Genomic DNA, 230,686 nt, shown 5'->3' with positions numbered 1-230,686 from the left:
TTCGACGTTTCTCATCGCGTAAATCACGAGCATCTGACAGTGATAATTCTGGATAAGAGCCAAGAGAAAGCAGATGCTCCTTGCCGTCACGCTGATAACGAAAGCGCCAAAGCTTTGATCCAGAGTTGGAAACGAGAAGAAAAAGCCCCTTCGAGTCGCTTAATTTGTACGGCTTTTCACTTGGCTTGGCTTTTTTGATTTGAACTTCCGTCAGCATCCCCACCTCACAATGTGCGCAAGCAGAGGATAGCCGTATCCGGTTTTCGCTTTTACGATATCCGATTTGTATCCGACTTGATGCCGACTTCCAGCAACTCCGCCCGAACGCGCTTGAAGCGGAATATACGATGAAATCCCAAGTTTACAACGGTTTTCGAACCAGAATGAACGTGTGTGAATTCGCCTGAAAGGGTATATGGCGGAGGGGGTGGGATTCGAACCCACGGTACAGTCTCCTGCACGCCGGTTTTCAAGACCGGTGCCTTAAACCGCTCGGCCACCCCTCCAGACAATTGTTTTATCTATGCTTTTCACAAGTCTGGAAAAACAGCAAATCGCAGCAAGCTATCGATTTGCGCCCAATTGCTTAGCGAGTGACTTCTTAGCAGCTTTTCTTGCGGCGTCAACGTGCACTGTTTCATTTGCCAGCATTCTGAACAACACGGAACGAAACCGGCAGCGGATACCGATCACAATAGCTCGATCCAGCCTCCAAAACCTAACTTTCAATGTTACTGCCATGGCCAGCGGTTAAATGCGCTCTAAGTTCTTTGGCGCAGCCTCAATTGCAGATTGCCGTTCCGGCATCATTCAACACGGAGGATTCCCCATGCAGCACAAAATCCAGGAGAATATGGAAGTCATCGGCGCCGATGGCGTGCATGTCGGCACGGTCGATCGCGTCGAAGATAACCGCATCAAGCTGAAGAAAACCGATAATTCCGGCATGCACAGCGACCATCATCATTATATCGAACTCGGTTTTGTCGCCGATATCGAAGGTGACAAGGTCAGGCTGTCGGCCAATGCCGATGTTGCTGTAACCTTGGAAGAGGAAGCATCCGGTCGCCCAGTCGATCTTTGAAGCAATATCCAAGGCCGCTCATAACACGGGGCCAATGGCAGCCGTGTTATGAGACAAACTCCCCTCACCTGCTTCCCATTCTCGGTCCTGGCGCATTGTTGCAGATCGAGACTTCGATCTGTTAGAAATTCAATGCCAAAACGCCGCAAGGAAGCAACCAGACTTGTCCTTTGCCACATTGCGGCTTAAACTTGAGTTTAATAATCAAAATAAGAAAAAGGGAAGCTATGAGTCTGGATTCTGTTAAGGCATTTTTTGCGGCCAAAGCGCCTGAAATCGAAGTGATTGAGCTGTCGACGAGCACCGCCACTGTTGTTCTCGCCGCCGAAGCGCATGGCGTGGAACCGGGACAGATCGCCAAGACGCTTTCTTTTTCCGCCAAAGACCAGACCATTCTTATTGTCACCCGTGGCGATGCGCGTATCGATAATCGCAAGTTCAAGGATCAGTTCGGAACCAAGCCTCGTATGCTTGATGCCGAGACCGTTCTTGCCGAAACCAGCCATCCGGTCGGAGGCGTATGTCCGTTCGGTCTGCCGAGCGCATTGCCCGTTTACTGCGATGTATCGCTGAAGAATTTCGAGGAAGTCGTGCCCGCTGCCGGAGCGACCAACAGTGCCGTGCGCATCGCTCCGCACAAAATGGCTGAGCTGGTCAGCGCCGAATGGATAGACGTTTGCCAGTAGGTCAGAATGGGCTTTTGCAGCGGGTCTGGGAGGAACTCGCGGTTATTTGATACCGGTAACAACTTTTCCCCTTTAAAGGTGAGAAAAGACTTCATATATTTTAAGAATGATTCTAAAGTGGGTTAAGAAACATATATATCCGCTTTAGCGCATGATCCGATCGAGCCTTGAACCTTTCCGGATCGCAAATGCGACAAGACCAGAATTTTGGAGCAGTTCCGAAACAGGGATAAACCGCTTTCGGTTTGGAATTGCGAACTCAAGGATTGGAGCATCGCGTCCTCGGCATCGAGGTTGCAGTTGTTCCGAGACGTGTTGAAAGGAACAGTGATGCGTCTTACCCGCCAGACGAATTATGCCGTTCGTATGCTCATGTATTGTGCTGCCAATGACGGCAAGCTCAGCCGCATTCCGGAAATCGCACGCGCCTACGGCGTTTCTGAGCTGTTTTTGTTCAAGATTCTTCAGCCGCTCGTTGAACATGGGCTGGTGGAAACTGTACGTGGCCGCAATGGAGGCGTGCGCCTCGGACGTGCAGCACAGGACATTTCGCTGTTCGATGTTGTGCGTGTGACCGAAGAAAACTTCGCCATGGCGGAGTGCTTCGAGAACGATGCCACCGAATGCCCACTGGTCGACAGCTGCGCACTCAATTCAGCGCTGCGCGAGGCACTCAATGCATTCTTCGCCGTGCTGATGAAGTACAGCATCGCAGACCTCGTCAAGGCGCGCCCGAATGTGCGGCACCTGCTTGGTCTCGATGAAATGGAAGAAGCGCGCGTAGCGAGCTGATAATTCAGCGCGAAGCTTGAAATAAAAAAGGTCCGGCTTAGAGCCGGACCTTTTTTATTCTGCGGCTGCGCGATAGGCAGACTGGGGCAATACAAAAGGCACCCCCTTTTCCGGCGGGACACCCACCCGCAACGTGCATTCATAAACACGTTCGAGCCTCTCGTCGGTCAGTGCTTCGCGCGGTGTGCCCATCACATCAAGCTTGCCTCTGTTCATGACCGCAATACGGTCGGCGAACATGGCAGTCAGGTTGAGATCATGCAGGATAGCAATCACCCCGCCGCCCGCTGCCGCGAAATCTCTCGCAATCTCCATCACCACAATCTGGTGACGTATATCGAGACTTGAAATCGGCTCATCCAGAAAAAGATAGCGCGCCTCACCATCCACAACCGGTTTCCAGACCTGACAAAGAACACGGGCAAGCTGCACGCGCTGCTGTTCTCCGCCGGAAAGTTCCTGATAAAGCCGACCGCCGAAGCCAGCGAGATCAACCCTTTGCAAAGCGAGATCGGGCAAGCGCTTTTCTTCTTCGCGAGAAACCCCACTATAGCCGCCGGTGAGCCCGATCTTCACGATCTCGCGGACCGTGAAGGGAAACGACAAGGCGCTTGCCTGTGGAAGCACCGCCCGCCGCGCCGCCATCTGCCACGGCTTGATTTCAGCGAAGGAGCGGCCGTCCAGATAGGCTGTTCCCGTGTAAGCGACGTCACCGGCAAGCGCACGCAACAGCGTAGTTTTGCCAGAACCGTTCGGCCCGACAATTGCGGTCACCTCGCCCGGATTAGCGGAGAAGGCGATATCGCTGATGATGGTCTTGCCTGACAGGCTTACGCCCAATGCTTTTGTTTCAATCATGATAGCCTCACAGATCGAGCAGGCCGCGCTGGCGCAGCAATATCCAGAGGAAGAACGGCGCGCCAAAAAGTGCGGTGATGATGCCAATCGGCAATTCTGCCGGGGCCACAATCGTCCGACTTACCGCATCCGCCAGAAGCAGAAGCGTTGCGCCGAGCAGCGCCGACGCTGGCAGGAGATAGCGATGGTCCGGACCAATGCTGAGGCGCAGCATATGCGGCACCACAATGCCGACAAAGCCGATCCCACCAGCAACGGCGACAGTCGCGCCGGTAGCTGCCGCTACGGTAACGATAGCGATGTTTTTGATGCGTTGCACCTGAATGCCGAGATGACCGGCTGCAGCCTCGCCCAACGCCAGTGCGTTGAGACCACGCGCAAGCAATGGCGAAACCACCAGAATGATGGCGATGATTGGTCCCGCAGCGCCAATCTTGGCCCAGGTGGAACCTGCAAGCGAACCAAGCCCCCAGAATGTCAGGTCGCGCAACTGTCGATCATCGGCCAGATAGATGAGCGCGCCGGTCGCAGCGCCCGCCAGGGCGCCAAGTGCAATACCTGCGAGCAGCATGGTAGCAACAGACGTACGGCCCCGACGCGTCGCGACACGATAGAGCAGCAAGGTGCTGGCAAGCCCGCCCAGAAATGCAGCCAGAGGCAAGGCATAGACGCCAAGGATCGCAATAACGGGAGCAAGAAAAGTGCCGCCCAGAACAATCATCGATACCGCGCCAAGTCCAGCCCCGGCGGACACCCCGACGAGACCCGGATCGGCCAGAGGATTGCGGAAAAGGCCCTGCATCACGGCACCGGAAACCGCCAACCCCGCTCCTATCAGCATACCCATGACGATACGCGGCAGGCGGATCTCCATGATGATCAGGTGATCGCGACGGAATGCATCCGCGCCTTCGGCTGCGCCGGAGGAGGTCAGAGCGCGCAGAACCGAAAGCACGGATGCATCCGAAGCGCCTGCTGTCAGGCTGAACAAAGCCGCGATGCATAAAGCAACGGCGAGCAATATGATGGTGAACCGTGCACGTGCGGCACGGTCTCCCGTGATGTCACCTTCTGAGGTGGTGACTTCATTTTCTGATTGACGCGCTGCAAAGCGCTGTTCGCGCGCTACGCGACCTTGGCTGGTCATTTCGAATAATCCTTACAATCAGACTTGCGTGCTCTTCAATCCAGCAAGTCTGATTATGTTATTGCGCTGCAGAGGCGCCATAGAGTTTTGCTGACAGGTCCCGAATGGCAGAACCAGTTCGAGGCCCAAATCCCAACAGATACGACGCTTCCATCGAAACGACATTCTTGTTACGCCCTGCCGGTGTTGCAGCGATAATGGGATTCTTCAACAGCGATTCCGGCGTCATCCCGTCCGCTCCCGTATCCATCATCAGGATCATATCGGGCGCGGCCTTCTCGACGGCTTCGTCGGTCAGCTGCTTATATCCGTGAAATTCGGTGATGACGTTTTCACCACCGGCAAGCTCAATCATGCCATCGGCCGCAGTGCCTGTGCCCGAAGCCATCATGCGCCCGCCGGGCGCCGACAGAACGAAAAGTACACGCTTGCGCGAACTGTGGCCAGCTGCGGCCTTCTCAGCCGCTTCGATATCGCGTGAGACTTCGCTCGCAAGCGCCCTGGCCTTCTCTTCCAGACCGAGAGCCTCGCCCACGATCTCGATTTTCTTGACGACGCTTTCGCCGGTATAGGTTTCCGGCACAACGATCATTGGCACAGACGCTTTCTTCAAAACATCGAGCGTATCCTGTGGGCCGCTGCCTTCAAGGAGCAGAATGCCGGTTGGATTGACCGAGAGCACACCTTCTGGTGCAAGCTGACGCATATATCCGATATCCGGCAGCTTCTTTACCGCGTCGGGATAGGCGCTTGTCTGGTCGCGCGCGGCGAGCATCTTTTCTGCGCCAAGAGCGTAGACGATTTCCGTCAGCGAGCCGCCGACGGAAACGATGCGCGACGTATCGCCGAAATGGTCGACGGCTTCTGCGCGTGCAGCACCACCAGCTGCCAGCGACAAAGCGATGGCAGCCAGAGCAGCTCCGCGACTGAAGCGCAAGGAAATGAACGACATTGCCGTCACCTTATGCAGCGGAAGACTGCGGCAGACGCGGAAGGTTTTCCGCGATCATGCGCCAGTCGGCTAGTTCGGCTTCGCCTTCATGACGCTCACCAAAGAACTGAACAATCAGTTCGCCATTGGCATCATAGGCCTCCAGCGACGTCACATGCCCGTCCTTCGTCGGCTTGCGCACAACCCAGACGTCAGCGATGTGATCGAGGCGCAGATGCATATGGAACGTCGGGTCCAGCACGTTCAGCCACGGGCCCATCATCTTGATTTCATGGATTGGGCCAGTGTGAATCTGGATGCAGCCACGGCTTCCGACAAAGCACATGATGGGCAGCTTTTCCTGCACCGCATGGTTCATCATGGCCTCGACCGATGACGTATCGACACGCCAGGCGAAATCATGACCGGCAAGATGCACAGCCTGATGGCGGTCCACACCGAAATCCTTCAACAGGCCAACGAACTGGTGCACATCGGTGAGTGCGCCCCAGCGTTCGCGGAATGCGTCGATATCGAGAAGCGATACGTCTGCCTTCGGTCCCTTTGTTGCAAGCGCACTGGTCTCAACAGCTGGCGACTGATCGTCCAGCAGCAAATCGGCGACAAGAGCCTCATAGGCTTCAACGTTCGAAGCTGGGCGCAGATGAATCTTGAAAACCGCCTCGCCCGTGGCATCGAAAAATTGCAGGCTGCGACGCGTTGCTTCGCCATCCTGCTTGGCAACGGCAAAACCGTGAACCCAATGCTTCGGGAAAATACGAAGGTCGATTTCCTTGCCGAGCGCCAGCGAAGCATGTTGGCCCCAGATCGTCTTCTCAAAAGGCCCGATCTTTTCATGAACGACGCTCTCATTACGCGTCAGCGCCATGATTTCGCCGACAGCAGCAATGCGATTCAACAGCGTTTCAACATCGGCGCGAATACGCCGCGCCGAAATGGGGGCTGCTATATCCTGTCCGCAATGCGCTGCTACAAAATCGGCTTCTGATACACCGAGGCTCTGCGCAAAATCACGTTCGCGCATTTTCGGATTATCAGCCCGTGCCTTGAGGATCTGCTCTGGGGAGGGCTTGGAATGGGTCGTCATCTGATGGTTGCCTACTTGTTTAGGATGAGCTTGCCTTGGCGGGTGATCTTGAGACGATAGAGCGAACCGCCGTGCTCTATGCCCACTTCCCGGGAGCCGTCGAAGAGTTCGCGACTGCCATAGGTTTTCAATTGCGGCTCAAGACCACCTTCGCCGAAGCGAGGTTTCGCCTGAGCTGGGACAGACCCGGTTGAATCGCTGCGGAGCTGGCTTTCAGGAATGCGATTTGCGGCTCGTTCGGAAACGGGTCCGCGTGGTAACCGCACCTGCATGTCGATATGGATTCGCCTGTTCATTTTCTCGCCTCAGCATCGACTTTCCACACGGTGATGACAGCAAATTTGTTTTGTTGACATCAACAGTCATGTTTATTAATCACTGCATTACTGGAATAATCGAGTCAAGTTTAAATCTCGCTTTTTCCGCGCAAGCCCGGAAGAAATCCTCTTCCCAGCCAGCACGCGCCTTCTCCCGAGGGGGAAGTCATAAACAATTGAATTTTTTAATTTCTTCGTCACCCATCGGGTCGGCGAAGCGCGTCTGGGTCATGAAGGAAACATTGGAAATGCGGGCGACTGGTGGGGTTCACAAACGGTCAATTCTGGCGAGCACGGGGCTTGCTGTCATTCTTGTGGCGTTGACGTCACAAGCCTTTGCGCAGGAACAGAAAGCTTCTGAAGAAGAAGCTGGCGTCGCGTTGAAGACGATCACCATTCGCAGAGCGAACGACGCTCAGGCGCCGACTTCCGTTGCGGCACCGGTTGGCAGGGTTGACCGCGAAGAGATCAATCGTTTCGGCGGCGCGAAGCTCGACGACGTGTTGCGCGGCACCGCTGGCGTGTTTACCTTGCAGAATGCTTCCAATCCCGGCGTTGCGGTCAATATTCGCGGTTTTGAAGGCTCCGGCCGCGTCAACATGATGATCGACGGCGTACCGCAGAGCTACCGCAACACCGCGCACGATGCGCAGGGTTATGCCTATATCGACCCGAACCTGTTATCTGAAATCGACGTGGCGCGCGGCGCTGTGACGACCGAAGGCGGCACTGGCCTTGCAGGCAGCGTCAATTTCCGCACGCTCGGCGTCGATGATGTCATTCTGGATGGCAAGGACAAGGGTGTTCTCGGCCGCGCTTCCTGGGGTAGCAATGGAACCGGCTTCTCCGAAATGCTGGCCGGTGCCGCCCGCGTCAATTCCATCGGGATTGTTGCGGCCATCAGTCGTCACGACTCCAACGATTACAAGAACGGCGACGGCGTGACCGTCGAGAAAACCGGCGAAGAACTGACTTCCGGCCTGTTCAAAGCTGAGTTCGGCCTTGGCGAAGACCAGAAGCTGACACTTGGTGGCGTGCTCTACAACAACCACTACGGAACATATGCGAACGGCTACCGTCCGGGAACCTATACGATCTACGATATGTTCCTGCAGAACCGCACGTTCTTCGCACAGTACAACTACAATCCGTCCGACAACGATCTCATCGGCCTCGACGTCAACCTCTACCACAACAGCACATTGCAGAACTGGGAAGACGGCAATGGTAGCTTCGTAGGACGGCAGGTTTCGACCGAAACCACCGGCATGACGGCCTCGAACACGTCGCGCTTCACCTTCGGCGAAGTGGCGGTCGCGTGGAAGAACGGCTTTGAAATCAACCGCGACACCGCTGGCGGCACCAAAACGGGCGTCAACCCGACGGATGCTACGTCCAATCGCGGCGCAGTCTTCTCGGAAGCGACCTGGAATTATCAGGCCCTGCAGGTCGTCACCGGCCTCCGCTATGATTATTTCAAGCTCGAAAGCGAAGACAGTTCGATCTCGAACAGCGATAGCGAGTTCAGCCCCAAGGTCACCGTTGCCTATAACCTGACCGACTGGTTGCAGCCCTACATCACCTATGCGCATTCCATGCGTTCGCCCAGCCTGCAGGAAACATTCCTCGGTGGCGTGGCGCATACTGGAACCGGGATGATGCACGGCAATCCCAACCTTCGTCCTGAAAAGCAGCGCGGCTGGGAATTCGGCGTCAATATCGCTCGCGATGGCATCCTGACTGCTGAAGACGGACTACGCCTCAAGGCTAATTACTACACGATGCGTGTTGAGGATTACATCACAGCTGCATCCGACTACAGCCAGTTCATCAATGTCGACGGCACTTCGACAGTGAAAGGCTTCGAACTCGACGCGCGTTATGATGCGGGCTTCGCGTTCGGTGGCATTGCTTATACGCATTCCACCTCTGAACTGCCTGAGCAGACAGCTGGCATGGGCGCAAACCAGTATTTGCCGGAAGATGTCGTAACGGTTACCGCCGGTGCGCGTTTCTTCGAGCGCAAGCTCGAAAGCGGTCTGCGCGTTCAGCACGTTTCGAGCGGCAAAAGCATCAGCGGAAACGACACCGATCCCTACACGCTGGTCGACGTCTTCGCGAAATACAAGTTCACCGAAACGGTCGATCTTTCGCTTCAGGTGCTGAACATCGCCGACAAGGAATATACCCCTGCCCTCAGCACTTATGGTTCTGGTCGCGGACGTACATTCCTCGTCTCGACACAGTTCCAGTTCTAAAACTTTGGGAGGCGTTCTCGCCTCCCGTTCATGATCGTCACATCTTCGAAGACCGACCAACCTGACCGCGGCGGCCTTCTGATCCCGAGATGTGACGCGGCGGGTGCGGCCCCTACCGCTGCACTCGCCAAAAGTTATATAAAGTAGCCAATCCCAAACCTGATGGAAAAGGATCAGCAATGTTCATAGCCATGAATCGCTTCAAGGTTCGCGTCGGCAGCGAAGCCGACTTCGAGACCGTATGGAAAAACCGCGACTCGAAACTGTCCGAACTTCCCGGTTTCGAGAGTTTTCACCTTCTCCGCGGTGCGACCAATGAAGAGGAAGGCTACACGCTTTATGCTTCGCACACGGTCTGGCGCAACCGCGATGATTTCGTCGCCTGGACCAAGTCCGAACAGTTTCGCGATGCGCATCGCAACGCCGGAGACAACAAGCCGCTCTATCTGGGACCTCCGCAGTTTGAAGGCTTCAGCGCCGTTCTCGGCTCCTGACGCACGGTAGAAACGCCTATCCACAAGGTGCGGCGAAATAGCGCATAATGTCATAGCGGCGCCATTCGGAGGCCGCTATGACGATAGTAAAGCACCAATTATCTTTTAAAGATGGGTAGTTAACTCATATTTAGAATGATTCTAACTTATTGATTTTTAGAACATTTCAAAAACATAAAAATTGACAGAACGGAGCCCTACCGGCCATAACCTGACTTAATTTGGTGGGTTTTATAAACGCCACTTAAGTAATGCCTTTAATGTTCGGGCCTTTAACCCTTGCAGTTGGAGGAACCATTGACCGGTTCAGTTCGGCCTTGCGCCACGAGTGAAATAAAGCTGCCAGTTTTTCAGGTCAGCAACACAGTTGAAGTAAAGAGTGAGCCGGTAAAGTCTCTCCAGTCGACGCTTTTTGCGTCTGATTTCTGCTTTTCGGGCATGGGAGATACTTCCTCATGCTAGTCTGCAGCTGTAACGTTATTACCGATAAAGACATTGAAGCCGTTGTTATTGAGCTTCTGGATCAGGATTGCTGGCAACTTATAGTTCCTGGCACCGTCTATAATGTCATGTCCAAACGCGGCCGTTGCTGTGGCTGCTTCCCAAACGTCGTGGAAACGATCATAAGGGTGACTGAAGAGTATCATCTTCGTCATAACCAAATGGACGAAAACGTGGTCCAGTTCATGGATCGTGTACGTTCTCTACGCGACATTCGGGAGTTCATGGAATGAAAGGCGAACCAAAGGTCATCGAGCGGCTTAACGAGGCATTGTTCCTCGAGCTTGGCGCTGTAAACCAGTACTGGCTTCACTACCGCCTCCTCAACGACTGGGGCTTCACGCGTCTTGCCAAGAAGGAACGTGAAGAATCCATCGAAGAAATGCATCACGCAGACAAGCTGATTGACCGCATTATCTTCCTCGAAGGTCACCCGAACCTGCAGACCGTAGCTCCGCTGCGCATCGGCCAGAACGTCAAGGAAGTTCTCGAAGCCGACCTTGCAGGTGAGTACGACGCACGCGCTTCTTACAAGAAGTCCCGCGAAATCTGCGACGAACTCGGCGACTATGTTTCCAAGCAGCTTTTCGATGAGCTTCTGGCGGATGAGGAAGGTCATATCGACTTCCTCGAAACCCAGCTCGACCTCCTCGCCAAGATCGGCGAAGAGCGTTATGGCCAGCTCAATGCGGCTCCAGCCGATCAGGCTGAGTAAGCCAAATCCGCTTTGCGAATGGAAGCCGGGGCTTTGCGCTCCGGCTTTTTTTATCATCTCAACTTTACCGTTGCCCCTTTATCGTGATATTGCGCGCGCAATTTCCGATATTTTGCAAGGTTCTCCCAATGAGCGCACCGCGCGTCAGTTTCGTTTCTCTTGGCTGCCCGAAGGCGCTTGTCGATTCCGAACGCATCATCACCAGCCTTCGCTCCGAGGGCTATGAAATCTCCCGCAAGCACGACGGCGCCGATCTGGTGATCGTCAATACCTGCGGCTTTCTTGATTCCGCACGCGATGAATCGCTGGATGCCATTGGCCTTGCTCTCAACGAGAACGGCAAGGTCATCGTAACCGGCTGCCTTGGCGCAGAACCCGATGTCATCCGTGAGCGGCATCCGAACGTGCTGGCCATCACCGGTCCGCAGGCTTATGAAAGCGTGATGAGCGCGGTGCATGAAGCCGTCCCTCCCGCGCACGATCCATTTGTGGACCTGGTGCCGCCGCAGGGTGTGAAGCTGACCCCGCGCCATTACGCCTACCTCAAAATCTCCGAAGGCTGCTCAAACCGCTGCTCCTTCTGCATCATTCCGGCGCTGCGCGGCGATCTGGTATCACGCCCGATCGATTCTGTGCTGCGTGAAGCGGAAAAGCTGGTCAATGCAGGCGTGAAGGAAATCCTCGTCATCTCGCAGGATACGAGCGCCTATGGCCTCGACATCAAGTATCAGGAAGCCATGTGGCAGGACCGCACGGTTCGCACCAAATTCCTCGACCTCTCACGTGAACTGGGCGATATGGGCGTGTGGGTGCGTATGCACTACGTATACCCTTACCCGCATGTCGATGAAGTCATTCCGCTGATGGCTGAAGGCAAGATTCTGCCTTATCTGGATATTCCTTTCCAGCACGCCTCCCCGGCGGTTCTGAAGAACATGCGCCGTCCGGCACATCACGAAAAGACCTCGCGCCGCATTCAGGCCTGGCGTGAGACCTGCCCGGATCTGGCCGTGCGTTCCACCTTTATCGTCGGCTATCCCGGCGAAACGGAAGAAGATTTCCAAATACTTCTCGACTGGCTCGATGAAGCCAAGATCGAACGCGCGGGCTGCTTCAAATATGAACCGGTCAAGGGTGCAAAGGCCAATGATCTTGGTCTCGAGCAGGTGCCGGAAGAAATCAAGGAAGCCCGCTGGCATCGTTTCATGGCCAAGCAGCAGCAGATTTCAACCAATCTCCTCAAGAAGAAAGTTGGCAAGCGCCTGCCGGTCATCATTGATGAAGCAAACGGCACGACGGCCAAAGGCCGTACGCGCTACGACGCTCCGGAAATCGACGGCAGCGTTCATATCCAGTCGCGCCGCCCACTACGCGTCGGCGACATCGTAACGGTGAAGATCGAGGCGAGCGACGCTTACGATCTGCATGGTATCGCGGTCTGATGGCGGCGGAAGCTGCCATAGCGATCAGAAAAGCCGCCGCGGCTGACGTGGCGGCAATTGTCGCCATGCTCGCCGATGACGCGCTCGGCGCACAGCGCGAAGATGCGAGCCTCCCCTTGCGAGATTCCTATCGCAGTGCCTTTGTGGCGATCGATTCCGATCCCAATCAGCTCCTGGCTGTCGTTGAATATGATGGCGAGGTCATTGGTTGCATGCAAATCAGCTTTATACCCGGCCTGTCGCGGATGGGCATGTGGCGCGGACAGATCGAAAGCGTGCGGATTGCGAGCCATATTCGTGGCGGCGGAGTAGGCCGTCAGATGATCGTTTGGGCAATCGAGCAATGCCGTGAACGCGGCTGCGGCCTTGTGCAACTGACGACCGATAAGTCGCGTTCCGACGCGCTGCGTTTTTATCAGTCGCTCGGCTTCACCGATAGTCATGAGGGACTTAAGCTATCGCTTTAACAAATAGCTTCAATATTTTGTAAGAAAATAAAAAGGGCGCTTTGAGCGCCCTTCTTTGCTTCTGTATGGAACCGCTTACTGCGGCAGCTTGTCGTCCACGCCAGCGACGTAGAAATTGAGGCCAAGCAAGGTCTTGTCGTCAGCCTGCTCGCCTTCTTTCAGCCAGACGGAACCGTCCTGCTTCGTGATCGGACCGGTGAAAGGCTTCAGTTCGCCCGACTTGATCTTGGCTTCGGTTTCTTCGGCCAATTTCTTCACATCGTCCGGCATGTTGGTATAAGGCGCCATCTTCACGAGGCCTTCCTTCATGCCCCACCAGATGTTCTGGCTCTTCCACGAACCGTCGAGAGCAGCCTTGGCGCGGTCGATGTAGTAAGGGCCCCACTCGTCCACGACAGCGGTAAGCTGCGTGTCAGGCGCAAACTTGATCATGTCCGAAGCCTGACCGAAAGCCTTGATGCCGCGATCATGCGCCACCTGAATGGCAGCGGTGGAATCGGTGTGTTGGGTGATGATGTCCACACCCTGGTCGATCAGCGCCTTGGCCGCATCAGCTTCCTTGCCCGGATCGAACCACGAATTGACCCAGATCACCTTGACCTTGAAGTCGGGATTAACCGACTGCGCGCCGAGCATGAACGCATTGATGCCCTGAACGACTTCCGGCACCGGTACGGAGGCGATGTAACCGGCAACACCCTTGGTCGACATCTTGGCGGCGATCACGCCCTGCACATAACGGCCTTCATAGAAGCGCGCATTATAGGCAGACATGTTGTCGGCAGTCTTGTAGCCGGTCGCATGTTCGAACTTCACGTCCGGGAATTTCTTGGCAACCTTGAGGGTCGGGTCCATATAGCCGAACGACGTCGTGAAGATCAGCTTGTTGCCAGCACGCGCCAGACGTTCGATGGAACGTTCAGCATCGGCACCTTCCGGAACGCTTTCCAGAAAGGTGGTTTCGATCTTGTCGCCAAGTGCCTCGACCAGCTCCTTGCGGGCCTGATCGTGCTGATAGGTCCAGCCAAAATCGCCCGGAGGTCCGATATAAATGAAACCGATCTTCAGTTTTTCTTCTGCATGCGCCGCGCCGCCGAGCATAAAGCTCGCCGCAGTGGCAATCGCCATAAGCGTCTTTTTCATGTTCCCTGCACTCCTTGTTTTTACCCTCTAACCAAAACGAAAACCCTTGGGACGGTTTACGTCTACCCCCTCAGCCGTTCGTTCTACCGGTCTGGCACGAACGGCTTGCCGAGCGAAGCCGGCGTATTCATCATCGTCAGGCGCTTGTTGCGCGATATGATGACCAGCACCACAATCGTCGCGAGATAAGGCAGCGCAGACAGGAACTGCGATGGCAGGCCAAAGCCCAGCGCCTGCGCGTGAAGCTGACCGATGGTCACCGCACCGAACAAGTAAGCGCCGATCAATACGCGCCATGGCCGCCACGATGCGAACACGACAAGCGCAAGTGCGATCCAGCCACGACCGGCCGTCATGTTTTCCACCCATTGCGGCACGTAGACGAGTGACAATTGCGCTCCTGCAAGACCGGCACAAGCACCGCCGAACAAAACCGCCAGAAAGCGCGTGCGCACCACATGCACGCCGAGCGCATGGGCCGAGCCGTGGCTGTCACCGATGGCGCGCAATGTAAGCCCTGCCCGCGTGCGGAACAGAAACCATGCCACGCCGACGACCAGCAGGATCGAAAGATAGAAGATCGGATCCTGCCCGAAGAAGAACCGCCCGACAAGCGGCAGATCGGTCAGATAGGGAATATGGATGGCTTCAAGCCGGACACCGGGAAGCCCGACAAAGCTTTCGCCGAGCAAGGCCGATGCTCCAACGCCAAGGATCGTCAACGCCAGCCCGGTTGCGACCTGATTGGTGACGAGTATGAGCGTCAGAAAGCCAAAAATAGCGGAGAAAAGCGCACCGACCAGAACGGCGGCAAACAAGCCTAACCAGGCCGAGCCGGTCATTTGTGCAATGGCGAAGCCGGACACGGCCCCCATCAGCATCATGCCCTCGACACCAAGATTGAGCACGCCGGAACGTTCAACAACCAGTTCGCCGATGGCAGCGATCAGGAGCGGCGTCGCTGCTGTTGCAATTGTGAGAAGAATAGCCTGCGTCAAATCCATGGGATCAGGCCTTTCCCGCTTGGCGACCGGATATGAAGCGAATGCGATAAAGGATGAGTGTATCGCAAGCGAGAACGAAGAACAGGATCATGCCCTGAAACACGCGCGCAGATTTTTCGGAGATGCCGATAGCAACCTGTGCAGCTTCGCCTCCAAGATAGGAAAGCGCCAACACCAGACCGGCTGCTATCGCCCCCAGCGGATTGAGGCGTCCCAGAAACGCGACGATGATCGCCGTAAAACCGTAGCCCGGAGATATGGCCGGACGAAGCTGACCGATGGCACCGGAGGTTTCCGCGATGCCCGCGAGACCGGCAAGGGCACCGGAAACCGCAAAGACGAAGAACACCATCTTGCCCGCGCTGAAACCCGCGAAACGCCCGGCTCTCGGACTTTGGCCGATCACCTTGACCTCGAAACCCTTCAGCGTGTGCTTGAGCAGGAGCCAGACGACAACCGCTGCAACGAGCGCAAAGATGAAGCCCCAATGCGCGCGGCCCGATGCGCTCCAGATTTCCGGCAGAATGGCGCTATCGTTGAACTGACGGGTTTCCGGGAAATTATATCCTTCCGGGTTGCGCCATGGCCCGCGCACGAGCCAGTCGAGGAACAGCTGCGCGACATAGACAAGCATAAGGCTGGTCAGGATTTCATTGGTATTGAAGCGCACTTTCAGCAAAGCGGGAATGGATGCATAGGCCGCGCCGCCTGCCATCCCCATCAGCATCATCAGGGGCAAAACCACCCAAGACTGCAGTTCAGGGAACATAACGGGCAAGATCGATCCCGCTATGGCACCGGCGATGAACTGCCCCTCGGCACCGATATTCCAGTTGTTGGACAGAAAGCAGACGCAGAGGCCGACTGCGATCAGGATCAGCGGCGCAGCCTTCACGAGCAATTCATGCCAAGACCAGATGTCGAACAAAGGCTCGACAAAGAAGACATAAAGCGCATGCAACGGATCCTTGCCCATCAGCGCAAAAGCAAGTCCGCCGAAAATCAGCGTCAACGACAGTGCCAGCAATGGTGACAAGGCGCTGAAAAGTCTCGACGGCTGCGGGCGTTTGACGAGTTCAATCCGCATCATGCAGTTCCCGCCTCTCCTGAGATACCGCCCATCAAAAGACCGATCTTTTCCAGCGTTACATCGGCAATCGGCAGAGGATCGGAGAGCTGGCCATGATTCATCACGGCAATGCGGTCACTGATTTCAAGAAGCTCATCAAGGTCCTGACTGATGACGAGAACTGCCGAACCGGAGCGCGCAAGATCCACAAGTGCCTGCCGGATATGTGCTGCGGCACCGGCATCCACGCCCCATGTCGGCTGGTTCACAACCATGACCAATGGTGAGCGATCAAGCTCGCGCCCGATGATGAATTTCTGCAGGTTTCCGCCAGAAAGTGCAGATGCGGGCGGATTTTCAGCACTCTTGCGCACATCCATCCGTTCAATGATGCGTTTTGCAGCCGATCGAAGCGCGCTCTCTGCGATCAGCTTCATCTTGCCGCCACGCAGGAACATCTTTGCGTCGGTCTTGTATCGCGACAAGAACAGATTGTCGGTCAGCGTCATGGTCGGAACAGCACCGTGACCAAGCCGCTCCTCCGGCACGAAGGCTGCCCCCATCATGCGGCGGTCGCTGATGCCGGCCTTGCCTGCATCCTTCCCGCGAAAGCGCACATTCGATGGATTTGACTGCAGCACTTCACCCGAAACAGCTTCGAAGAATTCACCTTGCCCGTTGCCTGCAACACCGGCAATGCCAACGACTTCGCCTGCGGCGACCGAGAGAGAAATATCTTTCAATGCCGTCGAAAATGGCCCACGCGGCGGTTGCGACAGTGACTTGATTTCAAAAAGCGCTTCATTACCGACATCTACCGCCGCCGCGATGGGACTGCGTGCCACAACATTGATATCATTACCGACCATCATACGGGCGAGCGACGCGGCGGTTTCCTTGCGCGGATCGCAATGTGCAACGACCTTGCCATGCCGCAACACGGTTGCGCGGTCACAGAGGCGTTTCACTTCCTCCAGACGATGGCTGATATAGAGGATCGACTTGCCTTCGGCTTTCAGGCGCTCCAGCGTTTCAAACAACTTGTCGGCTTCTTGCGGCGTCAGCACCGAAGTCGGCTCATCAAGGATGATGAGATCCGGCTCCTGAAGAAGACAGCGCACGATTTCGATACGCTGACGTTCGCCGACGGACAGATCACCAACATGGGCCTGCGGGTCGACCGGAAGACCGTAAGTCCTGCCAACCTCACGCGCACGCTTCGCAACGTCTGAAAGCGGTAGCGAACGGTCGAGCGACAAGGCAATGTTCTCAGCGGCAGTTAGTGAGTCGAACAGCGAAAAATGCTGAAAAACCATGCCTATGCCAAGTTTTCTTGCGGCGGCAGGTTCATCTATCGTGACAGGTTGCCCCTTCCAGACGATTTCGCCTTCAAGTGGCTGCAACGCGCCGAACAACATTTTCACAAAGGTTGATTTTCCGGCGCCGTTTTCACCCAGAAGCGCGTGAATTTCGCCTTCCCCGATGGTGAGATCGACACCATCGCAGGCCCGCAGCTGACCAAATACTTTCGTGAGCCGGCGGACATCCAGAAGAGGCCGGTCGGTTAAAGGCGCTGTCATTGTTCCCCAAAATTATATTTTTGAGCGACCTTATCCAGCAACTCTGCTCTTGAAAAGCCCAAAAGCAAGCAGCGGTGGACATATACACACTGCTGCAATCATCAGCCCGATCATGGAAGCAGAATGGTGGTTCCCGTCGTCTTGCGGGCTTCCAGATCCTCATGCGCCTTGCCCGCATCCTTGAGCGCATAGGTCTGGTTGATCTCGATCTTGACGGCTCCGCTTCCGACCACGTCGAAAAGCTCTGCTGCCGTCTTTTCGAGGTCCACCCGCTTGGCGATATAATTGAACAGCGTAGGACGCGTGGCAAAGAGCGAACCCTTCTGCGCCAGAATGCCGAGATCAAACGGCGGAATGACACCCGACGATTGGCCAAAGCAGGCAAACATGCCAAGCGGCTTCAACACGTCGAGCGAGCCCATATAGGTATCGCGCCCAACAGAATCATAGACAACGTCGACACCCGCTCCGCCCGTCAGTTCCTTCACCTTTTCGACAAAGTTCTCGGTGCGGTAATTGATGACATGGTCGTAGCCATGCTTTCTGGCCAACGCGATCTTTTCTTCCGATCCCGCCGTGCCGATGACGGTGGCGCCAAGATGCTTTGCCCATTGTCCGGCAATCAAGCCTACCCCGCCAGCAGCGGCATGAAACAGGATCGTCTGCCCCGGCTCCACCTTGAATGTACGCCGCAGAAGATATTGCGCCGTCATGCCTTTCAGCATCATGGAGGCGGCGGTTTTCAGATCGACATTATCCGGAACCTTGACCAGCCGGTCCGCTGGCAGAATGCGCTCGTCTGCATAGGAGCCCGGTGTCGCCACATAGGCAACACGGTCACCGACACGAACACCCTCAACGCCCGGACCAACCGCAATGACTGTGCCCGCGCCTTCATTGCCAGGCGTGAAAGGCATCTGGGCTGCCTTGTAAAGCCCGGTGCGGAAATAAACGTCGATGAAGTTCAGACCGACGGCTTCATGGCGCACTTTTGCCTCACCCGGACCGGGTTCGCCTATCTCGATCTGTTCATACTTCATGACTTCCGGCCCACCGGTCTGATGGACGCGAATGGCATTGATCATCATGCTTCTCCACTCTTCTTTGCGGCAGCGGCTTTCTCGGCCGCGATGACGGTCGCAGTCCGCCCCAATCCTGGGAAAAACTGCATGACAGCGCCGATGAAGTAGATGTAGAGGCCCGTCACGGAGATACCGACGCGAACCCACAACGGCGCGTCCAGAGTATAATAGAGCGCAGCCGCGCCAAAGGCACACCAGAGCAGGAAAACCGTCAGATTAAGCGGTCGCAGGCGCACAACGCGCACTGGATGCAGGAAATTGATCGGCAGGAACGACAGGATTGCCGATACGACAACGGTTGCGAAAGCGACCCACTCGCCCGGTTTGACGATGAAAAGCGTAAAGACCACCATGTTCCAGACGACCGGGAACCCCTTGAAGAAGTTCTCCTTCGTCTTCATGCCGGTATCGGCATAATAGATCGCGCTCGAAACCACGATGATCGCGCCGGATATGAAGGACAGATATGTCCCCATGAACCCGCTTTGATAAAGCGCGAAAGCCGGTATCAGAACATAGGTGACATAGTCGATGATGTTGTCGAGAAGCTCGCCAGACCAGTTCGGCAGAACATATTTGACTTCAAGCTTGCGCGCGATGGGGCCATCGATGCCGTCGACGAAAAGCGCCAGCCCCAGCCACCACCACATCGCCGTATAGCGCCCATCACTGGCCGCCACGATGGAAAGGAACGCCAGAAACGAACCCGATGCCGTCAGAAGATGAACCGAAAACGCCTTGGCTTGCGGCGCGGTGACTTTTTTGGCTTTGAGTTTTCCGGTCAGTTTGGTTTTCACGCCGTCCGCCATTTCAGTTTGTCGCCGCGCATATCCCGCCGAAGATAATCCCCGCATCGGCTCAAAAATCGGAATCGCTTTTTGAAAAGCACGATGCGTAGATTCAACAAGTTAGAGCGTCCTTTGTGCGTCCGCAAGGACGCACGGCGCTCTAAGGCAGCGAGTAAATTTCATCAAACGGGGAACGCGTACACCAAACAAACTGACGTCCCCAACCCTCAAGATCGTTGAATAGCTTCTCCCCCAGGAAAAGCCATGATCCTGCAGCAGCTTTCCCTGAATAAGCACAAAAGAGCAAGTAAGGCGTGAGGCAAATCCGCCATAATCCCACGGAAGAATGGCCTTTTGGCTGCAATTCGGTTTAAGTGCGGCTCAAACGCATCCGTCTGGAATCATCAGACAATGCGATATGCATAGCGAACGGTCACGAGGTCTGCACTGTCGGACCAGGGATGAAACACGATGAACGATCTTGTTGTGAACAAGCCTCTCACTGACATTGTCATCAGCGGCAGCGGGCCTGCCGGGATGATGGCAGCGCTGGCGCTTGGCGCAAAAGGCTATCGCACCGTGTTGCTTGGACCGGAGACCGACAAGGGCGATCGTCGCACCACCGCCCTCATGATGCCTGCCATCAGACTGTTGGAGGGACTGGGCGTCTGGTCGGATATCGAGCCGGAAGCGGCACCGCTCGCTTCCATGCGCATTATAGACGCCACGCGACGGCTCGTGAGAAGCCCTGTCGTCACCTTCCGTGCGGGCGAGATCGATGAGACTGCGTTCGGCTACAATATCCCCAATGCCGTTTTGAACGAGAAACTGGCTGAGGCCGTTTCCCGCAATCCGAATATCCAACGCATCAATGCCTCCGTCATCGAATACCGCCACAATGGCGACCACGTGACCATCACCCTTTCGGGCGGTGACACATTGCATACGCGGCTGGTCGTGGCAGCCGACGGGCGCAATTCCATGGCTCGCGAAGCGGCAGGCATCCGCACACGCCGCTGGAGCTATCCGCAGACAGCCGTTGTGCTTTCCTTCTCGCATAGTGTCGACCACGAGAATATTTCGACGGAATTCCACACCGAAGAAGGCCCCTTCACTCAGGTGCCGTTGAAAGGCAAGCGCTCAAGCCTCGTCTGGGTGGTCAATCCCGGTCGCGCCGAAGCACTGCTTGCGCTTGACGAAGCCACGCTCGCTCAGCGTGTCGAGGATATGATGCAGTCCATGCTCGGCAAGATTAACCTCGAGATCAAGCCGCAAGCCTGGCCCCTTTCCGGCCTCGTGCCCCATGTCTTTGCGGCCAAGCGCACGATCCTGATTGGTGAAGCCGCGCATGTGTTTCCACCGATTGGCGCACAAGGCCTCAATCTGGGTTCCCGCGATGTCGAAACGCTGGTCAAGGCTATCGAAAGCGATCTTGTCGACCCGGGCTCAAATCGGGTTATTCGCGCCTATGACCGCGCAAGACGTCCGGATATTCTAGCCCGCACCGGCTCTGTCGATGCGCTCAATCGTTCACTTCTCTCCGGCATGCTTCCGGCGCAGATCGTGCGTGGAGTGGGATTGGAAATGCTCCGCTCATTCGCACCGCTGCGCGCATTCTTCATGCGTGAGGGGCTTCGTCCTGGCAGCGGTTTCTCGCATCTGCTACCGAAACTGCCAAGCCTTCCACACCGAAGCGACGGCAAACGTTCCAGCTAACTTAATTTTCGGACCATCCGAGACATCGAACAGACAGAATTGCCGGTTACCGCCGACTTTAATTTGTCACGCGGTGAACTACATAATGTTGCATGGGTATGACACAGATAAAGCACGCGAAATTTCAGATCGGTCAGGTCGTCAAGCACCGGCTATTCCCCTTCCGCGGGGTTATCTTTGACGTAGACCCCGAATTTGCAAATACGGAGGAATGGTATGAGTCCATTCCGGAAGAAGCGCGCCCGCATCGCGACCAGCCGTTTTACCATCTGCTCGCGGAAAACGCGGAATCCGAATATGTCGCCTATGTATCGGAGCAGAACCTGGTGCCGGATTTAAGCGGCGAGCCTTTGCGCCATCCTCAGATCGAGGAGATGTTTGATCGACAGGACAATGGTTCCTATCGCGTAAAGTCGCAACATTCTAACTAATATAGCACTATCTTCTAAAGTGATGGTTCAAAAAAAAGGGCGCTCAAAGCGCCCCTTTTTCATAACACACTGGACAGACAGCAGCTTAGTTGGCTGCGCCCTTTGCCTTGTCCTGTTCAGCCTTCATCTTGGCTTCGAAATCCTTCTGGCGCTTCTGGACGGCGTCCTGAAGTTCCTTCTGGCGTTCTTCCAGTTCGGACTGCTTGAGAGCCGGGCCGGTCAGAGCGCCTGAGAAGCCGGTGAGTGCAACCGGAATCGGGTTCGGCTTGTTCTGATAGTTGACCGAAGTCAGGGTCAGCTTGCCGCCCTTCTTGAGCGCATTAATGAGATCGTCGGTCAGCGGAGCTTCTGCGATGCAGCGATCCGGGAAGCAGATGCCGTATTCAAGCTTGACCGGCTTGTTGTTGTCGATCTGGAGGCCGACGCCAGCAGGAATCAAACGACCGATAGGAACGGTCACCTGAAAGATCTTGCGGTTGATCTTGCCCTTGATCTCGATGAGGTTGACGGCGGTCAGGAGCTGGCCGGAATCTGCAGTGACAATGTTCTGCGTGTTGCAGATGTCATTGTCTTCCTGCTTCGAGCAAACCTTGAACCAGCCCTGTGGCGGCTGCTGCGCCGATGCAGGCATCGTCGCGGAGGCAAGCAGGGCGAACGCGCCAGCAATGGCAGATGCGGCAGCGATTGTCTTAGTGCTGGACATGATCAACAGGTTCCTTTCAACGCTCTGATCTATAGTTCCCGTTCTGTATTATAAGTCAGCGATAGACCGTCACTGGTTTTAAAATGCGGCAACAGCGTGACCTTGGGGATTTTAGCCCCCATCCGGACCCTTGCGGGCCCCAATCCGGAGCCGTGTTACAACGACTAGGGGTATGAATCCAGATGAGTTTCGTCTTTCCATGCCCGGAATCCGCCAAAATCTTTATTTTAGCCCCTACTGTCGCGTGACGGACACGCCCTAATTCCGCACTTAATGTACGATCATGCTAGTTTTCGGTTCCGAATCGACGCTTCCCGGCGCCGACCATCAAACTTATTTACAATGGACGATTGAAGTTGAACGGATTGATTGCCTTTCTCCGCAAAGTGGTTCTTGCGAGCCTTACCGGAGCTGTCGTCGGCGTGCTGCCGGCGCAGGCGATAGCCGAAGCACAGCCGGACTATGCGCTCTCCATGCATGGAGATGTGGCGCTGCCGGCTGACTTCACCCATTTCCCCTATGCAAATGCCGACGCCCCGAAGGGCGGCGCCATCACAATGGGCGTTGTCGGCACTTTCGACAGTCTCAACCCATTTGTTCTGAAAAGCATGCGTACGACAGCGCGCGGCCTGTTCGGGGATGTCGACCTCGGAAATCTGGTTTACGAAACGCTCATGCAGCGCTCGCGGGACGAACCCTTTACCCTTTACGGCCTGCTTGCTGAAAAGGTTGCGGTTGATCCGGACCGCAAATGGGTCGAATTCACCTTGAACCCGAAAGCGAAATGGTCGGACGGCCAGCCGGTGACGGTGGACGACGTTCTCTTCAGCTATGACATTCTGACGGAAAAGGGACGCCCTCCCTACAACAACCGGATGAGTCGGGTCGAGAAGATCGAAAAGACGGGGGAGCGCTCATTTCGCTTCACCTTCAACGACAAGTCGGATCGCGAATTTCCGATGCTGATTGCCTCATCGATGCCCGTGCTGCCAAAGCACGCCATTGATCGCGAAACCTTCGGCAATTCATCCCTGAAATCACCTATCGGCAGCGGCCCGTATCTCGTTTCCGGCGTGCAGCCCGGCCAGCGTATTATCTACAAGCGCAACCCTGACTACTGGGGCAAGGATCTGCCGTCGCAGCGCGGTCTCAACAACTTCGATACGTTGACGATTGAATATTACCGAAACGAGACATCCCTGTTTGAGTCTTTCAAGAAGGGGCTGCTGGATGTCTTCATCGAAGCAAACCCGACTCGATGGGAGAAGCTTTATGATTTCCCGGCTGTAAAACAGGGCCGTGTCATCAAGGACAGCTTTGAAAAAGGCACGCCAGCCAACATGTTCGGCTTCGTGTTCAACACGCGCCGTCCAATTTTCGCCGACCGTCGTGTCCGGCAGGCCCTGGGGCTGCTCTTCGACTTCGAATGGGCTAACCGCAACCTTTTCGCCGATCAGTACCGCCGCACGCAGAGTTTTTGGGAAGGATCGGAGCTTTCCTCCGTCGGCAAGCCTGCCGATGACCGCGAGAAGCAGTTGCTGAAACCATTCCCCGAAGCCGTTCGCGACGATGTCATGAATGGTACATGGCATCCGCCCGTAACGGACGGCAGCGGTCATGACCGCACGCCTGCAAAGAAAGCCTACGATCTCCTGACTGACGCGGGTTTTCAGTTTGAACACGGCCTCGCCGTTGATCCCTCTGGCAAGCCGCTTAAATTTGAGATCATGACGCGCTCGCCCGACGAGGAAAAAGTTGCGTTGGCTTACAAGCGCAATCTCGCGCGACTGGGCATCACAATCGAAATACGCACTGTGGACGACGCCCAATATCAGCAGCGCCTCCAGACATTCGACTACGACATGATTCTCGGAGCGCTGACCGGATCGCTTTCGCCCGGCAACGAACAATGGATGCGCTGGGGCGCAGCCTCGCGTGACGTTCAGGGAAGTTTCAACTATCCGGGCGTTGCTGATCCGGCAGTAGATGCGATGATTGAAGCACTGCTGGCAGCCAGAAGCCGCGCCGATTTCGTGAGTGCGGTCCGCGCCCTTGATCGTGTGCTTATCTCCGGGGATTACTACATTCCGCTTTACCACCTGCCCTATCAGTGGGTAGCGCGCTGGGATCGCATCGAGCATCCAAAGAAGACTTCGCTCTATGGCTATCAACTACCAACCTGGTGGCGCGCAAAGCCATGATCGGGCTTTAACGTTGATGTAATTCGCCCTACATGCACCCAATATATGATGAGTATTCAACCGGAGGCCGCGCCTCTGGTTCCCGTATGGAGACACTGCCATGGCCACCAGAAAGATAACTATCGATGTCGTGTCCGACGTCGTCTGCCCTTGGTGCTTTCTGGGGCGCAAGCGCCTTGAGGCGGCACTTGCCATGGTGCCGGATGTGGAGGCGGAAGTGCGCTGGCGTCCCTTCCAGCTCGATCCGACCCTGCCTCCGCAGGGAAAGGATCGCCAGACCTATATGCGAGAGAAATTCGGCACCGGCGGAAAGATTGATGACATCCACAAGCAGCTGACCCAGCTTGGTGAGGAAAACGGCATCGTCTTCGATTTCGATGCCATCGCCCGAGCGCCAAATACTCTGGACGCACATCGCGTCATCCATTGGGCAGCACAGGCTGCACCCGATACGCAGGACCGGATGGTCGGCATGTTGTTCTCGCTCTATTTCGAGCAGGGACAGGATATCGGCGACCACGAAGTGCTGGTTGATGCTGCGGCAAGCGTCGGCATGGATGCCGAAGTGGTGGCCCGGCTCCTGCAAAGTGAGGCAGACAAGGCAACGATTCGTGAGGAGATCGATACCGCCAGCCGCATCGGCGTGCGCGGCGTACCATGCTTCATCATCGATCAGAAATATGCCGTCATGGGCGCTCAGACGGCAGATGTCCTTGCTGACGCTATTCGCCAGACGGCTGAAGGCTTTGAGCCGGGGATTTCTGAAGATCGCTAAAAGACGCGAATCGGCGGGTTAACCCGCCGCGATCTTCGCCAGTTGCGTCATGATGACGGCAGAACCGTTGAGGCGCTTTTCCGGTGTCGGCCAGTCGCGGATGAAGACGATGCTCTGATCCGGCCTGATCTTGGCCATGGAGCCCTGTTCACCGATCATTTTCACCAGCCCGACCGGGTTGTTGAACGTCGCATGACGGAACTGGATGACCACGCCCTTCGGACCGGCATCGAGCTTCTCGACATTCGCACGGCGGCAGAGTGCCTTGATGTAAACGATCTTGAGCAGGTGCTGCACTTCATCCGGCATCGGACCAAAACGGTCAATGAGTTCCGCGCCGAAAGCATCTATATCCTGCGGCTCTTCCAGATCGGCGAGACGGCGATAAAGGCCGAGGCGCAATTGCAGGTCCGGCACATAGGCTTCGGGGATCATAACCGCCGTGCCAATAGCGATCTGCGGCGACCACTGGCTGTCTTCCACTTCGCCGGAACCCTTGAGCGTCGCAACGGCTTCTTCCAGCATCTGCTGGTAAAGCTCAAAACCGACTTCCTTGATATGGCCAGACTGTTCCTCGCCGAGCAGATTGCCTGCCCCGCGAATATCCATATCGTGGCTGGCAAGCTGGAAGCCTGCGCCCAGCGTGTCGAGCGACTGTAGAACCTTTAGGCGACGTTCCGCCATCTGCGTCAGCATCTTACCTGCCGGAAGTGTGAACAGCGCGAAAGCGCGCTGCTTCGAGCGACCAACACGACCGCGCAGCTGGTAGAGCTGTGCCAGACCGAACATATCGGCGCGGTGCACGATCATCGTGTTGGCCGTCGGAATATCGAGACCGGATTCCACAATGGTCGTGGACAGAAGCACATCATACTGGCCGTCATAGAAGGCGTTCATGATGTCATCGAGCACGCCCGGCGCCATCTGGCCATGGGCCACGGCGACTTTCAGTTCAGGCACATGCGTTTTAAGGAAGTCTTCGATGTCACCAAGATCGGAAATGCGCGGGCAGACGTAGAAACTCTGGCCGCCACGATAGCGTTCGCGCAAAAGCGTCTCGCGAATGACGAGCGGATCGAACGGTGAGACGAAGGTGCGCACCGCCATACGATCGACGGGTGGCGTGGTGATGAGCGACAGTTCGCGCACGCCGGTTAGCGCAAGCTGCAAAGTGCGCGGGATCGGCGTGGCGGACAATGTCAGCACATGCACGTCCGACTTCAGTTCCTTCAGCCGCTCCTTGTGCTTAACGCCGAAATGCTGCTCTTCATCGATGATGAGCAGACCGAGATTCTTGAATTTGATCGAGTTGCCGAGCAGCGCATGCGTGCCGACGACAATATCGACCGTTCCTTCTTCCAGTCCCTTTTTGGCAGCCGCAAGTTCTTTCGTGCCGACAAGACGCGAGGCATGGGCAAGATTGATCGGCAGACCATGGAAGCGCTTCGAGAAGGTCTTGAAATGCTGGCGCGACAGGAGCGTTGTCGGCACGACTATCGCCACTTGAACGCCACTCATCGCAGCAATGAAAGCAGCGCGCAGGGCTACTTCCGTCTTGCCGAAGCCGACATCACCGCAGATCAGGCGATCCATCGGCTTGCCAGCAGCCAGATCGTCCGCCACGGACTCGATTGCCGTCAGCTGGTCGTCGGTTTCATCATAGGGGAAGCGAGCAGAAAATTCGGCATAGAGACCATCTGGCGGCGTCATCACCGGCGCACCGCGCATCTGCCGTTCGGCAGCGATCTGGATCAGATGCCCGGCAATCTCAAGCAGGCGTTTCTTGAGCTTGGCCTTGCGCATCTGCCACGCGCCACCGCCAAGCTTGTCGAGAACCGCATCGGAGCCCTCCGAACCATAACGCGAGAGCAGTTCGATATTTTCAACCGGCAGGAACAGCCGGTCATCGCCCGCATAGTGAATTTCAAGACAGTCGTGGGGAGCGCCAGCGGCGGTAATGGTCTTGAGGCCAATGAAGCGACCGATACCGTGATCGACATGGACGACGATATCGCCAGCGTTTAGCGAGGCGACTTCCGAGATGAAATCCTGATCGCGCTTGCGGCGCTTGGAACGGCGGATAAGACGGTCACCCAGAATATCCTGCTCGGCCACGATGACGAGATCGCCCGCGTCGAATCCGCTCTCGACGGCCAGCACAGCCGCCGTTACCTTGTCGCGCGACAGCGCCTTGACGGTAGAAAGCCGGTCAACCGACTCGATCTTTTCCAGCCCATGTTCATCAAGGACCTGCAAAAGACGGTCGAGAGAACCTTCAGTCCAGGCAGCAACCAGCACTTTCTTGCCCGCTGCACGCAGTTCGGCAATATGCTTCACCACCGCTTCGAACAGGTTCACGTCGGTGGCGGCGCGCTCCTCGGCAAAGCTGCGGCCCTTGTGCACATCGGCATGAATAATCGTCCGCCCCGTAACCTCCGGCGCACCGAATGGCGTCAGGTCGATGCGCATACCTCCGGCCTCAGCGTGCTTCTCGACCTCTGATGGTGTGAGATAAAGCGTTTCCGGCTTGACCGGTTTGTAAGGCACGGCATCGCTGCCCGGCTCCTTGCCTTCGGCCTGCCTCAGCCGCGCCTCGTAGTGATCGACAACCATGGTGTGGCGCTCGGTCAGCGCCTCATGCACCAGATGGTCGAACACCACCGGCATATTGCCCGCATGGTCGAAGACGGTATCAAGCTTGTCGTAGAAAAGCGGCAGCCAGTGTTCCATGCCCGCAAAGCGACGACCTTCACTGATCGCCTGATAAAGCGCGTCATCGCGCTGCGGCGCACCGAACATCGCGACGTAATTCTTGCGGAAACGGCTGATCATGTCCGGCGAAAGCGTGATTTCGCTCATCGGCTGGAGCACGAACTCCTTGCGCGTGCCCGTGGTACGCTGCGAAGCCGGATCGAAAGCGCGGATCGATTCCAGTGTGTCGCCAAAGAAATCAAGCCGCAACGGCTCTTCTGCGCCGGGTGCATAAAGATCGAGAATACCACCACGAACGGCAAATTCGCCGATGTCGCGCACGGTGGAAACACGTTCGAAACCGTTGCGCTCCAGCCGGGATGCCAGATCGTTCATATCCAGCTGGTTGCCGGGACGCGCCGAAATCACCTGTTCGGCTATCGCCGCTTCCGGCGGCAGCTTTTGCAGAACGGCATTGGCTGTGGTGAGAATGATGGCAGGATGCGGTGCCTTTTTAAGTTGGGACAGCGCACTGAGTGCGGCGAGCCGACGTGCCGATGCGTCTGCGCCGGGCGATACGCGGTCATAAGGCAAACAATCCCATGCAGGCAGATGCAGAACCGGCATATCCGGCGCCACGAAACTCAAGACCTGCTCCAGATCGGCAATGCGCTGCCCGTCGCGCACGATATACATAATCGGTCCGCGTTCGCCGATCTCTTCCGCCAGACGAATGAGACAGAACGCCTCATAACCGTCGGCAACGCCGTCGATCACGATATGACGATTTGCCCCGAGTGCGCTGGAGGACTTGAGACCTAGTTTGCTGAAAACGGGCATGGGAACCTTGAACTCAGAATTCTATGCGGTCGCGGAACGCGACAATATCGCGGAACAAAGGCGTGTCATAATCTGCCGGGATCGGGCTTTCACCCGTCACCCATTTGAGAAGATCGCGGTCAAGCACTTCAAGAATATGCTCGAACTCATCGAGCTGCGGATCGGTGAAGCCGACAATATATTCATCCGCATATTGCCCGAGGATCAAATCCATCTCGCGCATACCGCGATGCCACGCGCGAAACAGAAGCTTGCGGCGCCGTACATCCAGATTTTCCGTCGCCAATGTGCTGCCAGTCATCCTCGGTAAGCTCCAATCATTCAAATTGCTGCTGGTATATAGCATCTGCGCCGCAAACGGGAACCCGTTTATCCAACAAGAACAAAAAGAGCACAGAAAGATTGCGCACCGCCCTTGCACCGCAGGACGAAGCAGTTAATGCTCAAGCCCATGCGCCCATCCATGCTCGATCCATTTTTTGCTTCCGTTCGTTCGCTTTCCGGCATTGGCCCGAAGGTTGCCGCCCTGCTTGGCAAACTGCTTGGCACCGACATACCGGGCGCGGAGCCCAAGGTCGGTCAGCTCCTGTTTCTGGCACCGCACAGCGTGATCGACCGACGCAATCGGCCTGGTATCGCGCTTGCTCAGGAAGGTGCAATCGTCACGCTGGAAGTCATTGTAGACCAGCATCAGCCTGCACCACCCGGGCGTGGTAATGTTCCGCATCGCGTCTTCGCTCATGACGACACCGGCGAAATCGCGCTGACCTTCTTCCATGCGCAATTGCCTTGGCTGCAAAAAATGCTGCCTGAAGGTGAAACTGTCATCGTCTCGGGCAAGGTGGAATGGTTCAACGGTCGCGCCTCCATGGTCCACCCGGACTATATTGCGAGCTTAGAAGATGCGGTCAATCTGCCGATGGTCGAGCCGGTCTATCCGCTGACCGCAGGTCTGTCGCCAAAGACATTGGCGCGCGCCGTCAAGGAAGCACTGACCCGCGTGCCTCCGCTGCCGGAATGGATCGACGGCCCGTTGCTGGCGCGGGAGCGCTTCACCAGTTTCCAGCAATCGCTGAACACGCTTCACCTGCCTGAAGACCCGTCGGATATCGCGCTTGAAAGCATTTCGCGGCGCAGGCTCGCATATGACGAGTTTCTGGCCGGACAATTGGCACTCGCCCTTGTTCGCGCGAAAACACGGCGGCTTTCCGGTCGTCCTCTGGAAGGTACAGGGCGCATCGTCGCCGAAATCATGCGCCACCTGCCCTATCGCTTGACCGAGGGGCAGGATCAGGCTGTTCGCGAAATCATCACAGATCTTAAATCGCCGGAGCGCATGTTGCGGCTTTTGCAGGGCGATGTCGGCTCCGGCAAGACGGTCGTTGGATTGCTTTCCATGGCCCACGCCGCAGAATCTGGTGGACAGTCAGCACTCATGGCGCCGACGGAAGTTCTCGCCCGTCAACATTTTGCAACCATCGCGCCGCTTGCAGAGAAAGCGGGACTGAAAACCGCCCTTCTGACCGGTCGCGAAAAGGGCCGTGACAGGAATGCAGTTCTCGAAGGATTAAAAACTGGCGAAATCGATATCGTCATCGGCACGCATGCGCTTTTTCAGGAAAAGGTCGAATATCACGACCTCGTTCTGGTCATCATCGATGAACAGCATCGTTTTGGCGTGCACCAACGTCTGATGCTGACCGCAAAGGGTTCTGCACCGGATATGCTGGTCATGACGGCTACACCTATTCCGCGTACCCTCGTCCTCACCGCCTTTGGCGATATGGACGTGTCGAAACTGACCGAGAAGCCTGCCGGACGCCAGCCCATCACGACCGCCATCGTGCCAATGGAGCGCATGGGCGAACTTGTCGAGCGCATCCGAAAAGCTGTGGCAGAAGGACAGAAAATCTACTGGATTTGCCCGCTCGTTGAAGAATCCGAAGTCGTTGAACTGACTTCGGCGGAGGAACGTTTCGAAAGCCTCAAACCCGTCTTTGGGGATCGCATCGGTCTCATCCATGGCCGCATGAGCGGGGCTGAAAAAGACGAAGCCATGCGGGCATTCAAGCAGGGCGAAACGCGGTTACTGGTCGCGACCACTGTGATCGAAGTAGGCGTAGATGTTCCCGATGCGACGATCATTGTTATCGAACATGCCGAACGTTTCGGCCTGTCGCAACTGCACCAGCTGCGCGGTCGCGTGGGGCGCGGCGACAAACCGTCAACGTGCTTGCCGCTTTACAAAGGCCCGTTGGGCGAAATCGCACAAGCCCGGCTGAAGGTCATGCGCGAGACGGAAGACGGTTTTCGTATCGCGGAAGAAGATTTGAAACTGCGTGGCGAAGGCGAATTGCTCGGCACGCGGCAATCCGGCACCCCAGGCTTCCGCTTGGCTTCCATCGAAGCGCATGGTGATCTTCTGGAAATCGCCCGCAAGGATGCGCGCTATATTCTGACAAGCGATCCCGATCTGGAGTCCGAACGCGGACAGGCGTTGCGCGTACTGCTTTATCTTTTCGGGCGTGACGAAGCTATCCGGCTGCTTCGAGCAGGATAACAAAATGGCGGCAATCAGCCGCCATTTCTATTAACTTATCGAGTTTTTGCTATAACAAGCTGAATTTACTCGACAGTTACCGACTTTGCGAGATTGCGTGGCTGATCGACATCCGTCCCCATCAGAACGGCTGTATGATAAGCCAGCATCTGGATCGGCAGCGCATAGACGAGCGGCGTGATGAATTCCGGCACATCCGGCAGAATGATGGTTGCCATCGTGTCGATACTTGCTGCCTCGGCACCCTTCTTGTCGGTGATGAGAATGATGCGACCGCCGCGTGCTGCAACTTCCTGCATGTTGGAAACGGTCTTCTCATAAAGACGGTCAGACGGCGCGATGACGATAACCGGCATGGTTTCATCGATCAGCGCAATCGGGCCGTGCTTCAACTCGCCGGCGGCATAGCCTTCAGCGTGGATATAAGAAATTTCCTTGAGCTTCAGCGCGCCTTCCATCGCCAGCGGGAAAGACGTGCCGCGACCGAGATAAAGCACATGATTGACCTTGGCCAGTTCATGGCAGACCGCAGCGATCTGGTCTTCAAGCTTCAGAACCTGATTGATGAAACGTGGCGCTTCGGAAAGCTGGCGTACCAGTTCCTGTTCCCGCTTATCATCGATTGCGCCGCGCGATTTTGCAGCCGCAATTACCAACGAGGCTATCGCCGAAAGCTGGCAGGTAAAGGCCTTGGTGGAAGCAACGCCAATTTCTGGGCCCGCGAGCGTCGGGAAAACGGCATCGGATTCCCGCGCAATGGTCGAGCCGGTGACGTTCACGACAGCGGCGATCTTCAATCCTTGCGACTTGCAGTAGCGCAGTGAAGCCAGCGTATCAGCCGTTTCACCCGACTGGGACACGAACATCGCCAGCGAATCCTTCGAGAGCGGCATTTCGCGATAGCGGAATTCGGAAGCGATATCGCTGTCGACCGGCAGTCGCGCGATCTGCTCGAACCAGTATTTGCCAACAGAAGCCGCATAGTAGGCCGTGCCGCAAGCCGAAATCGTCAGGCGATCGATCTTGCTGAAATCGATATCAATGGCTTCCTGACGAACCATGCCCGTCGTGAAGTCGAGATAATTGGCGAGCGTGTGGGAAATAACTTCCGGCTGCTCGAACATCTCTTTCTGCATGAAGTGACGATGATTGCCCTTGGAGACGAGCATATTCGCCGTCTGCGTCTTCTGGATCGGCCGCTCAACTTCGCTGTTGTTTTCGTCGTAAACTGTCACTCCCTTGCGCGTCAGCACGGCCCAGTCGCCATCTTCGAGATAGGCGATGGTATCCGTGAAAGGCGAAAGTGCGATAGCGTCGGAACCGAGGAACATTTCGCCCTCACCGTAACCGACGGCGAGTGGAGGCCCCTGGCGTGCTCCGATCAAGAGTTCTTCGTCACCCTCAAACAGGAAAGCGAGTGCGAAGGCACCATGCAGCATCGGCAGACTGTCGCGCACGGCTTCGACCGGAGACTTGCCTTTTACCAGTTCGCGGGTCACCAGATGCGCAACCGCTTCGGTATCGGTTTCCGTCTGGAACTTGTAGCCTTCCGCCTCTAGCATGGTGCGAAGCTCGGCGAAGTTTTCGATAATGCCGTTGTGGACGACCGCAAGACGCTCAGTAATGTGCGGATGCGCGTTGCGCTCCACAGGCTTGCCGTGCGTAGCCCAACGGGTATGGCCGATACCGATGATGCCGGGAAGCGGCTCTCCGGCCAGGCGCTTTTCCAGATTGACCAGCTTGCCTTCGGCACGGCGCCGGTCGAGCCGGCCGTTCTGTAGTGTGGCAATACCGGCAGAGTCGTAGCCGCGATATTCAAGCCGCTTCAGTGCATCCACAAGAAGCGGAGCGACTTCGTTATTTCCGATGATGCCGATAATTCCACACATAGGCTGCTCCAAATCCGACGTTCAGGCGTGTTACTTCGCGGTTTAAAGATTCTAAGGCAGAACGGCAACCCAGGGGATTGCCGTTCGGTTAAACAATTGGACGACTTATTTGGTCACGGTTTTAGCCGCTTTGATGGCAGCGTACTTCTCTCGCAGGATCTTCGCCCGCCCCTCTTTTGTTTCCTGCCGGGCACGACCGAAAGCCAGCGCATCGGCAGGGACATTGTCGGTAATCGTGCTGCCAGAGGCGATATAAGCATTGTCGCCGATTTCCACCGGCGCGACCAGTGAGCTGTTCGACCCGATAAATGCGTTTTCGCCGATCACCGTCTTGTATTTGTTGTAGCCGTCGTAATTGCAGGTGATCGTGCCAGCGCCGATATTGCTGGAGGCTCCCACAGTCGCATCGCCGATATAGGTTAGGTGATTGATCTTCGCGCCTTTGTGCAAGGTGGCATTTTTCACTTCGCAGAAGTTGCCAACCTTCGTCTTCTCACCGAGGTTTGCGCCCGGACGCAGGCGCGCAAACGGCCCGATTTCGGCCTTCGGTCCAACGTCAGCACCTTCCATATGCGAGAAGGAATGGATCAAGGCACCCGTCGCGACATGCACGCGAGGACCAAAAAACACGTTCGGCTCAACAATGACGTCGGCTTCGATCAGCGTATCATGCGAAAAGAAAACAGTTTCAGGTGCAATAAGCGTCACGCCTGCAAGCATCATCTCGCGGCGCTTGCGATCCTGCCAGATGGCTTCGGCTTCGGCCAGTTCAACACGATTGTTGATGCCGATGATATTATCGACAGGCACTTCGATGGCCGTCACGTTCATGCCCTTGCCATGGGCGATGGCGACAATATCGGTCAGATAATATTCGCCCTTGGCGTTGTTATTGTCCACCGCGTCCAGAAGCGCCAGGGCGTGTTGACCGCGAACCGCCATCAGCCCGCCATTGCAGAATCCGATCTGCTTCTGCTCTTCGGTTGCTTCCTTTTCCTCAATGATGGCGACAAGTTTGTCGCCTTTCTCGATGAGGCGACCGTAGCCATGTGGATTGTCTGGGCGGAAACCGATAACGACAACGTCTGCACCCTCGGCCAGTCGTTCGCGAGCTTTCTGCAGAGATTGCGCCTCGATCAGTGGCGTGTCGCCAAAAACGATGAGCAAATCGTCATAGCCGCGTTCGATCGCTTCGCGGGCAGCGAGAACCGCATGTGCCGTGCCCAGGCGTTCCTTCTGCTCGAAAGCCGACACCGGGCCTGCGTTCTTTTCCACTGCCGCCCGCACATCGTCGGCGCCACGCCCCACCACCAGCGCAATGTCGCTCTTTCCGGTCCCCTGAACCGCCGTGACCACGTGAGAGACCAGCGGCAAGCCTGCCACCTGATGCAGTACTTTGGGCAAGTTGGATTTCATGCGTGTGCCTTCGCCAGCAGCAAGTACGATGGAAAGGCAGGTACGGTCTGTCATGGTATCGTCCAGAAAATTGAGATGATTTTCGCTCTTAACATCAAAGCGTCTATGAAAACTTACGGGCTGCTGCCAAACCTTTAACCCAACCGCCCGAGCGCGGGGAAATTCTCAAGCAGCCAGAACGAGAAGGATTGCATGCCTCCGGTCAGGAACAGGACACCTGCAGCGACCAGAAGCGCGCCCATTGCTTTCTCCACCTTGCCGAGATGCACGCGGAAACGTGAAAGAAACCGCATGAATGCGCCGGAAAAAAGGGCGGCAATCAAAAACGGAATGCCAAGGCCAAGCGAATAGGTTGCCAGCAATAACGCGCCCTCACCAACCGTGCTGCTGCCGCCTGCAAGCGTCAGAATCGGCCCAAGAACAGGCCCGATGCACGGCGTCCAGCCGAAGGCGAATGCCAGTCCCATGACATAGGCTCCAAGCGGCGATGCCGGAGCGTTGCGTGCCTGAAAACGAGCTTCGCGGGACAGGAACGAGAAACGCAAGATGCCAAGAAAGTTCAGTCCCATCAATATGATGACGACGCCCGCAACGATTGCGATCTCCTGCTGCCATGCGCGCAGGAAGGCGCCGATGGACGAAGCTCCAGCGCCGAGCGCCACAAAAACAGTTGTGAAACCGAGAACAAAACAAATTGCCGCAAATGCCAACGAACGGCGCGCTGAAGGCGCGGCGGCAACGGCTGTCGCCTTATCTGCGCGAAAATCTTCTACGCTCACGCCCGCCATATAACACAGATAAGGCGGCACGAGCGGGAGAACACAGGGCGACAGGAACGACAGTGCACCGGCTCCGGCTGCGGTCATATATGAAATATCGAGCACCAATACCTCTTTCAGTTCATCAAATCGCTTGCGGTCTGGCCAAACCACAGGCTTATATAGACTAGATTCTGCTCTACTTAGAATATTTTCAATGCGGCATCTCGCTCGAACACAAGTTCGCCCTAAATCGAGATCATTGCGCGATTTATAATATATTGCTCCAACCGGACGACGTTCCTATGAGCCTTATTGATGATGAAGTGCCTTCAACACCACCTGCAACGTCGACAAGACATTCTGGCTGGCTCAAGCGATACCAACATTTTCTGTTTCCAATAGCGGGCATCGCCATTGCGCTGCTGGCGATCTATGTGCTGGAGAATCTGCTCCAGAATACGTCTCGCACGGAAACACTCGCTGCCTTCCACAACATTTCGTGGATGACACTTGGTTTAGCTGTGTTCTTCACAGTCCTGAGCTACGCAGCCGTCGCACTCTACGATGTGGTGGCTGTCGATACGATTGCGCCCAACCAAATACCGCGCCGCATCGCTGCCGTCGCAGGTGCTGCCGGCTACGCAATCTCCAACGCGCTTGGGTTTTCCCTGCTGACCGGCGGCGCATTGCGTTATCGCATCTATGCTGCGGAGGGTGTTAGCCTTGCCGATATCGGCAAGATTGTCGGGACATCATGGTTCGCAATCTGGTTCGCACTGATCATCATGGTCGGTGCAGCGCTTCTTATCGACCCGCAGGATGTTCCCTGGCTTTCCGCCATCGATTCCCGAATCGATATCGTCGCCGGTATCGCCATTCTGGGTGGCATCGGCTGGCTGATCTACTGGCTGTCGCATGGACAGCGTAGTTTTACGGTGGGTTCGTTCAGTCTGCGCCTGCCGAACTCAAAAGGCGCTCTGACCCAGATCTTTGCCGGGCTTGTGGATGTAGGCGCAGCTGCCGCTACACTCTATGTACTCATGCCTGCCGACGCAGTGCCAAGCTTTGCGGTTTTCGCGCTAGTCTATGTCATCGCCATCGTGCTGGGCATTGCCAGTCATGCTCCGGGCGGTCTAGGCGCATTTGAAGCGACAATCATTGCTGGACTCGGCCTAGGCGGGAAACCGGATGCAATTGCGGGGCTTCTCGCCTACCGTCTTATCTATACGGTTATGCCGCTCGTTGTAGCGACCGCAGGCATTCTCATATGGGAGATCATGCGGCGACGTCATATGCTCGGCAAGCAGGCGCGCTTCGCCAAACGTCTGGTCGAGCCACTCATCCCGAGCCTTTCTGCCAGCATCATCTTTCTCGGCGGCATCATTCTTCTGGTGTCCGGTGCGACACCAGACCTCCGCTACCGCGTAAAATTGCTCTCCGACATTGTTCCTGAATCTTTCATGGAAATGTCGCATCTTGCCGCCAGCCTCGTCGGAGTCGCGCTGCTGATCGTTGCGCGCGGTCTGTCTAAGCGGCTTGCACGTGCGTGGGTAGCAGCACTAATTCTCCTCCTCAGCGGCGCTGTCTTTTCCCTCGCCAAAGGCCTTGACTGGGAAGAAGCGACCATCCTTTGCATTTCTGCATTCACACTTTGGGGCTTCCGGGATTCGTTCTATCGCCGCCCGATTTCCGGACCGTTCGATTTAAGCTGGAACTGGATCGCGACCGTCGGCACGACGGTGCTTGTCTCAACATGGCTCGGCTTCTTCGTCTATCGTCACGTGGAATATTCCAATGACCTCTGGTGGGATTTCGCATGGAACGGCAATGCGCCCCGATTCTTGCGTGCGACTGTCCTTGTCTTCGCAGTGGTCGCTGCAGTAGGCCTTTACTCGATTATCAACCGGGCTGGTCACCGCAAACGCAAGGTGGATTATTCCATACCTGATGCCGTGCCGGATCTCGTTGCCCAATGGCCACATACGGATGCCGCTTTGGCAATGCTTGGTGACAAGCAATTCCTCCTCGCGCCAGACAAGAGCGCCTTCATCATGTATGCGCAATCAGGGGGCAGCCTGATTGCGCTTGGAGAACCCATAGGCCAGGGACAGACGGCTAAGGAGCTTGCATGGTCATTTCACGCACTGGCCGACGAACTTGCCCTGCGAACCGTATTCTACGGTGTTGGCCCGCAAAGCCTGCCCCTGTTTCTGGATATGGGACTGATTGCCCTGAAGCTCGGCGAAGTCGCCCGTGTTGATCTCACCAATTTCTCGCTCGATGGTCCGCGTCGCCAGCCATTCCGATATGCCGACCGCAAGATCGACAAGGACGGCCTGACGTTTGAAATCATTCCGGCGGCCGACGTACCACCACTCATTCCACGCCTGCGCGAGATTTCCGATGCGTGGCTCGATTTCAAGTCGGGCAGCGAGAAAGGCTTCTCGCTGGGGTACTTCGATGACGAATACATGAAACGCTTCGACGTCGCAGTGCTGAAAAGTGACGGAGAAATCGTGGCTTTCGCCAATATGTGGCGTGGTGCGGACAAGTATGAAATCACCGTCGACCTCATGCGCTACATGCCCAATGTACACAAGCTTCTTATGGACGCGCTGTTTGCAAAACTGCTGATGGCCAGCAAGGAAGAAGGTTACAAGTGGTTCAATCTTGGTGCCGCCCCGCTTTCCGGCCTGAGCGGCAGCAGGCTGGCATCCCGATGGAACCGCTTCGGCTCGTTCATCTACAAGCGTGGCGCGGACCTCTATCATTTTGATGGACTGAAAGCCTTCAAGGAAAAGTTCGATCCAGTCTGGACCCCGCATTACATGGTTTGTCCGGGCGGCCTGGAAACGCCGCGCGCGCTTCTCGATGCCACAACCCTCATCAATGGCAGTCCTCTGGAGTTCATCCGCAAATGACGAAAAGACGCGTTCTCTTCATTTTTCTTGGACTGGCGTTGGTGGCTGCGGTGGGCACGTATGGCGCAATGCATACAGGCAAGATCGCCCGACTCTGGACGAAAATCACCGATTCCGATGAACCGGTCATCCACGCCAGTGCTGAAAGACTGTCCAATATTCCGGTCTACATGCCGAAGAACGATCCCGTCGGCCTTGCGATTTTACTGAGTGACGAAGGAGGTATGAGCGACCGGGAGAAGAGCTTCATGGACGCCATGCTTGCCCGGAACATGATCGTTCTGCCGGTCGAACTCGGTCCGTGGCGCGCCGCCCTCGATAAGGAAGATGGCGATTGCAACTATCTGGACTCGGATTTCGAAGCCATCGCCAAGGAGGCTCTGCGTGGACTTGATTTGGGCGTCTATTTTCATCCCGTTCTGACAGGCGTTGGACAAGGCGCTACCATCGCATATGCCGCAGCCTCGGATTCTCCGGATGCGACGATTGCAGGTGCGGTATCGCTTGATCCGGTCCCGGCCAAGACCCGTCTGCCTTCCTGCACCGAGAAAGCCGACGCGACCAAGGCACCCGATGGCGGCTTCACCTATGGCTTCAACGCGGCAATTCCCGCCCCTGCCCTTGTGGTCGGTCCCAGCGGATCGCCGGTCAACAATCCGGTTACAGCCCGCCAGGAAAATGTCGCCGTGCTTCAATCCGCTCCGGAATTTCCTGCTCGCCTGAAAATGGCTGTCGACAATGTCGTCGCCATGGCGGATCAGGACGCCAAAAACGAAGCCCTGCCTATCGTCGATCTTCCCGCCAAAGGCGGCAAAGCCGATATGGTTGCCGTCTTTTATTCGGGTGATGGTGGCTGGCGAGATCTCGACAAATCCATTGGTGAATGGCTGCAGGCTCATGGCGTTCACGTGATCGGTGTGGATTCGCTTCGCTATTTCTGGTCGGAACGAACGCCGGAAGAAATAGCCAATGACACGACGGCCATGATCAAGAAGGCTGACCCGACGAACAAATTGCCGGTTGCAGTTCTGGGCTACTCATTCGGCGCCGATACATTCCCCTTTGCCTGGAAATATCTCGACCCTTCCATACAAGACCGGACGAAAATGATCGGGCTTCTCGGTGTCGAGACGACGACGACCTTCCAGGTTTCGATTGAAGGCTGGCTCGGAATGGATGGCGACAAGGATGTCGTTCCTGCTATCTCGACAATCCCGCTTGATCGGGTTGTTTGCGTCTATGGCGAAGAAGAAGACGATACCGCCTGCACAGCTGCCGAGCTCAAAGGGATGGAAGTCATGAAACTGGCCGGCGGTCATCATTTCGATGAAAATTATGAGCCAATTGCCGCCAGTCTTCTGGAAAAGATGCGCGTCCGCGCCGGATTGCCACCACGACCGGCCAGTTGATAATTAAGCCAGAGCTGGCGCCCGTCTTCCGGGCGCCAGCCTGTTGATTTAGCGCCCGACAGGTTTTTGACCGCCAAACCACCAGCGCACGGAATCAACCAGCAAGAATACAATCAGACTGATACCGACCAATGGCAGCGTCCAACCTACAAATACAGCAGCGATTGCGATCCCAATCTGTTGCGCGGCAGTGAGACGTCTCCAGCTTGCGATCAACGTTCTGGGCATTGATCCGGCAGGCGGGCGACGCTGCCACCAGATGCGATAGCCATAGACAATCATCACAATCAGCGAGAGGCCGAGCGCAGCCATCACGATCTGATTAGTGACCCCGAACAGGACACCCATATGGAGATCGATACCCCAGCGGATCAATTTTGCGATAAGCGGAAAACTCTCGAAGTCAGCTCGACTGATAACCTCCATATTTCGGGGGTCGAGAGCAATCGTATCCACTTGTGTCGGCCAGGAACGGTCATATTCACGCACCAGCCAGCCTTGATCCGATGAACGGGGCAGTCGGATTTCAAGCATCGGGGAATCGAGTCCTGCCTGTTGTGCAGCCAGATAAACACTATCCAGCTGTCCGACATGATCCTGCGCATCCCCTGTTCCGGACGGCATCGGCATGCCGCCATGGTCCTGATGCGCACTCTCTTGGCTAGATTCTGTCGCCTTATTCAGAACTGTCGAGACTGAAGGCGTAATCCAGCCAACCGCCGCTCTGAACTGATCAATCCTTTCCCCCGCCAATTGCGACCAGGTCATGCCGGTTGCCGAAAGGAACAAAAGACCGACAGCTATCCAGATACCGACCTGACTGTGAAAGCGACGGGTCTTCAGATGGAGATTTTTCGTTTGTTTTTGTTTTCGCCGGATCTTCCGATTCCACCACCAAAGCAGAGTGCCGCCTAGAGCCGCGATCCACAGCCAGGATGCAGCGAGTTCACTGTAGTAACGTCCAAAATCCCCGAGCATCAGATTGCGGTGTAGGTAGTCGATCGCCGCGCGAAACGGCAAGGTCCCACTTGTGCCATAGGCAACGAGGTCGCCCTTTACGGCCAGCGTGACGGGATCGATGAAGATTGCCCGGCTTTCAGATTCTCCCAATCCAGGCTGGGTGAACATGACCCGTGTATTCCAGCCGGGAGCAATTGAAGGCCTCACGGCAAAAAGTTTTGGGCCCTCGCCTATAAAGGTTTCGGCCGCCTTCACCTGGTCCGCCAATGGCTGCAAGGTTCCAAGCGATGCGGTACGCAACTGGTCACGGTAGATGTAGTTTTCAAGCTGAGGCGTCAGCACATAAAGCGTGCCCGTCACAGCTGCGATCAAGATAAAAGGACCGACAAACAAGCCGACATAGAAATGAAGCCGTGTGATGAAGGCCTGGAAGCCGGAGTTCGCAGAACTAGCGGTATTCGGTCGTGCTTGTACCCCAGCTTTTCCTTCAAGAAGCGTATCCGTCATGGAACCCTCCTTGAAAAACAGTCGAAGCACAGCACAGTGCGTGGGCAGCCAGCATTGGCTGCCGCGATAAAATCATGATTTTGCATCGATATCTCCAAACGATATGAAATTGCCGTCGCGGGGCGGCGGCGTCGTTTTCAAAGATCGTGCAAAGCGGGAGGCCCTCTGGCTTGAGCAGCCGTAACAAACTGACCAGGAGGTGCGCGAACCGCGAGAGGAAAAGCGACCGTGTCTTTCGCAACAATCGAATCGAAAGACACGGTGACAGGCTGTTCTGGCAATCCTGTCCCAATGGCACACGCGGCCTGACATAGGGTCGAGCAGCAATGTCTGGCGAGATCTTTCAGGGGAGCGTTCGCATCTGCCCGCGTCGTGTGGACTGAACAGATCACGGACGAGGGACCAGCGCTCCACGCCGCCATGGAAGCCTGCGCGTATGCCGTTACCAGCCCTTGCAGAAGAATAACAAGCGTCAGCGATACAACCCAAAGGGCGGTATCCGACCGATCGCCAACAATTCTTCTACGCAAGGTCATGATCGCTCATGGCATTCTTGCAATGCAAAGTCACTGCGACAAAGGTGAAATGAACCAATTTGAAGAGAAAGTGGTGAGCGCGCAGGGATTCGAACCCTGGACCTACTGATTAAAAGTCAGTTGCTCTACCGGCTGAGCTACGCGCTCCCTGTAGGAGCAAATCGCCCCCGGAAGTGCGGCGGAACATAAGGGCGGCTTACGGATTGGTCAACACCATAAAATCAGGTTTCTTCAACATAAATTCAAAAAAATCACAGGTTTGGGATACTCCATGCCAGACCGCCTCTTCCATATGCCGGTAAACAGGCGCTTTTCATGCTCGTTTGGATACTTAACACCCTGAGCAGAGGGGCGATTCTGAACCGCGAGGTGCCTAACCAGGACTATTCAGCTCCTGCTTCTCCGTGCCGGGCCTTGCCGCCCGCTCTTGCTACAGCTAGTTTCATTCCAATGACTTAATCTGCGTGGTGCTTCATGTCTCTGGCCACCAAGGCATTTTCTCATTTCCGACGTTCCTTGTCCGGCGTGGGTATCGCGCTCGGAACACTGTTTTTCGCCGCAGCCCTCACCCCCAGCCTTATCCCGCGAACCTACGTCATGCAGGGAATTCTCGGAGGGGTCGCCTTCGGAGCCGGTTATGGCATCGGCGTATTGTGGCGCTGGCTATGGCATTATCTGGAATTGCCTGAACCCCGGAATCGGCTGCGCAGTCGGGCCAATCTTGTGGTGGGTTTGGTTTGTCTCGCCGTGGCCGTCGTAGCACTCTATTTTGCCGCGGGCTGGCAGAACTCAGTTCGTGCAGTCATGGATATGGAGCCGGTGCCCAGCGCCTATCCAATGAGTGTCTCCGCGTTAGCTGTGCTGACATTTCTGGTTCTGCTAATTCTGGTTCGCCTTCTCATTCTACTAGGGAAATTCGTCTCCGCCAAAGTACAACTCGTTATGCCTCGCCGGTTAGCCAATGTCCTGGGCATTACGATCACTGTTGTGCTCATCTGGACCATCGCCAACGGCCTGCTCATCCAGTCCACTTTCAAGGTTCTGGATCGTTCGTTTCGCGAGTTTGACGCTCTGATCGAACCGGATCGCCCACAACCGACATCACCGAACGAGACTGGCAGCGCCGCTTCGCTTTTACACTGGAACGAGCTTGGGCGGGCTGGACGTGAGTTCGTTTCCTCGGGTCCCGGAGCTGCCGATATTGCTGCCTTGACTGGCGAAAAGGCTATAGACCCGATACGGGTCTATGCAGGTCTGCAAGTAGCCGATACGCCTGAACAACGAGCCGAACTAGCACTTGAGGAACTGAAGCGTCAGAACGGTTTTGAACGTTCTGTGCTGGTCGTCATCACTCCAACCGGTACAGGGTGGGTAGATCCAGCAGCCATGGACGGACTGGAGTTTCTGCACAATGGCGATGTGGCCAGCGTTGCCATGCAATATTCCTATCTTTCCAGTCCCTTGTCGTTGTTGTTCCAACCCGAATACGGAGCAGAAGCGTCCCGAGCTCTGTTCATAACCGTCTATAATTACTGGAAAGAACTTCCGCACGATCAGCGCCCACGTCTGTATCTCTATGGCTTGAGCCTTGGGGCGATGAATTCTGAAGTCTCAGCCGAGCTTTTCGAAATGCTTGACGATCCAATCAACGGTGCCTTGTGGAGCGGGCCACCTTTCCCGAGCAGGGATTGGAAAGCCATGACCAGACGAAGAAACCCTGGAACTCCAGAATGGCTACCAGTGTTCCGAGACGGCTCCTTTGCCCGTTTCATGAATCAGCATGGTGAAGCGCCGGGAAATGGAACCCGCTGGGGGCCGTTGCGGGTGGTGTATCTGCAATATGCCAGCGATCCGGTGACATTCTTCGACAGTCTATCGTTCTATCGTCAACCTGACTGGATGCAAGCACCGCGCGGACCGGATGTTTCACCGGAACTGCGGTGGTATCCTGTCGTGACCATGCTGCAATTGGCACTAGATATGGCTTTTGGGACCGCCACGCCGATAGGACACGGGCATGTTTATGCTCCGGAACACTATGTCAATGCGTGGTTGGAAGTCACCGACGTGACCGGATGGGACGCAGACAAGATCATGAGGCTAGAGCAGCACCTGCGCCAGAAAATGGACGGAGAAAACGTCGAAGGTTATGACCAGCGTGGCGGATAGAACACATCCCGAAAAGGGTGAAACGGTTTTCGGGATGTGCGTCAAACGTGACAGTCACGACCCAGCTGGTCTTTCTGCAACTATATCAATAGCCAGGTGACTTCTGCTGCGTCTGGGAACTGTTCAGGTTCAGCATGGGAATCGCCCCGTTCGGTAGCATCGTGCTTGGCAGCTGGCCGTCCCATCGTTCTGCTTGCGTCAGTGCGACAAGACCCGGATTGTCACGCAGTGCATCGCCACGCGCCTTGATCGCGGTTGCTTCCGCCTCGCCCTTTACCCGTATCGCTTCTGCGTCGGCTTCAGCCTGCAGACGAACCGCATCGGCCTGAGCCTGGGCTTCGGCACGGCGTGCATCTGCTTGAGCCTTTGCCTGCGTCACGGTGATTTCAGCCTGTACCTTTTCGCGCTCTGCATTCTGGCGGAGACGTTGCACTTCAACTTCGGCCAACATACGCTGTTCGATGGACTGCTCATAGGAGTCCGAAAAATCGATATTCTCGATCTGCACCGTGTCGATAATAACCGGACCGCGTACACTGCTCTGAATTGCCTCCGCAATTTCCTGATTGAGACGGCTACGCTCCTGAATGGCTTCCACAGCATTGAATTTGCCGAAAACAGTCTTGCTTTCCTCAAAAACGCGTCGCTCGACAAGGCGGGACAAGAGGCCGTCTTCACCGCCGTAGGTCGCGTAGACTTCCTCCACACGGTCTGGCGGAATGCGATAATTGACCGACAGGTTCATCGTAGCTGGTTGCTGATCGCGGCTATAGGCTTCCATGCTGTTATAGATCGCAGCCTTGGATTGCACCGATATTCGCACAATCGAATCGATCACCGGAATTTTGAAGCCCAGCCCCGGTTGTGCAACGCCGGAAACCGCCCCATAGCGCAAAACAACGCCGCGCTCACCTTCGTCAATCGTGTACCAGGAACCAAGTACTACGCTCAGTACGCCGAGTATAACTATACCGGCCAAAGCCTTGGGTAAAATCTGGCGCATCCCGTCTCCTTTAGCGCTTCATTATGAAATGGGGAGACCGAAGCGATTCAACAAATGCACCCCGGAATCTTATCCCGCCGCCTTTTAGAATGCACTGATATGGATGACAATTACTCACGGATACAGTTGATAGACTTAGTCCACAAAAACAAAGCCGCCCATGAAGGGCGGCTTCATTGAGTTTAACAAATTTCCACTGTCAGTATGGCGAATAACACTGCTGACGAGGACCGTTATACGGCTGGAAAGTGTTGTCGGAAGCCCGATAGGACCGATAACGATTATAACACCACTGGACATGCGAGTTGCTGTAACCGTAAGCAGGCGCGCGATAGACCGGTGGGGGCGGCGGAGCCGCAATTGCACCACCAATGATTGCGCCAGCGCCGAAAGCTGCGAGCGGATACCACCACCCATCATTGCTGCGACGATAGCCATGACGGTAGTGCCGATAACCGCGGTGTCCATTCCAATAGCCAGGTCCCGGACGATGAGGACGACCATGCCAGCCCGGACGATACCCAGGTCGGTGTCCACCCCAGTTTCCATGTCCTGGCCCGCGGCGCCAGCGGTCATCGCGAACCTGCTGAACATTCTCATTACTTGCCGCAGGCGCAGTTGGCATCACAGGTGCAGCCGAGACCGGAACCATTGCGCCGATCAGAAAGCTTGCACCGACGATGCCAACCATCATCTTTTTGAAGGTGTTCATCCTGTGCTTCTCCATTTCAATGATGCCATCATTGCTTTCCGTTTATGAATGCACGCTGAATATTGTCGGTAAATTATGTGCATGCCTTATTTTCACGTCGCAATGCATGGCCATTCCATCAATGATTTAACGAAAGAGCCAATGTTTTCGTTCGAGCTACTCCATTATTTTTGTTCGCAAATTAAGCGACAATGAGATAACTTGCGTGAATTAGGACAGCTTGTAAGCGTTTTCAGTGAGTGGGGTTTGCATTGGCAACAAGAGTACAGCCGTCCGTGAAAGTTTTGGGAGCATCTTTCTCCCAGGAAGCGAATCCCTTCACGGCAGCGGTTGAACTGACGCCCATGCCAATGCTCATCACAAATCCGCGTCTGCCGGACAATCCGATCATCTTTGCAAACGAGGCCTTCCAGAACCTCACTGGTTACGAGGCCGACGAAATCATCGGGAAAAACTGCCGCTTCCTTCAAGGCCCTGGCACAGACCCGAAACATGTCGAGATCATCCATAAGGCATTGGAAGCCGAACAGTCCGTTGAGATCGATATTCTCAATTATAAGAAATCTGGCGAGCCGTTCTGGAACCGACTTCATATCTCCCCGGTCAAAACCGAGAATGGCGAACTTCATCACTTTGTTTCGTCGCAGCTTGATGTGACGCTGGAACTCGGCAAACTGGTTGAGCTCGAAAAAGAACGCGAAACGCTCTCAATTGAAAAGCAGCGTAGCAGCGACCAACTCCAGTATATCGTTGAAGTGGCGAATGTCGGTTTCTGGACGCGGGATTACACGACCGGGGAGATTAGCTGCTCGGCCGAATATCGTCGCATTTTCGGACTGACGCCGGACGAACCAGTCAACTACGACAAGATCATCGACATGGTGGTGCTTGAAGACCGGATAACGCTTATCCAGCGTTCGCAGGAATCTTTTGCCACAGGCAAATCTTTCCGGGTTGAATATCGCATTACCAACAGGCTGGGACAGGTGCGCTGGGTGGAAACACGAGCCAAAGCTCTCCTCGGCAAATCACCTGCGCTTCTGGGTATCGTCATCGACGTCACCGAACGCAAAAAAGCCGAGGCTGACAAGGCACTTGTGACCCGCGAAATTTCGCACCGTTTCAAGAACTCAATGGCAATGGTGCAATCGATCGCCAACCAGACCTTGCGCAATGCCACCGATCCGCAAACCGCGAACGAACTATTCAGTGAGCGGCTGCGAGCGCTTAGTCAGGCTCATGACATGCTGCTTCGGGAGGACTGGACGGGCACAACGATCAGCCAGATCTGCGAAACTGCCCTCGCCCCTTTCAACAGCACGTTCGGTCATCGAATCCGAACCAGTGGTCCAGAACTCGTGGTAAGCGACCGTGTAACGGTTTCGCTTTCGCTTGGTTTGTACGAACTCGCGACCAATGCCGTGAAATACGGCGCGCTCTCCAATGAAAACGGCACGGTCCAATTCAGCTGGGATGTGCTCGAAAGGCAGGGCGAGCGAAAATTTCATATGCGCTGGGTTGAAGACGGAGGACCTGCAGTCGAACGCCCTACCCGTCGTGGCTTCGGCCAGCGGCTGCTCTATTCCGTTCTCACGGGCGAACTCAGGGCCAAATGCGACATCAACTTCGCGCCAGATGGACTGGTGATTGACGTCCTGGCCCCTATGACAGCGGATGTATTTCCGCAACTTGACAGTCTTTCCGACACACAAGCCGAGCCGGTATAAAAAGAGCAGCGAAATCGCTGCTCTTTTTCTTTGTTAGTTGTGCGGGCCGCGACGACGTGGCTCGATATAGATTCTGTCGCGATGACGATCACGATCATGGCGCCAGCGGCGATCACGATCCCGTTCGTGATAATAACGTGGTGAGTGACGATCCCATCCGCGACGATCATCCCGCCAGCGGCGATCCGTAACACAGCGACCGCTCGGCGTGCGAACCATGCCGCGACGGCAACGATAGTCGACCTGAATGGCCGAACCAGCGCTATTGGCGGCTACAGCCGAAATCGGAGCCGGAGCAACCGGTGTGCCTGCTTCAGCGACAGCGGTAACCGCAAAGAGCGCGAGAGCCGCAGAAATTAACGTAAATCTCATTCCGGAGTCCTTTCCAGAGATGGCCAGAATTGGAATCTTGCCCGCAGATAGGTAGGCCAAACAACCATTTGGTAAAGTCACTTAATCTTACGACGCTCTATCAATCTCGACCGCACTCTACAAAAAGCGCTGCCAATTAAACCCAATTACTAACCCGCCATTTTGCGGAGAGACTTTTTAAGAAAGTCGGGATATTAGGTGCCTGTTGAATTCGCACACAGCCCTTTCCAAGCAAAGGGAAAGCCGCAGAATCTCCAATCCGCGAGGCCGATCCGGCACCGGTCCAAAACCGGTAGCGGGCGAAGCTTTGCGGCCATCGCAAGGAGCAGGAACATGGACTATTCGACCTCTGAAATCGACACGACATGGGGATCGAAAACTGGACTGGGCGCAACCCAGACCGAATGGGTCGAGCTGGTCAGCGGCCTGCCCGAAGAACATGCTCTCTTTCTCCGTGATCTGATTGACCGTCACCGCGAGCAGTTTGTCGGTGTTTTCTATAATCGCCTTATGAACAATCGTGATGCAGCGACATTCCTGTCCCAGAAAATGGTGCAGGAACGTTTGCACAATTCACTGAGCGACTGGCTGTTGAAAATGTTCCAGAGAACAGCCGACGATGTTGAGGCATTCATTCGTGAACAGCGCAAGGTTGGCGAGGTTCACGCCCGCATCGATGTGCCTATCCACGTCGTCATGCAAGGCGCGCGCCTGCTGAAAAACGAAATCGTCCGTCAACTGAAACTGGAAACTGCCTCAAGAGAGGTTCTGGCGCGCCTGATCGTACATGTCAGCAATGCCATCGACATCGCTATCGAAATCATGAGCCAAGCCTTCGTCAAGGACGCGCGCGAAAGTGCCCAGACCGACGAAGCCTACCGGGCTTTCACGCTAAGTCACGATTTTCCGCTTGAACGCGAATCGCAACGTGCAGCGCTTATGGAGTGGAGCCAGTCGCTCCTCTTCAACCTCTACGGCAATTCCGATAGTCCGCTTCACTCCCTTGCAAGCTCGGATTTCGGATTGTGGTTGCAACACAAGGCTGATCTGATGTTCTCCAACTCCGGCACGTTGGAAAACATCCGCCGGAATGTAGAACATATCGACAATGTTCTCCTGCCAGCCATCAACAGCGCACGCAAAGACAACCCCGCCGGCCTTGCGGCTTCGTTGGCACTGTTTCAAACCAAGATCGGTGAAGTGAAATTCCTGCTGTCCGAATTGTTTCAGGCGGCCGCCGCGATGGAAACAGGTCGTGACCCACTGACACGTGCTCTAAACCGGCGTTTCATGCCTTCGATCCTCACTCGTGAAGTGCGCATGGCCTCGCAAAAGGCCATGGATCTGAGCGTTTTGATGATCGATATCGATCACTTCAAGAACATTAACGACACATACGGACACAGCAGTGGCGATGCAGTCCTTCAGCAGGTGGCCGAAGCGATCCTGTCGCTTTGCCGCCCGAGCGACTTCGTGTTCCGCTATGGTGGCGAAGAGTTTCTCGTCGCTCTCGTAGAAGCCGACGAGAACAAAGCTTTTACAATCGCCGAAGAGCTTCGCAAACAGATAGCACAACAACCGTTGAACCTTCCCGATGGCGCACGCCAGTCTGTAACGCTGTCCATCGGGGTTGCAGCATTCAACGGTCATCCCGATTATAGCCATCTCGTCAATGCCGCTGACCGCGCGCTTTATCGGGCCAAGCAGGCAGGACGCAATCGCTGTGAAAAGGAAGTGCCGCTCGCGATTCATTGATCGGGGAGGCATTTTGCCATCTGGCGGTTGCGCTGCAAAACCGCCATATGCTGCCATCATGACGAATAATTCCGCCTTCCCCATTTTCGAGACAGCTTCACAAAAGCCGCGCGAACGCGATGCGCTGGAGGTCCATTTCCTGCCGGTTCCGGCGGATGCGCCGCCAGTCGATTGGATCGTTGCCGAAGGGCTGACGGACTATGAGGAGGCCCTCGCCTTCATGGAAGCACGTGTTCAGGCCATTCGGGAAGGCACCGCAAACGAACTCGTGTGGCTGGTCGAGCATCCCTCGCTTTATACGGCGGGGACGAGCGCCAATGCAGACGATCTCCTGACCCCGAACAGTCTACCTGTCTTCAACACGGGACGCGGCGGAGAATATACCTATCACGGACCTGGCCAGCGCGTTGCCTATGTGATGCTCGACCTGAAACGCCGCCGCGAGGACGTGCGCGCCTTCGTGACAGCTCTTGAGCAGTGGATCATCGAGAGCCTTGCCGAGTTCAACGTCAAAGGCGAGCGTCGTGAGGATCGTGTCGGCGTATGGGTTACACGGCCTGAAAAGCCGCGTCTTGCCAATGGCGGCATGTGTGAAGACAAGATTGCTGCTATCGGCATCCGCCTCCGTCGCTGGGTGAGCTTTCACGGCATAGCCATCAATGTCGAACCCGATCTCAGCCATTATTCCGGCATCGTTCCTTGCGGAATTTCGGAACATGGCGTTACCAGCCTTGTAGACCTTGGATTGCCGGTAACAATGGGCGACATGGACGTCGCTTTGGGAAGAGCGTTCGAGACGGTCTTCGGAGCCCGTCAGCTGAAATAGAGCATTTCCCGCAAAAGTGCGAAGCGGTTTTGCGTTGGATAAAGCATAAAATAAAGAGATAGAGCGGTCCCACGATTCCGTTTTAACTGGAACCGCTCTAGCTCTGCCTCAGGCCACGGCGTCGACTTTCACACGGCGCTCGCGCATGAAAACATAGAAGCCCGATCCGACGATGATCGCGATGCCGCACCATTTCGACGGTGTCGGGAAATCGCCGAACACGATCAGGCCGACCAGAACCGCATTGACGATTTCCAGATATTGGAACGGTGCCAGCATGGATGCCGGTGCCAGCTTGAACGCTTGCACGACCATCAAATGGCTGACGGTTCCGATCGTCCCCAAAAGCAGTAAAAGCAGCCAAGGCTGAATGCCTTGCGGCAGACCGAAACTCAGATCACCAAGCCCTGCCGCAGTTCCGAAAATCATGGCAACGCCAGCGAGCACCCACCCGCCCACACCCGCATAGAACTGCATGACCAGCGGGCTTTCCTTCGCACCGTATTTTCGGTTCAGGATCAGGTAGATGGCAAAGGTTACAGCTGTCGCCAACGGCAGAAGTGAGACAGCACCGAATATCTCGAAACTCGGCTGGATCACGATCATCGTGCCGATGAGACCGATGCCGACCGCGCTGAACCTTCTCCAGCCCACTTTTTCTTTCAGGAAAATTGCCGAAAAGAGCGTCAGAATAAGCGGCTCGGCGAAGAAGACGGCCATAGCATCAGCCAGCGGCATATATTTGACCGCCGTGAAGAAGCAGAGCCCACCAAACCCCATCAACGCGCCGCGAATGAGGTTGCCTGCCAGATATTGTGTTCGCAGCGCGGCGAAACCACCAACGATGAGCAGGATAAAGAACATCAGCCAGCATTGAATGAAAAAACGCATGAAGGTGACAGTGGCAGGAGGCATATTATCCACCATGGCGAGCCATTTGCCGATGGCATCCATCAGCGGCAGCAAAAGCACCGAGAGCACCATGATCGCCATGCCCTTTACGTGCGCTTCCATGCCGCTTGTCGCGCTGTTTTGCATTTCAAACTCTCGGTATTCTGAATATTCCCCGCTATCGCTCTATGCCAACTACTGCAGCGTTTCCATCCAATTTGATCGGAAATGTCCTGCTTGTTTGACTTTCGCCTTCTTTCTGGTGCAAATCAGTTCCGTTCTGAACAAAACCCTTTGAAAAAGCCGTGCGAAAACGGAACGTAAGGCGAACTTTAGTCGCCTTTCGTGAGCGCGCATGGCATCATTCAGTTGATTCGCGAACAGTATTTTCCGGTCGATGGCGAGCAGGCTCGGCAAAGACCTCCTGAAATTCAGATAGAGAGCTTTTCGGAACAGATGGACGATAGCAACGATCTCTTCTCGAGAGTGGTCAACAATGCCCGGGCCCGAGAACGGGAACAAGAACAGGGGCGCCAAGGGGAGAAACCCAGCGAAAAACCTGTGGCGCAGCCAGTGGCAGCGCCCTCGCTCTCTGTTCCAAAGCCGGTAACGGCCAAGGCGCCGCCTGCTTCATCGGCAGGCGACGACTATAACGCATCATCCATCCGCGTTCTGGAAGGTCTGGAGCCGGTGCGCCTGCGTCCCGGGATGTATATTGGCGGCACAGACGAGAAGGCGCTGCATCATCTCTTTGCTGAAGTCATCGACAACTCGATGGACGAAGCTGTCGCGGGACATGCCAATTTCATCGAAGTGAGCTTCGATGCCGACGGGTTTGTAACGGTTTCGGACAACGGACGTGGCATTCCTGTGGATGAACATCCCCAGGTTCCCGGGAAGTCCACGCTCGAAGTCATCATGACCAAACTGCACGCGGGCGGCAAGTTCGACGGCAAGGCCTATGAGACGTCAGGCGGTCTGCACGGCGTCGGTGTTTCTGTGGTGAATGCCCTTTCTGACATGCTGGAAGTGGAAGTCGCGCGCAATCGCCGTCTTTATCGCCAGCGTTTCTCGCGGGGTATTCCGCAAGGCGGGCTGGAAGAGCTCGGCGAAGTGCATAATCGTCGCGGTACTCGCGTCCGTTTCCATCCAGACCCTGATATTTTCGGCAAGACAGCCCAGTTCGATCCGCATCGTCTTTATCGCATGGCGCGGTCGAAAGCTTATCTGTTTGGCGGGGTTGAAATCCGCTGGAACTGCGATCCTTCCCTGCTCGACCCAAAGAAGGAAACACCTGAAAAGGCCGTGTTCCACTTCCCTGGTGGCCTGAAGGACTATCTTGAGGCATCGCTTGGTAAGGAACATCAGGTCACGCGCGAGATTTTCGCGGGCAAGACCGAGAAACAAGGTGGCCACGGCGCCGTCGAATGGGCCGTTTCGTGGTTTGGTGGGGATGGTTTCGTCCACTCCTATTGTAACACTATCCCGACCGGCGATGGTGGCACACATGAAGCAGGTTTGCGTATTGCCTTGACGCGAGGGCTGAAAGCCTATGCGGAACTGACCAACAACAAGCGCGCTTCGATCATAACCACCGATGACGTGATGGTGTCGGCTGCAGGGATGCTGTCGGTTTTCATTCGCGAGCCGGAATTTGTCGGCCAGACCAAGGACAAGCTTGCCACGGTCGAGGCACAGCGCATCGTAGAGAATGCGATCCGTGATCCATTCGATCATTGGCTCACGGCCTCTCCGCAGGAAGCATCTCGCCTGCTGGAATGGGTGATCGACCGCGCCGACGAGCGCTTGCGTCGCCGTCAGGAAAAAGAAACCGTTCGCAAGAGCGCAACGCGCAAACTACGCCTGCCCGGCAAACTTGCCGATTGCACACAGAATGCCGCAGCCGGTGCAGAACTGTTCATCGTCGAGGGTGACTCGGCAGGTGGTTCAGCCAAGCAGGCGCGCAATCGCGCCAATCAGGCTATCCTGCCATTGCGCGGCAAGATTTTGAATGTTGCCAGCGCCGGGCGCGAAAAACTGACGGCAAACCAGCAGATAAGTGATCTTGTGCAGGCACTCGGCAGTGGTACGCGCAAGAATTATCGGGAAGACGACTTGCGCTATGATCGCGTCATCGTCATGACCGACGCTGACGTCGATGGTGCACATATCGCATCGCTGCTCATCACATTCTTCTATCAGGAAATGCCCGACCTGATCCGCAACGGCCATCTCTATCTGGCAGTTCCTCCGCTTTTCCGACTGAGCCAAGGCGGAAAGGTCGCTTATGCACGTGATGAAGCACATAAGGACGAGCTTCTACGCACCGTGTTTACCGGGCGCGGTAAAGTGGAAATCGGTCGCTTCAAAGGCCTTGGCGAAATGCGCGCCGAACAGCTCAAGGAAACCACCATGGACCCCAAGAAGCGTACTCTGCTGCGCGTGCAGGTGGATGAAGAATATATCGATGAAACCCGCAACACCGTCGATGAACTGATGGGCACCAAGCCAGAGGCCCGTTTCCGTTTCATTCAGGACCGTGCGGCTTTTGTGGAAGAGTTGGATATCTAGAGCGCATCCCGAAAAGTGGGAACTGGTTTTCGGAACGAGATGCGCGTAAAAAATATAGCATTTCAGCGGACCACGAAACGTGCCCGAGAATGCAAACAGGATGAACGGCAATGCGCGAGCACGATGCCGTTCATTTTCTTTTTCAATAAAACTATTTAAGCCGTTGAGAAAAAGAAGCTTCAGGCTTTCACATCAATGCCTAGCTTGGCTTCAATCTCTTCAATCGACTCTTTGACAAAGAACGTCTGATCCGTGCTCAGCGTAACAATACGTGTGCCGGTTCCATAAGCGTTATAAGAGAGAACGTGATTGAAATTCACGGCGAGCTTTTCGCCGTTCACTTCCGTCAACATGATCCACATCGCTTGCCCTCCTCTTAATGTTATCCACTCCAAGGAAGGATAGGCGCGATAGACCATTCGGCAACGGTTGCGGTAAGCTGGCCTTCAAAGATCAGCGCGCATCCTGACTTTCTCGACAGTTCTTCCGAAACTTTCCGACCACTCATCTCCTTGCCTGTCGATCCGGAAACCAGCCTTTTTGTAAAGGTTGATCGCGGGAAGATTATCCGCATGGGTGCCGATCAGTGCTTCGTCAAAACCATCAAGCAGAATTTGCGCCATCAGGGCATCAAGAATCTGTCTGCCAATCCCCTGCCCGTGATGCGGCGGATCGACCCATAAATCGGAAATGTAATTGCTTTGGGGCACCCTGGCACCCCAGCCTGCTAGTATTCCTGCCTTTTCGGCAGTCAGAACACCGTCCGCAATTTCTTGGAGATCGTGCTGGAACCTGGCTTCCAGCACTTCCTGCCGCTCAGTGGTCAGTTCAATATCGCGCGCTGCTATCCGCCAGGCCCTGACCGCTAATGCAGCCATAGAAACAAATTCGCCGGGGAAACCCCGGCGAATAAGAAGTTCGGTTTTTACCACCACTTTGCCGGAGTAAACCGTCCGGCAGCCTGCTCAATGGCATGCGCTGCCTGGAACAAAGTCTCTTCCTCGAACGGACGCCCGATCAGCTGAAGGCCAAGCGGCAAGCCTTTGTCATTGATACCGGCCGGCACGGCAATGCCCGGCAGACCGGCCATGTTGACCGTTACCGTGAAGATGTCATTGAGATACATCTTGACCGGATCGTTGGCGAGGTCCTCATCGGCAAGACCAAAGGCAGCCGATGGCGTCGCTGGCGTCAGGATCGCATGTACGCCCTTGGCGAATACGTCTTCAAAATCCTTCTTGATCAACGTACGCACCTTCTGCGCACGCAGATAATATGCATCGTAGTAGCCAGCCGACAGAACATAAGTGCCGATCATGATACGGCGCTTTACTTCCTTGCCGAAGCCAGCCGCGCGGGTCTGTTCGTACATATCGGCAATGTCCTTGCCGGGTACACGCAAACCGTAACGCACGCCGTCATAACGGGCGAGGTTCGAAGAGGCTTCCGCCGGTGCCACGATGTAATAAGCGGGCAGCGCATATTTCGTGTGTGGCAGCGAAATATCGATGATCTCAGCACCGGCGTCCTTCAGATACTGGATACCCTTCTGCCAAAGTTCCTCAATCTCGTCCGGCATGCCGTCAACGCGATATTCCTTCGGAATACCAATCTTCATGCCCTTGAGTGACTTGCCGATAGCAGCCTCATAATCCGGAATAGGCAGATCGACCGATGTTGTATCCTTGAGATCAAGCGAAGCCATGGATTTCAACAGGATAGCGGCATCACGCACGTCACGAGCAATCGGTCCTGCCTGATCGAGTGACGAAGCGAAAGCAACCGTGCCCCAGCGCGAAACGCGGCCATAGGTCGGCTTGATTCCAACCGTGCCCGTGAAAGCTGCGGGCTGACGGATCGAGCCGCCCGTATCGGTTGCGGTCGCGCCAGCACAAAGCTGTGCGGCGACAGCGGCAGCCGAACCGCCCGACGAACCGCCCGGCACCAAGTCGGCATTGGAGCCATTGGCGCGCCACGGATTTTTGACCGAACCGTAATAGGAGGTTTCGTTGGACGAGCCCATGGCGAACTCATCCATGTTGAGTTTGCCGAGCATAACCGCACCATCAGCCCACAGATTGGCTGTGACGGTCGATTCATATTCCGGCTTAAAACCGTCAAGAATGTGGGAGCAGGCCTGCGTATGTACGCCCTTGGTGGCAAACAGGTCCTTCACGCCGAGCGGAATGCCTTCCAATGCACCCGCTTCACCCTTGGCAATACGCTCATCCGAAGCCTTGGCCATCGAGCGCGCCTGATCGTGAGTCACTTTCACGTAGGCGTTGATGGTTTCATTCGCGGAATCGATAGCGGAAAGATAGGCGTCGGTGAGTTCGGTCGCGGTGATGGCTTTGGCCTTCAGCTTGTCGCGCGCCTCAGCAATGGTCAGTGCGGTCAGTTCGCTCATCGTCAAATCCTGTCAGTGCGCCTCAACGAGACGCTTTTCAAAAAAGGCGCTGTATTCGGAATCCGGATAGTCCAGAACCACACCGCAGCGCGTAAAACCTGAATTCTCATAAAGCCGCCATGCACCGGCAAAACCGGGGCCCGTGCCCGTTTCGAGTACAAGGCGGGAAATGCCCTTGGCCCTCGCCTGATCGACAATCGCATCCACCAGAACTGAACCAACACGCTTGCCGCGCACTTCTGGAAGGGTGAACATACGCTTCACCTCACCGACGCCATCTTCGTGCATCTTCAAGGCACCGCAGCCGACAGCCTTGCCGTCTTCATCGCGCGCCACAAAAACCGTCGTATCTGGCCCCGCCATCTGCTCAACTGTCATCTTGAACTGGAATTCCAGCGGTGACAGCGGCAGAAGATGCGCATTCAGGCCCTCGACCAGTGCGCACACATCATCCTGCAAAGGGGTCTCGACTGAAACCCGTATGGCCATAACCTACTCCACGACCTTTGGTACGACGAAGAAATTGTCTTCCGTAACCGGTGCGTTGGCCACCACTGCAGCAGCAATACCGCCATCCGTTACCTTGTCCTGGCGCATGCGCATATCCATCGGCGTAACAGAAGTCATAGGCTCGATACCATCGACATTGACTTCGTTCAGTTGCTCGACAAAGCCCAGAATAGCATTGAGTTCGCCAGTCATGCGTTCGGCATCGTCGTCATTGACGGCAATGCGCGCCAGATGCGCGACGCGCTTGACGGTAGAAATATCGACGGACATCCTGTTCTCCGCAAATGCTAGATTGGGCGGCGAACCGCCACCCTGAAAAGTTTTCCTACCGGCTATAACGGCGCGATTGTTGAAGCGCAACATTTCTTGCGCTTCAAATCCAAAGTCAGAACGAATGAACGGTGCCAGCTGGATCAGCAATAACCTTCGTTTCCCGATGATCTGCCATTCCGGCCAAGAACTTGTCCGCCGTCTGGTCGATGATCGGAAATGAGGCGTAATGGCATGGCAGCACGGTTTTGAAGTTGAAATAGCGCTGGCAGGCGAGAGCCGCGACCGCGCCACCCATCGTGAAGCGGTCACCAATGGGAACGATGCCGATCTCTGGCTGATGGAGCTCATTGATAAGCCCCATATCCGAGAAGATGTCCGTGTCGCCCATATGATAGAGCGTCGGTGCATCTTCGAAATGGAATACCAGACCATTCGGATTGCCCAGCGCCTGCGAGACACCGTTTTGCGTCAGCATTGCCGAGGAGTGGAGCGCATTGACGAAGGTAATGGTGAACCCGTCATGCGCCACCGTGCCACCCGTATTGCCAGGATCGAGCTTTTCCACACCCTGGCTGCCAAGCCATGTTGCAAGATCGGCATTGGCAATCACAATCGCGCCATGCTCCCTGGCGATGGCAACCGCATCGCCCACATGGTCGCCATGACCATGGGTCAGCGCTATATGGGTTACGCCCTTGGTCGCCTCCTTGAAGTCGATGCCCTTTGCACCGGGATTTCCGTTGAGAAACGGATCGATGAGAATAACAGCCTTTGCCGTTTCAATGCGGAAAGCGGCGTGGCCAAGCCATGTTAGTTTCATAAAGTCTCTCCTCAATCTCTGTTTCCGGCTCGATTTCCGGTTTGCGAACAGATATGACGCCGATAAAGTTGAAGGCAATATGAAACCACTTCAAAATCCTATGAGGACCAATGGCTGTCGTTGAAATCGAGGAAATTCCAGCGCTGCTTCAGTCCGGGCAGACCATTGCCGGACTGGATCTGGGAACCAAGACCATCGGTCTTGCGGTGTCTGATCTCGGTCTTTCCTTCGCGCATCCGCGCCCCGTTATCAAACGGGTGAAATTTTCTATCGACGCACAGGTGCTTTTGAAGGCACTCGACGCTGACAAGGTCGGCATAATCGTCATTGGTTTGCCTATGAATATGGACGGAACGTCCGGTCCCCGCGTTCAGGCTACACGGGCATTTGTGCGCACCATGCAACCTCTGACCAACCTGCCCTTCGTTTTCTGGGATGAACGCCTATCGACCGTTGCTGCCGAACGGGCGCTGATTGGCATGGACGTCTCACGCGGCAAGAGGGCCGAACGTATCGATTCGGCTGCTGCATCCTTCATTCTTCAAGGTGCACTCGACCGCCTGCACAGTATCAGGCGGTCGGCATCCGACGATTACGACGCCGGATAAAGCTGATCCAGAATCCGCTCAGCATTGTGGCGCGCATCCAGCATGCCATAGGTCGAACGCCACTGGCCGCCAAGACGGGTCTCGATGAACGCATCGGCCACATCGTCAGCCCCAAGCTGACGCAATTCTGCGGCTGCCGCAGCATAGGCCAGTTGCTCGGTCAGAAGGCGTGCGACACCCGGATCGGTTTCGGTCAGCTGCAATGCAGCACGCAGCACATCAAGTGTCCCTTGCCCGCGCGGACCAAGCTGTCCGCCGATCCACTCCAGCACTTCATCGAAAAGCCCCGGTGCGCGCGACAGCACACGCGCCACGTCCAGTGCCATGACATTGCCGGAACCCTCCCAGATCGCATTGACCGGCGCTTCGCGATAGGCGCGTGCGAGATTGCCTTCTTCGATGTAACCGTTGCCGCCGAGGCACTCCATTGCTTCATAGAGTAATGCTGGTGCGATCTTGCAAACCCAGTACTTCACCACCGGCGTCATGCAACGGGCAAAAGCCGCCTCGGCACGATCACTGGCAGCCATATCGAAAGCGCGTGCCAGCCGCATGGAAAGTGCAGTCGCACCGGCAACATCGAGCGCCATGTCGGCAAGAACGCGCTGCATCAATGGCTGCTCGACAAGAGCCTTGCCGAATACCTGACGATAACGGCTATGGTGCACGGCTTCGGCGAGGCCTGAACGCATCAGTCCGGCCGACGCGACAGCGCAATCGAGCCGTGTCAGCGTGACCATATCCATGATCGTTTTGACGCCCTCACCCGGATTGCCGATCAGATGGCCGACCGCACCATCGAATTCAACTTCCGACGAAGCATTGGACTTGTTGCCGAGCTTGTCTTTCAGGCGCTGGAAAGAGAACCCGTTCCCGCTTCCCTCTGAAGTGAGGCGCGGGAGCAGAAAACAGGAAAGGCCTTCTTCTGCCTGCGCGAGCGTCAGAAAAGCATCCGACATTGGTGCGGACATGAACCACTTGTGGCCGGTTATGGCATAGGTGCCATCGTCATTGTGTGTCGCGCGGGTCGTATTGGCGCGCACATCGGTTCCGCCCTGCTTTTCAGTCATGCCCATGCCAAGCGTAATGCCCTGCTTGGCAAAAGCGGGTTTCTGCGAAAAATCGTATTTGCGCGACAGGATGACCGGCGACCATTCCTTATAGATTTCCGGCGATGCCATAAGTGCTGCGAGCGACGCGCTGGTCATCGTAAGCGGGCAGAGATGTCCCGCCTCGAGCTGTGCGGTCAGGAAAAAGCGCGATGCACGCGCCTGATGACGGCGGCCGCTTTCGAGCGGATTGCCTTCCCAGATCGAGCAATGCAGTCCTGCCGCGATGGAACGGCGCATCAGCGCATGATACGCAGGATGATATTCGACAAGGTCGATACGGTTGCCCTGCCTGTCATGCGTGCGCAATTTTGGCAGTTCGGTATTGGCGAGACGCGCAAGGTCCTGCGCTTCAGCCGACGACACAAAACGGCCCGTCTGTTCCAGATCGGCATGCAGTTCCTTCGGGAATCCTGCCGCAATCTGCATCAAGAGCGGATCGCCCAGATAGGCATTGTTGCCCGTCATGGGTGGCGTCTGGTTGGTAACGTCGTGCGTTTTCAAAAGCTCGTTCCGTATTGTGCGATTCAATTTAATTTAGGTTTCTTGCATTGCATTTGCTAAAATTTTGCCATCCCGAACACAATTTGTCGTCAGAACAGCACAGGTTTTTCTTGGTGAATCGCCTGAAGCCATTATAAGGACGGTTGCGGGACCTGCCTCATGGTCCTATACGGGTGACTTGCCATGACAAATCAAACGGTCCCTCCGCTTTTCCCTCACCGCCACCTGCTGGGCATCAAGGGGCTTTCGCCCCTGGACATTCTCTGCCTTCTTGATCTCGCCGATCAGGAAATCGCTGTCTCCAGACAGCCAGAGAAGAAAAAGTCCGTGCTTCGCGGTCGCACGCAAATCAATCTCTTCTTCGAAGCATCGACACGAACGCAATCGTCGTTCGAGCTGGCCGGAAAACGGCTCGGTGCCGACGTCATGAATATGTCTGTCGGCAACTCGTCGGTCAAGAAAGGCGAAACGCTCATCGATACAGCGATGACGCTGAACGCCATGCAGCCGGACATATTGGTTATCCGTCACGCTTCGGCGGGCGCGGCTGCCCTGCTCGCGCAGAAAGTCGGCTGTTCGGTGGTCAACGCCGGTGACGGCGCGCACGAACACCCCACCCAGGCACTTCTCGATGCGCTGACCATTCGTCGCGCCAAGGGCGGAATCGAAAACCTGATTGTCGCCATTTGCGGCGATGTGCTGCATTCCCGCGTCGCACGCTCCAACATTCTCCTTCTCAACGCGCTTGGCGCAAGGGTGCGTGTCGTCGCGCCGTCCACGCTTCTGCCTTCCGGCATGGCCGATATGAGCGTCGAAGTCTTCAATTCGATGGAAGAAGGCTTGAAAGATGCCGATGTGGTCATGATGCTGCGCCTTCAGCGTGAGCGCATGGCCGGCTCCTTCGTGCCTTCGGTACGCGAATATTTCCGCTTCTACGGTCTGGATAAAGAGAAGCTCAAAGTCGCCAAGCCAGACGCGCTCGTCATGCATCCCGGTCCGATGAATCGCGGCGTCGAGATCGCATCCGACGTTGCCGACGGACCGCAGAGCGTGATCCAGCAACAGGTAGAAATGGGCGTCGCCGTGCGTATGGCCGTGATGGAAGCCCTGCTCGATCCGCGCCGTAATCCCAGTAACGGAGAAGCAGCATGAGCGCGATCCTGTTTGAAAACGCGCGCATCATCGATCCGTCGCGCGGTCTCGATGAAACCGGCAGCGTTCTGATCCGCGATGGCAAGATTGTTGCCGCCGGAGCGGATGCCCGCAATCAGGGCGCACCGGAAGGTGCAGAAATCATCGACCTGAATGGCAAGGCAGTATTGCCTGGCCTCGTGGATGCCCGCGTCTTCGTCGGTGAGCCCGGCGCTGAACATCGCGAAACCATCGCCTCGGCAAGCCGCGCGGCAGCCGCTGGTGGTGTAACCTCAATCATCATGATGCCCGACACCGATCCGGTGATCGATGACGTGGCTCTGGTGGAATTTGTCAAACGCACGGCGCGTGACACGGCTGTTGTCAATGTGCACCCGGCTGCGGCGATCACCAAAGGTCTGCGCGGCGAGGAAATGACCGAAATCGGTCTGCTGCGCGATGCCGGTGCTGTTGCCTTCACGGAAGGCAGGCAGACAATCGCCAATACCCAGCTCATGCGGCGCGCTCTGACCTACGCCCGCGATTTCAATGCCGTGATTGCCTGCGAAACGCGCGATCCGTTCCTTGGTGCGAATGGCGTGATGAACGAAGGCCTATTTGCAAGCTGGCTCGGTCTTTCCGGGAGTCCGCGTGAAGCGGAGGTGATTCCGCTGGAACGCGACCTGCGTCTAGCAGCGCTAACCAACAGCAACTATCATGCCGCACAGCTTTCCTGCGCAATGTCGGCGGAAGCCGTGCGCCGCGCCAAGGATCTCGGCGCGAAAGTAACGGCAGGCGTATCGATCAACCATTTGTCGCTCAATGAAAACGACATTGGTGAATTCCGCACGTTTTTCCGACTTTCGCCACCTTTGCGCGGAGAACAGGATCGCCTTGCTATGGTCGAAGCCGTGAAGAACGGCACCATCGATATTGTCGTTTCGGCTCATGATCCGCAGGATGTCGATACCAAACGCCTGCCCTTTGCTGATGCCGAAGCCGGTGCCATCGGCCTTGAAACATTGCTGGGGGCCGCACTTCGTCTCTATCACAATGACAGCATTCCGCTGCTGCGGCTGGTTGAAGTGCTATCAACAGCTCCAGCACGTATTTTCGGCCTTGATGCTGGTACGCTAAAGCCAGGCGCCAAGGCAGATCTTGCCATTGTCGATCTGGATGAGCCTTGGATCGTACGTGAAGAAGATCTGCACTCGCTATCCAAGAACAGTTGCTTTGAAAGTGCTCGCTTTCAAGGTCGCGTCGTCCACACCTTAGTGGCTGGCAAGACCGTTTACTCGGCTTGAAAAACACCGCATAACCCGGAACAATCATTCGAAAATTCCGGGTAGGCGGAATCAAGAAACAAGGGGACGTTCATGGCCGAACCGGGATTCCTTAGCTTGACGCTCATAGGGGCGCTCGTCTTCGGCTATTTTCTTGGCTCCATTCCATTTGGTTTGATCCTGACCCGGCTTGCAGGATTGGGCGACGTCCGGTCCATCGGCTCGGGCAATATCGGCGCGACGAACGTGCTGCGCACCGGTAACAAGAAGCTTGCCGCTGCGACGCTGATTTTTGACATGCTGAAAGGTACGGTCGCCGTTCTCGTCGCTTCACGCTACGGCCCGGACGCCGCTATTGGCGCAGGCTTCGGTGCCTTTATCGGGCATCTCTTTCCAGTATGGATCGGCTTCAAGGGTGGCAAAGGCGTCGCCACCTATCTGGGCGTCCTCATCGGGCTTGCATGGCCCGGAGCATTGGTCTTCGCTGCCGTCTGGATCGTGACAGCACTTTTGACGCGCTATTCCTCCCTTGCGGCACTTATCGCCAGCATCGTTGTTCCCATTGCGCTCTATTCGCGGGGGTATCCAGCAATCGCAGTGCTCTTTGCGATCATGACGGTCATCGTTATCTTCAAGCATAAGGCCAATATTACGCGCCTCTTAAACGGCACCGAGAGCAAGATCGGAGCCAAGGGATGAAGGAAAGCGCGAATTCAAAAACTGGAATTCGCCTCTCCGATCGCCAGCGGCTTAACTGGCTACGCCTCATCCGAACCGACAATATCGGCCCTGTCACCTTTCGCGATCTGATTCTGTTTTGTGGCTCAGCATCAAGCGCGATAGAAATGCTACCTGATCTCAATATCAGAGGCGGCAGTGCCCGTCCGATCCGCGTTGCGTCCATGGACGACGCTGAGCGCGAGCTTGAAGCTATTGAACGCGCCGGTGCCCGTCTTGTCGGCATGGGCGAACCGGATTATCCACAACAACTCAAGAATTGTGAGGCTCCGCCCCCTTTGGTTACGATCAAGGGGAATGCAGCCATTTTCAGCAAGCCACCCATCGCTATTGTCGGTTCACGTAATGCTTCGGTGATTGGCGCACGTTTTACCGAGCGTCTGGCACATGATCTTGGCGAGGCAGGATTTGCTGTGATTTCCGGACTTGCCCGCGGCATTGATGCCGCTGCGCACCGAGCAAGCATGAAAACCGGTACCGTAGCAGTACTTGCAGGTGGACTTGACTGCCCCTATCCGCCGGAAAACCTTCCACTCTATCACGCCATACCAGAACAAGGTGGCGCGCTCATAAGCGAAATGCCAATGGGCGCAGAGCCACGCTCGCGTGATTTTCCACGCCGCAATCGGATTATTGCAGGCTTGTCGCTGGGTTTGATCGTCGTCGAAGCAGCAGAGCGTTCCGGCTCGCTTATCAGCGCGCGTATGGCCGGGGACATGGGACGCACCGTGTTCGCTGTTCCTGGCTCTCCGCTTGATCCTCGTGCGCGCGGCACAAATCTGCTTCTGAAACAAGGTGCGACACTGGTTACCGAAGCAAACGATGTCATTGAAGCACTCCGGCCGCTGGCCGGTCCAAACGCCTATCAGGCGAATATACCAGCACAGCCCGATCTTTTATCTCCAGCGTTGGAAGAACCGGAATCGCTCCAACCGTTCGCAACGGAAGAGCAAAGAGACATCGTTATCGATGCGCTCGGTCCTGTACCGACCGACATTGACACCCTCGTTCGTCACACGGGTATGGATACTGGAGCTGTTCAGCTCATTCTGCTGGAACTGGACTTGGCAGGGCGGCTCCATCGATATGCCGGCAATCAGGTGGCATTGGTTCCGATGGAGTGACGACTGTTACGACCCGGCCTCATTGTGAAGCGCTTCCCGAGCCTCAATGAGAGCTATTTCGATCATATAAGCCAGCAACACATAATTCGTACTTTTCGCCATCAAACTGAGCTGTTCAAGCATCTGCTCTATATATGCTACCGTCTCGGAGCGAGTCGCGGTTTCCATATCCTCACCGTCTTCCATCTCTGGAAAACTCGCCGTATCATCCATACCTATCTCCTCGAGAGATAAACTCGATTTCTTCATACCCTATGCTACTATTGGTTTCATTCAACTTAACAGCAATCTTAAGTTGTATTTCGTGATTTTTGTTGTCCTGCTCTTGACCAAACGCTGCCCGCTGTTCATGTGAAGGCAACGAATTTCACGCGGAGAGGAGGTATTTTATCTCCATGGGGCGCGAATCTGGGCTGCTTTAAATGAACGTCGTCGTTGTCGAATCGCCTGCCAAGGCTAAAACCATCAATAAATATCTGGGCTCGAACTATAAGGTTCTGGCCTCGTTCGGTCATGTGCGGGACTTGCCAGCCAAGGATGGCTCGGTTCGTCCCGACGAAGACTTTGCAATGTCGTGGGAGGTGGATAGCAATTCCTCCAAACGCCTTGCCGATATTGTCAAAGCGCTGAAAGACAGCGATGGCATCATTCTCGCAACCGATCCGGATCGCGAAGGTGAAGCCATTTCCTGGCATGTGCTTGAAGTGCTCAACCAGAAAAAGGCGCTCAAGGGCAAGACAGTCAAACGTGTGGCTTTCAATGCCATCACCAAGAAGGCTGTTCTGGATGCCATCGCCAATCCGCGCGACATCGATGAACCTCTGGTCGATGCATATCTTGCACGCCGTGCACTGGATTATCTTGTCGGCTTCACGCTTTCGCCAGTTCTGTGGCGCAAACTGCCGGGCGCGCGCTCGGCTGGCCGCGTTCAGTCAGTGGCGCTGCGTCTCGTTGCAGATCGCGAATCCGAGATCGAACGCTTCATCCGTGAGGAATACTGGAATATCGCGGCGTTGTTGAAAACGCCGCGCAATGACGGTTTCACCGCCCGTCTCACTGCCGTTGACGGCAAGAAGCTCGGCAAACTCGATATCAAGAATGGTGAACAGGCAACGGCCATTCGCACCATGCTGGAAGGCGCAAGCTTCAAGGCTCTTTCTGTCGAGGCAAAGCCAACCAAGCGCAATCCGGGACCGCCATTCACCACGTCAACCTTGCAGCAAGCCGCATCCGGCCAGCTCGGATTTTCTGCCTCGCGCACCATGCAAGTGGCACAGCGACTTTACGAAGGTGTCGATATTGGCGGCGAGACTGCCGGCCTGATCACCTATATGCGTACCGATGGCGTACAGATAGCTCCGGAAGCCATCAATGCGGCCCGTGACGCCATCGGCAAAAGCTTCGGCGCAAAATATGTGCCGGAAAAGCCGCGCTATTATTCCAGCAAGGCAAAGAACGCACAGGAAGCGCACGAAGCCATCCGGCCAACGGATTTCTCGCGTCACCCGAAGGATGTGCGTCGCTATCTCGATGACGATCAGGCGCGGCTCTATGAGCTCATCTGGAAGCGCGCCATCGCCAGCCAGATGCAGGCTGCCGACATTGAGCGTACAACCGTCGACATTGAGGCGGTCAACAGCTCGCGTTCGGCCATGCTGCGCGCCAATGGGTCTGTCACTAAGTTCGATGGCTTCCTCGCAGCCTATATGGATCATCGCGAAGAAGAGGACGACGACGAGGATAGCGCAAAGCTGCCGGAAATTCGTTCCGGTGAAGCTCTGGCGCGCGAGAAGATCGATGCGACCCAGCATTCGACCGAACCGCCGCCGCGCTATTCGGAAGCTTCGCTCATCAAGAAGATGGAAGAACTCGGTATCGGTCGTCCTTCGACCTATGCCGCGACTCTGGCCACGCTACGCGATCGCGAATACATCACCATCGACAAGCGCAAGCTCATTCCGGAACCCAAGGGTCGTCTGGTCACCGCCTTCCTCGAAAGCTTCTTCCAGCGTTATGTGGAATATGATTTCACGGCAGACCTTGAGGAAAAGCTCGATCTTATTTCGGATGGCAAGCTTTCCTGGAAGGATGTTCTGCGGGACTTCTGGCGCGACTTCTCCGGCAATGTCGATGACATCAAGGAATTGCGCGTCACCAATGTTCTCGATGCGCTGAACGAAGAACTTGCACCGCTGGTATTCCCTGTACGCGAAGACGGTAGTGATCCGCGTTCGTGCCCGACCTGCGGCACAGGAATGCTGTCGTTGAAGCTTGGCAAATACGGTGCATTCGTCGGCTGTTCCAACTATCCGGAATGCAAATATACGCGCCAGCTCGGTGGTGACGCCAATGGCGAATCTGCAGCTACGGACGAACCGAAATCGCTCGGCAAAGACCCATTCACCGGTGAAGAAATCACCGCACGAACCGGTCGTTTCGGCCCCTATGTCCAGCGCGGTGAGGGCAAGGAAGCAAAGCGCGCCAGCCTTCCGAAAGGCTGGACCGTCGATACGCTCGATCATGAGAAAGCCGTTGCGCTTCTGTCCCTGCCGCGTGACATCGGCCAGCATCCAGAAACCGGCAAGATGATCTCCGCTGGCATCGGTCGCTACGGGCCTTACGTCAGCCATGACGGCACGTTCGCCAACCTGGAGAATGCCGAAGAGGTCTTCTCCGTCGGCCTCAATCGCGCCGTGTCGGTTCTGGCCGACAAACAGTCGAAGGGTGGCGGTCGTGGCCGCTCCACGCCGGCTGCATTGGCGACACTTGGCGACCATCCTGACGGTGGTTCGATCACTGTTCGCGACGGTCGCTATGGGCCTTATGTCAACTGGGGCAAAGTCAACGCCACTTTGCCGAAGGGCAAGGACCCGGCAAGTGTCACGCTGGAAGAAGCGTTGGCTCTGATTACGGAAAAGGCCGGGTCTTCCAAGAGTAAGAAAGCCCCTGCCCGCAAGGCTTCAGCCAGCACTGAAAAGAAAGCTGCTGCAAAAAAGCCCACGGCCAAGAAGGCACCAGCAAAAGCCAAGTCGACAGCCAAGCCGAAAGCCAAATCCAAGGCCGAGACGGTAGAGGAGTAGCAATTGGCACGCCGTTTTTCCAAATCCGATACCGGTCGATCCGCACGGACCGAACGGCGTGCAGCCAAAGCAAAATCTGCCGATGGGAACAGCGATCCCAATGCGTTTCTGCCAACCCGCGAAGAGGTTCTCAAATATATTGAAGAGAATCCTGACCGGGCAGGCAAGCGCGAACTGGCAAAAGCATTCAACATCAAGGGCGATGCGCGGGTTTATCTGAAAGATCTTCTACGCGAACTTTCTGATGAGGGTCTGGTTGAAAAACGCGCCCGCAAACTGTCTCGCCCCGGCGCACTGCCTGCTGTCACCGTGCTAGATATTACCGGGCGCGACGAAGATGGCGGTTTGCTCGCACGTCCGTCGGAATGGGACGAGGCCGGTTACGGCAAACCACCTATTGTCCTGATCCGCCGCACCCGGCTCAACAAAGCCTCCGAAGGCGGCCCGGCAGTCGGCGTCGGCGACCGCGTTCTGGCGAAAATATTCCGCAGTGAAGATCGCGACGGACCAGATTATACCGCCCGCGTCATGAAGCGTCTCGAGCACCGCACGAACGCGGTGCTGGGTATTGTTCGCAAGCTCGGCAACGGTGAATGGCGGCTGGACCCTGTAAACCGAAAACAGCCTGAGGTGCAGCTCGATCCGGCACAGCTGGAAAACGCTGAAGCTGGCGATCTTGTTGAAGTGGACCTGATTTCCTCGCGTCGTCAGGGATTGCCGCGCGGCAAAGTTCGGCAGGTGGTTGGGTCTATCGATAGCGAAAAAGCCCTGTCGATGATTGCCATCCATGAGCATGAAATTCCGCATGTTTTCCCGGCTGAAGCGCTGAGCGAAGCAGAAGCCGCCCAGCCTGCGACGATGGACGGTCGGGAAGACTGGCGCAACATTCCGCTTCTCACCATTGATCCGGCTGACGCCAAAGATCATGACGACGCCGTTTACGCCGAGCCGGATAAAGACCCGGAAAATCCGGGTGGCCAGATTGTTATAGTAGCGATTGCTGACGTCGCCGCCTATGTCCGTCCAGATTCCGCGCTTGATCGTGAAGCACAGAAGCGCGGTAACTCGGTCTATTTCCCGGACAGGGTCGTGCCGATGCTTCCCGAACGGATTTCAAACAACCTCTGTTCGCTTCGTGAGCTTGAAGATCGCCCCGCTCTTGCCGTCCGTATGATTTTTGCTTCTGACGGGCGCAAGAAGTCGCACAAATTCCATCGCATCATGATGAAATCGGCGGCTAAGCTTGCCTATTCACAAGCCCAGGCTGCCATTGACGGCGCGCCGGATGACAAGACCGCGCCTATTCTCGACAGCATACTAAAACCGCTGTGGGACGCCTATGCTGTGCTGAAGCGTGGGCGCGATGCCCGCGAACCGCTGGAACTCGATTTACCAGAAAAGAAAATCCTGCTCACGCCCGATGGCAAGGTAGACAAGGTTATCGTTCCTGAACGGCTCGATGCACACAAGCTTATCGAAGAGTTCATGATTCAGGCGAATGTCGCTGCTGCAGAAACATTGGAAGCGCACCGTCAGCCGTTGATTTTCCGCATTCATGATGCTCCGGCTCTTGCCAAACAGGAAACCCTACGTGAATTCCTGCGTACGCTTGATCTGAGTCTTGCCAAAGGCGCGGAGCTGCAACCCGCGCAGTTCAACCGGATTCTTGAAGCCGTTGAAGGCTCGGATCATCAAGAACTGGTCAATCAGGTCGTGCTGCGCACACAAAGCCAAGCGGAATATAACCCTGATAATATCGGACATTTCGGCCTGCATTTGAGCCGCTATGCGCATTTCACCTCGCCGATCCGCCGTTATGCCGATCTCATCGTTCACCGCGCTCTGATCAAGGCCCTGAACCTTGGAAGTGACGGACTAACGACAGAGGAGGAAGCGCATCTCGAAGAAATCTCCGCGCTCATCTCCTCGACCGAACGTCGCGCCATGCTGGCCGAGCGTGAAACTGTTGACCGTCTCATTGCACATTTTCTCGCCGCACATCTTGGAGACGAATATGAAGGGCGCGTGACGGGCGTAACGCGGGCCGGTCTTTTCGTGAACCTTGCGACATATGGCGCGGATGGGCTGGTACCCATTTCAACTTTAGGTCATGAATACTATTTATATGACGAAGCGAACCATGCGATTGCCGGTGAACGGAGCGGTAAAGGCTTCCGGCTTGGTGATACAGTGACGGTTCGGCTTGTAGAAGCGCTCCCCGTTGCGGGCGCGCTTCGCTTTGAGATGGTTTCGGAACCGCATCCCCTGCCGATGGCGACCCGCTCGCATCATAAGGCAAGCCGGACGATGCGTGGGCGAAGGGGTAAACCCGCGGGTATTCCGCGTCAGAAGAGAAGAGGTCGCTGATGAGCACGCTAGAGGCCAATTCCGCGCAAAATGTTCAGGTTTTCGGTGGCGAAAGCCCCAAGGCCGCTCACCCGAAACGCCCTTTGGGTGAAGCTATGTGGCGCGGCTTTCGCGGACGTTGCCCGCATTGTGGTGAAGGAAAGCTTTTCCGGTCGTTTGTGAAGCCAGTGGCGCAGTGTTCCGTGTGTGGCGAAGACTACACGGAACAACGTGCCGACGACCTTCCTGCATACCTCACCATTCTGATCGTGGGGCACGTGGTTGTAGGCGCTTTCATGGGTGTGGAAGCAACCACCAATCTGCCACTCTGGGCTCATATGGCGATCTGGGGACCGTTGACTGTGATCATGTCGCTGCTGCTGCTTCAACCTATGAAGGGAGCGACCATCGGCCTGCAATGGGCGCTCTACATGCATGGTTTCGGAGGTAAGGGCGAAGGTGAATATGGCGACGTGACCTGAAGGTCACCATGACTGCCATGGTTCAGCCCCCGTCCACTTCAACTAAAGCCGTGAAAGCTTTGCGACCGCGTGATGCCGCATCCCTTTTGCTTGTCGACCGGTCGGGCAGCAAGCCGCGAATTCTCATGGGCAGACGCCACGCCAGCCTCGCCTTTATGCCCGGAAAGTTTGTTTTTCCGGGTGGTCGTGCCGATCCTGTAGACGGCGCTATCGCTGCCGCGGCTGAACTGAATAGTAATGACGTTGCCAAGCTGCTCGCAGGCATGGGGGCTCGTGCATCGATGCGTCGCGCCCGTGCACTCGGCCTATGTGCCATTCGCGAAACCTTTGAAGAGACTGGCCTTCGCATCGGGCAAGCGATCTCAGCACCGGTTGCTTTGCCCACACATCACGACTGGTCGGCCTTCCTCGATAAAGGCATGATGCCGGCTTTGGACAGCCTGCGCTATTTTGCTCGCGCGGTAACGCCCCCGGACTATGTTCGCCGTTTCGACACCCGTTTTTTTATCGCATTTCGCGATCATATACCGGAGCTCGATCAGCAGCCACTCGTTCCCAGTGGCGAACTGGAAGACCTCGATTGGGTTTCCATTGATCAAATCGATACACTCGACGTCGCTCATATTACTCAGGCGATCTTGAAAGAAGCGCGCGTGCTTCTAACGGATACCGAATTTGAACTGCCAGCCACCTTGCCGGTGGTACAATATTGGAAGCGGCATGGCCGCTTCATTCGCGAAGTGATCTGAACCCGATGAATAAAGAAATCCAACCCGCCGATCTTGTCCCGCAAGAACCTGGCGGCGGGCCGGCTGAGGGCCAGATGCACTGGCGTTCGCTTGCAGCAGCCATTGCCACGATCAGTGCAGTTGGTGCAGCAATTGGGCTGGGCATTCCGCTGTTGAGCGTTCTTCTGGAAAGCCGCGGTCATTCAGCGAGCCTGATCGGTGCTAACACTGCCGTGGCCGGGCTGGCGTCCATTGTTGCGGCTCCACTTGCCGCCCCCATCGCCGCACGATTGGGTGTGGTCAAGGCGATCTTCCTTATGCTCATCATCGGAAGCGGAGCCTTTCTCGGCTTCCACTTCTTTCAACCACTCTGGGCGTGGTTTGCGCTGCGCATCGTCCTGCATTTCGCGCTGACCGTGCTTTTCGTTTTGTCCGAGTACTGGATCAATGCCTCCGCACCACCTGAAAAGCGCGGGCTCGTGCTCGGAATCTATTCCACGTCGCTTTCGCTGGGCTTCGCGCTCGGACCGTGGCTGTTCTCGAAGATCGGGAGCACGGGCGGACTGCCTTTCTATGTCGGCTTCGTCATCATCCTGATCGCCCTCATACCGGTTGCATTCGCATGGCGCGACAGTCCCGATTTCGAAGAAGGCGAACACGTACCGTTCCTACCCTTCATCTTTGCCGTTCCGACTGCAACCATGGCTGTCTTTGTTTTCGGCGCTGTGGAAACGGGCGGCTTTGCCCTCTTTCCAGTCTTCGGAGCGCGTATCGGTTATCCGGAAGCAGACGCAGCACTTCTGCTTACGATGATCGGCCTCGGCAATGTGTTGATGCAGATTCCATTAGGCCTTGTCAGCGATCGCATTTCGGATCGCCGCAAACTTCTGCTCTTCTGCGCCACGACGGGCCTGATCGGTATGATCGCCCTGCCCTATCTCATGCAGCACTGGTATCTCATGGCAGCCATTCTGTTCCTGTGGGGTGGTGTAGTGGCTGGTCTCTATACGATCGGCCTCGCGCATCTCGGCTCCGAGCTGACGGGACGTGAGCTGGCATCCGCCAATGCCGCTTTCGTGTTCTGTTATGCCATCGGCATGCTTGCAGGACCGCAAGCCGTTGGTGTCGGTATGGACATGCTGGGACCAAAAGGATTCCCCATGACTCTCGGTGTGTTTTTTGCCGCATATGCACTCTTTGCAGCAGGAAGGCTGCTTTTGAGGAAGAAGCGGGCTTGACTTTTCGCCGCCAATACGTAGTGTCGCGCCAAATTTCCGCTGCCGGATGAGATTACCGGAATCGCTGGAGGTTTCCATCCATTGAGCATGATCCCGAAAATTGGGAACCGATTTTCGGCAAGATCATGCTCCGGCAAAGATACAGAGCAGGTAATTCGATATGGCCAAGGCTACGACGATCAAGATCAAGCTTTTGTCGACCGCTGACACCGGCTTCTTCTACGTAACGAAGAAGAACAGCCGCACGATGACGGAAAAGATGACAAAGACCAAGTACGACCCGATTGCGCGCAAGCACGTCGAGTTCAAGGAAACGAAGATCAAGTAATTCGTTTTCGGTCGTCATCGACAAGATGATTGAAATAAAAAGCCGTCTCTTTCGAGACGGCTTTTTTGTTTCCAGCTTCGTGGGTTCTTCAGGCAGCCGAAGAGACAATGCGGTTGCGACCACCTTTCTTTGCCTGATAGAGCGCAGCATCTGCCCTCGAGAAAAGAGCGTCAGCGCTATCCCCCATCAGCCTCAGCCCTGCAACACCCATACTGATGGTCAAGTTGACCTTGTACTTGCCGTTGGCGACTGCAAAGGGCGTGTCTGACACAGCAACCCGGATTCGCTCGGCAACAGCCTTCGCAGCCTCCACATCGCTATCCGGCAGAACGACGACAAACTCCTCTCCGCCGTAGCGGCACATGAGATCCATCCCACGGATATTCTTGCGCAGACGCGTCGCAAATTCTCGAAGAACATCGTCACCAGCATCATGCCCGTATTGGTCGTTGATCCGTTTGAAGTGATCGAAGTCGAGCATGATGACTGACAATGGTCGCTCGCGCCCCATGGCGCGGGTCAGCAGGACAGGCATATGTGTATCGAGATAGCGGCGGTTGTGCAGCCCCGTGAGACTATCCGTCACCGCCATGGTGATCGTACGGTTCAGGCTCTGCCGCAGTAAATCGTTATAGCACTTCCGTTTGATCTGGGTTCGCAAGCGCGCAAACAGCTCCAGCTTCTCAAGCGGACGCATCAGATAGTCATTTACGCCAAGCTCCAGCGCACGCACCACGAGCGCGCCCTCATCTTCCCGAACAACGAGAATGATCGGCACCAGCCTTGTGCGTTCAATGGTTCGCAACTGCGAACAAAGGCGCAGCGGATCGTAATAAGTGAAGTTGGCTGAAACGACGATACTGTCGTAATCCGTATCTATCGCCCGGATCAAAGCCGTGTTGGCATCGCTGGCCACATCGACACGATAGGTCTCTCCAAGAATGAGACGAAGGCGTGCAGCCGCCAGTTCGTCCTCATCAACTATGAGAATGCGGGCGACCTCATCCTTATCGGCATAATTCCCGCCCATCTTGCTTGCCAGCAGCGTTTCCACTTCCGCGTCCGCAACCGTGCCCGTTCGCTGGAAAAGCTCATCAGAGACCAGTTTCAACCGCGCAAGGCTCTTCACACGCGACAGTAACTGAAGATCGCTGACGGGCTTTGACAGAAAGTCGTCGGCGCCAGCTTCAAGGCCGCGAATCTTGTCATCGACACCATCGAGCGACGTCACCATCACAACAGGAATATTGGACGTACGTGGATCATCTTTCAATCGACGACATACTTCAAAACCGTCCATCTCCGGCATCAATATATCTAGAAGAACGATGTCAATCTGGCCGCCCAGACAAAGCTCAATGGCTTCAGGACCGCTATAAGCCGTAATAACCTCATAATATTCGGAGAGGAGCCTTGCCTCGAGGAGCTTTACATTGGAATCCACATCGTCAACGACGAGAATTCGTGCAGTCATGATGCCCCTCGCCCTGATTTCCGCTAAGCGTCGCCCAAATAGGATTTGATTGTTTCTATGAAGCGCGGCACCGATATCGGCTTGGATATATAGGCTTCACAGCCGCCCTGCCGAATACGCTCCTCGTCGCCCTTCATTGCAAAAGCTGTCACGGCAATAACCGGAATGTGCCGCAACTCGTCATCGTCTTTCAGCCATTTTGTGACTTCCAGTCCCGACACCTCGGGAAGCTGTATGTCCATGAGAATCAGATCAGGTCGATGTTCACGCGCAAGATCGAGCGCCTCAAGCCCGTTTCTCGTCCGGATGGTCTCATATCCGCTGGCTTCGATAAGATCGCGAAACAACTTCATATTGAGTTCGTTGTCTTCGACAATCATCACGCTTTTCGGCATCGAAAATTCCTTGGTCTTATTCCCTGCAGCAACCCGGCATTTGCTCGATTTTCTTATCCGCCAGAGAGTCCCCACTTCTTAGACTGCGGGTAGTTTAACCTCATTTCATTGATGAAAGGCAAATAATTCCATTGTTCCTCGACTGAGCGACCGTTACACATTCGGCAAAGCAACAGAAAAAGCGGAGAAACCACATGAAAACGCTGATGAGCCAGGCTGATGCGGAAGCGATTGCCATTGAAGCGTTGGCGTGGTTGGCTCAGGACAAGGACCTGCTGCCTCGCTTCCTCGCCCTGACAGGCATTGAAGCTGCGTCGATCCGGCAGGCAGCACGTGAACCTGGCTTTCTGGCGGGGGTATTACAATTTTTTCTGACACATGAGCCGACGCTGCTGCGCTACAGCGAAGAGGCCGGCCGTGATCCGGCAACAATTGAGAAAGCCTTGTCATATCTGCCCGGCGGGCTGAACCAGCACCTTTAGCAAAGACTTCGATCCGCAAATTAAAAGCCCGACACTGCCGGGCTTTTTGCTAACTATTCAGCAGCAGGATTTGCTGCAGAAACCTGGGCTTCATTCGAAACCGACAATACGTTCAACTCGTGCTGCTTGCCATCGCGTGCCGTCCAGGAAATCGACTGGCCGGGCGCAAGGCCGATCAGCGCAGTACCGATAGGCGTGAGAATCGAAATTTTGCCCTGCGCGATATCCGCTTCGCCCGGATATACCAGAGTCACCCGACGCTCCTGCCCGTCATTGGAGCGAAACTCCACAGTAGAGCCCATGTGAATCACATTCTGCGGCAAACGCTTCGCAGGAACGACTTTCGCGCGGTCAAGTTCAACCATCAACTCCTCGGCGATCTCCTCGAGACGTTCCGAAACGTTTGTGGCCAGCCCCATCAGACGTTCATAGTCGATTTCGCTAACAACGATATTGGGCTTCTTGCGATTCTTTCCGCTCATGGCGAGTGCTCACTGCTGTTGAAAGGTAATAAGTCTCCGTGCTGTTTCTGCACGAAGCCGTTCAGATTGATTTTAATGAAAGCGCTTATTTGAAATCCGCTTTTGGACAAGCGGCGTACCGTCCCCCGGAGTTCCCCTGCGCTAGGCAGAACTCGAGGGTAGCTATCCCGTGATCGGATAAACCCGATGAAGTATGGATGCAAAACGGTTGTTCATATTGCTAAACTTGGTGATATTCCCGGCAATGTCAAGTGTAAGACCAACCGGGATGATATATCCCCATGGCACTTCAGCTTTTCGATGCTATAAAAGGATGTTCCTTTTATGTTCATCAGACGGTTCGTCCTCATGGCTGACACCATTGCACCCAGCAGTTCGGAAAAAGGTGTATGCCGCGACTGCCTTGTACTGCAAAAATCGAACAGGGGCAGACGATGCCATGCATGTGGGAGTCCACGCCTTCTCCGTCATAAGGAGCTTTATAAGCTCTCTTTGGCACACATTGATTGCGACGCTTTTTACGCATCAGTTGAAAAGCGGGACAATCCGGAACTGCGGGACAAACCGCTCATCATCGGCGGCGGAAAACGCGGCGTGGTATCGACGGCCTGCTATCTTGCCCGTATTCATGGCGTGCGATCTGCCATGCCCATGTTCAAGGCACTGGAAGCCTGTCCCGACGCCGTCGTCGTTAAGCCAAACATGGAAAAGTATGTTCGCGTTGGTCGTGAAGTGCGGCAAATGATGCGTGACCTGACGCCCCTCGTTGAACCTCTTTCCATCGATGAGGCTTTTCTGGATCTGAGCGGCACGGAACGCTTGCATAAGGCTCCACCCGCAATCGTTCTCGCAAGTTTCGCCAAACGCGTAGAGGATGAGATAGGCATTTCCGCCTCGATCGGACTATCCTATTGCAAGTTTCTGGCCAAGGTTGCATCAGATATCGAAAAGCCGCGCGGTTTTTCCGTTATCGGTGAAGCAGAAGCCCTGACGTTTCTGCGAGACCGATCCGTCAGCACGATCTGGGGAGTAGGCAAGGCTTTCGCAGCCAAACTGGAAAGTGATGGAATCAGGTCGATCGGCCAACTCCAGACGATGGAAGAAGGTGCACTTGTGAAGGCGTATGGCACTATGGGGCAGCGTCTTTACCGTTTGTCACGAGGACAGGACAGCCGCAAGGTCGAGCCGGACCATGATATGAAAAGCGTTTCGGCAGAGACAACCTTCAACAATGACTTGTCGGATGCCAACGATCTCGTTCCTGTTCTTCGGGCGCTTGCCGAAAAGGTCTCGCGGCGACTGAAAGCAAGTGAAATAGCCGGGCGTACTGTCGTTTTGAAGCTGAAAACACACGACTTCAAATCGCGTACGCGCAATCGGCAGCTTTCCGACCCGACCCAGCTCGCGGATAGAATCTTCCGCCACGGATTGCAGCTTCTCGAAAAAGAACTCGATGGTACACGATTTAGATTGCTAGGGATTGGGGTTAGCGAGCTTTCTTCAAGTGATCGCGCCGATCCGCCCGATCTAGTAGACACTCAGGCCACCAAACGCGCCGTCGCCGAAAATGCCATCGACAAGTTGCGAAACAAATTTGGATTGAGTGTTGTCGAAACCGGCTATACCTTCTCCAAGGGCAATCTGGCGCGCCCGCAAATGCCGCCAGATCGAGACGACCAGCATTGAAATTACAAAGCGCGAAGAAACCTTTGTAGAAATCTTCTACATTTGGCTCTAACGGCTTGACGAGACCGATCTGTATCAATATTGGAACGGGCCAAGGCGCTACCAACTGATTTGGCAACTGCCTTACGGAAGGCCTCGTGGCGGAGTGGTTACGCAGAGGACTGCAAATCCTTGCACCCCGGTTCGATTCCGGGCGAGGCCTCCAATATTTCCATATATAAAATCAATAGACTATTGAGATCAGCGTCGAATTCGACATGGCAAGCCTTGTTGCATCATGTTGGAAGTTAATGCCTATAAATTACAAATGGTTACGCAAAAATTGGGCGAACCCGTGTGACATCGAGCGGAACATACTTGGCTCTGTTTGTTGTCGTGAACAAAACAAAAGCTTCGGCAGGTGAAGTCTAAAGAAATTGCAGACATGTTTGGTGGTATTTGTGTTCGTGTAACGCGCAAAAAATACGTAATTTGGACGCTTTGTAATTTCGACAGAATTGGCAAGCGCAATCCCGCTATTGCCAGATGAGAAATATTTCAAACACTTCTGAACTCCAACGGCGCAAAAACAAGACTTTGCGGCCACTATTCATATCAGCTGACTAAGAATCACGCCCGTACCGGCACTACAGAGCGCAACAAGCACCAAGAACCTCGGTATCGAAAGTTGCTCGATCCATTCAATCGCTCGTATACGAGGCGCTTCTATGCCTTTCTTATCAAACATTATCCCCTCCCACTATTTTTGTATATTTTTATCATACGGTAAAAATTTGTCACCCGTCACTTTAGTTTAGAACGAGATCAGCTATTTACCGATGTGTAAGAGCACCAAGCACCGCGAGAAAAAATTGAGAAACCATTGAAAAAAATGACGCATGTATTGTATGACTGATTTGATGCATCGGGCGGGACATAAACTATACTTGGCAGGAGAGCCAGCTATGTCACCGAAGCTTAAAGCTGCCCTTGTGGGTGCAGTCATCGCAGTTGTTGTCGGCTTTGCCGCGTCGCAAGGACTGATCAGCCAACAGACAGCAGAAGACATAAAAACCAAGACAAATGAGGTCCTTGCAGAAGAACCTGCACCAGTACCTCAACAGCCTGCTCCCGTGCCTGCTGAAGCTTCTCAGCCGCAAGAAAACGATACGCCGGCACAATAAGGCTCAAGGCGACTTCAACCCGTTGCTTCCGTCGGCATCGAAACCCGGATCAACTCGTACGAAGCGCCCAAAGAAGCGTCCGGTCAGAACTGTCGGTACAAAGATTGGCTCTGCGGGATAATCGTGGCCACAGTTTGCTTCGCTTGACCGAGGCCATATTATTCAGCGTCCGACCGTCTTCCGCCTGGGTACACAGAACCGCAGCTCAGCAAACGAGATATCCTGTTCAAGTCAACAGCAACAATCTTATCCGCCACGGCATCGGACTTGACCACCTTGGTGTGCGTGGAGTTGCCCCTTAAAAACCGGACAGGATCAGGTTTCGGTTTGACGGTTTAAGAACTCACGAGGCGAGCGATACCCCAATGCCTTATGCGGGTGAAGGGCATTATAGTGTTCGAACCATGAGGGCAGTTGCGCGATGACGGTTATGGCGTCCGGCAATGGGTTCACCGAGACGTAATCGCGCTTGAAGGTTTTGACGAAGGCTTCGGCCATTCCGTTGGACTGGGGGCTGCGAACGGGCGTCGAACACGGCTCCATGCCGATATCCATAAGCAGCGATCTGGTGTCCTTTGCAATGAAGCAGGAGCCGTTGTCCGTCAGCCATTCGATTGGCTTTGGAAGGGTGTTGATGAGACCGAAGCGGTTCTCGACAGCGGTGATGACAAGGTCCTGGACGTCCTCGCTCTTGATGCCCTCGGTTGTCGCGACATGGGCGATAGCCTCGCGATCACAGCAATCGAGAGCGAAGGCAACGCGCACCTTCTCCTTGTTGTCGCAGCCGATTTCGAAGCCGTCTGAACACCAACGCAGGTTCGATTGCTCAACAGACACACGACCATCGTGACGGCGCGTATCGATCGCACCGGTGTGGCGCTGAAGGAGCATGCCGTGGACCTTCATCACCCGGTAGACGCGCTTGGCATTCGGCCATGGACGGTCTTCGTTGCGGGCTTTACGGCGCAGGATCGCGTGAACCCGGCGATATCCGTAGGTCGGCATGTCGTCGATGATTGTCTTGATCTCATCCACCAGCTCCTGATCGGCGAGCGGCGGCCGCCCTCTGGCTCTGGAAGGACGCTGCCTCACACGTTCCGCTATGCTGGATCGGGCGACACCCAGGGTCTCGCACACCGCCATCATCGCGAACCGTCCTTCGGCAACGAGAGCGAGCGCAACAGGTGTTTTTTTGACCCTGATGCTATCTCAAGCGCTTCTTTCAGGATTTCGCCTTCCATAGTCTTTTTGCCGAGGAGGCGCTGTAGCTCTTTCACCTGGTTCTGAAGTGCCCTGTATTCGGATGCCGGCACGACCTCTTCCTGCGATGCGGTGGCCGTCAGCGCACCCTGCGCCGCAAGTTTGCGCCAGGCGAACAACTGGTTCGGCTGAATGCCATGCCGTCGCGCAACGATGCTGACCGTAACGTCAGGCTCGTAGGTCTCCTGGACTATCGCGAGCTTCTCCGCTGTCGACCAGCGACGGCGGCGCTCAGGGCCGGACAGCACTTCTATCTTAGGGATATGACTGATCATAATGGGCACATTACTCCTAACACTTAACAAGTGGGAGATCGTGTCCGGGGATTTAGGGGGCCACTACAGTGCGGACCAACGTCTATCAGTGCAGCATGAATGCCACTGCGGAAGCCATCGTTGACACTAACGCCAGAGCATCTCTCCTAGATTCAGCAAAAGCGGACGATATGGAACCAAAGGTAGGTCACAAGTACGAGGTTGCCAGCAGGTGCTTAGATTACCCCTCAAAATTCGACTTTTATCTCGTACGGCAAGTCCAGTGTAGTGTAAATTTCGTTCGTTTTAGTGCGGAAGAGCTCAATTGAATCGGAGAAGTTATCCGTCCCGCGCCTTTACGGCGCCTCCCACAATAGTGAGGCGTTACAAGAACTTTTCCTGGAATCAACGACAGCTGAAACTAAGAGTTACGATGATTTCATACGGCATACTCACCAAACTTGATCATATCAAGTTGGTCTTCTCGACAGATCAACCAACCTTCAGTGACCTCTCGAAGAGATCGTGAACCAACGCTCCCCTACACGAGTGACTGGCCATTCAATTGACCTGCCATTACTGACCATCGATGTTACCTAATGTTTGTAACAGGCCGAATTGTTATCGGATCAACTGAACAAACATGTGGGCGCAGACCGCGATTACAAAGACTGCGGCGAAGCCGGATTCGAGACGAAAATACCAAGGCATTGCCACTCTCCAATCATGGTTAACAGACAGCTAATCAACGCGCGAAGAACGATTTGGTTCAAAATGCTTCAGCAAGAATGAATATCGTCACCCGTTAAAGGGCGCATTATAGATTCATCGCTATCTATCCGCTTTGAATTGAGATGATACCGGCGAGCTCACATGGAGGGATTCTGATCGTTCGCGAAGGTAATGGCCAACCGTACAATGCCTGCGCTCTCAAGCGCTTAGCTACGTCGTCCCGACAAACTCGCTAAATCGTTAGCGTGCCCTTACACCGCAATCAATAGAGTGTCCAAGTAGTTCGGTCACGCACCAAAGTGCACTACGCCAGAAACTTCGTTTTGAATGCAGTGGAAAATTGAGCAACCTCATGAAATGAAGTGGCTCCCCGGGCCGGATTCGAACCAGCGACCAACCGGTTAACAGCCGGTTGATATAATCTATTATTAGATATGATACGCTCTTTTAACACCTCACATACCGTTGTTTTAATTTCGTTTTTTACAATCTAGTTCTGTTAGCCTATGGTTATCTCTGATAATATCTCCGCATAATTGTTGCCCCAATGTTGCCCGACGAGGATTGAATGGCTCGCGAGAATTTAACTGATCGCCGCATGCAGGCTCTAAAACCAGCGGCTGTGGGAACGAGATACGATATTCAGGACGGCATTGTTCCTGGCTTAGCAGTTCGAGTAACAGACAAGGGCACCAAGAGCTTTGTTATGGTTGCAAGGTTTCCCGGAAGCAGCAACCCGACAAGGCGCGCCATCGGCGAGTATGGCCGTGTCAGTCTCGAGCAAGCTCGCACGACCGCCCGAGAATGGCATGAACTAATACGGCGCGGCATTGATCCGCGTTCGGCGGCCAACGCCAGTAAAGATGCCGAAGTCCAGCGGCGTGAGCGAACGTTTGGCAAGGTCGTTGAAGATTATCTAAAGCTTGTAGTTGTCGGTTCCGATGAAAAAAGCCTATTCAGCGTAAAGGGCTGGAAGTCGCGCGAGATTTGCGAGGGGAGTTCCTCGGCGACAAAATTGTCATTCGCGACGGCAAGCAATTTCAACGGAAGGGCTTGAGAGATAAACCAATCGATGAAGTTTCGAAGGCGGATATCCTTGCAATTTTGGATGATGCTGTCGCGCGCGGCGCAAAGTATCAGGCATTCAACCTCCTCGGCCATGCCCGTACGTTCTTCAATTGGGTTATAAGCCGTGGTGTCTATGGCATTGAAATATCGCCGTGTGACCGCATGCGCCCAAACACTGTCATAGGTAAAAAGGCTCCGAGAAAACGTGTCTTGAACGATGCCGAATTGTTCGCGTATTGGCGCGCCACCAAGCGCCTGGGCTACCCCTATGGACCCTTGTTCCGCTTATTGCTTTCAACAGGTCAGCGAAAATCGGAAGTCGCTGAGGCTGTTAAATCTGAGTTCGACAAAAAAGCGAAGCTTTGGACGATTCCTGCTGCCAGAATGAAAGCTGAGAATGCACACACTGTTCCCCTCACGGACAGCGTTCTAGCTGTCTTAGGCGAGATTGAGCCGTTCACCCAAGGTAAGCATATATTTTCCACTACCGGAGGCAAAAAGCCCGTGAATGGTTTCTCCAAGGCAAAATCCCGGTTGGACCGGGAGATGTTGCGCATCATGCGCGCACTTGCTCGCAAGCGAGGAACTGACCTCAATGAGGTGGAACTTGGAGCCTTCGTTATTCACGATATCAGGCGAACGGTTCGAACAAGGATGTCTGCGCTACCGATCTCGTCGACTGTTGCTGAGTTGGTCATAGCTCATACTCAAAAAGGCCTACATGCGGTGTATGACCAGCATGCTTATGAAAATGAAAAACGACAAGCACTAGACCTATGGGCCGCACGGCTCCACGAGATTGTCAGCCCAGTACCGAATAACGTTGTTTCCATTAACCGCTCGGCAGGTTGATTAATGCCTGACAATCGACGATATTGCTTTTAGTGATTCAAACAAGGAGTTCTCCATCGATCCCACACGTTCGTAACTGGTGCCAGCGCTGCTGATACCGCTTTAGATATTTCGATTGCCGATCAATGATCGCGGCAATTCTGAAGCGTACGCGCACGGCACCCCGACGTGATCGAGGTGAACTATGAGACTATTATCTGTCAGCGACCTTAAGCAAAAAGGCATAACTCTCGGCGAAGCTCAGAGGTACAAGCTTATTCGCGAAGGCGTTTTCCCCAAGCCCATAAAGATTGGTCTACGTCGCAATGCTTGGATCGAATCCGAGATAGACGAATGGATACGCCAGCGCATTGCCAACCGCGATGGTGAAGCAGCATGACTGGCTCTAGGCGCGATTTTTCCAAACTGAACCGACAAAATCAGATGTCCAAGTACGGACATGAGCCAGTTGATGGCGGCTGGCTAGCGCCGCCTGCTCTGAAAAGGAGGCCTTCAAAGGCTGAACTTCGTGAGCAAATCGCTGCGGCTTGCAGCGGTGAGATAACAGTTAACAAGCATCTGGCATGCAAATGCGGACACAAGACGAAGGTGAGAGTGCAACTCACTGACAGCCCTGGCCCATTTCATTGTTCGGTATGCGGTGAACGCTTGTAGGAGGGCTGCCGGATGCTGCCCTTTGCAAGAGTTCCTACCGACATTTGGCTCTATCCGTCGGTACGCAAAGCAGGACTAGATTATAAGGCGCTGTATGCGTTTTATTACGCACATCCATCTCAGGGTTTAGAAGGGTTTTCACGGTGTAGTGATCTTTATGTCACCGATATTATGGGCATCCCCAAAGCAAAGGTTTCAAAGCTCAGACGTCAATTGATGGATGATGGCCTGATCCACTACGATGAAGAAACCGAAGAAATGTACATAGCAAATTTCTTAGTGTTGAACCCAATTAAAGGTCCACCGAACGCCGTGTCTGTCAAAAAAAATCTTGATCGCATCCGTTCCCACAAAATCCGGGCAGCGATCCTAGAAGATATTGGTGAAGACAATCTCCACGCTCTGTTGGAAAAGCACGCCGAAGACCAAGCGCGAAAAGCGATGCAACAGCAGATGAAAAGGGAAGGATCAGCCGCGACATTCGGAAGCTTTGGCGGCAATCCTGATCAATGGGCGTCTCCTCATTTACAAAGGCAGATGAAAAGCAGACCATGAAGCCAATATTAACAATAACTTATCTCGTACCCCCCTCGTGCCACCCTCGCCAATAAGAAGAGAACAAAACAAATAATAAAACCAAGACTGAGAATACCGTTGATCGACTAAATTGACTGCGCCACGTGCTTGCAAGAACAAGCTGAAATTCATTCTTCAAGAAGAAGGTGGTGCTTTGATCGAGCGATGGTGAGCCTGCAATATTCGTGAGCAGATAGCCCACCTGGTTGGAAACCGGTTGGCCTTTGACGATAAATTGTTTATATTCAATAGCTTGAGTGCGATAAAAGACTTCAGCATAAGCTTCCGGGCAACAGTCGGGCAACATCAGATAGAAAGCGCAGCGACGTTTTTCGCACTCTGACAGGGATGAACACTCATGAGCCTGTCGTTTCATTGATGAAGGGACGCAGAAAATGGCTGCCAGACATGATCTTTCACCGAAAGCCCTCACAGCCGCACGTCGGCGCAAACTTGCTCAGCCCAAGACCAGCGGGCGCGGTTCGGGGCTGACGCCACGCGTAAAGAGAGCGGTTGAGTTATTCGTCTTTGGCTTCGAGGATAACAAGGATGCATCGGTCAGCATTGCGAGCGCAGCAGAAGCATCTGGGCTAACTGATCGCGCATTACGCGCAGCGTGGCAGAAGCCCGCCGTGCAGGCCTATTATCAACAGCAGATGGCAATGCTTCGGAATGGCGAGAAACCGGCGTCCATCCGCACTATTGCGGCTATCCGTGATGATGCAGGCCTGAAGAATACAGCAGCCGGTCAGCGTGTGCGCCTCGAAGCTGCCAAGGCGTTCGTGCAGGATGATCTTGCCGCCCCGGCCACAACGAACATCATGATCAACAACACGATTGAAACTCCAGGCTATGTGATCGACCTGTCCAAGTTCGTGAAGCTTGAACCGCCGCATGCATATGACGAAGCTCGCATACCCCTGACGATCGACGCCACGACCAACCAAGATCGATAGCCCCCTCCCCCCCCTTCGTCGGCTTCGGCCCCTTTTGAGAGGCGGGGGTCAAAAATTGGCCCGCGTTTTCTCCAGTCCACCCTCACGCGCAATTTTTCCAATCCAAAACATTAGCCTCTTGCGCGTTCGGTGAATTCGAGCATTGATTTGGGAAGGGGTTTGAGGGAGTCGCCATGCGCGCAGTTATCGGGTTTTCTCTGATTTTTTTTGTTCTGCCGGGATCGGCTTTTGCATATTGCAGTAAGCCATCAGCGCCGTCGTGCGCCAGCAGCTTTGGAAGCTTCGATGACGAATGGGAATTTGATCGCTGCAAACGTGAGATGGAAAGCTATCAGTCAGAGGTCGAAGATTTCGCTCAATGCGTGCAGCGACAAGCGAAGGACGATATAGACGAAGCTGTGAGCGAATATGAAGATGCTGTTTCATCGTTCAATCGACGAGCACGCCAATAACTAAACAGGGCCGACACAAACAGGAGGATTTATGCGGGGGATAATAGCGGCGGGGGCGCTGATCACATGAAGGCTGGAGCATGTATACTCTTCGCCGTTTTGCACATTGCGCAAATATTCTTAATTATAATTCTTTTGAAGAATTACAATTTTGTCGACCCCAATTTGATCGATTCCGTATCCAAAGCCAAACCTAATGATACTTACAGTATCGCGATGCAGCTTGGCCGCTTTGACCTCGTAACGACGCTACTAACTGTTATTTCCATCATAATTGCATTGGCCGCTCTTCTCGGATTTCTAGAAATTCGATCAAAAACAGCGCGAATCGCGAATGACGTTGCGAAAGACGAGGCCGAGAAAGTTGCTAAGCAAGCCGCTGAAATTGCTGCAAAAGAAGTGGCTCGAAGCGTGGCCGAGACTATGGTAAAATCAGAACTACCAGCACTCGTGAGACGTGAGAGCGATGAACTCCGAAGTGTCGGTCGCCTGCTAGATGAAGTACAAACGTCAGAAGGAAAACCCCAAGACGTAATTGATAGCCTCGACGGAGATAAGTCATGATTAGATACGAAGATGAGAATGAAATCATCATGAAGTATGCACTTATCCCACCCGTCGATGTGAAAAAGATCATCAGCGAGATCGGGATAACTTATGTTGAGCGTTACATGCCCGAAGGCCAATCAGGCTTCATCGAATATGATGGATGGACATGTACAATTGCCGTCAATATCGAGGACGGCCCCCAGCGTAAACGATTTACAGCAGCTCATGAGCTCGGCCATTTCCTTAAACACCGAGATCTTTTGAAAAGACATAAGCACCTAGACCGTCTGTACGATGAGTACGCGAACAGAAACCCTGAGCAACCGTTGGATCATCAACATGAAGTTCAAGCAAACCAGTTCGCTGCGAGTCTTTTGATGCCAAGACGAACCATTGAGAACGAAATAGCTAAGGGCGTGACCTCCATTCGAGATTTGGCAAGAACCTTCGATGTTTCTCGGATGGCTATGGAATACCGGCTCAAAGCTCTGAATTTGCAAGATAGAGTGAATGATGAACCAGCACCGCAAGCGGTTTTTGGTATGTAAGTCCGCTTCTTCGTGGTTTTTTATTACTGACACAAAGCGTTGATAAAGTGCCCGCGAGGTCACTACCTCACCTGCTGTAAGTTTATTTGGCCCCGTTCTGCGGGGTTTCTTTTTGGCGTTTCGATTAGTGCTTTGCACGTCCAGCATGGTCGCCGCACATTCGCGTCAGATTTGATCACAGCTGGAATGAAGGGATTGGGTAGCGATGGACCCGAAACTGACAATGAACGATACCGCCGAAACAAACCTCAACCTGAACCGCGCAAAAGCAGGCGTCACGGCCCCGCTGGCCGGTAACATTGCGTTCGGCGCGACGATGTACGGGCCGAAGCCTGTATTTGCTCCGGCTGATGGTGGCGGCAACCCGGCTCCGGCTCCTGCTGCCCCATCTCCATCGGGCGACGAACCGGCGGCACTCGCCGATTCCACTCCCCAAGTGGCTGCCAATTCTACGCCTTCAAAACCTGGTTTGTCGGCCAGACCCGCTTACCTCCCCAAAGAACTCTGGGATGAAGCAGCTGGTTTCAAAGCTGACGCCTACAATGAATTGGTTGCTTTCAAAGCAAATCGGGATGCCGAGCTTGCTCAAGTACCGAACAGCCCTGACAAATATGAAGCCGGGCTTCCGGCTACCTTCGAGCTTCCTGAAGGCGAGAGGATTCCGATTGCGGATGATCCGCGCATCCAATTTTTGCGCGAAGTGGCCCACCAACAAAATTGGTCTCAGGCACAGTTCGAAGATGTTCTCGCCATGGGCGTCAATATGGACATCGCCCAGAATAAGGAACTGGCGGAATCCGCCGCCGCCGAACGCGAAAAGCTTGGCTCGCTGGGCGCCGAACGCATCAAAGCCGTTACTTCGTTTTTGGATGCCAAGATTGGACCTGAACTCGCCGGATCACTTCGCGGCATGATGTTCACTGCCAAACAGGTTGAAGCTTTTGAGGCGCTACAGCGTCTTGTTCGAGGAGACGTTCGGGGGAATCCGAACGGGGGCCGCGATGCCACTACCCAAGAAATCCCTGATGAGGAATACGAGAATATGTCCGTCACTCAGAGGATTAACTACGCGCGCCGCTTGGACTGCGGCAAACAGTAAGGAACTGCTGCCGGGATAGTCGAGCTTCTCAAAAATGAGTGCTTTGCATGGAAGTGACGGCTTTGGATAGGTTTTGATACGTTTTATTACCCTTGTCGGAGCCCCTTCTATGAGCCTTCAGAATTGCCTTGCCAAACTCGTCGCTGCCAAGCGAATTACACAGAAGGCCGCCGACGACGCGCTCGCTCTCCACACTGGTATTCAGGACCGGCTATACCCTGCTATGGGACCGGCGACCGCTGACGCCGCCGGTGCGTTGGAAGCGGCCCGCGTCATGGCCGAAGCCGCCCGCGAGCGCAAAATGGAAGCGGCGGTGCAGGCGATCCGGCAAGCGGAAATCTCTGACCGTATGCAGAAGCACCCTCGTGGCCAGACTGTCGGACTGATGAGCGCGCTTGTGCGTGACAATTGGGAATCTGGTCGAGATACTGGCAACGCCATCAATATAGACAGCCATTCCGAGGCCGTCACCAAACGTCTGTTCGGAATCATGGGGGGCACGCTTGATAAGTATCGGTCCACGATGGCCGGGCTTCGTCAGGACACGGAATCCATCTGGAATGTTGTCGATGAATTGTTTGGGCGTGACACTGGTGACCAGTCTGCACAGGCAGCGGCGAAGGCATTTCAGGAGGCGACGGGCTATGCGGTTGACCGAGTGAAGCGCGCGGGCAAGCGGTTGTCAGTTCTTGACGACTGGCGCCTGCCACAGTTCTGGAATGCGTCTCGCGCCAAGGCAGTTACCGAACGCGAGTTTGTTGATGATCTGTTGCAGGAAGTCCGCGCCGGGACGATGCGAGTCATGGATAAGGAAGGCCAGGGCGAAGCGCCTGCAACTATGATCCCTGGCATTATCCAGAACGCTTATAAGGATATCACGTTGGGTCGTGGCGTAGGCGCTGCCGGTCCAAGCGGTTTCTCGAACCAACTTCGTGTTTTCCGGTTCGACAATCCTGACGCCTACAAGCGGCTCATGAAGAAATATGGGGTCGGTGACGGCGGTCTTTACAATACCCTCGTTGGGCACTTGTCCGGCATGGGTAAGGAAATAGCTTTCACCGAAGTTCTGGGGCCGAAGTATGAACAGAATTTTAACACGCTTTGGACCAAGGCGGAACGCGCAGACGCTGAAAATCTGACGAGCCGACAGAAGTTCAAGAATGCTATCTCCATGAACAGCCCTCAAGCGGTAAAGAGGACGTTCGATGCGCTCTCAGGGAAACTCGGAGTCGCACAAAGCGAGCTTCTGGCCGGTTTGGGCGGAGGGCTGAGGAACATACAAACCTTTGCTCGTCTGGGCTCCGCTACTATCGCCGCCCTTCCCGGCGACAGTGTGACTACATTCTTAGCCGCTAATCATGCAGGCATCCCAGCCACGGCAATTCTTGGTCGTCTCGTCCGTGACCTGGCGAATGACGAGAAGGCCGAAGCTATAGCGCGCCAGGTAAACCTTACCGCGAACATGGTGATGGACAATGCACTAGGCTCGAAGCGTTTCGCTGATGAGATCGTCGGGCGCGACTGGACAGCCAAAACGGCAGATGCAGTCATGCGTCTATCTGGATTGAATGCCTGGACGGAAGGCCTGAAGCGTGCCTTTTCGATGGAGTTCATGGGAGCAATTGCTCGCGAATCCGACAAGAAGTTCGAAGCACTCGACCCGCTCTTTCATGGATTCTTTGAACGGTACGGCTTCACTTCTGCCGATTGGGACAAGCTTCGCGTGACGCCCCACCTTGAAGCAGACGGGGCCCGCTTCTTTGATGTGAACGGGGTCGAAGATCAGCGCCTTGTTGACCGCCTCATGTCGGCGATTATAGACGAGCGTCACATGGCGGTTCTCGAGCCTGATGCTCGTATTCGTGGGGCCATGACAGGTGGTAAGCAGCGCGGATCAATATCCGGCGAAGCTATCCGCTCCATAACGCAATTCAAAAGTTTCCCCATGACGTACATGATGACGCACCTGATGCGTGCGGCAGTGCAGGACGGGAACTGGTCGAAAGCTTATTACGGAACCAAGCTGCTAACACTTACGACTATTGCCGGTGCAGTAACGATGCAAATGCAGTCGATTATTGCCGGTCGCGATCCTAACGATATGAGCCGCGCCGATTTTTGGACACAGTCATTCATTCGCGGCGGCGGTGGTGGACTATTGGCTGACTTTGTCAATTCATCGGTATCGCGCGGCGGCCAAGGATTGACAGAATCCCTCCTTGGCCCTGGCCCGAGCGCAATAATTTCTGCAGCGGATTTCGCGGAAAACGGCTTTTCCGGTCGCGCACTCGCTCAGTATGTGAAGGGGTGGCTTCCAGGCACGACACTGTGGTATTCCAAGCTTGCAACGGACCGAATTTTCTTCGACCAGCTACAGACGCTGCTAGACCCTGACTATCGAAAATCCTTCCGTCGCTATGAGAAGCGTATGAAGAAAGACTTCGGTCAAACATTCTGGTGGTCGCCGGGTCAAACCTCGCCAGCACGTCCACCCGCCTTCCAACGCTGACCTGTGCTTTGCTGGAAATCGCCCGCGCGTGAATATTCGCGGGCATGGTTACGATCACTGCATCCCCGCGCCGCACTTCTTATCAACCAACGACACCGACAACGGTTTTTCCTGTCCGTTTCCCAATCTTCGATAATGATGACCTAAAAGTCACACTGAATGGCGATCTATATTCGTCATTCACTGTAAGCGCGAACTACGTCAATGGGATCGCGACGGATGCAGCGATCAACGTCACAGGCCCCGGTGTCGTTGGTGATGTTGTTATTGAAGGTTATCGCCTTCCCCGGCGAACAGATCAGTACAGGCCCGGCGCGCCGCTTAAAATCGAAGATCACAACTATTCTCTCAACCGTGTCGAAGTCACTTTGCAAGAACTGCGCCGTGATACAGATGGGAATGCTGAAACTCTCGGCGGAATCGAAGATGATGTTCAGCGAGCGGAAAATGCAGCGACTAATGCGGAACAAAGCGCAGAGCGCGCTGAAGAAATTGAAGCGGTCGCAAGCGGACTTCTAACAAATTATCCCACGGTCGCTTCTGTTCAGGTTGCAAATATCCCTGCGCCAATTATGTATCTTCGTACAGCAGGATATTACGCCGCTGGTGATGGTGGCGGCGCGCTGTATAAGCGTGTCGGGTCAGAGCCCACTCACGCTGCCAAAATCCAGTCTTCCAACGGCGTGTGGTTGGAGCTTGCAGAACTGCATCCAGACGTGCGTATGTTTGGCGCGAAGGGCGATGGTGTCGCTTCGGACAGCGCCGCATTCCAGTCTGCATACGATTTCATGAAGGTCAAAGGCGGCGGAAAGATAACTGTATCGCCAACCGAGGCATATTATCGTGTTACTACTACGATCGTGTTTGATAACACGATTAACTTTACGCTTTCAGGTATCGGGGCCCCTCTTATTATGGACGTGGCAACCGATGGGTCCAACACATTCAACGTTGGCAACGGTGTCCATACTCAGAGCATTACAGTTTTCGAGAACCTGAAAATTTGGGGCAAGGAAACACCGCAAAACAGCACAGGCATAAGTGCGTCATATGCCGCCTCGTGCCGCATCAACAATGTAAACCTCTATCGGCACGCTGGTTATGGCATCGACGCGGATAACTGCTGGACGATGGGCGGAAGGCACAGCTCTGTTGTCGGATGCTTGGCTGGAAATGTCCGTCTTACGGGCGCAACCGGCAACGGTTCTGTTTGGGAAGATTGCACTTTTAACGGTGCGGACGGCTTGGACAAAGTGTCCGTTCTCCTCGGCGGTGTGAGCGGTGGCCCACACTTCGGCACAACATTTATCGCTTGCCGTTTCGAGTTCAATTATCTCGGTCTCCTCGCGTATTATGCGCACGCACTCAATCTTATCGGGTGCTATTTCGAGTTTAACACAACAAACGCGTTTCGTATTGAAACCGGCTGTAAAGGCGTAAACATCCACGGGAACTCTATCTTTACTTCGTCCGGTCTCGTGCTGAACGCGGACACTATCGACATTCGAGGCAATCAGTGCGAGTGGGACGGAAGTATCGATGTCGGCGACAGCACCAATGTATCGTGGGGGCTAAACGGGGTTGCCAACAAGCCAAATACTATCTTTGGCACGACCAAGAATATGGAGTATCAGGCTTTCCCGACGTGGGTTTCGTTTGCATCTACGTGGATTTCCAGTGGCACGCAGCCTGCACTTGGCAATGGTTCGCTTGTCTTTAAATACAAGCGCGCCGGTAACACTGTGCAATGCGTGGTGACGTGGACCATGGGGTCAACGACGACGTACGGCGCGATTGGTTACGGCTTCCGGCTTCCATTCAATGTCGCTACCGGCGCTTCCCAAATTGGAAAGGCTGGCTACTATGACGCGAGCGCTGACGCTACCGTAATGCAAATGACAACCCTCTCGGCACCCGGCGCCAATTACGTTGCACTGCTAAATGATGCGGGCGGTGTCCCTGGCCCGACATCGCCAATCACTTTTGCAACCGGCGACAAATTATACGCCAGTTTCACGTACGAATGCGTGTCGTAAACCGACACGCATTCGACTTTACCTCGATCTGGTTTCAGACCGGTGTCCGTTCGGGAATTTTCAGCAACATAAGGTTTCTGCCAAATTTTAAGGACGGACGTTCTACGTACACCCACGAAAGGCACCCGCAGGCGACAGCTATTGCGATTGTCAGCGTCATGTCGACCGATCTGGGAATGCCAGGGAATATCGAGGCCACGATTTGTTGCGCAGGCCAACCGTAAACGTAAATACCATAGCTGATGTCCCATTTCGGGGTTAGCTTGACTATCGGCTTCCAAGTTGAAATATAAATAGCTGTGATGAAAGCAGCCGCATAAAATAACGCCTGCTGTGCGACGGTTTCCCAAAAAACATAAGCAAGAATGATGAGGCCGATAGAAATCTTCGAAGAAAGATTTATTCTGTCTTTGTATATTGCGCAAAGAGCGCCTAGAGCAAAACTAAACGGTAAAAACCTAACTTCGGTGTTGCTGTAAAAATACAGAAAGAATCCCCCTGCGGCAGTAGGCTATCAATTATAAAGAAAACACAAATGGCCGCAGCCACATGTTTGTTCTGTAGCGCGCCAACAAGGAAAAGACCGGCCAATGCGATATACGCGCAAACCTCGTACGGTATTGTCCACAGAGACCCATTAACTGCCTTGAATGCGAGATTTTGGAATACGCCGGGGAGCGTGTACTGAATATTTATTATCGAGTTTCCCCAAATAAATCTGAACACGTCAGGACTTGAAAAATAGTTTGTGTCAGTCGTGAAAATCGGGCCGACAATTAGCGCCAGAATTGCAGAACATACAGCTATCGCGGGCACTACACGTGCGGTTCTCATTGTCACGAAATCTACGATGTCCTGCTTCTGCAAGAGGCTGTTGGTAACGAGAATGCCACTCAGGAAGAAGAAAAACTTGACGGCAATTGAGCCGCTGTAGGCGAACCCGACCAAAGACAGAATAGGATCAATCTCGCCTTTAACGGGAACCAGAGCATATGAATGACCAATAATGACCATTACTGCCGCAATCAATCGCAGTAGATCGAAGTTGTTATTTCCTCGGCGCATTGCGTCAGCGAGCAGCATATTTCCCCCAGAGAAAAGTCAGAACCGATAGTGGCCTATAGTAGACGCTGCAATCTGTCTACTGAAACGAGCCGAATGTGTGCTTTGTGCCGCTAACCTGTTCCTGAGATTTTCCGCACAACTGAAGGAACGAAGTCATGCTTGAGCCAGAAGGAAGCGGTCAGAGTGCGTCCGATGCACAGCCGCGTACTTACCAGAATGAGGTTTTGGTCGGACAGGAACTGAAAGAATTATTCGTATCTCGACTAGGTTATCCTGAGAAAAAGAAGCCGAATAAGCCAAAGTCTCGTCGACGTTGGCCTAAGTGATTGATTTCACTGAACCGCGACCTGTGCTTTGCCGTCCGCATGAGAATGACAGACTTTGACGGCGAACACTCGCGAACGCTCGAAAGGAATACCTGATGTCTGTCACTGTAGAACAGCTCAAGAATGAAAAAATAGGGCTGGAATCGCAGCTTCATCAAATCAAAGATCGACGCATTGAAGCCACGTTCACCGGCACTGAGTTTTCCGAATACTCAGACATCGAAAGCATCTCGTATCGCATTAGCGTTATTGATGAAGCCATAGATGTCGCAGAAAAGCGTGAACACGAACAGCACGAACGTGAGCAGAAAGAATTCAGAAAACAACAGCGCCAGGAGCAAAAGGAACGTGCTCGGTCAATTGCTGATCGCGGAACGAAACAGATCAAAAAGGCTGAGGCAGCTGCAAAGGCACTGGCACGCGAGCTTTCTGAGCTTACCTCAATTATCGAAGAGAGGCGTATTGAGCAACGAAGGCTAACGGGCCCCAATTACGAGATTAACATCAGCAACGATGAAATGCGAATTTCCGAACTGATCGAACGCTTGCTCGGAACAATTTACACCCCACACACAAATGATCGCCGGGACTATGGTCGATTTCATTGGTCCGTCGTCGGAGTTGAGAACTGGTCGGAAGTATACGAACCGGTGTTCACCAACTGGGCGCAGGGCATTAAAAATGGCGTGGATAGGCAGGCTCGTGAAGCAGGTGAAATCGATGACGACGAGTGATTATTTCACTATGCGCCAAGTGTTCACCCGTTATGGGATCAGCGAGCCAACGCTTCGCCGTTGGCTCAAAGATCAGGCGCTTGGATTTCCTCGCCCCTTCCCGTCCGCGATCGTCGATACTTCCTCAAGAGCGAAGTGATTGCCTGGGAGCAAGCTCAACGACAGGCCGACCAATGCTGAAACAGTCAGACATCATTTGCGACTATCCCTCGCTGGTCGACGCACTTCGGAAGCGACGTAACGACCTTTCGCTCTCCTGCATGGAACTGGAGGCCATTTCTGGTCTCCAGGAAGGCTACGTGACGAAGCTGGAAAACCACGGGCAACCGTACGGGCGCTCCTTTGGGGCCGTTTCATTGCCACTTTGGCTCGGGGGCCCGAGTGTCGGACTATGTCTCATAGAGTTGCCACCGCGCAGATTTTGAGCGCTTCATGTGCTGTTTCCAACAAAGGAGCTAAACAGCATGGTCAACAAGCTATTCATGACCGACAACGACATTGCCAAGATCGTCGGTATCTCACACGAGAAATGCCAACCAATTTTAAAGACACTGGAAAAAGAAGGGCTTCCGTTGCCCGACCCATTATTCGAGAACCGTCGATATTGGCCAGCCGTAAAGGCCTTTCTCGATCAACGCTACGGCCTCGGCTTACTTAATACTCCTCCAGCCTTGGACGGGCAGGAGCACTGGATTTCGAAACGAAGATAACCGTCGCCAGCGGATGCAGACGTGCCGTTTCGCTTGGTGCGCCGCAGAGTAGCTCTCGTAAATGACAACCTTAAATGTTATGAAATTGCTGTTTTATTGGGTCATTCGAGGCGAGGGAAACATGGGAAATCTGGTTGGAGTATTATTAGGGCTTGGTTCATTGGGTGCATGGCTTACCCACGTAGTGACTTGCTTCCAGGAAGGTCTATGGGGCTTTCTAATAGCAGGAGCGATCTTTTTTCCAATCGGTGTCGTGCATGGGGTCATGATTTGGTTCGGTTGGGCATAATCAGCAAGACGAGGAATATGCGACTTCAGCCCCGGTTGCCGGGGCTTTTTCATGCCGGTAACAACGCAAATATCGCTGCCAGCAGGAACACTGACAGTTTCAGCCGGATAACAAAACCGGATGGAGTAGCAAATTCGAGAAGCATGGGCGCACCTTTCACCAAAAACAAAGGTGCTGCTTGCTGCGCAAGTATGCTCGAACTGATCTTGGGCGCAACAGATAACTGCGCGCTACCAACATTATGTCCTATCCTTGTTGATACAAAATACGCGATTTCAATGATTTAGGAGTTCAAAAAAGGTTCTTTTATATATATGTCGCGCGGTGATTTGGCCGGTTATTCGTTCCGGTTTTGGCCCACTTTTTCGGCCTAAACCACTCTGGACGGCAGCTTTCCCACTCTTTGTGCCGATACTAATCCTTTAATCGCACACCCGGTTTACCGTGGTTCAGGAATTCCACGCCCTTTGCTTCCAATGCCCGTTGCACTGCTTGAACGTTCTGAGCGCGCCCCGCGATGGGCGCTAGCCCCGACGCTTCCATGCTTCGAATAGTATTTACGTGAACGCCAGACGCCTCTGCGATCTCTTTTTGCTCTACTCCGATTAGTGCGCGTGCGGCCTTCAATTGGTTTCCTGTCGTCAGCATATCGTCCCTCATTGATATAAATCTATGTACCAGACACAGATTTATATTGACAAGCGCCGTCTGTCGATTATGTGTATGAAACACAGTTAACGGTTTCTAAACAACAGGAACCGCAATGGACAACACGCCACAAGCAGAGCTGATATCGTTTCAAGATATCTTAAACGCAAATGATGACGCGGTCTTCCTACTCGACGCGATTCTCATGATGGCACCACAAGTGAGCGACCCTGACCAATGTAATGCTCCGCAAGCCGTTGCCTTGACCGCAAAAGGTCACCTCAAGAAACTGGAAGAACTGGTCGAAGCCAAGTGGAAGGAGTCCAAACAATGAACACGAATGGCAATCGCCAAGCGTCATCAGTCGTCACATTGTTGGACTGTTACGATGAACTAATGACAGTGAAGCATCTGTTCAGTGGAGCTTCATTCATCGTCGACGCGTTGATTCCGTCACCTGAAACAGAATCAGCCTCAGCAGTCATTACCGCTGGCATGACCAAACTTGATGAGGCTTTGCAGAAGCTGGATTCGATACGGAAATCAGCCAACTAGCACCTATCGCGAAAACGTGCGCTTGTTGCCCCAGATGTTGCCCTGAGCCGATAAAACCATAATCTTGGGGACAATTTAAATGCTTAAGCTACTGTTTTCATTGAGAAAGCAGTGGCTCCCCGGGCCGGATTCGAACCAGCGACCAACCGGTTAACAGCCGGTTGCTCTACCGCTGAGCTACCGGGGAACAGGTGCTCGTCGTGTCAGCGAGGTGGCGTATAGCAAAAGGATTTCGCGTTTGCAAAGGGCTAAATCCATTTTTTTTCATCTTTTTGCATTATGGGACAAAAACCCTATATTCTCTGGGACGTTTTCCTCCTGTGAATTGTAACATATCAGCCTAAGAGATGCGCCTGTGAGTGACGAATACGCCGAAACACCCCGGAAAAAAGCCATCGTGATTCTTGGTCGGCGAATCCCAATGCCGCAATCAGTCATGATGCGGCGCATGCTTGGCGGCACACTCGTTGTCGGCGGCTCGTTGGGGTTTCTCCCGATTCTCGGTTTCTGGATGCTTCCACTTGGGCTTATCGTGCTTTCTCACGATTCTCATCGTGTCCGCCGCTTGCGCCGCAGAAGTGAAATCCACATCTGGCGCAAATGGCTGAAACGAAGGCCGACCGACGCGTAAAGTTGATCAACTATTTCGTGCCTGATGTTACCATCGCCCAGACCCATTGCTCTATGAGGACGACACAAGAATGGGCCATTATTGCCAAGAGCGCCCCGATAGCTCTACTTGCGTAATTCGCCTGGCGTGGTCTGTCGATGTTTTCGCAAAGCCGTTGTAAGGTGGCTCTGGCTGGAAAAATTCAAATGGCGTGCGATCTCATTTATTGGCATCGATGTTTTTCTGAGGCACCGCTCAGCTTCGTCAAGTCTCAGTTCCATCAGGTACTGGTGAGGCGTCTGCCCAAAACTCTTTCGAAAGCATGTCGAAAAATGCCCTGCTGAAATTCCCAACAATGCTGCCATGTCCGGAACCGAAAGAGGCTTGTGAAAGTTTTGGTTGAGATAGGCTTCTATCTGATGACGCGCTGCTTTGCTGAGTCCGATCTTACTGTCAGTTGAAGCGCGCTCATTCAACAAGACGCGTGCGATCGTACGCATTAGAACCAACCCTAGAGCATTCAGGTAAGCTTCATCCTGTCCGCCTCGCTGGCAAATTTCATCCCAGATCAAATGAGATAGCGGCATGCAATCTTTGCATGAGAAACTCGTAACGTTCTTGGGGCCGTTGTTTTCCTTGAATAGAGAATTCTGAAAAAAACTATCCTGAAAAAATTGCTGATCAGGCTGCATGATTATGATTTCGACGGGATCAGACCAGTTAATTGATAAAGTTGTAAAAGCCGGAACAATGAAAACAGTTCCGGCTGGGAAACTAGATTTCTCATCCGTCTCCACAGAAGAATACCATTTTAAATTGCGGGCGTGCTCTCGCAGGATAATGATGGTTGTAATATCTCTGTGGTAACTCGCCACCCCGATTTGGGTAGTCGCGCACGTTAAACCGCTCTTGCTCACTTTCGTCTGCACTTTTGTACCAGCCTCCTTCCCCGCTCTCTAATCTATAATAATTGATTGAAATTCAATCACTAAGCTCATCCTCACCTTAATCATTCGATCTGAAAACAGAGAATAAGAACACACAGTTTGTTGCTAGACCGCGCACAGCCTCCCTGTCGTACACTTGTCAAAAATACAACCAATAAACTTCAGTATTTACAATAATACAATTTAAACGTGTAATTGAAATTTGCAATCGGAATCTCAACCGCTAAACATCGACCATTCTTTTGCAAATGGTTTGCAATAGCACTTGATCGTAAAACAGCGATCGGCTATGCAATTGCAACTGATTGGCAACAAGGATTTGGATATGCTGCGTCGTATTTTACGAACAACGACACTCGGTCTCGTGAGCGGAGCTCTTCTCTGGACAAGCGCAAGCGTTGCTTTTGCGGAGAAATTCAAGGCCGTGACGACATTTACTGTTATCGCCGATATTGCGCAGAATGTTGCGGGCGATGCCGCGACGGTTGAGTCAATCACGAAGCCAGGTGCCGAGATCCACAATTATCAGCCAACACCGGGAGACCTGATTAAAGCCCAGGACGCCAAGCTGGTCCTCTGGAATGGCCTTGGCCTGGAACTATGGTTCGAAAAATTCTTTTCACGTCTCAAGGATGTTCCAAGCGCAGTTGTTTCCGATGGCGTTGAGCCAATCGATATCAGCGAGGGACCTTATAGCGGCAAGCCAAATCCGCATGCCTGGATGTCACCGAATGCCGCATTGATCTACGTGGACAATATTCGGGATGCGTTCGTCAAAAATGATCCGGCGAACGCTGACATCTACAAGGCGAATGCAGAGATTTACAAAGCGAAGATTAAAGCGACGATCGATCCTATCCGGGCTGAGCTGGCAGCTATTCCTGAAGACAAGCGTTGGCTCGTTTCAAGTGAAGGCGCATTCTCCTATCTGGCTCGGGACTTCGGTTTGAAAGAGCTTTATCTCTGGCCAATCAATGCAGACCAACAGGGCACTCCACAGCAGGTGCGAAAAGTGATTGATGCAGTGCGTGAAAATGGCATTACGGCTGTCTTTTCCGAAAGCACGGTTTCTCCTGCCCCAGCCAAGCAGGTCGCTCGTGAGACCGGCGCAAAATATGCCGGTGTTCTCTATGTTGATTCACTTTCGGACCCCGACGGTCCCGTGCCCACATATATTGATCTCCTGAAAGTCACCTCCAGCGCGATTGCCCAAGGGCTCAAACAATGAATGCACCCATAGACCTTCATGGAGATACCTTCGCCATGCTGGATAAAAGCGCGGTCGACGGTATCAATGTGAGAAATGCAACTGTCACGTATCGAAACGGCCATACGGCTTTACACAATGCAAGTTTTACGACCCCAACCGGAACGATTACAGCGCTTGTCGGCGTCAACGGATCCGGCAAGTCGACCCTGTTCAAAGCGATTATGGGGTTTGTCAAACTAGCCAAGGGCGAAATATCTATTCTCGGAATGCCGGTTGGGGCCGCGCTCAAGAAGAACCTAGTGGCTTACGTCCCGCAAAGTGAGGACGTCGACTGGAACTTTCCGGTTCTCGTCGAAGATGTCGTCATGATGGGTCGCTACGGCCATATGGGCATGATGCGCATCCCGCGCCGCGCCGACAAAGAAGCCGTAGAAAAAGCGCTTGATCGCGTGAATATGCTCGAATTTCGTCATCGACAGATCGGTGAGCTTTCAGGCGGGCAAAAGAAACGGGTATTTCTTGCGCGAGCGCTCGCACAAGACGGGCGCGTCATTCTTCTGGATGAACCCTTCACTGGCGTAGATGTGAAGACCGAAGAAGCAATCGTCACACTTCTTCGCAGTTTGCGAGATGAGGGGCGCGTCATGCTGGTCTCGACCCACAATCTTGGCAGTGTTCCCGAATTCTGCGACCGAACCGTATTACTGAAACGAACAGTTCTCGGTTACGGGCCGACTGCGGAGGTTTTCACACAAGAGAACCTCGAAAAGACTTTCGGCGGCGTGCTGCGCCATCTTGTACTCGGCGAGACTAGCGGTGCAGGACGAGGCGCCGTCAGCGTCATAACTGACGATGAGCGCCCGTTTGTTGTTTATGAGAACGAAGACTCCGCGACACGCAAACGGAGTCAGGAACAATGACCGTATTACTTGAGCCGTTCAGTTATAGCTACATGCTGAATGCGATGTGGGTTTCGGCGCTGGTGGGCGGGGTATGTGCCTTTCTTTCGGCTTATCTCATGCTGAAAGGTTGGTCGCTGATTGGCGACGCTCTATCCCATTCCATCGTCCCTGGCGTTGCGGGTGCTTATATGCTTGGCCTCCCCTTCTCCATCGGCGCATTTTTCTCTGGCGGTCTCGCCGCAGCAGCGATGCTCTTTCTCAACCAACGTACAAAGCTGAAGGAAGATGCTATCATCGGTCTGATCTTCTCGTCATTCTTCGGACTTGGCCTCTTCATGATCTCGTTGAAGCCGACGGCCGTCAGCATTCAGACCATCGTTCTCGGCAATATCCTCGCCATCACACCGGAAGATACTCTACAACTGGCAATCATCGGCTTCGTTTCCCTGTCGCTACTTCTTTTAAAGTGGAAAGATCTGATGGTAGTGTTCTTCGATGAAAACCATGCGCGTTCGATCGGTCTCAAGCCCAATCTGTTGAAGATCATGTTCTTCACATTGCTGTCGGCATCGACTGTCGCCGCGATGCAGACGGTTGGTGCCTTTCTCGTCATCTGTATGGTGGTAACGCCCGGTGCAACCGCATATCTACTGACAGACCGGTTTTCGCGACTGCTTTGGATTGCTGTTGCTATCGGCTCCGTCACAAGCTTCTCAGGAGCCTATGTAAGCTATTTTCTGGACGGTGCGACGGGAGGCATCATCGTGGTTCTCCAGACGCTTGTCTTCCTCAGTGTATTTCTGCTTGCTCCAAAGCATGGGCTGCTGGCCGCACGCCGCAAAGCGGCAATCGCTCTAAGGGAATTCCAGCAATGACCATTCTGGATATGCTGGCCTCACCGTTTCAGTTCGAGTTCATGCGCTATGCACTGGCTATTTCCGTGCTCATCGCGATACCAACAGCATTGCTGTCGTGCTTTCTGGTCCTCAAGGGCTGGTCATTGATGGGTGACGCTATCAGCCACGCGGTTCTTCCGGGTGTCGTTGTCGCCTATATTATCGGAATACCCTTCGGTATCGGAGCCTTCGTAGCGGGCATGGCCTGCGCCCTTGCAACCGGCTACCTCACCGAAAACAGCCGCATCAAGCAGGATACGGTGATGGGCATCGTATTCTCCGGCATGTTCGGTCTTGGCCTGGTTCTTTATGTTGCGATCCGCTCGACAGTGCATCTCGATCATATCCTGTTCGGCGACATGCTCGGAATAACATTGTCCGACCTCATCGAAACGGCCATTATCGCCGCACTGACCGCTGGCATTCTTGTCGTCAAATGGCGCGACTTCCTGCTGCACGCTTTCGATCCGGCGCAAGCCAGAGCCGTCGGTTTACCGGTCCGCCTGCTGCATTACGGTTTGCTTTGCCTGATTTCGCTAACGATTGTCGGCGTTTTGAAGGCCGTAGGCATCATTCTGGCTATCGGCATGTTGATTGCGCCCGGTGCAATTGCGTTTCTGCTCACACGCAAATTCAGCACCATGATGCTGCTCGCCGTAACAATTGCGGTCACCGCATCCTTCTTCGGTGTCTATCTGGCTTTTTTCATCGACAGCGCGCCCGCTCCAACAATCGTTCTGCTAATGACCGCAATGTTTCTCGCCGCGTTCATCTACTCTTCCCGGAGAAATGCCAAGTTCGAAGAACGTGCAGAAGAAGTTTGACTGAACGCTTCATAACAAGCTGGGTCCTGTACACTCTCCGTCAGACCTGCTTGCGTGCGACGTGGACAGCTTTGCAAAGCTGTCCACGTCTTCGTCTTTACGTCATACAGCTGTTATAAATTCTCGCTAAATAGCGCCTAGACGACGTTCCAAAATGGAACTGAAGATAGTTTTTTCAGCGCAATTTCACTTTTGCGGCTTGTCGAGGTGGCTTAAAGATGCTTCAATCCAATTTGCACGGCTGTGCAGAAAAAATAAAATCAGCCGGCGATCCTGGGGAGGAGACGCTTATGCCAGCGTTTTTGGAGGTGGCGGACGCGCGCGTTCGTTATGGCAACAATGAAGTTCTCAAAGGCGTAAATCTATCCGTCAAGAAGGGTGAGTTCGTCGCGCTTCTCGGCTCGTCTGGGTGCGGCAAGACAACCCTGCTGCGTGCGATTGCAGGCTTCAACATGCCGTCCAACGGCGCGATCCGTGTAGACGGCAGAGACGTCACCAAATTGCCCCCAGATAAACGCGGAATGGCCCTTGTCTTCCAGTCTTACGCGCTCTGGCCGCATATGACTGTCGCGCAGAACATGGGTTATGGTCTGCGTATTCGTGGCACGACGAAGGAGACCATCAAGCAGAAGGTTGATGAAGTTGCTCGCCTGCTGGGGCTGGATGCTTTGCTGGAGCGCAAACCTGCCGCCCTTTCCGGCGGACAACGCCAGCGCGTCGCCCTCGGGCGCGCCCTCGCCATTCAGCCTGACATCCTGCTTCTCGATGAGCCGCTCTCCAATCTCGATGCACGCATCAGACTATCGGTTCGCCATGAGATCAGCGCTTTGCAGCGCCGTCTCGGCATTACAGCTGTTCACGTAACGCATGACCGGGAAGAAGCCATGGTCATGGCCGACCGTATCGTCATTCTCAATAATGGCGAAATTGCACAGGCAGGCGCTCCAGAAGAAGTTTACAACCACCCCGCCTCGGATTTCGTCGCGGCATTTATGGGCGCTGAGAATCTGATCGAAGTACCAATCCAGATCAAAGCCGACCGTATCGAGATCGCGGCAGGCGCCAACAACAAGGCGAGCACGATTTCGGCAGGCCGCCGAAATCTGTCCGATGGCATGGCATCGGCTCGTTTCCGCAGCGAAGCAGCCTGTCTCACCAAGCCGGGAGTTGATCGGAACTCCCCGACGTCCGAATTAGCCCTCAACGGCACGGTGGAGCAGACCAGCTATCCCGGTGGCCTCTGGAGACACATGATCCGCGTCGGGGATCGGCACATCATGGTCGACGCTCAGGAAAGCCATCAGCCCGGCGCCAATGTTGAAATCCACATACCTGAACACGCCCTGTTTCTGTTCGACAAATAGTCAGGCGCCTGCCGTCTTTTCGTCAGTGTGCTGATGATGCGTCATTGAGTTAATGGGAGACTAGAGATCAACGAAATACGCAATTCACGTTGGACTTGATCGTGCACAGCTGTGCACATTGACCTCGCCGTCTTTCCCGCACCAAAACGGGGCACCCCGTTTCAAGATCGTTTTCACGGGCATTTTCGTGCCCGTGAATGACACCATTCCCGATAGACGCCACTGGATGCACTGCATCTGCTTTCAATCAAAAGACCGGAAATCCCGGTTTCATACAGGAGTCCTTTTCATGAGAACTATCCTGAACGCGGCAATGGCAATTGGTCTCACCGTTGCACCCGCCACCGCCGATGAGCTTACCGTCATCACGGCAGGTGACCAGAACATGGTTGACTATATCAATCAGTATCTCGGACCGTTGTTCGAGAAGGAAAATCCCGGAACGACCGTTCGCGTTGTGGGAACAGGTCCCGGCGATGCGGGTTCGCAGAAGGTTCTCGAGCGTTTCGAAGCCCAGTCCAAGGCTGGCGTGGAAAAATGGGACACCGACGTCGCCGTCGTCCACGAGAAATTCGTCGGACCGATGGTAACGGCGAAGTTCCTCGAAAATTATCGCGGCAAAATCGACAGCGGTAAGCTGGTGACGCGCGATAATGCGAAAATGGCGCTCGGTACGGATGTCGACGGCTACGTCATGCCGATGTTCAACAGCCAGACCGCACTTGCCTACAATCCTGCACTCGTTGCCAATCCGCCAAAGAGTTATGACGAGCTCGTCGCATGGGCCAAGGAAAACCCAAAGCAATTCGGCTATAACGGCATCAAGGGTGGCGCATCGGGCGTGAGCTTTGTTATGGGCTGGATCTATGCTTATGGTGGCGACGCAGACAAGCTGATGAAGGGTCCATTCGAAGAGGGCGAAGCGAAGAACTGGGACAAGGCGTTTGCTTCGCTAAAGGACTTTACAAAGAACGCCACCCTCACCCCAGGCAATGCAGGCACGCTCGACATGTTGAGCCGTGGCGAAATCGCGATGGGACCAGTATGGGTGGACATGTTCTATTCGTGGAAGGCGAATGGACAGCTTCCGCCGGAAATGAAACTTGTCCTACCAGCTCCCGGCATGCCCGGTCAGCCGATGCATTATGTGATCCCGGAAAAAAGCGCGCATAAGGAACTGGCCGAAAAATTTGTCGCATTGGCGACGAGCCCGAAAGTACAGGCCGAAGGTATCGTGAAGCGCTTCAACTGGTATCCGGGCATCGATGCCGACCATGTCAAGGCAGAGCTGGACGGTGACACCTGGAACAAGCTCTTCACTGACATTTCGCCGGACGAGCTTGCTAAATACGGCAAACCCTTCCCAATCGCACCTTATAACAGCGCGATTCTGGAAGCTTATGAGCGTCAGGTCGGCAATTAAGTCCGACAATCCTGCCTTCTATCGGAGCGCTTTGACGAACTGGGTTCCATTCGGAGCGCTCCGAAATTGACGCCGGATTACGCAATCAAAGCACCACGAGTGTTTCCGGCGCGCATCCTACTTCATGAGGTTTCGAATGTCGCATCGACTGACGGGGATTCTTCTTGTCGCGCCGGCACTGGCGATCGTCCTATTGCTGTTCATCGTACCGCTTTTTGGAGCGATCACCGGAGCTTTCAACGTTTCCGGGGAATGGGGAACCGGCAATTTCACCAAAGCATTCGAACTTTATTCCAGCGACATCATCTTCACCTTTGTCATCGTTACACTGTCGTCCCTGCTGATTGCGTTATTCTCTATCGCCATCAGCGGTTACCTGACGCTTGGCTCGAACCCGCGCGCTGTCACTGTTCTGCGCTGGCTCTATCGCTGGCCGCTTTTCATCCCCTTCATTGTCGTTGGCCAGATACTCCGCACCTTCCTTGCCAAGAACGGGTTGATGAACAGCCTGCTCATCGAAACAGGGGTCCTTACCCCCTTGCAGGCAATGAGCTTTCTCGACTGGCGTGGCATCGTCATTGCATTCGTCTGGAAACAGACGCCATTTGTCACGTTGTTGCTGGCAGGTGCAATGGCATCCATCGATCGCAGCACGATTGAATCCGCTCGCAATCTTGGTGCCGGGCGGCTGCGCATTCTCATCGAGATTGTTCTGCCGCAAGTCCGCCAAACGCTGCTCGTTGGGTTGATACTGAGCTTTGTCACCATGATGTCCGTCTTGTCCGTGCCTTTGATGATCAACGCCCAATCACCAACGATGATCACGGCAAACATGGCATTCCGTATCAATGCTTATGGGGATTACGGCGTCGCAAATGCATTGGGTACGATCTCGCTCCTCATGACCAGCCTCGTCGCCTGGGTTTACCTGCGCCAGACCATGAAGGAACACGGCCAATGAGCAACATCATCGACTGGCGCTGGATACCACGTGGCATATTGCTTGGTCTGCTCGCCTTCGCGATTTTCGGGCCACTCGCCAACCTGCTTCTGTGGGCTGTAGCTGAGCGTTGGTATTTCCCACACACACTGCCGCTTCAGTATGGTTTCTCTTTCTGGACGAATGTGTTTTCGCCTCGCGGCAATGCGCTCTCGTCACTTGGCACAAGCGTTCTTATTGCAGGCCTGACAGTGATCGTTTCACTTGGCCTCGCCATTCCCGCCGGTTACGCTCTCGCACGCCTGAAACTGCCGTTTCGCGGGCTGATCCTGCTGACGCTGCTGATCCCGCAAGCTTTTCCGAACCTGCCCGTTTACGTAAACATCGCGCAGATGTTCTACTCTTTCGGCCTGAATGGCACGATAACAGGTGTCGTTCTGGTGCATGTCACTCATGGTCTGGTCTATGCCGTCTGGATCGCCACGGCAGCGTTTTCGGCAATTGATCGGGAGCTTGAAGAAGCGGCGCGCTCAATGGGCGCTTCCGCCCTCAAGACGTTCTTCGACATCACCCTGCCAATAGCCGCACCGGGTTTGCTTGCAAGCGCGATCTTTGTCTTTCTTGAATCGCTCGACGAGTTCACCGGCACTTATTTCGTTGGCGCCCCTGATATTTCCACCCTGCCCTTGCTGCTTTATACAGCGAGTTCCGGCGGCAATTATCAAATCGCGTCGATCAGCGCATTGATATTGCTGGTGCCATCAATTGCCTTCATGTTCGTGGTCGAGCGCTTCCTCAGGGCCGATGTTCTTTCAAAAGTAGGGCGATAAAATGCCGGATAAAGAAATGCAGCGAGAACAGGACAGCGCGGATAACCAGCCACGGTTCATCAGCGCGCACGAAGTCGCGCTCGAGGCAGGCGTGTCACGCTCCGCTGTGTCCCGAACCTTTACGCCTGGCGCCAGTGTTTCGCCCTCAACACGCGAGAAAGTGCTGAAAGCTGCCGAAAAGCTGGGTTATCAGGTCAACGATCTTGCACGCGGTCTTCTTGCCAATCGCAGTCGTATCGTCGGAATGATTGCGGCAGACCCGGATAGTCCTTTTCGCTCCCGCCAGATTGCAGCGCTTTCCCGTCGACTTGCAGCACGTGGCAGTGTGCCGGTGTTGATCCCGACCGGCCAGCATGGAGAAAACCTCTCTGCGGCCCACGAAACGCTGTTGCGCTATCGTGCCGAAGCGACGGTAGTTCTTTCCGGCATGCCCTCGTCGTCATTTGTCGATCTTGCCCAACGAAACGGCCAGACCCTGATCCTCGTCGGACGAACCGAAGAGGGAGCCGATCATATTCACATCAACAATCGACTAGCCGCCGAAACGGCTGTCGAAATTTTCGCGGCACGAGGCATGAAAAAGCTTGGCCTCATAACGTCGAATGTCGGTAGTCTCAATCTGATTGAACGTGAGGAAGCTTTCATCGCCAAAGGCAAAAGCCTTGGATTGAGCGTCAGCGTACAGCGCGGTGACCTGACCGACTATGACGGCGGCTACGGCGCGGCCTCCTTACTCCTCGGCGAGCAAGAGCGCGTCGAAGGCGTGTTTTGCGTCAACGACCTTATGGCTTTCGGCCTGATGGACTGCGCACGCGATGTCTTCAATCTCTCTATTCCTGACGATATTTCGGTTATCGGCTTCGATAATGTCACGGAAGCACGCTGGGGGGCCTACCGGCTGACAACATTCGATCAGAATGCTGAACGCCTTTCCGCCGAAATCATCCGTCTGCTTGACGAGAGACAGGCCGCACCAAATGCGCTGCCTCAGACAGTTGTGCTCGAACTACCGCTCATATTGCGGAACAGCGTCAGGCCACTTAAAAACGAACGCGGCGTTCGAGGGATGCCAAATCAATGACTTTCCACTCCATCTGGTTGCGTCCTGCACGCGATGACCTCAAATTTCTGGAATCCATCGTTGCAGAACTGGCTGGCCACTTTGCTTCGCCCGTATTTGAACCACATGCGACACTTGTACCCGATATGAAACGCTCGGCAGACGAACTGCTGCCGCTGGTGCTCAGCCTTGCGGTCGGTCGCAAACCTCTGGATGTTCTCATTGAGAACGTGACCGGAACCGAGGCTTATTTCCGCTCTTTCTACGCCACGCTGCAGAAAACACCTGCACTCATGACACTGAAACAGGATTCACTGGGTATATCTGGAGAGAACGACATCTCGACTTTCCTTCCACATGTTTCGCTTGCCTATGGCGTTGCTGATCGAGCTTCGCGCGCAACAGAGATGACTCGCCTAGCAAGATCACTTGCTGGTCGCAATCTACGCTTCGACCGAATGGTGATCGTCAGTTCTTCAAGCGAGACACCAATCGATCAATGGATCGTCAAACACGAAATTTATCTTGCCGGATAGAAAAAGCCTGCCAGTCGGCAGGCTCTCTATACGCCCTCTCGGCTCTAAAGCGGACGCGGATACTGCCTGTAAACCTTTTCGATATCAGTCAGGACATCTTCCGACAGTTTGACTTGATGGGCCGCGATATCGGTCTTCAACTGATCTACAGTCGTTGCACCTATGATGGCCGAGGTCATAAACGGGCGTGTCAGTGTAAAGGCAATCGCCATCTGGGCGATGTCGAGACCGTGCTTCTTCGCAACATCGATATAGGCGCGAATTGCGGGCTCTGAGTGAACATTGTTCCGCCAGATGCCGCCTTCGGAAATGACCGCGCGCGAACCGGCGGGCAACCTGCCGCCCAGATATTTCCCGGTCAGAACGCCAGCTGCAAGCGTCGAATAAGCAAGCAGTCCAACGTCTTCGCAGAGCGCCAGCTCTGCCATGTCAAAATCGAACTGGCGCTGCAGAAGACTATATTCGTTCTGGATTGAGGCGATGCGTGGCAGACTGTGCTGCTCCGCCAACCGAAGCCACTGCATCGTTCCCCAGGCTGTCTCATTGGAAAGACCGATATGCCTGATCTTTCCGTCGCGAACCATGTCTCCGAGCCCGAGCAGAACATCATGCATCTGTTGAGTTTCTGCCGCACAATCCGTGTTGGACGGATCGAAGCTCCAGCTCTGGCCAAAATGGTAGTGTGCACGCATCGGCCAATGGACCTGATAGAGGTCAATATAGTCCGTCTGAAGCCGTTTCAGACTGTTCTCCGCCGCCTCGCGAACACTGGTTCGGCTTGGCCTGGCGCCGTCTCGAATCCACTTCTGCCTACCGCCACCGGCGATCTTGCTCGCCAGTACGATCTTGTCACGTTTTCCAGATTTCTTGAACCAACTGCCAATGTAGGTCTCTGTCTTGCCATAGCTTTCTGGACTCATCGGAATGGCATATCCCTCGGCAGTATCAATAAAATTGATACCAGCATCGAGAGCAATGTCGAGCTGCTCATGAGCATCGGACTCGGTATTCTGTACACCCCAGGTCATGGTGCCGAGGCAAATTTCAGTGACAGTAAGGCCGGTACGGCCCAAAGGCTTCATTTTCACGAGAATTTTCCGGATCGATTGTTCGCAACTGCGCGATATGAGAATGGGGCCAATTGATAGCCCCACTCTTCCGTAACTGACAAGCCTGTCACGAAAGTTTTAGATAAAACTATAGAAACCTTTCAGCCGAATAAGGTTTCGGATCGACAAACGGTTCTTCTCCGACAAGCATCTCAGCAAGCAAACGCCCTGTCGCAGGTCCAAGCGTCAAACCGTGATGAGCATGGCCGAAATTGAACCATAGTCCCTTATGTTTTGGCGCCGCCCCAATAACGGGACGCATATCCGGCAAGCAAGGGCGCAATCCAAGCCACGGCGTCGTTTCGATGGCGTCTCCCAACTGGGGCACAAGCTTGCGCGCTATTTTCTCGTCCTTCTTGAGCTGTATATAGTTGGCAGGCGCATCCGGTGAAGCGAACTCTATGCCTGTCGACAGCCGCACACCCTGCACCATTGGGGCAAGAACATAGCCCGCTTCTTCATCCACCACTGTATGACCGAGCCGCGAGCCATCCTTCATGGTGAAATGAAGATGATGACCACGCTTGATGCCAAGCGGGACCGGATAGCCGAATTTTCGGAAGATGAGGCCGGATTGCGGACCAAGCGCCACGACAACATCGCGCGCATGGACGACCGCCTCCTCCGTCGTCACCTGCCAGCCACTCTCATTCTGTGCCAGGCTAACAGCATCTCCGTGAGCAACGACGCCGCCATTCCTGTGGAACAGATCAGCGTAGGCTTTAACCAGCCCACCCGGGTTCACAACAGTCTTGGGGTCAAGCCAGTGAATGCCACCAGCCACATCGCCAAGCGACGGTTCACGCTGGCGCAAGGCTGCCGCATCCAGAATATCATAAGACAGTTTGAAGTGCTGCAAACCGGGCAAACGGCGCACTGCTGCGTCGAATGCAGAAGATGACCGGAACACCTCGATCCATCCTTGCGACCGGATCAACCGTTCACTGCCCGACTGGGTTACCAGAGTATCATGCTCGCGAACACTCGCTTCAATCAAGGGCAGCATGGCATTCGTGGCAGTCATCAACCGCTCTGGCGACGATTCCCGCCAATATTGAAACAGCCAGCGAGCCATCTTCGGTATGTAAAACGGGCTGTAGCGAACGTCTGAGCGACGGTTCATCCCGTACCGCACGAGCGTCCAGAAGCCTTGCGGAAAGGAATAGGGAATGACGCTTGATCGCTCGATCAGACCGGCATTGCCGAAACTGGTACCATTTCCGGGCTCGCCTTTGTCAATCAGGCAGACAGAACGACCTCGCGCCTGCAGATGTAGTGCCGTGGACACGCCAACAATACCGGCGCCCAGAACGATGACATCTTGTTGCTGAATCGGCATTTCCGGCATCCACCAAACCAAACAAATAAACGCGCCGATTGCAGCCGGCGCGTTGTTGCTTACAGCAAAGAGCTGTATCTTTTACAAGCAATCAGTAGATGTCGAAGTCGAAATATTTCTTCACGATCGTGACATAGGTTCCATCGTCGCGAATTTTCTTGATTGCCGCATTGAACTGTTCGCGTAGATCGTCATCGCCCTGACGGAGCGCAATTCCGGTATCGGTCTGCGTGCCGGGAATATCGCCGATAAGCTTGCAACAATCCGCACCATCGCCCTTGATCCAGTCAGAAATCGGGAATTTGTCGGAAACAACCGCATCAAGCCGCCCATTCTTCAGGTCAGCATTGGCTTCGTCGGCAGTCGGGTAAAGCTTAACATCAGCGCCAGCCTTGCCGTAGACATCCTCCGCATAATTGCCCTGCGTCGTTGATCCCTGAGCGCCAACCGACTTTCCCTTGAATGCTTCGGCATCCAGCGATGTGATCGGGCTATCCTTCGACACGGCAACGGAAAGTGGTGTGGAGTAATATTTGTCCGTGAACGCAACTTCCTTCTTGCGCTCTTCCGTGATGCTCATCGATGCAATGACCGCATCGAACTTGTTCGACTTCAGGCCGGGAATCATCCCGTCCCAGTCGTTAGCAACAATCGTGCACTTGGCATCCATCGCCTTGCACAGGGCATTGGCTATTTCGACATCAAGTCCCTGAAGCGAACCGTCCGCCGCCACGAAATTGAAAGGTGGATACGCACCTTCGGTGGCGATGCGGATTTCTTTCCATTCTTTGGCCTGCGCCGGCAAGGCAGCGATTACAGATGCTACGCCCGCAAATAGGATGGCTTTCAACATAACTATTCCCCTTACTGCTTTGTTATCGTTGTAATTGGCAGGGCACCCCCCGCGAATGGTAGCGTCTGATTTCATGCGCTTGCCATGACTGAAGCACCGGACGCCTTCCACTGCAAGCAGGTTTTGAAGACGCCCGGAGTCTAATTTGTCACATCAATAGATGTCGAAATCGAAATACTTCTTGCGGATCGTTTCGTAGGTGCCGTCGTCACGGATTTTCTTGATTGCGGCGTTGAACTGTTCACGCAGATCGTCGTCACCCTTGCGCAGGGCAACGGCGATCTTCGTTTCAGAACCCGGAATATCACCAAGGAACTTGCAGCAGTTTGCGCCCTGCTTTTTCAGCCAATCTGCGGCGAGGAATTTGTCGGCAGCGATCGCGTCCAGACGACCGCTTTCGAGATCAGCATTGGCTTCGTCAGCCGTCGGGTAAAGCTTCACATCCGCGCCTGCCTTGCCGTAGACATCATCAGCATAGTTGCCCTGCGTGGTGCCAGCCTGTGCGCCAACCGTCTTTCCATCGAATGCCGACGGATCGAGCGAAGTCATATCCGTATCCTTCGGCACGACAACCGCAAGCGGCGTCGTGTAATAGCGCTCGGTGAAGGCAACCTGCTTTTCGCGCTCTTCGGTGATGGCCATCGAAGCGATGACTGCATCGAACTTGTTGGCCTGCAGGCCCGGGATCATGCCGTCCCAATCATTGGCGACAATCGTGCACTTGGCTTCCATCGCTTTGCAAAGCGCATTTGCGATATCAAGATCGAAACCTTCAAGCTTGCCATCTGGAGACATGTAGTTGAACGGCGGATATGCACCTTCGCTGGCGATACGGATTTCTTTCCATTCCTTTGCCTGAACAGGCAAAGCGAGGAAGACGGAGGCCAGACCGGCCAGCAAAACTGATTTCAACATGACTTTCCTACTTCTTTAGAAGCGCACCCGAGAACTGTGAAACGGTTCTCAGTCAAGATGCGCCGGTAGACACACATAAGGCGGAGTAGCACATCCATCCGCCAGTCTGGATTGGGCAATGCGCTTAAACCCGATCCGATTCAATTGCGACTTTGATAGGACAGATTGACCGAATACCAAAACGCAAAAGGGTCTGCTGCGTACCAGCGCAACAGACCCCGCATTCATGCGGCAGAAGCTATCAGGCAACCATACGTGCGCAATGATCTTCTTGTGCATATGCCTTGCCAAAGCGGTTCGAAAGGAATGCTTCGAGCGTAATGTCTTCCTGGCGGATAAAGCCCTGCTGCGGAAGATCACCCTTGGCCAGCATGTCGAGCACAGCGCAGATCGCCGAAGCCGTGGTAATCTGGATGCCCGAGCGAATGATCTTGCCAACCGGAGCGGCATAAACCTTGTTTGCGTAGGTTTCCTGAACCAGACGGCCGTTCTTGGTGCCGGAAACGGTCACAAAAATCACCACGACGTCCTGAAGAGTCGTCGGCAGGGCATTTTCGAAGATGTCCTTGAGCACTTCACGGCGATGACGCAGGCCGAGATCGTTGAGGAGCGCCTTCATCAGCGCAACGTGACCCGGGTAGCGGATGGTGCGGTAGTTGAGCGTGCGAACTTTGCCTTCCAGCGTTTCGCAGAGCGTGCCGAGGCCACCGGAGGTGTTGAAAGCTTCGTAGGTAACGCCGTCGAGCGAGAACTCTTCGCGTTCTTCGAGAGCAGGAACTTCGCTCAGCTCGCCATTCACGATGGCTTCGCACGGCTCGATATATTCGTTGATGACGCCGTCGGTGCTCCAGGTCAGATTGTAGTTCAGAGCATTCGAAGGGTACTGCGGCAGAGCGCCAACGCGCATACGAACGCTGTCGAGCTTGTCGAAACGCTTCGCCAGATCATAGGCAACGATGGAGATGAATCCAGGAGCAAGGCCACATTGCGGAATGAAAGCGGTCTTGGCTTCCTTCGCCAGTTCCTTGACGCGGCGTGTGCTGGCAACATCTTCGGTCAGGTCGAGATAATGAACACCTGCCTTAGCAGCAGCTTCGGCGATACGGGTCGTCAGATGGAATGGAGCGGCGCTGAGTACAGCGAACTTTCCGGTCAGAGCAGTTTCAAGAGCCTTGGCATCTTCAATATCAAGCGCCTGCGTCTTGACTTCTGCGCCCGATTCCAGTGCATCGAGCTGCGCCTGAGAGCGGTCGACAACGGTAACGGCATACTCGCCTGTGGAAGCGAGAAGATCGGCAATGGTGGCACCGATTTTGCCTGCGCCGACAACTACGATCTCTTTCATATAACTTTCCCCTTGGAATGCAATTCGGATATGCAAGAATCGCATAGTTCTATGCAAAAAGAAGCATACAAACTGACGATATGACGTTGTTTGTTTGCACATATTGACGTATTTAATATGCATTATGACGACAGAAGCCGATCTTACCCTCATCGCCCTCCTCCGTGAAAATGCCCGCGCCTCGACAGCTGACCTCGCACGGCGCCTCGGAGTGTCCCGAACTACTGTCCAAAGCCGCATCGAAAAGCTTGAGAAACGCGGAGTTATAGAGGGCTACACGGTACGAATCGCACCGGAATTCGAGCGTGATCTGGTTCGCGCTCATGTACTGGTGACCGCACTACCCAAGCTCGCGCCCAAAGTCGAAACAGTTCTGCGCGGCATGATGGCCGTTCGCTCGCTCCATTCCGTCAGCGGGCATTTCGATATGATCGCCGTTGTGGAAGCTCCTTCTATACAGGAACTCGACGCCGTTCTGGATCGTATAGGCGCGCTGGAAGGCGTTGAGCGCACGATGTCATCCATCATCCTTTCGACGCGGATCGATCGCTGAGGCACAAAGATTAGTACGGCAGCAAACGAGATCCCTCGCACCTATCAGATGGAGATTGCTCCACTGGAGCGCTTTCGGCGAAAGAGCATCGCCGCAAGGCCTAAAAGCACGGTGCCTGCGATGAACAAAAATGCTGCGGCAGCGATAGCCGGACTGATATTTTCTCGAATTGTCGAAAACATCTGGCGTGCCAAAGTACGCTGATTTGGACCAGCGACGAACAGCGTCAGCACAACCTCGTCCAATGAAGTCGCGAACGCCAATACTGCACCAGACGCGATGCCCGGCATGGCGAGCGGAAGTGTGACTTTACGAAAAACTGTCAGAGGCGATGCGCCAAGACTTTCGGCTGCCAATTCAACACGGCGGTCGATACCTGCCAGAGCACCCGTAACGCTCACCAGAACAAAGGGGATCGAAATCACTGTATGCGCAACAATCACACCGAGATAGGAATTCGCTATTCCGAGCCGGACAAACAATAGCTGCATACCGACGCCCATAACCACGGCGGGAACGACCATGGGCAACAGGAACAAAGTTTTAATGGGGCCTGAAAGAAACAAAATCCTGCTGCGCAGGCCAAGTGCTGCCATCGTTCCCAGCACAGTCGCCAAAATCGTTGTTCCTGATCCGATAATAAGGCTGTTGACGATTGCGCGCCGCCAGACATCCGCCGTGGCGAGTTCTTCAAACCAGCGCACTGACCAGCCGGGCACTGGATAGGTCAGAAACACGCTGGATGTGAATGCAAGTGGAAGAATTGCAAACAGCGGAGCAATCAAAAAGACCACCGCGGCCACACCGAACAGGATTTTCGCGAAACGCCCCATGTTCATGCTCTCCCCCGCTCGTCAGCGGTGAGCCGTCCGTAAACGGCATAGAGTACGAGACAGGCGACGAGCAACACGAGCCCCAATGCACCAGCCATACCCCAGTTGGCCGAACCGGTTGCGTAATAGGCGATGATCGAGCTTATCATCTGGTCGCCCGGTCCACCGATCAGAGCCGGAGTTATATAGTAGCCAATAGCGCTCATGAACACGAGCAGCATGCCAGACAGGATGCCACGCATACTTAAAGGCAGTAGTACCCGCACGAAAGCCCTCCAAGGCGGTGCGCCGAGCGATGCAGCAGCCGGCATGAGATTGCTCGGGATCGATACAAGAACGCTATAAATCGGCAGCACCATGAACGGCAAAAGTACATGGGTCATGGCTATCACTACCCCTGCCCTGTTGAAGATCAACGGTAGCGGTCCATCGGTGACGCCAAGCCAGATCAACGTATCGTTGATAAGTCCCTTGTCCTGTAGAAGAATGAACCAGGCCGCAGTACGCACCAGCAATGATGTCCACAACGGCAACAGAACTGCCGCAAAAAGCACACTCCTGATCCAGCCTGAGGATGATGTGAGCAAGACGGCATAGGGATAGCCAATTATTGCACAGGCAAGTGTCACCAGCGCGGCAATCCAGAACGTGCGCAGCATAATCGCCCGGTTGGCCGATGTACCGGGCGCCATTGAAACAATTTCTCCGGATGTATCGCGCTCCATATCGACCGCCGCGAGCAGGTTGCGATCAGTTGTTGGTGAAAGCGCATTCGCAATAGCATGCCAAAACTCCGGTCGGCTCCATCGTTTGTCGATCATTTCCAGGTCAGGAACAGGATCGCCCTTCTCGATGGCTGAAAGTGTTTTGCTCATCAAGGTACGAAAGCCCGATTGGGCGCTGTTCAAGCGGCGGACCATGTCGCCTACGGCCTGCTGGTCGGTCGAAGCCTTCAAGTCTGCCACGAGCGCCTGTTTCATTTCAGGTGATGGAGCCGATTGTCCGTCCCAAAGAGTTACAGCCTCGGCGGTCTGGGGGAGAACACGCAAAACCGCCGTATCTGACACGGCCTGTTTCATCATCACCCCAAGCGGCCACAGAAAAAACAAGACAATGAAAACAAGCAGGGGCGCGATCAGAAATATCGCTCGGACAGTTTTGCCGGATGGAACCGTCATGCTGCAATAGTCCAGCAATCTGCAGCATTGAACCCCGCTACGACATCTGTTCCAGGCGCCCATTCACGCGCTTTCCTGTCAAGACGCACAATAAAGTCATGAGCGCTGGCATCCAGCTGGATACGCAGATGATCCCCTTGATAGACACTGTCGATCACACGTGTTTTAAGAAGATTGTCTGAACCACCTTCCCCGCCCAGTTCGATGCGCTCGGGCCGGATGGACAGAAGAACTTTCTGTCCCGCCCCCAACGTTCCCTTCGATGATGCGGTTAGTGTGCCGCCATCCTTCAGGCGAATGAAAGCGCTCGTACCTTCCACCCGCTCGACCGTTCCTTCAGCAAGATTGGTTTCGCCTATAAATTCGGCGACGAAACGGGTCTGCGGCTCATCATAAATTGCACGCGGCGTGCCAATCTGTTCGATTTTTCCTTTGTTGAAGACAGCGATCCGGTCCGACATAGTCAGCGCTTCGCTTTGATCATGGGTGACAAAGACAATCGTCAGTCCTAACCGGCCATGCAACGCACGAATGTCAAGTTGCATCTGTTCACGCAACTGCTTGTCGAGCGCGCCAAGCGGCTCGTCCATCAGTACCACGCCCGGCTCGAAAACCAGTGCACGGGCGAGCGCCACGCGTTGTTGCTGTCCGCCAGAGAGTTGCGATGGCTTGCGTTCACGCATTGTGGAGAGCTGAACCATATCGAGCACCTTATCCACCAGCTTGCCAATCTCTGCTTTCCCAACACCTCGCATCTGAAGCGGAAAGGCGACATTCTCGCCAACTGTCATATGGGGGAAAAGCGCGTAGTTCTGAAAAACCACTCCCATGTTGCGCTTGTATGAAGGAACCGTATTGATTGCCTTGCCATCGACATGGATTGCTCCACTGCTTGGACTTTCAAACCCGGCAAGCATCATCAAAAGCGTCGTCTTGCCTGAACCGGAAGGACCAAGAAGGCTCACGAATTCACCTCGATCAATATCGAGGTTCAAACCATCTATAACTTTGAAATCACCGTAGGATTTGCTGATATTCTCGAAGCGGATGCGGCAGTCCGTCAATGAATCACTCCATCTTCCGGAAAACAGGGAAACCCCGCCGATATTGCACCGACGGGGCCATGACTGTGAATTATTGCGCCAGCCAGGCGTTGAAGCGCTTCGTCAACTCTTCGGAATTATCGATCCAGAAATCCACGTTAAGAGGAAGGGCGTCTTTCAGATTGGCTTCCGCCGTTGGAAGATCCGATGCGAATTCCGCAGGCACCTTGCTTGCAGCTTCCTTGTTCGGCAGACCGTAAGCGACATATTTCGGCAGCTTCACCTGATTGTCGGGCTGGCTGGCAAAAGCAATGAAATCCAGCCCTGCATCCTTGTTCTCGGCATCTTTCAGGATCACCCAGCTATCGACAGCATAAATGCTGCCCGGCCAGACCACCTTGAAGTTCTTGCCTTCGCTCCTGTTTATGCCCGTGATGCGCCCATTATAAGCTGATGCCATCACAACTTCATCCGAGGCCAGCAATTGCAGTGGTTGTGCCCCTGCTTCCCACCAGACGATATTCGGCTTCAATTCATCAAGTTTTTTGAACGCGCGATCCACGCCCTCCGGGGTTGAGAGCACATCATAGACCTCATCCTTGCTGACCCCGTCGGCGAGGAGAGCGAATTCAAGCGTATACTTGGCACCCTTACGCAAGGAGCGCTTGCCTGGAAACTTCTTCACATCCCAGAAATCAGCCCAGGATTGTGGGCCATCTTTCAGCTTGTCCGCATTATAGGCGATTGCTGTCGACCACACGATTGCCCCTACACCGCAATCATTGACCGCACTGTCGAGGAACTTGTCCTTGCCGCCAACCTTGTCCCAATCGATTTTCTCGTAAAGACCGTCAGCACAGCCGAGAGCGAGTTCTTCGGCTTCTACCTGCACGACATCCCAGTTGGGTTTTCCTGCTTTCACCTTCGCCTGAACGACGCCGTAACCACCGTCCCAAGATTCATCTAGCAAAGGTTTGCCGGTCTTCTCGGAAAAAGGTTTGAAGTAAATTTCACGCTGGGCGTCCTGATAATTGCCACCCCAAGACACGACCGTCAGGTCGCGAGCAGCAGCGGAGCCAGTATAAAGTGCAGTTGCGAGGAGTCCGCCCATCAGGGCAAGGCGAGCAATTTTCATCGACATGTTCCCCATTTTGGTTCGGCGGGTTGTTCCCGCCGTTGTTGTAATGAGGTCATGCTAACTTGATCGGTAGTCGTGGGCAATATTGTAGTCGTCCAAGAATACAAAAGTCGCACCTGATCTGCCGGAGGGAGCGCCCGGATTTGTCATTTACTCAGGCTCAAGCGCGTTCCAGCGCAATGGCGATCCCTTGCCCGACGCCGATGCACATCGTTGCGAGAGCATATTTGCCGCCATTGAGCGCAAGTTCGAGCGCCACCGTGCCCGCAATACGCGCCCCGGACATGCCGAGCGGATGCCCGAGCGCAATAGCGCCACCATTGGGATTGACGCGTTTATCGTCATCGGCAATTCCTAGATCGCGCAACACTGCCAGTCCCTGCGACGCAAATGCTTCATTCAGTTCAATCACATCGAATGCATCGGGTGCGATACCGATACGCACAGATAGCTTCTTTGTCGCCGGAGCGGGACCAATACCCATAATGCGCGGAGGAACACCCGCCGTGGCGCCGCCCATAATACGGGCAATCGGTGTGAAGCCGTATTTCTTGATGGCTGCTTCAGATGCGATGATAAGCGCGGCAGCTCCATCATTCACACCGGAAGCGTTACCCGCCGTCACAGTGCCCCCCTCACGAAAGGGCGTGCCCAGCTTCGCCAGTGCTTCCAGGCTCGTGGCGCGAGGGTGTTCATCCTTGTCGACAACGACCGGATCGCCCTTGCGTTGCGAGATCGTGACCGCAACGATTTCCTTTGCAAGGCGTCCATTGGCTTGCGCGGCTGCCGCCTTTTCCTGACTGCGAAGTGCAAAAGCGTCCTGATCCTGCCGCGAGACGTTGAAATCTTCGGCAACATTTTCACCCGTTTCAGGCATAGAATCGACACCATACTGTTTCTTCATCAAAGGGTTGATGAACCGCCAGCCGATTGTGGTATCGAAGATTTCCGCCTTGCGCGAAAATGCAATGTCGGCCTTAGGCATGACAAAGGGGGCGCGGCTCATGCTCTCCACACCGCCAGCAACGAGCAGTTCCGCCTCACCAGCCCTGATAGCGCGTGCAGCCGTTATGACTGCATCCATCCCGGAACCGCAGAGACGGTTGATCGTCGTTCCAGACACTCCTACCGGCAGCCCGGCCAGAAGCAGCGACATGCGCGCAACATTGCGGTTGTCTTCCCCCGCCTGATTGGCCGAGCCAAAAATCACATCGTCGACAGCTTCCCAATCGACGGAACCATTACGCTCCATAAGCGCTTTCAGCGGAATGGCGCCGAGATCGTCGGCACGCACGGAAGAAAGCGCGCCGCCATAACGACCAATGGGAGTGCGAATGTAATCGCAGATATAGGCTTCACTCATTACATGGTCTCACAACTCGGGAACAACGAGATCGGCGACCGGGCCGTCGATATGCAGCTTTGCGCCGGTCATGGCTTGAAGGTCTTCCAGCGTCATGGCGGCCAGCTTTTCACGCAACACGAAACGCCCCTTGTCGATATCGATCACAGCATGGCTGGTATAGATGCGGGTGATACATGCGACGCCGGTTAGCGGAAAAGTGCACTTTTCAACCAGCTTCGGTTCACCCTTCTTCGTTACATGCTCGGTGATGACGACAACTTGCTTCGCACCATGTACCAGATCCATCGCACCGCCCACTGCGGGCACGCCTTTGGCGCCAACACGCCAATTGGCGAGATCACCGTTCTGGGCAACCTGATAGGCGCCGAGAATCGCGACATCGAGATGTCCGCCGCGCACCATCGCGAAACTATCGGCATGATGGAAAAATGCCGCGCCGGGCTTTAGCGTAACAGCCTTCTTGCCAGCATTGATCAGGTCCCAGTCTTCCTCACCTGCTGGCGGCGCTTCACCGAAATCCAGAACGCCATTTTCCGTGTGAAAAATCGCTTCGCGTCCTTCCGGTTGATAGCGGGCGACCATTTCGGGAAAGCCAATTCCAAGATTTACATAGGCACCATCCTGAATATCCTGCGCGGCGCGCCATGCGATCTGGGCGTTGGACAGTTTGATGTCATCATGAATATCAATCATCATACGTAGGTCACTCCAGCACGAATGAGCTCTTCTTCTTGCTGCGGATTTGCAACTTCAACGACACTGTCGACGAAGATACCCGGCGTGATGATATTTTCCGGCTCAATGCCGTTGAGCGGAACGATTTCCGATACCTGAACAATCGTCCTTGCAGCAGCCATACACATGAGTGGATTGAAATTACGCGCAGCCATGCGGTAGGTCAGATTGCCGTGCGTATCGCCAAGATGCGCTTTAATGAGCGCAAAATCAGCTTTCAGCCAACGCTCCTGCACATAAGGTCGTCCATCAAATTCAGCTATTACCTTGCCTTCGGCGAGTTCCGTGCCATAGGCTGTCGGCGTGTAGAACGCCGGGATACCAGCGCCACCTGCCCGGATACGCTCAGCAAGCGTTCCTTGCGGTACAAGTTCCAGATCGATTTCACCGGCAATATATTTGTCCGTGAAAGCGCGCGGATCGGAAGACCGCGGGAATGAACAGATCATCTTGCGAACCATCCCGGCATCAATCATTGCCGCGATGCCGATGCGCCCATTGCCCGCATTATTGTTGATCACCGTCAAGTTCTTCGGCCCCTTATCGATCAGGGCATGGATCAATTCTATTGGCGCGCCTGAGCCACCGAACCCCCCGATCATGACCGTAGCGCCATCGCCTATTCCGGCAACAGCCTCGGCCAGACTTCCGATTGTCTTGTCCATTTTACCTCCATACCAGAGCGTTCGAGCTTCGTGCTTGAGCGTCCGGTCGCAATCGCACTGGAGTTAGCCACCTCGTCGGCAAAGGGTCAAACATTTTGTGCGATAATTGACATTTGTTCATATATCGCACAAATTATCTACTCAAATTGAGAGGGATTTCATGCGCGAAACAGATTTCATCGGAGGTTTTGCAAAGGGATTGAAGGTCATCGAAGCGTTCGGTGAAGACCAACCACGTCTTTCAATAGCGGACGTTTCAAAAATAACTGGTCTCGATCGTGCAACCGCACGACGGTGCCTGCTGACACTAACCGAGCTCGAATATGCTGAGTATGACGGCAAGTTCTTCATGCTTCTGCCCAAAATTCTTCGGCTCGGGCATGCCTATCTATCTTCGACGCCATTGCCGACAATTATCCAGCCGCATCTGGACCGGCTCTCTGATGCCGTAGGAGAGAGCGCATCCGCATCCGTTCTGGATGGAACGGAAATTGTTTACATCGCGCGCGCCTCACAAATGCGCGTGATTTCCATCAACTTGATGGCGGGAAGCAGGCTTCCAGCCTACTGTGCTTCGATGGGGCGTGTGCTTCTGGCCTGGCTTCATGAACCCGAGGCTCAGGTGCTTCTCGAGCGCACAGAACGGAAAGCTTTGACACCATTTACAAAGGTGGAAATTGCCCCGCTGATGACAGAACTCTCCATTATTCGTGGTCAAGGTTATGCAATCAACGATCAGGAACTGGAGATCGGACTACGCTCCATCGCTGTTCCTGTTTTCAATCATCGAGGTTTAGTAGTTGCGGCGCTCAACATCGGGGCACCCGTGGCACATGTCGAAACAATTGACCTTGTGGAACGCTTCCTGCCTGCAATGCTTCAAGTCCAGTTGGATCTACGCAATTTGCTGAGATGACCGCAGAGAATGAAAAATCCAATTTATTCTATGATGATGAATCCAGAGCGGCCAGACGCTCGCGCTCCCTCAAACGGAATGTACGGGGTGTTTCGCTCGTTATCTTAAGGAAGAAGCGTGAAAAATATGCGGGATCTGAAAAGCCAAGGCTGTAGGCGATATGTTGCACCGATGATGGCATGGCTATCAAATCGCGCCTGGCCGCCTCAATCAGCCTGCTTGCAATCATGTCTTGCGTCGTCCTTCCTGTCAGCTGTTTGACAGTCCGGTTGAGATGCGTTGGTGAAACACCCAGCAATTTCGCATAAAATGAAACAGGCCTGTGTTCTCGGTAATAGCGGTCGATCAGCTCCAGCAGACGCTCAATGCGAGCGTGCCCATATATCTGACGGTCTTCCTGCTTTGCGGAATTTGAAGAATAAGCGTGTCGCAGAACATAGACGAATGCGGCTTGAACAAGAGATTCCAGCAGACTGTTTTTATATGGTTTTCTCGTGTGAAACTCATCTTGTACTTGCCGCAGAAGAGAGGAAAGTAACGCCAGATTCTCGTCGCCCGCTCCTTTCATCGATATGAGTTGAGGATGCATCAACCACTTCGCCATAACGCCCCCAGAGCCGTCTCCAATAAACGGCATATGAGGGCTCAAAATCGTTACAATGTGCCCCACTATATCTCGAGAGAATGCAAACCCATGATTAAAACCGGGTGGCACCATAATGGCACATGGCGTTTGAAAGGGGTGGATGGCGCCATCGAAGCTCACCTGCCCCGTACCCCCTTCAATATATAAAAGCTGAAAGAAGCTCTCGTGACGATGCAACGAAATTTCGAAATTATGCAAACTTGATCGCGAGAAAAGCGTCTCGCAGTGTAGCCAAAAATCCGGCTTCTGCTCGCTTTCTTCTCCATAAAGCTCGTATGTTGGAACAAAATTATCCGACACTTACCCTCCAATCGTGTTCGATTTGTACAATAAATAGTCGAGATTATCCATTGCCAGCAGGAACGTTCCTTCAAGAATAAAGACGGAATTGCATTGGGAGGAACTTATGCGCACTCAGGTGGCAATCATCGGATCGGGCCCGGCCGGCCTGCTCCTCGGCCAACTTCTGACTAAAGCCGGGATAGACAATGTCGTGCTGGATCGCGTCAGCGCGGATTATATTCTGGGCCGTGTACGTGCTGGCGTCTTGGAAGAAGGCACTGTCAATCTGATGGATGAAGCCGAAGCTTCAACACGCCTTCACGCAGAGGGATTGCGACATGACGGTTTCTCACTCGCCTTCGACGGTCGGGATCACCGTATCGACCTGCACAAACTGACCGGCAAGCGCGTTACGGTTTATGGCCAGACTGAGATGACGCACGATCTTATGGATGAACGGCGGAAGTCGAACACCACCAGCATTTATGAAGCCGTCAACGTAACACCGCATGATTTCGATACGACATCGCCATATATTACCTACGAGAAAGGCAGCAAAACCCATCGCATCGACTGCGATTTCATCGCTGGATGTGACGGGTATCACGGCATAAGCCGCAAATCTGTACCAGACAAGGCAATCGATATCTTTGAAAAGGTCTATCCCTTTGGCTGGCTCGGCATACTGGCCGACATTCCGCCGGTCGCTCATGAGTTGATCTATGCCAACCACGAACGAGGTTTTGCGCTTTGCTCCATGCGGTCGCTCACACGCAGCCGTTACTACATCCAATGTTCACTTGATGAAAAGATCGAAGACTGGAGCGACGAGCGCTTTTACGATGAACTGCGCTGTCGCCTTCCGGCACATCATGCCGAAGCAATGATAACCGGACCGTCTTTCGAGAAATCCATTGCGCCTCTACGCTCTTTCGTGGCTGAACCAATGCGCTTTGGACAGCTTTTCCTTGTTGGAGATGCCGCCCATATTGTTCCTCCGACAGGTGCGAAAGGGCTAAACCTCGCCGCCAGCGACGTGCACTATCTTTACGAAGGATTGAGAGAGTTTTATCTGGACAAATCAAAATCTGGCATCGATGCTTATTCTGCTAATGCGCTTGCGCGCATCTGGAAGGCCGAACGCTTTTCATGGTCCATGACCAAAATGCTACACCGATTCCCTGATATGGTTCCGTTTGATCAGAAAGTGCAGGAAGCAGAACTTGACTACTTCTGCACTTCCGAAGCTGCCTCAACCGCACTTGCTGAAAACTACGTCGGATTGCCGTTCTGAACGGTGAATACTATAAATAAGACGTAACTAATATTATTTAATAAAACATATAAAACTGATGCTTTATTTTAGAATTGATGTAGAGTTTTATTGCTAATCGAACCCCCAGCAAGAAGTTCCGGCCAGAACTTCTTGCAAATAGCGCGGTCAGCTACCTTATTTGGGTAGCTGACCGCGTTAATCTCTAGAGCTTCACACCAGCAGCTTCGCGCAACGTCTGGATCAGAATTTGCATAGCGGCTGTCTGTGTCGTGTCAGTTCGCATGGTCAACCCTACCGGACCTTTTGTTTCGCTTGTATCGATGGAAAGAGCGACAAGCTTGCCTTCAGATACATCTCCGGCAGCAACACCTTCTGAAATGATCCACACCGCATCACTGTCGCGGACGAAAGCACGTCCGAATGCATCGGAAACGGTCTCAATCTGAACTGGCAGGGCACCTATACCGTTCGTAATCAGCAAACGATCCACAAACGGGCGAATGATTGAATTGCGTGTCGGCATCAGAACCGGGTAGTCAGCCAGATGCTCGAAAACCGCACGTCCGTCCGTCAGGGGATGCCCTGTCCTGACAAGAAATCGAACCTGCTCCGAATAAAGATGCTCGAATGAAAAACCGGTCATCTTTTCCGGCGCGGCAAGCCGCCCTACAACCAGATCGAGATCGCCAACCCGTAGCTGCTCCAGAAGAACAGCATTTTCACCCGTAACGATTTTTACACGGCTAGACGTTCTTTCCGCGAGAAACAGGCTCATCGCTTTCGGCATGATGCGTGTTGAGACTGTCGGCAAGGCGCCAATACGAATAGGCGGTCCTGATCCATCCAATTCTTGCGACACGGAATCCAGCCCTTGCCGCAAGGCGGTCAAAGCCGTCCCAGCATGACGCAGGAATACTTCACCAAACCGCGTTATCCTTATGCCACGACCATCGCGCTCCACTACTGGAACGCCCAGAATCTCCTCCAGCTCACGCATCGTCTTGGTCACTGCTGGTTGGCTGATACTCAGGAGTTCGGAGGCCTTGACCACACTCTTCTGTCGCGCAACCTCAACAAACGTATGCAGATGACGAAATTTGATCCTGTTCCCAATCACCTATCTATAACCCTGTAGTTATGATTTTTGCCAATAATATCATTTTACTTAACCAGTTCAAAGCACGACAGTGCGATGTAAGAGGAGAAAGCTGTGCAGTTCGCATCCGTAAACGACGTCGTCATGCATTATGATTTCCAGCCAATAGCCGCAGAGAAGCCTGTTCTGGTTTTCATCAACTCGCTCGGAACCGATTTCCGGATATGGGATGAAGTTCGCGCACGCCTGCGCAACGACGTATCGACGCTCGTTTATGATAAGCGCGGCCACGGCCTTTCAGATGTCGGAGCCACCCCCTACACAATCGAACTCCTTGCGACCGACCTCATCAACCTGCTCGACAAGCTTTCGATAGAACGGGCGATCATTTGCGGTCTTTCCGTCGGTGGACTGATTGCGCAAGGTGTTTATGCAGTGCGCCCCGATCTGGTGGCCGGACTCGTTTTGTCCAACACTGCTCACAAGATCGGTACAGCAGCGATGTGGGACGCGCGCATAGCTGCTATTCAGCAAGATGGCCTTTCAAGCATCCTCGACGCGACAATGCCCCGCTGGTTCACGTCCGACTATCGCCGCTCCGATAATCCTGCCTATCATGCCTATTGCAATATGTTCGTTCGGCAACCGCTCGACGGCTATGCGGCCACCTGTGCCGCGCTGCGTGAAGCGGATTTCACCGAAGTAGCCAGAACTATTTCGGTGCCAACACTTTGTCTGGTCGGTGATCAGGACGGCTCCACGCCGCCTACCCTTGTGCGCGAACTGGCAAGTCTTATCCCTGAAGCAGATTTCGCAGAGATTGCCACCAGCGGTCACATTCCCTGCGTTGAACAGCCCGATGCCTATGTCTCGCTGTTGCGCAACTTTATTTCAAACAGATTCTAACATGGAGAGTAGCCATGGCTGACAAGGCAGTGCGGTCGGAACGCTACAAGATCGGCATGAACGTACGCCGTTCAGTTCTGGGCGATACGCATGTGGATCGCGCGTCAAACGGTGCAACCGACCTTGATGCTCCGTTTCAGGAGCTTATAACAGAAGCCGCATGGGGCACGGTCTGGGCGCGACCCGGCTGGACCAAACGAGAACGGTCGATCGTTACGATTGCACTGCTTGCAGCACTCGGGCAAGACGATGAAGTTGCCATGCATATACGCGCTACGAAAAATACGGGCGCAACGAAGGAGGACATCTGCGAAGCATTGATGCATGTCGCAATCTATGCGGGGGTTCCGGCATCGAACCACGCTTTCAAGATCGCAAAGCAGACCTATGCGCAGATGGAAGCGGAGGAAGATGAAAAATGAAGAACAGTCTGCCGGAGGCAACTCCGTTCTTTGCTCGCGATCTGTCCATGCATCCACCGGCTTATACGCCGTGGTATAAGACCTCCGTCCTTCGCTCGCCTACTCGTGCTTTGCTTTCGCTCGAAGGCACCAAAAGTGAAATTACGGGCCCGGTATTCGGGCACAGTATGCTGCACGAGCTGGATAATGACCTCATCCTCAATTATGCGCGCCCCGGCGAAATGCCGATAGGCCCACGCATTCTTGTGCATGGCCGTGTTCTGGACGAGAGTAGCCGTCCTGTTCCAGGCGCACTGCTGGAATTCTGGCAGGCCAACGCTGGCGGGCGTTATCGCCACAAGAAAGAAACCTATCTTGCGGCCATCGACCCCAACTTCGGCGGCGTCGGTCGCACGGTCACGGACGAAAACGGCTACTACTGGTTCAAGACCATCAAGCCCGGCCCGTACCCTTGGCCAAATGGTGTGAATGACTGGCGTCCGGCTCACATCCATTTTTCTGTGTTCGGTCATGGCTTTGCACAGCGCCTCATCACACAGATGTATTTCGAGGGCGATCCGCTGATCTGGATTTGCCCTATCGTGAAAACTATTCCCGACAAATCAGCTGTCGAACGGCTGGTCGCACCTCTGGACATGAGCGCTAATTTGCCGATGGATATGCTTGCCTACAAGTTCGACATTGTGTTGCGCGGGCGCCGCGCAACCTTGTTTGAAAATCGCCCGGAGGGCAACTGATATGGTGCAACCTCTCGGCTATCTGAAAGAAACCGTATCACAGACTGCGGGCCCTTACGTCCATATCGGATTGACACCCAATTTTGTCGGCATCAACGGCATTTTCGAGCAGGATCTCGGCTCCGGCCCTCTCTATGATGAGAAGACGACAGGCGAACGCATTACCATTAACGGCCATGTCATTGATGGCATGGGCGCACCACTCCGCGATGCGTTGGTAGAAATATGGCAGGCTGATGCGAAGGGCCTCTATAACAGCCCCTCCGAAACCGGCGGCAAGGCCGAGCCTGGTTTTCGTGGATGGGGCCGTTGTCCGAGCCATATGGACACGGGCGAGTTCACTTTCGAGACGATCAAACCTGGCCGCGTTTCTTTCAAAGATGGCCGCCTCATGGCACCACACATTACCTTGTGGATCGTGGCCCGCGGCATTAATCTCGGACTGCAGACGCGGATGTATTTTTCCGATGAAGCCGATGCGAATGCAGAGGATCCGGTCCTTGCTCGTATCGAACATCGCAGCCGGGCGCAAACACTGATTGGTCAGCGTGAGGGTAGCGTCTATCATTTCGATATTCACTTGCAGGGCGAGAAAGAAACTGTCTTTTTCGATATTTGACGCATGAGCATCTCGGTCTTCGAACATCCGTTTCTGGCACAGCTTTTCGGCGACGACGAAGAGATATTGAGCCTGTTTACTGCGGCGGCTGATATTGCCGAGATGTTGCGCTTTGAAGCGGCTCTGGCTGAAGCTCAAGCGGGGCTCGGCTTGATACCGGTCGAGGCAGGACAAGCGATCAAACAAGCCTCAGAAACGTTCGAACCCCACCTATCCAATCTGGCAACAGCGACAGCGCGTGACGGGGTTGTCATTCCCTCACTCGTGAAAGAACTGCGTCTGGCGGTCGGAACGGATTACGGCGAATACGTTCATTTCGGCGCGACGAGCCAGGATGCCATCGATACGAGCCTGATTTTGCGGCTGAAACGCGCAAGTACAATTCTTTATGGGCGAATTCAGCAACTCACGCAGCGTTTCGATTGGCTTGATGCGACGTTCGGAAGGAATGCTCTGACGGGTTATACACGTATGCAATCCGCTATTCCGATCACCGTATCGGACCGCATCTCAAGCTGGAAAAACCCGCTCAACGCTTATGAGACCAAACTGAACACCATCGTCTTTCCCGTACAGTTCGGCGGTGCAGCCGGAACGCTTGAAAAATTCGGTGATCAGGCACCGGCTCTGCGTGCTTTGCTGGCTGATAGGCTCGGATTGCACGATAGCCCGCAATGGCATAGCCAGCGGGCCTTCATTGTCGAGTTCGGCAATCTGCTTTCGCTCATCACGGGTACTCTTGGAAAATTCGGGCAAGATATTGCGCTTATGGCTGAACTGGGCACCGAACTCTCCTTGACAGGCGGCGGCGGTTCATCCGCCATGCCGCACAAGCAAAATCCGGTGTCGGCAGAGATACTGGTCAGCCTTGCCCGTTTCAACGCAGCCCAAATGGGTGGTTTGTATCAGGCTATGGTGCACGAGCAGGAGCGCTCAGGCGCGGCTTGGATGATCGAATGGATGATCCTGCCGCAAATTGTTGCGTCGACTGGCAGTGCACTCAAGATTGCATCAATCCTGATCGATAAGGTGGTTCGAATCGGAAACGAACAATTCTCGGACACATAACCATCCGGGTATCGTTTATAAGGAATTTTTCATTTTACATGACCAATTAGATAGGCATGCTGAAATCAGGACATTCCCTATTGCGACGAGACAGTCACGCGCGGGAATGGTGGGCGATAGGGAGGAGAACATGAAGAAAATTGCATTCACCGCGCTTGCGGTCTTTTCACTCACAGCATCAGCAGCTTATGCCGATGTGGTAAAGGTCGGCGTCATTGGTCCATTTTCAGGCCCGTTTGCTCTTCAGGGCAAGAACTTCAAGGCCGGTATCGACGCCTATATGACAGAGCACGGCAACACGATCGGCGATGACACTGTCGAGATCGTTTATCGCGATGTGCCGCAGGCCGATCCTGCGCAATCGAAGGCGCTTGCGCAGGAACTCGTGGTCAAGGAAGGCGTGCAGTATCTTGCTGGCTTCTATTTCACCCCTGACGCCATGGCGGTTACGCCCATTCTCAAACAGGGCAATGTGCCGATGGTCGTCATGAATGCCGCCACCTCTTCCATTGTCACGAAGAGCCCTTATGTGGTGCGCACCTCGTTCACCACATGGCAAACGTCAACCCCGATCGCAAAGGTTGCACTCGACAAGGGTGTGAAGAAAGTCATCTCGGTTGTCAGCGATTACGGGCCGGGCGTGGATGCGGAAAACGCTTTCAAGGCAGCGTTCACGGAAGCCGGTGGCGAAGTGGTCGAAGCTATTCGCATGCCGCTCGCTACGAACGATTTCAGTCCTATCATGCAGCGTATCAAAGACTCTGGCGCGCAAGGCGTGTTCGCTTTTCTGCCGTCTGGACCAACCACGCTCGGTTTCATGAAATCCTATGTCGACAACGGATTGAAAGGCTCGGGCATTCAGCTTTTTGCTCCAGGTGACCTGACACAAGAATCCGATCTTCCCGCACTCGGAGAAAATGCTCTCGGTGTTCTGACGACTTTCCACTATGCAGTCTCGCATGACTCGCCAGAAAACAAGAAGTTTGTCAAGGAAGCTCGAAAGGCCATCGGCAATCCTGTGGAGTTGTCCTTCCCTTCGGTCGGCGCTTATGATGGCATGCATGTCATCTACAAGATGATCGAAGCGACCAGCGGTGAAAAAGATGCTGAAAAAGCGGTAGAGTCCGTGAAAGGCATGGAATGGATCAGTCCTCGCGGCCCTGTATCCATCGATCCCGAAAGCCGCCATATGACGCAGAACATCTATCTGCGCGAAGTAGCCAAGGCTGATGACGGCACTTACTATAACAAGGAAATTCAAACCTTCGAGAAGCAGGGCGACCCCGGCCTAAAAGCTCAATAACTCCGGCATTCAAGAGTTAACGCCTTGATGCCTGAGCAGGCGTAAAGCGCGCGCTCATGGCTCACAACTGCTTATTTTAACGCGTACCCGAAAACCTTTTCGCGTTTTTCGGGATACGCCCAACAGGACCACTCAATGCAGACTGTGCTCAGCATTGCTGTCGATGCCCTCGCCTATGGCATGGTGCTTTTCGTCATTTCCATCGGCCTTTCGGTCACCATGGGCTTGATGCGCGTCGTCAATCTCGCTCACGGCGCATTTGCAATGATCGGCGGCTATTTTGCATCCTATGCTGCCCAGCAGCTTGGCCTCAATTACGGCTTTGCGATCATCATCGCGGTCGTCGGCACGATGATAATCGCCGTCCCCGTGGAGAGATTGCTCTATCGGCGCATTTATGGAGCGCCTGAACTGACGCAGGTGCTGATGACCATCGGTATCACTTTCTGCATTATCGGTCTCACCAACTATATATTCGGACCAACGCTGAAGACCATTCCTTTGCCTGAAATGTTGCGTGGATCTGTCGATCTCGGCTTTCGGGCAATTGCCAAGCATCGCATCTTTGCAATCGGGTGCGGCTTCGCGGTGGCCCTTGGTCTTTGGTACATCATCGAACGCACTGCCTTCGGCGTGAAACTGCGCGCTGCCGTCGACAATGCCAACATGGCGGCTGCACTCGGTGTCAGAACCGAAATCGTTTACGCCATCAGCTTTGCGCTTGCCATTGGGCTTGCAGCTTTCGGCGGTGTCGTCGGCGCCGAACTTCTACCTGTCGAACCCTACTATGCACTCCGCTACATGGTGACATTTCTGGTCGTCGTCTCTGTCGGCGGCGCAGGCTCCATACCCGGAGCGCTGATTGCCTGCCTCCTGCTCGGAGCAATCGATACAACCGGGCGTTATCTGGCACCGGAATATGGCGAGTTCTTCTTCTATCTGGCAGTAATCGTCATTGTGACGCTGTTCCCGCGTGGTCTTGCAGGAAGGCTGGCCAAAAAATGACCGATATGACGCAAGCTCTCTCCCAATACCGTCACTCCTATGCGGGTCTTGCTGGCGTAGCAGCAATTATCGCTGCCAGTATTTGCGGCTGGTTTTTGTTCCCCGACAATCTGGCGCTGCTGACACGCATCATTGCCATTGCCTTGCTCGTATTGTCACTCGATCTGGTGACGGGCTATTGCGGTATAGCAACGCTCGGCCATGCTGCTTTGTTTGGCGCTGGTGCCTATGGTGCCGGCATCGCTGCTGCCCATTTCGGTATTACCGACCCGATCCTGATGACACTTATCGGTCTTGTTGCAGGAGCTATCACCGGGTTTGTTTCCGGAGCCGTTATTCTGCGCGCACACGGGCTCGCTCAACTCGTTCTATCGATTGCCGTTGTTCATCTGTTCCACGAAGCTGCAAACAAGGCATCAAGCTGGACCGGCGGCAGTGACGGACTAAGCGGCATTTCACCCGATCCGATCTTTGGCATGTTCGAGTTCGATCTCTACGGACACACGGTCTATGTCTATGCCGTATTCCTGCTGCTCGTTTCGTTCATCTTCCTACGTTATGTTGTTCGTTCACCCTTCGGTATGCTTTGCCGAGGTGTGAAAGAAGACCCGATCCGCATTCATGCCATGGGCGCTTCGGTCCAGTCAGCACAGCTTCGCATGTATGTCATTTCGGGCGCTGTTGCTGGCATCGGTGGCGCGCTGAACGCCATTTCTACGCAGGTTGTCGGACTAGACAGTCTTAGCTTCACCATGTCGGCGGAAGCTTTGGTAATGCTGGTTCTCGGTGGCACGGGATCGCTGTTCGGAGGACTGATCGGCACAGTTGTCTTCATGTGGTTCGAAGACCTCGTCTCTGCTGCGAACCCCTTCCACTGGCTTACAATGGTTGGGGTTCTGCTGATCGCCGTCGTGCTATTCGCGCCGCGCGGCCTCTATGGAACCGTCGCCTATTACTTTGAAAAGAAGGCGCGCCGCAAATGAGTACCGTGTTTGAAGTAACGAAACTGCACAAAAGTTTCGGCGGTCTGGCAGTTACAAACGATGTTTCGCTCAGTATGGCGAAAGGCGACCGCGTCGCCCTCATTGGTCCCAATGGAGCGGGCAAGACCACTTTCGTCAATCTGGTTACAGGCAACCTCGCGGCAACTTCTGGCACCGTGGCATTGGATGGAGAGAGCGTCTCCCGGCTCAACGCCATGCAGCGCGTCAGGCGTGGACTGGTGCGTTCATTTCAGGTGACCCGTCTCTTCTTCGACATGACACCCGAAGAACACGTGGCTCTTGCTGTTTTGCAACGCGAAGGCAAGACGGGACGTATTCTCGGAAACTATCGCAAAATGCCTGAAGTCATGGATGAAGTGCGCGATATTCTCGATACGCTCGGGCTTCGGCATCTCGGACAGTTGCGGGTGAGTGAGATCGCATATGGCCAACAGCGGCTTCTGGAGATTGCACTTGCATTGGCGCTTCGACCCAAAGTTCTGCTGCTTGATGAACCAGCTGCGGGTGTTCCACAGAGCGACACGGGCCGCATTGAGGAAGCGCTCGACCGACTACCGGCCGATCTGGCAGTACTCATGATCGAGCACGATATGGACCTCGTTTTTCGCTTCGCAAAGCGTGTGGTCGTTCTAGCTGCCGGAACTGTGATCTTTGACGGATTGCCGGAAGACGTCGTGCAGGATGCCCGCGTCCGCGAAGCCTATCTCGGGAGCTATGCGCAATGAGTGCCGCCTCGCTTGAAATTCGCAATCTCTCCTCCGGTTACGGCCCCACGCGCGTCATCGAGAATGTATCGTTCAAAGCAGAACCGGGATCGCGACTTGCCATTCTGGGCCGCAATGGTGTCGGCAAGACCAGCCTCTTTGCCACTATCGCAGGGCAAACGCGCCGTTATGGCGGTGAAATTCTGCTGAATGGAAAGAATATCGCCACGCTTCCATCAGCCGCGCGCGCAATTGCCGGTCTCGGTTATGTGCCGCAAACTCGTGATGTTTTTCCGACCCTCACCGTCGAAGAAAATCTCTTCGTTGGCCTCAAAAACCGACCAAAGAATGCGCTCGAAGAAGCCTATGCGATGTTTCCGCGTCTTAAGGAACGACGCAGCAATCTTGGGTCGCAGCTTTCCGGGGGAGAACAACAGATGCTTTCCACCGCGCGCAGCATTCTCGGGCGACCGACAGTGCTGCTGCTCGACGAACCGCTGGAAGGCCTTGCTCCTGTCATCTGCGAAGAACTGATGGCTGCTTTCTCGACACTTGCGCAGAAGGGAGACATGACGATTCTGCTTGTCGAACAGCGCATCCAGAGTGCACTCGATTTCGCCGATCACGTCATCATACTGGAACGTGGGCGCATCGCGTGGTCTGGCACTTCAGCAGAACTCACCGAAAACCAGCAGACCGTCGAAGAACTGCTGGGTGTCGGCAGCTTGCATTGATCAGTTCCCGACAAATGCAAACTTGTCGACGTCCACAAGGCCGCGGTCAGTGATCTTGAGATGCGGGATCACAGGCAAGGCGATGAAGGCCAGTTGCAAGAATGGCTCCTCCAGAACGGAACCTAGTTCTTCCGCTGCATGACGCAGCACGCGAAGCTGGTCGCGGACAGTTTCATATGGTTCGGCGCTCATCAATCCGGCAATGGGCAAAGGCATTTCAGCCAACACCTTGCCATCTCGCACAACAACGAAACCACCTTCAATTTCGCCTAATCGGTTGGCAGCTGCAGCAATATCTTCGTCTGACGTGCCCACCACACAGATATTATGGCTGTCATGACTGACGGTTGACGCGATTGCACCTGATTTCAAGCCGAAGCCGTGCACAAAGCCGGTCGCAATATTTCCATTTTTGCCGTGACGTTCGACAACAGCAATCTTGACCACATCCTTTTCGAAATCGGGTTCAACGCCGTTCGGGCCAACCTTGAGATCGAATTCGAGGCTTTCCGTTATGATTTTACCCGGAATTATACCGATTGCACGCGTCTTGCCGCTGTTGGAATGAGAGCGGAAACTGGAAGCGCTGACTTTCGGTGCCTTGACGCTATTGCGCCCGACAGGAGCAACAGTCTTGCGAGCGGCAAACAAATCCTCTGAAACCACCCTGCCCGCAGACAACACGATTTCAGCGTGGCAACCTTCGAGACTATCCACCACAACGAGGTCGGCGCGCTGGCCCGGCGCAACCAGACCGCGATCAAAAAGACCGAAAGCGCGGGCGGCAGAAACGCTAGCGGCCCGGTAGATGGCAATCGGCTCCACGCCGCCTGCAATCGCCGTGCGGATAAGATAATCGAGGTGGCCCTGATCGGCAATATCGAGCGGATTCCGGTCATCTGTGCACAGTGCCAAAAACTGCGCGTGGCGCTCGGTAATGATCGGCATAAGCGCTTTCAGATCCTTGGAAACTGACCCTTCGCGCACTAATACATGCATGCCCTTACGCATCTTTTCCAGCGCTTCTTCCGCACTTGTCGCCTCGTGTTCGGTGCGAATACCTGCGGAAATATAGCCGTTCAGATCGAGCCCGCGCAGAAGCGGCGCATGACCATCAATATGGCGTCCCTGAAACGCCTTTAGCTTCGCCATGCATTCGGGGTCTTTCGCCAGAACACCTGGAAAGTTCATGAACTCCGCAAGACCGATCACCTTGGGATGGTCAGCGAAAGGTAACAGATCATCGATCAGAAGCTCGGCGCCAGACGTTTCCATATGGGTCGCAGGCACACAGCTTGAAAGCTGCACGCGGATATCCATGACGGTTTCCAACGCGCTATCGAGGAAAAACTTTATGCCTTCAGCACCCAGCACATTCGCAATCTCGTGCGGGTCGCAAATGACCGTGGTAACGCCCTGTGGCAATACACACCGGTCGAACTCATGCGGCGTTACGTGGGAGGATTCTATGTGAAGATGCGTATCGATAAATCCCGGCACGACGATCCGTCCGGAAATGTCGATTTCATGCTTGCCCTGATAGTTGCCGAATGTTCCAACAATCCGGTCACCGCAGATTGCGATGTCACTTTCAACAAGTTCACCGGTTACGAGATCGAAGAAACGGCCGCCCTTCAGCACGATGTCGGCAGGTTCCCGACCTGCGCCCTGATCGATCATCCGTTCCAGCATCACGTCACCTCACATTCGGAATCAATTGTCGAAAGTTACCACAATGCAAGACGCGGCGGTAAGGTCACCCTTCCGCCGCGTCCATAACCCACGAATGTCCAGATTACCGGACGTATTCGATCATTCTGGCTCGGCTGAGAACGAGCTCGACCCGATTGTCATCAAGCTTATGCAGACAGACGCGCTTGGTCCAAGGGCCGTCATGCAACGTAAACAGCGCGCGCCCCTGACCGAGGTCTTCCAACGGCATGGCTCGGCGTGCCGGGCCTATACCCATGATGAGGTGACCATCCTTGATATCGAAACTGGCGCCATAGGGCGATGCCTGCCAGTGGCCGTCGAGTTCCCGGCACACAGGTTTTGGTGTCACCGGCTTCAACCGGCGAGATACGTAACCAATCTCACCTTCCAGTTCCGTACCCGTCCAGCGGAGTTCAACCGGCGAAGACGGCGACAGGGATGAGAACCAGCCATCGCCGATATCGTAAAGCGTGTCTTCGGAATCAAGCCAGTTGGCTATACCGCTGCGCATTTCCAGCCAGAACGGTCCACTCTCCGTCACATAAAGCCCGTCGGGGATCGTGCAATTGGTCTCTGGCAACGACAATCCGTTGAGAGCGGCCATGCAATCTCGCGCCATCTTATAGGTGTTGGCGTCTTCACGATTTGAAACAACAATCATGCCGGTTTTCGCGGCTGGATCGAGCAGAAAATAGCTCTTGTAGCCGGGATGCGAGCCACCATGTCCAACAAACCGCTTGCCAGCCACTTCGTTCCACCGCAGCCCAAGACCGTAACCGGTTACTCGTCTGTCAGAGAGACGACGGTCAGTTGACAGTTTATCGAGCAAACCTTTGAACACGCCCTCGCCATTAACAAGTGCTTGTGCCCATTTGGTAAGCGCCATGCCACTGCCAGTCAGGCTGCCAGAAGCCGAAATGTGCAGGCCAGCAGAGCTGAGCTGCCATTTTTCGTCAGACTTCCAGTAACCGGGAACCAGGCCCGCGACCGGATCATTCCAGACGTCCGGCGCTTCCATGAAAATATCGAGAGGCTGCGCAATATCCGATTTAACGAAACCATTGAAGCGAAACCCTTTTCGCTCCAGTGCGGCTTCCACCAGACGATAACCGGTGTTGGAATACGAAATTTCCGAACCCGCTTCGAAATTGAGCCGGTTGAGAGAAGCAAGGTAATCCAGAAGCTGACCCGCTTCCGTTTCTGTATAAACAGACAGCCCCAGAAGTGTGAGGCATTCCCGCGTATCGGGCAGACCACCCGTCATGTCGAGTGCACGCCCCACGGTGACATCGGCCAGTGGACTTTGCAACTCCGGCAGATGGTCGCCGAGCCGGTCCTCGAGGCCGATGATATCGCTGTGCTTGAGAACCATCGCACAAAACGCATGTTTCGTGACTGATGCGTAGCGAACGACTGTATTCGCCGTGAACGGCACCCCCGTAGACAGGTTTTCAAGCCCGCTCGCATAGGCAAATTTCACTCCATCTGGGCCGAAACCGATGATGACGCCACCCGGCTCATCCTTGGCCCAGGTTCTCGACAAGACTTTCGCGGCAAGCGAAGCCGCATTCCAGTCAGCATGCGTTGACATGAAAACTCCGTCAGGCAGGTTCTTCCAGATTGACGCTTAGCACGCGCAATTCTGTGGTATGCGGATGTGTCGTTCGCCCAGCGCGCAAATCATCGGCGCTAAGCTGTTCCACCATCTCGCCATGTTGCATCACCCCCACCTGCGGGCAGAGATGCGCGATCACAGCGAGATTGTGGCTCACCAGCACATAAGTGAGATTCTTTTCAGCGCGCAAGTCCGCGAGAAGATTGAGAATTTCAGCCTGTACCGAGACATCAAGCGCCGATGTCGGTTCGTCCAGTAGCAGAACTTCCGGTTCGGCGATCAGGGCTCGCGCGATTGCCACGCGCTGGCGCTGTCCGCCCGAAAGCTGGTGCGGAAAACGGAACCGCGCAGCTTTGGGCAACGCGACTTCGTCAAGAACCTTTTCAATACGCTTATCGATATCGCCGATACCATGAACCAGCAGAAGCTCGCTCAGGATACGGTCGATGGTCTGGCGTGGATGCAGTGAGCCAAAGGGATCCTGAAACACCATCTGCACCTGACGGAAGAAGGCGGGTGCGCGCTTTGGGGCAACGTCCTTCCCGTCGAAAGCGATGCGGCCACTCCATTGTTCGTTGAGACCCGCCATTGCGCGCAGAATAGTGGATTTACCCGAGCCGCTTTCACCAACAATTCCAAAGCTCCCACCCTTCTCGACATTGAAGGACACACCCTTGACGACTTCACGCTCGTTGAAGCTGATACGAAGTTGATCAATGACTATCATGAGTTCAGCCAGCTTTCTTCGCGATTAAGAACCGGCAATCGATCACGAGGATGCATGAGCGATGGAATGCAATTGAGAAGCCCCTTCGTATAAGGATGCTCAGCACGCACAAGTTCGGCAGCTTTCAATTCTTCCATGACACGGCCCATATACATGACCATGACACGGTCGCAGAAATGCGACACGAGTGGAAGATCGTGGCTGATGAGGAGAAGTCCCATTCCGCGCTTGGAAACCAAATCGTCGATCAGGCGAAGAATTTCCGCCTGAACGGTAGCGTCGAGCGCGGATGTCGGCTCGTCAGCAATGAGCAGTTCGGGATCGGGCGCCAGCATCATGGCGACCATGACACGTTGGCCCATGCCACCAGAAACTTCGTGTGGATAAAACTTTGCCACGTCGCGCGGATTGCGGATCATAACCTGATCGAGAAGATCAACCGCAGCATCCATTGCCTGACGTTTGCTACCGCCTTTGTGAGTACGCCACGCTTCAGCTACCTGCACGCCAATGGTCTTGACCGGATTAAGCGAATATTTGGGGTCCTGAAGAATAAAGCCTGCCCGCTTGCCGCGTATCTGACGCATGCCACGTTCGGTGGCTGACAGAATGTCGATGCCATCGAATGAAAGCTTGTCGGCCTTCACTTCAGCGATTGGCGGCAGCAATTTCATGAGGGCTCGCGCGGTCAAGGACTTGCCCGAGCCACTTTCACCGACAATGCCCAGTTTTTCACGACCGAGCTGAAGCGAGATCCCGCGAACAGCATCGAAACGGCTGGTGCGCGTTTCAAAGCTGATCTGCAGATTTTTAATATCAACCAGCATCTGTTCTCTCAATTCTGCTTCGGATCGAGCACGTCGCGCAGACCGTCGCCGAGGAAATTGAAGGCGAGCGATACGAGGAAGATCGCGATGCCGGGGATGGTGGCAACCCACCATTGTTCAAAGATAAAGCGCTTGGCAGTGGCAATCATCGCACCCCATTCGGGCGACGGCGGCTGTGCACCCATTCCGAGGAAGCCAAGGCTTGCGGCGGTGATGATGATCGAGCTCATGTCGAGCGTAATGCGCACAATGACGCTCGGCACACAAAGCGGCATGATGTGACGCAAAATGATGCGGAATGGCGATGCACCGGTCAGCTTGGCGGCTGCAATGAAATCGCTCTTGCGCAAAGTCATGGTTTCCGCACGCGCCAGACGCGCATAGGGTGGCCACGCAGTCAATGCGATTGCAAGCACGGCACTTTCAACACCTGGCTTCAGCGCAGCCACGAAGGCCAGCGCCAGGATCAACCGAGGAAACGCAAGAAAGACATCAGTGACGCGCATCAACGCGGTGTCAACAATCCCGCCGAAATAGCCGGCGATACAACCGATAAAGAGCCCGATCGGCGCAACGAGAATGACAACAGCGATAACCATTCCAAGGGTTACGCGGCCACCGTAAAGAATGCGCGATAGGATATCGCGGCCTAGCTCATCAGTCCCGAACCAATGCGCGGCAGTGGGAGCAGACAGACGGTTGCCTAGGTCTTGAACACTCGGATCATATGGCGCCAGCAATGGTGCGGCCAACGACAAAACGATGAAAGCGACAATGATAAAGAGACCAATCATCGCGAGCGGATTGGCCCGAAGGTTCACCCAAATGCGGTAGCGCCTGCCCCAGTTAGCCTGAGAACGAGAAGCAGGCGAGTCATCTAGCGCCCAGTTATGAAAATTGGCAAAAATCATCGGACACGCGGATCCAGAACTTTGTAGAGGATATCGGCGAGCAGGTTGAGCCCGACATAAATGATACCGATGAGCAGTGTAGCGCCCACCACCGGATTCATATCGGCATTCATCAGCGACACGGTCAGATACTGTCCCAAGCCCGGCCAGCTGAAGACCGTCTCGGTCACGACAGCACCCTCCAGCAGACCTGCATAGGTGAGAGCCAGAACTGTCACGAGCTGCACGGCAACGGTCGGGAAAGCATGTTTCCAGATGACCGAGGTCAGCGACAGGCCTTTCGCACGTGCCGTAATCACGAACTCACCCTTGAGCGCGTCAAGCATGAAAGCGCGGGTCATACGCGTGATATATGCCATGCTGAAGTAGGCGAGGATCAGAACCGGCTGAACCATGTGATAAACGGCATCCCGGAACGCGTCCCAGTCGCCCTCAATAAGAGTATCGATCGTGAGCAGGCCGGTAACGTGCGGGATCATGCCCTCATAAATGATGTCCTGTCGTCCCGGACCGGGCGCTATATCGAGCGTTGCATAGAAGACGAGAAGCGATATCAGAGCCAGCATGAAAACGGGAACAGAGTGCCCTGCAAGACAGATCACGCGGATCGTCTGGTCGACGATGGAACCCTGCCGGACAGCAGCCCACACCCCCAGCGGAATACCGATAAGAGCAGCAACAAGAAGCGCAGCCGTTGCCAGTTCCAATGTCGCGGGAAAATAACGGGCGATATCCTGTGTCACCGGATTACGGGTCAGAATAGAGTTGCCGAAATCGCCGTGCAGGACCTGCCCGACATAATGCACGAACTGGATTACAAGTGGCTGATCGAGCCCCATCTCCGCGCGGACGCGCTGGATAACAGCCTCTGGCGCATTGTCGCCCACCGCAGCAATAACAGGATCGACCGGCATGACGCGGCCGATCATGAAGGTAATGACCATAAGCCCGAACAGCGTGATTAACACGCTGCTCAGGATACCGGTCAGGTTCTTGAGGCTTTTCTTCACGCCTTGGCGATCCCTGCATAGGAATGAGAATCGGACAAGACGCCGAGACGCATTCCGGTAACATCCTTGCGGCAGGCAGCTGTGGTAACGGTCTGAAGCATCACGATAAACGGACTATCGTTCATGAATTCGCGCTGCAGATTCTCATAGAGTTCGATGCGCTTTGCTGAATCGCGTTCATCGCGGGCTGCAATCGACTTCTTCGCGAACTCCTCGTTCTGATAGGACGAGCGCCAGGCGAAAGGCTTGGTAGCCGCATTATCCGAATTATCCGGATTGTTACAGAAAACGTCGGCATTAGTGTTCGGATCGAAGTAGTCAGAACCCCAGGCGGTCAGCGCAATTTCGTGCTCGCGAGCACGCATTTTGGTGAGGACCTGACGGTTCTCTGCGGCCAGAAGTTCGACCTTGATTCCAATTTCGGCGAGGTTCGCCTGAATGGCCTGTGCGATATCCGGCCAAGGCTGAGCAGAATAATGATCCATTTTGATGGTAAAACCATCGGCAAGACCAGCTTCCTGCATCAGGCTTTTCGCCTTTTCCAAATCCTTCTGGAATGGCGTTTCGTTAACCGCACCGGGGAAACCCTCCGGGATGATGGTCTGGTGCACCTTGTGCGTCAGCGGAACGATGTTCTTCTGAATGCCCTGATAGTCGACCGCCCACTTGATCGCCTGCCAGAGCTTTGGATTAGTAAGCTTTTCAATCTTCTGATTGAGAGACATCAGGCCAATGCCCGCGATTGCCTTGGCGACGAGCTCGAAATCACCATTGCCCTGAAGAACCCGCAACTGCTCGGACGTCAGATTGCGGGCAATATCGACATCACCCTTCTGAAGCATCAAGAGCTGCGAAGACGGGTCCGCGACGTGACGCAGAAGGATGCGCTTCACATTGCCCTTGTATGCGCCATGTGGATTAACGTTCAGGATGATGCTTTCGCTCGGCTTCCAGGAAACGAGAACCCATTCGCCCGAACCGGCGCTGTTCTTCTGAAGCCAGCCGTTACCGAGATCGTCACCGGATGCATTTTCCAGAACGGTTTTCTTTTCCACGATGCTGGCAACGCTTGCCGACAGGCAATACAGCAGGAACGGCAGCGATGTCGACTGCTCGACCGTCAGAGACAATGTCGACGGATCGGTCGCTACGATGTTCTTTTCTGCATTCTCTGGCGTGAAACCGAACTGGCCAATGATGAAAGCCGGGCCCTTGTTCATCTTGATCGCACGCTGCAGCGAGAAAGCAGCATCTTCAGCCGTGATCTGCGCGCCGCTTGCAAATTTTGCATTCGGATCGATCTTGAAGATGAAGACCTTCCCATCAGCGTCGGCTTCCCAGGAAACAGCAACGCCGCCTTCCACCTGGTCCGGATTGGAAAGGCTTGGATGTACCAGACGCTGGTACATGTTGTTGCAGACTTCGCTGCCGACAGCTTCGAAGCTCTCATGCGGATCAAGACTGGTCATATTGTCGAGCTGCTGGGCCACAACCAGAATATCCTGACGCCCGGCTCCAATGGCAGGCAAAATGCTCGCATAGGACAGGAAAGGAACGGCAGCCGCACCTGCCAGAAAACCGCGTCTTGAAATCATTGAGAGCTCCTCTTGCAACGCTTTCTGAATGGCTCCCTGACATCGGGCGCTTATCGACAGCGTTCTATCTCTGGATATATTTTTCCAGCTTCCCGCTATCACGTCAGCGGAGGCAGGGGCCAATGCAGAATTTTGCATTCCCTATGCAGAGTTTGCATGAGGGCAAACTAAAGGAGAGCTTTTGCAAGAAAGAATAGCCCTTCATGCAGGGCCGTCATATCAAGTGACCGAAATCGCATTTGCAATTCTTCTCGCTTGGGTCCATCACCCCTCTCAAATACCAGACTTGATTTTGAAAAGGCTTCCCCATGGCGACAGAACAGAAGATACCCGTTTTCGATGGTCACAACGACGTGCTGTTGCGCCTGTGGTCATCGCATGCTTCCTCGCCTGAAAAGCGTTTTCTTGAAGGAGAAAATGTCGGCCATATCGACCTTCCACGCGCGCAGAAGGGTGGGCTCGGCGGCGGCTTGTGCGCCGTATATGTGCCCTCGCCTTCACGAGAACTCGACACTAATGGCAATCTGGCGACTCCGAGCCAGACGGATGCGATGAAGGCAACGCTCGCCATGTCGGCAGTACTTCTGAAAATCGAACGGGCGTCAGAAGGCAAGGTTCGTATTTGCAAAACTGCAGCCGATATTCGTGATGCCTTTGCCAACGGCATTTTTGCTTCTGTCTATCATATCGAAGGTGTGGAGGCTTTTAGCGAAGACCTTGATGCCCTTTATGTATTGCATGAGGCAGGCCTCAGAACGCTTGGGCCTGTCTGGAGCCGTCCGAATATTTTTGCCCATGGCATCCCGTTCCGGTTTCCGGCGTCGCCTGACATCGGCCCGGGCCTCACCGATCATGGCAAAGCGCTCATTCGCGCCTGCAATGAACTCAAAGTCATGGTCGACCTTTCCCACATGAACGAGAAAGGCTTCTGGGACATAGCGGCAATTTCCGATGCGCCGCTCGTGGCTTCGCATTCAAATGCGCACGCGCTTTGCCAGCAAAGCCGCAACCTGACCGACAAGCAGCTGGATGCCATTCGCGATACTGGCGGTCTCGTCGGGCTTAACTTTGGCGTTTCATTCCTGCGCGAAGATGGAAAACGCGATCCGAATACGGATCTGAGTGAACTCGTTCGCCATGCTGATTACATTGTCAACCGCATCGGGATCGACCATCTGGCTCTGGGTTCCGATTTTGACGGCACCACGATTTCTTCCACGCTTCGCGATGTCGGTGATCTCCAGCTCGTCATAGACGCCTTCCGTAAACACGGCTACGACGATGCTTCCATCGTAAAGCTGGCCCATGCAAACTGGATCAATGTGCTTGAGCGTACCTGGGGTGCTTAAGGGAAAAATAGAAACGATCTCACCCTCGTAGGGTGAGATCGAAAACATGATGGTGGATATGACCGTCGAACATTTCCAGAAGCCCCTTCGTTGCCTCCCGGCTTTCATATCGCACAGGTGAAGCAAGCGCTTTGGCCAAAGCTTCCCTACTGTCATACTGGGTCCACAGCACCATCGGATAGGCTGGCGCACCTTCATCGCGTTCGACAGCATAAAGAACTCGGACTTCCCTGATTCCCGGAAATTCAAGCCACATCGGCATAAGAATATTCGCGACATAAGCTTTGAACGCATCCTCGCGCCCAGAATGAATAGCGCCTTCAAAAAAGGCCTGCCTGACAATCATGGGAATAACTCAGTTTACTTTGGTGGGTGGGACATCGCCGGAAAAATATGCGGCAAGATTGGCGAGTACGAGCTCACCCATTCCGACACGTGTTTCAACCGTTGCGCTGCCTTGATGCGGCATCAGCACGGTGTTTGGTGCGGACAGAAAATCCTCCCTGATCGTAGGTTCGTTGACGAAAACATCAAGACCGGCACCGGCTATAGTTTCGTTATTCAAAGCAGCCAGAAGCGCATCTTCGTCAACCACACTGCCCCGGGCCACATTGATTAGATAACCCTTGCTTCCAAGTGCTGTTAGCACATCCGCGTTCACAATATTCGCCGTCGACGGATTAGCCGCGACGCACACTGCGAGTACGTCGCTCTGCTGCGCTAGTTCCGCGGGCGTTGCATGGGCAATCCAGTTTGTGCCCGCGACAGGAGAGCGGTTCCAATAGTGTACTTCCATGCCGAATGCTTCTGCACGTCGTGCAAACGACTTTCCGATCTGGCCAAGGCCCAGGACGCCAACCCGCTTCCCCTTGGGACTAACGCCAAGAGGAAATACTTCACGGCGCTCCCATTTGCCTTCCCGCACGAATTGATCGCCCTGAACAACATGGCGCATAACCGCCAGCATGAGAGCAATGCCTGTGTCGGCAACATCATCGGTCAAAACGCCAGGTGTGGTGCTGACATGTACATTGCGATCCCGCGCAAAAGCAAGATCGACCTTGTCCGTCCCAACGCCGTTGATGGCAATGAGGCCGAGCGATGGCAGACGCTCCATCCAACCATTGGAAAGCCCCGTTCCGCCACCGGTAACAACAGCACAAATGGTGCCAAGTGCCGCGTCAATCGCCGTCGTGTCTTCCGGCTTGTATAGACGAAGAATCTTGTAAGATGCATCCAATCGCTCTTCGATCAACGGCATCATCGGCTCGATAAGCAGAACTTCGTTCGTCACTTCAAACTCCATTACTAAACTACTAGAGACGCTCAGGAAATCTGACCGATAAATGCCTTCGTGCGCTCATGCTTCGGATTGCCGAAAAATTCCTCCGGCTCCGCCATTTCAAGAATTTGTCCTTGATCCATGAAGATGACACGATCTGCCACCTGCCGCGCGAAACCCATTTCATGGGTAACGCAGAGCATGGTCATGCCTTCCTTGGCGAGATCGATCATGGTGTCCAGAACTTCCTTGACCATTTCAGGATCGAGTGCAGAAGTCGGCTCATCAAAAAGCATGATCTTGGGATTCATGCATAGCGCACGGGCAATCGCCACACGCTGTTGCTGGCCACCCGATAGCTGGGCCGGATACTTATCCGCCTGTTCAGGAATGCGGACACGCTCGAGGTATTTGCGCGCTGTCTTCTCAGCTTCAACTTTCGAAACGCCACGCACTTTCATCGGAGCCAAAGTGCAATTCTCAAGCACCGTCATATGCGGAAACAAGTTGAACTGCTGGAAAACCATGCCCGTTTCCTGCCGGACGATATCTACATTCCTTCCACCTGCCGTCAGATCGTGGCCGTCTACAATGATGCGGCCTTTCTGAATGGTCTCCAGCTGATTGATACAACGGATGAGGGTCGACTTCCCCGAGCCAGACGGACCGCAAATAACAATGCGTTCACCGCGAGCGACATTCAGATCAATATCTCTGAGAGCATGATAAGTGCCGTACCACTTGTTTACTCCCTGCATGAGCACTGCAGGATCTGAAGCATCCTGCGGCAACCGGTTCGCTTTTCCCTGAGCCATCTGATTCATGTCGAGAAACTCACTTTCGTGGACTGGATCGTCATGCCCGTCGGATGGACGGGCATGACGGAATTCGAGAGCTTACTTTGCCTGAGAGACAAAATCCGGCAGTGGCGCACCTAGCCACTTTTCATGAATCTTGTTCAGTTCGCCGTCGCTCTTCGCCTTTTCGATGAACTTGTTGACGAATTCGAGCATTTCCGTCGCCCCCTTGCGAACAGCGATACCCTGTACTTGCTGGCTGAGCTGGATTTTCTGATCATAGCGGCCCGGAGCAGCTTTTTCGATTTCGGCAGCCACGACATTGGAGAGCCCTATCAACTCAACCTGTCCCGAAAGCAGGGCTTGCACTGCGCTCGCATCATCATCGAAACGACGGATGTTGGCGTCCTGCGGCGCTACCTTGGTTACTGCCGTGTCCTGTGTTGAAGCACGAGCGACACCGATCGATTTGCCAGAAAGCTCCTCCGGCTTTGTAACAACGGTGTCCTTCGGTCCGAATACGCCAATCGAAATACCAGCATAAGGCTGCGAGAAATCAACGCTCTTTGCCCGTTCCTCGGTGATGCCCAGCGAGGCAACCAGAACGTCCACCTGTCCGCTCTGCAGATAAGGAATACGGTTTGGACCGGTGACTGGCACGATCTGTGCGTCGACGCCCAGCTCCTTCGCCAGCAACTTCGCGACATCGGCGTCATACCCGTCCGGTTCATTGCTGGTGTTCATGATGCCAAATGGCGGAAAGTCGACCAGCATACCGATCTTGATTTTTCCAGCGGACTTGATGTCGTCAACGGTCTGAGCGAATGCAGCCGGTGCCAACGCCGTTGCAAGGGTACCCGCACCAATCAGGGCCATTGCCAAACGTCTGGTAATAGTCATGTTTATCCCTTCCCTATTAAGTACCAGTCTCCTCACCGGCACCGTTTCGTTATTTTCAACGCATTTCCTGACACCATGTTGGTTTACATTCGGTCGGAAATACTGATCGTCTTCCCAAAGCCCCCAATTACCGAGCTGTAGCGCGAGAAAACCTCGTTTCCATTCGGCGTGCCAAAATCGATAGCGGCCAGCATAGGACAAAATAGACAGCCGCTACCGTGCCAAACACCATGAACGGGCTGAACGTCGCATTGTTGATGATCTGTCCCTGTCGCGTCAGTTCTGTAAATCCGATGATCGCGGCAAGCGAAGTGCCTTTGATGAGCTGCACGAGAAAGCCCACTGTCGGCGCAACCGAAATGCGTGCGGCTTGTGGCAGGATCACATAGCGCATGCGATTGTAGTAGCGCAGCCCCAATGCCGTCGCCGCTTCACGTTGGCCGGGCGGCACTGCATCAATACAGCCGCGCCAAATCTCCCCAAGAAAAGCGCTTGCATGCAATGTCAGCGCAATCGTCGCAGCAATCCAGGGGTTGATACCCAGACCGAAAATATTAAGGCCGAAGAACACCAGGAAGAGCTGCATCAGAAGCGGTGTACCCTGAAACAGCCTGATAAAGCCGAGTGCGATGTAACGTGGGGCGCGAGCGTCCGAAACACGCATCAGCGCGACAAGCAGCCCTCCGATGCCACCGCCGACAAAGGCAATAGCCGAAAGAGCAATGGTCCACTGCGCTGCATAGACGATAATGAGAAATTCGTTCCAGCCGAAAGGTCTGATCATGGCCCGCTCCTATCGGCTCAACGGGTATTTAAAAGCCACCTTCTCGATCACTGAGAAAATGGCCGAGAAACCGATGGACATGACGAGATACATGAGCGTGATAACAATATAGACCTCAAAACTCGCGAAGGTCGCCGACTGTAGATCGTTACCCGCCGCGGCAAGTTCGTTTGCGGAAATTACGGAGACCACACTCGAAGTCAGCATCAGATAGATAAATTGGCTGGTGAGTGACGGATAAACCGTCCGCAAAGCTGGTTTCATGATCACATAACGGAACACTTGCAGCTTTGAGAGACCGAGTGCGGTTCCTGCTTCCACCTGACCTTTATGAATGGATTCAATGCCGGCACGAATAATCTCGGTACCGTAAGCGCCGAAGTTCACCACCAGCGCAAGAAGCGCTGCACTGTTGGGCGACAATCGCAAACCAGCAGAAGGCAATCCAAAGAAGATGAAGAAAATCTGCACCAGAAACGGCGTGTTGCGGATAATTTCGATATAGGCATCAATGATTAAGCGTACTGGCTTTGGTCCAGACGTCTTCCCAAGCGCGCAGACTATCGAAACAATCAGGCCGAGCACCATCGCCGCGCAAGACAATTCAATTGTCTGCCACGCGCCGACAAGCAACTTATCCATCGCCGCGAAAACAGGCGCGAAGTTGAAATTATACAATGCTGAACCTCCCGGTACGCAATTGTGCCGATTTCTCCTCCCGGCATCAATAATTTAGATCGATCTAAATTCGTTTTGCCTCATACGTCAATCATTAATTGGGATTAGATAACAGAGGCTCTCACCGGTCCACAGGACTGTCGAACTCGCAAATATGTTTCACTGATGATCCGCTGCGCCTGTTTTTCCGGGTTTGCCAAACGGGAAAGAAGCAATCCAGCGGCATTCTCACCAACTGTAACAGGTCGGGTTGACACGGAACTCAACCGGGGGCGGGTCGCTTCAGCATCGCTTACATCGTCGAAGCCGATCAACGAAAAATCCCCACCAACCATTCTCCCGCAATCATAAAGCCCTGCCGAAAGGCCTAGCGCAATCACGTCATTGAAGCAGATTGCAGCTGTCGGCTCCCGGCCGTCCTGAAAGAGAAGCGGAGCCGCTTTAGCGATATCCGGCATCGTCTGCGGAAAGCGGACAATCATCTCAGGATCGAGCCCTTGTTGTTGCATTGCCTCGCGAAAACCTTCGACACGTTCGCGGTAAGCGGAATGAATCGGCCCGTGCACAGCGAATGCGATTGTCCTGTGCCCAAGTGTAGCCAGATGATTAACCGCCTGCCGCATACCACCCGCGTAATCAACGCCTGCGTAATCGACACGATCGGTCACATGACGCAACACCTGCACAATAGGCAAGCCCCAGTCAGCAAGCTGCTCGACGAACTCCGGTGCTGTTTCCGCTGTTGGCGAAACGATCACGCCATCAACACCATGCTCACGCATACGCTGCATAAGGGTACTCTGATTGGTGAAGTTCTCGTGACTATTGGCGAGAAGAACGACCAGCCCTGCTTCACCCACAACACTGTCTATTCCTGAAAGCAATTCGCCGTAAAACGGGTTGCCAAGGGTGGGTACGATGACGCCAACCGTATTCGATCTCTCTACCCGGAGGCTAGCAGCCCCCATATTGTAGACATAGCCCAACTCTTGAAGGGCTTTCTCTACTTTTTCGCGCGTTACTGTTCCCACCAACGGGCTTTTGCGGATGACAAGGGAAGCCGTCGCGCGCGATACGTTGGCATGGCGTGCCACATCCAGCAGCGTAACGCGACTTTTCCTGCGATCGTCACTCGGCATAACTTCACCTGTCAGCAAGTTGGGCAATGTCCGATCCGGTTTAAGACAAAAATTAATAAAACGCCGGTCAGATTCGAAAGGCATATATCAGTTCAGTCTTGCACATTGGTCAATCCGTTGAACGGCGAACCAGCAGTCATCATGCGGAAATGGTATTACGTGGCGTTCCCAACCCATTAATTATACGCATGTTCTCCCCACGAATATCACTTTCCTTTCGGTTTTTTTCGTTTTGAACGCTATCGTTTTCGGATTTATTCTGCCATTGGAAGAATCGAAGGTTGATCCTTTGGCAAAAATTGCATTCATATAGGTGCAATGAAAATATTGCAGATGTCGGGGCTTTGAGACCATCACCAAGGAACTCAAATGTTCACGCAATCTCACACTCGAGGAGGAAACATGCTTATCCGTCTGATCACGACTTCGGCGCTGACAAGCGCCCTCGCCCTCACCATCAGTTCTCAGGCATTTGCCCAGACGGAGCTGGCATGGTGGCACGGCATGACCGGTGCCAACAACGAAATGGTCAATGAACTCTCGAAGGAGTTCAACGAAAGCCAGAGCGAATACAAGATTGTTCCTGTCTACAAGGGAACTTATCCTGAAACGCTGAATGCCGGCATTGCCGCGTTCCGTTCCAAGCAGCCCCCCGCGATCCTTCAGGTCTTCGACGCCGGTAGTGGTGTTATGATGGCAGCCGAAGGCGCAATGGTTCCAGCTGCAGAAGTTCTGGAAAAGGGTGGCTTCAAGTTCGACAAGTCGCAGTATCTGCCTGGCATCGTCGCTTACTATTCGAAGCCAGACGGAACCATGTTGTCCTTTCCGTACAACTCCTCGTCACCAATCCTCTATTACAATAAGGATGCCTTCAAGAAGGCTGGCCTCGACGAAAACAATCCGCCGAAAACCTGGCCTGAAGTTTTCGAAGCTGCCAAGAAGATCAAATCCAGCGGTGCGGCACCGTGCGGTTTCACTTCCACATGGCTGACCTGGATTCAGACCGAAAACTTCGCGGCTTGGAACAACGTTCCTTATGGCACGAATGAAAACGGTCTCGGCGGCACCGATGTGAAGCTCGAAATCAACTCGCCGCTTTACATTCAGCACTTCCAGTCGATTGCCGATCTCGCGAAAGACGGTACGTTCCGCTACGGCGGCCGCACATCGGAAGCCAAGCAGCTTTTCACCTCTGGTGAATGCGCAATGCTGACCGAATCCTCCGGCGGCCTCGGCGATGTTGTTAAGTCGGGTATCAATTACGGCATCGGCCAGCTGCCTTACTACGAAGGTCACGGCCCGCAGAATACGATCCCTGGCGGTGCATCTCTGTGGGTCTTCGCAGGCCTTAGCGACGAACAATACAAGGGCGTCGCAGAATTCTTCAACTTCCTCTCGCAAACCAAAATTCAGGTCAAGCTGCACGAAAAATCCGGCTATCTGCCTGTAACACTGGCGGCGTACGAGGAAACCAAGAAGTCGGATTTCTATGAAAAGAATCCGGGCCGCGAAACGCCTATCCTGCAGATGATGGGCAAGGCGCCGACCGAAAATTCGAAGGGCGTGCGTCTCGTCAACTTGCCGCAGGTGCGCGATATTCTGAACGAAGAGTTCGAAGCAATGCTCGGCGGCAAGCAGGATGCGAAAACTGCACTTGAAAACGCTGTCAAGCGCGCCAACGACGCGATTGCCGCAGCTCAATAATTGATCACATAAACACAACGCCGCCTGCCCTTGTGGTGGGCGGCCTTGTCACCCACGAGGAAGCTCCCCGTGCAGAAAGTTACCTTTCCAAATAAAATCTTGCCCTACTTCCTGCTGGCCCCGCAGATCGTTCTGACTGTGGTGTTTTTCTTCTGGCCAGCCAGTCAGGCAATTTATCAGTCTTTCATGCGTGAAGACGCATTCGGGCTGAAGTCTACTTTTGTAGGCCTTGCGAACTTCACAACCGTTCTGGCCGACCCGAACTATCTACATTCATTCAGAGTAACGATTGTCTTTAATGTTCTGACCGCGCTGCTTGCCATGGGCGCAGCATTGTTGCTTGCAACGGCAGCAGATCGCGTCATCCGTGGAAAGACATTTTATCGTACGCTCCTGATCTGGCCCTATGCCGTAGCTCCTGCTGTAGCCGGCATGTTGTGGCTCTTCATGTTCAACCCAGCGATGGGTACTTTTGCGTATATTCTGCGCCGTAATGGCATTGCATGGGATCCGCTGCTTGACGGCAATCAGGCTATGGGCCTCGTCGTCGTTGCCGCGGCCTGGAAGCAGATTTCCTATAATTTCCTGTTCTTTGTCGCAGGCTTACAAGCAATTCCTAAATCGTTGATCGAAGCAGCAGCCATTGATGGCGCGCGCGGCGCACGGCGATTCTGGTCTATCGTATTTCCACTTCTTGCACCGACCTCCTTCTTCTTGCTGGTCGTGAATACGGTTTACGCCTTCTTCGACACGTTCGGCATCATCCATGCCGTGACCGGCGGCGGGCCTGCCAAAGCCACCGAAACGCTGGTCTACAAGGTTTACAACGATGGCTTCGTCAATCTGAATCTGGGTTCTTCCTCGGCACAGTCAGTTATTTTGATGGCAATCGTGATTGCCTTGACAGCGTTCCAGTTCCGCTTCGTTGAGAAGCGCGTGCATTATTCGTGAGTGAGGCGACAATGATAGAAAAACGCCCAATCTCCAGCCTGATCGGCCATCTGATCCTGATCCTAGGCATCATTATTGTTGCCTTTCCGATCTACTACACCTTCGTCGCTTCAACGATGACGTCAACGCAGATCATTCGCCCGCCAATCTCGCTGTTGCCCGGCGACCATTTCGTCGAAAACTACGGCGAAGCCATCTTTGGCGGTGTGGAGCGTGTTGTTGGTGTAAGTCTTGAACGACTTCTCTGGAACTCGTTCGTGGTTGCAATGGCAATCGCCGTCGGCAAGATCATCATTTCGTTCATGTCGGCTTTCGCGATTGTGTTTTTCCGCTTTCCGATGCGCATGTTCTTCTTCTGGATGATCTTCATAACGTTGATGCTGCCTGTGGAGGTTCGTATTCTGCCGACCTACAAGGTGATCGTGGACCTCGGCATGATCGATACCTATGCTGGGCTTACGCTGCCATTGATGGCATCCGCGACAGCGACATTCCTGTTCCGTCAGTTCTTCCTTACCATTCCGGGTGAACTGGTTGAAGCAGCACGTATCGATAATGCCGGACCATTCCGTTTCATGCGGGATATCCTGCTCCCCCTTTCGAAGACGAATATTGCAGCGCTTTTCGTCATTCTCTTCATTTACGGATGGACCCAGTATCTCTGGCCACTACTCGTTACCAATGATGCCAAGATGAACACGATCATCATCGGCCTGCGCCGCATGGTCGATTGGGCTGACGCATCCACACCGTGGAACTACGTCATGGTAACAGCCATTCTGGCCATCATTCCACCGATCCTCGTTGTGGTGTTGATGCAGCGCTGGTTCGTCAAAGGTCTCGTTGAAACGGAAAAGTAATGAGCAAAATCGTTCTTGATAACGTCCGCAAGAGCTATGGCGGCAATGTAGAAGTCATCAAAGGCGTATCGCTGGAGATTCACGACGGTGAATTTGTGGTGCTGGTAGGCCCTTCAGGCTGCGGTAAATCCACTCTCCTGCGCATGATAGCGGGTCTCGAAGGTATTACATCCGGCACAATCTCCATTGGCGATCGCGTGGTCAACGAAGTAGAACCCGCAGAACGCGATATTGCCATGGTGTTTCAGAACTATGCGCTCTATCCGCATATGACGGTTCGGGAAAACCTTGCCTATGGTCTGAAGAACCGCAAGACACCAAAGGACGAAATCGAGCGCCGCATCGCCAAGGCTGCAAAAGCGCTGGAAATCGAACCTTTTCTTGAGCGCAAACCACGCCAGCTTTCTGGTGGTCAGCGCCAGCGTGTCGCCATGGGGCGCGCCATTGTGCGCGAACCGGCAGCTTTCCTCTTTGATGAACCATTGTCCAATCTGGACGCGAAACTGCGCGTGCAGATGCGTGTCGAGATAAAGCGCCTGCAGCGCTCGCTTGGCACCACCAGCGTTTACGTGACACACGACCAGATGGAGGCCATGACCATGGCTGATCGTCTTGTCGTGCTGAATGCCGGCCATATCGAACAGGTTGGCACGCCGATTGAGCTTTACGAAAAACCTGCCTCCACCTTCGTCGCGACATTTATCGGTTCCCCATCAATGAACCTGCTGCAAAGCACAGAAAGCACCGGTTGGGCGACTGGCAGCGCGGTGCAAAAACCTGACGGGAGTTTCACCATCGGCGTTCGCCCAGAGGATATCCGTATTCTGGAAGATAGCGAGCCGGATGCTGACGGATTTAATGCAACCATTCGTATTGAAGCTGTCGAACTCGTCGGTGCAGAAAGCTACATCCACGCTGCTTTGCCAGATGGCAAGCCGCTTATCTTCCGCGTTGCCGGGCGGTCGGCACATAACATTGATGAGACTGTCAGAGTTGGTGCTTCCTCTGGAAACGTGCATGTTTTCAACAATGATGGCCAGCGTGTAAATGATTGACATGAAACGGGTTGCGCCCTTCGACGGAGCGCAACCCGCTATAATAATCGATTTCTGTTTTAGAATTTATCGGTTACAGAGAAATGGAATATTTTTCCGCCTGTGAGGAAATCCCGATAGATGACGCATCAGCAGATACTCTCCTTCGCAGTAATTATACTCATGATGGGAGCGTTTATCTGGGGCAAGTTCCGTTATGATGTGGTCGCACTTTGTGCACTTCTCCTGGCAATAGCAGTTGGGGTTGTACCCTTCGATCACGCATTTTCGGGTTTCAGCGACGACATCGTTATCATCGTTGGCAGTGCGTTGGTGGTCAGTGCGGGTGTCGCACGTTCCGGCCTTATGCAGGCGGCGGTGCAGCGTTTTCTGCCAGAAATGAACAGTGTGCGACTCCAACTTGCCGTGCTGGTGGCAGTCGTCACTGTTCTCTCAGCTTTTGTTAAAAACGTCGGCGCACTGGCAATCATGATACCGGTTGCTTTCCAATTCGCACGTCGTTCCAATGTTTCTCCATCGACCTTTCTCATGCCTATGGCCTTCGGCGCGTTGCTCGGTGGTTTGATGACCCAAGTGGGCACTTCGCCCAACATCGTTGTTTCTCGCATTCGCGGCGAAATGGTTGGTGAGCCCTTCACAATGTTCGATTTTACGCCTGTCGGCGCTGTACTGTCAGTCGTAGGACTCGTCTATCTGGTACTCTTCTACTGGCTCGTTCCCCAGCGCACTCGCGAAAACGTATCGCTGGATGAGGCAATCAAGATCAAGAATTATGCTTCCGAAGCACGTATCACCAAGACTTCGACGATGACCGGCAAGCGCGTGACCGATCTCATCAAGGCAGCTGAAGGTGAAGCGATGGTGACTTCCATCATACGCAACGACCAACGATTGACGCCACTTCCAGATACGATCCTGAACGAAGGCGATGTTGTCCTTCTTGAAGGTGATCCAAAAGCGCTCGATGCTGTCATAAGTGCCGGAAAGCTTACCCTGTCCGAGAACCGCAATCCGTCCGAGACAAGCGGTTCCACCGACATCGAGGTTGTGGAAGCTGTTATCGGCAAGAACTCGCGCCTAATCGGCCTAACTGCCCAGAGACTTGCCCTTTTTGCGCGGTACGATCTGAACCTCCTGGCGGTCAGCCGGCCAGGCGAACGTATTACTGAGCGGCTCAGTGAGGTCATCCTCCGTTTCGGTGACGTGGTCGTACTGCAAGGCAGACAAGCAAATCTGTCCACCTTCCTGCCGGAGTTCGAATTGCTGCCGCTTGCTCGTCGCAAGCTTATGCTTGGCAGCGTTCGGCGCGGGTTGATCCCGCTCGCCATTCTGATCGCTGCCATCGGGGCAACCGCGTTAAGCCTTGTACCAGTGGCGGTGGCTTTCTTTGCCGCCGCTGTCGCCATGCTGCTGTTCAAGGTGATACCTCTCAACGAGGTCTATGACGAAATCGACGGTCCAATTCTGGTGATGCTTGCGGCACTCATCCCGGTTTCGGATGCGCTGCGAACAACCGGCGGCACGGACCTCATCGCAGAAGGGCTCGCCACAATCGGCCATCAGTTACCGCCAGCAGGTGCGTTGGCGCTCATTCTTGTAGCTGCGATGATGGTGACACCATTTCTTAACAATGCTGCGACGGTGCTCGTCATGGCTCCCATCGCCACAAGTTTTGCTTCCGGACTTGGTTTCAAGCCGGAGGCCTTTTTGATGGCGGTTGCGATCGGCGCAGGGTGTGACTTCCTCACGCCAATCGGCCATCAATGCAATACGCTGGTCATGGGGCCAGGTGGTTATAAATTCAGCGATTATCCACGTCTGGGATTACCGCTATCAATCATTATAGCGATTGTAACAGTCCCAACACTGATGTTCTTCTGGCCCCTGAAATAGTCCTAGAACTGAACTGAGCGTATCCATTCGAGACTGTCGGAAACAATTTTTTCCACGGTCTCGGCGATATCTGCACGGAAGACCAGCGGCTCTCCAACAGGGCTTTCGAGTGTAGCGATCTGGCTTTCCAGCATAGTGACCGGCATGAAATGCCCAGTGCGATGCCCCATGTGCTCGTGCAACACTTCAAAACTGCCATCCAGAAAAACAAACAGCACCGGTGTACCAGCAGCAGAGCGGAGACGATCACGATAGCTCTTCTTCAGTGCGGAACAGGAAACAACGATTCCGTCGGTCGAAGCAGCGAGACGTTCACCGATTTTGTCGAGCCAGGGCCAACGATCCTCATCCTGCAAGGGGATGCCCGCTGACATCTTATCGACATTGGACTTCGGATGAAGAGCGTCGCCCTCAAGAAACGGGAGCGCCAGTTCATCGGCAATCTTCTCGCCTACGGTTGATTTTCCGGAACCCGAAACACCCATAACGATAATACGCAGCATCAATTCCTCATACACTCGCGGTCATGCCGCCATCGACGTGCAAAACCTGTCCATTGACGAAAGAGGAGGCATCGCTGCTCAGGAATACTGCAGCGCCGACCAACTCTTCCACGTCACCCCAACGGCCCGCCGGCGTCCTTTTCTCCAGCCATGCCGTAAATTCGGGGTTATCAACCAATGCCTGATTCAGCGACGTCTTGAAATAGCCGGGAGCAATTGCATTGATCTGCAAGCCATGTCGGGCCCAATCGGTGGCCATACCGCGCGTCAGGTTACGGATCGCTCCCTTTGTTGCCGTATAAGGTGCAATTGAAGGTCGTGCCAGTTCACTTTGAACCGAAGCAATGTTGATTATCTTGCCGTGTCCTCGTGGGATCATATGGCGCGCAGCTGCCTGCCCAGCATAAAATGCGCTGGAAATGTTGGTTTCCAGAAGCTGCTGCCACTTCTCGATCGGAAAATCTTCAAGCGGCGCGCGATATTGCATCCCGGCATTATTGACCAGAATATCGAGCGCACCGATTTCCTCTTCAATCGTATCAATAGCTGCACGAACTTCTTCAGCAACCGTCACATCAAAAACGGACGCAAAGACCGTATAGCCCTCGTTTTCCAGTAGCGTAACGGCCTTATCCAACTTGTTTTGATCACGGCCATTGATGATTACCGTTGCTCCATGTTCTGCAAGCCCCTGAGCCAATGCAAAGCCGATGCCCTGGCTTGAGCCGGTAATCAGGGCTATGCGCCCTTCCAGACTGAATAGTTCGAAAGAAGGAGCCATCAGAAAGTTTCCAGTTTGAGACCGACGCGGCTTGCCGCCTGCACAATGTGTTGGCGCATCACTTCGCGCGCTCGCAACGGATCACGTGAACGAATCGCATCCCTGATTGCGGTGTGTTCATTGATTGTAATCTCGACAATCTGCTCTAGTACCGCCCGCGCACGCGCCGCATTGATCGCCTGATTGATGCGTTCGGCAATGAAACCCAGAACCAGCGGAAAATATTCGTTATGTGTTGCGGAAGCGAGCGCACGGTGAAATGTCAGATCAGCGGCAATACCGGTATCCGTCCATTTTTTCGAACCGCTCATCTCTGCGAGCGCTTCATTCAGTTGCATCATATCATGTTCATCATGATGCACCGCAGCTAGCCCCGCCGCTTCTATCTCCAACGCCATTCGCAACTGGAACAGGCTGCGGAAACTGTCACGATTGGCAAGTGTTTCAGGTTCTATGCGGAGAGCATGTCGCCTGTCGGGTTCCGTTACAAACGCACCTACACCCTGTCGGGTTTCAACCAGGCCCTCGTTACGCAACTGGGCAATCGCTTCACGTACAACCGACCGGCTGACACCGAAGCTTTGTGCAAGATTATGTTCTGTCGGCAACTTTTGTCCCGGCAGAAGACTACCTTCACTGATCTGCCGCGTAATTTCCGAAGCAATACGCCCCGGAAGCTGCTCATTACGCCTGATTTCGCCAAACAAATTGATGAAGTCTCCCTGATTGCCCGTGCAAGTGGTGTGTCGTCAGCCTTTTGAAGAGTCAAGAGAAAGCTGGCAGCCCGGATTCATGATATTGTCCGGATCGATGACTTGCTTGATACCTTCAAGCAGTTTTCGTCGTGCAGGGTCAATGCACTTCTCGAAATCTTCCCTTTTGAGGCGACCAATGCCGTGCTCTGCACTGATGCTGCCTGCGTAACGATCCAGAACAGCATTGATCGTTTCCTTGGCAAGTTTGATCTTCTTGTCTTTCGCCGCAACATCGAGATTGCTTTCTGGAATGACATTGAGATGCACATTGCCGTCGCCGACATGCCCATAAGAAACGGCGAGACAATCTGGAAGGACCTTAGCCAGTTCCCTTTCTGCTTCTCCGACGAATGATGCCAGCTTTGAAAGAGGGACCGAGATATCGGTACGCAGGTGCTTGCCACGCAGCGCCTGTCCTTCGTTCATAGCTTCACGAAATGTCCAGAGATTTTGACCTTGCGCACGAGAGGACGCGATTGTCCCGTCAAGAACGAGGCCATCTTCCATCGCGCCCGCGAGAAACTGTTCCATCAAGGATAGTATGTCGACCAGGCCTGAACCCGAGACCTCCATCAAGACATAGGCCGGGTATTGTCCAAGTGGCATGGCAAGTTCTGGCATCGCCTCTAGCGCCAAGGTAAAAGCCACTGGCGGCATGAATTCAAAAGCGGACATCAAATCACAGCACTGCACACGCGCGCGCCGATAAAGGGCAATCGCGTCATCCAGCGAATTGAGCCCCAGCAGGGCAGTTTCCACCTTGTCCGGCAAGGGCATAAGTTTGATTGCCACACCGGTCACCACTCCCAAAATGCCTTCTGCCCCGATAAATAGCTGTTTCAGATCAATCCCACGATTGTCTTTCCTCAGCGTCGAAAGACCATTGAATATCGTACCGTCTGGCAGCACAACCTCCAGCCCCAGAACCAGCTCACGGGTCATGCCATAACGCAACACGTTGATGCCTCCGGCATTGGTGCTGACATTTCCCCCGATGCGACAGCTTCCCTGTGCACCAAGTGCTAATGGAAAAAACATCCCTTCGGCTGCCAGTTTGTCTTTCAGTTCGGAGAGAATGCAACCGGCATCCACAACCGCCGAAAAATCATCCGGATCAATCTTCCGAATGTGATTCATTCGCTCAAGACTTAGAATGACGAGATTGTCGCGCCCATCCGGCACGCCTCCCTGCACCAGACCGGTATTTCCGCCTTGCGGAATGATAGACAATCCCAGTGAGGCGCAGGCTTTAACCGCAGCAGAAACGTCCGCTGTCGAGCGTGGTCGGATCACAGCAACTGCCGTATTCTCCACATCTCCCGGCCAGTCGCGACAATAGCCAAGCATGTCGTTTTTCCCGGTCATAACCAGATCGTCGCCCAAAAGAGCAACGAGATCAGCCTGCTTGTTTCCAGTCATGTCCCCCGAACCGTACATGATATCCTCTTGGCTTTACCGATATGCAATGCGCTGTCGCGGATGTACGACAGTTTTTAAGATGCGGCAGGCTTTTCCGTTTCATTCCTGTGGCAAGACGGAGAAAACTGTTTTCAACGCCTACATATAAGGTTATCAGACAACCCTACAACACAAATCTAGTGGGAGACTGGAGAAGTGTCGTAATGGTAGCCGACGCCACGTTTTCGAGTAGGGTCGGCTGCGAGGCAAGGAGGAGCCTTCCAGATGCATATTGCAATCATCGGCGCTGCCGGCATGGTCGGGCGCAAACTAACGCAGCGCCTTTCAAACGACGGCCATCTCGGGGAAACTCCAGTTGAAAAACTGACACTTATCGATATCGTTGCAGCGGAACCTCCGAAAGGCTTTGCAGGATCGGTCGATACTCTGGCAGCAGATATATCTACCATGGAAACCGCTCTGAAGATCGTGTCAGGACGCCCTGACATCATCTTCCACCTCGCGGCAATCGTGTCCGGTGAAGCAGAACTGGATTTCGACAAGGGGTATCGAATCAATCTGGATGGCACCCGCCATCTGTTCGATGCGATCAGGCTTGCACACATTGCTGACGGCTATAAGCCTCGCGTGGTTTTCACATCGTCTATTGCCGTTTTTGGTGCTCCGCTCCCCTACCCGATCCCTGATGAATTTCACACGACCCCGTTGACGAGCTACGGCACGCAGAAGGCTATCAGTGAACTTCTGTTGTCAGACTACACCCGGCGCGGTTTCTTCGACGGCATCGGCATTCGCCTGCCAACTATCTGCATACGCCCCGGCAAACCGAACAAGGCTGCATCCGGCTTTTTCTCCAATATCCTGCGTGAGCCACTCTCCGGGCAAGAAGCAATCTTGCCTGTTCCTGAAGATGTCCGGCATTGGCATGCTTCGCCGCGCTCAGCCGTCGGCTTTCTAATCCATGGAGCCACCATCGATACGGAAGCAGTTGGAGCACGTCGCAATCTTTCCATGCCGGGTCTCAGTGCGACTGTAGGCGAGCAGATTGAAGCATTACGTCGCGTTGCGGGGGAAAAGGCGGTAGGTCTGATCCGCCACGAGCCAGATGAAATGATCATGCGTATGGTTGCAGGCTGGGCTCCCGGTTTTGAAGCAAAACGCGCCCAGGCTCTTGGCTTCACCGCAGAAACATCCTTTGATGAGATCATTCGCGTTCACATCGAAGATGAAATGGGAGGCCAACGTTGACACGCAAGATCGCTTTTCTTGGAACCGGCCTGATGGGCGCACCAATGGCCAGGCGGCTTCTGGATGCAGGCTTTGATGTAACCGTCTGGAACCGGAACAGCGCCAAGGCTGCCCCTCTTGCTGAAAAAGGTGCCAAACTTGCTCAGTCTGCCGCCGTGGCAGCAGAGACAGCGGATTTAGTCATCACGATGTTGACCGATGGCCCGGCAGTACGCGACGTCCTTTTCGATCAAGGAGCCGCAGCAGCCTTGAAAAAAGGCAGTGCAGTCATTGACATGAGTTCAATTTCACCAGACTTCGCACGCGAACATACCAAGCATCTAAAGGCAATTGACATCAATCACATCGATGCCCCGGTCTCCGGTGGCGTAGTGGGTGCCCAGGAAGGCACGCTTGCCATCATGGCCGGAGGAGATGAAGCGATCATCGCAGGCCTTGCCGATGTGTTCAAACCAATGGGACGCCTCACCCGCGTCGGCCCGTCAGGTGCCGGTCAGCTCGCAAAACTTGCCAATCAGCAGATTGTCGCCGTAACTATCGGAGCAATCGCTGAAGCAATGGTTCTGGTTGAAAAAGGCGGTGGGTCGCGGGCAGCATTCCGCGACGCCATCCGCGGTGGTTTCTGTGAAAGCCGCATTCTCGAACTGCACGGCAAACGGATGATTGACCGAAATTTTGAGCCGGGCGGCACATCGCGCATCCAGCTCAAAGATCTCAATTCGATCCTCAAGACTGCGGGCGACCTATCGTTGAGCTTGCCATTGACGGAGACCGTACGCGAAGCCTTTGCAGCTTTCGTGGACGAAGGCGGTGGTGAGAAAGATCACAGCGCCCTGCTCCTTCATCTTGAAAAGCTCAATGAAGGTCAGAAAAGCTAGTTTGTAGGCAATCGGGCTGCATTGGGAGGTGCAATGAAGATCACCGCAATCGAAACCATCCGTATAGCCGAACGGCCAAACCTGTTGTGGGTGGAAGTTCATACGGACGAAGGAATTACCGGACTCGGTGAGACCTTTTTCATGTCCGAGACGGTCGAGGCCTATCTCCACGAATATGTTGCGCCGCGCGTTGTCGGTCGCGATCCTTTGCAGATCGATCTGCTGGCATCTGACCTTGTGGGCTATCTCGGTTTCCGTTCAACCGGCGCGGAAGTGCGCGGCAACTCCGCTTTCGATATTGCCCTGTGGGATCTATACGGCAAAGCTACCAACCTCCCGATTGCTCAACTTCTCGGCGGCTTCAGCCGTCAGTCCATCCGAACCTATAATACCTGCGCCGGAACTGAATACATCAAGAAGGCTACCGGCCAGCAATCCGCCAATTATGGTCTGGCGGGTGCTGGCGCTAATTATGACGATCTTAATGGCTTCCTGCACCGCGCAGACGAGCTTGCGCTCTCGTTGCTGGACGAGGGCATAACGGCGATGAAAATCTGGCCATTCGACATGGCGGCAGAAAAGACACGCGGGCAGTATATCTCTCAGCCTGATCTAAAGGCGGCATTACAGCCTTTCGAGAAAATCCGTGCAGCCGTCGGTGACCGCATGGATATCATGGTTGAATTTCATTCAATGTGGCAGCTCTTACCCGCCATGCAGATCGCCCATGAACTCGCGCCTTTCAAGACCTTCTGGCACGAAGACCCGATCAAGATGGATAGTCTTGGCAGTCTCAAGCGCTATGCGGAAGCAAGCATAGCGCCGATCTGTGCCTCTGAAACACTGGGGAGTCGTTGGGCGTTCCGTGATCTTCTCGAAACGGGTGTAGCTGGCGTCGTCATGCTCGATTTGAGCTGGTGTGGTGGTCTCTCGGAAGCCCGCAAAATTGCCGCCATGGCGGAGGCCTGGCATCTGCCGGTCGCCCCTCATGATTGTACCGGACCAGTCGTCCTGTGTGCCTCAACGCACCTGTCACTGAATGCACCGAATGCCCTCATTCAGGAAAGCGTCCGCGCATTCTACAAGACCTGGTATCGCGATCTGGTCACGGCCCTGCCCGAAGTGAAGAACGGGATGATCACGGTTCCACCCGGCGCAGGACTTGGCATGGAACTTCATCCAGAAATGGACAAGGCCTATACCGTCAGCCGAAGAAAAACAGATCGATCTAATTTTTGATGTTAGCTCGGCCTAAAGTCTGGACACAGCCCCAGACTGCTAATAACAATAACGCTCTTGTTGTCAGACATCCTGACAACATATGACCTATGGGAAAGGTCATGAAATGGGAGGATATCTGTGCAAGACAAGCGTGAAGTGAAAGCAACGGCGATTTTGCCCGAGGACAGCCATTCTGCGATCTTGATCGGTCGCGTATGGTCGAAGGCCGAAAACGGCCCTTGTCCAGTACTGGTGAAAGACGGTCATGTGCACGATATATCCAGCTTGTCCGCTACAGTTTCGGGTCTTCTGGAGCACAACTCACTGTTACTCGAGTTAGTTGGCACAGAAAACTTCACCAATCTTGGCTCTCTGGACGATTTTCTTTCCGGTGATTGTGGAGAGCTGCTTGCTCCCATCGATCTGCAATCGATTAAAGCAGCCGGTGTCACCTTTGCTGACAGCATGCTTGAACGCGTGATCGAAGAACAGGCAAAAGGCGATCCCTCCCGCGCCCGTGAAATTCGCGAACGTCTGGCCCCTGTCATTGGCGACAATTTGAGAGGCGTCGCTGCTGGTTCCGAAAAGGCGGCGGAGGTTAAAGCGCTCCTTCAAGAAATGGGGCTCTGGTCACAATATCTGGAAGTGGGTATTGGCCCTGATGCAGAGATTTTCACCAAGTCCCAGCCGATGTCCGCCGTTGGATGCGGCGCAACTGTCGGTATTCTACCGATTTCACAATGGAACAATCCTGAACCGGAAGTGGTTCTGGTCGTCGCTTCTGATGGACGCATTGTTGGAGCAACTCTGGGCAACGACGTCAATCTCAGGGACGTCGAAGGGCGTTCGGCTCTCCTGCTCGGCAAAGCCAAGGATAACAATGCTTCCTGTGCTATCGGTCCCTTTATTCGCCTGTTCGATGGCGAATTCACCATGGATGTGTTGCGCAAGCTCAAGCTGTCGCTGACTGTTCACGGAGCTGACGGTTTCGAGATGACCGGCGAAAGCCCGATGGAAGCGATTAGTCGCGATCCTGAAAATCTTGCATCGCAGATGATGAACCGCAATCATCAATACCCAGACGGCGCCGTGTTGTTCCTCGGCACGATGTTCGCACCTGTCAAGGACCGTCGCGGTGCCGGACAAGGTTTCACACATGAAGTCGGTGACCGTGTGGAGATATCAACTCCCAAGCTCGGGCGCCTCGTCAACTGGGTCGACCGAACCGACAAATGTCCCGAATGGACATTCGGCATAAGGGCGCTGATCCGAAACCTGCAAGCGCGCAATCTGCTCGATAAAATTTGAGGACGGATATATGACGAAAGCCATAGACTTCTTCTACAAGATGCTTGGCGCAATTCTCGTCTTCCTCCTCGCCGGCATGGCCATTATGGTCTTCGTCAACGTGATTTTGCGCTACGCCGCAAATTCCGGACTGACCGTATCGGAAGAACTTGCGCGTTATTTCTTCGTCTGGGTATCGTTTCTCGGAGCCGTTCTTACTTTTCGCGAGAACAGCCATTTGGGCATCGAGACGCTCGTTGCCCGTTTCGGGCGGCAGGGTCGCATTACCTGCATGGCGATCAGCTATCTGATCGTCGCACTGTGTTCGGGAATTTTCTTCTGGGGCACATGGAAACAATTCGACATCAACGCCAGCATGGTTGCACCCGTCACCGGGCTCTCGATGATCTGGGTTTACGGCGTCGGACTATTCACCGGCGGCGCAATGTTCATCATCGCGGCCGAGCGTTTCCTGCGCGCTGTCACCGGTCGTCTGACCGATGAGGAAATTGCCACCTTTGCGGGCGAACATTCGCTCGATCATCTGATGGAGTAAACGACATGACGCTTGTAGTATTTGTCGGCTCACTCCTCAGCGCTATGGCCATTGGTGTTCCGATCGCCTTCTCGCTTATGTTCTGCGGTGTCATTCTCATGTTGTACATGGGGATGTTCAACACACAAATCATTGCACAGAATATGATTGCTGGTGTTGACTCCTTCACCCTTCTGGCAATCCCTTTTTTCATTCTGGCTGGGGAACTAATGAATTCGGGCGGCTTGTCCCGTCGCATCATTGATTTCGCCATAGCTTGCGTTGGCCATATTCGAGGCGGTCTCGGTGTCGTTGCCATTCTTGCGGCCATCATCATGGCCAGCGTATCGGGTTCAGCTGCTGCAGATACTGCAGCGCTTGCAACGATCCTCGTCCCCATGATGGCGTAAGCGGGTTATAATATCCCGCGCTCTGCCGGACTGATGGCTGCCGGTGGCATTATTGCACCTGTTATCCCGCCATCTATGGCTATGATCGTATTCGGCGTTGCCGCCAATGTATCCATAACGCAGCTTTTCATGGCTGGCATTGTGCCGGGTCTGATGATGGGTATCGCCCTGCTCTTCACGTGGCAGATCGTCGTCAGAAAAGACAATCTCAAAGTGCTTCCCAAGCAATCCGGCAAAGATCGGCTGCAAGCAACCGGACGCGCACTGTGGGCGCTGGGCATGCCAATCATCATCCTAGGTGGCATACGTATGGGCGTCATGACACCGACTGAAGCAGCCGTGGTAGCCGCAGCCTATGCCCTCTTTGTCGGTATGTTCGTCTACCGCGAGCTGAGATTTGTCGATCTTTACGGCGTCTTCCTGCGAGCAGCCAAGACAACATCCATCATCATGTTTCTCGTCGCTTCGGCGCTGGTTTCGTCATGGCTGATAACGGCCGCAAACATTCCGGCAGAAATCAGCGGTTATATTGCACCGTTAATCGACAGCCCAAAACTGTTGATGTTTGCGATCATGATCCTGGTGCTGATTGTTGGAACGGCATTGGATCTCACGCCGACAATTCTCATCCTGACACCCGTCCTGATGCCGATTGTCAAACAAGCAGGTATTGATCCGGCTTATTTCGGTGTCCTGTTCATCATGAACAATAGTATCGGACTTATCACGCCCCCAGTGGGCGTCGTGCTGAATGTCGTGAGCGGCGTCTCAAAGGTTCCGCTAGGAAAAGTGGTCGCAGGCGTAAATCCGTTCCTGATTTCGCAGGTGATCGTATTGTTGCTGCTGGTTCTGTTTCCAAGCCTCGTATTGGTACCCATGAACTGGCTTCATTAGGTTTAACATCAACTCTGGGAGGAGAGTTCAATGAGAAAACTGATTATGCTGGCAACGACCGCCCTTATGGCGGGAGCGCTAACCGTTCCTGCATTTGCAGAGTTTCAGGATCGCAATATCCGCGTTTCGAACGGTATTAACGAGGATCACCCTGTCGGCAATGGCATCAAGGCAATGAATGAATGTCTTGCTGAAAAGTCCGGCGGCAAGATGAAGATAACCGCGTTCTGGGGCGGTGCACTCGGAGGTGATTTGCAGGCCACACAGGCACTGCGTTCCGGTGTGCAGGAAGGCGTCGTCACGTCGTCATCGCCGCTCGTTGGCATCGTTCCTGCACTTGGTGTCTTCGATCTGCCATTTCTCTTCGCAAATGATAAAGAAGCAGACGCCGTCGTCGATGGACCCTTCGGCAAGATGATGGACGAAAAGCTTGCTGCCGTCGGCCTCGTCAATCTGGCCTATTGGGAAAATGGCTTCCGAAATCTTTCAAACTCAAAACATCCGGTCAACAAGTGGGAAGATTTCAGCGGCATGAAAGTCCGCGTGATGCAGAACAACATCTTCCTCGACACATTCCAGAACTTTGGTGCCAACGCTACTCCGATGGCTTTCGGTGAAATTTTCTCGGCGCTGGAAACAAAGGCTATCGACGCACAGGAAAACCCTTACGTCACAATCGATACGTCCAAGTTCTATGAAGTGCAGAAATACGTAACGGAAACGAAACATGCCTATACACCGTTTCTGTTCCTTTACTCCAAGCCGATCTTCGACACGTACTCACCGGAAGAACAGGCCGCCTTGCGTGAGTGTGCCGTAGTCGGTCGCGACGTTGAACGCAAAGTCATTCGCGAACTGAACCAGAAGTCGCTCGAGAAGATCAAGGAAGCGGGCCTAGAAGTAAACACACTGTCACCGGAAGAGCATGCTCGCATGCTTGAGAAGTCCCAGCCGATCTATGCCAAATATAAGTCCCAGATCGGCGATGACATTATCGACGCAGTGCAAAAGCAGCTTGGTGAAATCCGCAAATAGTGAAAGCCTGAACCAAAAGAACAGGCCGCGCTCTTTGCGCGGCCTGTTTCATTTCATTAAGGCTGCTTTCAGGCGGTTGTTGACGCGTTCAGCCAACTTGCGAGCACGTGCAAGACTGTCGGCTTGTTCGGTACTGAAACGATCTTCTCCGATTTCCATGATCAGGAATGTATCGGGCAAAAAAGTCAGTTCGTCGAAAATTTCTTCCCACGGAATATCACCCCAGCCGATCGGCAGGTGCAGATCGCCGATACCGAGTGCTGTTGCCTCGGCAGGATGATAAAACTTGGTCATCGTATAAGGACGGCCAAAACTGTCGTGAACGTGCAGATGTCCCGTCACCGGAGCCATGGCGCGAATTTGCGGACGCCAGTCAATCCCTAAACGCGTGCATTCAATATAGGCATGGCTGAAATCGATCAGACCGCAAACGGAAGAATGATTGAGCGCAACTACTGTTTCGGCAACCTGAGCCGGTGTCTGGCGATATTCAGCATCGCTCATCGCGAAAATATTCTCCAGCGCGATCCGGACGCCATAAGTTTTCGCAAGCTCCGCCATTTCGGCGAGCGCGTCCCGTTCCATCTTGTCGAGGTCGGGAATACGAGAAAGTGCAGGCATCGGAGCATGGCCGGAGTGATGAACCAGAACTTCCGCTCCGACATGGTCACAGAGTTCCAGCATCGCCCGAACAACCGCCTTTTGATAATCCAGATGCTCTCGATCCATGAAGTTGGAAACAATCTGTCCGTGAACGCTGTAGCGCATGTCGAACTGTCTGGTGATATCGATGAGACGATCCACGCGATGCGGAATGAGACGACCGCCTGAGATTATTTCCTCGCCATATAGCGACAGTTCGACAGCTTCCGAACCGAGTTCGACGATATTGCGGATTGCGCCCTCAAGCGTGCTGAAGTTACCGTCACCCGTAGGGGTGCAGAAGCCAATCGCTGATATTGTATGGTCAGAGGTCATGATGCTCGTCCTGTCAGACATGAAAAATGCGCGAGCCGAATATCCGACATCGCGCATCCCCTCTGGCATGTGCCTATTTCAGGCATATGACCACATGAAACTATTTCTCCTCAATTGAGAGGAATAGCGTTTCCATCTTTGCTCGCCTGATAGGTGCCGGACAATTCGTCATATTTGGCGAAAATAGCGTCGAGCCTTTTGCCGAGACGCTGGCGGTCAGCGTCTGGTAGCGATGCAACCATCTTCGGAATCGAATGACTGCGCCAGAAGGCATTATCGCGGTTATACCCACCCGGCTCCAGCGTGAAGACTTCCTTGAGGATCTTCAAATCGTGAGGGATAGAGAAAGCATCTCGTGAATCTTCATGGCTGAACAGGTAGTAAAAATTGTCGAAACCGCTCCAGGTAATGGCCGAAAGGCACATGGAGCAAGGTTCATGAGTGGAAAGAAAGACCATGTCTTTCGTATCCGGACGTCCATTCTCCGGCATTTCGTAGAAACGCTTCAAAGTGTGCACTTCACCGTGCCAGAGCGGGTTTTCAGTCTCGTTGTTGGTTTCCGCAAGAACAAGGGATAGATCTGATTTGCTCAACAAAGCTGCGCCGAAAACCTTGTTGCCTTCCGCAACACCTCGTTCGGTCAACGGAATGACATCCTGCTCAATAACGTCGATCAGTTTTTCAAGCAGTTTCAGTTCATCTGTTTGCACAGTTCTATTCCTCCCGATGTTGCAGAAAAGCGCCGGACCGTTTCGGCCCGACGCATCTATTGTTACTCCGCAAAGAAAGCGAAGCGGATGACGAAGAGTGCAGCAACCAGCCAGGTCGCAAGATGCACATCACGTGCCTTGCCGGTGAAGGCCTTGAGCACGACGTAGCTGATAAAACCGAAGGCGAGACCGTTTGCGATCGAATAGGTGAACGGGATAGCCAAAGCCGTCAGCGCAGCAGGTGCAGCTTCCGTTACATCGTGCCATTCGATCTCGGTCAGTTCACGCATCATCAAGCAGGCGACGTAAATCAGAGCCGGTGCCGTAGCATAGGCCGGAACCGAACCGGCGAGCGGCGAAATGAACAAGGCTGCAAGGAACAGGAGTGCAACAACCAGAGCCGTTAGACCCGTGCGGCCACCAGCCTGAACGCCAGACGCGCTTTCAACATAAGCTGTCGTAGAAGACGTACCGAGAAGCGAGCCACCAAGGATTGCCGTGCTATCAGCAAAAAGGGCGCGTCCGAGACGGTTTGGTTTACCCGGTTCGATCAGACCACCACGCTTTGCCACGCCAATCAGCGTGCCAGTGGCGTCAAAAACTTCAACCAGTACGAAAACCAGAATGACGTGCAGAATGCCGGTATGCAGAGCGCCCATCACATCAAGCTGAAGGAACGTTGGCGCCAAGCTCGGAGGAGCCGAGAAAACGCCGCCGAACTGGCTGATACCGAGAGCAATCGATGCGACGGTGACGACAAGAATACCGATGAGGATCGCACCGCGAACTTTCAGGGCATCCAACACTGCAATGATGAAGAAACCGGCAATCGCCAGCAGCGGGCCAGCTTTCGTCAGATCCCCCAGACCGACCAAAGTTGCCTGGTTGCCAACAACCACACCAGCGCTTTTGAGGCCGATCAGGGCCAGGAACATGCCGATACCCGCAGCAATTGCGCTACGCAGCGAATGCGGAATGCCTTCGACCAACCAGCGGCGTACGCCTGTCACCGTCAAGATCAGGAAGATAATGCCGGAAATGAAAACGGCACCAAGCGCCTGCTGCCAGGAAAAGCCCATCGCCCCGACTACAGTGAAGGCGAAGAAGGCATTGAGCCCCATGCCGGGCGCCATGCCGATAGGCCAGTTCGCAACGAGCGCCATGATGATCGAGCCGAGAGCTGCCGCAAGGCAGGTGGCAACGAAAACAGCGTTTCGGTCCATACCCGTAGTGGACAGAATGTCCGGGTTCACGAAGATGATGTAAGACATCGTCAGGAAGGTCGTCACGCCGGCAATGATTTCCGTTCTCGCCGTAGTGCCGTGTTCCTGTAATTTGAACAGCTTTTCGAGCATCGTCCCTCCAAGGCAAGCGCCCGTCAATTAGCGCCCCAGTTCGCGTAAAATCACGACGCGCAACCTGTTGCGTTTCGTAAAGAGCCGAGCTGAGGCAACCTATGCGATTGCCATAATGTTAGTTGCCGCTGCAGATTTGCAGTCGGACAAGTTCCCCATACACCCATCACGGACAAAAGCACAGTTCTGCCGCGTGAATGCCAGTTTGTTGACATGATTTAGTGTGGACTGAGATTTCATCACGCGCCAGTCACTCATTTGCCGGGAAATATTTGAAACAGATTCAAAAAAGACAATTTGCGAGAGGGGCGCGATTATTTCTAACTAACTGATTGAAATGGGCTTTGTAAGAGCAAAGCCGTGCCATACATGCCAAGAGCAAAAAACGTATGTGCAATAAGATTGAGCAAACGTACATTACGCGCATTCGGCAATTTTGAAGCCGCCCAACCGATTCCCAAACCGGGTTGCAACAAAAACCACCCTGCCGATACTGTCAGTATACCGAAAATCCAAACCGGCAAAAAGACCGGGTCGGAAAACCATTCCGCGCCACCATAAATGGCAAAGATGACACCGTAAAGAATACCGACCGCATAATGCCCAATCCAGCCAAGTGCTACTTCATGCTTATAGGGCTTGGCATCAGAAATATTATCGTGGAAAATTTGCCCGTGGCGGAGATGCCAGAACCAGCGACCGACCAGCCCCCAATTTGGGCGCCTCTGCCCTGGTATTGCGGCCAGTATCAGCGCCCACAAGTCCATTACGACGGTTGCGCCAATTCCAATCAAAATCCCGCGCCAGATAATATCCATGCTGTATCTGCCTTTGCGTCATCGGGCGGCCAGATAAGCCTGACACCGCCCGATGCGCAAGAGCTAGATTGCGTGCACTCCTGCATTCCACGCAATACTGACTGGCAATAATTTAGAACAATAAACGCAACACCAACCGGCAATAGACATTGCTATGAAATATGAGGCGATGAAGTTTAGCAAACAAACCGCAGTTTAAAACGGAAACGCCGTATCTTCATCGCCTGCCCCCGCAAATACAAGCTGGCGGAAAATTGCGTTGGCGACAACAGCGATCTGTCCCAAAATGGTACGGATTATGTCTCATTAGCGATAAACAGCTGAATAATGAGCGGGCAAGAAACTAAAGCTGTAACGACTGGGAAAGCGGCATCGCGCAGTCAGAACCACAGACCTTCAGGTCAAGAAACTATTTAAGGGGCAACGCATAAAACAAAAGCGCCGGGACTGGAGACCGACGCTTTGTTACTTTATTCGATTTTCACTTATGGGGCGATCTTTCGAGAGAAACGCCATAAGCTATTACTTACCGAAAACGGCGCTGTGAATCTGCGAACGCGAAACACCGATATCGGCAAGAAGATGGTCGTCCATTGCACCGAGCTCACGGATAGCGCGGCGGCGGGACACGAACTGCTGTACTTTCTGACGAATGTTCATTTGCTTTCTCCTCGTTTGGATGATTATCAAATAGGCGTTTGCCCAAATTTCCACCACGGATATGATTGCAAATGAGGCATGCGTTTTTGCTTGAGCTCAAAACCTTGAAAAGGTCGAATTTACTTCTTTTCCAAGCAATGGCCCAATTATAGTCTTAAATGCGAATTTTCAGAGAAGCCTTTTGCCAATAAGCTTCTAATCGATTAAGGGAGCAGCAGGAACGAACTCCTCCCCCCGTTTCTTTCGGACATTGACATGCTTTACGGTATTTTTCTCGCGTTTGCGTCCTATGCGGCATTCGCTGTAAGCGACGCCTGCGTCAAGTTTCTTGATGGCACGCTGTCACCTTACGAAGTGGCATTCTTCGGCGCTGTACTTGGTCTGCTGGCTATTCCATTTACAAAGAAAGCTGACGATGTCTGGCTCGATATGTTTCGCACCACCAATATCAAAATGTGGCTATTGCGAACCGTAACGGCGGCTATGGGAACAATAGGAAGCGTTACGGCATTCACACATCTCTCTATGGCGGAAGCCTTCGCGCTCATTTTCCTTCTTCCAGCCTACGTGACTATACTTTCAGTAGTATTCTTGAAGGAACAGGTTGGCTGGCGGCGATGGTCAGCGGTTCTGATCGGCTTTATCGGCGTTCTGATTGTGCTCCGCCCCGGGTTCAGGGAGCTCTCGATCGGCCACCTAGGCGCACTGGCGGCTGGCATGGGCGGTGCGATGAGCATCATCATCTTCCGCGTTATGGGTAAGCATGAAAAGCGCATATCGCTTTATACAAGCGGACTAATCGGCCCTATCATCATCTGCGGGGCCTTGATGACCCCGTCCTATGAAGCGCCAAATACCGAGCAATGGGTTTATCTTGCGGGATACGGTCTTCTTGCCGCGCTAGCCAATATCCTGCTGATGCTTGCAGCCCAACGCGCGCCAGCAAGTGCAATTGCGTCCCCACAGTATAGCCAGATGATATGGGCGATCCTTTTCGGATATTTTGTTTTCCACGATCACATAGATATGCCCATGCTGATCGGCATCGTTCTCATTACTATTTCCGGTCTCTTCACCTTTATCCGCGAAAGGCAACGCGGTGTTGAGGGGCCTCCGGCTGTCGTCACATCGGAACCAACTCCCGCGCTTGTTGAAGACAAGGCCGAACAATCTTGAAAGCGAACAGTGACAAGTTCGCGCTTGTCTCAGGCGTTGCCTGCTCCTACGATGTAGGCAGCCTGTCCACGGTTGATGAAATAACGCTTCAAACAGAAGTGCTTAGGACGTTAACCTGATTCAACCATATCAAGACGCTTTGAGCATTTTTCCGATAACGATTTGTGTTTGACAGCGCTCTGACGCGGGCAGAAGCACGAGAAATATATTGTCAAAGGACTAGGGAAATGACCGATAAACGCGCGATGTGGACCTATTACAAGGGCGAATGGCGTGAAGGCGATGTTCGCATTCTCGGTGCAGCCTCACAAGCGACCTGGCTTGGTTCGCTGGTATTTGATGGCGCACGCCTCTTTGAAGGCGTAACACCAGACCTTGACCGCCATTCTGCTCGCGCTAATGATTCAGCTCGTGTTTTGGGATTAGAACCAACACTTTCCGCCAATGACATCGAGACGCTTGCGCGTGAGGGCCTGAAAAAGTTCACGCCTGGAACAGACGTTTATATCCGCCCCATGTACTGGGCAGAAGAAGGTGACGCCAGCGCAGTCGCTCCGCTCGCATCGTCAACGGATTTTGCACTCTGCCTTGAAGCGATCCCCATGGTCGAGCCGAAGGGTTTCACGGTCACCACGACATCGTTCCGTCGGCCATATCTGGAAGTCATGCCGGTCAATGCCAAGGCCGCCTGCCTTTATCCGAACAACGCGCGCATGCTGCGCGAGGCAAAGGCAAAAGGCTTTCACAATGCGCTGGTGACCGACGTGCTTGGCAACGTTGCGGAGACAGCAACCTCAAACGTCTTCATGGTACGTGGTGGCGAGGTTTTCACACCAGCGCCCAATGGTACATTCCTCAACGGCATTACTCGCCAGCGCGTAATCGGGCTTTTGCGCACAGCAGGCGTCACCGTCCATGAAACCACTTTGAAGATCGAAGATTTCCGCGAAGCGGATGAAATCTTCTCGACAGGCAATATGAGCAAAGTTGTGCCAATTGTCGGTTTTGATGATCGCAAACTTGAATATGGACCACTGACGAAGCGGGCGCGGGCGCTTTACTGGGAATGGGCCCACGCCTGACATCCAATCACAACATCTCCGGCCCAACGCCGGAGATGTTTTCTCCCCCACCGCAAAGCTGCCCTATCACATGCTCGAACACACGCCTCTTTTTCTCGCAATCGCAGTCATTGCGGCATTTCTTGTTGGGCTTTCGAAAGGTGGTTTGCCGTCCGTCGGTACGCTCGCGGTTCCTTTGATGGCGCTGGTCATATCGCCGGTCACCGCCGCCGCTCTTTTGCTTCCGATCTATGTCATCAGCGACATGTTTGGCCTATATCTTTATCGCCATCACTTCTCGGCACGCAATCTTGCAATCCTGACCCCAGCAGCAATTCTCGGCGTTGGCGTTGGTTGGATGTTTAGCGCCCATCTTTCTCCTACCTTCATCGGAATGCTGGTCGGCTTGGTCGGCATCCTTTTCTGCTTCAATGCTTGGTTCGGGGCACTTTACCGCAAAAGTGCGCGAAAGGCGGATGTTCCAGGCGGCGTTTTCTGGGGCGTTCTCACGGGCCTGACCAGTTTCGTCTCGCATTCCGGGGCGCCACCGTTCCAGATGTACGTGCTGCCACAGCATCTTCCAAAACTGGTTTTCGCTGGCACATCGACTATTCTTTTTGCCATCGTCAACGCCGTAAAGCTTGTGCCCTACTGGCAGTTGCAGCAGTTTTCCAATCTCGATACATCACTTGGCCTTTGGCTTGTCCCTGCCGCTGTTATTGGCACCTTTGTCGGCGCAAAGCTGACCCGGATCATGCCCGACGGTCCATTTTTCCTGCTCGTGCAGCTGACCTTGTTTGGACTTTCCATCAAGCTGATTGCCGACTGGATCGTGCCTTATTTCTTCGGTTGAATACACCCGACGACCGCTTGCAACACGTCATCCCTTCAGTCACGATGCGCTCATCGAGCGCCTTTTGGGAGAGAGGAAGCGGGGATGGAGAATGCGGATGCAATCATCATCGGTGCCGGATTAGCTGGGCTTGTTGCCGCTCATGAGTTGGCTCTAGCGGGTCGCAAGGTCATTCTTCTCGAACAGGAAGGTGACAATTCCATTGGTGGACAAGCGTTCTGGTCACTCGGCGGATTATTTATGGTCGACAGCCCGGAACAGCGTCGCCTTGGCATCAAGGACAATATCGACCTCGCGCGGCAGGACTGGTTTGGATCGGCACAATTTGATCGGGCGGAAGATCGTTGGCCGAAACGCTGGGCCGAATCCTATCTGGAATTTGCTGCAGGAGAAATGCGCCGATGGCTGCATGGTCTCGGTATGCGCTGGTTTCCTGTTGTTGGCTGGGCGGAGCGTGGCGGAGCAAAAGCCGATGGTCACGGCAACTCAGTGCCACGTTTTCATGTAACCTGGGGAACAGGACCTGCTGTCGTAGCACCATTTGAACGATCGCTCCGGGCAGCAATCAGCAAAGGGCTCATAACCCTAAAATGCCGTCATAGAGTCAATAGCATCGCCACTACCGGCGGGCGCGTCAGTGGTGTCTATGGAGAGGTGCTGGTGCCATCGACTGTCGAGCGCGGGCAATCTTCATCACGAGACACCATTGGCGAATTTGCCTATTTTGCTGACTGTGTAATCGTCACATCTGGCGGCATAGGCGGTGACCCCGACAAGGTTCGAAGGGCATGGCCGCGCGACAGGCTCGGCATTCCCCCGAAAGAAATGGTATTGGGAGTACCAGCTCATGTAGATGGACGCGGCATAGATATTGCCGTGGCTGCGGGCGGCCATGTCATCAATGCTGATCGCATGTGGCACTATACGGAAGGCGTGCGAAACTGGAACCCGATCTGGCCGAACCATGGCATTCGCATTCTGCCGGGGCCTTCTTCCATTTGGTTCGACGCTAAGGGCAATCGTCTTCCCGCTCCCTATCTTCCTGGCTTCGACACTCTTGGCACGCTCAAACATATTCTTTCGACCGGCTACGACTATTCGTGGTTCATCCTGACCGAAAAAATCATCCGCAAAGAGTTCTCTCTGTCCGGATCGGAACAAAATCCGGACCTCACGGGCAAAAACTGGAAGCTTTTGCTTAAAAGTCGCCTCGGTAAAGCGCCACCGCCGCCGGTCCAAGCCTTTCTCGATAACGGAGCAGATTTCATCACAGCTGGAACACTGGATGAGCTCATTGCAAAAATGAACGGTTTGACGGGAGAGAAGCTTCTGAAGCCTGACCACATCCGTGATCAAATCGAAGCGCGAGATCGCGAGATCGTCAACCGCTACTCCAAGGATGCTCAGGTGATGGCGGTCCATAATGCCCGAGCCTATATCGGTGACCGTCTCACGCGCGCCGTGCCGCTGCATTCTCTGCTGGAACCCTCCAACGGTCCGCTTATTGCCGTCAAACTTCATATTCTGACACGCAAGACACTTGGCGGTTTACATACCGATATGGACGCCCAAGTTCTCAATGCGGCAGGAGAAAAGGTGCCCGGTCTATACGCTGCAGGCGAAGCTGCAGGCTTCGGCGGTGGCGGTTATCATGGGTACAATGCACTTGAAGGCACATTCCTCGGCGGCTGCATCTTTTCCGGACGAACGGCCGGTCGTGCAGCTGCCGCGGCAACATCGCTCTAGTGAAAGACAAGACGGCAACATCGGCCTTTATCGACCGCATTCCATATATGAGTTTTTTATTTTTTGAAGCAGCGCTCGCTCTCGAAACCCTATGCAATGCGGCAACATAATGTCCCTGTAAGAAACAGGGAGCCCCTTAGGGCAATTCAGGCATGACTATGGATTTCGCCGTCCTTGCAATCGGCATCGGCTTCTTCGCGCTGCTGTTCGGCTATCTGCGCATCTGCGAAAGGCTTTGAGGCGTCGCCATGATGATCGAATACGTCGCTGGCGCCTTGGTTGCAGCCTTTCTAGCCGCTTATCTCCTTTACGCGCTCATACGACCGGAGCGGTTCTAGGCCGATCTCCGGCCAAGCCCGCGTAACCGGCAGCCTTTCAGGCCTCGGAAAAGACCATGACAATCAATGGATGGATTCAGATCCTCGTTTTTTGCGGGATCATCATTTTGCTCGTCAAACCGCTCGGCGGCTACATGACGCGCGTTTTCGGCGGTGAACGGACGCTCCTTTCACCTGTACTCGTTCCGGTCGAGCGGGGGCTTTACCGCCTCGCAGGCACAACCGAACGAGAAGAACAGCACTGGACAACCTATGCTGCTTCCCTGCTGTTGTTCAATCTGGCCGGCTTTTTGCTGCTTTACATGCTGCAACGGTTTCAGGGCTCTCTGCCCTTCAACCCGATGGGTATGAGCGACGTCCCGGCGGACCTGGCCTTCAACACCACTGCCAGTTTTGTTACCAACACCAACTGGCAGAACTATGGTGGCGAAAGCACCATGTCCTACCTGACGCAAATGGCAGGACTGACGGTACAGAACTTCGTCTCGGCTGCTACTGGCGTTGCCATCGCCATTGCACTCATTCGTGCATTCTCGCGCAAATCCATGAAGACGCTCGGAAATTTCTGGGTCGATCTTACACGATGCACACTCTACGTCCTTTTGCCCTTGTGCATTATCCTTACCTTGGCTTTCGTCAGCCTCGGTGTGCCGCAAACGATTGGTGCTTATGCCGAAGCAACAACGCTGGAAGGCGCGAGACAGGTGATCGCGCTTGGGCCGGTTGCCTCGCAGCTCGCCATCAAGATGCTCGGCACCAATGGCGGCGGTTTCTTCAATGCCAATTCCGCGCATCCTTTTGAAAACCCGGATGCCATCTCCAACATGATCCAGATGGTTGCGATCTTCGCAATCGGCGCTTCGCTTACCAACGTCTTCGGGCGAATGGTCGGCAACGAACGTCAGGGTTGGGCAATCTTTGCTGCGATGGGCATATTGTTCGTCGCAGGCGTTGCAATCTGCTACTGGGCAGAAGCTGCCGGTAATCCCCTCATCCATGCACTCAGTGTTGATGGTGGCAACATGGAAGGCAAGGAGACACGTTTCGGCATCGCAATGTCCGCGCTCTTCGCCGTCGTTACCACCGCTGCATCATGCGGTGCAGTGATCGCCATGCATGACAGCATGATGGCACTGGGCGGAATGATCCCCATGATCAACATGATGCTGGGCGAGATCATCATCGGCGGCGTAGGTGCAGGATTCTACGGTATCGTCCTGTTTGTTGTCGTTGCCGTTTTCGTGGCCGGGCTGATGGTTGGACGCACGCCTGAATATCTGGGCAAGAAGATCGAAGCCAAGGAAGTGAAAATGGCGATGCTCGCCGTTCTCTGCCTTCCGTTATCAATTCTGGGTTTTACCGCCATAGCGTCCGTTATTCCAACAGGGCTGGCATCGATCGCCAATCCCGGACCACATGGTTTCTCGGAAATTCTCTATGCCTATACCTCAGGCACAGCGAATAATGGTTCGGCCTTCGGCGGCCTCTCCGGCAATACGCCCTGGTATAACATCACCATCGGGCTTGCCATGCTGATGGGCCGGTTTCTCGTGATCCTGCCTGCCATGGCGATCGCCGGTTCACTTGTCGCCAAGAAAGCTGCACCGCAATCTGCAGGCACCTTCCCGACGACAGGGCCGCTTTTCGTCGGCTTGCTGATCGGTGTCATTCTTGTGGTTGGAGGACTGATCTTCTTCCCGGCGCTGGCGCTCGGCCCCATTGCCGAACACCTCGCAATGATCAAGGGGCAGATGTTTTGATGCTCAAACCCTCAAGCTGCATTCTCTCGATCCTTCTGGCAACGACCGCCGTCCTTCTCGCGGTTCAGCTTGCCGGATTGATCTGAGCTTTCCGAACGGAAACGTAATTTTACTGGAGTCTCTGTTATGAGCCAGTCCAAATCCGCGAGCATTCTCGATGCCCGCATCCTTTTACCCGCCATCGGCGATGCCTTTCGCAAGCTCAATCCCAGGAGTCTTGCGCGCAATCCGGTGATGTTCGTGGTTGCCGTCGTTTCAGCGCTTACAACTTTGCTGCTGCTGAAAGACGTCGCCACCGGCAATCCCAGTGTCGGCTTTTCATTCCAGATCGTCTTGTGGCTGTGGTTCACAGTTCTGTTTGCGAATTTTGCCGAGGCCGTCGCAGAAGGCCGAGGCAAGGCACAAGCAGACTCGCTGCGCCGGACACGAACGGAAACACAAGCTAAACTTCTGGATAGTCCCGAGGGACCAAACTGGAAAAGTGTGCCGGGAACGAGCTTGAAAGTTGGCGATATCGTTCTTGTGGAAGCCAATGACATCATCCCTTCCGACGGTGAAGTCATTGAAGGTGTCGCATCCGTCAATGAAGCCGCCATTACCGGCGAATCCGCGCCTGTCATCCGTGAATCTGGCGGCGATCGCTCTGCCGTTACAGGTGGAACACAAGTTTTGTCCGACTGGATCAAGGTACGCATCACCGCCGCGCAGGGTTCCACCTTTATCGACAAGATGATTAGGCTGGTGGAAGGTGCAGAACGCCAGAAGACACCCAACGAGATCGCGCTCAACATTCTGCTTGCAGGCATGACGCTGATATTCGTGCTCGCCGTTGTTACGATCCCTAGCTTTGCGACTTATGCAGGCGGTTATATCCCCGTCACGGTGCTGGTTGCGCTCTTCGTGACCCTGATCCCGACGACAATCGGCGCCTTGCTTTCTGCCATTGGTATCGCAGGCATGGACCGCCTCGTACGCTTCAACGTGCTTGCCATGTCCGGTCGTGCGGTCGAGGCAGCGGGTGATGTGGACACGCTTCTGCTTGACAAGACCGGCACGATCACTCTTGGCAATCGTCAGGCGACCGCTTTTGTGCCGGTCAATGGCGTAACCGAGCAAGAGCTTGCCGATGCAGCGCAACTGGCCTCGCTTGCCGACGAAACGCCCGAAGGTCGTTCCATCGTCGTTCTGGCCAAGGAAAAATACGGTTTACGTGGCCGTGACATGCAAGGTCTTCACGCCCATTTTGTACCATTCACCGCGCAAAGCCGCATGAGCGGCGTCGATATTGAGGGTTCCGTCATTCGCAAAGGCGCTGTGGATGCTGTGCTTGCCTATGTGGACCAGAATAGCCACGCCGATGAAAGAACACTGTCGGAACTACAGTCTATCGCTGACACAATCGCCAAGGCTGGCGGCACACCGCTTGCCGTCGCTAAAGATGGCCACCTTCTCGGTGTCGTGCACCTGAAGGACATCGTCAAAGGCGGCATCCGCGAGCGCTTTGCCGAATTGCGCCGGATGGGTATCCGCACTGTCATGATTACCGGCGACAACCCTATGACCGCAGCAGCCATCGCTGCCGAAGCAGGTGTGGATGACTTTCTTGCGCAGGCAACGCCAGAAAACAAGCTGTCGCTCATCCGAGAGGAACAGGCGAAGGGGAAACTTGTTGCAATGTGCGGAGACGGTACAAACGACGCCCCTGCCCTTGCTCAGGCGGATGTCGGCGTGGCCATGAATACCGGCACGGTTGCCGCGCGAGAAGCAGGCAATATGGTCGATCTTGATAGCGATCCCACCAAGCTCATTGAAATCGTTGAAATCGGCAAGCAATTGCTGATGACACGGGGAGCGTTGACGACCTTCTCCATCGCCAATGACATTGCAAAATATTTTGCGATCATTCCGGCTATGTTTCTGGCTTTCTATCCTCAGCTTGGCGCGCTCAATATCATGGGACTCTCCACGCCGCAGAGCGCCATCCTGTCGGCCATCATCTTCAATGCCCTGATTATTGTGGCTCTGATCCCGCTTTCGCTGAAAGGTGTGACCTACAAGCCGGTCGGTGCAGGTACGCTCCTCTCGCGCAATCTTCTGATCTACGGCCTCGGCGGCGTCATCGTGCCATTCATCGGCATCAAGGCCATCGATATGGCCATTACCGCCCTTGGCCTCGCATAAGGATTAACAAAAATGCTGAAACAACTTCGTCCAGCACTTGTGATGATCGTGTCGCTCACTGTCATAACCGGGTTGCTCTACCCGCTCGGCATGACAGGTATCGCCCAGGCGATCTTTCCCGCTAATGCCAATGGCAGTCTGATCGAAAAGGACGGTACAATCATTGGTTCCGAGTTGATCGGACAGGGCTTTACCGGCGACCGCTATTTTCACGGTCGCCCATCTGCGGCAGGACAAAACAGTTATGATGCCGCGAGTTCTGGCGGGTCCAATCTTGGCCCAACCAATCCAAAACTCATTGAGCGAATTAAAGCTGACGCCACCGCTCTCTCACAAGACGAAGGTTATGCACGACCACCGATTGACCTTGTGACAACATCCGCAAGCGGTCTCGATCCGCATATTTCACCGGAAGCAGCTTTCTATCAGGTGCCGCGTGTCGCAAAGGCGCGCGGGATCGATGAAGCCGCATTGCGAGGAATTGTTGAGCAACAAGTTGAAGCTCGTGAGCTCGGATTTCTCGGGGAACCGGTGGTCAATGTTCTGAAGCTGAACCTTGTTCTGGACAGGACCAGCACCAAGTAGAATAACTGGCGGCGGCATGATTTGCCGCCCCTTCCTTTCAGGAGTTTTATTTGACATCGGACCCGCTTCGCTTCGGCGAGAACAGACCTTCTCCCGATGCTCTGCTTGAACAGGCGGAACGCGAAACGCGTGGCCGCCTGAAGATATTTCTCGGTGCCGCACCGGGTGTTGGTAAAACCTATGAAATGCTGATGTCCGGTCGCGCGCGCAGAGCTGATGGCATAGATGTCGTCATCGGCGTTGTCGAGACACATGGTCGAGTGGAAACCGAAGCGCTGACGGAAGGGCTTGAGATTATTCCGCGTGCGCAAGTGGCCTATCGCGGGCATCTCTTGGATGAAATGGATATCGATGCGGTGCTGGCTCGCAAACCGCAACTGGTTCTTGTGGATGAACTGGCGCACACGAATGCACCGGGCAGCAGACACCCCAAACGTTATCAGGATGTCGAGGAAATTCTGGCGCGCGGGATTGATGTCTATACGACGCTCAACATCCAGCATGTCGAAAGCCTAAATGATGTTGTGGCACAGATCACGCGTATCCGTGTGCGTGAAACAGTACCCGACAGCATCATCGACCGTGCCGACGACATTGAGCTTATCGATCTCACGCCGAATGATCTCCTCAAACGTCTTAATGAAGGCAAGATTTACCTACCAAAGACCGCGAAACGAGCGATCCGCAATTACTTTTCTCCCGGGAATCTGACCGCGTTGCGTGAATTGGCGCTGCGCCGCACCGCCCAGCGTGTCGATGAGCAACTGCTCAGTCACATGCGCGCCCATGCCATTGAAGGGCCATGGGCTGCAGGCGACCGCATATTGGTTGCGGTCGATGAACGCCCCCGTAGTATATCGCTGGTTCGCTATGCGCGTCGGCTTGCGGATCGTCTTCGCGCACCTTGGGCGGCCATCCATATAGAAACGGCACGGTCTGCGGGGCTTACTGAAGAAGCAAAGGACAGGCTTGCAACGGCACTGAAGCTTGCCGAACAGCTCGGCGGGGAAACCATCATCATTCCCGGTCAATCCGTCGCCGAAGACATTGTTCGCTACGCTTCAACACACAACTTTACCCAGATCGTCGCCGGAAAATCGATAAAATCGCGCTGGCGTGAGATGATTGACGGCTCCATCGCACGAGAACTGGTGCGGCTCTCCGGCGCCATCGATATTCACATAACGGCAGGTGTCGACTATGAAAACGGGGAGACCCCTCGTAAGGTAAAGACCGCCAGTCAGAAGGCAACGCCCGACATCACGCCCTATCTGATCGGTATGGTGATGACAGGAATAGCGCTTGTCACCGGCTTGCTGCTCGACCAGTTTCTGGATGTGCGCAGCATAGCACTGGTGTTCGTTGTCGGCGTTCTTGGTGTTGCGGTCACCCTTGGTCTTTGGCCAGCGCTTTTCGCATCCGTACTTAGCGCTTTCGCCTATAATTTCTTCTTTCTTTCTCCCCTCTACACGCTTTCCATCGCCGATCCTGAAAGTGTTGTGGCGCTGGTTTTCTTCCTGTTCGTGAGTTTCATTGCCAGCAATCTGGCGAGCCGGGTCCAGCGGCAGGCTGCAGCGGCACGGCAACGTGCACGCATGACGGAAGATCTATATCTCTTCAGTAAAAAGCTGGCAGGGACTGGCTCGCTCGATGATGTGTTATGGGCCACCGCATTCCAGATCGCATCAATGCTCAAGGTGCGGGTCGTGATGCTTCTCCCTGAAGGAAACAGTATAACGGTCAGAGGTGGTTATCCGCCTGATGACACTCTGGATGATGCCGATATCGCTGCAGCACACTGGACCTGGGAACACGACCTTCCCGCTGGGCGTGGTGCCAATACTTTACCGGGTGCCAAGCGGCTCTATCTGCCTCTCAAAACCGCCAGAACATCAGTTGGCGTCATCGGCCTCGACAATGATCGCATGGGGCCTATCCTCACGCCTGAACAACAGCGTCTCTTCGAGGCTTTGGCCGATCAGGCCGCAATTGCCATCGAACGCGTTCAGCTTGTCGGTGATGTGGAGCGAGCAAAACTCGCCGCCGAAGCTGACAAATTGCGTTCGGCCCTGCTCACCTCAATCTCACACGATCTGAAGACCCCGCTGGCGGCAATTCTGGGCGCAGCCACGACCTTGCGCGACTATTCCAGCTCATTGCCAGATACAGACCGTTCCGATCTCGTTGCAACCGTGGTGGACCAATCAGAGCGCTTGAACCGCTTCATCGCAAACCTCCTCGATATGACGCGGATTGAAGCGGGTGCAATGAAGCCTAATCTGTCGCTTCATTATGTTGGCGATCTCATTGGGGCGGCGCTCAATCGTGCAGCCAAGATTCTGGTTCATCATCAGGTCAACATTGCCGTTCCAGCTGATTTGCCTATGGTTCAGCTTGATGCCGTTCTGTTCGAGCAGGTCTTGTTCAATCTGTTCGACAATGCGGCGAAATATGCCCCCGAAAACACACCGATTACAATTAAGGCTCATGCTGCTCCGTCTCGTATAACACTGGAAATCAGTGATCGGGGTCCAGGTATTCCACCCGGCGATCTGGAGCGCGTGTTCGATACGTTCTATCGTGTGCGTAAAGGTGATCACGTGCAGGCCGGTACCGGACTGGGGCTTTCAATCGCTTGCGGTTTCATCGAAGCAATGGGGGGCTCTATTCGGGCCGGAAATCGGCATGAAGGCACCGGTGCCGTCTTTACAATCGCTTTGCCCGTCCCAGCTGATGAAGTTGACAAAAACTCATGAACGATCCGAAACTGAAAATTCTTGTTGTCGACGATGAACCAGCCATCCGCAAACTGTTGCGGGTCGGACTGACGACGGAAGGCTACACCGTCGTCGAGGCCGTGAATGGTGGCGAAGCCGACGAGCGTATTACGACGGAAAAGCCCGATATCGTGGTGCTTGATCTGGGTCTTCCTGACACTGATGGACATGCGCTGCTTCAACGCTGGAGAGAAACCGGCGTGACCTTGCCTATTCTCGTCCTCTCAAGCCGAACCGACGAAGCGGGGATTGTTCGTGCACTTGAAGAAGAAGCCGATGACTATGTCCCGAAACCTTTCGGTATGAAGGAACTGGCCGCGCGTTTGCGGGTCGCGTTGCGGCACAGGTTGCAACAGCAGGGAGAAAAGCCACTTTTCCAGAGTGACGGCCTAACCGTCGATCTTGTGCGCCGTCTTGTGAAACTCAATGGTGAAGAAATTAAACTGTCGCCGAAGGAATACGATATCCTCCGTCTTCTCGTGCAGCATGCCGGAAAAGTGCTGACGCACCATTTTATTCTCAGCCAGGTCTGGGGGCCGGCGGCTGATGTGCAATATCTTCGCATCTATGTCCGCCAGCTGAGACAGAAGGTTGAAAAATCCCCGGATCAGCCGCATTATATTCTAACCGAAACAGGCGTCGGCTACAGGCTGCGCGAAGCTGATCCTGCTCCCTGAGACAGCCGGAACCAAGGCTTTGCGAAAGCGTTGTTTGCCAAACAACCCAGAGAATTTCCAGTTTAAATTGAACTGCTGGAAATTCTCTATCTCTTTGTTTTTACGCATTATCCTACGCAAAACCACTTCGCACTTTTGCTGGAAATGCTCTAGGTAACGGAGGCAAGCGTGGTCGAGCTGGTCAACAATATCGACAATCTGGAGTTTATAATCGCCAAGGCCCGGGAGTATGACGTTCAGGTTCCCGCAACCGATGAAGAATCCGGGTCAAATGCCAGCGATGACAATGAAGTTGATATTCTCGACGCCTCACTGGCAAATCCCACCCGCAAGGAACTTTTTGCGGCTATCCGGTCCCTAAACATAGATGAGCGGCAGGAACTGCTCGCTTTGATGTGGGTTGGACGCGGCGATTTTAGTGCAGAAGAATGGGATGAAGCTCTTGCAACCGCGGCTGATCGCGACAATGGCCGTGAAGCCAAATATCTCATAGGCACACCGCTTCTCGGAGATTATCTGGAAGAAGGACTGGTTGCCCTGGGTTTTGATGTTGAAGCCTACGATAATGAATAAGAAAAATTGATGTTTCCATGTACCCTTCTGTTTTGACGCTGCCATTTCCCGGCATTAGTGTCGAAAGCAAATCGGGTTGGCTTATGCTGAACTCGAACATTCAGCGCGACGGAGGACGGTACGATGCTTCAGAAAAACCTCGATCAAAAAACGGACTTCTATATCGATGGAGCGTGGCGCGCTCCGATAGAAGCTAAGACCATTGAGGTCATCAACCCCGCCAACGAAAAGCCTTATGCCGTCATCTCTGCCGGTTCCGCAAAAGACATCGACCTAGCGGTCGCAGCCGCACGCAAGGCTTTTCCATCCTGGAGCGAAACCCCGGCAGAAGAACGCATCGGTTATATCCGTCGGTTAGTGGAAATTTACGAAACCCGTCTGGAGGAAATGGCCAAGGCAATTTCACTCGAGATGGGTGCGCCGATTACGCTTGCGCGGGAATCGCAGGCAGCGGCAGGCCTCTCTCATACCAAGGCTTTCATTGCGGCCTTCGAAAACTTCGAGTTCGAAGAGATCCTTTCTCCGAAATACCCGAACCAGACGGTCGTGCGCGAACCAATCGGTGTTTGCGGCCTCATTACGCCGTGGAACTGGCCGATGAACCAGATCGCGCTGAAAGTTATTCCAGCACTTGCGGTTGGCTGCACGGTAGTCTTGAAGCCGTCCGAGATTGCGCCGATGTCGGCTATGCTCTTTGCCGAATTTGTGGATCAGGCAGGTTTCCCGAAAGGCGTTTTCAATCTCGTCAATGGCGAAGGCACCGTTGTTGGCGAAGCCTTGTCGCAACATCCAGATGTCGACATGATGTCCTTCACCGGCTCGACCCGCGCCGGAACGGCAGTTTCGCGAGCAGCAGCAGCAACGGTAAAGCGCGTTTCGCTGGAGCTTGGTGGCAAATCGCCGAACATCGTTTTCGCCGACGCCGATCTTGAAAAGACTATGGCACGCAGCCTTGCGCATTGCTTCGAGAATACCGGACAGTCCTGTAATGCGCCGACGCGCATGCTGGTGGAGCGCTCAGTTTACGACAAGGCAGTAGACCTCGCGAAAAAGATAACAGAAGGCACGAAGGTCGGCGACCCGGCAAAGGAAGGCGATCACATCGGCCCGCTTTCCTCCTCAATCCAGTTCGAGAAAGTTCAACACCTGATCCAGAAGGGCATTGATGAAGGTGCACGGCTTGTTGCGGGTGGTACGGGACGTCCCGACGGGTTCACCGAAGGTGATTTCGTCAAGCCAACCGTCTTTGCCGACGTAAACAATGACATGACGATTGCTCGCGAAGAAATCTTCGGACCGGTGCTTGCAATGATCCCGTTCGATACCGAAGAAGAAGCCGTCGCCATTGCCAACGACACTCCATACGGGCTTGCAGCCTATATCCAGACCGGTAGTCCGGAACGCGCAAAACGCGTGGCTCGCAAATTGCGCGCTGGCATGGTGCAGATCAACGGCACATCGCGTGCACCGGGAAGTCCGTTTGGCGGCTATAAGCAATCAGGCAATGGCCGCGAGGGCGGCAAATGGGGGCTGGAAGACTTCATGGAAGTAAAGCTGATCAGCGGCTGATCTTTATACTACGACAATAAAAAGCGCCGGTTAGCGGCGCTTTTTAGTTTTTTACTTGATACTCAAGCTTTCTCGATCACGCGAATGCGATGGTCCCCGCCTATATCGATGAACTGTGTCCGTGGTGGCACTTCATGAACATCGTGCGTGCCAAAGCTTTCGGGGTAAAATGCATAACCTTCCGGTGCTTGCGGTGGGCTTGTATCGTCGAGCAGCCGACCGCCCGTCAATTCCGTCATCGGATCGGGAATGGCCGAAATCAGTCTCCGTGTATAGGGATGCGTCGGGTTCGAGAATATCCGATCCCACGGTCCGCTCTCAACAATCTGCCCGAAATACATAACCGCCACGCGGTCGCTCATATGTTCTACGACACTCAAATCATGGCTGATCATGATATAAGAGAGACCGAGCCGTTCTTTCAGTTCCAGCAGCAGATTGATGATCTGAGCCCGGATCGAAACATCGAGCGCCGAAACAGGCTCATCAAGCACGATAACTTTCGGATTGAGCAGCAGCGCGCGTGCTATGCCGATGCGCTGGCGTTGCCCACCCGAAAACTCGTGCGGAAAACGCTTTGCCTGCTCGGGCTTCAAACCAACAAGACGCAGAATTTCCTCGACGCGCCCATCGACTTCGCTGCGCGAGGTCACACCGTGAAGTCGCAAGGGCGCCGCCAGGGACGTATAGACTGTCTGGCGCGGATTGAGTGAAGCGAACGGATCTTGAAAGACCATCTGCGCCATCTTTGCTCGTTCCAGCCGCGACGGTTCGTCCTTTCCGGTGATCGGTCGTCCTTCAAAATAGATTTGCCCGCTCGTCGGCTTTTGCAAGCCGACGAGGGAGAGTGCAAGCGTAGATTTACCGCAACCGGACTCTCCAACAATCGAAAGACACTCGCCTTTGTTGAGGGTCAGGCTGAGATTGTTGACGGCACGCAGCAATTGCTTTGAGCGACTGAAAATGCCGCCGCTCACCGGGAAGTAAACGCAGACATCGTCGATGCGGACCAATGGTTCTGCTAGTTTGGCTGAATGCATGTCATTCATGATGGAAACACCTCACCACACCGGCATCTTCAAGTGGCGTCCAGCCCGGTTTTTGCGCACGGCAAATATCAGTCGCGCGCGTACAACGCGGCTCGAACCTGCAGCCCTTTGGAAAAGCGGAAATGGAGGGTACCACGCCTTCGATTTCCTGCAGCCGCAACTGACCTGCTTTTTGTCGTGAGCCGAGCTGCGGTAGAGAGGCCAGAAGACCATGCGCATAAGGATGAGCCGGGTGGTGGAACAGGCCTGCTGTTATGCGCTGCTCGACTAGATGCCCAGCATACATGACCCCCACGCGACGACACATTTTCGCGATGACACCAAGATCATGACTAATCATCAGGACAGAAGTTCCTCGTGCCGTGCAAAGCTCTTGCATCAGACGAAGAATTTCCGCCTGAACAGTCACATCAAGCGCGGTCGTGGGTTCGTCAGCGATCAGCAAATCTGGATCACACGCGAGTGCGATAGCGATCATTACACGCTGGCGCATACCGCCAGACATCTGATGTGGATAGTTCTTCACACGTTGCTCTGGCGCAGGAACTTGAACACTGGCGAGCGCTTCGATCGCTTTGCGCTCCGCCTCGTGCCAAGTAGCACCTTGGTGCAGCACGAACATTTCCGCGATCTGCCGCCCTACTGGCGACAACGGATTGAGAGCAGTCATCGGCTCCTGAAAGATCATCGCTATGCGATTGCCACGCAGCTTGCGCATTTCACGCGACGACATTGACCGCAAATCCTGCCCTTTGAAGCGTATCACGCCATCCGTTATCGACAGTGGTTTGCGCAGCAATCCGATCATCGATAGTGCAGTGATGCTCTTTCCGCAGCCAGACTCTCCAACCAGTCCGAATGTCTCGCCGGCTCCGATAGTGAACGATACGTCTTCGACCACGTTATGTTTGCTCGAACCAGAAACAATATCGATCCGGAGGTTCTCTACCTCAAGAAGTGCTTGTTCGCTCATACCTTGCGTGTCCTCATATGCGGGTCGAGCCAGTCGCGAAGACCGTCCCCGAACAGATTGAGTCCAAGCACCGTGAAGAAGATGGCCAAACCGGGAAACACGGCAGCCCAAGGCGCATTCACGATCAACTCACGCGCATCAGTGAGCATGTTGCCCCAGCTTGGATCCGGTGGACTGATCCCAAGACCAAGATAGGAAAGTGCTGCTTCTGCGAGAATTGCGTCGCCCATTCCAAGAGTGCCGATAACGAGGATCGGTCCGATCATGTTTGGCACGATCTGCGTGATCATGATGCGGGCATCGCTATAGCCAAGCATCTTGGCAGCCTGAATATAGCCCTGCTTCTTTAGTGAAAGGGTCGAACTGCGCGCAATGCGGCAAGTCCAGGACCAATTCGTCAGACCAAGCGCGAGCAGAAGGCTTGGCAAACCGGGGCCGAGGACCGCCATAATTGCCAGCGCGAAGATCAGCGACGGAATTGCCAGCATGAGATTAGTGAGACCATTAACGAAATCATCCCACCAACCGCCGAAATAACCGGCAGAAATGCCAAAACACAGACCAATAACCGTGTTGATGCATTGCGAGACGACACCAACGGTCAAAGACACTTGCGCACCATAAAGGATGCGCGAATAAACATCACGACCCTGGGCATCAGTGCCAAACCAGAACTGTGCGTCAGGCGGCAATTCAGCATTCATCAAATCAGCGTCGAGAACCGGATTATAGTGCGCCAGCAACGGCGCAAAGACGGCTGCTGCAACGATGACGATACACACGAACCCGCCGAATACGAGATTGAAACGGAGCTTCATGGGCTTACTCGTGGCTTATGCGCGGGTCGATAACCGCGTAGAGAATGTCAACGATCGTATTGATGACCAAAAACCACAACACGATTACGAGAATTGCCCCCTGCACCACGGGAATGTCGCGCAGCGAAACGCTATCGATCAGCAAGGAGCCAAGGCCCGGCCACGAGAATAACTTCTCCACCACCACGGCCTGCCCCATCATCGATCCGAATTGCAAGCCGATTGTCGTGATAATCAGCACCAGCGCATTGCGCATGACATGCCATTTCACCAGGCGAAAGCTGCTCATGCCTTTAGAGCGGGCGGTACGAATGAAATCAGCGCCCATCACTTCAAGCACGGCTGCACGCGTTGTTCTTGCCAGCAACGCCAATGGCGCAACACCCAACGTCAGCGCAGGCAAAATGACGTTTCTGATGCCTCCATCGCCATAGCCGAAACTCGGCAGCCATCCGAGTGTCAGTGCGAAGAGATACATGGCCAGCAGGCCCAGCCAGAACTGTGGTAGCGAGAGGCCCGAGACTGCGCCTATCATCGTCACACTGTCGAGAAGGCTTCCGGGTTTAAGTGCCGCGAGAAACCCAAGCGGTACGCCTATCAGGATCGCAAACCCCATAGCCGCAAAAGCGAGCTTCAATGTTGGCCACATGCGCTCCTGAATAAGCGAGACAACCGGCTGTCTTGATCGATAGGACGTACCAAGATCAAACTGTGCCAGTTGAACCAGATAATTGCCGAAACGCACATGGACAGGCTTGTCGAGGCCAAATTCCTGAGTGATCTTTTCGACCATCTTCGGGTCGTTCATGCCCTTACCATTGGCAATTAGGCCAGAAGCGATGCTGCCCGGAACAACACTGAAAATGATGAAGATCAGCAGTGATACAGCGACGACCGTCGGTATCATCTGCAAGACGCGCCGAAAAATAAAATAGAGCACATGGTCCTCCTTTCGGATCAGCGTAAACTACGCTGGAGCAAAGGGGATCAGTGGCCCGCCCGATAACGAGCGGGCCGATCCAGATCAGCCAGAATTAGCGACCGGACGGAACCGTGTCATCAACCCACAGCTTTTCATAGGACTGAACGGCGAGCTCCGCCGAGTTCGGCTGCAGGCCATGCAACCATGGCTGATGTGCCATGACAGCCTTATTGTAGTTGAAGAACCAGACCGGCGCTTCTTCCTGCAACAGGTTGTTGGCCTTCTTCAGAAGCTCGTTCTTCTCTTCTTCAGTTTTCGCTACCTTTGCCTCATCGACAATCTTGTCGAATTCTGCGTTCGAGAACTTCTGGTAGTTACACGCAGATTGTGGGGTCGTGGAATAGAAGCACTGCATCGCCGTCAGTGCATCCGGACCGCTTTCGAGCGACCACATATAGGCCTGGAAATTGCCCGCCGGAACTACATCCGCAAGCACTGACGCTTCGACCGGCTTTGCCTTCACCTTGATACCGACCTTGGCGAGCATCGGAATGATCGCTTGAACAATGGTCAGGCCCCAGCTCTCGTTTTGCGTTGCTGTCAATTCGAATTCGAAGCCGTCGGGATACCCAGCTTCAGCAAGCAAAGCTTTTGCTTTTTCAGGGTCATACGGATAAGGCTTCGCATCCTTGTCGAAGGCTGGCGATGAGTTTGGCAGCCAACCAACAGCACGATAGGCCTTGTCCTTGACGAGACGCTTGATGATGAGATCGCTATCGATGGCGTAGTTGATTGCCTGACGAACACGCTTGTCCTGGAACGGCTTGAAATCCGGATTAAAGCCGACGGCGCGCGTATATACCTCAGCTACCTCGACCATATTCTTTGCCAGTTCAGGATCGGCAAGATAGGCGGTATATTGTGCCGGCCCGAGCACGGCTACGTCGATCTCCTTGTTGCGGAACGCAACGTCGCGCGCGGCCGCATCACCCATGATCATGATATTGATCTTGTCGGCGTAGGGCTTGCCCTTTTCGTAGTACTTGTCCCACTTCTCCACTGTCAGGCGAGAGCCAGGAACATATTCCGCAAACTTATAAGGTCCGAGACCAATCGGGTGGCGCTGAAACTCTTCGCTATCCCCCTCACCTGCCGGGTAAATGGCAGTGTTGTTACGCATGAACTGGAAGCCCGGATCAATTGGCTGTTTCAGCGTGATTTCGAGCGTATGGTCATCGATCTTCTTCAGGCCGGAAATTTCCTTGGCCTTGCCCTGCGTATATTCCTCCGCCCCTTTGATTTCGGCGATGTAACGTGCCGGTGGGAATGCCTTTTTCGGATCCATGATCCGGGTATAGCTCCAGATAATGTCGTCTGCCGTCAAAGGCTTGCCATTGTGGAAAAATGCATCCTGACGAAGCTTGTAGGTATAGACGAGCCTGTCGTCGGACACAGTCACATCGGTTGCAAGACCGAGTACCGGTTTGTTGAGATCAGCATCCCAATCATAGAGCGTACGGTGAATCGCCTTGGCGTAGAACTCGTCTTGTGTGGCAGGCGATGCTTGAATATCGAGCGTCGAGAAGCTGTCGCCGTAGGGCGCGACAAAATTGATGACGCCTCCCGAACGTGGCTCGTCCGCCGCGTAAGCCGCCGTTCCGGCCAGCAGGACTGCAGACAGCGCTGCCAGCAAAGCAAATTTTCTCATGTTGTTCCCCTTCATAAATGTCATTCTTGCGATTCAGATGAACCGTTCTTCGGACAGCTCTGTCGAAACCTCGCTGCCCGAAATCGCCCCGAAGCGTTTACGCTTCAATTCTTTTTATTGCCCCCGGAAACCGGGAGCATTTAACTCACGACCGTTCGAATACGACCTCACCGTCACGCATGGTAAGAACACAATGCGTGTCATTGAGAATCTCTTCCGGCTTCGCGGTAAGCATATTGCGTGAAAAGACCGCAATATCAGCAACCTGCCCAGGTACAAGCTTGCCCTTCACATTCTCCAGCTTCTGAGAGAAAGCACCGAACTCCGTATAAACTTGCAGGGCCTCTTCGATGGTCACGCATTCGCGGGTATCCATCACCGTTCCCTTACCCGTTTCGCGCGTAAGCATCGAATAGATGTTTGGATAGGGGTTCGGATGGCAGACCGGTGAATCACTGCCAGTCGCAGGCTTGAAACCCAGATCCTTCCAGGTTTTCAGCGGGTAGCTTGAAATTGCGCGTTCCTCGCCAAGAACAGAAATATAGGCGTCACCGAAATCGTATATGAAGACCTGTTGCGGACAAGGATAAATCCCGGCTTTCTTCATCCGCTCATGCTGTTCCGGCGTGGAGAACCCGCAATGTTCGATACGATGGCGGCGATCTGGATCGGGATGCGCTGCGAGTGCCTTTTCATAGGCTGTAATAAGCTGTCCAATCGCTGCATCGCCGATAGCGTGGCAAGCCAACTGATAACCCTTTTTATGGGCATCGAGCACCAGCGCTTCCAGTTCTGCATCCGGCAATATCTGGACACCGATATTATCGTCGTCGCCGAGATACGGCTTGCTCATCCATGCAGTGCGTCCGCCCGCCGATCCATCAAGGAAAATCTTGACGGCACCGACTGTCAGCATGTCATCGCCGACACCGGAAACAAGTCCTGCTTTGTAGCATTCTTCGACAATGGAAGGTCCCGGATCGCCGAGCAGCACGAGCCAGGTGCGCACCGGCAAGCGCTTGTCGAGTTTGGCGAGGTTGTAGGCACGGATTTCATCGAAGCCTGCGACCTGACCGACAGCGGCGTCCATAACGCTGGTGATGCCATAGGAAAGGAGAAGATTGCCTGCAGCCTCAATGGCCTCGATCATCTCTTCCGTCGTTGCCTTGGGGATCGCTTTGCGGACGGCGCCTTGCGCATTTTCTGCAACCATCCCCGTCAAAGTACCATTCTTCTGCTCGATCAAGCCGCCATCTGGCACCGGGGAATTTTCGTCAATACCCGCCAGTTCAAATGCCTTCGAATTGAAGATCGAGACGTGGCCACATGCGCGTACCACCATGACGGGATTGTGTGGAGCAACAGCATCAAGCTCCGATTTATGCGGGTGCCGACCGACATCGAGCTTCGTCTGGTCATAGCCGCGTGCTCTGATCCATGCGCCGGGAGGTGCGGAAGCAGCCTGTTCCCGAATGGCGTCAAGCAGGCTTTGCAATGTCGGCGCCGCTTGCGGCGTCGCATCAATCCACTTGAGTGTCAACCCAATCGAAATGAGATGCAGGTGAGCGTCATTCAGCCCGGGTGTGGCAAAGCGTCCTTTCAGATCGATCAAACGCGTATTATCGCCCTTCAAAGACCAGATTTGATCCTTGGTGCCCGTAGCGAGCACCTTGCCTTGCCAGATGGCCAGGGCTTCGACTGTGCCCTCTTCATATCCACACCAGATCGCACCGTTATATACTATGGTATCGGCACACAATTTGGGCATTACAGGCATTTCAGCGATCCCCTCCCTACTTCACGCTTTTATAAGTGCAGGGAGATTTCCATTGATGCTTTGAACGATCAAGCCGTGGATTTGTTAAATTTCGTGGGAACAAATTGTTCAAAATGACAACTACACGGTCAATCTGCCGAAACTTTTGAAAAAAGACCGGCATCCGCTTGGCAAAATGATAAAAGGTTTCCACCATAATGATAGCTGCCGCGCTCACCTGTCAGCAATCGCAGCTTATAAATGTTTGCGAAAAAGCGAAACATGAGCGGCGGTCACTCGTGAGGGTGTCGCATGTTCCGGAACGATCTGGATCAACCACGTACCCCCGGACTCGTTCCTTGACGGCTGTTGAGACCAGCACAATTAGCCGTCAAGGGATGGGGTGAACAGGGCGTTCTCGTCAGCACGACCACGACGCCCTGGAAAATGAAGATCAACCTGTCAATATGTCGATCCGGGCGAGCGATCCGCCAATTGTTCGGGTGTCAGCAAATCTGCATGATGAGCACGCGCAACATCAGGATGGGACCGGAGGCGACTTTTTAGATTGTTCGCACCAACTTCACGGAAGATCGGGTTCAGCGTGTCGACAGTCACACCGCGCTCCTTGGTCTTCAACTCATCTGGCAAATCTATAACCGGAATCGTCGCGTCGTATCGAGCACCGAGAAAGAAGGCGACGGAAAAGCGTTCCACACCGGCTGGCGGCGCGACAACGCCATGCACATCTGCCCGCACGAATCCATTGGTGGCAAGCTCAAGCAATTCTCCCGTATTGATAACAAAAGTGCCGGGAACCGGAGGTGCATCAATCCATTCGCCATCTTCCCGCTGAACGCGCAGGCCGGGGATGATATCTTGCAGCAACACAGTAACGAAACCGCCGTCCTTATGTGCGCCCACTCCCTGCTCACTTTCCGCCACATCGCGCCCCGGATAACGGATAATCTTTAGGAGCTGAGACGGATGCGGCTCATAAATCTGGGCGAAAAAGTCTTCCGACTGCCCCAAAGCCGCGGCGATAGCCTTCAGAATATCAATGCCAACGCGCGTCACCTCAGCCTGATAAGCAAGCAACAATGGCTTAAGTTCGGGCAGTGCTTCCGGCCACTGGTTCGGGCCGATCAAACGCTTCCATGCCGGGCTATTCGGACCGATCTCGGCAGGTTCTGATTCCGTATTGATATCGAGCTGTTCGCGCCAATCCTGCTCGCCACGTGTCCGTTCGAGGCCAGCACGATTGTAACCGCGGAAATGCGATGACTTCACCATTTCTATCTTGAGTTTTTCTTCCGCTGGAAGTGCGAAGAACGTCTTCGCCGTTGCAACCACGTCCTCCACGAGTTTCGGATCGACGCCATGTCCCGTGAGATAGAAAAAGCCATGTTCGTGAAGAGTGCGGCGCAGCTCCTCAATGAAACTGTCGCGCTCCTCGGCGCTGCCATTGAAACGGGACAAATCAAGCAGAGGCAGATTGATTGGGGTGGTATGTATAGTCATTGGAAGCTCCTGAAAAACTCTCAGCGGGAACGACGGCTGCGCGCCACACGGTGGTTGACAAGACGGGCGGCGTAGTCGCCCGTGATCTGGATGGATTGCACGATCACAACCAGGATGATGACGACGGCCACCATGACTTCCGGCATGAAGCGCTGATATCCGAAGCGAATTCCGAGATCGCCCAGTCCACCGCCGCCGACTGTTCCTGCCATCGCCGAGTACCCGACAAGGCTGACAAGCGTAACTGTTTGCCCCGCAATGATCCCGGGTAGCGCTTCAGGCAAGAGCACCTTGAAGATGATCTGAATTGGCGTTGCACCCATGCTCTCGGCAGCTTCGATCAGGCTCTGGTCCACCTCACGCATCGCCGTTTCGGCGAGCCGTGCGTAGAGAGGTGTGATTGCCGCGGTCAGTGGTACGATGGCCGCATAGGTGCCAACGGTCGTTCCGGCAATCAGGCGCGTTAAGGGAATGATCGCCACCATCAAAATGATGAATGGCGTGGATCGAACCAGATTGACGACAGTGCCCGCAACACGATTGAAGACCGGTCGTTCGAGAAACTGGCCCGGACTGGTAACAATCAGTGCAACACCGAGCGGCAGGCCAATCAATGTCGACAGAATGGCAGATGCGGCCACCATAGTAGCCGTCTGCTTCAGCGATTCAAGCAAGAGCCCGACGAGTGCCGGCGGAAGCAGATCGGACAACATGACCGATGACCTCTCCATGAAGATTGAGTGAAGACAGATAATTGCGAACGTCCGCGAGATCGGCGGAACCATCCTCAGCGACGAGTGTTATGATGCCCAGTGGTCTGCCACCGATATAGTCTATGCGCCCGTGCAATATGTTCGGATTTATCCCGAAGCGCTGCACGAGCGTAGCAACGACCGGCGCATGCGCGGCTTCACCGGAAAAGATAATGCGCAGAACCGGATCCGACCCGACAACTGGTTGTGGAAGCACCCGCTGCGATACTTCCGGCGGCAGGTCGTGGGCGACGATGCTAGCCAGAAATGACCGGGCGATCGGTGTTTGCGGAAAGGCAAAGACGTCGAAGGTCGCTCCGCTTTCAACGACCCTGCCGCCATCAAGAACCGTCACATGGTCTGCGATCTGGCGCACGACGTCCATTTCATGCGTAATGAGCACAATCGTCAGCCCCAGCCGCCGATTGATATCCTTCAATAGCGAAAGAATTTGCTCGGTGGTTTCCGGATCAAGCGCCGATGTCGCCTCATCCGACAGCAAGATGCTCGGTTCCAAAGCCAATGCGCGTGCTATACCCACACGCTGTTTCTGACCGCCAGACAATTCCGATGGATAAGCATCGGCTTTTCCCTTGAGCCCCACCAGATCAAGCAAATCGCTCACGCGGGCTTTTATGGTGCTGCGATCATAGCCAGTGAGCTCCAGTGGCAGGGCTATGTTGCCAAAAGCAGTTCGTGAAGACAGCAGACTAAAATGCTGAAATATCATTGATACTTCACGACGAACCTGTCGCAATTCGCCTTGACGCAACGTTGTGATCTCTCGCCCGGAAACAACGACTTGTCCTCCGGTTGGGTGCACCAGACCATTCAGGCAACGCACGAGCGTGCTTTTTCCAGCGCCTGAACGACCAATAATTCCGTGAATGGTTCCCTTGGCGATTTGAAGCGAGACATTGTCGATGACCGGACCAGCCTTCTCATCATAGGTCTTTGTCAGCGAACGTATGTCGATGATTGACGGTGCCGGGCTTGTATCGTCCGGTACGGCGTTCGACACAGGTCCGCTGCGTACGAGCACGTTCATGTCACCAACCTGCTACGATATTGCCATCGAACTTCTTCTCAATGAAGGCTTTGACGTCCGGAGATTTATAAGCCTCGACAAGCGTCCTGACCCATGGTGCATCCTTGTTTTTTTCCGCGACCGCAAGCAGGCAGAAATAATCGGATAACTGGTCTTCGATCAGGATCGCATCACGGGTCGGAACCAGCCCAGCACTCAGCGCAAAATGTGAAGTGATGACGGAAAAATCCACGTCTTCCAGCGACCGTGGAAGCTGGGCCGTTTCCATCGGTATGATTTTGACCTTTTTCGGATTATCGACAATATCGAGTTCAGTTGCGTTGAAAGTTACACCCGGCGTAAGCTTGATAACGCCGCCAGCTTCAAGAAGCTTCAAGGCACGGCCTGCATTGCTCGGATCGTTGGGAATGGAGATTTGTGCGCCCTCTGGCAGCTCACTTAGAGATTTGTACTTGCGTGAGTAACCAGCCATTGGCAGCAAGACAGTACGTCCGCCAACAGCAACGAGATTGAGACCTCGATCCTTGTTCTGTTGATCGAAGTAAGGTGTATGCTGAAAGCCATTGGCGTCGAGATCGCCATCATTTGTCGCCGGGTCGATCAGTGCACCGTCCGAAAACTCCACAATCTCGATATCCAGTCCCTTTGCCTTGGCAACGGGTGCGAATGCTTCGGCGATTTCAGCATGCGGCCCCGACGTCACACCAAACCGGATTTTTTCCGCAAGCGCCGGTGAAGCGACGAGCGCTGAGAAAAGTGCCGCGGAAACTGCGCCGCGCAAAAATGAAACTGAATGCATCTTGTTTTCCCTGTAGTGATTTTCGGGCGCGCCTATGATGCGGTGCGCCAATTGTGCTCATTATTCCACTGGACCAGCCGTGAAGCGGCCTCCCGCAGCGTTTCTTCGCGCTTGGCGAAACAGAAACGGACGTGGCTGCGCACATCGCGTGCACCAAAAAAAGATGAGATAGGAACCGGGGTTACACCCGCTTCAAGCGTCAACCGTCGGCAAAAATCGAGATCGTCACCGCCATGATCGAGCGACTTTATATCGGCCACCGCGAAATAGGTGGCATGGACAGCTACGACATCAAAACCCGCAGATTTCAGCCCTTCAACCAGCAGATTCCGTCGCGATGCCAGCGTCGCTCGAAGGCCGAAAAAGTAGCTATCAGGTAACGAAAGCCCAACCGCAACCGCCGACTGCAATGCTGGCGGCGTGGCGAAAGTGACATACTGGTGGGCGCGAGCGATCGGGGCCAGAAGTTTTTCGGCGGCTGTCACATAGCCGACCTTCCATCCTGTCAATGAAAAGCTCTTTCCAGCGGAGCCAATTCGCACAACACGGTCGCGGACTTTCTCAACTCCGAACATAGAATGAAACGGGCGACCGTCGAAGACGAGATGTTCGTAGACCTCATCCGAAACGATCACGAGATCATGCTTGATCGCAAGTTCGGCGAGAAAGTCCAGCTCATCTGGATCCAGTATCTTGCCGATTGGGTTCATCGGTGTATTGACGACAATGAGTTTCGTCCGTGGAGAAATGGCTTTTGCCAGCTCCTCTCGCGGTAGCTCCCAATGAGGTGGTTTCAGCCGTACCGGCACCACCTTCCCGCCTGCACGGCGGATAAGCGTAGCGTAAGCATCGTAGACCGGCTCGAACAAGATAACCTCGTCGCCCGTATCCAGATGCGCCAGAAACGTATCGGCGAGCGCTTCCGTAGCGCCGGACGTAATTAGAACTTCCCTTTCCCAGTCTACGTCAATACCGAGAAATCGCCTTGCGTTTTCTGCGACAGCTTGGCGGAGAACCGGCAGCCCCATCATGGGCGGATATTGTTGTGAAGTTTCACGAAGAGCGCGAGCAGCGGCATCAAGGAGTTCGGACGGTTCAAAGCCTTCTGGAAATCCCTGCCCCAGATTGATGGCTCCACGCTCAACAGCAAGTCGCGACATCGCCTCAAAAATAGACGTCCCCGCCTCGCCGAGTACCTGATTGACCATCGAAGCTCCCCTGTTGCAATCGAATTCACGGGGAGAACGATAAAGCCTACAAAATTAGTAGACAAAGCATGGACTTGCCATCCTCGAACGAGCGAGAGAAAGCTTTTTCAAATTCTGCCGGACGTGAAACAGTTTTACGTTCCACAATCGCAACTACTTCCAAATCAGGCTGCCGCCCGGCTGTGGCGATTTCGCCAGAGCTCTTCGGCTTTCTCGAAAAATTGCGCATGGCTTTCATTGTCTGCGACGGCAGCCGTCATCATCGCCATGGCAGCCGTCGCAACGATTGTATTTTCTGCGCGTTTGTCCGTTGCCGCGCCAGACCAGATGCCATACCAGTATTCGAATGAACTGAAGCTCGAATGCTTGTCACCACTTTCCTTGGAAAGGGTCGGAAGCAATAAATCTGTTTCACGACCATTAAGAAGCCTATGGATCGTATGCGTTCGATGCGGAACTAACTCGGCAACGTCCCGGCTGGTCGAAACTACCGAAATAGAAGGCATATCAAGAAGTACGCCCGCATCGCGGTGTAACTCACGATATGTGGGCTGTGTAACCCCCAAAAACGATGCCTTGAGATTCATCGGATTGAGCAAATGAACGAGGCTATTCATCGATGAACGCGACTCGAACAGTGGGTAAAGCGCCATCAGCGCATGAATCTGAGGAGCGAAACCGGCCAACGGCATAAAACAGATGCCATGCGCTCTTAATGCACCTTCTGCGAGTGAATGTGATGTCGCGATCGGGAGGTTGATAGCTTCGGCCGCTATCTCAAGCTTGCCCGAGATTTCACCTGTGCCACAATTACCGTGTAAGACAACAGGATAACCAGCCCGCGCGACGAGCAAGGCTGAAAGCATGAACCACGGTGACTGCACAGAATTCGGCGATAGATAAGCTGGCCAGTCCAGCGCTGGTATGTTCAAGCCCGCGTCCACGGAATAAATTCGTCTCGCTGCTCGCGCTATGCCAGCAAGTTCCGGTGCAGTTTCCCCGCGATAGTGAATGAGCCGGAGCAACGCACTGATCTGCATCGGATCGGCATTACCCGTAAAGATCGTTGTGAATGCATCGTCGGCCTCAGACATCTCGAGTGGACGGGTGTGCCCGGCTTTTCGCCCTACAACAGCGATATATTTCGCTAGTCGCCTGACCGGATCGTTTTCGTCCTGGATGTTGGCGAACTGCGTTGCAAGCTGCTCTGGTGTCGGATGGTTTTCAAGCTCAACAACCTTACGGATTCCGAGCGGCGGCGGTGTTACAATGGCGCTTCGCTTCCACCCGTGATGCCCGGTACAGCCCGACTTCGGCAATTCGGTAAAGTCCAGACTCAACAACGTTTCGGCCTCATTCGCCAACCGCCGTAAACGCCCACGCAGCGCTTCGGCTTTCGGGGTGGCCACCATGTTTCGGCCGGAGCGAACCAGAATGGGGTCGTTGAACTTTTCGCGAATCTGTCCGAGCAGTCGGCTCATAGCCGCAATGCTTAAACCCATCTGCTTGGCAGCACCGCCAACACTGCCTTCCACAAGAAGTGCATCAAGAGCGATAAGCAAGCGCAATTGTCCCAAACGAAGGCTTTCACTCTCACCTTTCTCCGTTTGTTGCTGCGTTTTCACCTGCTTGCCCGACATCACTTTCTTGCCCGTCCATTTGCGGTTTTTGAAATTTAGAACGCTTATAAAACATCACGATTGACGTCACCCGACAGCCATACATAAGGAGACTTGAAAACTCAACTTTAAACGGTGACGAAAATGACCAGCTTGTTTCGGGGATTGTGGGCCGATGGTACACAAAACAGGCGTTTGGCCAGCAAATCGCTCATTTATCGGGCGATCCTTGCGGGGACGTGTCTTTCCACAACGCTACTTCTGAGCGAAATGAATGCCATCGCGCAAACCGCGATCAACGCTGCGGAAGAGGCAACTTCAGACGAAGCTGGCACCAAGAAGAAAAAGGCAACGGAAGCGGGCATCGAAACGACCGCTGATGGAGCTGTCAAACTTAATCAGATTGTTGTCACGGCAACAGGGTTCGAACAGAATATCACCGACGCTCCGGCAAGCATCACTGTCGTTCCTGGCGAAGAGCTGGAAAAAGGCGCCTATCGCGATCTGACCGATGCTCTGAAAGACGTTCAGGGCGTCGCGGTGACAGGTCCGGCGGCCGAGCGCGACATATTCATTCGTGGTCTTCCTGGTTCTTATACTTTGCTGCTCGTTGACGGGAAGCGCCAGAGCACGCGCGATGCCCGCACCAACGGCAACTCCGGCTTCGAGCAGAGCTTCTTACCGCCTGCGAACGCAATCGAACGGATCGAGGTCATTCGTGGCCCCATGTCTTCGCTCTACGGATCGGACGCGATGGGCGGCGTTATCAACGTGATCACCAAGAAAGTATCCGACACCTGGAGCGGTTCTTTCTCTGTAGACGGCACGGTTCAGCAGCATTCCAAATTCGGAAATTCGTTGCAGGGGTCTTACTACATGACCGGGCCGCTGGTCCCGAACCTCGTCGGTGTTCAGGTCTGGGGACGCGGTCTCAAGCGACAGGAAGACAATATCGTCAGCGGGACGCCAGAACAGAAAGATATCGACATCACCGGTCGCGTTACAATCACGCCGAATGAAGATCATGATATCATGCTCGAGCTGGGCAAGACTCGCCTTCGTCGCGACGCCACCGTCGGCAACACGGCGGCATCGGGCTCGGATTCCTACAACTACAATGATCGCGATCATTGGTCGATCAGCCATACTGGTCGCTGGGGACCGACAACGTCGGAATTCTCATTCCAGCAAGAATGGGCAGAACGCACCAATTTCAATTGGGACAACAAGACCAAGAGCTACGTCGAGAACCTGCGTTCGCCGCATATCCGTAATTCGGTACTCGATGGCAAGTTCACAACTCCGTTCGAATTCTACGGTAATCACACGCTGGTAACCGGTGGACAGTTTTCGCAATCGGTGCTGACCGATCAGAACCCAGGACGTCGTACCGGATTGGATGAAGAGTTCAGCGTTCGCCAGTGGGCACTCTTTGCAGAAGATGAATGGTGGATCACGCCAGACTTCGCCCTGACAGGCGGTCTGCGTATGGACGACCATGAGATTTATGGCTCCCATTTCAGCCCACGCGGCTATGCCGTCTGGCACGCAACTGAACAACTGACGTTCAAGGGCGGTATCTCCACCGGCTTCCGTGCACCGGAACTCCGTACTATCGCCCCGGGATATGCTTATACGACGGGCGGCGCGGGATGCTCGTATGGTCCAAACGGCACCTGTGGCGTGATCATCGGTGATCCAGACCTGCAGCCTGAAAAAAGCACAAGCTATGAAGCGAGTGTTCTCTGGGACAACCAGTCTGGCCTTCGCCTCGGCGCAACCTATTTCTACACGGATTTCAAGGACAAGATCAGCAATGCGCTGGTGACGGATGCCAATGGTAATCCAATTCGCTGGAGCGAAGATCCGAACTATCGTCTCTGGTACAGCTTCAATATCGATGAAGCCGTCATGCAAGGTGTGGAGTTAACCTTCAACTGGGAAGCAACCGACACAATTACCGTGCGCGGCAACTATACCTACACCGACTCCGAACAGCAGACCGGTGACTACAAGGGCTTGCCTCTGACACGTACGCCGAAGCACATGGCCAGCTTGCGTGCAGATTGGATAACGCCGGTTGAAGGCTTGAGTGCATGGGCCAGCGGCAACTACCACGGCGAAGAAACCAATGCGGGTGCGCGTATCGGCACAGCCGGTGAACCCGTCTACAGGAACGGCAAGGTAGTCGCTCGCAAATACAAGCCCTATGCAACCTTCGATATCGGCGGTTCGTATGACTTCAGCGAGAATGTCACTCTGAACGCTGCCGTCTACAACGTCTTCGACAAGAAAGTAGATGTCGATGACTTCAATACAGTCGTCGATGGTCGTCGCCTCTGGGTCGGCATGACTTCCCGCTTCTAGTATCACAACAAAAAGACGCCTGCCCGCAATGGCTGGCGTCTTTTCCATGAATGGGATGCTCTTATGAGCGCACTGACGAATATCGTGAAGAAAGCATGCCTGATGATGACGGGGATACTGATGGCTTCCACCGTGAAGGCTGCTGAGCCTTCCACCTCGTCCTTTGATATGGAAGCCAACGGCATCGCCTATCGTATATTCACCGCTGCACCGCAGGAGGTTGCACCCGAAGGTGGCTATCCTGTCATATACATGGTCGACGGCAATCGCATGTTGCCGATTGCAGCAAAGCTCATGGCAGAAAACTCTGCCCTGAAGGCTATATTTGTGGGCATCGGCTACCCGACTGACAATCAGGAAGAAATCGTCCGCCTGCGATATTTCGACCTCACGCCTCCGACACCTGACGATCTGATCCCAGTCCACTTCAATGTACCAAAGACTGGAGGACGAGATGCATTCTTCGACTTCATCGACAATCAGGTAAAGCCGGAAGTCGAAAAGCGTTTCAACGTCGATAAAAGCCGACAGGCCCTGTTCGGCCACTCTCTGGGCGGATTGTTCACCCTTTATGCCTTGTTCAACCGCACAGATTCCTTCCAGAGCTATAGCGCGGCAGACCCGTCAATCTGGTGGAACGATCGTTCAATTCTAACTGATAAAGATCAGTTCATCACGCGCTTCAAGGATGCCCCTCGCCCAATCCGCTTGCTTATAGAAACCTCCGGCAAACGTGGTAGCCGCCCCGGCCAGACGAAACAGGACGATGACCGTCTGAAGAAACTGCGTGGCGGACCTTCCGGTTCAGACATATTCAAAGAGCTTTCTGAACTACCGCAAGTCGACGCAGCCTTTCATCGTTTCGAGGATGAGAGCCACGGCTCGATGATACCGCTCACGGTGGCGGACAGCCTTAATTTCATTGTGCTCGGACAAAACCCCAAGGGCAAAAACAACTGAATTTTCTCTCTCGGTCTTTGACGGAGAAGATACTTGACTGTAAAGCACAGGATTGATGAAAGGATCGAACATCATGCTGAATATCGCTCAACAGGTTACACGCTTGTGCGGTGCCGCCATAATGGCGCTGAGCATTGCCTCAACTGCAAATGCTGCTGATGTGACTATCAAGCATGCTCAGGGTGAAACAGCAGTTCCAGCCTCACCGGCTAAGGTACTGGTTTTCGATCTTGGCACCCTCGACAATCTGGATCGCCTTGGCGTCAAGGTGACTGGTGTTCCAAGCGGCATATCGTTTCCTGAATATCTGAAGAAATATCAGGGCGACGAGTATGCGAAAATCGGCACATTGTTCGAACCTGACTATGAAGCCGTTAATGCGGCAGAACCAGATCTTATTATTGTGGCAGGTCGTTCGGCTGCGAAATATGGTGAGCTTTCGAAGATCGCTCCAACCATCGATCTGACGACCAATGCGAAGAATTTCATCGCCGACACTGAAGCCAATGTCGAGAAACTTGGCCAGATTTTCGGGAAGGAAGCAGAAGCAAAGGCAGAAGCCGAGAAACTTGATGCCGCACTTGCTGCATTGAAGGAAAAGGCCGCCAACAAAGGCACCGGTCTTCTGATCCTCACTTCCGGCGGCAAAATCAGCGCTTATGGTCCCGGTTCGCGTTTCGGCGTCTTGCATGACAGTTTCGGGGTCAAGCCTGCAGCGCCTGACCTTTCCATCGGCAATCATGGCCAGCCCGTGAGCTCGGAATTTATCCTCGAAACCAATCCCGACTGGCTGTTTGTCATCGATCGTGATGCTGCCATCGGTCGTGAAGGCAATTCGGCAAAGCAGGTTCTGGACAATGAGCTCGTGCGCCAGACCAATGCTTGGAAAAGGGAGCAGCTTGTCTATCTGAACGCTCAGAACTGGTATCTGATTGGTGGCGGTCTCGGCGCGCTTCACGGCACGATCGATCAGCTTTCCCAGGCTTTCGACAAAGCAAAGTAACAGCTTTCCAAACCCAATCCGGTCGGGCCACACAGTTAGTAGCAGGTGGCCCGAAACCGTGATCAGGCAACAGAACAGGAAACGAGCGTGAAGGGACTTGCAGCAGCCATTGCCGTTGTCGTCGTACTGGCTGTCATCAGCCTGTTTATCGGCGTCAGCGATGTGTCGCTGAGCACGCTATTCGGCACCGAAAGCACTGACCGTGCCGCCGAAGTCATGCTTGTCAGCCGTATTCCACGTACCCTTGCAATCATTCTGGCGGGCATGTCCATGGCCGTCTCAGGCATGATCATGCAGATGCTGACACGCAACCGTTTCGTTGAACCATCGACGGCAGGCACAGTGGAATCAGCCAGTCTTGGCATCCTTCTGGTCATATTGTTCGCACCGGAAACGCCTGTAATCGGAAAAATGCTGGTCGCTTCTGTTACGGCGCTTGCCGGAACTGCATTGTTCCTTCGCATTCTTCGCGCCATTCCGTTGCGATCCGTTCTTGTCGTGCCCTTGGTCGGCATCATGCTTGGTGGCGTTGTCAGTGCAATCACTACTTTCATTGCTTACCGCTTTGATCTTCTGCAATCGCTCAATTCCTGGACAACCGGCGATTTTTCCGGCGTCCTTCGCGGACGCTATGAACTCTTGTGGCTTGCGTTCTTCCTTACAATCATCGCCTACATTGCCGCTGACCGCTTCACGGTCGCGGGACTGGGCGAGGATTTCACCACCAACCTTGGCCTAAATTATCGCCGTGTAGTCACACTTGGCCTTGTCATCGTTTCGATGGTCAGCGCATCAGTCGTCGTGACCGTTGGCATGATACCTTTCCTTGGTCTTATCGTCCCGAACGTCGTCAGCATGTTCATCGGCGACAATATGCGACGGGCTGTACCGTGGGTTGCAATACTCGGCGCTGGACTTGTTCTTGCCTGCGATATTGTCGGGCGAGTAGTCCGCTTTCCTTACGAAATTCCAATCGGCACGATGATGGGAGTCGTGGGAAGCGTCATATTCCTCTATCTTCTGTTGCGGCGGGGTTCACGCCTTGCTTAAGCGCCCTACCTTCATCCTCTCGCTCCTCTCTGTGCTCACTCTGCTTGCAGTAGCAGCATTCATGACAGTCGGCGCAAAGGGAAGCTGGTCTTTCATCCTATCCTTCCGCGGCACCAAGCTTGCAGCCATGGTACTGGTCGCATACTCGATTGCGGTTTCAACGGTGTTGTTCCAGACCGTAACAAACAACCGCATCCTGACCCCCTCGATCATGGGGTTCGACGCGCTTTATATTCTGATCCAGACATTGGTAGTCTTCTTCTTCGGCGCCGTTCAAATCGATTGGATCGGACCGAATATTCGCTTTCTGGCAGAAACCGCTATCATGGTGGTTTTCGCTGGCACACTCTATTACTGGCTCTTCTCCGGAGCAACGCGCAGCCTGCATCTCGTTATGCTTGTCGGCATTGTCTGCGGTGTCTTTTTCCGCAGCATTTCCAATCTGATGCAGCGGATGCTTGATCCAAATCTTTTCGCTGTTCTGCAAGACCGTTTCTTCGCCAGTTTCAACACCATCAATAGCGACATTCTGATTATGTCAGCCGTCATTGTCGCGGCTGTTTCGCTCTACGGTCTGCGCTTCGTCTATGTCTTTGACGTCCTGTCACTCGGCAGAGATCCGGCGATCAATCTGGGCGTCGATCATCGACGCATCGTGCGCAAAATCCTGTTCATGGTCACAGTGTTGGTTTCTGTTTCCACCGCACTGGTTGGACCTATAACCTTTTTCGGTCTTCTGGTCGCCAATCTGGCTTACATGCTTGCCGGTTCGGCAAAACACCGGTTTATCCTGCCTATAGCCATCTTGCTTGCAATCCTCTGCATCGTTGGCGGACAGACCATTCTTGAACGGATCTTCTCGTTCAATACCGCACTCAGTGTCATCATCGAGTTTCTGGGCGGCCTTGTCTTCATTATCCTTCTCGTCAGGGGGCACGCGCGTTGATAGAAATCAGCCAAGTCAGCAAATCCTACAACAGCACACTTGTCGTCGATGATGTGACCCTGAAATTGCCTGCTTGCGGCATAACCTCGATCATCGGGCCGAATGGGGCAGGAAAATCGACGCTACTCTCGATGGTGAGCCGTCTCCTGCCAATGGACAAGGGTCGTGTGACCGTAGACGGACTCGATGTTTCAACGACATCCGGTGATGTGTTGGCAAAACGCCTTTCGATCCTACGACAGGAAAATGCGATTAATTCCCGCCTGACCGTGCGCGACCTCATAACCTTCGGTCGTTATCCCTATTCTAAAGGCCGCCCGAATAGTGAAGACCGCAATCATGTCGAGCAGGCCATCGGCTATCTCGGTCTTGAATATCTAAGCGGACGCTTTCTGGATGAACTTTCGGGCGGACAGCGCCAGCGTGCATTCGTAGCAATGGTGCTATGCCAGGATACAGATTATGTGCTGCTGGACGAACCGCTCAACAACCTCGATATGAAGCATTCAGCTTCAATGATGAAGTTGTTGCGGCGAGCTGCAGACGAACTTGGAAAAACCGTTGTTCTGGTTCTGCACGATATCAATTTCGCATCGTGCTATTCCGACCACATAGTCGCCATGCGCCACGGCAAGGTTGTGCATCAAGGAAGCCCGGATGAACTTATTCATCCAGAAATCCTCGCTGACATTTACGAGATGGAGATTGCCGTCGAAATTATCGGCGGCAAACGCATTGGCGTTTATTATCTTTAGGCAACCGCATCCGAGGGAAACATCATTTGCAAGGCATCATAGGATGCCAGCACGGTTTCCATTTGCGCGGTATGTCCCTTGACGAAAGCATCTCCATAAACCGTCTCATCCGGATATTCGGTGATCAGCGTCAATGGCACCGTATGGCGGTCATCCACGCCGACGAGGCACGGAAACCCATTGATGATGCGGAAACCCGTTTCGCCTGCATGCTGCTCGAACAGCCTGATCTGGGCATTGTTATAGGCAACCAAGCCATCAATCGCGGCCAGATGTTTCGTCACGCGGTCGATTAGTTCTTCTGCTGCCTTCTCCCAGGAGGCATGGTGGCGGATGATCAGGAAAAAGCCCTTCGGCAACGTCCACATGGCAAAGGAACGCGGCACATAACCGGACAGCGGACGCGTCCATTCATGCGATGGATAACCATGCAGGTTGACGTGCAGTTTCGCATCCGTCAGCTTTTCAGCCTCGACACGAATGGCCTTTTCGTAAAGCCCCTCGCCGCTGCGATATTCAAGATCGTCACCCAGCGCCGTATAGCGCGCGGCGTGATGCATGTGGTGCGGCTGAAGCGCACAAAGGCGCTTGTGTATCTCGTATCCGTCCGGATTTTCCTGCGGGGAGATCGTAAAATGCGCGCCTTCACGCACCGCAAGCAGGTTGGCTGCGCGCAACGCGCCAACAACACCTGTCGTTTCATTGGCATGCTGACCGGCGCTGATCATCATCGCGGCATCGCTGCCGTTGCGATAAGTCGCGCGCACCGTTCGGCCAGAGCGGGTCTTTGCCTCGAACGGCTTGCCGCCCAGTCTGGCAATTTCACGGCGGATCTGATCGGCGGAAAGCGGCGCTTGCGCCGTCTCCAGAACCTGTTCTGCCGTCAGCGCGTCATCGGTTGAAAGCGAGCGTGTCTCCACTTTGACCGACGGCTCGGCATCGCGAAAGCGGACTTCCGGCACGATCTGGCCCGGTTGCAAGCCACGATCGCCCACCGGGCGACCTGACTTCTTCTGAAAAACTTCGAGCAGCGAGAAGTAAATATCCTCGTGCATGGCTTCGGTGAGGCTCAGCGTTTCCTCATCGTAAGGCAGGCGGCGGTCGGTGATCGGCAGACTGACCGCGATGTTCAGCTCATCGAAATAAGGTTCGCCACGCTTCCAGTCATGGGCGGCGATGGCCGCGACGGTGTCATGAAACAGCTTTTCATAGGATGTCTCATAGCGCGCGCTTTCAATCTTGCCGTGCTGCGTGACGGCCAGCCAGCCGGTCGGCGACACCAGCGTTTCGCCGATGAAATCCACATGCACGCGGTTCGGCGCGAAAACCCGGCGGCTCTCGCTATGGCCATCGGCAAAGACCAGATCGACTTCATAATGAAAATCGTCTTTGCCCGAAGCCGAGAAATCTATCTCCGCTTCCGGAAGAAGTGCTGATAAAGGATAGGTCTCAAGCAGAAACCGGTTCTGTACACAGGCGTCATGACGCGGATAACGGATCGCTGCCGACTTCAGCGCCGAGCCATCAACTTCTTCCAGAAAGAAATGCAGGAGCGGCTTATAAGCCGAGCGCAGCCGTACCTCGACGCCTGCCTCGCGCAGCGTCGTTTCCGCGGCAAAGCGGCTCGGCTGGTCATCGAACAGCCATGCGTCCACCTTCGCGCCGCGCATTTCCGGTTTCAGGAAGCGTTCGACAAGTGCATGAACCGTACGCGGATAGGTTTTCTCAAAAAGCACGCTCATCGGGAAGTCCTGCCGGTTGGATCGAGGCTGTCGCGCAGCCAGTCGCCAAGAAGATTGAGACCAAGCACCGTGAACAGAATGGCGAGGCCCGGGAAAATGCTCACCCACCATGCAGTCTGGAGATAAGTGCGACCATCGGCCAGCATGCCGCCCCAGCTTGGAATGGTCGGATCGACACCGAGGCCGAGGAAGGTCAGACTCGATTCCAGCAGGATATTATTGGCGACATTGAGCGTCATCAGCACGATGACCGGACCAAGCAGGTTCGGCAGCAGGTGCTGGAAGATGATGCGCCAGTCCTTCACGCCGATGGCCCGGGCTGACAGGATGAACTCGCGCTCGCGCAACGACAACACCGAACCGCGCACCAGTCGCGCATATTGCACGCATTGCGAGACGATCAGCAAAATGATGGTGTTGAAAAGCCCGCCACCCAGAATGGCCATCACGGTGATGGCAAGCAAAATGAAGGGCATGGCCAGCTGCACATCGACAAAGCGCATCAGCGCCATATCCCAGAAGCCGCGATAATAGCCAGCGACGAGACCCATGATGGTGCCGATAAGAACGGAGCCGATCACCGAGACAAAACCGACAAACAGCGAAATCTTGCCGCCGGTAATGACACGCGCCAGCACATCGCGGCCCAGCGGATCGGTGCCGAAAATATGGACCTGATTGACAAATGGCGGCGTCAGGCGCGCCAGGAGATCGATCTTGTTGGCGCCGCCCGGAAACAGATAGCCGGAGAAAATCACCGCCAGACAAATGCAGCCGGTCAGCACGGCGCCGACGATGAATTCGAGGCTCGCAAAACGCGAAAACAGAACGGATGAAGTCTTGGTTGCCATGGGTCCTACTCCGTGCGGATACGCGGATCGACAAGGCCATAAGCGATGTCCACGAGAAGATTGACGCCGATGATCAGCATGGAAAGGATCGCGATGGTGGCCTGCAGGACAGGATAATCGCGCCCGGCCACCGCGTCGAAGGCAAGTGTGCCCATGCCCGGCCAGTTGAACACGCGTTCCACCACGACGATACCACCGAGAAGACCGCCGAACTGAAGCCCGAGATAAGTGATCAGCGGAATGGCGCAATTGCGCAGCGCATGCTTGTAGAGAACCTTGTTCTCGCTCAACCCCTTGGCGCGCGCCACCATAATATATTGCGATTGCAGCGTCTCCAGCATCGCCGTGCGCACAAGACGAACATTGGTTGCAGTCAGGATGACGCCCATGGTGAGCGCGGGCATAATAAAGCTTGCAATGCCGCTCATGCCGCTTGGCGGTAGCCATTGCAGCGAGATGCCGAACAGCAGCACCAGCATGGTCGCCAGCCAGAAGTTCGGAAAGGACAGGCCCACCAGCGAGCAGATGCGGATCAGCTGATCGGCCCATTTTCCACGCGACACCGCAGCCTTGATACCGAGTGGAACGGAAATCACGATAGAAACGAACAGCGAGGCGAAGGCCAGCATCAGCGTGGCGGGCAGAGCGCCAGCAACGAGCGTGGAAACCGGCGTTCCACCGAGGAAACTGCGCCCCAGATTCATCGTGAACAGTCCTTTCAGGAACTGCCAGTATTGAACGAAGAACGGCTGGTCGAGACCGAGGCCTTCACGGATGCGCGCAAGATCAGCTTCGGTAATGCTGCCCGCGCCTTGCGTCAGCATCAATGCCGGATCGCCTGTCAGGCGGACCGCGAAAGCGACAAGCAGCGTCATCGCGACAAGCACGAACAACGCCTGCAAAATTCGTTTGATCAGAAATCCGGCCACCAGTGCGCCTCCGAAATGCTGCAGCAAGCCGGATATGACCGGCTTGCCGTATTGTCATTCTTGCTTACTCGACAGTGACGTCCGTGAGACGCAGACGGCTGTCGGGAACCGGCACAAAGTTCTTCACGCGCTTGTTGACGCCGAAGATCGCCTTGAGATTGTAAAGCGGCATTTCGAGTGCACGGTCGGCAGCGTAAACCGCGATTTCCTGCAAGAGCTTTTCGCGCTCGCCGCGATCAATAACCGAGCGCTGCGCTTCCAGCATCTTGTCGAGCTTTTCGTCCTTGTCGTACGGGTTCCACTTCTCGCCGGAATGGTACATGGAATAGGCGGTGTTATCGTAGTCGAAGGTCCAGCCGCCCCAGGCCTGCTGGAACATCGCGCCGGTCTTGCCCTGCGGGATGATATCGTTCAGCAAAACATTGGTGTCATAAGGCTTGATGGTGGCATTAACGCCGACCATTTGCAGGAAGCTTGCGATAGCCTGCGCCACTTCATTGAAGCTTGCATCTTGACCGCGCACATCGATCTGCACGGTTGCGCCAGGCTTGACGCCCGCTTCTTCGAGCAGTTTCTTCGCGCCTTCCGGATCGTAAGGCAGCGGCTTCATGTTCGGATCGAAACCGAAGGACAGCGAGCCCTGGAAGCTTGCAATCGGTTCTGCCTGACCGGCCAGAATGGACTGGATGATCGCATCGCGGTCAACCGCCATGATCAGCGCCTTGCGAACGCGCTCGTCCTTGGTGATGCCATCAGCCGTGTTGAAGCGCAGGGCATAGACAGTTGGACCCGATGCAGTGACAAGCTCCAGCTTCGGATCGCCCTGAATGGTCGGGATCATACCAATCGGAATGGTCGGCGGGATGACCAGATCGACGCGACCGGCCTGAAGTTCGGCAACGGCGGTCGAAGGCTCGGTGATGAAGCGATATTCCAGTTCGGAAAGTTTCGGCGCACCGCCCCAATGATCAGCGAAAGCCTCAAGCTTGATGCTCACCTTCGGTTCATAGGACGCGAATTTGAATGGCCCGGTACCGACCGGATGCGTGTTGAAATAATCGTCGCCTTTTTCCTGAATGTATTTTGGCGGAACGATCATGCCACCATAACCGGCCAGCTTGGTGATGAGAACAGGGTCCGGTGCCTTCAAATGAAAATCGACGGTCTTGTCGTCTATAACTTCCACTTTCTCGATGGCGATATAGTTCGAACGCTGCGGGCCTTTCGCGCCCTCGTCACCGAGCAGGCGATCAAAGGTGAACTTGACGGCTTCGGCGTTGAACGGCTCGCCATTATGGAACTTGACGTTCTCGCGCAGATGGAAGCGGATGCGCTTGGCTTCGTCTAGCTCGTCCCACGAGGTTGCGAGGGCCGGAACGATCTTGAGGTCCGGTCCGCGATAGACCAGACCGTCGAAAATATTGGTGGCGACAGAAGCCCAGTTGACGAGGAAAGTGTCGATCGGGTCCCAGCTGCCTGGGTCCTGCGGCGACGAAACGGTCAGCTTTCCGGCAGCGAAAGCCGGAGCAGATACAAACACTGCCGCCGAGAGAGCGGAAGCCATGAGAACGGCTTTAAGTGTTTTCCTTATCATTGTTTTTCCCCTTTGGGTTTCTGTTGAACTTTATGCGTCAGGCAGTTTCGGCCACAAAATGCCCGGTTGCGACCTCGCGATGGCGATAGATCGGCGGCTTGTCATCAATCCGGCGCGTCGTGCTTGGAATTTCACCTTCCAGTGCGGAACGGTTGGTGCGCGCAGCGGGATCGGCAATCGGCACCGCCGAGAGAAGCCGCTTCGTGTAGTCATGCGACGGCGTTTCGAAAACCTGCTGCCGCGAGCCGAGTTCCATGATCTGGCCGAGATAGAGAACGGCCACGCGGTGGCTCATCTTTTCGACTACCGCCATGTCATGGCTGATGAAGAGATAAGCGAGATCCTGCTCTTTCTGGAGGTCCATGAACAGGTTGATAACCTGCGCCTGAATGGAAACATCAAGCGCCGACAGAGCTTCATCGGCAATAATGAGCTTCGGCTTGGAGGCAAGCGCACGCGCAATGCAGACGCGCTGGCGCTGACCGCCGGAAAATTCGTGCGGATAGCGCTTGGCATGTTCCGGGCCGAGACCAACCCGCTCCAGCAATTCTGCCACGCGCGCATTGATCGCCTTACTATTGTCGAGAAGGCCATGCGTGCGGATCGGTTCTGCAATGGAAAAGCCAACCGTCTTGCGCGGATCAAGCGATGCAAACGGGTCCTGGAAAATATACTGCACTTCGCGGCGCATGGCATATCGCTCGGCAGCACTCATGGCCGAATAGGCCTTGCCGTTGAAGCGAATATCGCCGGAAAGCGGCGTCTGCAATTGCTGGATGGTGCGCCCTATGGTCGATTTTCCCGAACCGGATTCACCGACCAGCGCCAGCGTTTCGCCCGGATAGATATCGAATGCGACCTTCGACACAGCGTTGCAGACATGCGTGACCTTCCCGAACAGGTTCTTCTTGATCGGAAAGCGCACATAAAGATCGTCTACGGAAAGCAACGGCTTGTCGCCATAACGCGCCGTGTCCTGAATGCGCTCCTCGCCCGTCAAAACAGGCATGCCGTCACGCATGGTCATGACCGGCATCCGCTTGGGAAAGGCTTCGCCCGTCATGCTGCCAAGCTTCGGCACTGCCGACAGCAGCGTCTTGGTATAGGCATGTTCCGGCTTCGAGAAAATCTGCCCGACCGGGCCTTCCTCGACCTTCTTGCCCTTCCACATAACGACGACATCGTCGGCCATTTCCGCCACCACGCCCATATCGTGTGTGATGAAAATAACCGCCATTTCAAGCTCTTGCTGCAAATCTCTGATAATGTGCAGTATCTGAGCCTGAATGGTCACATCAAGTGCAGTCGTTGGTTCGTCGGCGATCAGCAGTTTCGGGCGGCAGGCAAGCGCCATGGCGATCATGACGCGCTGGCGCATCCCGCCAGAAAGCTGGTGCGGATAGCGCTTCAGCAGTCCTTCCGCATCCGGCAGCCGCACCATTTCCAGAAGCCGCCTACCCTCGGCAAGCGCCGCCTGCTGGGTCATGCCCTCATGCAGCATCAGCACTTCGGATAGCTGGTTGCCGATGGTGAAAACGGGATTAAGCGACGTCATCGGCTCCTGGAAGATCATGGCGATCTCCTTGCCGCGAATGCCGCGCATCGTCTTTTGATCGGCTTTCAGCAGATCGCGTTCGCCAAACAGAATGCGGCCAGACGAGAATTTCGCGCCGCTCATATCGGCAAGCCGCATGATGGAAAGCGACGTGATGGACTTGCCCGAACCGGACTCTCCGACCACGGCCAGCGTGCGACCCGGATGAACCGAGAAACTCAGATCGTCAACGACACGACTCGCGCCAAATTCGACACTGAGGCCATCGACAGTCAGCAGAGGCTTTGAAACTGGTGCGCTCAACTCGGTTCCGCTCAAACTTCCAACCCTTTTACAGTGTGATGGCAGACCGCGTGGCCTGATTGAATGCACCGGACATGAAGCGCAAAAGCGCAGCCACTTCCGAAAGCGTTTCTTCCGAAGGGCGTGCATTGGCAGTGGAATCGACCAAAAGGCGCTCGCGAATCTGCGCATAGCGCGCGCAGGCATCAGCGCCCTTGGCGGTGATCTTCACCGTCTTTTCCTTCGCCGCCTTGCCGGTCGTCAGCAGACCGGCATTTTCAAGCTTGCGGATGGCATAGGTGGCAATATGCGTGTCTTCAATGTCGAGAACGAGGCAGATATCGGCAAGCTTCTTCTCGCGATCACGATGGCGGATCGAATGGAGAATCAGCACTTCGATGGGCGAAAGCCCCGGCAATCCAGCCGCAGCCATGCAGCGAACCATCCAGCGCGAAAATGCGTGCGATGCGAGAATGAGGCCATATTCAACCTCGGACATACCCGGCGAACCGCCTTCGGCAAGATGCGCAGACGATACAATGGGACCTATTGAGGCAACCGGGCGCAGATGCTTGGGCAACGCGACTTCATCGAAGCTTGCTTCCCGGGTCTCGGAAGACACCGCTACAGTTTCTTCGCTGCCCCTGTTTTTCCCCATTCTTGCTGCTCCCTTATTTATGTGTATTTTATGTCACCATCTTATCGACATTTTGTCAATAAAGTGGGACTATGAAATCCTGAAAAGATTTCGAAATGCACCAGTAGTGCTGTGTAAGGGAGCCGACGATGAGCGGAACGGGACGCGGAGTATGGGACTTCTGGATCGACCGCGGTGGCACGTTTACGGACATCATCGGGCGAGATCCGCAGGGCCAGCTTCATGCACGCAAGGTTCTCTCCGAAAATCCGTCTGCCTATAAGGATGCCGCCGTTCACGGCATTCGCCTGCATCTTGGCCTCAGGACCGGCGAAGCGGTTCCCGCCGGAATTATCGGCGAAGTTCGCATGGGAACGACGGTCGCGACCAATGCGCTTCTGGAGCGCAAGGGCGAACGGCTGGCCCTTGTCACCACCAAGGGCTTTCGCGATGCGCTGCGCATTGGCTATCAGGAACGCAAGAAGATTTTTGCGACCGAGATCATCAAGCCGGAAGCGCTTTACGAAAAGGTCGTGGAACTGAACGAACGCGTTCAGGCAGACGGCACGGTTGAAACGGCGCTCGATCCCGCCGAGGCGGAAGCCGTACTGGCTGCACTGAAGGAACAGGGCTACAAATCCGTCGCCATCGCGCTCATGCATGCTTATAAATTCCCTGCACATGAGGCTGAAATTGCTCGCATTGCGCGCAGTCTCGGCTTCGAGCAGGTCTCCGTCAGCCATGAAGTTTCGCCACTGATCAAGCTGGTCGGTCGTGGCGACACCACGGTCGTCGATGCCTATCTGTCGCCGGTTCTTCGCCGCTATGTTGCGCAGGTATCCAATGAGCTGGACGTCGAGCGCACCGGCGCGCGCGTCATGTTCATGATGTCGTCTGGCGGTCTCACCGCAGCCGATCTGTTTCAGGGCAAGGATGCAATCCTCTCCGGCCCGGCAGGCGGCGTCGTCGGCCTCGCCCGAACCGGCGAAACGGCTGGTTTCCCGAATGTCATCGGCTTTGACATGGGCGGCACCTCCACGGATGTCGCGCATTTCGACGGCGAATATGAACGCGCTTTTGAAACGGAAGTTGCCGGTGTGCGTGTGCGCGCGCCGATGATGCTGATCCACACCGTTGCCGCAGGCGGCGGTTCGATCCTGCATTACGACGCCGGGCGTTTCCGTGTCGGACCGGATTCGGCAGGCGCCAATCCCGGTCCGACCTGCTATCGCAATGGCGGGCCGCTCGCCGTCACCGATGCCAATGTCATGCTGGGCAAGCTTCTGCCGGAATTTTTCCCGGCAATCTTTGGCCCCGACCAGAACCAGACACTTGATGTGGGGCGGGTGCGTGAACGCTTCGCCGCGCTGGCAACTGAAATCGGCGATGGCCGTTCGCCGGAAGCCGTTGCCGATGGTTTCATCCGCATTGCGGTTGCCAATATGGTGGAGGCCATCAAGAAAATTTCCGTCCAGCGCGGCTATGATGTGACGCGCTATGCGCTCAACTGCTTTGGTGGCGCGGGTGGACAACATGCCTGTCTCGTGGCCGATGCGCTTGGCATGAAGAATATTCTTCTCCATCCCATGTCCGGCCTGCTGTCCGCCTATGGCATGGGCCTGGCCGATATTCGCGCCACGCGCCAAAAGGCGCTTGGCGTCGCGCTCGATTCAGCAGCGCCTTCAGCCTTGAAAGAACTGGGTGAAGAACTGGCGCAGGAATGCGTCGTTGAACTTCTGGCCCAAGGCATAGAGGCTAAAGCCGTGCAGCGTCATCTGCGCGCCCACATCCGCTATGCGGGCACTGACACGGTGCTGTCCGTTGAAGCCACGTTCCCAGCAGAGGACAATGCCGACCGTCTTCGCGCCGAGTTCGAGGCCGCCCATAAGCGCCGTTTCGGCTTCATTGCGGAAAACAAGGCTCTCGTTATCGACGCTGTGGAAGTTGAAGCCGTTGGCGGAGGTGCTGGCGAAACCGAAAGCGCTCAGTCGCTCGACAGTGACCTGGAAGCGGCAACCGCCAAGCGGACCAGCTTCTTCTCGCAAGGCACGTTGCACGATGCGGGCGTCGTCTTGCGTGAGCAGATGCAGCGCGGCCAGACCGTCACCGGCCCGGCGATCATCATCGAGAAAAACCAGACCATCGTCATCGAAGATGGCTGGCAGGCTCGCCTGACCGCGCATGACCATGTGGTGCTGACGCGCATCAAGGCGCTGCCCGCCCGCACGGCCATCGGCACCGAAGCCGACCCGGTCATGCTGGAGATTTTCAACAATCTCTTCATGTCCATTGCCGAGCAGATGGGCGTGACGCTTCAAAACACCGCCTATTCGGTGAACATCAAGGAACGTCTCGACTTTTCCTGCGCAGTTTTCGACGCGGCAGGCAATCTCGTCGCCAATGCGCCGCATATGCCGGTGCATCTGGGTTCCATGGATGCATCCGTCGCCACCGCCATCCGCGAAAACAGCGACATCAAGCCGGGCGATGTGTTCCTCATCAACGCGCCTTATAATGGCGGCACCCACCTGCCTGACCTCACCGTCTGCACGCCGGTTTTCGATGACGACAATCGCGAAATCCGCTTCTGGGTTGCAAGCCGTGGTCACCATGCGGATATTGGCGGCATCGCGCCGGGTTCCATGTCGCCGCGTGCGGTCAATATCGAGCAGGAAGGCGTCTATATCGACAATTTCAAGCTGGTGGATCGCGGCACCTTCCGCGAGGAAGCGCTCGCCGCTCTGCTGACGGGTGCGACCTACCCTGTTCGCAACCTGACGCAGAACGTCAACGACCTGAAGGCGCAGATCGCCGCCAACGAAAAGGGCGTCGCCGAGCTAAAAAAGATGATCGGTCTTTTCGGCGAGGATGTTGTGAAAGCCTATATGGGCCATGTTCAGGACAATGCCGCCGAAAGCGTGCGCCGTGTGCTCGACAAGCTGCCGGACGGCCATTTCACCTATGAGATGGATCAGGGCTGCCAAATTGAGGTGCGCGTCACGATCGACAAGGAAAAGCGCGAAGCGACGGTCGATTTCACCGGCACGTCGGAACAACGTTCCGACAATTTCAACGCACCGGAACCCGTGACCCGCGCAGCTGTGCTTTATGTCTTCCGCGTGCTGGTCGAGGGCGACATTCCAATGAATGCGGGCTGCCTGCGACCGATCAAGATCGTTGTGCCGGAAGGCTCAATGCTCTCGCCGCAATATCCGGCGGCGGTCGTGGCGGGCAATGTCGAGGTCAGTCAGGCTGTCACCAACTGCCTGTTCGGCGCGACCAAGGCCATGGCCGCAGCGCAAGGCACGATGAATAATCTGACCTTCGGCAATGACGAATATCAGTATTACGAAACCATCTGCTCCGGCGCGCCCGCCGGTCCCGGTTTCAACGGTGCCGATGCCGTGCACACCCACATGACCAACTCGCGCCTGACCGACCCGGAAATTCTGGAAACCCGTTTCCCGGTGTTGCTGGAAGACTTCCACATCAGAAAAGACTCCGGCGGCAAGGGCAAATGGCATGCGGGCGATGGCACCAAGCGCACGATCCGTGCACTTAAGACACTCGATTTCGCCATTCTCTCAGGGCATCGCCGCGTAGCGCCCTTCGGCCTTGAAGGCGGCGAATCCGGTCAAACCGGTCGCAATGAAGTACGGCGAAAGGACGACTCCATCGAAGTGCTCGGCAACTGCGACCAGACCGTTCTGGAAGCAGGTGAAGCCTTCACCGTCATCACACCAACCGGTGGCGGTTACGGCAAACCCTAGTAGTTGGCCTGCCCACCGACACGCAAAGCGCCGCCAGCTGAAATTCTGGCGGCGCTTTGCGTTCAACCGGCATCGGTTGGTTAAAGTCGTCTCATAGTGACTGAGGGCGAGTGAATGCTTTCTCCACCCTTCCGATCCGGACTAAAAGGCGTTAGAATTATTCACTCAGATTATTCAAACAATTAGTAATCAATCCTAATAATTGCGGCGTAATGGTCGTTTTGGACGCATCTTTAGAATTAAATTTCTGCGATCAATAGAACATCAACCAGTTCACGGATACCGAAAATGAAATTCGCTCAGATCATCGCTACCGCAGGCATCATTCAGGCAGCTCTCTTCACCGGCGCAATGGCTGGAGAAAATCTCGACGCCATCAAGTCGGCGGGCGTTTTAAAGATCGGCACTGAAGGCACCTACGCGCCGTTCACCTACCACGACAAGGACAACAAGCTTGTCGGCTTCGACGTGGAGATTGGTGAAGCCGTTGCCGCCAAGCTCGGCGTAAAGCCGGAATTCGTTGAAGGCAAATGGGACGGGCTCATCGCTGGGCTTGATTCCAAACGCTATGATGCCGTTATCAACCAGGTAGGCATTACCGAAGAGCGTCAGAAGAAGTTCAACTTCTCCAACCCCTATATCGTTTCCAAGGTCGTTCTGATCGTCAACGACAAGGACGATACGATCAAGGATTTTGCTGACCTTAAGGGCAAGAAGTCAGCGCAGTCGCTCACCAGCAATTACGGCAAGCTCGCGAAGGAGGCCGGCGCTGAACTCGTAGCCACAGATGGTTTCGACCAGTCGATCCAGCTTGTTCTGACAGGCCGTGCGGATGCGACCCTTAATGACAGCCTGTCTTTCCTCGATTTCAAAAAGCACCAGCCTAAGGCTCCGGTCAAGGTTGTGGCCGAGAAAGAAAATGCCGACGCGTCGGGCATCATCGTCCGCAAAGGCGACGATGATCTCGTTACGGCGATCAACAAGGCTCTCGACGAAATTAAAGCCGACGGCACCTACGACAAAATTTCACAGAAGTATTTCGGTCAGGACGTTTCCAAGTAAGCGTTTTTCCTGGTTTACAAGACGAAGCCGGAAGCTCCTTCCGGCTTCGTTTTATTGTGATTGTGAAAAACTATTCCCAAGACATGAATGTCAGACTGTATAAGATAAGGACGCGCAGGTTCATCAGCGCAAGTTCATTTCAGTCTGACTTTATGCATTATTGAGGAGCCGAAAACCGTGCCCGATTGGCTTCAACTGATGGTGGAATCCCTGCCGACTCTTTTGTGGGCTGGCTTGATCTTCACTATTCCCCTCACCCTTCTGTCCTTTGCATTCGGCCTGACATTGGGGCTCCTGACCGCGCTCGTGCGCTTGTTCGCTCCGCTCTGGCTTTCATCTATTGCACGCTTCTATGTCTGGATATTCCGCGGCACCCCCCTGCTCGTGCAGTTGTTCGTAATCTTTTACGGCCTGCCAAGCGCCGGCATCTATCTCGATGCATTTCCAGCGGCCGTGATTGGTTTCTCTCTCAGCGTTGGTGCTTATAGTTCAGAGATTATCCGGGCGGTCATATCTGCCGTTCCGAAAGGTCAATGGGAAGCCGCATATTCCATTGGTATGAGCTGGCGTCAGGCACTTGCCCGCACCATTCTGCCACAGGCAACCCGAACTGCAGTACCTCCGCTCTCCAATTCCTTCATTTCTTTGGTAAAGGACACGTCGCTTGCAGCAGCCATCACCGTGCCGGAGCTTTTCCAGTCCGCGCAACGTATCGTCGCGACCACTTACGAACCTCTCATCCTCTATATCGAAGCAGCCTTGATCTATCTCGTGATGAGTTCCGTACTCTCAGCGCTGCAAGTGCGCCTTGAAAAACGCTTCGGACGTTATGGCGGCACACTGGAGACAAACGCATGATCGAGCTGCAACATATCGTAAAGCGCTTTGACGACGCTGTGATCCTTAATGATATCAACGTTGCGATTGCCGAGGGCACAGTAACAGCACTGGTCGGTCCATCCGGCGGAGGCAAAAGCACGTTGCTGCGTTGCATAAACCTGCTGGAGATTCCGACGTCGGGCACTCTGGTTTTGGGTGGCCAGAGTCTCAGCTTCGAGCCTGACCGTAAGCCGAGCTGGCAGGCAATCCAATCAATCCGCCGCCAGACAGGCATGGTGTTTCAGAACTTCCAGCTCTTTCCTCACCAGACCGCGATCCAGAATGTGATGGAAGGCCTCGTTACGGTTCTGAAATGGCCGAAGGACAAGGCAAAAGAACGTGCGATGGAATTGCTCACAAAGGTAGGGATGGCGCATAAAGCGGATGCTTGGCCTTCAACGCTCTCTGGTGGCCAGCAACAGCGTATCGCGATTGCACGTGCACTGGCACCATCCCCGCGTGTTCTGTTATGCGATGAGCCCACCTCGGCCCTTGACCCCGAACTCGCCTCCGAAGTCGTTGATGTTCTGAGCAAACTTGCAAAGGAAGGCACCACCATGGTGATCGCGACACACGACCTGCGGCTCGCTTCCAAAATTGCAAAGAACGTCGTCTTTCTCGAGTCGGGCAATATCGTTGAAACGGGCTCCGCACACGAGGTTTTCACGCGGCCTACGCGTGAGCGCACAAAACAATTCGTTGCGACAATCAACGCAGCCCATACTTACGACATCTAATCTGCAGACATATCGTCTCCTTAAGGGCTTTCGCCACCAGCGAAAGCCCTCGGGCGCGCCGTTGGCTCAAATTTCATACGTGCATTCAAAATTTTCCGGCGGCTCTCGACAGCCTGCCCCTTGGTAAAACAGAAAACCACTGTTACATTATGCACAACGTAGAAATTGAAGCGCCTTGCTTGCGTCCTGACAGGTTCGCGCGGCGCCATAAGGACAAGAACCTTGAAGAACCCCGACGAGCGCACCGCCGAAATGGTGCATCAAGGGGCGTCCGGCGGACAATCGGGCAATTCGCAGGCCCGGAATCCGTCCGATAACGGCAAGCGCAGACCGCGCAAGAAAGCCGTTACAGATATCGGCAATGCCCGTAGTGCATCCGATTCAGGACGCTCAAAGCCACAGGACGAGACCGAAGGCACGAATTCGCAGAGCCAGCGTAAACGCGCACGTCGGCGTCGGCGCGGTAAGTCTGTGCCGGCTGTTGAAGCTTCTGCGCAAAAGCCCGAGGCTGCAGAAACAGCGAACAATCAACAGCGATCTTCCGGAAAAATCTCGAATCGCCGCCGCCGCGCTCGTAAAAAGAAGCAGTCACGACAACAGGGTGCGCAAACGCCGCTGGTAGCTGAAGCTGCGTTGAAGTCTACGCATAATGTCGCGCGCCCGGAAAGCCAACATGCATCGACGCCGAACAAGCGTAAGGGCGGCAATGGCCAAATGCCCCGCGCTGCTAATGGCGCGCATCACGAAAAGGGCGACGCTCCACTTTATGCGGCTTTGGATCTTGGCACAAATAATTGCCGCCTGCTGGTTGCGTCGCCGACGCGGCCGGGCCAATTCCGCGTTGTGGATGCATTTTCACGCATCGTACGATTGGGAGAAGGCTTGAGTGCCACTGGCCAGCTTAGCGAAAATGCGATGGATCGTGCCGTTGAAGCACTGAAGATTTGCCGTGACAAACTTGCAGGAAAGAAAATCAGACGTTCGCGACTGATAGCCACCGAAGCCTGCCGTTCGGCTTCGAATGGCGAAGCATTTTTGGCACGGGTTCTGGCGGAAACCGGACTTGAACTGGAGATCGTAGACCGGCAGACGGAAGCCCGGCTCGCTGTCTCAGGCTGCGGTACACTGGTTACCCGCGAAACGGATGCCGTCGTGTTGTTCGATATTGGTGGCGGCTCTTCTGAAATTGCGCTGATTGATGTTTCCCGTCGCCGTTCTCCTCGTCTGGCAGAGCATATCATGGCCTGGACGTCTCTTCCTGTCGGCGTCGTGACGCTGGCAGAACGTTTCGGCGGACGCAATGTCACGCAGGAAAGTTTCGATTCCATGGTTTCGCATGTGACCGATCTGCTTGCGCAATTTGCCGAGCGGCAGTGTCTCGGAAATCTGACTGCCAGTCCACGTTTCCACCTGCTGGGTACTTCTGGAACCGTAACCACGCTCGCTGGAATTCATCTCGGCCTCGACCGCTACGATCGGCGCCGGGTCGATGGCATGTGGATGGGTGCCGACGATGTGACGCAAATGACCAACCGCCTTCTCTCATGGGATTTTGACGCTCGTGTAGCCAACCCGTGTATTGGCGCAGATCGCGCCGATCTGGTATTGGCAGGCTGTGCTATTCTCGATGCGATACGCAAAGTATGGCCCAGCGAAAAACTACTAGTTGCCGATCGTGGTTTGCGTGAAGGCATTTTGACCGAACTGATGTCGCGCGACGGCGCATGGCGGCACAATCGCGCGACAGGCGCTAGAAACAGGCACTGAAAATGAGCAAGGCAGGCGGAAACAAGGGTGGAGTAAAAACTGGTGGTCGCGGTGGCGCGGGCTCCAGCAATCTGCAGGTACGTGTGAAGAAAAAGGCAGGCACGATCAAGGAATCGTCACGCCGCTGGCTGCAGCGCCATTTGAACGACCCCTATGTGCACAAATCCAGGCAGGACGGATATCGTTCGCGCGCAGCCTACAAGCTCATTGAAATCAATGATCGTTATGATCTGCTCAAAAAGGGCCAGAAGATCATCGATCTCGGCGCTGCGCCTGGCGGCTGGTCGCAGATCGCGGCCAAGATTGTCGGTTCAACCGACGAGAATCCGCACGTCGTTGGCATCGACTACCTTCACGTCGACCCCCTGCCCGGCGTTGTCTTGCTGGAAATGGATTTTCTCGATGATGAGGCGCCACAAAAACTGATGGATGCGCTCGGTGACAAGCCCGATTTAGTTATTTCCGACATGGCTGCCCCGACGACTGGCCACCGCAGGACTGATCATCTGCGTACCGTGCATCTGTGTGAAGTCGCCGCTGATTTTGCCATTTCGGTTTTGAAGCCGGGCGGGCATTTTCTCACCAAGACATTCCAGGGTGGCACGGAAAATGAACTACTAGCTCTGCTGAAGCAGAAGTTCCGCTCTGTGCATCATGTCAAACCACCTGCATCACGCGCGGAATCGGTCGAGCTTTATCTACTCGCCCGCGATTTCAAAGGCTGAAGCTTATTTTCCGGCTGAGGTGCTCGCGGCTTCGATGGCTGCGGGCTCCTTACCGTGATGTTTCACGACTGTTGGCGCAGACAGTTCCTTGCCTGCATCAGGTGCGAGCCGCGCAAACCAGAGAAAAGCCAGAGCGGAAACGGCAGCAACCACAAAGAAGCCGATGTGGAAGTCCACCAATTCGAGATGGGCTCCGCGTAACGACGTACTGATTTCCAGAATACCACCTGCCAATGCCACACCGATAGCAATGGAAACCTGCTGCGCCACTGCCGTGATGGGCGTCGCCTGACTGGTCTTTTCATCGGGGATTTCGGCGAAAGCCAGCGCATTGACACCAGTGAAAAACAACGAACGCGCAAAGCCCCCCACCAGCAAAAAGCCGATGATGATCCAGTAAGGTGTTGTCGGTGTGAACAGGCCGTTGACGGCAATGAAGCAGGCCGAAATCAAGGACCCTGCCATCAAGGCGCGCCGGAAACCAACGCGAACAAAGATACGCTTTGCACCGAATTTCATGCTGATCGCACCGATCGCCGAAACGAAAGTCATCATACCCGATTGAAACGGTGTGAGACCAAAGCCAAGCTGAAACATCAATGGCAGCAGGAATGGAATAGCCCCAATCCCGAACCGGAAAATGCTGCCGCCGATGACTGCGGAACGAAATACCTGATTATCGAAAAGTTTCAGGTTCAGCAGCGGATCATCGGTTCTCCTCGCATGCTGAAGATAGAGAACCGTGCAGACAATACCGATTGCAAGGGTTGTAAAACCAACCGCTGGCGGCAAGGCTGGCAGGCTGACGACCGACAGTCCGAAGACAACGCCAGACATTGCGATCCCGGAAAGAAAGAAGCCCGTCCAATCAAGGCGCTTTACGATGCGCTCGTCTGTGTCCGGCAGGAACCGCGTTGCAAACCAGATACCGACGAAACCGATCGGTACATTAATCAGGAATATCCAATGCCAAGTCAGGAAAGTCGTGATGAAACCACCGACTGGTGGACCTACCAGCGGCCCGACCATTGCTGGAATCGTAAGCCACGCCATAGCTGACACAAGTTCACTGCGCGGAGTCGAACGGATAAGTACGAGACGGCCAACCGGTGTCATCATCGCACCGCCCATGCCCTGCAAAAACCGCGCAACGACGAAAGCAGTCAGTGAATTCGATGCAGCGCAGGCTACAGAACCAACCACGAATACCGCAATTGCAGCCCGGAAGATATTCTTGGCCCCGAAGCGATCCGCCATCCAGCCGCTGACGGGAATGAAAACTGCGAGCGCAACAAGGTAAGCGGTCAGTGCCAGCTTGAGCGCAATAGGGCTTGTACCGATGTCAGCAGCGATAGCAGGAAGCGACGTCGAGATGACGTTCGAATCCATCTGCTCCATGAATAGGGCTATGGCCAGTACGAGAGGAATGATGCGATTCACGGTAATATTCCGAAATGACGGATATTTAAGAGCTGACAATCCTATGTAGCGCCGCACTGATTATTGCTAGTCAGAGCAGCGTCACATTGCGGTGAATATGCGATAAAATCAGTAATTTATCGCAGTTTTGGGCCTAACTGGCTCTCTGTCGACAAAAGTCACTGAATTTCTCACGCCAGATTTCAACCGTTCACATTTGCGTAAAACAGGGTTGCGCTTCCCGTAACAGCTTGTTACATTTCGTTACAGTTTCACGAGGCTTCGAACCGGGTGGGGGGCCGCTCCGGTTCAAGGAGGTAGGAAATGAACGATATTACAAGAACCGCCATCATCTACGGGATGATGATCATTTCACTGAACACTGCGCTTGCAGTCGGCCTTCTTGGGCTTGATTTCCTGCATTAAAGCGTGCCCCTAAACAAAGTTTTTTGCCCTCCAGGCAGACATGAAAAAGAGCGTTTCCAATAAAATGGAAGCGCTCTTTTCGTTTCATACAGTCTCTGCAGTGTTGGCAAAGATTGCACTATGTGCCTCACAGTCAGAGAATTCGACCCTGACTGTTCGGGTCAAAGAAGACCGACTTGTCCAGGTTGAAGGCCAACGTGGCCGGTTGCCCCGCAGCGATGCGGGCATCTGCGCGCAGTCGTGCCACAACGTGCTTGCCGCCCAATCGCGTAACAGCAAACGTATCCGAGCCTGCGGGCTCGACAACATCTATCAGGCAATCCCCTTCCACTATCGCATTTGCATTGCGATCAGCTCCATCCGGATCTGTGAGTGCTTCAGGGCGAATACCGAAGACAATATCCTGGCCTTCATAAGCGCCTAGTCCTTGGGGCGCCGCCTTCAATGGCAGCTTCAGTGGCTCGCCTTCGCCTCGTCCGAGATTGATGGCATAGCCCGAACCGTTCTTTTCGACTCGAGCAGTTAGCAGGTTCATTGCTGGCGATCCCATGAAGTCAGCAACGAACATATTGGACGGATTATTGTAGATTTCGGCTGGCGTTCCGAATTGCTGCAAGATTCCATCCTTGAGAACGGCGATCTTAGTTGCCAGCGTCATTGCCTCGATCTGATCGTGCGTCACATAAACGATCGTAGTTTTCATCCGGCTGTGCAGCCGTTTAATCTCGGTGCGCATGTCGACACGCAGCTTGGCATCGAGGTTGGAAAGTGGTTCATCGAACAGGAAGACCTGCGGATTACGCACCAGAGCACGCCCCATGGCCACACGCTGACGTTGGCCGCCTGAAAGCTGGCTTGGTTTGCGATCCAGCAGATGGCCGATCTGCAGGATATCGGCAACTTCCTGAATAGCCTTATCGCGCTCAGCCTTCGGAACCTTACGAATTTCCATGCCGAATGCGATATTCCCGGCAACCGTCATATTCGGATAAAGCGCATAAGACTGGAAGACCATTGCAATATCGCGCTGGGATGGATGCAGGCCGGACACCGACTTGCCATTGATGGCTATGTCACCCGATGTGATCGGCTCAAGCCCGGCGATAGTATTCAACAATGTTGACTTGCCGCAGCCAGACGGGCCCACGAGAACGAGGAAACCGCCTTCATCAATCTCGATATTGATATCCTTCAAAACCGAAACATTGCCGTAGGATTTGTAGAGATCAGATATTTTCAGAAAAGACATTGCAACTTATCCCTTTACGGCACCGGACATCAGGCCACGTACGAAATAGCGACCGGAAACGATATAGACGATCAGCGTCGGCAGAGCTGCCAAGATGGCAGCTGCGAAATGGACATTGTATTCCTTAACGCCGGTGGAGGAGGAAACCAGATTGTTGAGTGCAACCGTCATCGGTGTGGAATTCGCACCCGAGAAGGAGGCACCGAACAGAAAGTCGTTCCAGATGTTCGTGAACTGCCAGATCACCGACACAACGATGATCGGTCCTGAAGACGGTAGCAAAATACGCCAGAATATCTGGAAGAAGCTCGCTCCGTCGATCTGCGCCGCCCGCACCAGTTCTGTCGGGAAGGCTTCATAATAATTGCGGAAATAGAGCGTCGTGAAACCGATACCGTAAACCACATGCACGAGGATCAGTCCCCAAATCGTGCCCGCAATCCCCAGAAAACCAAGAACACGCGCCATCGGAATGAGCACGATCTGGAACGGAATGAAGCACGACAGCAGTAGCAAGCCAAAAAAGATGTTCGACCCGCGGAATTGCCATTTGGTCAGAACGTAACCGTTCAACGCGCCGACGATAGTCGAGATCGCAACGGCTGGAACCACCATCAGGATCGAGTTGATGAAGAACGGCTTCAGCCCGGTAGGCTGAACTCCGATCTGTGCGGTCGACCATGCAGATAACCATGGTTCGATGGTCCATTGCTGCGGGAGGTTCAACATCCCGCCCTGGCGGATTTCTTCAAGGGGTTTGAAGGAGTTGACCAGCATCACATAGAGCGGCAGCAGATAATAGAAAGCGAAGAGCAGTAGCGCAGTGTAGATCAGCGCTCGCGTTAGCTTTCCGCTGTTTATGGCATTGTCTTGCGACTGGGCGCTCATGACCGCGACCCTCCGCGAATTTCAGAGTAAAGATAAGGAATGATAATCGAGAAGATCATCGCCAACATGATAATCGCCGACGATGCACCGATGCCCATCTGGTTCCGTGTGAACGTATAGGAATACATGAAAGTCGCAGGTAATTCGGTGGCCTGGCCTGGACCGCCACCGGTCAGCGCAATAACAAGATCGTATGCCTTGATTGCCAGATGAGCGAGAACCACGAAAGCCGACAGGAAAACCGGACGCATCAGCGGGATAATGATGCGGCGATAGATCGTACCGGATGATGCTCCGTCAATCTGCGCCGCTTTGATGATTTCATTATCCACGCCGCGCAATCCTGCTAGGAACATTGCCATCACAAATCCGGAGGATTGCCACACAGCAGCAATCACCAGACAATAAATTGCCATTGTATTGCTCTTGATCCAGTTGAAGGAGAAACTCTCCCAACCCCATAAATGCATTGTGTTTTCCAGACCGATACCTGGATCGAGAAACCACTTCCATGCCGTTCCAGTGACGATGAAAGATAACGCCATTGGATAAAGATAGATCGGGCGTAGAACGCCCTCACCGCGGATCTTCTGGTCAAGAAGGATCGCAAGAAACAGCCCGATAACCGAACAGATAATGATGTAGAGCGATGCAAAGATCGCCAGATTGGTGATCGCACGCCACCAATGAGGCAAGGCCCACAACTTGGTGTAATTCGTAAGTCCGACGAAGCCATATGACGGCAGCATTCGGCTATTGGTTAGCGAAAGAACGCCTGTATAGATGATAAAACCATAGACAAACACGAGCACTATCAGAAAGCTCGGCCCCAGAACCAGCTTTGGCACCAGTTCTTGTAATCGGTTGTTACGCTGCATATCTGCGTCACCTTGTTTACGCCACCCGGACATATGCCAAACATCAGGCGCACGTTCCGGACATCTGTTTGATCGGCATTCCAGCGCTTCTGCATCATGCGCGACCGAATGCACCCAATAAGTTCAGTCTGCTGCAATTTCCGATGGAAACATGCAGGCCTTCATCATGCAATTGTTGTTTTGATTTCTGGCCACTGATGCCAGTACTTTCAGATGCTCTACCAATATCCAAAGCACCTGAGATAGAAGGCGTCCGGAAAGGACCGGACGCCTCTTTGCTGTTATTTTGCACCTTCAACAGCCGACACGAGTTCTTTGACGGCATCTTCCGAGGAAAGTTGACCGTTGAACTGGCGTGTTACGACGTCATAGATCGCATTCTTCACCGCAGCAGGGTTAGCGTAACCATGCGCCATGGAGCCCAGCATCGTGCCTTTTTCACTCGCTTCCTTTTCGTCAGCGATAGCCTTCTTGCCGCAAGCATCGAAGTCGGTATCAGGCACATCGGTACGAGCCGGAGCGGAGCCCTTCACTACGTTGAATGCCGACTGGAAAGTCGGACTTTCAATCGCCGATGCCATTTCAAGCTGTGCAGGAACCTTGTCTTCCGAGACTTTGAACATGGCAAACATATCGGAGTTGAATGTGATAGCGCCCTGGGTGCCCGGATAACGCATGCAGACGAAGTCTTCGCCCGGCTTCTTGCCAGCCTTGACAAACTCACCCTTCGCCCAGTCGCCCATGAACTGAAGGCCGGCTTTGCCTTCAATGACCATAGCTGAAGCCAGGTTCCAGTCGCGACCGGAGAAGTTATCGTCAACATAGGAACGCAGCTTCGTCATACGATCAAAAGCCTGCTTCATCGTATCGCTGCCGAGCGTTTCGGGATCCAGATCGATGAAGGCCTTCTTGTAGAAATCTGTACCGAAAGAAAGCACTACAGCATCAAATATCGTTGCGTCCTGCCATGGCTGGCCGCCATGAGCGATCGGAGTGATGCCCTGTTCCTTGAACTTATCAAGGAGAGCGATCAGTTCATCCCAGTTGGTAGGCTCCTTGCCGCCAGCCTTGTCGAGCGCTGCCTTGTTGATCCACATCCAGTTGGTGGAGTGAACATTGACAGGAGCAGCGATCCAGTGGCCGTCATACTTGGCAAACTCCTGCAGAGGAGCCGGAATGACCTTTTCCCAACCTTCCTTGTTTGCGATCTCATCAAGATTACCAAGAGCACCCTGCTCTGCCCAATCGCGGATGTCGAAGCCGAGCATCTGCACTGCCGTCGGAGCATTTCCAGCTGTGACGCGCGCGCGCAGTACTGTCATGGCTTCCGTACCACCGCCACCGGCAACCGGCATATCGGTCCAGCTAATGCCCTTCTTTTCGAGATCCTTCTTGAGAACGTCGAGCGCGGCGGCTTCACCGCCAGCAGTCCACCAATGCAGAACCTCAACATTCTGCTTGTCCTGCGCACTGGCAACAGGGGCCATTCCGGCGAGCAAAGCACAGGCGGCTGTACCCATCGCGGCGAGCTTCAAAAGTTTATGCATGTCTACCTCCCGTAGAAACAAACGAAACTAAAACTATCGGATATCTAGCCAAGCCTTTGCTTCAGCGCAGTAATCCGTCTCGTCATTCCCATCCGCACCTCTTCGGCACAGACCCGAAACCAGCTGCACCACACAACCAGTTTCTCCTACTCACTGCCGCAATACGATGCGAAAGCTTCCGCTTTCACCTGTGCCCGGCCATCCCTCACGACGCTTTTCCTGAAATCCTCCATCCCACTCATACGCCGCTTAAGCCCAATTGACAACGTTGTCTTTTAAGGATGCTAAATATCCGCAAGACAAGATGTGAACATAGGATAGGCCCAAACCCTGCCAGGGTGTCAATATCTTCCGATAGATAAAACGCGTAAAATTCAATCGATTAAAACTTCAGGTAGAGCCAGCACCCTGAAAAACGCTTAGAAATTAAAGCATTACCACCTCAAGGGCAGCGTTTTACATGGTGCCTCCCATCAAACCAGCACTCTACCCCCCCTCATCGACCTGAAATGTCGGGAG

Annotated in this window: 205 protein-coding genes, 4 tRNA genes and 3 pseudogenes (1 of these 212 running past the window's edge); 112 read left to right on the top strand and 100 right to left on the bottom strand. The window is 54.4% G+C overall.

The annotated features are described in order from the left end of the window. Window positions 1–217 carry the 5' portion of a tyrosine-type recombinase/integrase gene (locus OHI65_RS08935; RefSeq protein ID WP_264358640.1) on the bottom strand. 1,016 nt of this gene lie to the left of the window's left edge, so the window shows 217 of its 1,233 coding nt (coding positions 1–217); it begins with the start codon at window positions 215–217; the stop codon falls past the left edge of the window. Between the two features lie 199 nt (window positions 218–416). Then, window positions 417–506 (bottom strand) — tRNA-Ser (locus OHI65_RS08930). Window positions 507–829: 323 nt separating this feature from the next. Between OHI65_RS08930 and OHI65_RS08925 the strand changes: the two genes are divergently transcribed. From OHI65_RS08925 to rirA, 3 genes are all read left to right on the top strand, one after another. After that, window positions 830–1,084 carry a DUF2171 domain-containing protein gene (locus tag OHI65_RS08925; protein ID WP_012093006.1) on the top strand — a complete coding sequence of 85 codons (255 nt, stop codon included), beginning with the start codon at window positions 830–832 and terminating at the stop codon, window positions 1,082–1,084. 227 nt (window positions 1,085–1,311) lie between these two features. Then, complete coding sequence (locus OHI65_RS08920) at window positions 1,312–1,770, top strand: YbaK/EbsC family protein (protein ID WP_012093007.1); 459 nt, start codon at window positions 1,312–1,314, stop codon at window positions 1,768–1,770. Between the two features lie 330 nt (window positions 1,771–2,100). Beyond that, the gene (gene rirA, locus OHI65_RS08915) at window positions 2,101–2,562 is read left to right on the top strand and encodes an iron-responsive transcriptional regulator RirA (protein ID WP_112587686.1); all 462 of its coding nucleotides are present in this window, start codon (window positions 2,101–2,103) and stop codon (window positions 2,560–2,562) included. A gap of 54 nt (window positions 2,563–2,616) precedes the next feature. Here rirA and OHI65_RS08910 read toward each other — a convergent pair whose 3' ends face one another. The 5 genes from OHI65_RS08910 to hemP are packed head-to-tail and all read right to left on the bottom strand — an operon-like array spanning window position 2,617 to window position 6,827. Further along, complete coding sequence (locus OHI65_RS08910; protein WP_010658816.1) at window positions 2,617–3,420, bottom strand: heme ABC transporter ATP-binding protein; 804 nt, start codon at window positions 3,418–3,420, stop codon at window positions 2,617–2,619. A gap of 7 nt (window positions 3,421–3,427) precedes the next feature. Further along, complete coding sequence (locus OHI65_RS08905; protein ID WP_010658817.1) at window positions 3,428–4,567, bottom strand: FecCD family ABC transporter permease; 1,140 nt, start codon at window positions 4,565–4,567, stop codon at window positions 3,428–3,430. Window positions 4,568–4,625: 58 nt separating this feature from the next. Beyond that, the gene (locus OHI65_RS08900; protein ID WP_125300591.1) at window positions 4,626–5,519 is read right to left on the bottom strand and encodes a heme/hemin ABC transporter substrate-binding protein; all 894 of its coding nucleotides are present in this window, start codon (window positions 5,517–5,519) and stop codon (window positions 4,626–4,628) included. Window positions 5,520–5,529: 10 nt separating this feature from the next. Continuing rightward, window positions 5,530–6,606, bottom strand: a complete 1,077-nt coding sequence (locus OHI65_RS08895) for a hemin-degrading factor (RefSeq protein ID WP_094515760.1) — start codon at window positions 6,604–6,606, stop codon at window positions 5,530–5,532. Between the two features lie 11 nt (window positions 6,607–6,617). Next, the gene (gene hemP, locus OHI65_RS08890; protein ID WP_371264656.1) at window positions 6,618–6,827 is read right to left on the bottom strand and encodes a hemin uptake protein HemP; all 210 of its coding nucleotides are present in this window, start codon (window positions 6,825–6,827) and stop codon (window positions 6,618–6,620) included. A 326-nt stretch (window positions 6,828–7,153) separates the two neighbouring features. On the opposite strand from hemP, the gene OHI65_RS08885 reads away from it, so the two are divergent. From OHI65_RS08885 to OHI65_RS08860, 6 genes and pseudogenes are all read left to right on the top strand, one after another. Further along, a complete protein-coding gene (locus tag OHI65_RS08885) occupies window positions 7,154–9,181 on the top strand; it encodes a TonB-dependent receptor domain-containing protein (protein ID WP_264358639.1) in 2,028 nt (675 codons plus the stop codon). 179 nt (window positions 9,182–9,360) lie between these two features. Continuing rightward, on the top strand, window positions 9,361–9,675 hold the full coding sequence (locus tag OHI65_RS08880) for an antibiotic biosynthesis monooxygenase family protein (RefSeq protein WP_010658822.1): 315 nt from the start codon (window positions 9,361–9,363) through the stop codon (window positions 9,673–9,675). Between the two features lie 455 nt (window positions 9,676–10,130). Continuing rightward, window positions 10,131–10,440: pseudogene (locus OHI65_RS08875) on the top strand (bacterioferritin-associated ferredoxin). Further along, the gene (bfr, locus tag OHI65_RS08870; RefSeq protein ID WP_010658824.1) at window positions 10,406–10,891 is read left to right on the top strand and encodes a bacterioferritin; all 486 of its coding nucleotides are present in this window, start codon (window positions 10,406–10,408) and stop codon (window positions 10,889–10,891) included. Before OHI65_RS08875 ends, bfr begins: the two are co-directional and overlap by 35 nt. A 128-nt stretch (window positions 10,892–11,019) precedes the next feature. Beyond that, window positions 11,020–12,333, top strand: coding sequence for a 30S ribosomal protein S12 methylthiotransferase RimO (gene rimO, locus OHI65_RS08865; protein WP_125302033.1), 1,314 nt, complete (start codon window positions 11,020–11,022; stop codon window positions 12,331–12,333). After that, window positions 12,333–12,800 carry a GNAT family N-acetyltransferase gene (locus OHI65_RS08860; RefSeq protein ID WP_264358638.1) on the top strand — a complete coding sequence of 156 codons (468 nt, stop codon included), beginning with the start codon at window positions 12,333–12,335 and terminating at the stop codon, window positions 12,798–12,800. The genes rimO and OHI65_RS08860 overlap by 1 nt, the downstream gene beginning before the upstream one ends. Window positions 12,801–12,875: 75 nt before the next feature. On the opposite strand, the gene OHI65_RS08855 is transcribed toward OHI65_RS08860, so the two are convergent. The 6 genes from OHI65_RS08855 to pcsA all read right to left on the bottom strand — a co-directional run bounded on the left by OHI65_RS08855 (window position 12,876) and on the right by pcsA (window position 19,487). After that, the gene (locus OHI65_RS08855; protein WP_010658827.1) at window positions 12,876–13,943 is read right to left on the bottom strand and encodes a BMP family ABC transporter substrate-binding protein; all 1,068 of its coding nucleotides are present in this window, start codon (window positions 13,941–13,943) and stop codon (window positions 12,876–12,878) included. A gap of 83 nt (window positions 13,944–14,026) precedes the next feature. Beyond that, window positions 14,027–14,947 (bottom strand): ABC transporter permease, encoded by a 921-nt coding sequence (locus tag OHI65_RS08850; protein ID WP_029927385.1) that lies wholly within the window; start codon window positions 14,945–14,947, stop codon window positions 14,027–14,029. A gap of 4 nt (window positions 14,948–14,951) precedes the next feature. Beyond that, window positions 14,952–16,034 (bottom strand): ABC transporter permease, encoded by a 1,083-nt coding sequence (locus OHI65_RS08845; RefSeq protein ID WP_125302102.1) that lies wholly within the window; start codon window positions 16,032–16,034, stop codon window positions 14,952–14,954. Continuing rightward, a complete protein-coding gene (locus tag OHI65_RS08840) occupies window positions 16,034–17,596 on the bottom strand; it encodes an ABC transporter ATP-binding protein (RefSeq protein ID WP_125302038.1) in 1,563 nt (520 codons plus the stop codon). The genes OHI65_RS08845 and OHI65_RS08840 overlap by 1 nt, the downstream gene beginning before the upstream one ends. A 110-nt stretch (window positions 17,597–17,706) precedes the next feature. After that, window positions 17,707–18,681: a quinone oxidoreductase family protein gene (locus OHI65_RS08835; RefSeq protein ID WP_125302105.1), complete on the bottom strand. Its 975-nt coding sequence runs from the start codon at window positions 18,679–18,681 to the stop codon at window positions 17,707–17,709. Continuing rightward, window positions 18,681–19,487: a phosphatidylcholine synthase gene (pcsA, locus tag OHI65_RS08830; protein ID WP_029375958.1), complete on the bottom strand. Its 807-nt coding sequence runs from the start codon at window positions 19,485–19,487 to the stop codon at window positions 18,681–18,683. The genes OHI65_RS08835 and pcsA overlap by 1 nt, the downstream gene beginning before the upstream one ends. Before the next feature lie 450 nt (window positions 19,488–19,937). Here pcsA and OHI65_RS08825 point away from each other — a divergent pair, with 450 nt between their 5' ends. Then, the gene (locus tag OHI65_RS08825) at window positions 19,938–21,182 is read left to right on the top strand and encodes a UbiH/UbiF family hydroxylase (protein WP_125302041.1); all 1,245 of its coding nucleotides are present in this window, start codon (window positions 19,938–19,940) and stop codon (window positions 21,180–21,182) included. 92 nt (window positions 21,183–21,274) lie between these two features. Continuing rightward, window positions 21,275–21,613 (top strand): heat shock protein HspQ, encoded by a 339-nt coding sequence (gene hspQ / locus OHI65_RS08820; protein WP_010658834.1) that lies wholly within the window; start codon window positions 21,275–21,277, stop codon window positions 21,611–21,613. Window positions 21,614–21,698: 85 nt separating this feature from the next. On the opposite strand, the gene OHI65_RS08815 is transcribed toward hspQ, so the two are convergent. Then, window positions 21,699–22,316: an invasion associated locus B family protein gene (locus tag OHI65_RS08815; RefSeq protein ID WP_010658835.1), complete on the bottom strand. Its 618-nt coding sequence runs from the start codon at window positions 22,314–22,316 to the stop codon at window positions 21,699–21,701. A gap of 350 nt (window positions 22,317–22,666) precedes the next feature. On the opposite strand from OHI65_RS08815, the gene OHI65_RS08810 reads away from it, so the two are divergent. Beyond that, window positions 22,667–24,517, top strand: a complete 1,851-nt coding sequence (locus OHI65_RS08810) for an extracellular solute-binding protein (protein WP_125302044.1) — start codon at window positions 22,667–22,669, stop codon at window positions 24,515–24,517. Between the two features lie 100 nt (window positions 24,518–24,617). Continuing rightward, on the top strand, window positions 24,618–25,292 hold the full coding sequence (locus OHI65_RS08805; RefSeq protein WP_029927370.1) for a DsbA family oxidoreductase: 675 nt from the start codon (window positions 24,618–24,620) through the stop codon (window positions 25,290–25,292). 18 nt (window positions 25,293–25,310) lie between these two features. Here the strand turns inward: OHI65_RS08805 and mfd are convergent, their stop codons facing one another. Both mfd and OHI65_RS08795 read right to left on the bottom strand, forming a co-directional pair. Next, on the bottom strand, window positions 25,311–28,823 hold the full coding sequence (mfd, locus tag OHI65_RS08800) for a transcription-repair coupling factor (RefSeq protein WP_125302047.1): 3,513 nt from the start codon (window positions 28,821–28,823) through the stop codon (window positions 25,311–25,313). A 13-nt stretch (window positions 28,824–28,836) separates the two neighbouring features. Beyond that, window positions 28,837–29,124 (bottom strand): succinate dehydrogenase assembly factor 2, encoded by a 288-nt coding sequence (locus tag OHI65_RS08795; protein ID WP_061345376.1) that lies wholly within the window; start codon window positions 29,122–29,124, stop codon window positions 28,837–28,839. A 138-nt stretch (window positions 29,125–29,262) separates the two neighbouring features. Between OHI65_RS08795 and recG the strand changes: the two genes are divergently transcribed. Next, on the top strand, window positions 29,263–31,383 hold the full coding sequence (recG, locus tag OHI65_RS08790; RefSeq protein WP_264358637.1) for an ATP-dependent DNA helicase RecG: 2,121 nt from the start codon (window positions 29,263–29,265) through the stop codon (window positions 31,381–31,383). Window positions 31,384–31,448: 65 nt separating this feature from the next. On the opposite strand, the gene glmS is transcribed toward recG, so the two are convergent. The 3 genes from glmS to OHI65_RS08775 form a co-directional block, all read right to left on the bottom strand. Then, window positions 31,449–33,272 (bottom strand): glutamine--fructose-6-phosphate transaminase (isomerizing), encoded by a 1,824-nt coding sequence (gene glmS / locus OHI65_RS08785; RefSeq protein WP_125302049.1) that lies wholly within the window; start codon window positions 33,270–33,272, stop codon window positions 31,449–31,451. 105 nt (window positions 33,273–33,377) lie between these two features. Next, a complete protein-coding gene (gene glmU / locus OHI65_RS08780; protein ID WP_125302051.1) occupies window positions 33,378–34,742 on the bottom strand; it encodes a bifunctional UDP-N-acetylglucosamine diphosphorylase/glucosamine-1-phosphate N-acetyltransferase GlmU in 1,365 nt (454 codons plus the stop codon). A gap of 80 nt (window positions 34,743–34,822) precedes the next feature. Next, window positions 34,823–35,572, bottom strand: a complete 750-nt coding sequence (locus OHI65_RS08775) for a cytochrome c biogenesis CcdA family protein (protein ID WP_012093029.1) — start codon at window positions 35,570–35,572, stop codon at window positions 34,823–34,825. A gap of 179 nt (window positions 35,573–35,751) precedes the next feature. Between OHI65_RS08775 and mprF the strand changes: the two genes are divergently transcribed. Then, window positions 35,752–38,370, top strand: a complete 2,619-nt coding sequence (mprF, locus tag OHI65_RS08770) for a bifunctional lysylphosphatidylglycerol flippase/synthetase MprF (protein WP_012093030.1) — start codon at window positions 35,752–35,754, stop codon at window positions 38,368–38,370. Beyond that, window positions 38,367–39,779 (top strand): virulence factor family protein, encoded by a 1,413-nt coding sequence (locus OHI65_RS08765; protein WP_185755982.1) that lies wholly within the window; start codon window positions 38,367–38,369, stop codon window positions 39,777–39,779. Before mprF ends, OHI65_RS08765 begins: the two co-directional genes overlap by 4 nt. A gap of 48 nt (window positions 39,780–39,827) precedes the next feature. On the opposite strand, the gene OHI65_RS08760 is transcribed toward OHI65_RS08765, so the two are convergent. Next, a complete protein-coding gene (locus OHI65_RS08760; protein WP_125302054.1) occupies window positions 39,828–41,246 on the bottom strand; it encodes a PepSY-associated TM helix domain-containing protein in 1,419 nt (472 codons plus the stop codon). Window positions 41,247–41,853: 607 nt separating this feature from the next. Next, window positions 41,854–41,929 (bottom strand) — tRNA-Lys (locus OHI65_RS08755). Window positions 41,930–42,256: 327 nt separating this feature from the next. Between OHI65_RS08755 and OHI65_RS08750 the strand changes: the two genes are divergently transcribed. Beyond that, window positions 42,257–43,951 (top strand): alpha/beta hydrolase, encoded by a 1,695-nt coding sequence (locus OHI65_RS08750; RefSeq protein ID WP_125302057.1) that lies wholly within the window; start codon window positions 42,257–42,259, stop codon window positions 43,949–43,951. Between the two features lie 85 nt (window positions 43,952–44,036). Here the strand turns inward: OHI65_RS08750 and OHI65_RS08745 are convergent, their stop codons facing one another. Both OHI65_RS08745 and OHI65_RS08740 read right to left on the bottom strand, forming a co-directional pair. Beyond that, window positions 44,037–44,954, bottom strand: coding sequence for a prohibitin family protein (locus OHI65_RS08745; protein ID WP_125302060.1), 918 nt, complete (start codon window positions 44,952–44,954; stop codon window positions 44,037–44,039). A gap of 199 nt (window positions 44,955–45,153) precedes the next feature. After that, complete coding sequence (locus tag OHI65_RS08740) at window positions 45,154–45,666, bottom strand: BA14K family protein (RefSeq protein ID WP_125302062.1); 513 nt, start codon at window positions 45,664–45,666, stop codon at window positions 45,154–45,156. A gap of 251 nt (window positions 45,667–45,917) precedes the next feature. On the opposite strand from OHI65_RS08740, the gene OHI65_RS08735 reads away from it, so the two are divergent. Further along, the gene (locus OHI65_RS08735) at window positions 45,918–47,393 is read left to right on the top strand and encodes an HWE histidine kinase domain-containing protein (protein ID WP_125302065.1); all 1,476 of its coding nucleotides are present in this window, start codon (window positions 45,918–45,920) and stop codon (window positions 47,391–47,393) included. A gap of 33 nt (window positions 47,394–47,426) precedes the next feature. On the opposite strand, the gene OHI65_RS08730 is transcribed toward OHI65_RS08735, so the two are convergent. Next, entirely contained in the window at window positions 47,427–47,765 is a 339-nt protein-coding gene (locus tag OHI65_RS08730; protein WP_125302068.1) for a hypothetical protein, read from the bottom strand. A gap of 333 nt (window positions 47,766–48,098) precedes the next feature. Here OHI65_RS08730 and OHI65_RS08725 point away from each other — a divergent pair, with 333 nt between their 5' ends. Together OHI65_RS08725 and lipB are read left to right on the top strand one after the other, a co-directional pair. After that, window positions 48,099–49,520, top strand: coding sequence for a GGDEF domain-containing protein (locus OHI65_RS08725; RefSeq protein ID WP_012093038.1), 1,422 nt, complete (start codon window positions 48,099–48,101; stop codon window positions 49,518–49,520). Window positions 49,521–49,578: 58 nt separating this feature from the next. After that, a complete protein-coding gene (gene lipB / locus OHI65_RS08720) occupies window positions 49,579–50,346 on the top strand; it encodes a lipoyl(octanoyl) transferase LipB (RefSeq protein WP_185758022.1) in 768 nt (255 codons plus the stop codon). Between the two features lie 108 nt (window positions 50,347–50,454). On the opposite strand, the gene OHI65_RS08715 is transcribed toward lipB, so the two are convergent. Continuing rightward, the gene (locus OHI65_RS08715; RefSeq protein ID WP_029927321.1) at window positions 50,455–51,384 is read right to left on the bottom strand and encodes a DMT family transporter; all 930 of its coding nucleotides are present in this window, start codon (window positions 51,382–51,384) and stop codon (window positions 50,455–50,457) included. A gap of 309 nt (window positions 51,385–51,693) precedes the next feature. Between OHI65_RS08715 and parE the strand changes: the two genes are divergently transcribed. Beyond that, window positions 51,694–53,808 (top strand): DNA topoisomerase IV subunit B, encoded by a 2,115-nt coding sequence (gene parE, locus OHI65_RS08710; RefSeq protein WP_125302116.1) that lies wholly within the window; start codon window positions 51,694–51,696, stop codon window positions 53,806–53,808. 179 nt (window positions 53,809–53,987) lie between these two features. Here the strand turns inward: parE and OHI65_RS08705 are convergent, their stop codons facing one another. The 6 genes from OHI65_RS08705 to OHI65_RS08680 form a co-directional block, all read right to left on the bottom strand. Continuing rightward, window positions 53,988–54,170 (bottom strand): flagellar FlbD family protein, encoded by a 183-nt coding sequence (locus OHI65_RS08705; RefSeq protein ID WP_010658857.1) that lies wholly within the window; start codon window positions 54,168–54,170, stop codon window positions 53,988–53,990. 84 nt (window positions 54,171–54,254) lie between these two features. Beyond that, window positions 54,255–54,740: a GNAT family N-acetyltransferase gene (locus tag OHI65_RS08700; RefSeq protein ID WP_235915763.1), complete on the bottom strand. Its 486-nt coding sequence runs from the start codon at window positions 54,738–54,740 to the stop codon at window positions 54,255–54,257. After that, on the bottom strand, window positions 54,734–56,215 hold the full coding sequence (gatA, locus tag OHI65_RS08695) for an Asp-tRNA(Asn)/Glu-tRNA(Gln) amidotransferase subunit GatA (RefSeq protein WP_010658859.1): 1,482 nt from the start codon (window positions 56,213–56,215) through the stop codon (window positions 54,734–54,736). The genes OHI65_RS08700 and gatA overlap by 7 nt, the downstream gene beginning before the upstream one ends. Before the next feature lie 12 nt (window positions 56,216–56,227). Then, window positions 56,228–56,704, bottom strand: coding sequence for a GNAT family N-acetyltransferase (locus OHI65_RS08690; protein ID WP_012093045.1), 477 nt, complete (start codon window positions 56,702–56,704; stop codon window positions 56,228–56,230). 3 nt (window positions 56,705–56,707) lie between these two features. Then, window positions 56,708–56,995, bottom strand: a complete 288-nt coding sequence (gatC, locus tag OHI65_RS08685) for an Asp-tRNA(Asn)/Glu-tRNA(Gln) amidotransferase subunit GatC (RefSeq protein WP_010658861.1) — start codon at window positions 56,993–56,995, stop codon at window positions 56,708–56,710. A gap of 115 nt (window positions 56,996–57,110) precedes the next feature. Further along, on the bottom strand, window positions 57,111–57,818 hold the full coding sequence (locus tag OHI65_RS08680; RefSeq protein ID WP_125302076.1) for a metal-dependent hydrolase: 708 nt from the start codon (window positions 57,816–57,818) through the stop codon (window positions 57,111–57,113). Between the two features lie 110 nt (window positions 57,819–57,928). Between OHI65_RS08680 and ruvX the strand changes: the two genes are divergently transcribed. Beyond that, window positions 57,929–58,426: a Holliday junction resolvase RuvX gene (gene ruvX, locus OHI65_RS08675; RefSeq protein ID WP_125302078.1), complete on the top strand. Its 498-nt coding sequence runs from the start codon at window positions 57,929–57,931 to the stop codon at window positions 58,424–58,426. Here ruvX and OHI65_RS08670 read toward each other — a convergent pair. Beyond that, window positions 58,411–60,039, bottom strand: a complete 1,629-nt coding sequence (locus OHI65_RS08670; protein ID WP_125302081.1) for an acyl-CoA dehydrogenase family protein — start codon at window positions 60,037–60,039, stop codon at window positions 58,411–58,413. The genes ruvX and OHI65_RS08670 overlap by 16 nt on opposite strands. Window positions 60,040–60,222: 183 nt before the next feature. On the opposite strand from OHI65_RS08670, the gene OHI65_RS08665 reads away from it, so the two are divergent. The 4 genes from OHI65_RS08665 to dprA all read left to right on the top strand — a co-directional run bounded on the left by OHI65_RS08665 (window position 60,223) and on the right by dprA (window position 64,315). Continuing rightward, window positions 60,223–61,191 carry an aspartate carbamoyltransferase catalytic subunit gene (locus OHI65_RS08665; RefSeq protein WP_012093049.1) on the top strand — a complete coding sequence of 323 codons (969 nt, stop codon included), beginning with the start codon at window positions 60,223–60,225 and terminating at the stop codon, window positions 61,189–61,191. After that, the gene (locus OHI65_RS08660) at window positions 61,188–62,474 is read left to right on the top strand and encodes a dihydroorotase (protein ID WP_012093050.1); all 1,287 of its coding nucleotides are present in this window, start codon (window positions 61,188–61,190) and stop codon (window positions 62,472–62,474) included. Before OHI65_RS08665 ends, OHI65_RS08660 begins: the two co-directional genes overlap by 4 nt. Window positions 62,475–62,546: 72 nt before the next feature. Continuing rightward, window positions 62,547–63,152 carry a glycerol-3-phosphate 1-O-acyltransferase PlsY gene (gene plsY / locus OHI65_RS08655; protein ID WP_010658867.1) on the top strand — a complete coding sequence of 202 codons (606 nt, stop codon included), beginning with the start codon at window positions 62,547–62,549 and terminating at the stop codon, window positions 63,150–63,152. After that, window positions 63,149–64,315 carry a DNA-processing protein DprA gene (dprA, locus tag OHI65_RS08650; RefSeq protein ID WP_012093051.1) on the top strand — a complete coding sequence of 389 codons (1,167 nt, stop codon included), beginning with the start codon at window positions 63,149–63,151 and terminating at the stop codon, window positions 64,313–64,315. The genes plsY and dprA overlap by 4 nt, the downstream gene beginning before the upstream one ends. A gap of 6 nt (window positions 64,316–64,321) precedes the next feature. Here dprA and OHI65_RS08645 read toward each other — a convergent pair whose 3' ends face one another. Next, window positions 64,322–64,528: a hypothetical protein gene (locus OHI65_RS08645; RefSeq protein WP_040128683.1), complete on the bottom strand. Its 207-nt coding sequence runs from the start codon at window positions 64,526–64,528 to the stop codon at window positions 64,322–64,324. 209 nt (window positions 64,529–64,737) lie between these two features. Here OHI65_RS08645 and topA point away from each other — a divergent pair, with 209 nt between their 5' ends. The 6 genes from topA to rpmG all read left to right on the top strand — a co-directional run bounded on the left by topA (window position 64,738) and on the right by rpmG (window position 72,517). Continuing rightward, window positions 64,738–67,395, top strand: a complete 2,658-nt coding sequence (topA, locus tag OHI65_RS08640; protein WP_264358636.1) for a type I DNA topoisomerase — start codon at window positions 64,738–64,740, stop codon at window positions 67,393–67,395. 3 nt (window positions 67,396–67,398) lie between these two features. Beyond that, window positions 67,399–69,762, top strand: coding sequence for a ribonuclease R (rnr, locus tag OHI65_RS08635; RefSeq protein WP_125302088.1), 2,364 nt, complete (start codon window positions 67,399–67,401; stop codon window positions 69,760–69,762). Beyond that, entirely contained in the window at window positions 69,762–70,223 is a 462-nt protein-coding gene (locus OHI65_RS08630) for a DUF983 domain-containing protein (RefSeq protein WP_010658872.1), read from the top strand. The genes rnr and OHI65_RS08630 overlap by 1 nt, the downstream gene beginning before the upstream one ends. Window positions 70,224–70,231: 8 nt before the next feature. Next, window positions 70,232–70,972 (top strand): NUDIX hydrolase, encoded by a 741-nt coding sequence (locus OHI65_RS08625; protein WP_125334020.1) that lies wholly within the window; start codon window positions 70,232–70,234, stop codon window positions 70,970–70,972. A 74-nt stretch (window positions 70,973–71,046) separates the two neighbouring features. Further along, on the top strand, window positions 71,047–72,189 hold the full coding sequence (locus tag OHI65_RS08620) for an MFS transporter (protein WP_010658874.1): 1,143 nt from the start codon (window positions 71,047–71,049) through the stop codon (window positions 72,187–72,189). 160 nt (window positions 72,190–72,349) lie between these two features. Beyond that, complete coding sequence (rpmG, locus tag OHI65_RS08615; RefSeq protein WP_002966024.1) at window positions 72,350–72,517, top strand: 50S ribosomal protein L33; 168 nt, start codon at window positions 72,350–72,352, stop codon at window positions 72,515–72,517. 88 nt (window positions 72,518–72,605) lie between these two features. On the opposite strand, the gene OHI65_RS08610 is transcribed toward rpmG, so the two are convergent. Together OHI65_RS08610 and OHI65_RS08605 are read right to left on the bottom strand one after the other, a co-directional pair. Continuing rightward, window positions 72,606–73,991: a PleD family two-component system response regulator gene (locus OHI65_RS08610; protein WP_125302093.1), complete on the bottom strand. Its 1,386-nt coding sequence runs from the start codon at window positions 73,989–73,991 to the stop codon at window positions 72,606–72,608. 23 nt (window positions 73,992–74,014) lie between these two features. Continuing rightward, window positions 74,015–74,386 carry a response regulator gene (locus OHI65_RS08605; protein ID WP_010658876.1) on the bottom strand — a complete coding sequence of 124 codons (372 nt, stop codon included), beginning with the start codon at window positions 74,384–74,386 and terminating at the stop codon, window positions 74,015–74,017. Window positions 74,387–74,580: 194 nt separating this feature from the next. Between OHI65_RS08605 and OHI65_RS08600 the strand changes: the two genes are divergently transcribed. Further along, window positions 74,581–74,868 carry a DUF3572 domain-containing protein gene (locus OHI65_RS08600; RefSeq protein WP_264358635.1) on the top strand — a complete coding sequence of 96 codons (288 nt, stop codon included), beginning with the start codon at window positions 74,581–74,583 and terminating at the stop codon, window positions 74,866–74,868. Window positions 74,869–74,921: 53 nt separating this feature from the next. Here OHI65_RS08600 and rnk read toward each other — a convergent pair whose 3' ends face one another. Continuing rightward, window positions 74,922–75,350, bottom strand: coding sequence for a nucleoside diphosphate kinase regulator (rnk, locus tag OHI65_RS08595; RefSeq protein ID WP_012093058.1), 429 nt, complete (start codon window positions 75,348–75,350; stop codon window positions 74,922–74,924). Between the two features lie 348 nt (window positions 75,351–75,698). Between rnk and OHI65_RS08590 the strand changes: the two genes are divergently transcribed. From OHI65_RS08590 to OHI65_RS08580, 3 genes are all read left to right on the top strand, one after another. Beyond that, window positions 75,699–77,036 (top strand): DNA polymerase IV, encoded by a 1,338-nt coding sequence (locus OHI65_RS08590; protein WP_125302096.1) that lies wholly within the window; start codon window positions 75,699–75,701, stop codon window positions 77,034–77,036. Between the two features lie 131 nt (window positions 77,037–77,167). Then, window positions 77,168–77,241, top strand: a tRNA-Cys gene (locus OHI65_RS08585). 739 nt (window positions 77,242–77,980) lie between these two features. Further along, window positions 77,981–78,199 (top strand): hypothetical protein, encoded by a 219-nt coding sequence (locus tag OHI65_RS08580; RefSeq protein ID WP_125302100.1) that lies wholly within the window; start codon window positions 77,981–77,983, stop codon window positions 78,197–78,199. 315 nt (window positions 78,200–78,514) lie between these two features. Here OHI65_RS08580 and OHI65_RS08575 read toward each other — a convergent pair. Then, window positions 78,515–79,734 (bottom strand): IS3 family transposase gene (locus tag OHI65_RS08575; RefSeq protein WP_264358634.1). Its coding sequence is split into 2 segments (ribosomal slippage): window positions 78,515–79,395 and window positions 79,395–79,734, totalling 1,221 coding nucleotides; the frame shifts between segments, so codons are not numbered across the junction. Window positions 79,735–81,013: 1,279 nt separating this feature from the next. On the opposite strand from OHI65_RS08575, the gene OHI65_RS08570 reads away from it, so the two are divergent. The 11 genes from OHI65_RS08570 (at window position 81,014) to OHI65_RS08520 (ending at window position 91,744) form a co-directional block, all read left to right on the top strand. Further along, window positions 81,014–81,502: an Arm DNA-binding domain-containing protein gene (locus tag OHI65_RS08570; protein ID WP_125302506.1), complete on the top strand. Its 489-nt coding sequence runs from the start codon at window positions 81,014–81,016 to the stop codon at window positions 81,500–81,502. Next, a complete protein-coding gene (locus tag OHI65_RS08565; protein WP_125302508.1) occupies window positions 81,499–82,365 on the top strand; it encodes a tyrosine-type recombinase/integrase in 867 nt (288 codons plus the stop codon). The genes OHI65_RS08570 and OHI65_RS08565 overlap by 4 nt, the downstream gene beginning before the upstream one ends. 184 nt (window positions 82,366–82,549) lie before the next feature. Further along, on the top strand, window positions 82,550–82,744 hold the full coding sequence (locus OHI65_RS08560) for a helix-turn-helix transcriptional regulator (RefSeq protein WP_114048017.1): 195 nt from the start codon (window positions 82,550–82,552) through the stop codon (window positions 82,742–82,744). A gap of 287 nt (window positions 82,745–83,031) precedes the next feature. Then, a complete protein-coding gene (locus OHI65_RS08555; protein ID WP_125302511.1) occupies window positions 83,032–83,574 on the top strand; it encodes a hypothetical protein in 543 nt (180 codons plus the stop codon). 416 nt (window positions 83,575–83,990) lie between these two features. Then, the gene (locus OHI65_RS08550) at window positions 83,991–84,551 is read left to right on the top strand and encodes a hypothetical protein (RefSeq protein WP_125302514.1); all 561 of its coding nucleotides are present in this window, start codon (window positions 83,991–83,993) and stop codon (window positions 84,549–84,551) included. A gap of 173 nt (window positions 84,552–84,724) precedes the next feature. Further along, window positions 84,725–85,003 carry a hypothetical protein gene (locus OHI65_RS08545; RefSeq protein WP_125302516.1) on the top strand — a complete coding sequence of 93 codons (279 nt, stop codon included), beginning with the start codon at window positions 84,725–84,727 and terminating at the stop codon, window positions 85,001–85,003. Window positions 85,004–85,069: 66 nt separating this feature from the next. Continuing rightward, window positions 85,070–85,567: a hypothetical protein gene (locus tag OHI65_RS08540; RefSeq protein WP_125302519.1), complete on the top strand. Its 498-nt coding sequence runs from the start codon at window positions 85,070–85,072 to the stop codon at window positions 85,565–85,567. Continuing rightward, window positions 85,564–86,100: an ImmA/IrrE family metallo-endopeptidase gene (locus OHI65_RS08535; protein WP_125302522.1), complete on the top strand. Its 537-nt coding sequence runs from the start codon at window positions 85,564–85,566 to the stop codon at window positions 86,098–86,100. Before OHI65_RS08540 ends, OHI65_RS08535 begins: the two co-directional genes overlap by 4 nt. A 205-nt stretch (window positions 86,101–86,305) precedes the next feature. Continuing rightward, on the top strand, window positions 86,306–87,199 hold the full coding sequence (locus OHI65_RS08530) for a hypothetical protein (RefSeq protein ID WP_125302524.1): 894 nt from the start codon (window positions 86,306–86,308) through the stop codon (window positions 87,197–87,199). A 109-nt stretch (window positions 87,200–87,308) separates the two neighbouring features. Continuing rightward, entirely contained in the window at window positions 87,309–89,708 is a 2,400-nt protein-coding gene (locus tag OHI65_RS08525; RefSeq protein ID WP_125302527.1) for a hypothetical protein, read from the top strand. A 44-nt stretch (window positions 89,709–89,752) separates the two neighbouring features. Continuing rightward, a complete protein-coding gene (locus OHI65_RS08520; protein ID WP_125302530.1) occupies window positions 89,753–91,744 on the top strand; it encodes a right-handed parallel beta-helix repeat-containing protein in 1,992 nt (663 codons plus the stop codon). Window positions 91,745–92,176: 432 nt separating this feature from the next. On the opposite strand, the gene OHI65_RS08515 is transcribed toward OHI65_RS08520, so the two are convergent. Further along, window positions 92,177–92,827, bottom strand: coding sequence for an acyltransferase family protein (locus OHI65_RS08515; protein ID WP_125302533.1), 651 nt, complete (start codon window positions 92,825–92,827; stop codon window positions 92,177–92,179). A 403-nt stretch (window positions 92,828–93,230) separates the two neighbouring features. Here OHI65_RS08515 and OHI65_RS08510 point away from each other — a divergent pair, with 403 nt between their 5' ends. The 4 genes from OHI65_RS08510 (at window position 93,231) to OHI65_RS08490 (ending at window position 96,071) form a co-directional block, all read left to right on the top strand. Beyond that, on the top strand, window positions 93,231–93,869 hold the full coding sequence (locus OHI65_RS08510) for a hypothetical protein (RefSeq protein ID WP_125302535.1): 639 nt from the start codon (window positions 93,231–93,233) through the stop codon (window positions 93,867–93,869). Between the two features lie 464 nt (window positions 93,870–94,333). Continuing rightward, window positions 94,334–94,579 carry a winged helix-turn-helix domain-containing protein gene (locus OHI65_RS08505; RefSeq protein ID WP_125302538.1) on the top strand — a complete coding sequence of 82 codons (246 nt, stop codon included), beginning with the start codon at window positions 94,334–94,336 and terminating at the stop codon, window positions 94,577–94,579. A 1,052-nt stretch (window positions 94,580–95,631) separates the two neighbouring features. Next, complete coding sequence (locus OHI65_RS08495; RefSeq protein ID WP_125302543.1) at window positions 95,632–95,850, top strand: hypothetical protein; 219 nt, start codon at window positions 95,632–95,634, stop codon at window positions 95,848–95,850. Then, window positions 95,847–96,071 (top strand): hypothetical protein, encoded by a 225-nt coding sequence (locus OHI65_RS08490; RefSeq protein ID WP_125302546.1) that lies wholly within the window; start codon window positions 95,847–95,849, stop codon window positions 96,069–96,071. Before OHI65_RS08495 ends, OHI65_RS08490 begins: the two co-directional genes overlap by 4 nt. Window positions 96,072–96,183: 112 nt before the next feature. Here OHI65_RS08490 and OHI65_RS08485 read toward each other — a convergent pair. Next, window positions 96,184–96,258 (bottom strand) — tRNA-Asn (locus tag OHI65_RS08485). 234 nt (window positions 96,259–96,492) lie between these two features. On the opposite strand from OHI65_RS08485, the gene OHI65_RS08480 reads away from it, so the two are divergent. Beyond that, a complete protein-coding gene (locus OHI65_RS08480) occupies window positions 96,493–96,702 on the top strand; it encodes a hypothetical protein (protein ID WP_010658883.1) in 210 nt (69 codons plus the stop codon). Between the two features lie 104 nt (window positions 96,703–96,806). Here OHI65_RS08480 and OHI65_RS08475 read toward each other — a convergent pair whose 3' ends face one another. Continuing rightward, entirely contained in the window at window positions 96,807–97,610 is an 804-nt protein-coding gene (locus OHI65_RS08475; RefSeq protein ID WP_040128296.1) for a helix-turn-helix domain-containing protein, read from the bottom strand. A gap of 307 nt (window positions 97,611–97,917) precedes the next feature. Between OHI65_RS08475 and OHI65_RS08470 the strand changes: the two genes are divergently transcribed. The 10 genes from OHI65_RS08470 to OHI65_RS08425 all read left to right on the top strand — a co-directional run bounded on the left by OHI65_RS08470 (window position 97,918) and on the right by OHI65_RS08425 (window position 107,613). Continuing rightward, window positions 97,918–98,856 (top strand): metal ABC transporter substrate-binding protein, encoded by a 939-nt coding sequence (locus OHI65_RS08470; protein ID WP_094515711.1) that lies wholly within the window; start codon window positions 97,918–97,920, stop codon window positions 98,854–98,856. 35 nt (window positions 98,857–98,891) lie between these two features. Continuing rightward, window positions 98,892–99,758 (top strand): manganese/iron ABC transporter ATP-binding protein, encoded by an 867-nt coding sequence (locus OHI65_RS08465; protein WP_012093077.1) that lies wholly within the window; start codon window positions 98,892–98,894, stop codon window positions 99,756–99,758. After that, complete coding sequence (locus OHI65_RS08460; protein ID WP_012093078.1) at window positions 99,755–100,615, top strand: metal ABC transporter permease; 861 nt, start codon at window positions 99,755–99,757, stop codon at window positions 100,613–100,615. The genes OHI65_RS08465 and OHI65_RS08460 overlap by 4 nt, the downstream gene beginning before the upstream one ends. Then, a complete protein-coding gene (locus OHI65_RS08455) occupies window positions 100,612–101,460 on the top strand; it encodes a metal ABC transporter permease (RefSeq protein WP_012093079.1) in 849 nt (282 codons plus the stop codon). The genes OHI65_RS08460 and OHI65_RS08455 overlap by 4 nt, the downstream gene beginning before the upstream one ends. A 290-nt stretch (window positions 101,461–101,750) precedes the next feature. Next, the gene (locus OHI65_RS08450; protein ID WP_036587259.1) at window positions 101,751–102,824 is read left to right on the top strand and encodes an ABC transporter ATP-binding protein; all 1,074 of its coding nucleotides are present in this window, start codon (window positions 101,751–101,753) and stop codon (window positions 102,822–102,824) included. Window positions 102,825–103,113: 289 nt separating this feature from the next. Next, complete coding sequence (locus OHI65_RS08445) at window positions 103,114–104,247, top strand: extracellular solute-binding protein (protein ID WP_029375970.1); 1,134 nt, start codon at window positions 103,114–103,116, stop codon at window positions 104,245–104,247. Window positions 104,248–104,383: 136 nt separating this feature from the next. Then, window positions 104,384–105,208: an ABC transporter permease gene (locus tag OHI65_RS08440; RefSeq protein ID WP_125302549.1), complete on the top strand. Its 825-nt coding sequence runs from the start codon at window positions 104,384–104,386 to the stop codon at window positions 105,206–105,208. Continuing rightward, window positions 105,205–106,017, top strand: a complete 813-nt coding sequence (locus OHI65_RS08435) for an ABC transporter permease (RefSeq protein ID WP_010658892.1) — start codon at window positions 105,205–105,207, stop codon at window positions 106,015–106,017. Before OHI65_RS08440 ends, OHI65_RS08435 begins: the two co-directional genes overlap by 4 nt. Before the next feature lies 1 nt (window position 106,018). Then, the gene (locus tag OHI65_RS08430) at window positions 106,019–107,098 is read left to right on the top strand and encodes a LacI family DNA-binding transcriptional regulator (protein WP_125302552.1); all 1,080 of its coding nucleotides are present in this window, start codon (window positions 106,019–106,021) and stop codon (window positions 107,096–107,098) included. Continuing rightward, the gene (locus tag OHI65_RS08425; RefSeq protein ID WP_125302555.1) at window positions 107,095–107,613 is read left to right on the top strand and encodes a haloacid dehalogenase; all 519 of its coding nucleotides are present in this window, start codon (window positions 107,095–107,097) and stop codon (window positions 107,611–107,613) included. The genes OHI65_RS08430 and OHI65_RS08425 overlap by 4 nt, the downstream gene beginning before the upstream one ends. A 44-nt stretch (window positions 107,614–107,657) precedes the next feature. Here OHI65_RS08425 and OHI65_RS08420 read toward each other — a convergent pair whose 3' ends face one another. The 5 genes from OHI65_RS08420 to OHI65_RS08400 all read right to left on the bottom strand — a co-directional run bounded on the left by OHI65_RS08420 (window position 107,658) and on the right by OHI65_RS08400 (window position 113,174). Further along, window positions 107,658–108,695 (bottom strand): aldo/keto reductase, encoded by a 1,038-nt coding sequence (locus OHI65_RS08420; protein WP_125302588.1) that lies wholly within the window; start codon window positions 108,693–108,695, stop codon window positions 107,658–107,660. A gap of 115 nt (window positions 108,696–108,810) precedes the next feature. Then, window positions 108,811–110,061 (bottom strand): NAD(P)/FAD-dependent oxidoreductase, encoded by a 1,251-nt coding sequence (locus OHI65_RS08415; protein WP_012093087.1) that lies wholly within the window; start codon window positions 110,059–110,061, stop codon window positions 108,811–108,813. 91 nt (window positions 110,062–110,152) lie between these two features. Then, window positions 110,153–110,914: an ABC transporter substrate-binding protein gene (locus tag OHI65_RS08410; protein WP_094515705.1), complete on the bottom strand. Its 762-nt coding sequence runs from the start codon at window positions 110,912–110,914 to the stop codon at window positions 110,153–110,155. 153 nt (window positions 110,915–111,067) lie between these two features. Next, window positions 111,068–111,829 (bottom strand): ABC transporter substrate-binding protein, encoded by a 762-nt coding sequence (locus OHI65_RS08405; protein WP_010658898.1) that lies wholly within the window; start codon window positions 111,827–111,829, stop codon window positions 111,068–111,070. Window positions 111,830–112,070: 241 nt separating this feature from the next. Continuing rightward, window positions 112,071–113,174, bottom strand: a complete 1,104-nt coding sequence (locus OHI65_RS08400) for a saccharopine dehydrogenase family protein (protein ID WP_010658899.1) — start codon at window positions 113,172–113,174, stop codon at window positions 112,071–112,073. Between the two features lie 124 nt (window positions 113,175–113,298). Here OHI65_RS08400 and OHI65_RS08395 point away from each other — a divergent pair, with 124 nt between their 5' ends. Then, the gene (locus OHI65_RS08395; RefSeq protein ID WP_012093088.1) at window positions 113,299–113,727 is read left to right on the top strand and encodes an Lrp/AsnC family transcriptional regulator; all 429 of its coding nucleotides are present in this window, start codon (window positions 113,299–113,301) and stop codon (window positions 113,725–113,727) included. A 44-nt stretch (window positions 113,728–113,771) separates the two neighbouring features. Here OHI65_RS08395 and OHI65_RS08390 read toward each other — a convergent pair whose 3' ends face one another. The 7 genes from OHI65_RS08390 to OHI65_RS08360 form a co-directional block, all read right to left on the bottom strand. After that, window positions 113,772–114,560, bottom strand: a complete 789-nt coding sequence (locus tag OHI65_RS08390) for an ABC transporter permease (RefSeq protein WP_094515704.1) — start codon at window positions 114,558–114,560, stop codon at window positions 113,772–113,774. Between the two features lie 2 nt (window positions 114,561–114,562). Beyond that, window positions 114,563–115,738: an ABC transporter permease gene (locus OHI65_RS08385; protein WP_125302558.1), complete on the bottom strand. Its 1,176-nt coding sequence runs from the start codon at window positions 115,736–115,738 to the stop codon at window positions 114,563–114,565. Next, complete coding sequence (locus OHI65_RS08380; RefSeq protein WP_125302560.1) at window positions 115,735–116,802, bottom strand: ABC transporter ATP-binding protein; 1,068 nt, start codon at window positions 116,800–116,802, stop codon at window positions 115,735–115,737. The genes OHI65_RS08385 and OHI65_RS08380 overlap by 4 nt, the downstream gene beginning before the upstream one ends. Window positions 116,803–116,872: 70 nt before the next feature. Further along, entirely contained in the window at window positions 116,873–117,916 is a 1,044-nt protein-coding gene (locus OHI65_RS08375) for an ABC transporter substrate-binding protein (protein ID WP_012093092.1), read from the bottom strand. Window positions 117,917–118,079: 163 nt separating this feature from the next. Beyond that, window positions 118,080–119,282 carry a 3-oxoadipyl-CoA thiolase gene (gene pcaF, locus OHI65_RS08370; RefSeq protein WP_125302563.1) on the bottom strand — a complete coding sequence of 401 codons (1,203 nt, stop codon included), beginning with the start codon at window positions 119,280–119,282 and terminating at the stop codon, window positions 118,080–118,082. Window positions 119,283–119,291: 9 nt separating this feature from the next. Beyond that, the gene (locus tag OHI65_RS08365; RefSeq protein ID WP_125302565.1) at window positions 119,292–119,981 is read right to left on the bottom strand and encodes a CoA transferase subunit B; all 690 of its coding nucleotides are present in this window, start codon (window positions 119,979–119,981) and stop codon (window positions 119,292–119,294) included. Further along, window positions 119,978–120,685: a 3-oxoacid CoA-transferase subunit A gene (locus OHI65_RS08360; protein ID WP_125302568.1), complete on the bottom strand. Its 708-nt coding sequence runs from the start codon at window positions 120,683–120,685 to the stop codon at window positions 119,978–119,980. The genes OHI65_RS08365 and OHI65_RS08360 overlap by 4 nt, the downstream gene beginning before the upstream one ends. A 160-nt stretch (window positions 120,686–120,845) precedes the next feature. Between OHI65_RS08360 and OHI65_RS08355 the strand changes: the two genes are divergently transcribed. Then, window positions 120,846–121,601 carry an IclR family transcriptional regulator gene (locus OHI65_RS08355; RefSeq protein WP_010658908.1) on the top strand — a complete coding sequence of 252 codons (756 nt, stop codon included), beginning with the start codon at window positions 120,846–120,848 and terminating at the stop codon, window positions 121,599–121,601. A gap of 28 nt (window positions 121,602–121,629) precedes the next feature. Here OHI65_RS08355 and OHI65_RS08350 read toward each other — a convergent pair whose 3' ends face one another. Beyond that, window positions 121,630–122,547, bottom strand: a complete 918-nt coding sequence (locus OHI65_RS08350) for a helix-turn-helix domain-containing protein (protein WP_125302571.1) — start codon at window positions 122,545–122,547, stop codon at window positions 121,630–121,632. Between the two features lie 106 nt (window positions 122,548–122,653). Between OHI65_RS08350 and pobA the strand changes: the two genes are divergently transcribed. After that, window positions 122,654–123,823, top strand: coding sequence for a 4-hydroxybenzoate 3-monooxygenase (gene pobA, locus OHI65_RS08345; protein WP_094515701.1), 1,170 nt, complete (start codon window positions 122,654–122,656; stop codon window positions 123,821–123,823). Window positions 123,824–124,007: 184 nt separating this feature from the next. Here the strand turns inward: pobA and pcaQ are convergent, their stop codons facing one another. Beyond that, window positions 124,008–124,922: a pca operon transcription factor PcaQ gene (gene pcaQ / locus OHI65_RS08340; RefSeq protein ID WP_094515700.1), complete on the bottom strand. Its 915-nt coding sequence runs from the start codon at window positions 124,920–124,922 to the stop codon at window positions 124,008–124,010. A gap of 93 nt (window positions 124,923–125,015) precedes the next feature. Between pcaQ and pcaD the strand changes: the two genes are divergently transcribed. From pcaD to OHI65_RS08285, 10 genes are all read left to right on the top strand, one after another. Continuing rightward, window positions 125,016–125,807: a 3-oxoadipate enol-lactonase gene (gene pcaD / locus OHI65_RS08335; protein WP_094515699.1), complete on the top strand. Its 792-nt coding sequence runs from the start codon at window positions 125,016–125,018 to the stop codon at window positions 125,805–125,807. Window positions 125,808–125,821: 14 nt separating this feature from the next. After that, the gene (gene pcaC, locus OHI65_RS08330) at window positions 125,822–126,229 is read left to right on the top strand and encodes a 4-carboxymuconolactone decarboxylase (RefSeq protein ID WP_012093099.1); all 408 of its coding nucleotides are present in this window, start codon (window positions 125,822–125,824) and stop codon (window positions 126,227–126,229) included. Then, window positions 126,226–126,966, top strand: a complete 741-nt coding sequence (gene pcaH / locus OHI65_RS08320) for a protocatechuate 3,4-dioxygenase subunit beta (RefSeq protein WP_125302573.1) — start codon at window positions 126,226–126,228, stop codon at window positions 126,964–126,966. Before pcaC ends, pcaH begins: the two co-directional genes overlap by 4 nt. Before the next feature lies 1 nt (window position 126,967). Further along, window positions 126,968–127,585 (top strand): protocatechuate 3,4-dioxygenase subunit alpha, encoded by a 618-nt coding sequence (gene pcaG, locus OHI65_RS08315; RefSeq protein WP_125302576.1) that lies wholly within the window; start codon window positions 126,968–126,970, stop codon window positions 127,583–127,585. Between the two features lie 3 nt (window positions 127,586–127,588). Further along, the gene (locus OHI65_RS08310) at window positions 127,589–128,653 is read left to right on the top strand and encodes a 3-carboxy-cis,cis-muconate cycloisomerase (protein ID WP_125302578.1); all 1,065 of its coding nucleotides are present in this window, start codon (window positions 127,589–127,591) and stop codon (window positions 128,651–128,653) included. A gap of 130 nt (window positions 128,654–128,783) precedes the next feature. Continuing rightward, window positions 128,784–129,956 carry an ABC transporter substrate-binding protein gene (locus OHI65_RS08305; protein ID WP_125302581.1) on the top strand — a complete coding sequence of 391 codons (1,173 nt, stop codon included), beginning with the start codon at window positions 128,784–128,786 and terminating at the stop codon, window positions 129,954–129,956. A 135-nt stretch (window positions 129,957–130,091) separates the two neighbouring features. Then, window positions 130,092–130,961, top strand: a complete 870-nt coding sequence (locus OHI65_RS08300; protein ID WP_012093104.1) for a branched-chain amino acid ABC transporter permease — start codon at window positions 130,092–130,094, stop codon at window positions 130,959–130,961. Continuing rightward, window positions 130,958–131,944 carry a branched-chain amino acid ABC transporter permease gene (locus OHI65_RS08295; RefSeq protein ID WP_125302583.1) on the top strand — a complete coding sequence of 329 codons (987 nt, stop codon included), beginning with the start codon at window positions 130,958–130,960 and terminating at the stop codon, window positions 131,942–131,944. Before OHI65_RS08300 ends, OHI65_RS08295 begins: the two co-directional genes overlap by 4 nt. Continuing rightward, window positions 131,941–132,690 (top strand): ABC transporter ATP-binding protein, encoded by a 750-nt coding sequence (locus OHI65_RS08290; RefSeq protein WP_012093106.1) that lies wholly within the window; start codon window positions 131,941–131,943, stop codon window positions 132,688–132,690. The genes OHI65_RS08295 and OHI65_RS08290 overlap by 4 nt, the downstream gene beginning before the upstream one ends. Beyond that, complete coding sequence (locus OHI65_RS08285; protein ID WP_264358633.1) at window positions 132,687–133,403, top strand: ABC transporter ATP-binding protein; 717 nt, start codon at window positions 132,687–132,689, stop codon at window positions 133,401–133,403. Before OHI65_RS08290 ends, OHI65_RS08285 begins: the two co-directional genes overlap by 4 nt. Here OHI65_RS08285 and ade read toward each other — a convergent pair. The 7 genes and pseudogenes from ade to OHI65_RS08250 all read right to left on the bottom strand — a co-directional run bounded on the left by ade (window position 133,404) and on the right by OHI65_RS08250 (window position 141,801). Then, a pseudogene (gene ade, locus OHI65_RS08280) lies at window positions 133,404–135,144 on the bottom strand (adenine deaminase). 54 nt (window positions 135,145–135,198) lie between these two features. Continuing rightward, a complete protein-coding gene (locus tag OHI65_RS08275; protein ID WP_125302849.1) occupies window positions 135,199–136,707 on the bottom strand; it encodes a serine hydrolase domain-containing protein in 1,509 nt (502 codons plus the stop codon). A 10-nt stretch (window positions 136,708–136,717) separates the two neighbouring features. Then, window positions 136,718–137,458, bottom strand: a complete 741-nt coding sequence (locus OHI65_RS08270) for an ABC transporter ATP-binding protein (protein WP_125302846.1) — start codon at window positions 137,456–137,458, stop codon at window positions 136,718–136,720. Further along, window positions 137,455–138,285 carry an ABC transporter ATP-binding protein gene (locus OHI65_RS08265; RefSeq protein WP_125302844.1) on the bottom strand — a complete coding sequence of 277 codons (831 nt, stop codon included), beginning with the start codon at window positions 138,283–138,285 and terminating at the stop codon, window positions 137,455–137,457. Before OHI65_RS08265 ends, OHI65_RS08270 begins: the two co-directional genes overlap by 4 nt. Window positions 138,286–138,293: 8 nt before the next feature. Further along, the gene (nikC, locus tag OHI65_RS08260) at window positions 138,294–139,196 is read right to left on the bottom strand and encodes a nickel transporter permease (protein ID WP_012093113.1); all 903 of its coding nucleotides are present in this window, start codon (window positions 139,194–139,196) and stop codon (window positions 138,294–138,296) included. Continuing rightward, the gene (locus OHI65_RS08255; RefSeq protein ID WP_413541920.1) at window positions 139,193–140,140 is read right to left on the bottom strand and encodes an ABC transporter permease; all 948 of its coding nucleotides are present in this window, start codon (window positions 140,138–140,140) and stop codon (window positions 139,193–139,195) included. The genes nikC and OHI65_RS08255 overlap by 4 nt, the downstream gene beginning before the upstream one ends. A gap of 62 nt (window positions 140,141–140,202) precedes the next feature. After that, a complete protein-coding gene (locus OHI65_RS08250; protein ID WP_125302838.1) occupies window positions 140,203–141,801 on the bottom strand; it encodes an ABC transporter substrate-binding protein in 1,599 nt (532 codons plus the stop codon). 308 nt (window positions 141,802–142,109) lie between these two features. On the opposite strand from OHI65_RS08250, the gene OHI65_RS08245 reads away from it, so the two are divergent. Further along, the gene (locus OHI65_RS08245; protein ID WP_012093116.1) at window positions 142,110–143,150 is read left to right on the top strand and encodes a dipeptidase; all 1,041 of its coding nucleotides are present in this window, start codon (window positions 142,110–142,112) and stop codon (window positions 143,148–143,150) included. A gap of 19 nt (window positions 143,151–143,169) precedes the next feature. Here the strand turns inward: OHI65_RS08245 and OHI65_RS08240 are convergent, their stop codons facing one another. The 7 genes from OHI65_RS08240 to OHI65_RS08210 all read right to left on the bottom strand — a co-directional run bounded on the left by OHI65_RS08240 (window position 143,170) and on the right by OHI65_RS08210 (window position 148,730). Then, entirely contained in the window at window positions 143,170–143,496 is a 327-nt protein-coding gene (locus OHI65_RS08240) for a hypothetical protein (RefSeq protein WP_012093118.1), read from the bottom strand. 9 nt (window positions 143,497–143,505) lie between these two features. Next, the gene (locus OHI65_RS08235; RefSeq protein ID WP_125302832.1) at window positions 143,506–144,456 is read right to left on the bottom strand and encodes a 2-hydroxyacid dehydrogenase; all 951 of its coding nucleotides are present in this window, start codon (window positions 144,454–144,456) and stop codon (window positions 143,506–143,508) included. A gap of 20 nt (window positions 144,457–144,476) precedes the next feature. After that, entirely contained in the window at window positions 144,477–145,256 is a 780-nt protein-coding gene (locus OHI65_RS08230; RefSeq protein WP_125302829.1) for an amino acid ABC transporter ATP-binding protein, read from the bottom strand. A 72-nt stretch (window positions 145,257–145,328) separates the two neighbouring features. Further along, on the bottom strand, window positions 145,329–146,129 hold the full coding sequence (locus OHI65_RS08225) for a transporter substrate-binding domain-containing protein (protein ID WP_125302826.1): 801 nt from the start codon (window positions 146,127–146,129) through the stop codon (window positions 145,329–145,331). A 127-nt stretch (window positions 146,130–146,256) separates the two neighbouring features. Then, on the bottom strand, window positions 146,257–146,913 hold the full coding sequence (locus OHI65_RS08220) for an amino acid ABC transporter permease (protein WP_010658934.1): 657 nt from the start codon (window positions 146,911–146,913) through the stop codon (window positions 146,257–146,259). 9 nt (window positions 146,914–146,922) lie between these two features. Beyond that, window positions 146,923–147,591 carry an amino acid ABC transporter permease gene (locus tag OHI65_RS08215; RefSeq protein ID WP_010658935.1) on the bottom strand — a complete coding sequence of 223 codons (669 nt, stop codon included), beginning with the start codon at window positions 147,589–147,591 and terminating at the stop codon, window positions 146,923–146,925. 104 nt (window positions 147,592–147,695) lie between these two features. Continuing rightward, window positions 147,696–148,730 (bottom strand): LacI family DNA-binding transcriptional regulator, encoded by a 1,035-nt coding sequence (locus OHI65_RS08210; RefSeq protein ID WP_012093122.1) that lies wholly within the window; start codon window positions 148,728–148,730, stop codon window positions 147,696–147,698. 402 nt (window positions 148,731–149,132) lie between these two features. Here OHI65_RS08210 and ugpB point away from each other — a divergent pair, with 402 nt between their 5' ends. The 5 genes from ugpB to OHI65_RS08185 all read left to right on the top strand — a co-directional run bounded on the left by ugpB (window position 149,133) and on the right by OHI65_RS08185 (window position 155,193). Next, window positions 149,133–150,434, top strand: coding sequence for a sn-glycerol-3-phosphate ABC transporter substrate-binding protein UgpB (gene ugpB, locus OHI65_RS08205; protein WP_029927219.1), 1,302 nt, complete (start codon window positions 149,133–149,135; stop codon window positions 150,432–150,434). 69 nt (window positions 150,435–150,503) lie between these two features. After that, window positions 150,504–151,385, top strand: coding sequence for a sn-glycerol-3-phosphate ABC transporter permease UgpA (gene ugpA / locus OHI65_RS08200; protein WP_010658938.1), 882 nt, complete (start codon window positions 150,504–150,506; stop codon window positions 151,383–151,385). 11 nt (window positions 151,386–151,396) lie between these two features. Beyond that, window positions 151,397–152,245, top strand: coding sequence for a sn-glycerol-3-phosphate ABC transporter permease UgpE (gene ugpE / locus OHI65_RS08195; protein ID WP_010658939.1), 849 nt, complete (start codon window positions 151,397–151,399; stop codon window positions 152,243–152,245). Beyond that, a complete protein-coding gene (locus OHI65_RS08190; RefSeq protein ID WP_125302823.1) occupies window positions 152,245–153,300 on the top strand; it encodes a sn-glycerol-3-phosphate import ATP-binding protein UgpC in 1,056 nt (351 codons plus the stop codon). The genes ugpE and OHI65_RS08190 overlap by 1 nt, the downstream gene beginning before the upstream one ends. A 120-nt stretch (window positions 153,301–153,420) precedes the next feature. Further along, window positions 153,421–155,193: an SLC13 family permease gene (locus OHI65_RS08185; RefSeq protein WP_071632197.1), complete on the top strand. Its 1,773-nt coding sequence runs from the start codon at window positions 153,421–153,423 to the stop codon at window positions 155,191–155,193. Between the two features lie 2 nt (window positions 155,194–155,195). Here OHI65_RS08185 and OHI65_RS08180 read toward each other — a convergent pair whose 3' ends face one another. The 4 genes from OHI65_RS08180 to OHI65_RS08165 are packed head-to-tail and all read right to left on the bottom strand — an operon-like array spanning window position 155,196 to window position 158,669. After that, on the bottom strand, window positions 155,196–155,696 hold the full coding sequence (locus OHI65_RS08180; RefSeq protein WP_125302821.1) for a gluconokinase: 501 nt from the start codon (window positions 155,694–155,696) through the stop codon (window positions 155,196–155,198). 7 nt (window positions 155,697–155,703) lie between these two features. Next, window positions 155,704–156,477 carry an SDR family oxidoreductase gene (locus OHI65_RS08175; protein WP_094515686.1) on the bottom strand — a complete coding sequence of 258 codons (774 nt, stop codon included), beginning with the start codon at window positions 156,475–156,477 and terminating at the stop codon, window positions 155,704–155,706. Further along, window positions 156,477–157,184, bottom strand: coding sequence for a FadR/GntR family transcriptional regulator (locus OHI65_RS08170; protein WP_012093128.1), 708 nt, complete (start codon window positions 157,182–157,184; stop codon window positions 156,477–156,479). Before OHI65_RS08170 ends, OHI65_RS08175 begins: the two co-directional genes overlap by 1 nt. Window positions 157,185–157,226: 42 nt before the next feature. After that, window positions 157,227–158,669, bottom strand: a complete 1,443-nt coding sequence (locus tag OHI65_RS08165; protein WP_012093129.1) for an FAD-binding oxidoreductase — start codon at window positions 158,667–158,669, stop codon at window positions 157,227–157,229. 246 nt (window positions 158,670–158,915) lie between these two features. Here OHI65_RS08165 and denD point away from each other — a divergent pair, with 246 nt between their 5' ends. From denD to OHI65_RS08130, 7 genes and pseudogenes are all read left to right on the top strand, one after another. Beyond that, window positions 158,916–159,899 (top strand): D-erythronate dehydrogenase, encoded by a 984-nt coding sequence (gene denD, locus OHI65_RS08160; protein WP_012093130.1) that lies wholly within the window; start codon window positions 158,916–158,918, stop codon window positions 159,897–159,899. Between the two features lie 32 nt (window positions 159,900–159,931). Next, complete coding sequence (locus OHI65_RS08155) at window positions 159,932–160,777, top strand: NAD(P)-dependent oxidoreductase (RefSeq protein ID WP_413541919.1); 846 nt, start codon at window positions 159,932–159,934, stop codon at window positions 160,775–160,777. Between the two features lie 33 nt (window positions 160,778–160,810). Then, window positions 160,811–162,016 carry a mandelate racemase/muconate lactonizing enzyme family protein gene (locus OHI65_RS08150; protein WP_012093132.1) on the top strand — a complete coding sequence of 402 codons (1,206 nt, stop codon included), beginning with the start codon at window positions 160,811–160,813 and terminating at the stop codon, window positions 162,014–162,016. A gap of 120 nt (window positions 162,017–162,136) precedes the next feature. Then, window positions 162,137–163,306, top strand: a complete 1,170-nt coding sequence (locus OHI65_RS08145) for a fumarylacetoacetate hydrolase family protein (protein ID WP_125302815.1) — start codon at window positions 162,137–162,139, stop codon at window positions 163,304–163,306. Between the two features lie 10 nt (window positions 163,307–163,316). Then, the gene (locus tag OHI65_RS08140) at window positions 163,317–163,841 is read left to right on the top strand and encodes a TRAP transporter small permease (protein WP_010658950.1); all 525 of its coding nucleotides are present in this window, start codon (window positions 163,317–163,319) and stop codon (window positions 163,839–163,841) included. 5 nt (window positions 163,842–163,846) lie between these two features. Next, a pseudogene (locus OHI65_RS08135) lies at window positions 163,847–165,124 on the top strand (TRAP transporter large permease subunit). Window positions 165,125–165,154: 30 nt separating this feature from the next. Next, entirely contained in the window at window positions 165,155–166,159 is a 1,005-nt protein-coding gene (locus OHI65_RS08130) for a TRAP transporter substrate-binding protein (protein ID WP_012093135.1), read from the top strand. A gap of 48 nt (window positions 166,160–166,207) precedes the next feature. Here the strand turns inward: OHI65_RS08130 and OHI65_RS08125 are convergent, their stop codons facing one another. The 5 genes from OHI65_RS08125 to OHI65_RS08105 form a co-directional block, all read right to left on the bottom strand. Next, window positions 166,208–167,137, bottom strand: a complete 930-nt coding sequence (locus tag OHI65_RS08125) for a sugar phosphate isomerase/epimerase family protein (RefSeq protein ID WP_125302812.1) — start codon at window positions 167,135–167,137, stop codon at window positions 166,208–166,210. A gap of 110 nt (window positions 167,138–167,247) precedes the next feature. Continuing rightward, the gene (locus OHI65_RS08120) at window positions 167,248–167,847 is read right to left on the bottom strand and encodes a deaminase (protein ID WP_125302810.1); all 600 of its coding nucleotides are present in this window, start codon (window positions 167,845–167,847) and stop codon (window positions 167,248–167,250) included. A 62-nt stretch (window positions 167,848–167,909) separates the two neighbouring features. Next, window positions 167,910–169,202 carry an NCS2 family permease gene (locus tag OHI65_RS08115; RefSeq protein WP_010658955.1) on the bottom strand — a complete coding sequence of 431 codons (1,293 nt, stop codon included), beginning with the start codon at window positions 169,200–169,202 and terminating at the stop codon, window positions 167,910–167,912. Between the two features lie 320 nt (window positions 169,203–169,522). Continuing rightward, window positions 169,523–170,020, bottom strand: a complete 498-nt coding sequence (locus tag OHI65_RS08110; RefSeq protein WP_012093138.1) for a DUF2938 domain-containing protein — start codon at window positions 170,018–170,020, stop codon at window positions 169,523–169,525. Between the two features lie 522 nt (window positions 170,021–170,542). Further along, on the bottom strand, window positions 170,543–170,680 hold the full coding sequence (locus OHI65_RS08105; protein ID WP_010658957.1) for a DUF1127 domain-containing protein: 138 nt from the start codon (window positions 170,678–170,680) through the stop codon (window positions 170,543–170,545). 255 nt (window positions 170,681–170,935) lie between these two features. On the opposite strand from OHI65_RS08105, the gene OHI65_RS08100 reads away from it, so the two are divergent. The 12 genes from OHI65_RS08100 to OHI65_RS08050 all read left to right on the top strand — a co-directional run bounded on the left by OHI65_RS08100 (window position 170,936) and on the right by OHI65_RS08050 (window position 185,976). Then, window positions 170,936–171,856 carry a DMT family transporter gene (locus tag OHI65_RS08100; RefSeq protein WP_125301131.1) on the top strand — a complete coding sequence of 307 codons (921 nt, stop codon included), beginning with the start codon at window positions 170,936–170,938 and terminating at the stop codon, window positions 171,854–171,856. Window positions 171,857–172,083: 227 nt separating this feature from the next. After that, window positions 172,084–172,938, top strand: a complete 855-nt coding sequence (locus OHI65_RS08095) for a branched-chain amino acid aminotransferase (protein ID WP_029375981.1) — start codon at window positions 172,084–172,086, stop codon at window positions 172,936–172,938. A gap of 70 nt (window positions 172,939–173,008) precedes the next feature. Then, a complete protein-coding gene (locus tag OHI65_RS08090) occupies window positions 173,009–173,770 on the top strand; it encodes a sulfite exporter TauE/SafE family protein (protein WP_040128285.1) in 762 nt (253 codons plus the stop codon). Window positions 173,771–173,854: 84 nt separating this feature from the next. After that, a complete protein-coding gene (locus OHI65_RS08085) occupies window positions 173,855–175,516 on the top strand; it encodes an FAD-binding dehydrogenase (protein ID WP_012093143.1) in 1,662 nt (553 codons plus the stop codon). Window positions 175,517–175,764: 248 nt separating this feature from the next. Continuing rightward, on the top strand, window positions 175,765–175,854 hold the full coding sequence (gene kdpF / locus OHI65_RS23025; protein ID WP_040128283.1) for a K(+)-transporting ATPase subunit F: 90 nt from the start codon (window positions 175,765–175,767) through the stop codon (window positions 175,852–175,854). 56 nt (window positions 175,855–175,910) lie between these two features. After that, on the top strand, window positions 175,911–177,614 hold the full coding sequence (gene kdpA / locus OHI65_RS08080) for a potassium-transporting ATPase subunit KdpA (protein WP_125301132.1): 1,704 nt from the start codon (window positions 175,911–175,913) through the stop codon (window positions 177,612–177,614). Between the two features lie 126 nt (window positions 177,615–177,740). Further along, the gene (kdpB, locus tag OHI65_RS08075; protein WP_012093145.1) at window positions 177,741–179,795 is read left to right on the top strand and encodes a potassium-transporting ATPase subunit KdpB; all 2,055 of its coding nucleotides are present in this window, start codon (window positions 177,741–177,743) and stop codon (window positions 179,793–179,795) included. 12 nt (window positions 179,796–179,807) lie between these two features. Next, a complete protein-coding gene (gene kdpC / locus OHI65_RS08070; protein ID WP_125301133.1) occupies window positions 179,808–180,380 on the top strand; it encodes a potassium-transporting ATPase subunit KdpC in 573 nt (190 codons plus the stop codon). Window positions 180,381–180,430: 50 nt separating this feature from the next. Beyond that, window positions 180,431–183,136 (top strand): sensor histidine kinase, encoded by a 2,706-nt coding sequence (locus OHI65_RS08065; protein ID WP_264358632.1) that lies wholly within the window; start codon window positions 180,431–180,433, stop codon window positions 183,134–183,136. After that, window positions 183,133–183,834, top strand: a complete 702-nt coding sequence (locus tag OHI65_RS08060; RefSeq protein WP_264358631.1) for a response regulator — start codon at window positions 183,133–183,135, stop codon at window positions 183,832–183,834. Before OHI65_RS08065 ends, OHI65_RS08060 begins: the two co-directional genes overlap by 4 nt. Window positions 183,835–184,002: 168 nt before the next feature. Continuing rightward, window positions 184,003–184,407 (top strand): DUF3775 domain-containing protein, encoded by a 405-nt coding sequence (locus OHI65_RS08055; RefSeq protein ID WP_010658967.1) that lies wholly within the window; start codon window positions 184,003–184,005, stop codon window positions 184,405–184,407. Between the two features lie 123 nt (window positions 184,408–184,530). Beyond that, window positions 184,531–185,976: an aldehyde dehydrogenase family protein gene (locus OHI65_RS08050; protein WP_125301136.1), complete on the top strand. Its 1,446-nt coding sequence runs from the start codon at window positions 184,531–184,533 to the stop codon at window positions 185,974–185,976. 62 nt (window positions 185,977–186,038) lie between these two features. On the opposite strand, the gene OHI65_RS08045 is transcribed toward OHI65_RS08050, so the two are convergent. The 12 genes from OHI65_RS08045 to OHI65_RS07990 form a co-directional block, all read right to left on the bottom strand. Beyond that, a complete protein-coding gene (locus tag OHI65_RS08045; protein ID WP_010658969.1) occupies window positions 186,039–187,025 on the bottom strand; it encodes an ABC transporter ATP-binding protein in 987 nt (328 codons plus the stop codon). Next, the gene (locus OHI65_RS08040) at window positions 187,018–187,998 is read right to left on the bottom strand and encodes an ABC transporter ATP-binding protein (protein ID WP_010658970.1); all 981 of its coding nucleotides are present in this window, start codon (window positions 187,996–187,998) and stop codon (window positions 187,018–187,020) included. Before OHI65_RS08040 ends, OHI65_RS08045 begins: the two co-directional genes overlap by 8 nt. Beyond that, window positions 187,995–188,816 (bottom strand): ABC transporter permease, encoded by an 822-nt coding sequence (locus tag OHI65_RS08035; RefSeq protein ID WP_010658971.1) that lies wholly within the window; start codon window positions 188,814–188,816, stop codon window positions 187,995–187,997. The genes OHI65_RS08040 and OHI65_RS08035 overlap by 4 nt, the downstream gene beginning before the upstream one ends. 4 nt (window positions 188,817–188,820) lie before the next feature. Then, entirely contained in the window at window positions 188,821–189,756 is a 936-nt protein-coding gene (locus OHI65_RS08030; protein WP_010658972.1) for an ABC transporter permease, read from the bottom strand. Window positions 189,757–189,850: 94 nt separating this feature from the next. Continuing rightward, window positions 189,851–191,446 carry an ABC transporter substrate-binding protein gene (locus OHI65_RS08025; RefSeq protein ID WP_036587364.1) on the bottom strand — a complete coding sequence of 532 codons (1,596 nt, stop codon included), beginning with the start codon at window positions 191,444–191,446 and terminating at the stop codon, window positions 189,851–189,853. 145 nt (window positions 191,447–191,591) lie between these two features. Next, window positions 191,592–193,214: an amidohydrolase gene (locus OHI65_RS08020; RefSeq protein ID WP_369523269.1), complete on the bottom strand. Its 1,623-nt coding sequence runs from the start codon at window positions 193,212–193,214 to the stop codon at window positions 191,592–191,594. Window positions 193,215–193,664: 450 nt separating this feature from the next. Beyond that, a complete protein-coding gene (locus tag OHI65_RS08015; protein WP_125301138.1) occupies window positions 193,665–194,723 on the bottom strand; it encodes an isopenicillin N synthase family dioxygenase in 1,059 nt (352 codons plus the stop codon). Window positions 194,724–194,743: 20 nt separating this feature from the next. Beyond that, entirely contained in the window at window positions 194,744–195,436 is a 693-nt protein-coding gene (locus OHI65_RS08010; protein ID WP_125301139.1) for a methionine ABC transporter permease, read from the bottom strand. Next, window positions 195,390–196,523 carry a methionine ABC transporter ATP-binding protein gene (locus OHI65_RS08005; RefSeq protein WP_125301140.1) on the bottom strand — a complete coding sequence of 378 codons (1,134 nt, stop codon included), beginning with the start codon at window positions 196,521–196,523 and terminating at the stop codon, window positions 195,390–195,392. Before OHI65_RS08005 ends, OHI65_RS08010 begins: the two co-directional genes overlap by 47 nt. Window position 196,524: 1 nt before the next feature. Then, a complete protein-coding gene (locus OHI65_RS08000; RefSeq protein ID WP_125301141.1) occupies window positions 196,525–197,322 on the bottom strand; it encodes a MetQ/NlpA family ABC transporter substrate-binding protein in 798 nt (265 codons plus the stop codon). Between the two features lie 32 nt (window positions 197,323–197,354). Next, window positions 197,355–198,530: an aminotransferase gene (locus OHI65_RS07995; RefSeq protein WP_125301142.1), complete on the bottom strand. Its 1,176-nt coding sequence runs from the start codon at window positions 198,528–198,530 to the stop codon at window positions 197,355–197,357. A gap of 164 nt (window positions 198,531–198,694) precedes the next feature. Continuing rightward, on the bottom strand, window positions 198,695–200,170 hold the full coding sequence (locus tag OHI65_RS07990; protein ID WP_125301143.1) for a glycosyl transferase family protein: 1,476 nt from the start codon (window positions 200,168–200,170) through the stop codon (window positions 198,695–198,697). 123 nt (window positions 200,171–200,293) lie between these two features. On the opposite strand from OHI65_RS07990, the gene OHI65_RS07985 reads away from it, so the two are divergent. From OHI65_RS07985 to OHI65_RS07960, 6 genes are all read left to right on the top strand, one after another. Further along, entirely contained in the window at window positions 200,294–202,516 is a 2,223-nt protein-coding gene (locus OHI65_RS07985) for a TonB-dependent receptor domain-containing protein (RefSeq protein ID WP_094515672.1), read from the top strand. A 63-nt stretch (window positions 202,517–202,579) separates the two neighbouring features. Beyond that, window positions 202,580–203,476, top strand: coding sequence for an alpha/beta hydrolase (locus OHI65_RS07980; RefSeq protein WP_012093161.1), 897 nt, complete (start codon window positions 202,580–202,582; stop codon window positions 203,474–203,476). 55 nt (window positions 203,477–203,531) lie between these two features. After that, the gene (locus OHI65_RS07975; RefSeq protein ID WP_010658983.1) at window positions 203,532–204,479 is read left to right on the top strand and encodes a siderophore ABC transporter substrate-binding protein; all 948 of its coding nucleotides are present in this window, start codon (window positions 203,532–203,534) and stop codon (window positions 204,477–204,479) included. 87 nt (window positions 204,480–204,566) lie between these two features. After that, complete coding sequence (locus tag OHI65_RS07970) at window positions 204,567–205,529, top strand: ABC transporter permease (RefSeq protein WP_071632158.1); 963 nt, start codon at window positions 204,567–204,569, stop codon at window positions 205,527–205,529. After that, window positions 205,522–206,475 carry an iron chelate uptake ABC transporter family permease subunit gene (locus tag OHI65_RS07965; RefSeq protein WP_125301144.1) on the top strand — a complete coding sequence of 318 codons (954 nt, stop codon included), beginning with the start codon at window positions 205,522–205,524 and terminating at the stop codon, window positions 206,473–206,475. Before OHI65_RS07970 ends, OHI65_RS07965 begins: the two co-directional genes overlap by 8 nt. Further along, window positions 206,472–207,230, top strand: coding sequence for an ABC transporter ATP-binding protein (locus OHI65_RS07960; RefSeq protein ID WP_125301145.1), 759 nt, complete (start codon window positions 206,472–206,474; stop codon window positions 207,228–207,230). Before OHI65_RS07965 ends, OHI65_RS07960 begins: the two co-directional genes overlap by 4 nt. Here OHI65_RS07960 and OHI65_RS07955 read toward each other — a convergent pair. The 6 genes from OHI65_RS07955 to OHI65_RS07930 form a co-directional block, all read right to left on the bottom strand. Further along, complete coding sequence (locus OHI65_RS07955; protein WP_125301146.1) at window positions 207,227–208,972, bottom strand: M14 family metallopeptidase; 1,746 nt, start codon at window positions 208,970–208,972, stop codon at window positions 207,227–207,229. The two genes, OHI65_RS07960 and OHI65_RS07955, sit on opposite strands and share 4 nt — an antisense overlap. Then, entirely contained in the window at window positions 208,969–209,823 is an 855-nt protein-coding gene (locus tag OHI65_RS07950) for an ABC transporter permease (protein WP_125301147.1), read from the bottom strand. Before OHI65_RS07950 ends, OHI65_RS07955 begins: the two co-directional genes overlap by 4 nt. Window positions 209,824–209,828: 5 nt before the next feature. Continuing rightward, window positions 209,829–210,752, bottom strand: coding sequence for an ABC transporter permease (locus OHI65_RS07945; protein WP_125301148.1), 924 nt, complete (start codon window positions 210,750–210,752; stop codon window positions 209,829–209,831). 64 nt (window positions 210,753–210,816) lie between these two features. After that, window positions 210,817–212,346, bottom strand: a complete 1,530-nt coding sequence (locus tag OHI65_RS07940) for an ABC transporter substrate-binding protein (protein WP_264358630.1) — start codon at window positions 212,344–212,346, stop codon at window positions 210,817–210,819. Between the two features lie 37 nt (window positions 212,347–212,383). Further along, complete coding sequence (locus OHI65_RS07935; RefSeq protein WP_125301149.1) at window positions 212,384–214,219, bottom strand: ABC transporter ATP-binding protein; 1,836 nt, start codon at window positions 214,217–214,219, stop codon at window positions 212,384–212,386. Between the two features lie 13 nt (window positions 214,220–214,232). Further along, entirely contained in the window at window positions 214,233–214,841 is a 609-nt protein-coding gene (locus OHI65_RS07930; RefSeq protein ID WP_185758004.1) for a winged helix DNA-binding protein, read from the bottom strand. A 128-nt stretch (window positions 214,842–214,969) separates the two neighbouring features. Here OHI65_RS07930 and OHI65_RS07925 point away from each other — a divergent pair, with 128 nt between their 5' ends. The 6 genes from OHI65_RS07925 to OHI65_RS07900 all read left to right on the top strand — a co-directional run bounded on the left by OHI65_RS07925 (window position 214,970) and on the right by OHI65_RS07900 (window position 223,760). Further along, window positions 214,970–218,590, top strand: coding sequence for a hydantoinase B/oxoprolinase family protein (locus OHI65_RS07925; protein WP_125301150.1), 3,621 nt, complete (start codon window positions 214,970–214,972; stop codon window positions 218,588–218,590). A 288-nt stretch (window positions 218,591–218,878) separates the two neighbouring features. Continuing rightward, complete coding sequence (locus OHI65_RS07920; RefSeq protein ID WP_010658994.1) at window positions 218,879–219,652, top strand: amino acid ABC transporter substrate-binding protein; 774 nt, start codon at window positions 218,879–218,881, stop codon at window positions 219,650–219,652. Between the two features lie 177 nt (window positions 219,653–219,829). Next, window positions 219,830–220,510 carry an ABC transporter permease subunit gene (locus tag OHI65_RS07915; RefSeq protein WP_010658995.1) on the top strand — a complete coding sequence of 227 codons (681 nt, stop codon included), beginning with the start codon at window positions 219,830–219,832 and terminating at the stop codon, window positions 220,508–220,510. Then, entirely contained in the window at window positions 220,507–221,268 is a 762-nt protein-coding gene (locus OHI65_RS07910; RefSeq protein ID WP_012093173.1) for an amino acid ABC transporter ATP-binding protein, read from the top strand. The genes OHI65_RS07915 and OHI65_RS07910 overlap by 4 nt, the downstream gene beginning before the upstream one ends. A 222-nt stretch (window positions 221,269–221,490) precedes the next feature. Beyond that, entirely contained in the window at window positions 221,491–223,035 is a 1,545-nt protein-coding gene (locus tag OHI65_RS07905) for a Ppx/GppA phosphatase family protein (RefSeq protein ID WP_125301151.1), read from the top strand. 2 nt (window positions 223,036–223,037) lie between these two features. Next, window positions 223,038–223,760 carry an RlmE family RNA methyltransferase gene (locus OHI65_RS07900; RefSeq protein WP_012093175.1) on the top strand — a complete coding sequence of 241 codons (723 nt, stop codon included), beginning with the start codon at window positions 223,038–223,040 and terminating at the stop codon, window positions 223,758–223,760. Window positions 223,761–223,763: 3 nt separating this feature from the next. Here the strand turns inward: OHI65_RS07900 and OHI65_RS07895 are convergent, their stop codons facing one another. The 5 genes from OHI65_RS07895 to OHI65_RS07875 all read right to left on the bottom strand — a co-directional run bounded on the left by OHI65_RS07895 (window position 223,764) and on the right by OHI65_RS07875 (window position 230,167). After that, on the bottom strand, window positions 223,764–225,200 hold the full coding sequence (locus OHI65_RS07895) for a DHA2 family efflux MFS transporter permease subunit (RefSeq protein ID WP_125301152.1): 1,437 nt from the start codon (window positions 225,198–225,200) through the stop codon (window positions 223,764–223,766). A gap of 538 nt (window positions 225,201–225,738) precedes the next feature. Next, entirely contained in the window at window positions 225,739–226,854 is a 1,116-nt protein-coding gene (locus OHI65_RS07890; protein ID WP_010659001.1) for an ABC transporter ATP-binding protein, read from the bottom strand. A gap of 6 nt (window positions 226,855–226,860) precedes the next feature. Further along, window positions 226,861–227,742 (bottom strand): carbohydrate ABC transporter permease, encoded by an 882-nt coding sequence (locus OHI65_RS07885; protein ID WP_010659002.1) that lies wholly within the window; start codon window positions 227,740–227,742, stop codon window positions 226,861–226,863. Next, window positions 227,739–228,620, bottom strand: a complete 882-nt coding sequence (locus OHI65_RS07880; protein ID WP_010659003.1) for a carbohydrate ABC transporter permease — start codon at window positions 228,618–228,620, stop codon at window positions 227,739–227,741. Before OHI65_RS07880 ends, OHI65_RS07885 begins: the two co-directional genes overlap by 4 nt. 281 nt (window positions 228,621–228,901) lie before the next feature. Beyond that, window positions 228,902–230,167 carry an ABC transporter substrate-binding protein gene (locus OHI65_RS07875; RefSeq protein WP_010659004.1) on the bottom strand — a complete coding sequence of 422 codons (1,266 nt, stop codon included), beginning with the start codon at window positions 230,165–230,167 and terminating at the stop codon, window positions 228,902–228,904. Between the last annotated feature and the right edge of the window lie 519 nt (window positions 230,168–230,686).

The sequence above is a fragment of the Brucella sp. MAB-22 genome, from assembly GCF_025908475.1.
GTDB lineage: Bacteria > Pseudomonadota > Alphaproteobacteria > Rhizobiales > Rhizobiaceae > Brucella > Brucella anthropi.
Note: the sequence above shows the minus strand (reverse complement) of the source record. Positions and strands in the feature narration are given on the sequence as shown.

Bases quoted from the DNA above. Each gene is read 5' to 3' on its own strand.
- OHI65_RS08245 (WP_012093116.1), top strand. From the start codon at position 142,110: ATGGCGACAGAACAGAAGATACCCGTTTTCGATGGTCACAACGACGTG.
- OHI65_RS08040 (WP_010658970.1), bottom strand. From the start codon at position 187,998: ATGAGCGAACAAGCACTTCTTGAGGTAGAGAACCTCCGGATCGATATT.
- rimO (WP_125302033.1), top strand. From the start codon at position 11,020: ATGAGCGCACCGCGCGTCAGTTTCGTTTCTCTTGGCTGCCCGAAGGCG.
- OHI65_RS08425 (WP_125302555.1), top strand. From the start codon at position 107,095: ATGACTTTCCACTCCATCTGGTTGCGTCCTGCACGCGATGACCTCAAA.
- OHI65_RS08880 (WP_010658822.1), top strand. From the start codon at position 9,361: ATGTTCATAGCCATGAATCGCTTCAAGGTTCGCGTCGGCAGCGAAGCC.
- OHI65_RS07875 (WP_010659004.1), bottom strand. From the start codon at position 230,167: ATGCATAAACTTTTGAAGCTCGCCGCGATGGGTACAGCCGCCTGTGCT.
- kdpC (WP_125301133.1), top strand. From the start codon at position 179,808: ATGCTGAAACAACTTCGTCCAGCACTTGTGATGATCGTGTCGCTCACT.
- OHI65_RS08000 (WP_125301141.1), bottom strand. From the start codon at position 197,322: ATGCATTCAGTTTCATTTTTGCGCGGCGCAGTTTCCGCGGCACTTTTC.
- OHI65_RS08445 (WP_029375970.1), top strand. From the start codon at position 103,114: ATGAGAACTATCCTGAACGCGGCAATGGCAATTGGTCTCACCGTTGCA.
- OHI65_RS08600 (WP_264358635.1), top strand. From the start codon at position 74,581: ATGAAAACGCTGATGAGCCAGGCTGATGCGGAAGCGATTGCCATTGAA.
- OHI65_RS08690 (WP_012093045.1), bottom strand. From the start codon at position 56,704: ATGGCCATACGGGTTTCAGTCGAGACCCCTTTGCAGGATGATGTGTGC.
- rirA (WP_112587686.1), top strand. From the start codon at position 2,101: ATGCGTCTTACCCGCCAGACGAATTATGCCGTTCGTATGCTCATGTAT.
- hspQ (WP_010658834.1), top strand. From the start codon at position 21,275: ATGGGTATGACACAGATAAAGCACGCGAAATTTCAGATCGGTCAGGTC.
- OHI65_RS08100 (WP_125301131.1), top strand. From the start codon at position 170,936: ATGCTTTACGGTATTTTTCTCGCGTTTGCGTCCTATGCGGCATTCGCT.
- OHI65_RS08090 (WP_040128285.1), top strand. From the start codon at position 173,009: ATGCTCGAACACACGCCTCTTTTTCTCGCAATCGCAGTCATTGCGGCA.
- OHI65_RS08805 (WP_029927370.1), top strand. From the start codon at position 24,618: ATGGCCACCAGAAAGATAACTATCGATGTCGTGTCCGACGTCGTCTGC.
- OHI65_RS07980 (WP_012093161.1), top strand. From the start codon at position 202,580: ATGAGCGCACTGACGAATATCGTGAAGAAAGCATGCCTGATGATGACG.
- bfr (WP_010658824.1), top strand. From the start codon at position 10,406: ATGAAAGGCGAACCAAAGGTCATCGAGCGGCTTAACGAGGCATTGTTC.
- OHI65_RS08050 (WP_125301136.1), top strand. From the start codon at position 184,531: ATGCTTCAGAAAAACCTCGATCAAAAAACGGACTTCTATATCGATGGA.
- OHI65_RS08630 (WP_010658872.1), top strand. From the start codon at position 69,762: ATGAGCACGCTAGAGGCCAATTCCGCGCAAAATGTTCAGGTTTTCGGT.
- OHI65_RS08430 (WP_125302552.1), top strand. From the start codon at position 106,019: ATGCCGGATAAAGAAATGCAGCGAGAACAGGACAGCGCGGATAACCAG.
- OHI65_RS08750 (WP_125302057.1), top strand. From the start codon at position 42,257: ATGTCTCTGGCCACCAAGGCATTTTCTCATTTCCGACGTTCCTTGTCC.
- OHI65_RS08365 (WP_125302565.1), bottom strand. From the start codon at position 119,981: ATGATGATTGATATTCATGATGACATCAAACTGTCCAACGCCCAGATC.
- OHI65_RS08470 (WP_094515711.1), top strand. From the start codon at position 97,918: ATGCAATTGCAACTGATTGGCAACAAGGATTTGGATATGCTGCGTCGT.
- OHI65_RS08835 (WP_125302105.1), bottom strand. From the start codon at position 18,681: ATGATCAATGCCATTCGCGTCCATCAGACCGGTGGGCCGGAAGTCATG.
- OHI65_RS08825 (WP_125302041.1), top strand. From the start codon at position 19,938: ATGAACGATCTTGTTGTGAACAAGCCTCTCACTGACATTGTCATCAGC.
- OHI65_RS08515 (WP_125302533.1), bottom strand. From the start codon at position 92,827: ATGCTGCTCGCTGACGCAATGCGCCGAGGAAATAACAACTTCGATCTA.
- pcaF (WP_125302563.1), bottom strand. From the start codon at position 119,282: ATGAGTGAAGCCTATATCTGCGATTACATTCGCACTCCCATTGGTCGT.
- mprF (WP_012093030.1), top strand. From the start codon at position 35,752: ATGAGCCTTATTGATGATGAAGTGCCTTCAACACCACCTGCAACGTCG.
- pcaG (WP_125302576.1), top strand. From the start codon at position 126,968: ATGGTGCAACCTCTCGGCTATCTGAAAGAAACCGTATCACAGACTGCG.
- OHI65_RS08765 (WP_185755982.1), top strand. From the start codon at position 38,367: ATGACGAAAAGACGCGTTCTCTTCATTTTTCTTGGACTGGCGTTGGTG.
- OHI65_RS08230 (WP_125302829.1), bottom strand. From the start codon at position 145,256: ATGAATCAGATGGCTCAGGGAAAAGCGAACCGGTTGCCGCAGGATGCT.
- OHI65_RS08225 (WP_125302826.1), bottom strand. From the start codon at position 146,129: ATGACTATTACCAGACGTTTGGCAATGGCCCTGATTGGTGCGGGTACC.
- OHI65_RS08665 (WP_012093049.1), top strand. From the start codon at position 60,223: ATGACAAATCAAACGGTCCCTCCGCTTTTCCCTCACCGCCACCTGCTG.
- OHI65_RS07990 (WP_125301143.1), bottom strand. From the start codon at position 200,170: ATGTCGGGCAAGCAGGTGAAAACGCAGCAACAAACGGAGAAAGGTGAG.
- OHI65_RS08025 (WP_036587364.1), bottom strand. From the start codon at position 191,446: ATGAGAAAATTTGCTTTGCTGGCAGCGCTGTCTGCAGTCCTGCTGGCC.
- OHI65_RS08305 (WP_125302581.1), top strand. From the start codon at position 128,784: ATGAAGAAAATTGCATTCACCGCGCTTGCGGTCTTTTCACTCACAGCA.
- OHI65_RS08855 (WP_010658827.1), bottom strand. From the start codon at position 13,943: ATGAAAAAGACGCTTATGGCGATTGCCACTGCGGCGAGCTTTATGCTC.
- OHI65_RS08705 (WP_010658857.1), bottom strand. From the start codon at position 54,170: ATGTGGATCATGTTGACGGAAGTGAACGGCGAAAAGCTCGCCGTGAAT.
- OHI65_RS08150 (WP_012093132.1), top strand. From the start codon at position 160,811: ATGAAGATCACCGCAATCGAAACCATCCGTATAGCCGAACGGCCAAAC.
- OHI65_RS08845 (WP_125302102.1), bottom strand. From the start codon at position 16,034: ATGCGGATTGAACTCGTCAAACGCCCGCAGCCGTCGAGACTTTTCAGC.
- OHI65_RS08420 (WP_125302588.1), bottom strand. From the start codon at position 108,695: ATGAAGCCTTTGGGCCGTACCGGCCTTACTGTCACTGAAATTTGCCTC.
- kdpB (WP_012093145.1), top strand. From the start codon at position 177,741: ATGAGCCAGTCCAAATCCGCGAGCATTCTCGATGCCCGCATCCTTTTA.
- OHI65_RS08385 (WP_125302558.1), bottom strand. From the start codon at position 115,738: ATGACGGTTCCATCCGGCAAAACTGTCCGAGCGATATTTCTGATCGCG.
- OHI65_RS08495 (WP_125302543.1), top strand. From the start codon at position 95,632: ATGGACAACACGCCACAAGCAGAGCTGATATCGTTTCAAGATATCTTA.
- OHI65_RS07985 (WP_094515672.1), top strand. From the start codon at position 200,294: ATGACCAGCTTGTTTCGGGGATTGTGGGCCGATGGTACACAAAACAGG.
- OHI65_RS08545 (WP_125302516.1), top strand. From the start codon at position 84,725: ATGCGCGCAGTTATCGGGTTTTCTCTGATTTTTTTTGTTCTGCCGGGA.
- OHI65_RS08850 (WP_029927385.1), bottom strand. From the start codon at position 14,947: ATGGATTTGACGCAGGCTATTCTTCTCACAATTGCAACAGCAGCGACG.
- OHI65_RS07885 (WP_010659002.1), bottom strand. From the start codon at position 227,742: ATGAGCGCCCAGTCGCAAGACAATGCCATAAACAGCGGAAAGCTAACG.
- OHI65_RS08010 (WP_125301139.1), bottom strand. From the start codon at position 195,436: ATGTTGTCCGATCTGCTTCCGCCGGCACTCGTCGGGCTCTTGCTTGAA.
- OHI65_RS08115 (WP_010658955.1), bottom strand. From the start codon at position 169,202: ATGCTCGAAAAGCTGTTCAAATTACAGGAACACGGCACTACGGCGAGA.
- OHI65_RS08060 (WP_264358631.1), top strand. From the start codon at position 183,133: ATGAACGATCCGAAACTGAAAATTCTTGTTGTCGACGATGAACCAGCC.
- rpmG (WP_002966024.1), top strand. From the start codon at position 72,350: ATGGCCAAGGCTACGACGATCAAGATCAAGCTTTTGTCGACCGCTGAC.
- OHI65_RS07930 (WP_185758004.1), bottom strand. From the start codon at position 214,841: ATGGGGAAAAACAGGGGCAGCGAAGAAACTGTAGCGGTGTCTTCCGAG.
- OHI65_RS08185 (WP_071632197.1), top strand. From the start codon at position 153,421: ATGACGCATCAGCAGATACTCTCCTTCGCAGTAATTATACTCATGATG.
- OHI65_RS08725 (WP_012093038.1), top strand. From the start codon at position 48,099: ATGGACTATTCGACCTCTGAAATCGACACGACATGGGGATCGAAAACT.
- OHI65_RS08440 (WP_125302549.1), top strand. From the start codon at position 104,384: ATGTCGCATCGACTGACGGGGATTCTTCTTGTCGCGCCGGCACTGGCG.
- OHI65_RS08250 (WP_125302838.1), bottom strand. From the start codon at position 141,801: ATGATTTCAAGACGCGGTTTTCTGGCAGGTGCGGCTGCCGTTCCTTTC.
- OHI65_RS08570 (WP_125302506.1), top strand. From the start codon at position 81,014: ATGGCTCGCGAGAATTTAACTGATCGCCGCATGCAGGCTCTAAAACCA.
- OHI65_RS08410 (WP_094515705.1), bottom strand. From the start codon at position 110,914: ATGTTGAAAGCCATCCTATTTGCGGGCGTAGCATCTGTAATCGCTGCC.
- parE (WP_125302116.1), top strand. From the start codon at position 51,694: ATGGACGATAGCAACGATCTCTTCTCGAGAGTGGTCAACAATGCCCGG.
- OHI65_RS08605 (WP_010658876.1), bottom strand. From the start codon at position 74,386: ATGCCGAAAAGCGTGATGATTGTCGAAGACAACGAACTCAATATGAAG.
- OHI65_RS08745 (WP_125302060.1), bottom strand. From the start codon at position 44,954: ATGCGCCAGATTTTACCCAAGGCTTTGGCCGGTATAGTTATACTCGGC.
- OHI65_RS08590 (WP_125302096.1), top strand. From the start codon at position 75,699: ATGGCTGACACCATTGCACCCAGCAGTTCGGAAAAAGGTGTATGCCGC.
- OHI65_RS08235 (WP_125302832.1), bottom strand. From the start codon at position 144,456: ATGGAGTTTGAAGTGACGAACGAAGTTCTGCTTATCGAGCCGATGATG.
- OHI65_RS08510 (WP_125302535.1), top strand. From the start codon at position 93,231: ATGTCTGTCACTGTAGAACAGCTCAAGAATGAAAAAATAGGGCTGGAA.
- OHI65_RS08285 (WP_264358633.1), top strand. From the start codon at position 132,687: ATGAGTGCCGCCTCGCTTGAAATTCGCAATCTCTCCTCCGGTTACGGC.
- topA (WP_264358636.1), top strand. From the start codon at position 64,738: ATGAACGTCGTCGTTGTCGAATCGCCTGCCAAGGCTAAAACCATCAAT.
- OHI65_RS08730 (WP_125302068.1), bottom strand. From the start codon at position 47,765: ATGAGATTTACGTTAATTTCTGCGGCTCTCGCGCTCTTTGCGGTTACC.
- OHI65_RS08360 (WP_125302568.1), bottom strand. From the start codon at position 120,685: ATGGACAAGACAATCGGAAGTCTGGCCGAGGCTGTTGCCGGAATAGGC.
- OHI65_RS08905 (WP_010658817.1), bottom strand. From the start codon at position 4,567: ATGACCAGCCAAGGTCGCGTAGCGCGCGAACAGCGCTTTGCAGCGCGT.
- OHI65_RS08220 (WP_010658934.1), bottom strand. From the start codon at position 146,913: ATGATCAGACCTTTCGGCTGGAACGAATTTCTCATTATCGTCTATGCA.
- OHI65_RS08125 (WP_125302812.1), bottom strand. From the start codon at position 167,137: ATGACCTCTGACCATACAATATCAGCGATTGGCTTCTGCACCCCTACG.
- OHI65_RS07920 (WP_010658994.1), top strand. From the start codon at position 218,879: ATGAAATTCGCTCAGATCATCGCTACCGCAGGCATCATTCAGGCAGCT.
- OHI65_RS08460 (WP_012093078.1), top strand. From the start codon at position 99,755: ATGACCGTATTACTTGAGCCGTTCAGTTATAGCTACATGCTGAATGCG.
- OHI65_RS08480 (WP_010658883.1), top strand. From the start codon at position 96,493: ATGCCGCAATCAGTCATGATGCGGCGCATGCTTGGCGGCACACTCGTT.
- OHI65_RS08415 (WP_012093087.1), bottom strand. From the start codon at position 110,061: ATGCCGATTCAGCAACAAGATGTCATCGTTCTGGGCGCCGGTATTGTT.
- OHI65_RS08020 (WP_369523269.1), bottom strand. From the start codon at position 193,214: ATGCCCAAATTGTGTGCCGATACCATAGTATATAACGGTGCGATCTGG.
- OHI65_RS08840 (WP_125302038.1), bottom strand. From the start codon at position 17,596: ATGACAGCGCCTTTAACCGACCGGCCTCTTCTGGATGTCCGCCGGCTC.
- OHI65_RS08015 (WP_125301138.1), bottom strand. From the start codon at position 194,723: ATGACTATACATACCACCCCAATCAATCTGCCTCTGCTTGATTTGTCC.
- OHI65_RS07940 (WP_264358630.1), bottom strand. From the start codon at position 212,346: ATGATAAGGAAAACACTTAAAGCCGTTCTCATGGCTTCCGCTCTCTCG.
- glmS (WP_125302049.1), bottom strand. From the start codon at position 33,272: ATGTGTGGAATTATCGGCATCATCGGAAATAACGAAGTCGCTCCGCTT.
- OHI65_RS08895 (WP_094515760.1), bottom strand. From the start codon at position 6,606: ATGACGACCCATTCCAAGCCCTCCCCAGAGCAGATCCTCAAGGCACGG.
- OHI65_RS08520 (WP_125302530.1), top strand. From the start codon at position 89,753: ATGGTTACGATCACTGCATCCCCGCGCCGCACTTCTTATCAACCAACG.
- lipB (WP_185758022.1), top strand. From the start codon at position 49,579: ATGACGAATAATTCCGCCTTCCCCATTTTCGAGACAGCTTCACAAAAG.
- OHI65_RS08900 (WP_125300591.1), bottom strand. From the start codon at position 5,519: ATGTCGTTCATTTCCTTGCGCTTCAGTCGCGGAGCTGCTCTGGCTGCC.
- OHI65_RS08270 (WP_125302846.1), bottom strand. From the start codon at position 137,458: ATGATAGTCATTGATCAACTTCGTATCAGCTTCAACGAGCGTGAAGTC.
- OHI65_RS07950 (WP_125301147.1), bottom strand. From the start codon at position 209,823: ATGGCAACCAAGACTTCATCCGTTCTGTTTTCGCGTTTTGCGAGCCTC.
- pcsA (WP_029375958.1), bottom strand. From the start codon at position 19,487: ATGGCGGACGGCGTGAAAACCAAACTGACCGGAAAACTCAAAGCCAAA.
- OHI65_RS08035 (WP_010658971.1), bottom strand. From the start codon at position 188,816: ATGAAGCTCCGTTTCAATCTCGTATTCGGCGGGTTCGTGTGTATCGTC.
- OHI65_RS08240 (WP_012093118.1), bottom strand. From the start codon at position 143,496: ATGATTGTCAGGCAGGCCTTTTTTGAAGGCGCTATTCATTCTGGGCGC.
- OHI65_RS08175 (WP_094515686.1), bottom strand. From the start codon at position 156,477: ATGGCTCCTTCTTTCGAACTATTCAGTCTGGAAGGGCGCATAGCCCTG.
- OHI65_RS08560 (WP_114048017.1), top strand. From the start codon at position 82,550: ATGAGACTATTATCTGTCAGCGACCTTAAGCAAAAAGGCATAACTCTC.
- OHI65_RS08550 (WP_125302514.1), top strand. From the start codon at position 83,991: ATGGCTGCCAGACATGATCTTTCACCGAAAGCCCTCACAGCCGCACGT.
- recG (WP_264358637.1), top strand. From the start codon at position 29,263: ATGCTCAAGCCCATGCGCCCATCCATGCTCGATCCATTTTTTGCTTCC.
- OHI65_RS08210 (WP_012093122.1), bottom strand. From the start codon at position 148,730: ATGCCGAGTGACGATCGCAGGAAAAGTCGCGTTACGCTGCTGGATGTG.
- denD (WP_012093130.1), top strand. From the start codon at position 158,916: ATGCATATTGCAATCATCGGCGCTGCCGGCATGGTCGGGCGCAAACTA.
- kdpA (WP_125301132.1), top strand. From the start codon at position 175,911: ATGACAATCAATGGATGGATTCAGATCCTCGTTTTTTGCGGGATCATC.
- OHI65_RS08925 (WP_012093006.1), top strand. From the start codon at position 830: ATGCAGCACAAAATCCAGGAGAATATGGAAGTCATCGGCGCCGATGGC.
- OHI65_RS08490 (WP_125302546.1), top strand. From the start codon at position 95,847: ATGAACACGAATGGCAATCGCCAAGCGTCATCAGTCGTCACATTGTTG.
- OHI65_RS08375 (WP_012093092.1), bottom strand. From the start codon at position 117,916: ATGAAAATTGCTCGCCTTGCCCTGATGGGCGGACTCCTCGCAACTGCA.
- OHI65_RS07995 (WP_125301142.1), bottom strand. From the start codon at position 198,530: ATGGTCAATCAGGTACTCGGCGAGGCGGGGACGTCTATTTTTGAGGCG.
- OHI65_RS08140 (WP_010658950.1), top strand. From the start codon at position 163,317: ATGACGAAAGCCATAGACTTCTTCTACAAGATGCTTGGCGCAATTCTC.
- OHI65_RS08155 (WP_413541919.1), top strand. From the start codon at position 159,932: ATGGGCGCACCAATGGCCAGGCGGCTTCTGGATGCAGGCTTTGATGTA.
- OHI65_RS08465 (WP_012093077.1), top strand. From the start codon at position 98,892: ATGCTGGATAAAAGCGCGGTCGACGGTATCAATGTGAGAAATGCAACT.
- OHI65_RS08535 (WP_125302522.1), top strand. From the start codon at position 85,564: ATGATTAGATACGAAGATGAGAATGAAATCATCATGAAGTATGCACTT.
- OHI65_RS07890 (WP_010659001.1), bottom strand. From the start codon at position 226,854: ATGTCTTTTCTGAAAATATCTGATCTCTACAAATCCTACGGCAATGTT.
- OHI65_RS08715 (WP_029927321.1), bottom strand. From the start codon at position 51,384: ATGCAAAACAGCGCGACAAGCGGCATGGAAGCGCACGTAAAGGGCATG.
- OHI65_RS07925 (WP_125301150.1), top strand. From the start codon at position 214,970: ATGAGCGGAACGGGACGCGGAGTATGGGACTTCTGGATCGACCGCGGT.
- OHI65_RS08095 (WP_029375981.1), top strand. From the start codon at position 172,084: ATGACCGATAAACGCGCGATGTGGACCTATTACAAGGGCGAATGGCGT.
- OHI65_RS08295 (WP_125302583.1), top strand. From the start codon at position 130,958: ATGACCGATATGACGCAAGCTCTCTCCCAATACCGTCACTCCTATGCG.
- OHI65_RS08400 (WP_010658899.1), bottom strand. From the start codon at position 113,174: ATGAAAGAGATCGTAGTTGTCGGCGCAGGCAAAATCGGTGCCACCATT.
- rnk (WP_012093058.1), bottom strand. From the start codon at position 75,350: ATGAGCGGAAAGAATCGCAAGAAGCCCAATATCGTTGTTAGCGAAATC.
- OHI65_RS08555 (WP_125302511.1), top strand. From the start codon at position 83,032: ATGCTGCCCTTTGCAAGAGTTCCTACCGACATTTGGCTCTATCCGTCG.
- OHI65_RS08275 (WP_125302849.1), bottom strand. From the start codon at position 136,707: ATGTCAACGCATGCTGACTGGAATGCGGCTTCGCTTGCCGCGAAAGTC.
- pcaH (WP_125302573.1), top strand. From the start codon at position 126,226: ATGAAGAACAGTCTGCCGGAGGCAACTCCGTTCTTTGCTCGCGATCTG.
- OHI65_RS08645 (WP_040128683.1), bottom strand. From the start codon at position 64,528: ATGGATGATACGGCGAGTTTTCCAGAGATGGAAGACGGTGAGGATATG.
- OHI65_RS08180 (WP_125302821.1), bottom strand. From the start codon at position 155,696: ATGCTGCGTATTATCGTTATGGGTGTTTCGGGTTCCGGAAAATCAACC.
- pobA (WP_094515701.1), top strand. From the start codon at position 122,654: ATGCGCACTCAGGTGGCAATCATCGGATCGGGCCCGGCCGGCCTGCTC.
- OHI65_RS08885 (WP_264358639.1), top strand. From the start codon at position 7,154: ATGAAGGAAACATTGGAAATGCGGGCGACTGGTGGGGTTCACAAACGG.
- OHI65_RS08540 (WP_125302519.1), top strand. From the start codon at position 85,070: ATGAAGGCTGGAGCATGTATACTCTTCGCCGTTTTGCACATTGCGCAA.
- ruvX (WP_125302078.1), top strand. From the start codon at position 57,929: ATGGCTGTCGTTGAAATCGAGGAAATTCCAGCGCTGCTTCAGTCCGGG.
- OHI65_RS08085 (WP_012093143.1), top strand. From the start codon at position 173,855: ATGGAGAATGCGGATGCAATCATCATCGGTGCCGGATTAGCTGGGCTT.
- OHI65_RS08660 (WP_012093050.1), top strand. From the start codon at position 61,188: ATGAGCGCGATCCTGTTTGAAAACGCGCGCATCATCGATCCGTCGCGC.
- OHI65_RS08450 (WP_036587259.1), top strand. From the start codon at position 101,751: ATGCCAGCGTTTTTGGAGGTGGCGGACGCGCGCGTTCGTTATGGCAAC.
- OHI65_RS08005 (WP_125301140.1), bottom strand. From the start codon at position 196,523: ATGAACGTGCTCGTACGCAGCGGACCTGTGTCGAACGCCGTACCGGAC.
- nikC (WP_012093113.1), bottom strand. From the start codon at position 139,196: ATGATTTTTGCCAATTTTCATAACTGGGCGCTAGATGACTCGCCTGCT.
- OHI65_RS08740 (WP_125302062.1), bottom strand. From the start codon at position 45,666: ATGAACACCTTCAAAAAGATGATGGTTGGCATCGTCGGTGCAAGCTTT.
- OHI65_RS08610 (WP_125302093.1), bottom strand. From the start codon at position 73,991: ATGACTGCACGAATTCTCGTCGTTGACGATGTGGATTCCAATGTAAAG.
- OHI65_RS08355 (WP_010658908.1), top strand. From the start codon at position 120,846: ATGCGCGAAACAGATTTCATCGGAGGTTTTGCAAAGGGATTGAAGGTC.
- OHI65_RS08580 (WP_125302100.1), top strand. From the start codon at position 77,981: ATGTCACCGAAGCTTAAAGCTGCCCTTGTGGGTGCAGTCATCGCAGTT.
- pcaC (WP_012093099.1), top strand. From the start codon at position 125,822: ATGGCTGACAAGGCAGTGCGGTCGGAACGCTACAAGATCGGCATGAAC.
- kdpF (WP_040128283.1), top strand. From the start codon at position 175,765: ATGATGATCGAATACGTCGCTGGCGCCTTGGTTGCAGCCTTTCTAGCC.
- OHI65_RS07900 (WP_012093175.1), top strand. From the start codon at position 223,038: ATGAGCAAGGCAGGCGGAAACAAGGGTGGAGTAAAAACTGGTGGTCGC.
- mfd (WP_125302047.1), bottom strand. From the start codon at position 28,823: ATGCCCGTTTTCAGCAAACTAGGTCTCAAGTCCTCCAGCGCACTCGGG.
- plsY (WP_010658867.1), top strand. From the start codon at position 62,547: ATGGCCGAACCGGGATTCCTTAGCTTGACGCTCATAGGGGCGCTCGTC.
- ugpE (WP_010658939.1), top strand. From the start codon at position 151,397: ATGATAGAAAAACGCCCAATCTCCAGCCTGATCGGCCATCTGATCCTG.
- OHI65_RS08530 (WP_125302524.1), top strand. From the start codon at position 86,306: ATGGACCCGAAACTGACAATGAACGATACCGCCGAAACAAACCTCAAC.
- gatA (WP_010658859.1), bottom strand. From the start codon at position 56,215: ATGAGCGAACTGACCGCACTGACCATTGCTGAGGCGCGCGACAAGCTG.
- dprA (WP_012093051.1), top strand. From the start codon at position 63,149: ATGAAGGAAAGCGCGAATTCAAAAACTGGAATTCGCCTCTCCGATCGC.
- OHI65_RS08190 (WP_125302823.1), top strand. From the start codon at position 152,245: ATGAGCAAAATCGTTCTTGATAACGTCCGCAAGAGCTATGGCGGCAAT.
- OHI65_RS08920 (WP_012093007.1), top strand. From the start codon at position 1,312: ATGAGTCTGGATTCTGTTAAGGCATTTTTTGCGGCCAAAGCGCCTGAA.
- OHI65_RS07975 (WP_010658983.1), top strand. From the start codon at position 203,532: ATGAAAGGATCGAACATCATGCTGAATATCGCTCAACAGGTTACACGC.
- OHI65_RS08405 (WP_010658898.1), bottom strand. From the start codon at position 111,829: ATGTTGAAATCAGTTTTGCTGGCCGGTCTGGCCTCCGTCTTCCTCGCT.
- OHI65_RS08310 (WP_125302578.1), top strand. From the start codon at position 127,589: ATGAGCATCTCGGTCTTCGAACATCCGTTTCTGGCACAGCTTTTCGGC.
- ugpB (WP_029927219.1), top strand. From the start codon at position 149,133: ATGCTTATCCGTCTGATCACGACTTCGGCGCTGACAAGCGCCCTCGCC.
- OHI65_RS08505 (WP_125302538.1), top strand. From the start codon at position 94,334: ATGGTCAACAAGCTATTCATGACCGACAACGACATTGCCAAGATCGTC.
- OHI65_RS08290 (WP_012093106.1), top strand. From the start codon at position 131,941: ATGAGTACCGTGTTTGAAGTAACGAAACTGCACAAAAGTTTCGGCGGT.
- OHI65_RS08110 (WP_012093138.1), bottom strand. From the start codon at position 170,020: ATGGATATTATCTGGCGCGGGATTTTGATTGGAATTGGCGCAACCGTC.
- OHI65_RS08795 (WP_061345376.1), bottom strand. From the start codon at position 29,124: ATGACTGGCAGCACATTGGCGACGGAAAATCTGGATGTACGGCGCCGC.
- OHI65_RS07910 (WP_012093173.1), top strand. From the start codon at position 220,507: ATGATCGAGCTGCAACATATCGTAAAGCGCTTTGACGACGCTGTGATC.
- OHI65_RS08760 (WP_125302054.1), bottom strand. From the start codon at position 41,246: ATGACGGATACGCTTCTTGAAGGAAAAGCTGGGGTACAAGCACGACCG.
- OHI65_RS08045 (WP_010658969.1), bottom strand. From the start codon at position 187,025: ATGAATGACATGCATTCAGCCAAACTAGCAGAACCATTGGTCCGCATC.
- OHI65_RS08525 (WP_125302527.1), top strand. From the start codon at position 87,309: ATGAGCCTTCAGAATTGCCTTGCCAAACTCGTCGCTGCCAAGCGAATT.
- OHI65_RS08910 (WP_010658816.1), bottom strand. From the start codon at position 3,420: ATGATTGAAACAAAAGCATTGGGCGTAAGCCTGTCAGGCAAGACCATC.
- OHI65_RS08255 (WP_413541920.1), bottom strand. From the start codon at position 140,140: ATGGTCATTACCTTCATGATCGGCCGCGTCATGCCGGTCGATCCTGTT.
- gatC (WP_010658861.1), bottom strand. From the start codon at position 56,995: ATGTCCGTCGATATTTCTACCGTCAAGCGCGTCGCGCATCTGGCGCGC.
- OHI65_RS08435 (WP_010658892.1), top strand. From the start codon at position 105,205: ATGAGCAACATCATCGACTGGCGCTGGATACCACGTGGCATATTGCTT.
- OHI65_RS08620 (WP_010658874.1), top strand. From the start codon at position 71,047: ATGCACTGGCGTTCGCTTGCAGCAGCCATTGCCACGATCAGTGCAGTT.
- glmU (WP_125302051.1), bottom strand. From the start codon at position 34,742: ATGACAGACCGTACCTGCCTTTCCATCGTACTTGCTGCTGGCGAAGGC.
- OHI65_RS07955 (WP_125301146.1), bottom strand. From the start codon at position 208,972: ATGAGCGTGCTTTTTGAGAAAACCTATCCGCGTACGGTTCATGCACTT.
- OHI65_RS08265 (WP_125302844.1), bottom strand. From the start codon at position 138,285: ATGCTGGTTGATATTAAAAATCTGCAGATCAGCTTTGAAACGCGCACC.
- OHI65_RS08105 (WP_010658957.1), bottom strand. From the start codon at position 170,680: ATGAACATTCGTCAGAAAGTACAGCAGTTCGTGTCCCGCCGCCGCGCT.
- OHI65_RS08300 (WP_012093104.1), top strand. From the start codon at position 130,092: ATGCAGACTGTGCTCAGCATTGCTGTCGATGCCCTCGCCTATGGCATG.
- OHI65_RS08395 (WP_012093088.1), top strand. From the start codon at position 113,299: ATGACGACAGAAGCCGATCTTACCCTCATCGCCCTCCTCCGTGAAAAT.
- OHI65_RS08165 (WP_012093129.1), bottom strand. From the start codon at position 158,669: ATGTACGGTTCGGGGGACATGACTGGAAACAAGCAGGCTGATCTCGTT.
- OHI65_RS08455 (WP_012093079.1), top strand. From the start codon at position 100,612: ATGACCATTCTGGATATGCTGGCCTCACCGTTTCAGTTCGAGTTCATG.
- OHI65_RS08130 (WP_012093135.1), top strand. From the start codon at position 165,155: ATGAGAAAACTGATTATGCTGGCAACGACCGCCCTTATGGCGGGAGCG.
- OHI65_RS08390 (WP_094515704.1), bottom strand. From the start codon at position 114,560: ATGGGGCGTTTCGCGAAAATCCTGTTCGGTGTGGCCGCGGTGGTCTTT.
- OHI65_RS08625 (WP_125334020.1), top strand. From the start codon at position 70,232: ATGACTGCCATGGTTCAGCCCCCGTCCACTTCAACTAAAGCCGTGAAA.
- OHI65_RS08680 (WP_125302076.1), bottom strand. From the start codon at position 57,818: ATGAAACTAACATGGCTTGGCCACGCCGCTTTCCGCATTGAAACGGCA.
- OHI65_RS08860 (WP_264358638.1), top strand. From the start codon at position 12,333: ATGGCGGCGGAAGCTGCCATAGCGATCAGAAAAGCCGCCGCGGCTGAC.
- OHI65_RS08815 (WP_010658835.1), bottom strand. From the start codon at position 22,316: ATGTCCAGCACTAAGACAATCGCTGCCGCATCTGCCATTGCTGGCGCG.
- OHI65_RS07880 (WP_010659003.1), bottom strand. From the start codon at position 228,620: ATGCAGCGTAACAACCGATTACAAGAACTGGTGCCAAAGCTGGTTCTG.